The sequence below is a fragment of the Blautia sp. Marseille-P3087 genome, assembly GCF_900120195.1.
Classification (GTDB): domain Bacteria; phylum Bacillota; class Clostridia; order Lachnospirales; family Lachnospiraceae; genus Blautia_A.
Window position 1 is genome coordinate 2,769,784 of sequence record NZ_LT635539.1, and the last position, 192,157, is coordinate 2,961,940.

166 protein-coding genes, 8 tRNA genes, 4 pseudogenes and 1 riboswitch (1 of these 179 cut by a window edge) are annotated in these 192,157 nt (G+C 43.2%); of the genes and pseudogenes, 130 read left to right on the forward strand and 48 right to left on the reverse strand.

Translation table 11 applies throughout. The annotated features are described in order from the left end of the window. Window positions 1-8 precede the first annotated feature (8 nt). From BQ7344_RS13215 to BQ7344_RS13235, 5 genes are read left to right on the forward strand one after another with little or no spacing between them, the layout of a single operon-like run. Window positions 9-902 (forward strand): carbohydrate ABC transporter permease, encoded by an 894-nt coding sequence (locus BQ7344_RS13215; RefSeq protein WP_072522915.1) that lies wholly within the window; start codon window positions 9-11, stop codon window positions 900-902. A 4-nt stretch (window positions 903-906) separates the two neighbouring features. Continuing rightward, complete coding sequence (locus BQ7344_RS13220) at window positions 907-1,713, forward strand: carbohydrate ABC transporter permease (protein WP_015540682.1); 807 nt, start codon at window positions 907-909, stop codon at window positions 1,711-1,713. A gap of 12 nt (window positions 1,714-1,725) precedes the next feature. Beyond that, window positions 1,726-4,206 carry an alpha-L-rhamnosidase-related protein gene (locus BQ7344_RS13225; protein WP_072522916.1) on the forward strand — a complete coding sequence of 827 codons (2,481 nt, stop codon included), beginning with the start codon at window positions 1,726-1,728 and terminating at the stop codon, window positions 4,204-4,206. A gap of 22 nt (window positions 4,207-4,228) precedes the next feature. Beyond that, the gene (locus tag BQ7344_RS13230; protein ID WP_015540683.1) at window positions 4,229-5,278 is read left to right on the forward strand and encodes a LacI family DNA-binding transcriptional regulator; all 1,050 of its coding nucleotides are present in this window, start codon (window positions 4,229-4,231) and stop codon (window positions 5,276-5,278) included. Window positions 5,279-5,324: 46 nt separating this feature from the next. After that, window positions 5,325-6,515: a glycoside hydrolase family 172 protein gene (locus tag BQ7344_RS13235; protein WP_015540684.1), complete on the forward strand. Its 1,191-nt coding sequence runs from the start codon at window positions 5,325-5,327 to the stop codon at window positions 6,513-6,515. Between the two features lie 98 nt (window positions 6,516-6,613). Here BQ7344_RS13235 and BQ7344_RS13240 read toward each other — a convergent pair. Beyond that, a pseudogene (locus BQ7344_RS13240) lies at window positions 6,614-7,130 on the reverse strand (ISNCY family transposase); the annotation flags it as partial. Window positions 7,131-7,216: 86 nt separating this feature from the next. Here BQ7344_RS13240 and BQ7344_RS13245 point away from each other — a divergent pair. After that, window positions 7,217-7,510, forward strand: a complete 294-nt coding sequence (locus tag BQ7344_RS13245; RefSeq protein WP_083585548.1) for a cytidylate kinase-like family protein — start codon at window positions 7,217-7,219, stop codon at window positions 7,508-7,510. Between the two features lie 228 nt (window positions 7,511-7,738). Further along, on the forward strand, window positions 7,739-8,422 hold the full coding sequence (locus tag BQ7344_RS13250; RefSeq protein WP_072523449.1) for a DUF6198 family protein: 684 nt from the start codon (window positions 7,739-7,741) through the stop codon (window positions 8,420-8,422). A 4-nt stretch (window positions 8,423-8,426) separates the two neighbouring features. Here BQ7344_RS13250 and BQ7344_RS13255 read toward each other — a convergent pair whose 3' ends face one another. After that, window positions 8,427-8,900, reverse strand: a complete 474-nt coding sequence (locus tag BQ7344_RS13255; RefSeq protein WP_072522918.1) for a DUF1700 domain-containing protein — start codon at window positions 8,898-8,900, stop codon at window positions 8,427-8,429. 231 nt (window positions 8,901-9,131) lie between these two features. On the opposite strand from BQ7344_RS13255, the gene BQ7344_RS13260 reads away from it, so the two are divergent. The 5 genes from BQ7344_RS13260 (at window position 9,132) to BQ7344_RS13285 (ending at window position 14,651) form a co-directional block, all read left to right on the forward strand. Beyond that, a complete protein-coding gene (locus BQ7344_RS13260; RefSeq protein ID WP_072522919.1) occupies window positions 9,132-10,736 on the forward strand; it encodes a xylulokinase in 1,605 nt (534 codons plus the stop codon). Window positions 10,737-10,817: 81 nt separating this feature from the next. Further along, window positions 10,818-11,513, forward strand: coding sequence for an L-ribulose-5-phosphate 4-epimerase (locus tag BQ7344_RS13265; protein WP_072522920.1), 696 nt, complete (start codon window positions 10,818-10,820; stop codon window positions 11,511-11,513). Between the two features lie 696 nt (window positions 11,514-12,209). Next, on the forward strand, window positions 12,210-12,701 hold the full coding sequence (locus BQ7344_RS13275; protein WP_143143566.1) for a hypothetical protein: 492 nt from the start codon (window positions 12,210-12,212) through the stop codon (window positions 12,699-12,701). Between the two features lie 272 nt (window positions 12,702-12,973). Further along, window positions 12,974-13,765: a 5'/3'-nucleotidase SurE gene (surE, locus tag BQ7344_RS13280; RefSeq protein ID WP_072522923.1), complete on the forward strand. Its 792-nt coding sequence runs from the start codon at window positions 12,974-12,976 to the stop codon at window positions 13,763-13,765. Window positions 13,766-13,787: 22 nt separating this feature from the next. Then, window positions 13,788-14,651, forward strand: a complete 864-nt coding sequence (locus tag BQ7344_RS13285) for a YitT family protein (RefSeq protein ID WP_235816120.1) — start codon at window positions 13,788-13,790, stop codon at window positions 14,649-14,651. 45 nt (window positions 14,652-14,696) lie between these two features. On the opposite strand, the gene BQ7344_RS13290 is transcribed toward BQ7344_RS13285, so the two are convergent. Genes BQ7344_RS13290 through BQ7344_RS13320 form a run of 7 tightly spaced genes read right to left on the reverse strand, consistent with a single transcriptional unit; the run spans window position 14,697 to window position 21,976 of the window. Next, window positions 14,697-15,212 carry a hypothetical protein gene (locus BQ7344_RS13290; RefSeq protein WP_072522924.1) on the reverse strand — a complete coding sequence of 172 codons (516 nt, stop codon included), beginning with the start codon at window positions 15,210-15,212 and terminating at the stop codon, window positions 14,697-14,699. A 26-nt stretch (window positions 15,213-15,238) separates the two neighbouring features. Next, window positions 15,239-16,867, reverse strand: a complete 1,629-nt coding sequence (locus tag BQ7344_RS13295) for a BCCT family transporter (RefSeq protein ID WP_072522925.1) — start codon at window positions 16,865-16,867, stop codon at window positions 15,239-15,241. A gap of 14 nt (window positions 16,868-16,881) precedes the next feature. Further along, complete coding sequence (locus BQ7344_RS13300; RefSeq protein ID WP_235816121.1) at window positions 16,882-17,502, reverse strand: glycerol-3-phosphate responsive antiterminator; 621 nt, start codon at window positions 17,500-17,502, stop codon at window positions 16,882-16,884. After that, a complete protein-coding gene (locus BQ7344_RS13305; RefSeq protein ID WP_072522926.1) occupies window positions 17,493-18,701 on the reverse strand; it encodes an FAD-binding oxidoreductase in 1,209 nt (402 codons plus the stop codon). Before BQ7344_RS13305 ends, BQ7344_RS13300 begins: the two co-directional genes overlap by 10 nt. Further along, window positions 18,694-19,659: an FAD-binding protein gene (locus BQ7344_RS13310; RefSeq protein WP_072522927.1), complete on the reverse strand. Its 966-nt coding sequence runs from the start codon at window positions 19,657-19,659 to the stop codon at window positions 18,694-18,696. The genes BQ7344_RS13305 and BQ7344_RS13310 overlap by 8 nt, the downstream gene beginning before the upstream one ends. Window positions 19,660-19,663: 4 nt before the next feature. After that, on the reverse strand, window positions 19,664-20,494 hold the full coding sequence (locus BQ7344_RS13315; protein WP_072522928.1) for an electron transfer flavoprotein subunit beta/FixA family protein: 831 nt from the start codon (window positions 20,492-20,494) through the stop codon (window positions 19,664-19,666). Window positions 20,495-20,506: 12 nt separating this feature from the next. Then, window positions 20,507-21,976, reverse strand: coding sequence for an FAD-binding oxidoreductase (locus BQ7344_RS13320; RefSeq protein WP_072522929.1), 1,470 nt, complete (start codon window positions 21,974-21,976; stop codon window positions 20,507-20,509). A gap of 502 nt (window positions 21,977-22,478) precedes the next feature. Between BQ7344_RS13320 and BQ7344_RS13325 the strand changes: the two genes are divergently transcribed. The 5 genes from BQ7344_RS13325 (at window position 22,479) to BQ7344_RS13345 (ending at window position 27,994) form a co-directional block, all read left to right on the forward strand. Beyond that, on the forward strand, window positions 22,479-23,741 hold the full coding sequence (locus tag BQ7344_RS13325; RefSeq protein WP_072522930.1) for an MFS transporter: 1,263 nt from the start codon (window positions 22,479-22,481) through the stop codon (window positions 23,739-23,741). Window positions 23,742-23,805: 64 nt separating this feature from the next. Then, entirely contained in the window at window positions 23,806-24,594 is a 789-nt protein-coding gene (locus BQ7344_RS13330) for an SDR family oxidoreductase (RefSeq protein WP_072522931.1), read from the forward strand. Between the two features lie 45 nt (window positions 24,595-24,639). Further along, on the forward strand, window positions 24,640-26,070 hold the full coding sequence (locus BQ7344_RS13335; protein WP_072522932.1) for an FGGY-family carbohydrate kinase: 1,431 nt from the start codon (window positions 24,640-24,642) through the stop codon (window positions 26,068-26,070). Window positions 26,071-26,165: 95 nt separating this feature from the next. Further along, on the forward strand, window positions 26,166-26,969 hold the full coding sequence (locus BQ7344_RS13340; protein ID WP_072522933.1) for an electron transfer flavoprotein subunit beta/FixA family protein: 804 nt from the start codon (window positions 26,166-26,168) through the stop codon (window positions 26,967-26,969). Between the two features lie 2 nt (window positions 26,970-26,971). Beyond that, window positions 26,972-27,994 (forward strand): electron transfer flavoprotein subunit alpha/FixB family protein, encoded by a 1,023-nt coding sequence (locus BQ7344_RS13345; protein ID WP_072522934.1) that lies wholly within the window; start codon window positions 26,972-26,974, stop codon window positions 27,992-27,994. A gap of 373 nt (window positions 27,995-28,367) precedes the next feature. Here the strand turns inward: BQ7344_RS13345 and BQ7344_RS13350 are convergent, their stop codons facing one another. Together BQ7344_RS13350 and uraA are read right to left on the reverse strand one after the other, a co-directional pair. Further along, entirely contained in the window at window positions 28,368-30,500 is a 2,133-nt protein-coding gene (locus BQ7344_RS13350) for a glycogen debranching protein (RefSeq protein ID WP_072522935.1), read from the reverse strand. A gap of 11 nt (window positions 30,501-30,511) precedes the next feature. Further along, the gene (gene uraA, locus BQ7344_RS13355; protein WP_072522936.1) at window positions 30,512-31,762 is read right to left on the reverse strand and encodes a uracil permease; all 1,251 of its coding nucleotides are present in this window, start codon (window positions 31,760-31,762) and stop codon (window positions 30,512-30,514) included. A 172-nt stretch (window positions 31,763-31,934) separates the two neighbouring features. Between uraA and BQ7344_RS13360 the strand changes: the two genes are divergently transcribed. The 7 genes from BQ7344_RS13360 (at window position 31,935) to BQ7344_RS13390 (ending at window position 36,934) form a co-directional block, all read left to right on the forward strand. Continuing rightward, window positions 31,935-33,083 carry an acyltransferase gene (locus tag BQ7344_RS13360; RefSeq protein WP_083585551.1) on the forward strand — a complete coding sequence of 383 codons (1,149 nt, stop codon included), beginning with the start codon at window positions 31,935-31,937 and terminating at the stop codon, window positions 33,081-33,083. A gap of 341 nt (window positions 33,084-33,424) precedes the next feature. Then, window positions 33,425-33,625 (forward strand): hypothetical protein, encoded by a 201-nt coding sequence (locus tag BQ7344_RS13365; protein WP_072522938.1) that lies wholly within the window; start codon window positions 33,425-33,427, stop codon window positions 33,623-33,625. A 133-nt stretch (window positions 33,626-33,758) separates the two neighbouring features. Beyond that, complete coding sequence (locus BQ7344_RS13370) at window positions 33,759-34,097, forward strand: rhodanese-like domain-containing protein (RefSeq protein ID WP_083585600.1); 339 nt, start codon at window positions 33,759-33,761, stop codon at window positions 34,095-34,097. An 89-nt stretch (window positions 34,098-34,186) separates the two neighbouring features. Continuing rightward, a complete protein-coding gene (gene yfcE, locus BQ7344_RS13375) occupies window positions 34,187-34,732 on the forward strand; it encodes a phosphodiesterase (RefSeq protein ID WP_072522940.1) in 546 nt (181 codons plus the stop codon). Then, on the forward strand, window positions 34,729-35,880 hold the full coding sequence (locus BQ7344_RS13380; protein ID WP_072522941.1) for a THUMP domain-containing class I SAM-dependent RNA methyltransferase: 1,152 nt from the start codon (window positions 34,729-34,731) through the stop codon (window positions 35,878-35,880). The genes yfcE and BQ7344_RS13380 overlap by 4 nt, the downstream gene beginning before the upstream one ends. Next, window positions 35,877-36,461, forward strand: coding sequence for an XTP/dITP diphosphatase (locus BQ7344_RS13385; protein ID WP_072522942.1), 585 nt, complete (start codon window positions 35,877-35,879; stop codon window positions 36,459-36,461). Before BQ7344_RS13380 ends, BQ7344_RS13385 begins: the two co-directional genes overlap by 4 nt. Further along, on the forward strand, window positions 36,458-36,934 hold the full coding sequence (locus tag BQ7344_RS13390) for a metallophosphoesterase family protein (protein WP_072522943.1): 477 nt from the start codon (window positions 36,458-36,460) through the stop codon (window positions 36,932-36,934). Before BQ7344_RS13385 ends, BQ7344_RS13390 begins: the two co-directional genes overlap by 4 nt. Window positions 36,935-37,365: 431 nt before the next feature. Here BQ7344_RS13390 and BQ7344_RS13395 read toward each other — a convergent pair. The 7 genes from BQ7344_RS13395 to BQ7344_RS13425 all read right to left on the reverse strand — a co-directional run bounded on the left by BQ7344_RS13395 (window position 37,366) and on the right by BQ7344_RS13425 (window position 38,057). After that, window positions 37,366-37,447, reverse strand: a tRNA-Leu gene (locus BQ7344_RS13395). Window positions 37,448-37,541: 94 nt separating this feature from the next. After that, window positions 37,542-37,614: transfer RNA gene (locus BQ7344_RS13400), tRNA-Lys, on the reverse strand. A gap of 11 nt (window positions 37,615-37,625) precedes the next feature. Next, window positions 37,626-37,697 (reverse strand) — tRNA-Gln (locus tag BQ7344_RS13405). A gap of 8 nt (window positions 37,698-37,705) precedes the next feature. Next, a tRNA-His gene (locus tag BQ7344_RS13410) sits at window positions 37,706-37,779 on the reverse strand. Between the two features lie 5 nt (window positions 37,780-37,784). Further along, window positions 37,785-37,858 (reverse strand) — tRNA-Arg (locus tag BQ7344_RS13415). 23 nt (window positions 37,859-37,881) lie between these two features. Beyond that, window positions 37,882-37,952: transfer RNA gene (locus BQ7344_RS13420), tRNA-Gly, on the reverse strand. A gap of 30 nt (window positions 37,953-37,982) precedes the next feature. After that, window positions 37,983-38,057: transfer RNA gene (locus BQ7344_RS13425), tRNA-Pro, on the reverse strand. Between the two features lie 277 nt (window positions 38,058-38,334). Here BQ7344_RS13425 and BQ7344_RS13430 point away from each other — a divergent pair. Both BQ7344_RS13430 and BQ7344_RS13435 read left to right on the forward strand, forming a co-directional pair. Further along, window positions 38,335-39,069 (forward strand): sigma-70 family RNA polymerase sigma factor, encoded by a 735-nt coding sequence (locus BQ7344_RS13430; protein WP_072522944.1) that lies wholly within the window; start codon window positions 38,335-38,337, stop codon window positions 39,067-39,069. A gap of 105 nt (window positions 39,070-39,174) precedes the next feature. Further along, window positions 39,175-39,549: a metal-dependent transcriptional regulator gene (locus BQ7344_RS13435; RefSeq protein ID WP_072522945.1), complete on the forward strand. Its 375-nt coding sequence runs from the start codon at window positions 39,175-39,177 to the stop codon at window positions 39,547-39,549. A gap of 266 nt (window positions 39,550-39,815) precedes the next feature. Here the strand turns inward: BQ7344_RS13435 and BQ7344_RS13440 are convergent, their stop codons facing one another. From BQ7344_RS13440 to BQ7344_RS13455, 4 genes are all read right to left on the reverse strand, one after another. Continuing rightward, window positions 39,816-40,718, reverse strand: coding sequence for a DMT family transporter (locus tag BQ7344_RS13440; protein ID WP_072523452.1), 903 nt, complete (start codon window positions 40,716-40,718; stop codon window positions 39,816-39,818). Window positions 40,719-40,884: 166 nt separating this feature from the next. Next, window positions 40,885-42,261 (reverse strand): NCS2 family permease, encoded by a 1,377-nt coding sequence (locus BQ7344_RS13445; protein ID WP_015543271.1) that lies wholly within the window; start codon window positions 42,259-42,261, stop codon window positions 40,885-40,887. Between the two features lie 34 nt (window positions 42,262-42,295). Beyond that, on the reverse strand, window positions 42,296-43,582 hold the full coding sequence (locus tag BQ7344_RS13450) for an amidohydrolase family protein (protein WP_072522946.1): 1,287 nt from the start codon (window positions 43,580-43,582) through the stop codon (window positions 42,296-42,298). Window positions 43,583-43,649: 67 nt separating this feature from the next. Next, a riboswitch (purine riboswitch) is annotated at window positions 43,650-43,745 on the reverse strand. 175 nt (window positions 43,746-43,920) lie between these two features. Continuing rightward, on the reverse strand, window positions 43,921-45,153 hold the full coding sequence (locus BQ7344_RS13455) for an argininosuccinate synthase (RefSeq protein WP_072522947.1): 1,233 nt from the start codon (window positions 45,151-45,153) through the stop codon (window positions 43,921-43,923). Window positions 45,154-45,497: 344 nt separating this feature from the next. On the opposite strand from BQ7344_RS13455, the gene argC reads away from it, so the two are divergent. The 4 genes from argC to BQ7344_RS13475 are packed head-to-tail and all read left to right on the forward strand — an operon-like array spanning window position 45,498 to window position 49,921. Next, window positions 45,498-46,538 (forward strand): N-acetyl-gamma-glutamyl-phosphate reductase, encoded by a 1,041-nt coding sequence (argC, locus tag BQ7344_RS13460; protein WP_072522948.1) that lies wholly within the window; start codon window positions 45,498-45,500, stop codon window positions 46,536-46,538. 54 nt (window positions 46,539-46,592) lie between these two features. Further along, a complete protein-coding gene (gene argJ, locus BQ7344_RS13465; RefSeq protein ID WP_072522949.1) occupies window positions 46,593-47,816 on the forward strand; it encodes a bifunctional glutamate N-acetyltransferase/amino-acid acetyltransferase ArgJ in 1,224 nt (407 codons plus the stop codon). Between the two features lie 25 nt (window positions 47,817-47,841). After that, on the forward strand, window positions 47,842-48,738 hold the full coding sequence (gene argB / locus BQ7344_RS13470; protein WP_072522950.1) for an acetylglutamate kinase: 897 nt from the start codon (window positions 47,842-47,844) through the stop codon (window positions 48,736-48,738). Continuing rightward, window positions 48,731-49,921, forward strand: coding sequence for an aspartate aminotransferase family protein (locus tag BQ7344_RS13475; RefSeq protein ID WP_442855823.1), 1,191 nt, complete (start codon window positions 48,731-48,733; stop codon window positions 49,919-49,921). Before argB ends, BQ7344_RS13475 begins: the two co-directional genes overlap by 8 nt. A gap of 14 nt (window positions 49,922-49,935) precedes the next feature. Here the strand turns inward: BQ7344_RS13475 and BQ7344_RS13480 are convergent, their stop codons facing one another. Beyond that, the gene (locus BQ7344_RS13480; protein ID WP_072522952.1) at window positions 49,936-50,310 is read right to left on the reverse strand and encodes a metal-dependent transcriptional regulator; all 375 of its coding nucleotides are present in this window, start codon (window positions 50,308-50,310) and stop codon (window positions 49,936-49,938) included. Window positions 50,311-50,797: 487 nt separating this feature from the next. On the opposite strand from BQ7344_RS13480, the gene BQ7344_RS13485 reads away from it, so the two are divergent. The 17 genes from BQ7344_RS13485 (at window position 50,798) to nadA (ending at window position 66,773) form a co-directional block, all read left to right on the forward strand. Continuing rightward, the gene (locus BQ7344_RS13485) at window positions 50,798-51,007 is read left to right on the forward strand and encodes a FeoA family protein (RefSeq protein WP_072523453.1); all 210 of its coding nucleotides are present in this window, start codon (window positions 50,798-50,800) and stop codon (window positions 51,005-51,007) included. Window positions 51,008-51,144: 137 nt separating this feature from the next. Then, window positions 51,145-51,363: a FeoA family protein gene (locus BQ7344_RS13490; protein ID WP_015543280.1), complete on the forward strand. Its 219-nt coding sequence runs from the start codon at window positions 51,145-51,147 to the stop codon at window positions 51,361-51,363. A 95-nt stretch (window positions 51,364-51,458) separates the two neighbouring features. Continuing rightward, on the forward strand, window positions 51,459-53,639 hold the full coding sequence (gene feoB, locus BQ7344_RS13495) for a ferrous iron transport protein B (RefSeq protein WP_072522953.1): 2,181 nt from the start codon (window positions 51,459-51,461) through the stop codon (window positions 53,637-53,639). A gap of 148 nt (window positions 53,640-53,787) precedes the next feature. After that, entirely contained in the window at window positions 53,788-53,988 is a 201-nt protein-coding gene (locus BQ7344_RS13500) for a FeoB-associated Cys-rich membrane protein (protein WP_083585552.1), read from the forward strand. An 11-nt stretch (window positions 53,989-53,999) separates the two neighbouring features. Next, window positions 54,000-54,149: a hypothetical protein gene (locus BQ7344_RS16325; protein ID WP_181985344.1), complete on the forward strand. Its 150-nt coding sequence runs from the start codon at window positions 54,000-54,002 to the stop codon at window positions 54,147-54,149. Next, entirely contained in the window at window positions 54,149-54,514 is a 366-nt protein-coding gene (locus BQ7344_RS13505) for a heavy-metal-associated domain-containing protein (RefSeq protein ID WP_072522955.1), read from the forward strand. Before BQ7344_RS16325 ends, BQ7344_RS13505 begins: the two co-directional genes overlap by 1 nt. A gap of 198 nt (window positions 54,515-54,712) precedes the next feature. Further along, complete coding sequence (locus BQ7344_RS13510; RefSeq protein WP_072522956.1) at window positions 54,713-55,144, forward strand: DMT family transporter; 432 nt, start codon at window positions 54,713-54,715, stop codon at window positions 55,142-55,144. A gap of 96 nt (window positions 55,145-55,240) precedes the next feature. Next, the gene (locus BQ7344_RS13515) at window positions 55,241-55,945 is read left to right on the forward strand and encodes a helix-hairpin-helix domain-containing protein (protein WP_072522957.1); all 705 of its coding nucleotides are present in this window, start codon (window positions 55,241-55,243) and stop codon (window positions 55,943-55,945) included. Window positions 55,946-55,955: 10 nt separating this feature from the next. Beyond that, complete coding sequence (locus BQ7344_RS13520) at window positions 55,956-56,645, forward strand: response regulator transcription factor (RefSeq protein WP_072522958.1); 690 nt, start codon at window positions 55,956-55,958, stop codon at window positions 56,643-56,645. A gap of 3 nt (window positions 56,646-56,648) precedes the next feature. After that, the gene (locus tag BQ7344_RS13525) at window positions 56,649-58,076 is read left to right on the forward strand and encodes a sensor histidine kinase (RefSeq protein ID WP_072522959.1); all 1,428 of its coding nucleotides are present in this window, start codon (window positions 56,649-56,651) and stop codon (window positions 58,074-58,076) included. 10 nt (window positions 58,077-58,086) lie between these two features. After that, a complete protein-coding gene (locus BQ7344_RS13530; RefSeq protein WP_072522960.1) occupies window positions 58,087-59,034 on the forward strand; it encodes a GerMN domain-containing protein in 948 nt (315 codons plus the stop codon). Between the two features lie 43 nt (window positions 59,035-59,077). Continuing rightward, window positions 59,078-61,282 (forward strand): DNA internalization-related competence protein ComEC/Rec2, encoded by a 2,205-nt coding sequence (locus BQ7344_RS13535; RefSeq protein ID WP_072522961.1) that lies wholly within the window; start codon window positions 59,078-59,080, stop codon window positions 61,280-61,282. A 66-nt stretch (window positions 61,283-61,348) separates the two neighbouring features. Next, the gene (gene holA / locus BQ7344_RS13540; RefSeq protein WP_072522962.1) at window positions 61,349-62,329 is read left to right on the forward strand and encodes a DNA polymerase III subunit delta; all 981 of its coding nucleotides are present in this window, start codon (window positions 61,349-61,351) and stop codon (window positions 62,327-62,329) included. Window positions 62,330-63,161: 832 nt separating this feature from the next. After that, window positions 63,162-64,451, forward strand: a complete 1,290-nt coding sequence (locus BQ7344_RS13545; RefSeq protein WP_072522963.1) for an L-aspartate oxidase — start codon at window positions 63,162-63,164, stop codon at window positions 64,449-64,451. After that, window positions 64,444-65,295 carry a carboxylating nicotinate-nucleotide diphosphorylase gene (gene nadC / locus BQ7344_RS13550; RefSeq protein ID WP_072522964.1) on the forward strand — a complete coding sequence of 284 codons (852 nt, stop codon included), beginning with the start codon at window positions 64,444-64,446 and terminating at the stop codon, window positions 65,293-65,295. Before BQ7344_RS13545 ends, nadC begins: the two co-directional genes overlap by 8 nt. Window positions 65,296-65,307: 12 nt before the next feature. Continuing rightward, complete coding sequence (locus BQ7344_RS13555) at window positions 65,308-65,859, forward strand: transcription repressor NadR (protein WP_072522965.1); 552 nt, start codon at window positions 65,308-65,310, stop codon at window positions 65,857-65,859. Beyond that, entirely contained in the window at window positions 65,856-66,773 is a 918-nt protein-coding gene (gene nadA, locus BQ7344_RS13560) for a quinolinate synthase NadA (RefSeq protein ID WP_072522966.1), read from the forward strand. The genes BQ7344_RS13555 and nadA overlap by 4 nt, the downstream gene beginning before the upstream one ends. Window positions 66,774-66,916: 143 nt before the next feature. Here the strand turns inward: nadA and rpsT are convergent, their stop codons facing one another. Continuing rightward, entirely contained in the window at window positions 66,917-67,180 is a 264-nt protein-coding gene (gene rpsT / locus BQ7344_RS16595) for a 30S ribosomal protein S20 (RefSeq protein ID WP_118039094.1), read from the reverse strand. Window positions 67,181-67,349: 169 nt separating this feature from the next. On the opposite strand from rpsT, the gene gpr reads away from it, so the two are divergent. From gpr to rfbD, 25 genes are all read left to right on the forward strand, one after another. Continuing rightward, window positions 67,350-68,282 carry a GPR endopeptidase gene (gpr, locus tag BQ7344_RS13570; protein ID WP_330392872.1) on the forward strand — a complete coding sequence of 311 codons (933 nt, stop codon included), beginning with the start codon at window positions 67,350-67,352 and terminating at the stop codon, window positions 68,280-68,282. 127 nt (window positions 68,283-68,409) lie between these two features. Next, entirely contained in the window at window positions 68,410-69,522 is a 1,113-nt protein-coding gene (locus tag BQ7344_RS13575) for a stage II sporulation protein P (protein ID WP_235816122.1), read from the forward strand. A gap of 208 nt (window positions 69,523-69,730) precedes the next feature. Next, window positions 69,731-71,539, forward strand: a complete 1,809-nt coding sequence (gene lepA / locus BQ7344_RS13580) for a translation elongation factor 4 (RefSeq protein WP_072522967.1) — start codon at window positions 69,731-69,733, stop codon at window positions 71,537-71,539. Between the two features lie 65 nt (window positions 71,540-71,604). Then, window positions 71,605-72,009, forward strand: coding sequence for a hypothetical protein (locus BQ7344_RS13585; protein WP_072522968.1), 405 nt, complete (start codon window positions 71,605-71,607; stop codon window positions 72,007-72,009). Beyond that, complete coding sequence (gene hemW, locus BQ7344_RS13590; RefSeq protein ID WP_442855824.1) at window positions 71,993-73,138, forward strand: radical SAM family heme chaperone HemW; 1,146 nt, start codon at window positions 71,993-71,995, stop codon at window positions 73,136-73,138. Before BQ7344_RS13585 ends, hemW begins: the two co-directional genes overlap by 17 nt. Window positions 73,139-73,152: 14 nt before the next feature. Continuing rightward, window positions 73,153-75,993, forward strand: coding sequence for an excinuclease ABC subunit UvrA (gene uvrA / locus BQ7344_RS13595; protein ID WP_072522970.1), 2,841 nt, complete (start codon window positions 73,153-73,155; stop codon window positions 75,991-75,993). Window positions 75,994-76,099: 106 nt separating this feature from the next. Next, window positions 76,100-77,089: a rod shape-determining protein gene (locus BQ7344_RS13600; protein WP_072522971.1), complete on the forward strand. Its 990-nt coding sequence runs from the start codon at window positions 76,100-76,102 to the stop codon at window positions 77,087-77,089. Between the two features lie 116 nt (window positions 77,090-77,205). Beyond that, window positions 77,206-79,434 (forward strand): SF1B family DNA helicase RecD2, encoded by a 2,229-nt coding sequence (gene recD2, locus BQ7344_RS13605; protein WP_072522972.1) that lies wholly within the window; start codon window positions 77,206-77,208, stop codon window positions 79,432-79,434. Window positions 79,435-79,487: 53 nt separating this feature from the next. Further along, window positions 79,488-80,213 carry a ComF family protein gene (locus BQ7344_RS13610; protein WP_072522973.1) on the forward strand — a complete coding sequence of 242 codons (726 nt, stop codon included), beginning with the start codon at window positions 79,488-79,490 and terminating at the stop codon, window positions 80,211-80,213. A 140-nt stretch (window positions 80,214-80,353) separates the two neighbouring features. Beyond that, window positions 80,354-80,788 (forward strand): hypothetical protein, encoded by a 435-nt coding sequence (locus BQ7344_RS13615; protein ID WP_072522974.1) that lies wholly within the window; start codon window positions 80,354-80,356, stop codon window positions 80,786-80,788. Next, on the forward strand, window positions 80,785-81,900 hold the full coding sequence (locus BQ7344_RS13620; protein ID WP_072522975.1) for a hypothetical protein: 1,116 nt from the start codon (window positions 80,785-80,787) through the stop codon (window positions 81,898-81,900). Before BQ7344_RS13615 ends, BQ7344_RS13620 begins: the two co-directional genes overlap by 4 nt. Before the next feature lie 56 nt (window positions 81,901-81,956). Further along, on the forward strand, window positions 81,957-82,844 hold the full coding sequence (gene cdaA / locus BQ7344_RS13625; protein WP_117943139.1) for a diadenylate cyclase CdaA: 888 nt from the start codon (window positions 81,957-81,959) through the stop codon (window positions 82,842-82,844). Then, window positions 82,822-84,102, forward strand: coding sequence for a CdaR family protein (locus BQ7344_RS13630; RefSeq protein WP_072522976.1), 1,281 nt, complete (start codon window positions 82,822-82,824; stop codon window positions 84,100-84,102). Before cdaA ends, BQ7344_RS13630 begins: the two co-directional genes overlap by 23 nt. A 13-nt stretch (window positions 84,103-84,115) precedes the next feature. Then, entirely contained in the window at window positions 84,116-84,379 is a 264-nt protein-coding gene (locus BQ7344_RS13635) for an HPr family phosphocarrier protein (protein WP_072522977.1), read from the forward strand. A gap of 33 nt (window positions 84,380-84,412) precedes the next feature. Then, entirely contained in the window at window positions 84,413-86,998 is a 2,586-nt protein-coding gene (locus BQ7344_RS13640) for a L,D-transpeptidase family protein (RefSeq protein WP_072522978.1), read from the forward strand. 55 nt (window positions 86,999-87,053) lie between these two features. Beyond that, window positions 87,054-88,136, forward strand: a complete 1,083-nt coding sequence (gene rfbB, locus BQ7344_RS13645; RefSeq protein WP_072522979.1) for a dTDP-glucose 4,6-dehydratase — start codon at window positions 87,054-87,056, stop codon at window positions 88,134-88,136. 199 nt (window positions 88,137-88,335) lie between these two features. After that, on the forward strand, window positions 88,336-89,655 hold the full coding sequence (locus BQ7344_RS13650) for a D-alanyl-D-alanine carboxypeptidase family protein (RefSeq protein ID WP_072522980.1): 1,320 nt from the start codon (window positions 88,336-88,338) through the stop codon (window positions 89,653-89,655). Window positions 89,656-89,691: 36 nt separating this feature from the next. Continuing rightward, window positions 89,692-90,570 (forward strand): glucose-1-phosphate thymidylyltransferase RfbA, encoded by an 879-nt coding sequence (gene rfbA / locus BQ7344_RS13655; protein ID WP_072522981.1) that lies wholly within the window; start codon window positions 89,692-89,694, stop codon window positions 90,568-90,570. A gap of 1 nt (window position 90,571) precedes the next feature. Beyond that, window positions 90,572-91,141, forward strand: coding sequence for a dTDP-4-dehydrorhamnose 3,5-epimerase (gene rfbC / locus BQ7344_RS13660; protein ID WP_015543311.1), 570 nt, complete (start codon window positions 90,572-90,574; stop codon window positions 91,139-91,141). Next, window positions 91,138-91,944: an ABC transporter permease gene (locus tag BQ7344_RS13665; protein ID WP_072522982.1), complete on the forward strand. Its 807-nt coding sequence runs from the start codon at window positions 91,138-91,140 to the stop codon at window positions 91,942-91,944. The genes rfbC and BQ7344_RS13665 overlap by 4 nt, the downstream gene beginning before the upstream one ends. Before the next feature lie 12 nt (window positions 91,945-91,956). Continuing rightward, window positions 91,957-93,216: an ABC transporter ATP-binding protein gene (locus BQ7344_RS13670; protein ID WP_072522983.1), complete on the forward strand. Its 1,260-nt coding sequence runs from the start codon at window positions 91,957-91,959 to the stop codon at window positions 93,214-93,216. Further along, window positions 93,216-95,399, forward strand: a complete 2,184-nt coding sequence (locus tag BQ7344_RS13675) for a class I SAM-dependent methyltransferase (RefSeq protein WP_072522984.1) — start codon at window positions 93,216-93,218, stop codon at window positions 95,397-95,399. Before BQ7344_RS13670 ends, BQ7344_RS13675 begins: the two co-directional genes overlap by 1 nt. A 10-nt stretch (window positions 95,400-95,409) precedes the next feature. Beyond that, entirely contained in the window at window positions 95,410-97,848 is a 2,439-nt protein-coding gene (locus BQ7344_RS13680; RefSeq protein WP_072522985.1) for a glycosyltransferase family 2 protein, read from the forward strand. Window positions 97,849-97,870: 22 nt separating this feature from the next. Further along, the gene (locus BQ7344_RS13685; protein WP_072522986.1) at window positions 97,871-100,315 is read left to right on the forward strand and encodes a glycosyltransferase family 2 protein; all 2,445 of its coding nucleotides are present in this window, start codon (window positions 97,871-97,873) and stop codon (window positions 100,313-100,315) included. 11 nt (window positions 100,316-100,326) lie between these two features. After that, window positions 100,327-101,175: a dTDP-4-dehydrorhamnose reductase gene (gene rfbD / locus BQ7344_RS13690; protein ID WP_072522987.1), complete on the forward strand. Its 849-nt coding sequence runs from the start codon at window positions 100,327-100,329 to the stop codon at window positions 101,173-101,175. Between the two features lie 83 nt (window positions 101,176-101,258). Here the strand turns inward: rfbD and BQ7344_RS13695 are convergent, their stop codons facing one another. Both BQ7344_RS13695 and BQ7344_RS13700 read right to left on the reverse strand, forming a co-directional pair. Next, a complete protein-coding gene (locus BQ7344_RS13695) occupies window positions 101,259-102,512 on the reverse strand; it encodes a D-alanyl-D-alanine carboxypeptidase family protein (protein WP_072522988.1) in 1,254 nt (417 codons plus the stop codon). Window positions 102,513-102,642: 130 nt separating this feature from the next. Then, on the reverse strand, window positions 102,643-103,689 hold the full coding sequence (locus BQ7344_RS13700; RefSeq protein WP_072522989.1) for an acyltransferase family protein: 1,047 nt from the start codon (window positions 103,687-103,689) through the stop codon (window positions 102,643-102,645). 177 nt (window positions 103,690-103,866) lie between these two features. On the opposite strand from BQ7344_RS13700, the gene BQ7344_RS13705 reads away from it, so the two are divergent. The 8 genes from BQ7344_RS13705 (at window position 103,867) to BQ7344_RS13740 (ending at window position 114,729) form a co-directional block, all read left to right on the forward strand. Then, window positions 103,867-105,738: a glycosyltransferase family 2 protein gene (locus BQ7344_RS13705; RefSeq protein WP_072522990.1), complete on the forward strand. Its 1,872-nt coding sequence runs from the start codon at window positions 103,867-103,869 to the stop codon at window positions 105,736-105,738. A 1-nt stretch (window position 105,739) separates the two neighbouring features. Further along, window positions 105,740-106,693, forward strand: a complete 954-nt coding sequence (locus BQ7344_RS13710) for a glycosyltransferase family 2 protein (protein ID WP_072522991.1) — start codon at window positions 105,740-105,742, stop codon at window positions 106,691-106,693. Between the two features lie 154 nt (window positions 106,694-106,847). Further along, entirely contained in the window at window positions 106,848-108,251 is a 1,404-nt protein-coding gene (locus BQ7344_RS13715; RefSeq protein WP_072522992.1) for an undecaprenyl-phosphate glucose phosphotransferase, read from the forward strand. 18 nt (window positions 108,252-108,269) lie between these two features. Next, entirely contained in the window at window positions 108,270-109,835 is a 1,566-nt protein-coding gene (locus tag BQ7344_RS13720) for an LCP family glycopolymer transferase (RefSeq protein WP_072522993.1), read from the forward strand. Between the two features lie 135 nt (window positions 109,836-109,970). Beyond that, window positions 109,971-110,891 carry a glycosyltransferase family 2 protein gene (locus BQ7344_RS13725; RefSeq protein ID WP_072522994.1) on the forward strand — a complete coding sequence of 307 codons (921 nt, stop codon included), beginning with the start codon at window positions 109,971-109,973 and terminating at the stop codon, window positions 110,889-110,891. 103 nt (window positions 110,892-110,994) lie between these two features. Then, the gene (locus tag BQ7344_RS13730) at window positions 110,995-112,497 is read left to right on the forward strand and encodes a S1C family serine protease (protein WP_072522995.1); all 1,503 of its coding nucleotides are present in this window, start codon (window positions 110,995-110,997) and stop codon (window positions 112,495-112,497) included. A 144-nt stretch (window positions 112,498-112,641) separates the two neighbouring features. After that, window positions 112,642-114,069, forward strand: a complete 1,428-nt coding sequence (gene clpX / locus BQ7344_RS13735) for an ATP-dependent Clp protease ATP-binding subunit ClpX (RefSeq protein WP_072522996.1) — start codon at window positions 112,642-112,644, stop codon at window positions 114,067-114,069. 48 nt (window positions 114,070-114,117) lie between these two features. After that, window positions 114,118-114,729: a zinc ribbon domain-containing protein gene (locus BQ7344_RS13740; protein ID WP_072522997.1), complete on the forward strand. Its 612-nt coding sequence runs from the start codon at window positions 114,118-114,120 to the stop codon at window positions 114,727-114,729. Window positions 114,730-114,848: 119 nt separating this feature from the next. Here the strand turns inward: BQ7344_RS13740 and BQ7344_RS13745 are convergent, their stop codons facing one another. Then, window positions 114,849-115,187 carry an EamA family transporter gene (locus BQ7344_RS13745; protein ID WP_072522998.1) on the reverse strand — a complete coding sequence of 113 codons (339 nt, stop codon included), beginning with the start codon at window positions 115,185-115,187 and terminating at the stop codon, window positions 114,849-114,851. Next, window positions 115,180-115,530 carry an EamA family transporter gene (locus tag BQ7344_RS13750; RefSeq protein ID WP_072522999.1) on the reverse strand — a complete coding sequence of 117 codons (351 nt, stop codon included), beginning with the start codon at window positions 115,528-115,530 and terminating at the stop codon, window positions 115,180-115,182. The genes BQ7344_RS13745 and BQ7344_RS13750 overlap by 8 nt, the downstream gene beginning before the upstream one ends. A gap of 157 nt (window positions 115,531-115,687) precedes the next feature. Between BQ7344_RS13750 and BQ7344_RS13755 the strand changes: the two genes are divergently transcribed. The 5 genes from BQ7344_RS13755 to BQ7344_RS13775 are packed head-to-tail and all read left to right on the forward strand — an operon-like array spanning window position 115,688 to window position 121,429. Continuing rightward, window positions 115,688-116,620 (forward strand): glycosyltransferase family 2 protein, encoded by a 933-nt coding sequence (locus tag BQ7344_RS13755; protein ID WP_072523000.1) that lies wholly within the window; start codon window positions 115,688-115,690, stop codon window positions 116,618-116,620. Further along, window positions 116,620-117,588: a hypothetical protein gene (locus BQ7344_RS13760; protein ID WP_072523001.1), complete on the forward strand. Its 969-nt coding sequence runs from the start codon at window positions 116,620-116,622 to the stop codon at window positions 117,586-117,588. Before BQ7344_RS13755 ends, BQ7344_RS13760 begins: the two co-directional genes overlap by 1 nt. Continuing rightward, window positions 117,585-118,868, forward strand: a complete 1,284-nt coding sequence (locus tag BQ7344_RS13765; RefSeq protein WP_072523002.1) for an ATP-grasp domain-containing protein — start codon at window positions 117,585-117,587, stop codon at window positions 118,866-118,868. The genes BQ7344_RS13760 and BQ7344_RS13765 overlap by 4 nt, the downstream gene beginning before the upstream one ends. 9 nt (window positions 118,869-118,877) lie before the next feature. Next, window positions 118,878-120,005 carry a dTDP-4-amino-4,6-dideoxygalactose transaminase gene (rffA, locus tag BQ7344_RS13770; RefSeq protein ID WP_072523003.1) on the forward strand — a complete coding sequence of 376 codons (1,128 nt, stop codon included), beginning with the start codon at window positions 118,878-118,880 and terminating at the stop codon, window positions 120,003-120,005. Between the two features lie 20 nt (window positions 120,006-120,025). Then, window positions 120,026-121,429: an ArnT family glycosyltransferase gene (locus BQ7344_RS13775; RefSeq protein ID WP_072523004.1), complete on the forward strand. Its 1,404-nt coding sequence runs from the start codon at window positions 120,026-120,028 to the stop codon at window positions 121,427-121,429. 612 nt (window positions 121,430-122,041) lie between these two features. Here the strand turns inward: BQ7344_RS13775 and BQ7344_RS13780 are convergent. Then, window positions 122,042-122,125 (reverse strand) — tRNA-Leu (locus tag BQ7344_RS13780). A 257-nt stretch (window positions 122,126-122,382) separates the two neighbouring features. Here BQ7344_RS13780 and BQ7344_RS13785 point away from each other — a divergent pair. From BQ7344_RS13785 to BQ7344_RS13815, 7 genes are all read left to right on the forward strand, one after another. After that, complete coding sequence (locus BQ7344_RS13785) at window positions 122,383-123,471, forward strand: carbamoyl phosphate synthase small subunit (RefSeq protein WP_015543347.1); 1,089 nt, start codon at window positions 122,383-122,385, stop codon at window positions 123,469-123,471. Further along, complete coding sequence (carB, locus tag BQ7344_RS13790; RefSeq protein ID WP_072523005.1) at window positions 123,458-126,673, forward strand: carbamoyl-phosphate synthase large subunit; 3,216 nt, start codon at window positions 123,458-123,460, stop codon at window positions 126,671-126,673. The genes BQ7344_RS13785 and carB overlap by 14 nt, the downstream gene beginning before the upstream one ends. A 240-nt stretch (window positions 126,674-126,913) precedes the next feature. After that, on the forward strand, window positions 126,914-127,813 hold the full coding sequence (locus BQ7344_RS13795; protein ID WP_072523006.1) for an undecaprenyl-diphosphate phosphatase: 900 nt from the start codon (window positions 126,914-126,916) through the stop codon (window positions 127,811-127,813). Window positions 127,814-127,978: 165 nt separating this feature from the next. Next, complete coding sequence (locus BQ7344_RS13800) at window positions 127,979-128,842, forward strand: hypothetical protein (protein WP_072523007.1); 864 nt, start codon at window positions 127,979-127,981, stop codon at window positions 128,840-128,842. A gap of 146 nt (window positions 128,843-128,988) precedes the next feature. Then, window positions 128,989-129,891, forward strand: coding sequence for a molybdate ABC transporter substrate-binding protein (gene modA, locus BQ7344_RS13805; protein WP_072523008.1), 903 nt, complete (start codon window positions 128,989-128,991; stop codon window positions 129,889-129,891). A 70-nt stretch (window positions 129,892-129,961) separates the two neighbouring features. Next, entirely contained in the window at window positions 129,962-130,657 is a 696-nt protein-coding gene (gene modB / locus BQ7344_RS13810; protein ID WP_072523009.1) for a molybdate ABC transporter permease subunit, read from the forward strand. Further along, complete coding sequence (locus tag BQ7344_RS13815; protein WP_072523010.1) at window positions 130,657-131,706, forward strand: sulfate/molybdate ABC transporter ATP-binding protein; 1,050 nt, start codon at window positions 130,657-130,659, stop codon at window positions 131,704-131,706. The genes modB and BQ7344_RS13815 overlap by 1 nt, the downstream gene beginning before the upstream one ends. Here BQ7344_RS13815 and BQ7344_RS13820 read toward each other — a convergent pair. From BQ7344_RS13820 to BQ7344_RS13830, 3 genes are all read right to left on the reverse strand, one after another. Continuing rightward, window positions 131,695-132,777, reverse strand: a complete 1,083-nt coding sequence (locus BQ7344_RS13820) for a PucR family transcriptional regulator (RefSeq protein ID WP_072523011.1) — start codon at window positions 132,775-132,777, stop codon at window positions 131,695-131,697. The genes BQ7344_RS13815 and BQ7344_RS13820 overlap by 12 nt on opposite strands. 71 nt (window positions 132,778-132,848) lie before the next feature. After that, complete coding sequence (locus BQ7344_RS13825; RefSeq protein ID WP_072523012.1) at window positions 132,849-133,940, reverse strand: ABC transporter ATP-binding protein; 1,092 nt, start codon at window positions 133,938-133,940, stop codon at window positions 132,849-132,851. A gap of 297 nt (window positions 133,941-134,237) precedes the next feature. After that, window positions 134,238-135,593: an MATE family efflux transporter gene (locus tag BQ7344_RS13830; protein WP_083585554.1), complete on the reverse strand. Its 1,356-nt coding sequence runs from the start codon at window positions 135,591-135,593 to the stop codon at window positions 134,238-134,240. A gap of 251 nt (window positions 135,594-135,844) precedes the next feature. Here BQ7344_RS13830 and BQ7344_RS13835 point away from each other — a divergent pair, with 251 nt between their 5' ends. Together BQ7344_RS13835 and BQ7344_RS13840 are read left to right on the forward strand one after the other, a co-directional pair. Next, window positions 135,845-136,735, forward strand: a complete 891-nt coding sequence (locus BQ7344_RS13835; RefSeq protein WP_072523013.1) for an AraC family transcriptional regulator — start codon at window positions 135,845-135,847, stop codon at window positions 136,733-136,735. Window positions 136,736-136,881: 146 nt separating this feature from the next. Beyond that, window positions 136,882-137,334 (forward strand): annotated as a pseudogene (locus BQ7344_RS13840) (ABC transporter substrate-binding protein); the annotation flags it as partial. Window positions 137,335-137,629: 295 nt separating this feature from the next. On the opposite strand, the gene BQ7344_RS13845 reads toward BQ7344_RS13840, so the two are convergent. The 3 genes from BQ7344_RS13845 to BQ7344_RS13855 all read right to left on the reverse strand — a co-directional run bounded on the left by BQ7344_RS13845 (window position 137,630) and on the right by BQ7344_RS13855 (window position 140,103). Next, window positions 137,630-138,247 carry a type II toxin-antitoxin system PemK/MazF family toxin gene (locus BQ7344_RS13845; protein ID WP_072523015.1) on the reverse strand — a complete coding sequence of 206 codons (618 nt, stop codon included), beginning with the start codon at window positions 138,245-138,247 and terminating at the stop codon, window positions 137,630-137,632. Window positions 138,248-138,300: 53 nt separating this feature from the next. Continuing rightward, complete coding sequence (locus tag BQ7344_RS13850; RefSeq protein ID WP_072523016.1) at window positions 138,301-138,975, reverse strand: hypothetical protein; 675 nt, start codon at window positions 138,973-138,975, stop codon at window positions 138,301-138,303. Window positions 138,976-139,263: 288 nt separating this feature from the next. After that, entirely contained in the window at window positions 139,264-140,103 is an 840-nt protein-coding gene (locus BQ7344_RS13855; protein WP_072523017.1) for a helix-turn-helix domain-containing protein, read from the reverse strand. 325 nt (window positions 140,104-140,428) lie between these two features. On the opposite strand from BQ7344_RS13855, the gene BQ7344_RS13860 reads away from it, so the two are divergent. The 3 genes from BQ7344_RS13860 to BQ7344_RS13870 all read left to right on the forward strand — a co-directional run bounded on the left by BQ7344_RS13860 (window position 140,429) and on the right by BQ7344_RS13870 (window position 141,514). After that, a complete protein-coding gene (locus BQ7344_RS13860) occupies window positions 140,429-140,692 on the forward strand; it encodes a CHC2 zinc finger domain-containing protein (protein WP_442855813.1) in 264 nt (87 codons plus the stop codon). Then, window positions 140,647-141,246 (forward strand): plasmid recombination protein, encoded by a 600-nt coding sequence (locus BQ7344_RS13865; protein ID WP_235816123.1) that lies wholly within the window; start codon window positions 140,647-140,649, stop codon window positions 141,244-141,246. The genes BQ7344_RS13860 and BQ7344_RS13865 overlap by 46 nt, the downstream gene beginning before the upstream one ends. 76 nt (window positions 141,247-141,322) lie before the next feature. Next, window positions 141,323-141,514 (forward strand): hypothetical protein, encoded by a 192-nt coding sequence (locus BQ7344_RS13870; RefSeq protein ID WP_072523018.1) that lies wholly within the window; start codon window positions 141,323-141,325, stop codon window positions 141,512-141,514. A gap of 37 nt (window positions 141,515-141,551) precedes the next feature. Here BQ7344_RS13870 and BQ7344_RS13875 read toward each other — a convergent pair whose 3' ends face one another. Beyond that, window positions 141,552-142,184 carry a GyrI-like domain-containing protein gene (locus BQ7344_RS13875; protein ID WP_072523019.1) on the reverse strand — a complete coding sequence of 211 codons (633 nt, stop codon included), beginning with the start codon at window positions 142,182-142,184 and terminating at the stop codon, window positions 141,552-141,554. A gap of 192 nt (window positions 142,185-142,376) precedes the next feature. On the opposite strand from BQ7344_RS13875, the gene BQ7344_RS13880 reads away from it, so the two are divergent. Beyond that, a complete protein-coding gene (locus tag BQ7344_RS13880) occupies window positions 142,377-144,326 on the forward strand; it encodes a recombinase family protein (RefSeq protein WP_072523020.1) in 1,950 nt (649 codons plus the stop codon). Further along, window positions 144,301-144,876, forward strand: a pseudogene (locus tag BQ7344_RS16600) (ABC transporter substrate-binding protein); the annotation flags it as partial. The gene BQ7344_RS13880 and the pseudogene BQ7344_RS16600, both read left to right, overlap by 26 nt. A 95-nt stretch (window positions 144,877-144,971) precedes the next feature. Here BQ7344_RS16600 and BQ7344_RS13890 read toward each other — a convergent pair. Beyond that, window positions 144,972-145,175 carry a hypothetical protein gene (locus BQ7344_RS13890; RefSeq protein WP_015543371.1) on the reverse strand — a complete coding sequence of 68 codons (204 nt, stop codon included), beginning with the start codon at window positions 145,173-145,175 and terminating at the stop codon, window positions 144,972-144,974. Window positions 145,176-145,305: 130 nt separating this feature from the next. Continuing rightward, window positions 145,306-146,106, reverse strand: coding sequence for a helix-turn-helix transcriptional regulator (locus BQ7344_RS13895; protein WP_083585555.1), 801 nt, complete (start codon window positions 146,104-146,106; stop codon window positions 145,306-145,308). Between the two features lie 149 nt (window positions 146,107-146,255). Here BQ7344_RS13895 and BQ7344_RS13900 point away from each other — a divergent pair. From BQ7344_RS13900 to malQ, 3 genes and pseudogenes are all read left to right on the forward strand, one after another. Then, window positions 146,256-146,684 (forward strand): annotated as a pseudogene (locus BQ7344_RS13900) (substrate-binding domain-containing protein); the annotation flags it as partial. A gap of 102 nt (window positions 146,685-146,786) precedes the next feature. Further along, window positions 146,787-147,098, forward strand: a complete 312-nt coding sequence (gene rhaM, locus BQ7344_RS13905) for an L-rhamnose mutarotase (protein ID WP_072523022.1) — start codon at window positions 146,787-146,789, stop codon at window positions 147,096-147,098. 116 nt (window positions 147,099-147,214) lie between these two features. Continuing rightward, window positions 147,215-148,756, forward strand: coding sequence for a 4-alpha-glucanotransferase (gene malQ / locus BQ7344_RS13910; protein ID WP_255367543.1), 1,542 nt, complete (start codon window positions 147,215-147,217; stop codon window positions 148,754-148,756). 56 nt (window positions 148,757-148,812) lie between these two features. On the opposite strand, the gene glgB is transcribed toward malQ, so the two are convergent. Beyond that, complete coding sequence (gene glgB / locus BQ7344_RS13915; RefSeq protein ID WP_072523023.1) at window positions 148,813-150,597, reverse strand: 1,4-alpha-glucan branching protein GlgB; 1,785 nt, start codon at window positions 150,595-150,597, stop codon at window positions 148,813-148,815. 144 nt (window positions 150,598-150,741) lie between these two features. On the opposite strand from glgB, the gene BQ7344_RS13920 reads away from it, so the two are divergent. The 6 genes from BQ7344_RS13920 (at window position 150,742) to BQ7344_RS13945 (ending at window position 159,091) form a co-directional block, all read left to right on the forward strand. After that, entirely contained in the window at window positions 150,742-151,284 is a 543-nt protein-coding gene (locus BQ7344_RS13920; protein ID WP_072523024.1) for a TetR/AcrR family transcriptional regulator, read from the forward strand. 23 nt (window positions 151,285-151,307) lie between these two features. After that, a complete protein-coding gene (locus BQ7344_RS13925; RefSeq protein ID WP_072523025.1) occupies window positions 151,308-154,091 on the forward strand; it encodes a translation factor GTPase family protein in 2,784 nt (927 codons plus the stop codon). Then, a complete protein-coding gene (locus BQ7344_RS13930; protein WP_072523026.1) occupies window positions 154,088-155,059 on the forward strand; it encodes a leucine-rich repeat protein in 972 nt (323 codons plus the stop codon). The genes BQ7344_RS13925 and BQ7344_RS13930 overlap by 4 nt, the downstream gene beginning before the upstream one ends. A 107-nt stretch (window positions 155,060-155,166) precedes the next feature. Then, window positions 155,167-156,417: a vWA domain-containing protein gene (locus BQ7344_RS13935; RefSeq protein WP_235816156.1), complete on the forward strand. Its 1,251-nt coding sequence runs from the start codon at window positions 155,167-155,169 to the stop codon at window positions 156,415-156,417. After that, on the forward strand, window positions 156,407-157,906 hold the full coding sequence (locus BQ7344_RS13940; RefSeq protein ID WP_072523460.1) for an ATP-binding protein: 1,500 nt from the start codon (window positions 156,407-156,409) through the stop codon (window positions 157,904-157,906). Before BQ7344_RS13935 ends, BQ7344_RS13940 begins: the two co-directional genes overlap by 11 nt. 81 nt (window positions 157,907-157,987) lie before the next feature. Then, window positions 157,988-159,091 carry a ComEC/Rec2 family competence protein gene (locus BQ7344_RS13945; protein ID WP_235816125.1) on the forward strand — a complete coding sequence of 368 codons (1,104 nt, stop codon included), beginning with the start codon at window positions 157,988-157,990 and terminating at the stop codon, window positions 159,089-159,091. Window position 159,092: 1 nt separating this feature from the next. On the opposite strand, the gene BQ7344_RS13950 is transcribed toward BQ7344_RS13945, so the two are convergent. Together BQ7344_RS13950 and BQ7344_RS13955 are read right to left on the reverse strand one after the other, a co-directional pair. Then, window positions 159,093-159,989, reverse strand: coding sequence for a selenium metabolism-associated LysR family transcriptional regulator (locus BQ7344_RS13950; RefSeq protein WP_072523029.1), 897 nt, complete (start codon window positions 159,987-159,989; stop codon window positions 159,093-159,095). A gap of 34 nt (window positions 159,990-160,023) precedes the next feature. Further along, the gene (locus BQ7344_RS13955) at window positions 160,024-161,205 is read right to left on the reverse strand and encodes an aminotransferase class V-fold PLP-dependent enzyme (RefSeq protein WP_072523030.1); all 1,182 of its coding nucleotides are present in this window, start codon (window positions 161,203-161,205) and stop codon (window positions 160,024-160,026) included. Window positions 161,206-161,311: 106 nt separating this feature from the next. Between BQ7344_RS13955 and yedE the strand changes: the two genes are divergently transcribed. From yedE to BQ7344_RS13990, 7 genes are all read left to right on the forward strand, one after another. Beyond that, window positions 161,312-162,466 carry a YedE family putative selenium transporter gene (gene yedE / locus BQ7344_RS13960; RefSeq protein WP_235816126.1) on the forward strand — a complete coding sequence of 385 codons (1,155 nt, stop codon included), beginning with the start codon at window positions 161,312-161,314 and terminating at the stop codon, window positions 162,464-162,466. Between the two features lie 13 nt (window positions 162,467-162,479). Beyond that, window positions 162,480-162,686 carry a sulfurtransferase TusA family protein gene (locus tag BQ7344_RS13965; protein ID WP_072523031.1) on the forward strand — a complete coding sequence of 69 codons (207 nt, stop codon included), beginning with the start codon at window positions 162,480-162,482 and terminating at the stop codon, window positions 162,684-162,686. Then, window positions 162,683-162,925: a putative Se/S carrier protein gene (locus tag BQ7344_RS13970; protein WP_200793051.1), complete on the forward strand. Its 243-nt coding sequence runs from the start codon at window positions 162,683-162,685 to the stop codon at window positions 162,923-162,925. The genes BQ7344_RS13965 and BQ7344_RS13970 overlap by 4 nt, the downstream gene beginning before the upstream one ends. A 291-nt stretch (window positions 162,926-163,216) precedes the next feature. Further along, the gene (locus tag BQ7344_RS13975; protein ID WP_072523032.1) at window positions 163,217-163,717 is read left to right on the forward strand and encodes a GreA/GreB family elongation factor; all 501 of its coding nucleotides are present in this window, start codon (window positions 163,217-163,219) and stop codon (window positions 163,715-163,717) included. 123 nt (window positions 163,718-163,840) lie between these two features. Further along, the gene (locus tag BQ7344_RS13980) at window positions 163,841-165,607 is read left to right on the forward strand and encodes a Na/Pi cotransporter family protein (RefSeq protein WP_072523033.1); all 1,767 of its coding nucleotides are present in this window, start codon (window positions 163,841-163,843) and stop codon (window positions 165,605-165,607) included. 47 nt (window positions 165,608-165,654) lie between these two features. Next, window positions 165,655-166,323 carry a winged helix-turn-helix domain-containing protein gene (locus tag BQ7344_RS13985; RefSeq protein WP_072523034.1) on the forward strand — a complete coding sequence of 223 codons (669 nt, stop codon included), beginning with the start codon at window positions 165,655-165,657 and terminating at the stop codon, window positions 166,321-166,323. A 1-nt stretch (window position 166,324) separates the two neighbouring features. Next, window positions 166,325-167,656 carry a sensor histidine kinase gene (locus BQ7344_RS13990; protein WP_072523035.1) on the forward strand — a complete coding sequence of 444 codons (1,332 nt, stop codon included), beginning with the start codon at window positions 166,325-166,327 and terminating at the stop codon, window positions 167,654-167,656. A 32-nt stretch (window positions 167,657-167,688) separates the two neighbouring features. Here the strand turns inward: BQ7344_RS13990 and nagB are convergent, their stop codons facing one another. Together nagB and BQ7344_RS14000 are read right to left on the reverse strand one after the other, a co-directional pair. Beyond that, window positions 167,689-168,420, reverse strand: a complete 732-nt coding sequence (gene nagB / locus BQ7344_RS13995) for a glucosamine-6-phosphate deaminase (protein ID WP_072523036.1) — start codon at window positions 168,418-168,420, stop codon at window positions 167,689-167,691. 58 nt (window positions 168,421-168,478) lie between these two features. After that, a complete protein-coding gene (locus BQ7344_RS14000) occupies window positions 168,479-169,384 on the reverse strand; it encodes a helix-turn-helix domain-containing protein (RefSeq protein ID WP_072523037.1) in 906 nt (301 codons plus the stop codon). Window positions 169,385-169,646: 262 nt separating this feature from the next. Between BQ7344_RS14000 and BQ7344_RS14005 the strand changes: the two genes are divergently transcribed. Together BQ7344_RS14005 and BQ7344_RS14010 are read left to right on the forward strand one after the other, a co-directional pair. Then, window positions 169,647-170,576 carry a sugar phosphate nucleotidyltransferase gene (locus BQ7344_RS14005; RefSeq protein ID WP_072523038.1) on the forward strand — a complete coding sequence of 310 codons (930 nt, stop codon included), beginning with the start codon at window positions 169,647-169,649 and terminating at the stop codon, window positions 170,574-170,576. Further along, on the forward strand, window positions 170,577-171,680 hold the full coding sequence (locus tag BQ7344_RS14010) for a phosphotransferase enzyme family protein (RefSeq protein WP_083585557.1): 1,104 nt from the start codon (window positions 170,577-170,579) through the stop codon (window positions 171,678-171,680). A 69-nt stretch (window positions 171,681-171,749) separates the two neighbouring features. Here the strand turns inward: BQ7344_RS14010 and BQ7344_RS14015 are convergent, their stop codons facing one another. The 3 genes from BQ7344_RS14015 to BQ7344_RS14025 form a co-directional block, all read right to left on the reverse strand. Beyond that, a complete protein-coding gene (locus BQ7344_RS14015) occupies window positions 171,750-172,598 on the reverse strand; it encodes a carbohydrate ABC transporter permease (RefSeq protein WP_072523039.1) in 849 nt (282 codons plus the stop codon). Next, the gene (locus tag BQ7344_RS14020; RefSeq protein ID WP_072523040.1) at window positions 172,598-173,482 is read right to left on the reverse strand and encodes a carbohydrate ABC transporter permease; all 885 of its coding nucleotides are present in this window, start codon (window positions 173,480-173,482) and stop codon (window positions 172,598-172,600) included. Before BQ7344_RS14020 ends, BQ7344_RS14015 begins: the two co-directional genes overlap by 1 nt. Before the next feature lie 98 nt (window positions 173,483-173,580). After that, window positions 173,581-174,819, reverse strand: coding sequence for an ABC transporter substrate-binding protein (locus BQ7344_RS14025; RefSeq protein ID WP_072523041.1), 1,239 nt, complete (start codon window positions 174,817-174,819; stop codon window positions 173,581-173,583). A gap of 377 nt (window positions 174,820-175,196) precedes the next feature. On the opposite strand from BQ7344_RS14025, the gene galE reads away from it, so the two are divergent. Further along, entirely contained in the window at window positions 175,197-176,213 is a 1,017-nt protein-coding gene (gene galE, locus BQ7344_RS14030) for a UDP-glucose 4-epimerase GalE (RefSeq protein WP_072523042.1), read from the forward strand. A gap of 133 nt (window positions 176,214-176,346) precedes the next feature. On the opposite strand, the gene BQ7344_RS14035 is transcribed toward galE, so the two are convergent. Then, window positions 176,347-177,825, reverse strand: a complete 1,479-nt coding sequence (locus BQ7344_RS14035) for a DUF1846 domain-containing protein (RefSeq protein WP_072523043.1) — start codon at window positions 177,823-177,825, stop codon at window positions 176,347-176,349. A 178-nt stretch (window positions 177,826-178,003) separates the two neighbouring features. Between BQ7344_RS14035 and ftsH the strand changes: the two genes are divergently transcribed. The 6 genes from ftsH (at window position 178,004) to BQ7344_RS14065 (ending at window position 187,434) form a co-directional block, all read left to right on the forward strand. Then, a complete protein-coding gene (gene ftsH, locus BQ7344_RS14040; protein WP_072523044.1) occupies window positions 178,004-180,085 on the forward strand; it encodes an ATP-dependent zinc metalloprotease FtsH in 2,082 nt (693 codons plus the stop codon). 1 nt (window position 180,086) lies between these two features. Then, the gene (gene uvrC, locus BQ7344_RS14045; protein ID WP_235816157.1) at window positions 180,087-181,937 is read left to right on the forward strand and encodes an excinuclease ABC subunit UvrC; all 1,851 of its coding nucleotides are present in this window, start codon (window positions 180,087-180,089) and stop codon (window positions 181,935-181,937) included. A 20-nt stretch (window positions 181,938-181,957) separates the two neighbouring features. Continuing rightward, a complete protein-coding gene (gene hprK / locus BQ7344_RS14050; RefSeq protein WP_015543404.1) occupies window positions 181,958-182,890 on the forward strand; it encodes an HPr(Ser) kinase/phosphatase in 933 nt (310 codons plus the stop codon). 53 nt (window positions 182,891-182,943) lie between these two features. Continuing rightward, window positions 182,944-183,879, forward strand: a complete 936-nt coding sequence (locus BQ7344_RS14055; RefSeq protein WP_072523045.1) for an ROK family glucokinase — start codon at window positions 182,944-182,946, stop codon at window positions 183,877-183,879. A gap of 209 nt (window positions 183,880-184,088) precedes the next feature. Then, complete coding sequence (locus BQ7344_RS14060) at window positions 184,089-186,779, forward strand: transglycosylase domain-containing protein (RefSeq protein ID WP_072523046.1); 2,691 nt, start codon at window positions 184,089-184,091, stop codon at window positions 186,777-186,779. Continuing rightward, window positions 186,754-187,434 carry a YigZ family protein gene (locus BQ7344_RS14065; RefSeq protein WP_072523047.1) on the forward strand — a complete coding sequence of 227 codons (681 nt, stop codon included), beginning with the start codon at window positions 186,754-186,756 and terminating at the stop codon, window positions 187,432-187,434. The genes BQ7344_RS14060 and BQ7344_RS14065 overlap by 26 nt, the downstream gene beginning before the upstream one ends. A gap of 113 nt (window positions 187,435-187,547) precedes the next feature. Here the strand turns inward: BQ7344_RS14065 and BQ7344_RS14070 are convergent, their stop codons facing one another. Next, window positions 187,548-188,072 carry a peptidylprolyl isomerase gene (locus BQ7344_RS14070; RefSeq protein WP_072523048.1) on the reverse strand — a complete coding sequence of 175 codons (525 nt, stop codon included), beginning with the start codon at window positions 188,070-188,072 and terminating at the stop codon, window positions 187,548-187,550. Window positions 188,073-188,169: 97 nt separating this feature from the next. Between BQ7344_RS14070 and tsaE the strand changes: the two genes are divergently transcribed. The 6 genes in view from tsaE to ispD are tightly spaced (at most 47 nt apart) and all read left to right on the forward strand, a layout consistent with a single transcriptional unit that may run on beyond the window. Beyond that, on the forward strand, window positions 188,170-188,595 hold the full coding sequence (gene tsaE / locus BQ7344_RS14075; protein ID WP_072523049.1) for a tRNA (adenosine(37)-N6)-threonylcarbamoyltransferase complex ATPase subunit type 1 TsaE: 426 nt from the start codon (window positions 188,170-188,172) through the stop codon (window positions 188,593-188,595). A gap of 47 nt (window positions 188,596-188,642) precedes the next feature. Next, window positions 188,643-189,365, forward strand: coding sequence for a tRNA (adenosine(37)-N6)-threonylcarbamoyltransferase complex dimerization subunit type 1 TsaB (gene tsaB / locus BQ7344_RS14080; protein WP_072523050.1), 723 nt, complete (start codon window positions 188,643-188,645; stop codon window positions 189,363-189,365). Further along, complete coding sequence (gene rimI / locus BQ7344_RS14085) at window positions 189,362-189,796, forward strand: ribosomal protein S18-alanine N-acetyltransferase (protein ID WP_072523051.1); 435 nt, start codon at window positions 189,362-189,364, stop codon at window positions 189,794-189,796. The genes tsaB and rimI overlap by 4 nt, the downstream gene beginning before the upstream one ends. A 17-nt stretch (window positions 189,797-189,813) precedes the next feature. Beyond that, complete coding sequence (locus tag BQ7344_RS14090) at window positions 189,814-190,725, forward strand: ribonuclease Z (protein WP_072523052.1); 912 nt, start codon at window positions 189,814-189,816, stop codon at window positions 190,723-190,725. A gap of 12 nt (window positions 190,726-190,737) precedes the next feature. Next, a complete protein-coding gene (tsaD, locus tag BQ7344_RS14095; RefSeq protein ID WP_072523053.1) occupies window positions 190,738-191,757 on the forward strand; it encodes a tRNA (adenosine(37)-N6)-threonylcarbamoyltransferase complex transferase subunit TsaD in 1,020 nt (339 codons plus the stop codon). Between the two features lie 24 nt (window positions 191,758-191,781). Further along, on the forward strand, window positions 191,782-192,157 hold the 5' portion of the coding sequence (gene ispD, locus BQ7344_RS14100) for a 2-C-methyl-D-erythritol 4-phosphate cytidylyltransferase (protein ID WP_072523054.1). The gene runs 320 nt beyond the window's last position; only the first 376 of its 696 coding nucleotides appear in the window; its start codon is at window positions 191,782-191,784; its stop codon lies beyond the right edge, outside the window.

Below are 192,157 nucleotides of genomic sequence, written 5' to 3' on the forward strand. Positions count from 1 at the left end.
GTAGAATTATGAAGCAGAAAGGAAAAATATCCGGTAAAAAAATGAAGCAAATGCTTGTAACATATACATTTGTTCTTCCTGATTTTATTGGTCTTCTGGTTTTTATTATCATACCAATCATATATTCGTTTTATATGAGTTTATATAACTGGAATTTTGCGAATATAAAGGAATTTATTGGATTACAGAATTATGTAACAATGTTTAGTGATTCTGAATGGTGGCAGTCTCTGGGAAGAACCTTCAAGTTGACTTTAATGTATGTTCCGGCATTGTTTATCTTGTCCATTCTGTTTGCGGTTCTGATCAACTATGTCAAGAACGAAAAAGCGGCTGGATTTGTAAAAACAGCTTTTCTGCTTCCATATTCTATCACATCTGTAATTGCAAGCTGTCTGTGGATGTTCCTTTATATGGAAAGAAGCGGATTTATCAATGTATTTTTGAAGGCAGTTGGACTGAAGGGAGAAAAGTTTCTGGGGTCCACCTCTCAGGCAATGGTTTGTATTGCGATTGTTTTGATATGGATCAATCTGGGCTACAATATTATTCTTTTTCTCTCAGCAATAAAAGACATACCTTATAGTTATTATGAAGCGGCAAAACTGGATGGAGCCAATTCCTGGCAGGTTTTCTGGAAGATAACGTTTCCATTATTGAAACCTACAAGTGTTTTTGTACTGATCACATCGGTGATTGCATCCTTCCAGTGTCTGGATCTTATCATGGTAATGACCGGAGGCGGGCCGGCAAAATCCACAGAAGTTGCCAGTCTGTATATCTACAAACAGTCATTTGAAATGATGAAGGCTGGATATGGAGCCGGATTGTCAGTTGTAATGTTTCTAATTCTGACAGTGCTTGCCGTTATCATGTTAAAAATAAATGGAAAGGAGGAATGATGATATGAAGAAAAAAACAAATAACATACTTGCAGTAATTCTTATAGTATTGGGAATTGTAATGTTGTTTCCGATTTACATTCTATTTATGGTCAGTTTTAGAAATGAAAAAACTGTTTTTGTAGGATCACTGATCACAGCATCTCCTTCTTTTGAAAGTATAAAATCAGCGATAACACCGGATTTTCTTGTTGCAATCGGTAATTCATTTCTTATTGCAGTAGCAGTTACGATTATTGCTTTAATTCTTCATTCAATGTGTGGATACGCATTTGCAAGAATGAATTTTCCGGGGAAAAAGCCGATGTTTACAGTGATTATCAGTACTTTGATGATTCCTGTATCGTCTATTCTTGTACCTTTGTTTATGATATGTAAACAATTAGGAATTACAAACAGCTATGCTGGAATTCTGTTACCGGCATTGTTTAATGCTTATGGTATATTTTTGTTCAGACAGTTTTATATGAGTTTCCCTGTAGATCTTGAAGAGGCTGCAAAACTGGATGGCTGTTCTACCTACAGAATGTTTTTCACAATTATTTTTCCACTTTCACGACCGATCATTATTCCACTGTGTATTGCCTTTTTCCTGGGTAACTGGAACAATTATCTTTGGCCGTTGATCGTAAATAAGAAACCGGAATATCGAACAATTATGGTGTATCTCGCAAATATGGTTGGAGGCTATAACACGAAGTGGAATGTGGTTATTGCAAGTGCAATGCTGGCCTGCTTGCCGGTATTTCTGATATCGCTTTTCCTGCAAAGCCATCTGCAGAACAGCATAAAAATGTCAGGCATCAAATAGGAGGGAAAGCTTGTGGAAATCAGAGAAAGTTATGAAACCAGAAGACGCGAAGAAGAATACAGGGCAGCTCTGGAAAAATCAGTACATTATTTTAGTGGGAACAGCTATATTACAGAACTCAGAAAAATGGGTTATGATCAGGCAAAACTGCAGGTAGAATATGAAACAGAAGAATCTGGAAAGCAGATAATCTGCAGTGCAGCAGCAGAAACAAAAACATTTTTTGACACAAAGGCTACAGAAAAATTCAGTGCAAAAAATAGTCTTTTTAAATGCGAAGATGTGAATATTTATGGTGATATCAGGCAAATTTACAGCCTTGAAAATAATGGTAAAAAGACAGTTTACGGCTTGACAGAATCAGATGGGATACAGAACTATATCACCATTCCCTATGTTTCAGGAGAAGACGGGAAAGTATATGAAGACATTTCCTCTCATAGAATCTGGAAGCGTGAATTTAGTGCAAAAACATCAGATCTGGACTGTGCGCTGAGATTTCGTATCGCACCGGATATCTGGCCGAATATAAAAATCAAAGAAGCAGATTTGTCACCTGAGGATATTTTTGCACATGCTTATGAAGCTATTTTTGATATAGAAACAAAAGGTAAAAAACAAGTGGAAATTCAGCTCCCTTATCAGACATTTTACTGGAATTCTGATACGGAAATGCTTATATGCGGAAAGTACCAGATTGAAATAAAATGCGATGAAAAGCTGTCCTTTGTAGCAGTATTTGACCAGTATGTAACAGAAATTATCGCAGGTGATAAGGTGCTGGTACTGCTGAATAATCTGACCAATGAAGCAAAAGAAATCAGTGTTATTGATATCAGTGGAAATCTTGGAAAAATCCGAGTTGGAGAAAATAATGATCCACATATCCATGTGGTGACAGAGAAAGAAACAGAGACTGAGATTACTGTATATGGACTGAGAGGTTTGGCATACAGTAAAGAAGCAACAGAAGCATTGAGAAGAAAAAAGAGCGAAGACAGGCTTATCTTCGCAAATGACAAGTTTAAAGTTTATGATAATCATGTTGAAGATATCTGTTATGGGAAACCGGATGCGTATATCATAAACTCAGAAGAAATTGTGTCAGCAGACAGGATTCTTGAAGAATTTCAATGGAGAAAAACAAAATGGGGCGACATGACAAGAAAGTCATGGAGAACAGACAAGTGGACAGCAGATAGGAATCTGAAAAAATATCCTATACTGAAATCCAGTTCTGATATTCTTTCCGCAACATGGAATCTGGCGATGACAGTCTTTGACCGTTGTACCGATGGCGGATATGCACTTCCCGGACAGGAACATATGTGGCAGGCAGGACTCTTTCAGTGCAAAGGGGAGGGTTTTGGAGTCTGGCTGAGGGATTCTGTGCATATAGCGATGCGTGGCGGCAGTCTGATCGATCCGGAAACAGCAGGGCGTTCCCTTTTGTATGCTATAAAAAAAGGATTTGACAATGGAAGCGACGGACCGGCAATGGGGGCTGTCGGATTGTGGGATTATTATCTGGCTACTGGCGACAGAAGCTTACTTGAAGATGGATATGACGTACTAAGAGAAACAATGATAGAGATTGAAAACAGATATAATGAGGAAAAAGGTCTTGTACGTGCAGAACAGTCTACTTCTAATGATGCTTTTCCCGAACCGGAAAATGCCGGTTATTCCCTGGGCAGTGAATGCTATTACATGAAGGCATATGATTCCATGGCAAAAATAGAAAAGCTTTTGCATGGAGAAAATGAAAATTCTAAAAAATGGAGTAAGGTTTCCGAGCAATTGCGTGAGAAAATTCGCGAGGAATACTGGAATGATGAGGCTGGATACTTTACCAGCGGACCAAAAGGCAGTGAAGCATATGAAAAGCAGATCTGGGAGACTTCTGGAGAGGAAGCTGCTCTGTGGGATAAGTTCCAAATTGCAACACCAAAACAGCGAAGAGAAATCCTGAACAGTGGAATACATACTGCAATGACACCATATGGAATCCGCTTGTTCCCTCACAGGAAAGAGCGTAACCATTTTGTGGGACCGGTATGGCCGGTATGGGAATCCGGATTTGCTTCTGCGGCAGCTGAAACACAGAACAAAGAACTTTTGCTTACAATGCTTGCACAACAGATGAGAACAGCAGTTCTCCATAAAAACTTTCATGAAGTTCTTGAAGCTGATACAGGGAAATCCTGGAGATGGCCGGGACAGCTCTGGCATGCCTGCGGATTTGCCGCACAGGTTTTATATGGTATTTTGGGAATCAGCTATGATGAACAGGGCCTGAGATTTCAGCCATGTGTTCCAGAGGCCTTTAAAGGACTTGAAATAGAAAATCTGAATTACCAGTCAGCAAAACTAACTGTCAAAACAAGTGGCGTTGGAACTGTGGAATATGTTATATTTGATGGTGAAAAAGTTGATTTTATACCATATGGTCTTACTGGAAATCATATAGTCCATATAAAGCTGAAAAATTAATATGAACAGAGAGTGAAAGCATATGAAAGCAAAGATTACAGATGTGGCTCAAAAAGCCAACGTTTCCATATCCACAGTATCGCATGTGTTGAATCACACACGTTTTGTATCCGAAGAGACCAGAAAAAAAGTCATGGATGCAGTAGAAGAATTGGGATATTCACCGGATGCATCTGGCAGAACTTTTCGCACCGGCAAAAAAATGATGATAGGACTTGTTGTACCAGATATTACAAACTCCGTTTTTGCTGCACTTATTGAAGATGTAGATGATGTGATATCAAAACAGGGATATAATTTGGTTATTTCCAATACAAGAGATAATCTTAGAATGGAAAAACAGGCGTTAAGAAGTTTGGCATCAGGTGTTGTAGACGGAATTGTGATTGCTTCTACGGCAGAAGATTTTCAAACAATAAAGAGCCAAATGCCAGATAAGTTTCCACTGGTATTCATGGATCGAGTGTTGCCAGATCGAAATTATGACAGTGTTATTTTGGATTGTCGGGAGGCAACTGCCAAAATGCTGGAAGAAATGATTGGAAATGGATTTAGAAAGATTGGTTTTCTGGTCGGTCTGCCACAGATTAGCCCAACATATGAAAGGGTAAGTATCTATCAGGAGATTTTAAATAAGCATGGCATACCGGAAGAAGAACAATACATCCGGTACATCAATCGTAAAAATAATACGTATGATGTAGCCAGTGAGTTGATTGAAAAAGGATGTACAGCGCTTATAGCGACAAACACAGCAATGACTCACAGTGTGCTGAATTGTGTGGAAGACAGAGGGTTAAAGCTCGGAGAAGAGATAGTTATAGGTGGCTTTGTAGATTCTGATTTTGCAAATCGCTTTATGCATAAGATTCCGGTAGTTTATGAGCCGATGAAAGAAATGGGAAAACTTGCAGGAGAGATGATCGTAGAAAAAATAGAAGATAAAAACGAAAAATTTTCTGTAAAAGCGCTGCTATGTGAATATGACTCTAATAACTTTTACAGAAATCAGGTAGCGAAATACAAAGTAACAGGAAACACAGACACCACACAGACAAAGAGTATGCTGTAATGAAAGTTGACATTATATCACCTTTCAGACAAAAGAGAGGTATTTTATGTTAGAAAATAAATTGTTTAAATTTGAAGAGGGTGTTGTATCAAGATGGGCAAGCTATGAAAATCCAGATGGTGCAAAAGGTGCTGGTGGAACAGTGAGAAATGGCAGAAAAGGAGCTCCTTGGTTTACACTGAATCCAGGAGAGAGCCGGGTTTTAGCTCATGCTGAAAATACAAGTGGTATTATCCGACGCATGTGGATTACAATTAGTGATCAGACCCCAGAAACTTTGAGAGGAATAAAATTGGAGATGTTCTGGGATAATAGCGAGAAGCCTGCAGTAAGTGTTCCATTTGGTGACTTTTTCTGTGTGGGATTGGGAAAAGTTGCAACATTTAAAAATGCATTATTCTCAAATCCGGAAGGACGTAATTTCAGCACCTATATTCCAATGCCATTCAAAACAGGTATGAAAATTTTAGTTACAAATGAATCCAGTGTTACGATTAAGCATTTTTACTATGATATTGATTATACACTGGGTGATAAGTTCACAGAGGATACTTTGTATTTCCATGCTTTCTTTAACAGAGAAAATCCTACACACATGAAAAAAGATTTTGAATTGCTTCCATACATTGAAGGAAAAGGAAGATTTTTAGGCACTAATATGGGTGTTCGGTGCAATAAAAAACTGTATTCAGATACATGGTGGGGCGAGGGTGAATTCAAAGCGTATATTGATGGCGATACTGATTATCCGACCATATGTGGTACAGGTGTAGAGGATTATATTGGAACAGCATGGGGACAGGATTATTATTATGATCTGTACTGTGGCTGCCCGGTATATGATAAGGAGAATATGGAATTGTGCTGTTACCGTTTCCACATTCCGGATCCTATTTATTTCAACAGTAATTTTAAAGCAACGATACAGCAGATAGGTGGAGTTGACAGAGATGATTATTTCCATCATGCTCAGTTGCTGTATAAGAATAAGATAGCCAATAATCAGGTGATTTCTGTTGATGGAGATCCTATAGATTTTGCTGATATTCCAATGCTGAATGGTATCCCTCTTTTATTTGAAAGGGAAGATGACTGGTCATGCTGTACTTATTTCTACTTAGATAAGCCTGAAAATAATTTACCGGAATTAATGGATGTTTCCGAAAGGACGAAAGATTTAGTTGCCCGCCCTGGCTTTATGGGAAAATATCCACAGGATATGCCGCTGTTTCGTTAGCAGCCGGTAAGTGAAAATTATAAGTGAAAGCTTATAAGACTTTCCTGCAATGTCTGATATAATGATATTCAGATACTGTAGGAAAGTTTTTTTACTTTAGATGGATCGTGAGGACAGCAGGGAATGCCGTTTTCATTTACAGTATAGTCAATCCCTTCTATGGTGAGCTTTGTCTTCAGGGGGATAAAAGCCTTCTGAAATCCAATTTCTTCAAAGAGGGTCTTGTAGATTTTAATGGCATCAAAGGCGGCATCTCCAAGATTTGTATTCATCTGGAGAATCAGATTTCTTTTCAACAACGATATCCGGATGAGCCTGAAGGAAGTCTTTGTTATAAAAAGTAATGTCACGGACGATGCCAAGACCATTTGTAATGATGCCAAATTTATAGGCGTAACAGAAATGTCCATTGATGTACATCTGCTGGATTGCCTGATTGGAAGTCGCATGAGTCGGCATGGAGCCATAAGCTGCTTTGTAAGGATCATAGGAATCATCAAGGTTATGGGATTTTTTGAAAGCCTTTAGCTGCTTGATAATGCGGTTTGCGTATTTAGAATTATTTTCTGTAACCCAAGCTTCAATACCGGAGGTATCAAAGATTGTCATGGAAGCTTTATTTTTAACAAGAAAAAATGCCGTGTTTATGCAGCTTTTTGCGTTTCGTAAACGCCTAATAAAAAGATGGATGTGCGGATTACATTTTCCGTGATCACAGAAATGTTTTAAATATATATATCTATGCACCGGTAGATGCACGTTATAAAAACTGTGTGGAAGTACTTAAGATGAAACCGGAAGAAGCCACAAAAATGATCTATAAGGTCGACAAGGCGCGAACAGCATATCACAAACGTTATGCAAAGTATGCCCCGGGAGATCCGGACAGCAAACAGATCATGATCGATTCCAGTATGCTGGGAGTAGAGGAACGGCGGAAATTCTGGCAGAGATCGTGCGAAGGAGATTTGGGCTGTAGAGAGCGTTATGTGTAAACTATTTGTTCTGAATTGTAAAACCAACAGGTATTCGCTGCAGTAAGAAAAGAAAATGTAGATGAAATCTTTGTGAAATGATGAAAGGCAGCAGACATTGTAAGAATAAAAGTAATTGAAAGCAATGGTGCAGAATTAGATAAAAAAATTTTTCCTCTTTAAAAACAGATGCCAGGGTGCTAAGATAGGCAGGGCGAAAATCAATTATTACGGAGGAAATATAAATTGATAGAAAAAAACGAGACACAAAAGAAAAAAGATCTGCCAGTGCTGCGGGGTGAACTGGCATTGCTGGTGGTTGTACTGATCAACAGTCTGGGCGTTGTGCTGATGCTGTATTCCGGATCCGGAATTTCTGCAATCTCCAGCGTACCATATGCATTCTCAGAAGTATTTACGAAGGTTTCCCTCGGCACCTGGACCTATATTTTCCAGGGACTGCTGGTATTATCCCTGATGATCATGCGAAAGAAATTTGTCGCACCGTATCTTTTCAGTTTTGTTGTTGGATTTGCATTCAGCGAAATGCTCGATGTACATGAGATGTGGATTAATGTGCTGCCGACAGCAATCGGATACCGGGTCATTTATTTCATTATCAGTTACCTGCTTCTCTGCATCGGAATCGCACTTTCCAACCGCTGCGGTCTGCCGATCATTCCGACAGACCTGTTCCCGAGAGAGCTGGCAGATATCACGAAAGTACAATACTCCAGAATCAAGATAGGATATGATGTTACCTGTCTTACAGTAACTGCACTGATGACCTTAAGTATCCTCGGACATCTGGACGGACTCGGAATCGGTACGATCCTTGCCGCATTTACCATGGGAAAAGTAATCGGAATGATCGGTGACAAAATGGATCAGCATGTAAGGTTCGTATCCTTTATGACAAAGAAAACAGCATAAAAAGCTATTGTTTACGAAACTGCGAAACGATGTACATAATTACACCGGCAACGATCACAACCGGGATCAGGATACCGAGAATCGTAACCAGCAGAAGTAATACGACAGCAGCAATCAAAATGACAGCAACTTTACCGTACCATGTGGAAAGATCCAGCTTAAAGCTGTGCTTCTTAACATGCCCCCGGGCGGAATCGGAGCTGTCATATTTGTTATAATCGGAATCTGCTTCATTGTATGTAGCAGAATATGTGCTTCCGTTCTGCGGATTGCCGGCACCGACTTCTGTATCAAGAAGCGTCCGGGCAATCAGGCGGGGGTCTCCGAGATCATTTAAAATATCGGTTTCGGTACGGCCTTTTTGCTGTTCGTCTTCGATATAATTGCGATAATACTGCACATGAGCAGCAACACTTCCTTCCGGCATCTGACCGGAAAGCTGATTATATAAAATATCAAGAAATTCTTTTTTACGCATCATTTATCTCCATATGCAATGAATTTAGATCAGGATTCACAGTTTTTCAGACTGGCAATATCATACCACACATATCCACACAGGCAAAGAGATTGAAGTATTAAATTTTTCTAAAAATAGAAGAAACAAAGTTGAGTTTTTCAGAGAATTGTTGATGTTTCGATTGGAAAATATTATAATAAAAATAAGTTTTTGTAAGGGATAAAACAAAAATCAGGGAGGATTTACAAAATGAGTGTAAATGAAGCAAAGACAGCAATTTTAAATAATAAAACAGCGCTTGGAATCGAGTTTGGATCGACCAGAATCAAAGCAGTTCTGGTTGATGACAAGTATGCTCCGATCGCATCCGGAAGCTATGACTGGGAGAACCGCTACGAAAATGGTATATGGACATATTCTCTGGAGGATATTCATAAGGGCCTGCAGGGCAGTTACAGCGACCTTGTGAAGGATGTAAAGGAAAAATATGATGTGGAGCTTACCAGTGTCGGAGCACTCGGAATCAGCGCCATGATGCATGGTTATATGCCGTTTGATAAAGAAGGAAAGCTTCTGGTACCGTTCCGTACATGGAGAAACAATATCACCGGAGAAGCATCTGAAAAGCTGATGGAACTTTTCCAGTATAATATTCCACAGAGATGGAGTATTGCACATTTGTATCAGGCAATCCTGAATGGAGAAGAGCATGTAAAAGATATTGATTATATGTGCACTCTGGAAGCATATATCCATCGTCTTCTTACCGGAAGAAGAATACAGGGTATCGGTGATGCGGCAGGTATGTTTCCGATTGACTCCACGACAAAAGATTATAACCAGGAGATGGTTGAGAAATTTGACAAACTGGTAGAGCCTTATGGATTTCCGTGGAAACTCCGTGATATCATGCCGGAAGTCATGGTTGCAGGACAGGATGCCGGTACTCTGACCGAAGAAGGTGCCAGAGCTCTTGATTCGACAGGCAAACTGAAAGCCGGTATCCCGATGTGCCCGCCGGAAGGTGATGCAGGGACCGGTATGGTAGCGACCAACAGCGTAAAACAGCGTACCGGTAATGTTTCAGCAGGTACTTCTGTATTTGCGATGATCGTTCTGGAAAAAGCGCTTTCCAAACCATACAAAGAGATCGATATGGTAACGACACCGGTCGGTGATGCAGTTGCCATGGCACATTCCAACAACTGTACTTCTGATCTGAATGCATGGGTAAATGTATTTAAAGAATTTGCAGAAGCAATGGGTATGGAAGTGGATATGAACAAACTGTTTGGAACTCTTTATAATAAAGCTCTGGAGGGTGATCCGGACTGTGGTGGACTTTTGTCCTACTGTTATTTCTCAGGAGAGCATATGACAGGATTTGAAGAAGGAAGACCGTTGTTTGTACGTTCTCCTGAAAGCAAATTCACACTTGCAAACTTTATGAGAACGAATCTTTATACCTGTCTCGGAGCAATGCGGGTAGGTCTAAATATCCTGATCGATCAGGAGCATGTCAAGATCGACAGACTTTTAGGACACGGCGGACTGTTCAAGACCAAAGGTGTAGGACAGCAGATTCTTGCAGATGCAGTGAATGCACCGGTATCTGTTATGTCAACAGCAGGTGAGGGCGGTGCCTGGGGTATTGCGCTTCTGGCTGCTTACCTTGTGGACAGGAAGGACGGCGAGACTCTGGATGAGTTCCTGGATAACCGTGTATTTGCAGGAAATGAAGGAAGTACACTGGATCCGGAACCGGAAGGTGTCAAAGGATTTAATGAATTTATGGACAGATATCTGAAGGGACTGCCGATCGAGAGAGCAGCAGTGGAATCTAAAATCTGGTAATAAGATAAAATGAAGATTGAGAACGTAAGTTGCTGCGAGAGAATGAATGGTGACTTACGTTCTTTAATAAAGGAGAAAGAGATGCTCGAAAAATTAAAAGAAGAAGTTTATAAAGCTAATATGGATCTTCCGAAATACGGACTGGTCACATTTACATGGGGTAATGTCAGCGGCATTGACCGTGAAAAGGGATTGTTCGTAATCAAGCCGAGTGGTGTGGAATATGATAAACTCAGACCGGAAGATATGGTAGTTGTTGACCTGAATGGAAACAAAGTCGAGGGTGAATATAATCCGTCATCAGACACACCAACCCATGTGGTTCTGTATAATTCATTTCCGAATATCGGCGGAATCGTACATACACACTCTGAATGGGCGACGAGCTGGGCACAGGCCGGGAGAGCGATTCCATGCTATGGTACGACTCATGCGGACTATATTTACGGAGAAGTTCCATGTGTACGTAATCTGACAAAAGAAGAGATTGAGGAAGCATACGAAAAGAATACGGGTGTGCTGATCGCAGATTATTTCAAAGACCTTGATTATGAAGCTGTTCCGGCAGTACTTTGCAAGAATCATGGACCGTTTACATGGGGCAAAGATGCACATGAGGCAGTTCACAATGCAGTTGTGCTTGAGGAAGTGGCGAAGATGGCATGCCGCTGTGAACTGATCAATCCGCAGGTAAAACCAGCACCGCAGGAACTGCAGGATAAACATTACTACAGGAAACACGGGGCGAATGCATATTATGGACAGTTAAAAAAGTGATAAAGGATTCCCGGTGAGAAGGGAAGGATAAAGTGAAGACTCCAGGAGGAGGGCTGCATGTGAAGTATTCTCTGGAACTGGCTCAAATCAAAAATTCTAAAGTATCAGGAAGTACAGAACTTTGCTAAAAACGATACAGAAAAGTGCTGAACTCGCTGTCGCTCAGACAGCAGCATTTTCTGTATCAACGCAAAAACCTGTACCTTCCGATACTTGGACGAATTTTTTCAAGTGAGCCAGCTCTGGAGGATACTCACATGCAGCTCGCACGCTGGAGTCTTTCTTTTTATCCAGCCATTTCTCGCCGGACTTTATCTGGGGTAGCGGAACGCGGCCCCGGGGCTTCCCTGAGGCTCCGAAAATACAGGGAGGATGGTGGAGATTTCTCGATAACTGGCTGTAAAACAAAAACTCTGCACAAAGATTGTCTGACTTCTGCAAGAGTTCATGGAAGTACTTTGAGATGGAATGTCTGCGTTATGTATCAAAAATATATTGTCTGAGCGTCAGCGAGTTATATATTTTTGATGCATGTATTTAGCAGACAGAACATATCATTAGTACTTCCGGACTCTGAAGCTGTCAGCACATCTTGTGCAGAGTTATATTGTTTATAGTCCATTATCGAATATCACACCGTAAAGTCTGTATTTCCGGAAACAGGTCCCCGATGGTTAAAATATGAATTATTTCTTCTTGAAATGTTTTAGAGCAAATAGTACTATAAATTCAAAGCATATTTTCTATAAGTCTGAGGCATATGAAAATCTGATTGGGGAACCGAGACTGGAATTAAAAGTAGTTACCCTGAATATCAATGAAGGTCACAATAATGAACTGATGGAACAGTGCCAGATATTGAGAGAATATGCACAGTATGTGGCACGGGTATGTAAATATGCAAAAGAGATGGAACTGGATACTGCGGTCAGACTTACAGTGGATGAGTGTATTCAGGAGGGAATTCTTGCAGAATTTCTCAGGAAAAACAAATCGGAGGTCATTGCGATGAGCATATTCGAGTATGACAAAGAAGAGGAAGAGAAAAAACTTCGGAAGGCGGAGTTTGAAGCTGGTGAAGAGAGTAAGGCAAAGGAAATTATTGGGTTGATGTTAAGTGCTGGTGAGCCGGTAGAAAAAATAGCCCAGTATACAGGCTATACCATAGAAGAAATACAAAAGTCATAAAGGATTCCCGGTGAGAAGAGAATGATAAAGTGATGACTTCAGGAGGGGCTGTATGTTAAGAATCCAGTGGATACTCACATGCAGTCCGCACGCTGGAGAGGAATTTAAGATTTCATTTTTCAGGCTGTGCAATGTATTGAATTTGATTGACACAGTAATCAGACAGATGCTATAATTTATCTATAGAAAACCGTAGAGAAAGAGAGAAAGGTATTCCTGACACTAGTGTGTTGAGAATGCCTTTTTTCTGCTTATGAAGCAGGAGAACACCTATGAAAAAACATAAGATTATGATTACAAACGATGACGGAATACAGTCAGTGGGATTACGGGCGGCGGTGATGGCTGCAAAAGAATTTGGAGATGTTATAGTAGTAGCGCCGGTAACACAGCAGACAGCAATGGGAAGGGCATACCCAAGAACAGAAAATGCGGGAATCATCCAAAAGGTAGACTATGCAATGAAAAATGTAGAAGCTTATGCGGTGAATGGATCTCCCGGGTATTGTGCCGCCTTTGGATTGATGGAGATTATGGAGACACCACCGGATCTGGTGATTAGTGGAATTAATTTTGGCTGCAATATGGGGCTGGCACTGACATGCAGCGGTACGCTAGGAGCAGCATTTGAGGCAAGCAGTGAGGGTATACCTGTTATGGCTGTTTCATTAGAAACAAAAGCAGAAGATATTATGGCCACTTCTTCCGAGTCAGTAGGTTTCGGTAAGGCAACGGAAGCAACAAAGCTGTGGATTGGAAGAGTTCTGGAAGAAGTATATGAAAAGAAAAACGAAGCATATCGTTTCCTTAACATTAATATTCCGGCAGGAGACATTGATGTTAAAGGCTATCGAATGACGTTTGTAGAAAACCAGAATTATTATGTGCTGCGCAGACCACCTGAAAGAGACTGGAGTAAGCCATATTGTTTAAGCTTTTCAATTGATGTTGACGAGGAAAAGCTTCACAGGGGAAGTGACATCCAGACAGTCTGTCAGGACAGGCTTATATCTGTGACACCGATAACTATGGATATGACAAGAAACACATTGAGCAGATTCTGATAAAGCAGAAGAGGGCAAAGGTATGGTGGAAAAACTGAAAAAAGTAGGACTTATGATACTGAGCTGTGTTTTGTGCAGTATTGCTGTAAACTGGGTGGCGCTGCCTAATGGCTTTCCGGTGACAGGAATCGCCGGAATATCTATGGTACTCGAAAACTGGACAGGTATTAATTATGCAATCATATATTATGGGATTACACTTCTGATCCTTGCTGCAACTTTTTTTGTACTTGGGATAGCAGAGGTGAGAAGTATTCTGTTTTTGTCTGTATTGTATCCGGCAGTTTTGTGGATATTGAATCATATGACAATATCTGTTGTTTTGGAGGAAAGACTGATCGCGGTAGCTTTGTTTGGTGTGTTGTATGGCGGAGGTGCCGGGATTGTTCTCAAAATAGGCTATTCTTATGGTGGGATGGATACACTGTCAAAGATATTAAAAAAGCTGTTTTTCAAAAGTGGTGAAATCAGGTATATCATGTTGGGCGCTGACAGCTGTATCATGTTTTTCATGCTGACAGTTTTTTCGTTAGACAAGCTTGCTTATGCATTTGTAGGGCAGCTTATAACGGTAAATGTAATGAATTATATTATATTTAACGGTCCATCACTTTATGATGTTCAGATCATAGGAGAAGAAACGTCAGAAATTCGGAGATTTATGATCGAGATCCTGCATAAATCTATGACAAGTCATGAGGTTGTCGGAGCATACACGGACAAGACAAGAATTCAAATGGACTGTGTATGTACATCCGTGGAATACGTGAAATTAAAAGAATTTATATTTGAACAGAAAATAGAATGTTTTATAAAGGTAACGCCACTGATTTCTGTATTTGGGGCAAATAAGGATTTCCGAAGGCTGAAGGATGAAATATTATAAAATAAGAAAGCGTATCGAACGATAAGTCCGATACGCTTTTTGTGATCAGTGCAGTAATTTATGAAACATCTGATCGAGGTTCTCTTTCTGTCCATTTTTCAGAATCCGTTTAGGAAGACATAAGGTAGTCTGCGCATCTGCACGGATTGCATATATGGTATCTGTTTCAAGAACACGGCTGTGCTTGTCTTCGCCAAGCGTCACGATGCAATGTCCGGTTTGGGTATCCCGGGACTGAGGGAGAGTGATCTGACCAAGCTGATTGACTGTGAATTGGTAATTTCCATTGAGCTTTGCGACCTTTGCAGCCCCCTTCCGTGCGGAAAAAGCAGGATAGTAAAGTAAATAAAAGAGAAGGGCTGCTGCAAATATGGCAAGAAGACAAAGATGGACTTTGCGTGTATCCAAACCATAGAAGACCAAGGACAGGACCGCAATGGCAGTCAGGAGTATGCCATAGATTATTTTTTTCTTACGGGTTAATCTTGTAGCTAGAAGATAAAATGTATCATAGGCTTCCTGATAGGATAAGCGATAATGAAATGTGTAGTTGAAATCCATATATATCAGCGCCCTCCTTCGTTTAATTATGTAGTTTGAGTTTTTGCTTCTTTCTTTCGTGCTTTTTCTACGTCCTGTTCGGATTTCAGGCGTTTGGATGGAATTGGCCGTCCAAGTTCATCATAGTCTTCAGTGAAGGTGTCATATTTGGCAGGATTGCACATAACCTTCATGAAAGAAATCGAAATAATGATCAAAAGAAAAACAATTGGGAATCCACCAAGGTTGGACAGATATTTCAGTGCATCTGTTGATTTGAAAGCTCTTACAAAGATTACACAGAGGATACCAATGGTAATACCCCATACAAGCTTTAACCATGCAGGAGACTCTGCGTCGTTTTCGGATATGGAATCGGTACACAGACCTGCCATCGCGTTTGTATTGGAATCTGATGCAGTGATAAATGAAACAAATACGATTGACAGGAATACAGCAATACTGATTACCGGTATCGGGAGCTGTTTCAGAACTGCATAGGTAGCAGAAGCGGTACCTCCGGCAACCATTGCATCGTTAATTCCTTTGCCAGCCAGTTCATAATATACAGAAGAAGCTGAGAAAAGACCGAGCCATGCTACCGAAAACAGAGCAGGGAACACAACGATAACACGTATTGCTTCTTTTACTGAGTAACCTTTGGAAATCTTACCAAGGAAAATGGAGGTTACAGGCATCCACGCCATCCAGTTGCACCAATAGAATACCGGCCACCACATTGCCCAGCCGTCTCCGTCAGCAGCAGAAATGAAGAGGGAGGACTGGCAGAAGGTGGAAACGAAAGCACCAAAGCCTTCAACAGTCAGCTTCAGGATATAAGCGGTAGGTCCAAAAAGAAATACAAAAAGACCTAAGATCATGTAAATTCTGGAGTTAATAGTTGAAAGGATACGGATACCATTCATAACACCGGAGATTGCGGAGGTAACAAAAGCTGCAACAATGATAACTGCGATGATCGTCCAGGTAGAAGGAGTGGATGATACTGCTCCATTTGTGATACTGCTCGTTCCGTCAGCTACAAGAAAGATGGCAGATCCCATACTTGCTGCCATACCACATACCAGTGCGAAAAGACAGATACAGTCGATAACAGGAGATGCCTTATCTGCCATTTTGCTGCTGAATGCAGGGAAAAGCATGGAACCGATAGAGTATTTCTTTTTTGCATTATAAAAAAGAAAAGCAAAAAGGATGGCAGGCATTCCATAAATGCACATTGGTGTAAAGGTCCATTCCAGAAAGATATCTTTCATAAGGAAGGTGATTGCCTCAGGAGATTTCGGAGTAATATTTCCCGGAGGTGCGTAATAGTGATACATTGGCTCCGCACAGGCCCAGAGAAGAATTCCGGCAGCCATGATCGTGCAGAGTACGATCCATATGTAGTTGGTTTGGTTCAGAATAGGCTTTGCTTTACTTCCACCGATACGAACATTTCCGAAAGGTGAGAAATATGCTGCAACAACAAGTACAACACAGATAAATGCCATTAATGCGAAAAGCCAGTCAAAATTACCGAGAATAAAAGAGGTAAGAGTCATGATTAACGCATTAAACGTCTCTCCGTTCACAAGATTGAGGATAATTGTTGCAATTACCAGTAACCAGGGGATAAGAAATACAGCCCATCGTATATTAGATTTCTTTGTCATATGCTTCATCCTTTCTAGTCAAGAGTAGCCCAGATTTCCTCATTAGTTGTTGAAATGGCGATAGCTCCTGCAGACAGTGCACCCATGACATCACTTTTATCCAGAACAAGTCCACTGACAATCAGCGGTTTGCCGTTGATTTCCTCAAGTGCATAGGTGATCATTTTGGTCAGCCCGGCTGGCATCATTTCAACAATATCAGGAGAGGTTTCTCTGACATGCTTTTTGATATTGTTGTAAGTCAGGCGATCCAGCATAAAAAATCGCTGAATAGTGATAAGCTCCAGTTCATTCCCCCTTTTTATAAGCTGCGGTTTGGTGCTGATGATACCGCTTGCTTTTGTATATTTTTTGATGAAGTCAACGCTGATTTCCCTGCTGGCAAGACCATTGATCAGGTCAAGATGAACGATTGCGGTTTTTCCTGCCGCAACAACTTCATCCACGATATCTGCGATGGTACAGATATTGCCGTAGAGTATGTAGACAATTTCGCAGGGTGCTGTTTTGCATGCCTCCAGAAGAGAATCATTGTTGATCGCTGCAATGATCGGGCAGCGTTCCATGCTTTCATAAAATGATGTAAAATGTTTTGAACTCATATAATCCTCGCTTTCTTTTACAATCAAATCCATGTATTTGCTATATTTTTGCTTTTTTGGTAGTCTTCAAAATTTTCAGGCAGGAAATTTACCTGAATATCGGAATTCTTGATGTGTGCATAAATGGAGGCGCATAAATGTGCATCCTCCAGCGCCTGTATGATAGACAGGATGGTTTCCTGAAAACTGCGTCCTCTGGACAATGGCTTTACACCAAGTCGGATAATCCGATTATCTTCATGGTGTTTCCGCTCGATAAACTGAATAACACTTTCTGTTGCAGCATGCCGAAGGCTGTGCATTTTGCGGATTTCTGTATATCCGGTGAGTGCCCAGGCAACATCGGGATCACTTCCGTATTCCGAAGTAATATCTATCAGCTCCATCAGTGCTTCATCCTGTGATTCTTCATTTCCTGCAATTTCCACGTAAATGACTGCTTTTGCGTCGGATGGAAGAGCGGGAACATCCTTTAATACAGAAATTAGTTCTCTTGAGGTATTTATCATTTTTATTGCCGTATTTCCTATATATTCCATGGAAATTATCAGGACATTTTTATTATCGGGAACATAATTCTGCAGCTTGTCGGCACATGCCAGCGCATTGCTCTCTGTATCAAAAAAGAAAGCGGCTCCGCATATGTTTGCCGGGCGTTTCAGAAGCTTCAGAGATGCTTTTACAATACAGGTACCGGCAGGAAGCTGGAAGGGTTCGGGAATATCTGACAGAACTTCTGTGTGGCCGTTGCTGTGCAAAAGCGTAAGCTCGCGAAGATACAGGTTTGTAGTGCCATAGTAGCAAGACGTCATGCCATAGGCGCCGGTTGCGATTACACCACCTACAGTTGCACTGGATTCAGTGGGGGAAGGCGGCCATATATAATCATCAGTTTTCAGACTGCGCCGGATTTCCTGTGCAAGCTGGTCTAAAGTCACACCGGCCTCCACGATGGCATACCCTTCTGTGTCAGAAAGTTTTTGGATTTCCCGAATATGGTTCATTCTGGAAAAATTGATAATGCTGCCACCCTGCGGAACACTTCCGCCTTCTACTCCGGTGTTTGCACCCTGAAAGGTTATAGGAGCCGGAAGCGGGGAAGCGATGATCTGAAGCAGTTCTTCCGGAGAAGAGGGAAATGAAATAGTATCTGCAAAGCCTTCCTGTTTGGATTCGTCAGAAAGAAAACTGATATATTTTTCATCCACAGGATGAATCAGTTTTTCATTCATTGTGCTGATATTCCTCCTTAACTAATTTTGAAAATTTGGTAAATATTTCTGTACAGTCCCCACAAATAGCAAGGTCAGATTTTTGGGTGATCGGGGCGTCTTTATCAGTATTTATACTGATAATATGTTTGCACTTTTCTACGCCTGTATAAAAAGCAGGAGCACCGCTGACTCCGAGAAGAATGGCAAGATTATTTTTTAATATAGTACCGCTGACACCAATAAGACGATCTACAGGGAGCCATGCGTTCATGACACATGGTCTTGAACCTGCCACAGGAAGATTTATTTCACCGGCACAGTTCTCTACAGCTAAAACATTTTCTTTGTTGGAAAGTCCAAGTCCACATACGAGGATGCAGGGGGAATCTGTAAAAGATTCTTCTTTGACAACAGGAGTGAACTGCAGCTCATAGCCTGTAGATAAGGCAGTACGGTCATAGGATACTTCCACGGATTCGGAGTGGCTGGGAGAAGCAGCCTCGTCATAGCTCTTATTGATAGAGACAAGACATGGTTCACTAGTTAGTTCGAAAGAACCGAGTATATGTCCTGAGCAGATTTTTTTCTTTGCGAGAAAAAGGTTGCTTTTCCTGCAAAGTGAGGTGATGTCGGTAATACAAAGTCCTTTAAGACGTACACTTAAGCGAGCGCAAAGCTCGTTGCCCCAGATGTCTCCGATGAACAGGTATAAAGAGCTGCCATTATCCTGAGTAGTAAGATAATCAAGACAGATCTCCGGTACATACTGGTTGGAATAAACGTATCTGACATGGGAAACAGGCATAAGCTCTGTAATTGAATCCAGAGCCTGTATATTCTCAGCAGAATATTTATGAAAAACAATGGCGTATCCATCGTCCCTTTTTAAGTTGTTTTCTGAAAGAAAATGCCCAAGCTTTAGAAGCTGTTCTCTGACATTGTCGTAAAAGTTATTTATGATCAGTGTATATTTCATAGATCTATATCCATTTTTTGTAGTAATCAAACAGGACTCCGGCAGCTTTTGAAGCATCTGTCTCTTCAAAAATTTCAGAATCTCTCTGCTGTAATACAGGTTCAATATTTGTGAGACGGACAGTACCGGTTGTGGCTGGATTTAACTCTTCTGGAAAAGAAGAAGCTAATTCAGCTTCATGGTAAAGCGTGATCTTTTGGCCTCTGCTCTGCATTCTCTGACGGAGGGTAGGAACCCGGAGAAAGGTATTGGCAATATTACCGATTATCAAAAGGGAGGGACCGTGAACCGTCTCAGTACATATTTCAGCATCACGCTGTGATATGACTGAAAGACTTCCGTCGCCTGCAGGTGAAATACCTGTTACATTTGAGATACAGCGTATTCCGAGATATTCTGCCAGTAAAAAGGGGACTTTTCCCTGTGCGCCATCACCGCTCTGCAGACCACACAGAATAAAATCAAAAGCGGTCTGTTTTTTTATATAAGAATACAAAAGGCCGGCAGTTCTTTCAGAAGAAAGATTTTCTGTCGGAGAAGCATCATCAAGCTGAATAAGGTCTGTACCGGTAAAGCCAAGGGCAGCCATACGTTCCAGAAATGATTTGGCCTTCTGGTCAGATACTGTAACAGCGGTACATTCACAGCTGATATCAGACGAAATGGAGGCTTCCCGAACACGGCAGGAGAGCTCCAGTGCACTTTCGTCGTAACAGTTTAAAATTTGTTTCAGATAGCAGGTGTCTATATAACCAGACGAGCTGCCAGAGATCCAGTCATCCTCCGACAGCAGGTCCAGATCTGCTATTGTATGAAAGCAGTTTAATATTCGCATAATCCTCTTAAATTAGAAAATCCATGGGTTTTTATCATTTCTGTTGACAGGAATCAGTGTTCCGATATTCATGATACCGTTTGGATCAAATGCTTTTTTCAGTGTTTCCAGCATGTAAATGGATGAGCCGTATTCTTCATATACGTAGTGTGCTCTTGCCTTTCCAAGTCCATGGTGATGAGCAATAGAACCACCGAAACGAACGGTTTCCTCACAGATGATACGGTTGATCAGGTTGTGATATTTATTCATTTCTTCCTCTGGTTTGCAGTCAACTACATTGTAATAGTAAGTGAAATATACATTTGTTCCGTTGATGTAGCTGTGTGAGGAATGACCTCCGATCATTGTGAGATCCGGAACCTCTTTTGGTAAACGATCCATAACAGCTTCATAAATATCATTGATGACATCCCAGCATCCGGAAATTTCTGTAGTGATTCCAATGTTGTCTGTGGCAAGGATTTCTTCACGTTCTTTGGCAATTTCTTCCGGCCCCCAGTTCAGATGAGCAAACCATTTTTCGATAAGAACAGGATCAACAGGAGTGATGCCAGGGAGCTCTTTTACAAGGGCGTCGATACCGTCTGCAGTTGCACGGGTAATCGCAGCAGGACCCTCAGCCATGAAGAGAAGAACATTTTTGCCATCAGCCCAGTTAAAATGGGAAGCAGAGTCAGCAACGTCATAAAGTCGTGCAACGGAAGGCTTGTATCCTTCAACCATAACACGGCGAAGTCCTTCGAAACCTGTCTTCATTTCATCTACTTTATAGCCAAGATAGATGTTGTTTTCCGGCTGATATTTGAAAATTTTTACGGTTACCTCTGTAATGAAGCAAAGAGCACCTTCATTTCCAAGAACGATGTGGCGGATATCCGGTCCTACAGATCTTCTCGGAACATTTTTGATACGGCATACTTTGCCACCAGGGAATACAACCTCACAGCCTACCAGCATATCTTCAATTCCACCATATAATGTAGAAAACTGACCGATACTTCTTGTAGCAACAAGACCGCCCATCTGAGCAAGTGGCTTGGACTGCGGTGAGTGTCCTGTAGTGTAACCCATTGCACGAAGATCATCATCCAGCTTCTGAAGCGGAACACCACACTGACAGGTAACCTGCATATTGGTAGTATCTACTTTAAGAACCTTGTTCATGGTAGAACCATCTATTACGATGGAATTTTCTGCTAAAGTTTCAAGACCGCCTTCAATAGCAGACTGACCGGTACGCGGAACAACGTTGATTCTGTTGTCATCAGCAAATTTAAGAACCTTTGCGACCTCATCTGTATTGTGGACATAGATAACAGCAGCCGGGGTAGGAAGTGTATAAACCTTATGACACTGTTCGAATTTACGGTAGCGATCAAGGCTGCTTTCTTTTAAGACAGTTTCATTGGTAACAACCTGATCTGCTCCTAAGATGTTAATAAGTTCCTCAACGATTTTTTCTCTGGACAGTGTAGACATTGTTTTTTCTCCTTTCATATATAAAAACTATCCGTATGTGATGAGCTGGATTATGTGTTCTTTTTTTTATGGAGGGAGAGTTTCAGAAAACAAAAAAACCCGTTCCAACACAGAAGAACAGAATCCACTCATGTTGAACGAGTTACATTTCTCTAACGTCTCTTACGTAACTTTATATAGATGATAGCGCAGAAATGTCGAAAATGTCAATATGATGATTGGAAAAATAAGAAAATTGTAAAAAATGCATAAAAATACTGCAAAATTGTGTGTAAAAACAACGAAAAATGGTTGAAATACAAAAAAATAGTTGTGTGATATTGACAATGCAAAAAATGGGTGCTATATTCTAAGCATCAAAAGCAATTACCGGAGAGATGAAGAAGAGAGAGGTAATTCTAAGCACATGATATGTGATAGCAGTGTGTTTAGAATTAACTCTCTCTCTTTTTGTCTGATCTGGTAAATGCAAAACTTACTACTTTTTTAGAAGGAGGAAAATATGGACAAAGCAGCAATCAAAAAATGGGGTACGCTTTTATTGTTGGCAGCAGGAGCAGGCATCATCTTCCAGCTTCCGTATATAAGAGAAACATTTTATCCCCAGATTCAGTCAGCTATGGGACTGACAAACGCACAGATGGGTCTTCTCTCATCAGGATATGCAACCATGGCTACACTTTCTTATTTTATAGGCGGAGCAATTGCTGACAGATTTTCACCGAGATTAATGCTGACGGTATCCTTTATCGGTACAGGGCTTCTCGGACTGTGGTTTTCTACATTCCCAAGTTTTACTACAGCAAGAATTATTTTCGTATTAATGGGTGTTACAAGTATCATTACATACTGGTCAGCATGTATCAAAGCAACACGTGCCCTTGGAACACCGGAGGAGCAGGGACGTCTCTTTGGGCTTCAGGAAGGTCTTCGTGGTATCATCAATGCGATCGTAGTATTCGCAATGACGGGAGCTTATGCTTATTTTGCCGCAACATCTGAAGTATTTGGTGCTTCTATGGCAATTAAGGTATGTGCGATCGTAGATATCATTATTGGTATTCTGAACTTTATCTTTATCCGTGATTCTGAAGAAGATAAGAAAGAAAAACCGGAAAGTGTTGTTGAACTGACAAAGGGTCTTTTCAAATGTCTTACTATTCCGAGAGTATGGATCCTTGTTGGTATCATCTTTACAGCATATAGTGTTTACGGTCTGATCGGTTATGTAAATACTTATGCAGTTAATTACTATGGACTTTCTGCAACAATGGGTTCTACACTTGGTGGAATCAGATATCTCCTTCAGGGTGTTGGCGGTATCGTCGGCGGTATTCTTGCAGATAAGCTTCATTCACGTATCAAGGTTGTAGGCGGCGGAGCCGTATTACTTGCAATTTCATTTGCACTGTATATCGTACTTCCGGTAAATGGAAGTCTTGTAATGGCAATTATTGTTAACTTTATCATGGGTCTGATCTTTATCTACGCAGTAAGAAGTCAGTATTTCGCAATTCATGATGACGCAGGCATTCCGATGGCACTGAGCGGACGTGTTTCCGGTATTGCTTCTGCACTTGGATATGCTCCTGACTTATTTATGTACACCTTAGTTGGTTCCTGGATGGATAAATATGGAGCAGCAGGTTTTAAAATGACATGGGCTTACGCAGCAGTTGCAGCACTTCTCTGTGTAGTACTCAGTGTAGTACTGAGCAAGGTGATCAAAGAAGGCAAAGCCATTGATGCTGATAAAGCACTTTAATTAGACAATTAAATAGGGAACATATTAATATATTATCAGAACTGAAAGAAAAGAGGAATTTGACATGAAAAATATTAATGATTTTAATATGGACTTTTTTTCACTGAAAGGTAAAAATGCAATCGTTACAGGTGGCGTCAGTGGACTCGGACAGGCTTTTGCTCTGGCACTTGCAAAAGCAGGCGCAAATATTTTTGTATTTGCAGCAGTAGATGATGACGGAACAACGCAGAAGCTTATCGAGGCATGTGGTGTTAAATATGCATTTATGCTCGGCGATATTACAGAGGATGGTATCTGTGATAAGGTTGCTGATAAATGTGTAGAAACCTTTGGAAGCATAGATATTCTTGTTAACTGTGCAGGTATCTGCAAAATTGCAGATGTTCTTGATTTCGGAAGAGCAGAGTGGGATCCGATGATCGCAATCAACCTGACAGGTGCTTTTGATCTGAGCCACGCAGTTGCAAAATATATGATTCCACAGAGAAGCGGACGAATCATTAATATCTGCTCACTGTTCTCTTTCCTTGGCGGACTCGGCTCACCGGCATACGCTGCTATGAAGGCCGGCCTTTCCGGACTGACAAAAGCATATGCAGATGAACTTGGCAAATATGGCATTACAGTAAATGGTATTGCGCCGGGATATTTCCAGACAGCTATGACAGCAGGAACAGGAAGTGGAAACGAAGACGATCCGAAATACATCAAGATTAAAGAACATATTCCGGCAGACCGTTGGGGCGAGCGTCAGGATCTGATGGGAGCTATGGTATTCCTTGCAAGTAAAGCAGCAGATTATGTAAACGGAACATTACTTGTTGTTGATGGTGGATATCTGGTAAGATAAAGCTTTCAGATGTGGCAATATTACGATGGATAAGTAGGTAGAGATATGAGCAAAAAATATTTAATGGGAATCGACGAAGGCTCCCAGAGCGCAAAAATTACTATTTTTGATATAGAAGGCAACATTGTATGCGAGGGAAAGGCTCCTCTTCGACCATACAATCTGCCAAAACCGGGATATGTAGAGCATCCGGATGATGACTGGTGGAATGCAATCTGTAAAGCAAGCAGGAACTGTATGGAAAAGTTCGAGGGAGATCCGAAGGATATCGTGGGAATCGGACTGTGTACGATTCGCTGCTGTCGGGCATATCTGAAAGAAGATGGCACACTGGCACAGCCGGCATTAAGCTGGATGGACATTCGCCTTTCACAGCCATATACACATGAGAATCCAGATGTAAAATATATTGTTGCATCTTCCGGATATATTACTCACAGACTGACCGGTGAGAAGAAGGATACAATTGCCAATTATGAATATGGCTGGCCGGTAGATGTAGATAACTGGAAATGGTCAGATGATCCAGAAGCATATAAAGCGACCGGTATGCCAAGAGAAATGTTGTTTGATCTTGTTATGCCGGGGGATATACTTGGTTATGTTACAGAAGAGGCAGCGAAAGCTACAGGGCTTCCGGTCGGAACACCGGTAGTTGCCACATCCAATGACAAAGCAGTAGAAGGTCTTGGAACAGGCTGTATGGGAGATTCCACTGTTTGTATCTCACTTGGAACATATACATCGGCAATGATGGAGGGCAAAGAAAACTTAAAAGGTACCAGTTATGCATGGCCGAAATTTTCCTGCATGCCGAACAAATATCTTTATGACAGTAATGGAATCCGCCGCGGTATGTGGACAGTAAGCTGGTACAGAGATATTCTTGGAGAAGGATATGCGAAGCTTGCAAAAGAACAGGGAATGTCCCCGGAGGAAGCTCTCGGCAGGGAAGCTGAAAAGGTACCGGTTGGAAGTGACGGTCTGATGACTGTTCTGAACTGGCTTGCAAATGTAGATGCACGTTACCAGAAGGGAATTATGATCGGCTTTGACGGACGTCATACAAGAGGCCACATTTACCGTTCTATTCTGGAAGCAGTTGCGATGACAATGAAGCGTCATGTTACTGATATGTGCAATGAGGTAGGCACAACGATCAATAAGCTGATCATTACAGGCGGTGGTTCCAACAGTGATCTGTTTATGCAGATTTTTGCAGATGTATTTGATATTCCGATAGTACGTAATGAAGTAAATGGCGCAGCAGGTCTTGGTTCGGCAATCTGTGCCGCTGTGGCAGCAAATGTATATGATTCTTTTGAAAGTGCAGTAGAACATATGGTAAGAATCAAAGATACATTTACACCAATTGCTGAAAATGTGGAAATATACGAAAAGCTGCTTCCTGTATATTCTGAGATTACCGGATGCACAGATCCGATATTGAAAAAATCCTACGAGATTTTTGATTAAACAAAGTACGGCTGAAAAAGTATGTAAGACAGAGATAGGGATATGTTTAAAAACATATCCCTATTGATGTATAATGGATAAAAAAGGAGAGTTTTATGAATATTTGTGTATGTGTGAAGCAGGTTCCGGATACTGCAGAAATACGAATTGATCCGGAAACAAACACATTGATCCGAAGTGGTGTTCCAAGTATTGTAAATCCATTTGATCTGTATGCACTGGAAACAGCTTTTCGGCTAAGAGAAGAAAAAGGTGGAAAAATCTGGATTATCAGTATGGGACCTGCACAGGCGGAAAAAGCGGTAAGAGCATGTCTGGAGATGGGGGCAGATGAAGGAGTGCTTATTTCTGGCAGAGCATTTGGCGGATCGGATACCTTTTCAACTGGATATATTTTATCAGCAGGGATACGGGCAATAGAGGAAGCTGAAAATATAAAATTTGATCTGATCCTGTGTGGCAGACAGGCAATAGATGGAGATACGGCACAGGTAGGACCGGAGCTTGCAGAGCATCTGGGAATATCTCAGATCACAATGGCGCAGAGAGTATTTTTTGAGGAAGAAAAAATAATAGTCCGGCGAAGCAGCAGGGAAGGGTATGATCTTATAACGACGGAGCTTCCGGCAGTGATTACGGTGCTGAAATCTGATATTCCTCCACGGTGCCCGACATTGAAAACAAAGTTGGTCGCAAGAAAAAAGACAGTAGTTGTTCTTGATGAGACAAAAATGAAGGGAATTGTACTGGAGCATTGCGGGCTGAAAGGATCGCCGACAAGGGTTATCTCGACTTATGTGCCAACGGCAAAGAAAAACGGATATTTTATTGAAAATAAGGATGGACAGGCTGCGGTGGAAGAATTGATGGACAGACTGCAGAAAGATGGGGTGTTTTAGATATGGATACATATAAAGGTATCTGGGTTTTTGTGGAAACAGAGCAGGGATATACGCAAAAAGTCAGCTACGAGCTTATCAGTAAGGGAAAGGCTTTGGCTGAAGAAAAGAAATGCCGGATGACAGCTGTTGTGATCGGGAGTGATATTGATGCAGTTGTAGGGGAAGCAGCAGCATATGGTGCAGACCAGGTTATTGCCGTGGATGCTCCTGTCTATGAGTATTATTCTACGGACGGATATGCCGTAACCATGACGGAGCTGATCCGCAAATACAGGCCAGAAACGGTGCTGATCGGTGCGACTGATAATGGAAGAGATCTGGCTCCTCGCATTGCGTGTGCGCTTCAGACAGGACTGACAGCAGATTGTACGGGGATTGGAATTGATGCAAAGACAGGCTGTATCGCATGGACACGCCCGACATTTGGTGGGAACCTGATGGCAACGATCATTTGTCCGACAGAGCGCCCCCAGATGGGAACAGTTCGTCCGGGAGTGTTTGCGACAGGCCTTTATGAAGAAGAGAAAAAAAGAAAAATACTTGAAAAGGAGGAATGTGAGGTAGAGCTTATCCGGGAGAAAGCGAGGATAACAGAGCGGCAAATCCGTACAAAATTACTGAAGCGGATAAAAGAAATCACAGAAACTGTAGAGCTTGAAGGGGCGGAGATCATTGTTGCCGGAGGAAAAGGAATCGGTGGTGAAGGGGGCTTCAGTGAACTTAGAAAATTTGCCGATTCAATAGGCGGTGTGATCGCCTGCAGCAGGGCAGTGGTGGAAGTTGGCTGGCTTCCGCAAAATTATCAGGTAGGGCAGTCAGGGAAAACGGTCAGCCCGAGGATATATTTTGCCATTGGAATTTCGGGAGCTGTTCAGCATCTTGCAGGTATAGCGGGAGCTGATACAGTGATTGCGGTAAATACGGATCCCGAGGCAGAAATATTTAAGCGGGCAGATTACGGAATTGTGGGAGACTATAAAGAAATCTTGCCGATATTGAGCGAAAAAATAAAGAAAATTTGATAATTTTCTCCCCGTACTTTATCTGGGGTAGCGGAACGCGGTCCCGGGGCTTCCCTGAGGTTCCGGAAATACAGGGAGGATGGTGGGGATTTCTCGATAACTGGCTGTAAAACAAAAACTCTGCACAAAGATTGTCTGACTTCTGCAAGAGTTCATGGAAGTACTTTGAGATGGAATGTCTGCGTTATGTATCAAAAATATATTGTCTGAGCGTCAGCGAGTTATATATTTTTGATGCATGTATTTAGCAGACAGAACATATCATTAGTACTTCCGGACTCTGAAGCCGTCAGCATATCTTGTGCAGAGTTATATTGTTTATAGCCCTTTATCGAATACTACACCATGAAGGCTGTATTTCCGGAAACAGGTCCTAATAATCTTTCCCTGTAAACACAGCCACGCTCCTCGGTCTCATCACAAAGCGGTGATCGATCCGCGCCGCTTCCTCATCCGGATAGCAGTATTTTCCATTGCCGTCACCGTAAGTGTTGACATTCAGATGCCATGCACCACGTCCGTGAAGGTCCGGAAGAGTGATAGTAACATCTTCCCAGAAAGTATTGACCGCAATATAGATCAGATCATCGTGTCCTTTTTCCTTATCATATCCTGCAAAGCTTACACAGAATGTACGTGCATCACGCGGAATATCTGTCTTATCAGCATTTACATTGTGTGTATGGATCGGATCCATGCCACAGACAGAAGTAGGAAGCTGTTTGTGGATGACAGGATGCTGTTTACGGAATGCAATCATAAATTTGAAAAATTCAAACAAATCTCTATTCTTTTCCAGCATTCGCCAGTCAAGCCAGGAAGTAATATTGTCCTGACAGTAGCTGTTGTTGTTGCCAAATTTTGTATTGCCGAATTCATCTCCGGAAAGGAACATCGGCGTTCCGCGGCTGCACATCAGTACAGCACAGGCGTTGCGGATCATACGGCTGCGAAGTGCGAGCACTTCCGGATCATCCGTGTCACCTTCCACACCACAGTTCCAGCTCCGGTTGTCGTCAGCACCATCGGTGTTGTTCCAGCCATTTGCCTCGTTGTGCTTTTCATTATAGGAATAAAGATCATAAAGCGTAAATCCGTCATGGCAGGTAAGGAAATTGACACAGGAATTATAACCGGCATAATTACTGTGATTATGATCATAAAATCCTCCATAGAGATCTCCGGATCCGGAAATACTCCATGCGGCATCCCACGCATTCCAGCACTCACCCTTCAGAAAACTTCGAAGGGCATCTCTGTAACGGCCATTCCATTCTGCCCAGCGGCCGCTTGCAGGGAAACTTCCTACCTGATAAAGTCCGCCGGCATCCCACGCTTCTGCAATCAGCTTGACATTGCTGAGGATCGGATCGTTTGCAAGAGTACGGAGAAGTGGGGGATTGTTCATTGGTGAACCATCTTCATTTCGTCCGAGGATACTTGCAAGATCAAAACGAAAACCATCGACACGATAGTTGATCGTCCAGTAGCGTAAACATTCCAGAATGAGCTGCTGAACAACCGGATGGTTACAGTTCAGAGTGTTGCCACAGCCACTGAAATTGTAATAATTTCCGTCTGGGGTGAGCATGTAATAAATGTTGTTGTCCAGTCCCTTGAAGCTGATGGTTTTGCCCTTTTCGTTGCCCTCCGCGGTATGGTTGAATACAACGTCCAGAATGACTTCAATACCGTTGGCATGAAGCTCACGAATCAGCGTCTTAAGCTCAGTGCCCTCCTGGTTGTGCTCATTGGCTGCCGCATAGCTGCTGTTCGGTGCAAAGAATCCGACTGTATTGTAGCCCCAGCATTCGAGAAGCTGTTTGCCGTCAACAGTACGGGAATTCATGGTTTCGTCAAATTCAAAGATCGGCATGAGTTCTACCGCGTTGATCCCGAGTTCTTTAAGGTATGGGATTTTTTCCATCAGGCCGGAAAAAGTACCTCTGTGTCTGACACCCGAAGACGGATGATGTGTAAAATCACGAACATGTAATTCGTAGATGATCAGATCACAGAGCTCTTTTTTTGACTGTGGAGTATCACCCCAGTCAAAACGGTCGCGGACAACTCGTGCATGATAGTTGTGATCCCAGCGGATTCCCCACGTACGTTGTCCTGCGACAGCTTTTGCATAAGGATCCAGAAGGATATTGTTTTTGTCGAAGAGAAGCCCTTTTTCCGGACGATAAGGACCATCCACACGATATGCGTACTCAAATTCTTCGATGTTAAGTCCATAAACGATCATGGAATAGACATCACCAATCTTGTAGGCATCCGGGAATGGAATGACGGCAAAAGGCTCTTCCTGTGCGCGGTGGAACAGAAGCAGTTCGCAGGAGGTTCCGCCGCAGGTATGGATAGTAAAATTCACTCCGTTTTGAAGCGGAGTGGCTCCGTTCAGATCATAGATACCCGGGCGCACAGGAAATCCGGAGATTTCCGCCATTGGCACGGATTCATATGGATGATCGGATATAAATTTCTGATGATACGATTTCATTTTTGGCTCCATTATAAGTCGTTAGTAAGATGTAATTTGTCAAGAATATAGAAAATAAGGCTCAGGATCATGGCAACCACACACGCAAGAACCATTCCTGTAAGTTTGACATTTCCGAGATTCAGTGCGATTCCGGAAAGACCGACGATGAAAACAACAGAGGTCAGCGCGAGATTACGGGATTTGCTGTAATCTACCTGATTATCAACCAGCATACGCAGACCGGAAGTTCCGATCATACCATATAGCAGGAATGAAATCCCTCCGATAACAGGTCCCGGAATCGTGTTGATCAGGGCGGCAAGTTTACCGAGGAAGGAACAGCAGATGGAAAGAACTGCAGCGCCTCCGATAACCTGTACACTGTAGACTTTTGTCATTGCCATGACACCGATGTTTTCTCCGTATGTTGTAGTCGGTACGGAACCGAGACATCCGGAAAGTGTAGTGGAAAAGAAGTCTGCAAAAAGAGAACGGTGAAGTCCCGGATCTTTCAGAAGATCTTTGCCTACGATCTTGCTTGTTACGATCTGATGTCCGATGTGTTCGGAAGTTACAAGAAGCAGTGCCGGAAGAATGGTAAGGATTGCTTCCAGATTAAATTTCGGTGCCTGAAAATTCGGAAGTGCAAAAAATGCAGCTTCTTTTACTGCAGTGAAATCAAGAATGCCACATGCAACTGCGGCAACATAACCTGCGATGATTGCAATCAGGATCGGAATAACGGACAGGAAACCGCGGAAAAGGATCTGGCCGAATACAGCAACTCCCAGTGTGATCAGAAATACAATCACATTTTTCATATCAATACTTTCGTCCAGAAGACCGGCTGTGCTGGCAGCGCTTCCGGCAAGTTCCAGACCGATCAGTGCAACAACCGGTCCCATAGCTGCGGTCGGAAGAACAATGTCGATCCAGTTTGTTCCACACTGACGGATGATCAGCGCAACGATCATTCCACAGATACCGAGAACCACAAAACCGCCCAGCGCATACTGAAAACCGAATTTTGATGCAACCAGAAGTCCCGGTGACAGGAATGCAAAACTGGAACCCAGATATGCAGGTGCCTTGCCCTTTGTGATAAGAATAAATAAAAGTGTTCCGACACCGTTCATCAGAAGAACGATGGCCGGGTTGATCCCAAACATAAACGGAACCAGAACAGAGGCGCCGAACATGGCAAACATGTGCTGGATACTTAGGGGAATCAACAGATTAACAGGTACTTTGTCCTCTACTTGGATGATTTTTCTCTCCACTTTACCCTCGCTTTCTTATCTGCTGAGTGCAGATAAACTCAAATTCCAGATAATTATAACACAGCGAGATCACTATGGGAAGTTGCTGTTCACAGGTAATCAGCAGGAACTTATTGACGGATTTTTCTTGAAAAATGAGAAGGGTATGATATAGTATTAAACGTGTATATTTATGGGTCTGACAGGGACAGGAAGGTATACAAATACTAAAGATTGTGAAGGAGATTTGCGCATGATGAGCGTTCAAACAAAAGTTCAAAATCGGGGGACCGGCAGTGCCCGGGTAGAAATTTATGATTGGCTGAGATTGGTTGCAACAATTTTTGTTGTTATTGGTCATAGTGCCTATTTGAGAATCCATACTACATTTGGAGGTGTTGCATATGCGTTGCCGGAAAACATTAATGCCGCATATTACTCTCCTGTAATGCAATTTTTTAGATATTTGTCCAGATGGGTATATGGATTTCATATGCCATTATTCTTTATGTTATCCGGTGCTGTATTGGCACTTAGACCGTTGGGAAGATTTGACGCTGTTGTTCAGTCAAAGATTAAAAGATTGATAATTCCATATTTTGTATATGGATGGCTGTTTATGTTACCAGTCAAATATATTGGTCACTTTTATAGTCGTGAGTCTGTTTTGCAGGCTATGCAAGGGCTTTTGTCCGGTCAGGATGCAGGGCATTTGTGGTTTTTAACAGCGTTATTCTGGTGTCTTATTATTTTTGTGCTTATAGAAAAAATAACCATAAAACTTGGCTGTGACAGTAGATATTTACTGCTGATGATTGCGGGACTGATACAGCTGACATATAGCTATATACCGTTTGATGTGTTGAAAATGAAAACCGGACTGAGTTATATCTTCTGGTTTGCATTGGGATTTGTATTTGAGAAGGAACGTCAGGAACGCGGATTATGGAATATTAAGAAAACGGTTCTTGCTTATATTATATTGACGGTAATAGAATTTGGCAGCAAAAGATATGGAATTCTTAATGAATTTTTTGTTATTCTTTGTGGATCTGTGCATACTTTCCTGTTGGCAGATATCTTATCAAGGATATTTAAAAATATTACAAAAACAAAAGGCTGGAAAATTGTTACAAGAAATCTGTTCTATATATATTTGTTCCATGATCCGCTTGAATATGTTGTTTTACGGTTGTTTATGGGACATAACTGGTTATCATCAGCGCTGGGGTGTTATTCATATACATTTTGTAGAATAGTTGTTATATTTTTCATTTCACTTATAGGTGGAGAACTAATGACGCATATCAAGAAAACAGCTGGAAAAATTCTGGCAAATTAGACTTTTTAAATTAAAAGGCTGGAAAAGTAAGTGTAACTTATTGACGAAATGTTGTTGCTTTTTTAAATAATTTATATTATAATCATCAGTGTAAAAAGAATTTACCCTTCAAAAATTCTTTTTTACATAACCCCTTATTTAATTATTTATACTCCCCTTGAAAGGCCTGGTAGCTCCCCTACCGGGTCTTTCTCTTTGCCATTTTATAATATAAAACAGAAATAGATAATATTGGAAAGACTAATATTATTTCGTAAAATTTTGAATAAACTTTCAAGTTCGAGGAACAATAACTGGTGTAATGAAGTTACACTACAAAATGAACCAGGAGGAATGTACAAATGGCAAAAAATTATGAGAGTGAAAACAAGGCAAAAAACTATACGACTGATAAAACTTCCAACAGCAGAAATGCAATGGACAGCCAGAACTGCGGAAAAAACAGCTCAAAGAACGCTTCCAGAAACAGCTCAAAGAACAAAACTTCCAGCGCATATGATGCATACGACAAAACACAGGATGATTATTCTGACAGATACTAAAGAAAATTGCAGGTAAGATTTTCCCTTCTTATTAGAGAGGCTGACAGATGTCGGCCTCTTTTTCGGGTGCAAAAACCGGTTGACAGAGACTGAGGCAGCGGGCGGACCGGCACATATAAAACGACGGAGCCATATGATAAATAAAAAAGGACGGTTTGTCATGTTTCCGATTGAGACGATTTCTGCGAAGATGCTTGATTATTATGTCGGGCGTTCGGATGCGTTGATTATAGATCTGCGGGATGCAGGCTCTTATAACAAGAGTCATGTAAAAGGAGCAGTCAATGTTCCGTATGGAGAACTGGAGGGGGAATATGATTTTCCAAAAGAGAAACTGCTTGTTTTTTACTGCGACAGAGGTGGTGCGAGTATGGCAGCAGCGAGAGAATTTGTGCGCAGAGGATATAGAACACGGTCGGTCATAGGCGGATTTGCGGCATACAGAGGAAGAAATCTTGTAATTTCCAGATAACCATGATAAGGTAGACTGTAAAGAATAATTGTTGGCGCAGACCGTGCAGAGAGTGCGGGTCAGAACCAACAGAGCAGAGGAGAATTTATATGAAATACATGTTTGCATCAGATGTGCATGGTTCGGCGTATTACTGCCGGAAAATGCTCGAAACATATAAAAAAGAACAGGCAGAACGCCTGGTATTACTGGGCGATCTGCTTTATCATGGGCCGAGAAATGATCTTCCGAAGGAGTATGCTCCGAAAGAAGTGATCAAAATGCTCAACGGTATGAAGCAGGAAATCTATGCAGTACGTGGTAACTGCGAAGCAGAGGTAGACCAGATGGTACTGGAATTTCCGGTGATGGCAGATTACTGCATTCTGGCAATCGACGGGCTGACTTTTTATGCGACACATGGACATGTCTATAATGAAAATAATCTTCCGCCGTTTTGTTCGGGAGATATCCTGATCCATGGACATACACATGTGCTGAAAGCAGAGCAGAGAGAGAATTATATCCTTCTGAATCCGGGTTCCGTATCTATTCCGAAAGAAGGAAATCCGCCAACTTATGCGGTTCTGGAGGATAAAGTTTTTACGATTAAAGATTTTGACGGAAATATTGTCAAAGAAATGAGGCTCGGATGAAATATATGGAATTGATCGCACCATGCCATTTTGGTATGGAGGCAGTGCTGAAGCGCGAGATCCTTGATCTGGGATACGAGATCAGCAAAGTAGAAGATGGTAAAGTAACTTTTCTTGCCGATGCGGAGGGAATCGCACAGGCGAATATGTTTCTTCGTACGACAGAGAGGATCCTTCTCAAAGCAGGAGAGTTTAAAGCGGTCACATTTGATGAACTTTTTGAAAAAACAAAAGCAATCCCGTGGGAAGAATATATTCCGAAAGATGGCAAATTCTGGGTGGCAAAGGCAAATTCCGTGAAGAGTGCGCTGTTCAGCCCATCTGATATTCAGTCCATTATGAAAAAAGCAATTGTTGAAAGACTGAAAAGTGTTTATGGAATTTCATGGTTTCAGGAAGATGGGGCAAGCTTCCCGATCCGTGTTTCTTTTATGAAAGATGTTGCAACGATCGGCATCGATACTTCCGGTGTTTCCCTTCATAAGAGAGGGTATCGTCAGATGACTGTCAAGGCTCCGATCACTGAAACACTTGCAGCAGCGCTTATCATGCTGACACCGTGGAACAAAGACAGAATCCTTGTCGACCCGTTTTGCGGAAGTGGTACTTTCCCGATTGAGGCGGCAATGATCGCAGCAGATATGGCACCGGGAATGAACCGTTCCTTCCTCGCAGAAGACTGGAAACATCTGGTTCCGCGTAAATGCTGGTATGATGCGCTTGAAGAGGCACAGGATCGTGTCAATACAGATATTCAGACAGATATTCAGGGATATGATATTGATGCAGAGGCTCTGAAAGCAGCACGTTCCAACGCGAAGATGGCAGGTGTGGACGGACTGATCCATTTCCAGCAGCGTGCAGTGAAGGATCTCAGCCATCAGAAGCCGTATGGGTTTATTATCACCAATCCGCCTTATGGCGAGCGTCTGGAAGAAAAAGAAGCGCTTCCGCAGCTTTACCGTGAGATCGGGGAGAGTTACAACCGTCTGGATAAATGGTCGATGTATCTGATCACATCCTATGACAGGGCGGAGAACGATATTGGAAGAAAAGCGGACAAGAATCGTAAGATATACAATGGAATGCTGAAAACATATTACTACCAGTTTTTGGGTCCGAAACCGCCAAGGAGGAAAAAAGATTGAAAAAAGTGATTTTTGCAACAGGTAATGAGGGGAAAATGAAAGAAATCCGTGAGATTCTTGGAGATCTTGATATCGAACTTCTTTCCTTAAAAGATGCCGGCATTCATGCAAACATTGTAGAAGATGGCAAAACTTTTGAGGAGAATGCACAGATCAAGGCAAAAGCAATCTGTGAGATGACAGGTGAGATCGTACTGGCAGATGATTCCGGACTTGAGATTGATTATCTGAATAAAGAGCCGGGAATTTATTCCGCACGTTATATGGGGGAAGATACTTCCTACCATATCAAGAATGCGAAGCTGATCGAACGACTGGAAGGTGTGCCGGATGAAAAGAGAACTGCAAGATTTGTATGTGCGATTGCAGCAGCGTTCCCCGATGGAAGCATGAAGACTGTCCGCGCAACGATGGAAGGCCGGATCGGATATAAAGAGAGCGGAGAAAACGGCTTCGGCTATGACCCTATTTTTTATCTTCCGGAATATGGTTGTACTTCTGCGGAAATTTCCATGGAAGAAAAAAACAAAATCAGCCACAGAGGAAAGGCACTGCGGGCAATTAAGGATGAACTTCGATGAAAGTTCTGATTGTCAGTGACACACATGGCCGTGATGAAAATCTGGAGCAAGTGGTAATGAATGAAGCACCGTTTGATATGTTTGTGCATTGTGGAGATGTGGAAGGCAGGGAAATCTTTATTGAGGCACTCGTGGAATGTCCGTGCTGCATTGTGTCGGGAAATAATGATTTCTTTTCGGATCTTCCGAGAGAAGAAGAGATTGAGATCGATGGAAATAAAGTGTTGGTAACGCATGGGCACTATTATGGAGTATCGATGGACATTTCCGGTGTGGCAGAAGAGGCTGCATCCAGAGACTGCCAGGCGGTCTTTTTCGGACATACGCACAAGCCGGTCGTTGAGGAAATAGATGGAGTACTTGCAATTAATCCCGGAAGTCTGTCTTATCCGAGGCAGCATGGCAGAAGACCAAGTTATGCGGTTCTGGAGGTGTCTGGCGGAAAAATGTCGGCTGAGATTCGATATTTGTGATGAATGAGCCACTGTTCTGCAGAAGAATGTGAAACTGCAGGAGAGTGGCTTTTATGTTGCCGGAAAAATTTTGCGCGGGGATGACTTAGAGAAAAATAAGTGCCGGGGGAGTCAACGAAATTTGGGACTGTGTGTGACTTGCAGAAAAGTAAGTGTTGGAGGAGTCAACGAAATTTGGTGCTGTGTGTGACTTGCAGGAAAGTAAGTATTGGCGGAGTCAACGAAATTTGCGGGCTACGGATGACTTGCAGAAGAGTAAGTATTGATGGAGTCCACAAAATCTCTGAAAATGTATGACTTAATAGAGGGTAAGTAGAAATTAAATCAAAGAATTGGCAAAATCTGAATGATTTAAATAAGAATAACAGAATCGAGGGTCAATTTGATTGGCAGAATGAAAAAAGGGACCGATCAGGTCCCTTTTTCAGTAGTGCGGATAACAGGACTTGAACCTGCACGTCGTAAAACACCAGAACCTAAATCTGGCGCGTCTGCCAATTCCGCCATATCCGCGTATGTATATTTAAATATGTAAACTGAATTGTAACTTCTGTATTTTTTATACAGGTATTGAAAAAGCACTATCAAATGATAGTGCTTAGTTCAATGAGACATCGGGGATTCGAACCCCGGACAACTTGATTAAAAGTCAAGTGCTCTACCAACTGAGCTAATATCCCATATTAGAAGACTGGGCTAGCTGGATTCGAACCAGCGAATGCAGCAGTCAAAGTGCTGTGCCTTACCGCTTGGCGATAGCCCAAAAGGCAGGGTGGATACAGGGATTCGAACCCTGGGCCTCCAGAGCCACAATCTGGCGCGCTAACCAACTGCGCTATACCCACCACAGCGTGCCTGAAGGGATTCGAACCCCCGACCCACGGCTTAGAAGGCCGTTGCTCTATCCAGCTGAGCTACAGACACATTTCTCTGCTATCTTACAGAGAAGCGGGTGATGGGAATCGAACCCACGTATCCAGCTTGGAAGGCTGGTGTTCTACCATTGAACTACACCCGCATGGTCGCTGAAACGGTATTGTTTACAGCATCGGGGTGACAGGATTCGAACCTGCGGCCTCCTGGTCCCAAACCAGGCGCTCTAGCCAAGCTGAGCCACACCCCGTTAACGGTATTTAGTTGTTTGCGTTTTTGCTTTGTCGCTTGACGCAAGACATATTATATTATAGCAATATTCAAATGTCAACAACTTTTTTTGTATTTTTTTCGAAAAAATTTTAAATATCTCAAAAACCCTTATTTTTCAAGGCTTTCCGGATAAAAAAAGTTTTTAATTTTAATGAAACCGGGATAAAAAACATCGAAATGAGATACATTTAGTTGGAAAAAATACAGAAGAATGTTACAATAAAAACCAGCCAATAGAAATAAGGAGAATCAAAATGAACGTACAGGAGTTTCAGAATAAATTAAAAGAAATTCAGGAAATTGCGAAACAGAATAGAAATACATTAACAGCAACAGACATCCGAGAAGTTTTTGAAGGCTGTGATCTTGATAAGAGTCAGCTTACCGGAGTTTTGAAGTATCTGACTTCTCAGGGAATTGTGATCGAAGGTATGAAAAAGGCTGAGGAAACAGCGAAAGCGCCGGAATACAAAAAAGTTCCGCTGACACCGGAAGAGGAGGCATATCTCAATGAATATCTGGAAAACCTGCCGGTTATTGCAGATATTGACCTCGACGTGCTGTTTGAGCAGCTTTCGAAGGGAGAAAAGTCAGCAGTACAGACCCTTGCTTCTTATTACATGAAAGCAACGGCAGAGCTTGCAGCAGATATGAATGCAAAAGAGATTCTTCTTGCAGATTTGATCCAGGAGGCAAATCTGAGCCTGATCCAGGCGCTGGACAATGCCGGTGAAGAACTTCGTGATGAAGAATGGCTTCTTGCAGAGGTGAGAAAAGGCATTCTTCAGGTGATTGAAGAGCAGACACAGGTGAAGTTTGCTGATGACAGTCTGGTTGCCAGAGTAGAAAAGCTTGAAAGTGCAGTCCGTGAGTTGAATGATGATGAAGATGACAAGAATGCATTCAGTATTGATGAGCTTGCAATCATTCTGGATATGAAAGTTGATGAAATTAGAGATATTCTTCGCCTGACCGGAGATGACAAGTAAAAAATACAAAGTTAGCTAAGAAAAACAATTTGTTCGGATTTCGGGTATTTTGTTGAATCCTGAGTAAATGCGTGGTATTATAAAGGCATATGGGAGGTATTTTTTATGCAAATCAGAGAATCGGCAGAGGATTACCTTGAGGCGATCCTTGTATTGTCAAGAAAAGGCGGCGGGGTTCGTTCCGTTGATATAGCCACAATGCTCGGGGTATCCAAGCCAAGTGTTAGCCATGCGATGAAACTTCTCAGGGAAGATGGATATATTGCAATGGACCGTTATGGTACAGTGACACTGATGGAGAAAGGTGCAGAGATTGCCAACAGGATTTATGAGAGACATACCGTTCTGACAAAGATGCTGGAAGGACTGGGGGTATCAGCAGATACGGCAAGATGTGATGCGTGCAAGATGGAGCATGATGTCAGTGATGAAAGTTTTGAGAAGATCAAAGAGCATTTGAGAGCAAAAGGTGAAATTTAAGCAGAATAAAAAAGGTCATCATGATCAGGATTGAAAATGTAACAATTCTGAAAGTGATGACCTTTTTTGTGTAATAGGAAATTACTCCGTAATATTCCTATTACACAAAAACGCTCCGCGAGGATGCGACCAGATGCATGAGGAATATGTCTGCTTAAGCAGACTGCATCTGGCGCGCAAAGCGTAGCAAGTCCATCGAAGATTGAAGGATTCAGGGAGTTTGAAGCGGACTTGTCCGCTTTGTTTATTGGAAAAATGTCTGGTATTTATGAAACTGCAGATTCTTTCTGCGGCAGCTGTGCAAGAATGATTGCACCAAACATCAGAACACAGCCAAAGATTTCACGGCTGCTTAAGTGCTGTCCGAGGATTATCCATCCGGCAAGCACGGAAATACAGGATTCCAGGCTGAGAATCAGGGAAGCAACTGTCGGATTCATGTTTTTCTGGCCGACGATCTGCAGGGTATAAGCCACACCGCTTGACATAACACCGGCATAAAGAATCGGGATCCATGCAGCGAGGATTCCGGACAGATTCGGATGCTCAAAAAGCAATGCCGGGACACCGGACAGGATGCCGCAGATCAGAAACTGAATGCAGGACATTTTTACTCCATCAACGAGCGGAGAAAAATGATCAATAACCAAAATATGACCGGAAAAAAGAACTGCACCGATGATTAGAAGAAGTTCACCTTTGCCGACTGCAAGCCCCTCTCCGGGAGTCAGACACAGGAGATAAAGTCCGCACAGAGAAAGCAGGACTGCAATCCAGATAAAGGGGCTGCATTTCTTTTTAAGGAAAATACCGATGATCGGAACAATGATGATGTAACATGCAGTAATAAAACCGGCTTTTCCAACGGTTGTGTATTTAATACCAAACTGCTGAAAATTGCCTGCAAGACAGAGCATGATACCACAGCAGATTCCTCCGATGAGCAGTGTTTTACGCCCGGATGCGGAAGATTCACACTTTTTTTCTGCTTCGGAACGTGTTTTGTCAAGTACTTTAATGACCGGGAGCAGGGTCAGTGCACCGATAAGATTTCGCACGGCATTAAATGTAAATCCGCCAATGTAGTCCATGCTGACACTCTGGGCGACAAAGGCGACACCCCATATAGTAGCGGTCAAAAGAAGCAGAAGCGAATTTCTGACCGGGATTGAATTCTCTTTTTTCATAATAGTAGTTCTCCTCATAGTTTCTCTCAAGTCTGTATCCATGTATTATATAGCATAACTATACAATGTTAAAGAATGAAAATAAAAAATGCAGGCCCTGTATGAGCAGGACCCGCATGAATTATTATAAAATCATAAATAATAAAAATCAGATGAAGATGTATTTCAGTATAAATAATACGGCAAGAATGTACATCAGAAGACTGATCTTCTTTTCTTTTGCCTTTCCTGTGATCACGTTAATGACAACGTAGGAGATAACTCCCATGGAGATACCTTCGGAAATACTGTACATAAACGGCATGGCGATGATTGCGATGAAACATGGGATTGCTTCGGTCATGTCGTTGAAATCGATCTTTGTAACAGATGTCAGCATCAGATAACCAACTACGATCAGAGCCGGTGCAGTGGCGAAGGAAGGAATTGCCAGGAAAATCGGGGAAAGCAAAAGAGAAAGCGCAAACAGTACGCCGGCTACCAGAGAAGTAAGACCGGTACGTCCGCCTTCTGCAACCCCGGAAGCACTTTCTACAAAGGTGGTAACGGTAGAAGTACCGCATACAGCACCTACACTTGTTCCGACAGCGTCAGAAAGGAGCGCGCCTTTGATCTTCGGAAGCTTACCGTCTTTATCGAGCATGTCGGCTTTGGATGCAACACCGATCAGGGTTCCGAGTGTATCGAACATGTCAACAAACAGGAATGCAAACATGATGACAACGAAATCCAGAGAAAATACGATCGAGAAATCCATCTTCATAAAGGTTGGCATCATGCTCGGCACAGAGATTCCGTTTGAAAAATCCGGAAGCAGGCTGTAATAACCAAGATCTGCATTTGGCACATAAAGGTGTGTCAGCTGACAGATGATACCAAGGATCCATGTGATCAGGATTCCCCAGAGGATACCGCCTTTGACATTTTTGGCAAGGAGGATCGCAGTAACAAGGACACCGATCAGTGCAAGCAGTACTGTGATTCCCTGAGAAGAAAATGTTCCTTCTGCAACGGAAGATTTGAAGGAAAAGATGCTGACAAGTGTAGAATCATTTCCGACAACGATCTTTGCATTCTGCAGTCCGATAAATGCGATAAAGAGACCAATACCTACGGATACTGCATGTTTCAGGTTCATCGGGATGGAGTTGAAGATTGCTTCACGCACATTTGTAAGAGAAAGTAAAATAAAAATGATACCTTCTGCAAATACTGCAGCAAGCGCCTGCTGCCATGTATATCCCATACCGAGGACTACTGTGTAGGTGAAGTATGCGTTCAGGCCCATGCCGGGAGCAAGAACGAACGGATAGTTGGATAAAAGAGCCATCAGGCAGGTTGCGATAAATGCGGACAGTGCGGTTGCAGTAAAGACGGCACCGCGGTCCATGCCGGAAGCGGACAGGATGTTCGGATTGACAGCCAGAATGTAGGCCATTGTCATAAAGGTTGTGATTCCTGCCATCACTTCTGTTTTGACGTCGGTGTGGTTTTCCTTCAGGTGAAAGATTTTGTCAAGATTCATAAAAGTACCCCCTTCGTATTGTGCAGATCGTGCACTAAAAGATTTTGTTTCCGGAAACATACTTTCCGGTGATGCAGTGATCGTCTGAAAGATAGATCAGTCGCTCCAGCCGTTCTCGTGCAGAGAGCTGCTGAGGATGGCGGAGGCTGCTGTCATCCAGGATCAGTGCATCAAACTCGTAGCCTTCCAGGAATGAGCCGACTTTTCCGAAAAATGCACCGCCGCCCATCGTGGCCATATAAAAGGCTTCTTCGAGAGAAAGCGGTTTGAGAGTGTCATCCACAAGTCTCCAGCGGAGTTTTGATACCTGAATGGCATCTGCGACTGCGCGGAGCATGGAGAGTGAATGCCCTCCTGCGATATCAGTGCCGAGTCCGATGTGAAGTCCTTCATCGAGATAACGCCGTGCCGGTGCGATCCCGGAGGAAAGATTGGTGTTGGACTGCGGACAGTGGGCAATAAATATGCCGCGCTTTTTCATAAGGGAGATTTCTGCGTCAGAACTGTAGACACAGTGTGCCATGATGGTTGGACAGTTTTCACCGCCAAAAAGACCAAATTGGTCATAAGCTTCCCCGTAAAATGAAGTACCCGGACATAATTCTTTTACCCATGCGATCTCGCTTCGGTTTTCGGAAAGATGAGACTGTACCGGAAGACAGTAAGTTCTCTGGATCTCTGCCAGACCGGTCATGAGTTCATCTGTGCAGGAAGGAGTAAAACGTGGGGTGAGAATCGGTTTGACATTCTCATATTTTCCTGCAGTATCAGTTAACCAGCGGACAGTATCCCGAACAGAAACAACAGCACTTTTTTCCTGAAGAGTGGCAGAACCGTTTCGGTCCATATTTACTTTGCCGATGAAAGTCCTGAGACCGGTTTTCTCCATAAGGTCCATCAGAAGCTCAGATGCCTCTACATGTAAAGTGCCAAAGACAGAAGCGCGGGTAGTGGCACTTTTTTTTATGTCATCGGCAAAAATAGTATAGGCTTTTGCAGCGTAGTCCGGATCCGAATATCTGGATTCTTCCGGGAATGTGACGGTGTTCAGCCAGTCAAGCAGTTCCAGATCCATATACATGCCGTGGAATGCATACTGCGGGGCGTGCAGATGAAGATCAGTCATTCCGGGGATGATCAGACATGGACTGACATTGCGTACCGGAATTCCGGAAAAATGCTCCGGAAGCTTCGGGAAAACACCGACGCTCCGGCCATCCTGACAGACCAGATAAGCGTCTTCAAGACAGGTCAGATGCCGGGAATCTGTGCTGAAACAGACGGCGCCTTTCAGTGCAAAAGTGGTTGGATTCTGTGTCATATAATCTACCTCCTTTTTGATAAACGGAGCTTTCCGGACAAAAAAAATACCGAATATTTATGCCCGACAAGTTCCGTAAAGAACTTATAGACAACTATTACGGTAGTTGGTAGAAACGTCCAACCAATTATGGACCTATATAAGTTTCGTGATGTTGTTTATAAAATTATTATAAAATAGAGGATGTTTTCTGTCAAATACAAATTCAAGAATATATAGGATAATATTGCACAAAAATTTTACACAAAATTTTATACAAAAATTTAAAAGCAGAATTTCGGAGCGGATATAAAAAACCGACAGACGATAGACCGCCTGCCGGTTTGTAAGATCAATGATTATTTGTTGTTTTTATTTTTCTCTACTTCGAGTAATTTCATGGCACGAACTTTCAGCGGAAGACCAAACAGTGTGATAAATCCGTCTGCATCGTGGTGGTCATACATATCACCTGTAGTGAAGGATGCAAGAGATTCATTGTACAGGCTGTATGGAGAAGTGGTTCCTGCCTTAATGATGTTTCCTTTGTAAAGTTTGAGCTTTACTTCACCGGTAACATATTCCTGAGTGGATTTTACGAATGCTTTGATTGCATCGCAAAGTGGTGTGAACCATTTTCCTTCGTATACGACCTGAGCAAACTGGCTGCCGAGTTTCTTCTTGGCTTCCATGGTATCACGGTCAAGGCACAGTTCTTCGAGCTGTTCGTGAGCAGCCATCAGGATCGTTCCGCCAGGAGTTTCGTATACACCACGGGATTTCATACCAACAACACGGTTTTCTACGATGTCGATGATACCGATACCGTTTTCACCGCCGAGACGGTTCAGCTCTGTGATGATCTCAGAAACTTTCATTGCCTTGCCATTCAGTGTTTTTGGCACACCTGCTTCGAAAGTCATTGTGATCTCAGTTTCTTTATCTGGTGCTTTTTCAGGAGTAACACTTAATACAAGCATGTCATCATAGTTTGGAGCCTGAGAAGGATCTTCGAGTTCCAGACCCTCATGGCTGATATGCCATAAGTTACGGTCACGGCTGTAGCTGTGGCTTGCGTCAAACGGAAGGTTGATTCCGTGAGCCTGGCAGAAGGCAATCTCATCTTCACGGGACTGCATGGTCCATACATCTGTCATTCTCCATGGAGCAATGATCTTGATGTCCGGAGCAAGTGCTTTGATTCCGAGTTCGAAACGGATCTGGTCATTACCTTTACCGGTAGCACCGTGGCAGATTGCAACGGCATTTTCTTTACGTGCAATCTCAACAAGTTTTTTTGCGATTGCAGGACGTGCCATAGAAGTTCCGAGAAGATATTTGTGCTCGTATACAGCGCCTGCCTGTACGCAAGGCATTACGTAGTTGTCGCAGAAATCATCAACAATGTCTTCGATATATAATTTGGAAGCTCCGGAAAGTTTTGCTCTTTCATCCAGACCATCCAGTTCGTTACCCTGTCCGCAGTTTACACAGCAGCAGATAACTTCATAATCAAAAGTTTCTTTCAGCCACGGGATCAGTGCTGTGGTATCAAGACCACCTGAATATGCAAGTACAACTTTTTCTTTCATAATATATTCCTCCTGAAAATAATTCTCTGCCTATTGGCAGATGCGCGAATGTTTGTTATTATAAAAGGTAAAGATTCATACGCTGATTTGATAAAGTGTTGAATCTTCATGTCCTGTCGTGTTTCGACAAGAGATAATATACAACAATTTTTATAAATATGCAATACCAATATGCAAAAAAATAAAAGGAATTTTTGCATAAAAATGCAGCATTAAATAGGAAACAACCTATAAAAACACACAAAATTAAGAAAAAAGAATGCAAAGTCCATGAAAATTACGTATTGCATATTATGCATTTAGGATGTATAATTGGTACATCTTTATTCTAGGAGGAATGAGAAATGATCAAAGCAGGAATTATCGGAGCAACAGGATACGCCGGAAATGAGCTGGCAAGACTGCTCCTTGGACATAAAGAAGTAGAAGTGGCATGGTATGGATCAAGAAGTTACATTGATCAGAAATATGCAGATGTTTATCAGAACTTTTTTAAACTGATCGATGCAAAATGTATGGATGACAATATGGCAGCACTTGCTGATGAAGTAGATGTGATTTTTACCGCAACACCGCAGGGACTTTGTGCATCACTTGTTAATGAAGAGATCCTTTCCAAAGCAAAGGTCGTCGATCTGAGTGCAGATTTCCGTATTAAAGATGTAAAGAAATATGAAAAATGGTATGGCATCGAGCACAAAGCACCTCAGTTTATTGATGAGGCAGTTTATGGCCTGTGCGAGATCAACCGTGAGGACATCAAAAAAGCAAGACTTATTGCGAACCCGGGATGTTATCCGACATGTTCGACTTTATCAATTTATCCGCTCCTGAAGGAAGGACTGATCGATCCGAATACGATCATCATTGATGCAAAATCAGGAACTTCCGGAGCAGGCAGGGGCGCAAAAGTAGCAAACCTCTACTGTGAAGTAAACGAAAACATCAAAGCATACGGCGTAGCAACACATCGTCATACACCGGAAATCGAAGACCAGCTCGGTTATGCATGCGGACAGGAAGTGCTGATCAATTTTACACCACATCTGATCCCGATGAACAGAGGTATTCTGATTACAGCATATGCTTCTCTCAAAAAAGAAGTTTCCTATGAAGAAGTAAAGGCTGTTTATGACAAATATTATGAAAACGAGACATTCGTGCGTGTCCTGGACAAAGATGTATGCCCACAGACAAAATGTGTAGAGGGCAGCAACTATGTTGATGTAAACTTCAAGATCGACCCGAGAACAAAACGTGTCATCATGATGGGAGCAATGGATAACCTTGTCAAAGGTGCGGCAGGACAGGCTGTACAGAATATGAACCTGATGTTCGGGTTTGACGAGGCAGAAGGACTTCATCAGATTCCGATGCTGCCGTAAAGGAACAGCATTATATATGAAAATGTTTTATAACGCAGAGAGGAGCGTATTATTATGAAGATTATCACCGGCGGAGTTACCGCAGCGAAAGGCTTCCAGGCAGCATCTATAGCTGCCGGAATCAAATATCAGGGAAGAACAGACATGGCAATGGTTTACAGCGAGAAACCATGTGTGGCAGCAGGAACTTTTACTACTAATATCGTAAAAGCAGCACCGGTCAAATGGGATCAGGATATCGTGTATAATCATCCGAGCGCACAGGTGATCATCTGCAACAGCGGTATTGCCAATGCATGCACCGGTGAAGAAGGTTTTGGTTACTGCCGTGCGACTGCGAAAGCGGCAGCAGAAACTTTAAATGTAGATGAAAACAGCGTTCTGGTTGCATCTACCGGTGTCATCGGTATGCAGCTTCCAATCGAAAAGCTTTCTGCCGGTGTCAAAGCAATGGCCCCGAAGCTTCAGGGAACACTGGAAGCAGGAAATGATGCGGCGAAGGCAATCATGACAACTGATACAAAAGAAAAAGAAGTGGCTGTAGAGATTGAGGTTGGTGGTAAGACCGTTACGATCGGTGGTATGTGTAAAGGTTCCGGAATGATTCATCCGAATATGTGCACCATGCTTGGCTTTGTCACCACAGATGCATGCATTTCCAAAAAACTTCTGCAGGAAGCACTGAGCGAAGATGTAAAAGATACCTATAATATGGTATCTGTTGACGGTGATACTTCCACAAATGATACCGTACTTCTGCTTGCAAACGGTATGGCAGAAAACCCGGAGATTAATGAGAAAAACGAAGATTATCAGAAGTTCTGTGAGGCACTGAATTATATCAATACTACACTTGCAAAGAAAATTGCCGGTGACGGTGAGGGTGCAACGGCGCTGTTTGAGGTCAAGATCATTGGTGCCGAGAGTAAAGAACAGGCAGTAACTTTAAGTAAATCCATTGTTACGTCTTCGCTGACTAAAGCAGCAATTTACGGACACGATGCAAACTGGGGAAGAATCCTTTGTGCAATGGGATATTCCGGTGCACAGTTTGATCCGGAAAAAGTAGATCTTTATTTTGAAAGCAAAGCAGGAAAGATTCAGATCATCGAAAATGGTGTGGCAGTTAACTACAGCGAAGAAGAGGCAACAAAGATCCTTTCTGAAGATGCAGTGACAGCAATCGCCGATGTAAAGATGGGTGACTGCACAGCAACTGCATGGGGCTGTGACCTGACCTATGATTATATAAAAATTAACGCAGACTACCGGTCTTAAGTAAAAAACGAGGAGATATGAAAAAATGGTAAAGCAGAAATATCTGGATAAAGCAGAAACTTTGATCGAAGCACTTCCTTATATACAGCGTTTCAATCGTAAGATTGTAGTGGTAAAATACGGCGGAAGTGCCATGCTTGACGAAGAACTGAAAGCAAATGTTATCAAAGATGTAGTTCTTCTGAAGCTTATCGGATTCAAACCGATCATCGTTCATGGCGGCGGTAAGGAAATCAGCCGCTGGGTCAATAAAGTCGGCATGGAACCACGTTTTGTCAATGGGCTGCGTGTGACAGATAAGGACACAATGGAGATTGCCGAGATGGTTCTTGCAAAAGTAAACAAAGAACTTGTCACATTGGTAGAATCTCTCGGCGTACAGGCAGTCGGTATCAGCGGAAAAGACGGCGGCCTTCTCAAGTGCCATAAGAAACTTTCCAAAGGCGAAGATATCGGCTACGTAGGCGATATCGAAAAAGTAAATCCGAAGGTACTTCAGGATCTTCTTGAGAGAGATTTCCTTCCGATTGTTTTTCCGGTTGGATTTGATACAAACTTTGATTCTTACAATATTAATGCGGACGATGCGGCATGCGCGATCGCAGAAGCTGTCCATGCAGAAAAGCTGGTTTTCCTTTCTGATATTGAAGGTGTATACAAGGACAAAGATAATCCGGATACACTGATCTCCGAGCTGCATGTACATGAAGCGGAAAAACTGATCAGTGAAGGCTACGTAGGCGGTGGCATGATTCCGAAACTGCAGAACTGTATAGATGCCATCGAAGAAGGTGTAAACAGAGTACATATCCTTGACGGACGTATCCCGCACAGCCTCCTTCTGGAGATATTCACAAACAAAGGTATCGGAACAGCTATTTTGAGAGAAGACGGGGAGAAATATTACAATGAGTATGAATGAACAGATGAATCATGCAGAAGAAAACATTCTGCATACATATAATCGTTTCCCGGTCATGTTTGACCATGGCGAGGGATGTTATCTTTATGATACAGAGGGCAAAAAATATCTCGACTTTGCTGCAGGAATTGCCGTAAACTCACTGGGATATCATTATCCTGGCTATGATGAGGCTCTGAAATCCCAGATCGACAAACTGACACATATTTCCAATCTTTATTATAATGAGCCGATGAGTGAAGCCGGAGAAAAACTGGTCAAAGCAAGCGGACTTTCCAAAGCTTTTTTTGCAAACAGTGGTACCGAAGCAATTGAAGGTGCGCTGAAAGCGGCACGTAAATATGCTTATACAAAATACGGCAAAGAAGCAGGAAAATACGAGATCATCGCGATGAACCATTCTTTCCACGGAAGAAGCATGGGCGCACTTTCTGTTACAGGAACCGAACACTACAGAGAACCGTTTGAACCACTTGTCGGTGGTGTGAAATTCGCAGATTTTAATGATCTGGACAGCGTCAAAGCGCAGATTACAGACAAAACATGTGCGATCATTACAGAAGTTGTACAGGGCGAAGGTGGAATTTATCCGGCGAAGAAAGAATTTCTTGAAGGGCTCCGCGCACTGTGTGATGAAAAAGACATCATCCTGATTTTTGATGAAATTCAGTGTGGGATGGGACGTACCGGATGTTATTTTGCATGGCAGTCATACGGTGTGAAACCGGATGTGATGACCTGTGCAAAAGCTCTGGGCTGCGGTGTACCGGTCGGTGCATTTGTTCTCGGAGAAAAAGCGGCAGCAGCATCTCTTGTACCGGGAGATCACGGCACAACTTATGGTGGAAACCCGTTTGTATGCGCAGCTGTCAGCAAGGTGTTTGATATTTATGAAAAAGACGATATCCTTGCACATGTGCAGGAACTGACCCCGTATCTGGAAGAACAACTGGATAAACTTGTGGATAAGTATCCGGTTGTAGCAGCCCGTCGTGGAAAAGGTTTCATGCAGGGACTGGTCATCACCGGAACAACAGTCGGAAGTATCGTGACAAAAGCACTTGAGAATGGACTTCTGGTAATTTCCGCAGGAAGCGATGTACTGCGTCTTGTACCACCGCTTGTGATCACAAAAGAAAATATCGACGAAATGGTCGAAAAATTAGAAAAGAGCCTGGCGTAATCGCCGGGCTCAAATTATTTTATACTGTTCAGATCAATGTGTTTTTTAATCGCTGCGAAGCTCTCAGAACTGATTACATGCTCGATCTTGCAGGCATCGTTTGCTGCAACGACCGGATTGACACCAAGCTTTTCCAGCCACTTAGAAAGGAAAAGATGACGTTCGTAGATTTTTTCGGCAGTTGCGCGCCCTGTCTCTGTAAGATAAAGATATCCTTCAGGAGATACGGTGATCTGATCTGTTTCGCGAAGCTTTTTCATTGCAACACTGACACTGGATTTCTTGAAGCCAAGTTCAGAGGCAACATCTACGGAACGTACAACCGGATGTGATTTGCTTAAGATTAAAATAGTTTCCAGATAGTTTTCAGCAGATTCGTTTGTATGCATTCCTTACACCTCAATTTCTTTTGATCTAATTGAAAATGATTCCTCATTTAGTTGCATAAAAATTCAAGATTATTCCTCAAATTTGTATTACTTCTATGATAACATATTTTGGCTGTTGAGACAACTAAAATGTCACTGTTTACTACGGATACTACCTGTGAACGGTAACATAAAATTTCCTGTAATGTACAAAGACATCACACAAAATTTACTGTAACATCCGGGGATTTTTAGAAAAAAATATTGGTTATATGATACGAATAAAAGTTAAGCAGAACGAATAGAAGTTATGTATAGCAAATAATAGTTTCATACAACGAAAAAAAGTACTTGACAGCTCACAAACGTTAGCATATACTAACCAATGTAAGAAAAGTAAACAGAGATTAACTGTGAACTTTTTTAATAAAGAAAAAAATTCTCAACAAGATCCTGACAGCAGAATCTGAGAATCTGAATTCAAACAGAAAGTGAGCTGATACATATGATGCCTTTAACTATGGCAGGAATCGGTGAGAAATGTAAGATACAGAAAGTTGGCGGAAATGACGAGACAAGACGTTTTCTTGCAAACCTCGGGTTTGTAAATGATGCAGAAGTGAGTATAGTGTCTGCAATCGGCGGAAACGTGATTGTTAACATCAAAGATGCCCGTGTAGCAGTCAACTCCGATATGGCAAGACATATTATGATCTGAATTAATACCAGGGTTCAAAAGCTCATGCATTGAGCGTGCTTGCATGCAGAAATGCATCAGGTATTAATTATTATAGAAAGTTATAAAAGCTTTAAGCATTTAGGCAATATAACAAAGAGGAGAAAGGAGACAGAACAATGACTTTAGGTGATGCAAAAGTCGGAACTACCGTTGTTGTAACGAAAATTGAAGGAGACGGCGCGTACAAACGTCGTATCATGGACATGGGAATTACAAAAGGAAGTGAGCTGTACATCAGAAAAGTTGCTCCGCTTGGAGATCCTGTAGAGATCACTGTAAGAGGTTATGAGTTATCCGTAAGAAAGAACGATGCTCAGTGCGTACAGGTAAAATAAGTGCGCAGTAGTGTTCGGTAGGAACTATTATGAAAAAATGCAACTGTGTAAGAAGCATGCAGTTACAATAAGAGGGATTAAGGAGGTAAGAAAAAATGGCAATTAAGATTGCACTTGCCGGCAACCCGAACTGTGGTAAAACAACAATGTTCAACGCATTAACGGGCGCTAACCAGTACGTAGGAAACTGGCCGGGAGTTACTGTAGAGAAAAAAGAAGGTAAATTAAAGGGAAAGAAGGGTAAAGGCGAAGACATCATCGTAACTGACCTTCCAGGTATTTATTCTCTTTCACCATACACACTGGAAGAGGTAGTCAGCCGTGACTATGTTCTCAAAGAAAATCCAGACGTAATCATTGACCTTGTCGACGCAACAAACATCGAGCGTAACCTGTATCTGACCACACAGCTGATCGAGACAGGCGTTCCGGTTGTTATCGCACTGAACATGGCAGATCTTCTTGAAAAAAGAGGAATCAAGATCGACACCAAGCGCCTTTCCATGCTGCTTGACTGCCCGATCATTGAGACATCTGCACTGAAAGGTGAAGGTCTTGACAAGCTGATCGACGAAGCAGTAAAAACTGCAAAGAAGAGCAGTGCAGATCTTCCGAAAGAAATCTTTACAAAAGAGATGGAAGAAGCAATCAGTGAAGTAAAGGAAGTTCTTCCGTCCTCCATCACAGAAGACAAGAAGAGATGGTATGCAGTAAAATTTCTCGAGAACGACGAAAAAGTAAAAGAAGCTATGAAGCTTTCTGCTTCCGGACAGTCTCTGGTAGACAGCAAACGTCAGGATCTTGAGAAAAAACATGACGATGACATGGAGAGTATCGTAACAGACGAGAGATACAAATTCATCCAGAAGATCGTTAACACAACCGTTAAAAAAGCAAAAGACAAACTGACTGTATCTGATAAGATCGACCGCATCGTTACCAACCGTATCCTTGGTATCCCGATCTTCGTTGCAGTTATGTGGCTTGTATATTATGTATCTGTTACAACTGTTGGTACATTCGTAACAGACTGGACAAACGATGTATTCGTAGTAGCTATTCAGGACTTCTTCAGTAACATTCTTGCAAACATCGGTGCAAGTGACATGGTAATGGGACTTGTAGTTGATGGTATCATCGGTGGTCTCGGTGCAGTACTTGGATTCGTTCCGCAGATGGCAATCCTGTTCCTGTTCCTGTCCATCCTTGAAGACTGTGGCTACATGGTACGTATCGCATTCGTTATGGACCGTGTATTCCGTCACTTCGGACTTTCCGGTAAGAGTTTCATTCCGCTTCTGATTTCATCAGGATGTGGTATCCCTGGTATCATGGCTTCCAAGACCATCGAGCAGGACAATGACAGACGTCTTACTATTATGACAGCAACCTTTATTCCCTGTGGTGCAAAACTTCCGGTTATCGCTCTTATGGGTGGTGTAATTGCCGGTGAGACTGCAGGATATGCAGAGAGCTCATTTATCGCTCCGCTGATGTACTTTATTGGTATTGTAGCTGTACTTGTAGCTGCAATCATCCTTAAGAAAACAAAACCGTTTTCCGGTAAACCGGCTCCTTTCGTAATGGAGCTTCCGCAGTATCATATTCCACAGGTTAAAACAGTTCTCCTTCATGTATGGGAAAGACTGAAAGGCTTCATTATCAAAGCTGGTACAATCCTGTTCCTTGCCTGCGTAGTAATGTGGTTCCTTGGTGGATTCGGATTCACAGATGGTGGATTTGGTATGGTAGAAGACAGCGCAGACAGCCTTATGGCAGCAATCGGTGGTGTGATCGCTCCAATCTTTGCTCCACTTGGATTCGGTGAGTGGCAGCCGGTAGCAGCTTCTATCTCTGGATTCACAGCAAAAGAAGCTATCGTATCTACAATGGGTGTCCTGGCTAACGTAGCCGGTGATACAGAAGATGCAGTAAACGTTGCAGCAGGTGTTGCAAGCTGGTTCCCGACAGGTATCGCAGCTTTCTCTTTCCTGATGTTCAACCTTCTTGATTCTCCTTGCCTTGCAGCTATCGCAACAATGGCAAAAGAAATGAATGACAGAAAATGGTTCTGGTTCGCAATTCTCTTCCAGAATATATTCGCTTATATCGTATGCCTCTGCTTCTATCAGATCGGTTCCTTCGTAACCGGCGGAGCATTTGGTATCGGTACTGTAGTAGGATTTGCAGTACTTATCGTAATGCTGTTCCTGCTGTTCAGACCAGATCCGTACAAAGATCAGAAAGTTTACTCCAAACGTTCTGTACAGGCATAAGAAATTATGAAATAATAAAGGGGCTGGATACAAAGATGTGTCCGGCCTCTGCTTTCAGCTTAAAGAAAGTTATTCCGGATGAAACGGAGAAGCAAATTGTGTGGTTGGCAGTAGTAATTAAGCCTGCAAATAAGAGAGGATGAGTAAAATGCTTGCAAATATAATTATAATGGTTCTGATTCTCGGATATTGTGCATTCGTGATCTATAAGAGTGTAAAGAATTCCAAAGAAGGCAAACATATGGGATGCGCCGGATGCAGCGGAAATTGTGGCAGCTGTGGCGGATGCAGCGGGGCTGCTTTTAAGAGAACTGCACAGTCTTCTTACAAAGAGAATCATCTGAAATAGGAGAAAATAATATGGGAAATTCAACAGGATCCACGATGTACATGTTTGGTGCGGTAATCATCATTTACATTGTCGGAATGCTGATCTATCAGGGATTCCAGTGGCTCAGGAAAAAAAGAGAACAAAAAAGAGATGAAGAGTTCAGAAGAGGTGACGAATAATGGTTGACATAATAGTTGTACTGATCGTGGTTGTTTTACTTGGATTTGCTCTGAAAGGCTCCATCAAACACTTTAAAGGTGACAGTCCGTGCTGTGGCGGTGGCGGCGGAACAGTTGTCCTGGATATTCCGGATAAAAAACTGGATAAGCCGGTTCTTGGAAAGAAAGTTCTCAAGATTTCCGGTATGCACTGCGAACATTGTGTAAAAGCAGTCACCGAAGCAATCAACAAAATTGACGGTGCTTCTGCAAAAGTAAATCTTTCTGAAAACGAAGCAGTCGTTTCTTATGACCGCGAACTTGACGAGGAACAGATTAGAAGAATCGTCAAAGATGCCGGATACAGAGTTGTAAGCATCAAATAATATATGGTAAATGAAATATCATTTTTTCGGATCCCACGGCGTAAAGCTGCGGGATCCTTTTCGGTTTCGAAGGGTTGATATGATATTTTGTTAAAAGGGCTGTCTGTATAAAATACAGATTTTGTGCATATGCTGATAGTAAAAGCTTCAGGTGGATACAGGAAAAAAGAGACCACCTGATCTGTATGGAGGTATTTTATGTGGGGATTTCTGGCGGCGCTGATATCCGGTGCATTGATGAGTATTCAGGGTGTTTTTAATACGGAAGTGACGAAACAGACAAGTCTCTGGGTATCGACCGGGTGGGTACAGCTTTCTGCGTTTGTGGTATGCGTGGCAGCGTGGCTTTTTACCGGACGGCAGAGTATAGGAGCACTCTGTCAGATTGAAAATAAATATACACTACTGGGTGGTGTGATCGGAGCCTTTATTACGATTACGGTGATTCAGAGCATGGGTGCACTGGGTCCGGCAAAAGCGGCAATGCTGATCGTAATCTCGCAGCTTATCGTAGCATACGTGATTGAACTTTTCGGAATGTTTGGTGTTGAGCAAGAACCTTTTGTATGGAGAAAAGTCCTTGGAATGCTGATTGCGATTGCCGGGATCGTAATTTTTAAATGGGAATAGGGGTTGTAAAACCCTGTAAAATTCGTTAAAATGAAATATGGTTAAGTATGAAAATCGGGGAAGTCTGCCGTAATGCTACGGAGGGAAGTGAACCGAATGATCATAAGAAAAAAATATAAACTGATCATCTGTATTTTGTGGTTGTTTTGCAGTGTTGCTTTGAATGGTTGCAGAGACCGTCAGAGTGAAATGCTGCTGGCAGGTCAGACTGAGACAGAAAATACAAGGACACCGGAAGTGACAGAGGCTGTAGATGTAGAAATAACAAAGACAGCCGAAGTGGAAAAACAGACAGAGCCGGTTGAATCTCAGCCAGAGACTGTTGAGACGCCGGCGAAGATATTTGTGGATGTCTGTGGAGCGGTCGCAAATCCCGGCGTATATGAGATGGAAGACGACAGCCGGATCTTTCAGGTAATCGAGGCGGCGGGAGGTTTTTTGCCGGAAGCAGCAACGAGACTTGTCAATCAGGCGCAGCCGGTCAGTGATGGTCAGCAGATTTATGTACCTACACAGGAAGAAGCGGAAGCGGGAAATTATCCGATGCCGGAGGAAAGTACATCTACTCTCGGAAGCCCTGGAGACGATACAGATGAGAATGCTTCCGATACGGTCAATATTAATACCGCGGATGCGGCCGCTCTGAAAACACTGACAGGAATCGGAGAGGCCAAGGCACGGGCAATCCTTTCCTATCGAGAGGAACACGGAGCTTTTTCTACAGTGGAGGAAATCATGCAGGTACCCGGGATCAAAGAAAGTACATTTTTAGCGATCAAGGATAAAATAGCAGTAAAATAAGGAGAAAAGAATGAGCAGGAAAGTTTTAGTGGTAGATGACGAGAAACTGATCGTAAAGGGAATCCGCTTCAATCTGGAGCAGGATGGCATGGAGGTTGACTGTGCTTACGACGGCGAAGAAGCAGTTGAAAAAGCAAAGGCCAATAAATATGACATTATCCTTCTGGATCTGATGCTTCCGAAGATGGACGGACTGGAGGTATGCCAGCAGATCAGGGAATTTTCCAATGTTCCGATCGTTATGCTGACTGCCAAAGGTGAAGATATGGACAAGATTCTGGGACTGGATTACGGTGCAGATGACTATATCACAAAGCCATTCAATATTCTGGAAGTCAAGGCGCGTATTAAGGCAATCATGCGTCGTGCACGTTCCGAACATGAAGAAAAAGAGAAGGCAAAGACGATTGAGTCCGGAGATCTGAAAATGGACTGCGAGAGCCGGCGTGTATTTATTGCAGGCAAGGAGATCAACCTCACGGCAAAAGAGTTTGATGTGCTGGAACTTCTGGTATTTAACCCGAATAAGGTTTATAGTCGTGAGAACCTTCTGAATATTGTCTGGGGATATGAATATCCGGGAGATGTCAGAACTGTGGATGTACATATCCGTCGTCTTCGTGAAAAAATCGAGACGAACCCGAGCGAGCCAAAATATGTACACACCAAATGGGGTGTAGGATATTATTTCCAGGCGTAAGATATGGTAACAAAAAAGAAAAACAGATTTTTTAAGAGCCTGCGTTTTCGCATCATGGTTATTCTGGTCATTCTCGGAATCGTGCCGGGAATCATTGTGACACAGCTTATGGTCGGCAATTACAAACAGCAGGCGTTGGAAGTGCGTACAGGTGAGATTCGGACGCAGTGTGCAATTCTCTGTAACCAGATTATCAGGGAAAACTATCTCAATGATCCGAGTTCAGAATCGATCAACAGCAAACTCGAGGTTCTGTCCAACACTTATGGTGGCAGGATCATGTTGGTGGACCGTGACTTCAAAGTGGTTAAAGATACCTATAATGTAGATGAAGGCAAGATACTGATTTCACCAAAAGTGGTCAAATGCTTTAAAAGCGGAGAGGCTACTGACTATAGTCAATATGGACAGACGCTGGAACTTGCTGTTCCGGTCAGAAGTGCAGATGTGCCGCAGATGCAGGGGGCAATGCTGATAAATATTTCTACAAGTGCGGTGATCGCAACAGTAAGTGAGCTGGAGCAGAGAGGTATGCTGATCGTTGGAATCATTATTGTGCTGTCTGTATTTCTGGCGTATATTCTGGCGGCTGTACTTGTCAAACCGCTGGCGAGGGTTACAAAGTCCATCGAAGACCTTACGGATGGTTATCAGAAGGATGAAATTTCCGTACCGGATTATACGGAGACAGAACTGATCACAGATGCATTTAATAAGATGCTGACGAGAATGAAAGTACTGGACGAATCACGTTCGGAATTTGTATCTAATGTGTCGCATGAATTAAAGACACCGATGACTTCGATGAAGGTGCTGGCCGATTCACTGGTCGGTCAGGAAGGGGTACCGGAAGAACTTTATCAGGAATTTATGCGTGATATTACTGCTGAGATCGACAGAGAAAACCGCATTATCACGGATCTTCTGACATTGGTGAAGATGGATAAGAAATCTGCTGATCTTCAGATCAGTCATATGAACATCAATCAGCTTCTTGAGGACATTCTCAAGCGTCTTCGTCCCATCGCGGATAAGCGTAATATAGACCTGATCCTTGACAGTTTCCGGCCTGTGGAAGCGGACGTAGATGAGCTGAAATTTACTTCTGCGATAAGCAATCTGGTTGAAAATGCAATCAAATATAATGTGGATGACGGATGGGTACGTGTCTCAATTGATGCGGATCATAAAGATTTCTACGTTACAGTAGCGGATTCGGGAATGGGGATTCCGGAGGATTCTCTGGATCGTATTTTTGAGCGTTTTTACCGTGTAGATAAATCGCACTCAAGGGAGATCGGTGGAACAGGTTTAGGACTTGCAATCACCAGAAGCACGATCACAATGCATCATGGTGTGGTCAAAGTATTCAGCAAAGAAGGGGAAGGAACGACATTTTCCGTTCGTGTGCCCCTGTCATATATTCCGTAGGAGGTGCCGGATGAAGAAATCAGTTAGCATACTTCTTCTGGCAGTCCTGATATGCAGCCTTTTTGCAGGCTGCAGCATTGAGACGAAAACTCAGTCAGGCACGGAAGAAAGCAAATACAATTTTTATTATCTGAATGCGGCGGAGACGGTACTGAAAGAAGAACCGTATGAGCCAAAAGAAGAAACAACCGAATTTATGGTTAAGGATCTGCTGCAGAAACTTGGCAAGAAAGAAGTTCCGGATGGTGGAGTCAGTCTGCTTCCGGAAGATGTGTCTATCAACTCTTATGATGTACAGGATGATCTTCTGGTCATTGATTTCAGCAAAGAATACAACAATATGAGTAAAGTGCGTGAGATCATGACACGTGCGGGAATCGTGCAGACGCTCTTGCAGGCGCCAGACATCGCAAAGATTCGATTTACCGTAGCCGGACAGGCGCTCAAAGACTCGCGAAACGAAGACATAGGTGAAATGACCAGCAAAACATTTGCTGAGTATTCAGGAAAAGACACCGAAAGCTATCGGTATGATACTTTTACACTGTATTTTGTGGATAAAAGCGGTAAAAAGCTTGTGAAGGAAGTACGAAATGTCTATTACAGACGTTCTCTTCCGAAAGAGCGCATTGTACTTGAACAGCTTGCGAAAGGACCTATGGAAGAAGGACACTATCCGACGATATCAGAACATTCTTCTGTATTGAGTGTGATTACGGCGGACAAGATCTGTTATATAAACATGAATAATGCGTTCCGCGAAGGAACAGAGGATGTGTCTGAGGATATTTCAGTTTATTCGGTTGTAAATTCTATTCTGGATTCCTGCGATGCAGAGAAAGTCCAGATTTCCGTTGACGGCAGTATGGACGGTAATTTCCAGGAAAGTCTGCCGTTATACAAATTTTATGAAAAAAATGAAGATCTGATTGCCCAGGATGACAAAAAGGAGTCCTGAGAAAAATCTATAAACAAGCAGAGTCATACAGAAAGGAAAGACAATGAAAAGACGCCCGGTGTGTCTGGTGTGTCTGCTTCTGATGCTTTGTCTCTATGTGACGGATCTGGCGGGGATTTCCATGATAAGTGGGAATCCGCTGCCGGCGTCTGTACAGAAGTATATTTCGGAACACTTGAAACTTACTGTAAACGGCGAGGTACAGAGCTGTCAGGCAACAGAGAATTCTCTTTCTGTCTATCTGAAACAAGTCTTTCTGACTGTCGGGTCAGAACAAATTCCCATTGAAAATATAAAAGTTTATTTAAATAAAGAAGAACAGCTCCGAATAGGGATGGTTTTGCGGGTCTGCGGAAAATTAGAAGAAATTCCGGGCCCTGGAAATCCAGGAGAGTTTGATTCAAAACAGTATTACGCCTGTCAGAAAATTTATTACCAGATGAAAAACGGGGAAATCTGTGGAAAAAGTGCTGCATATTCATACTTTGGACAGCTTTTGCAGGAAATTCGCCAGAAAGCGGAAAGCATACTGGACGAAGCTGGCGGGGCATATGCGGGAATCTTTCAGGCAATGATACTCGGCGAGAGAGGAAATCTCGATGCAGAAACAAAAATGCAGTACCAGATGGCAGGAATCATGCATATACTTGCGATTTCAGGACTGCATATCAGTTTTGTCGGAATGGGATTTTTTCGATTACTGAAAAAGGCAGGAGCCGGAAACGGTGTGGCAGGTGCAGCCTCAGCATTTCTGATCTATGCTTACGGGATGATGACCGGAGGAAGCGTGTCTGCGATGCGTGCAGTCGGAATGTTTCTGGTACTGGTGGGCGCCGGAATTGCCGGGAGAAGCTATGATCTTCTAAGCGCAATGGCGCTTTCGGCAATTGTACTTTTACTGGATGCTCCGGCATATCTGTACAGTGTGAGCTTTTTGATGTCATTTGGAGCAGTGATCGGAATAGGAGCTGTGACACCGGAAATCTGTTCCATTCTTAATCTGGAAAAAAGAACAGAAAAAAGTCTTGCTGGTTCGGTAATCGTGTGGTTGATAACACTTCCGATTGTATTGCGCGCGTACGGAGAAGTGTCACTTGCCGGTGTGGTTCTGAATCTGCTTGTTCTGCCGACATCGGGACTCGTGCTGGCAAGTGGTATTTTTGCATTGCCGGTGGGGATATTTGTTATTGAAATTGCGAAAAAGGTAGTATTTCCGGGAAAATGTGTGCTGTTTTTTTACGAAAAATTATGTGAAGTGGTGGGATGGATTCCGCACAGCACCTGGATTGCAGGAAGCCCGAAGTTGTGGCAGTGTGTGGCGTATTATGTGATGTTGGCTGTGATTTTTGCAGGACTAAAGTGGAGGAAGAAGACAGCAAGGGAAAAGGCTATGCGGAGCGCGGCGTCCGTTATTTTAGTGATACTTGCGGTCGTTTTTCTTGGATATCATCCCCGTGAGGGACTTATGATCGCCTGCCTGGACATTGGGCAGGGGGACTGTTGTGTCCTTAAAATGCCCGGAGGGGAGAACTTTCTGATTGATGGCGGCAGCAGCAATAAGAAAAATACAGCGGTCTATCAGATACTTCCGTATCTGAAAAATCAGGGGATTGCCACTCTGGACGGGATTTTTGTTTCGCATACAGATAAAGACCATATCAGTGGAATCGAGGAAATTCTGGAACTATGCGCACAGAATCTTACGACAGTACATGTGAAAAATCTAATCCTGCCGGACTGGAATACGACGGGAGAAGAATATGAGAGGCTGAAAATGCTGGCCAGGCAGAGCGGAATTCAGATACAAACCGGACGGGAGGGAAAACTGCTTAAAACAAAGGAGGTTCAAATAGAAATTCTGGCACCAGAGAACGGGGCGGATGGCAGTGATACCAACGAGGACGGCATGGTCATGGAAGTACATTTTGGAAAATTTCGAGGGCTTTTTACCGGAGATATCGGGGCAGAGACTGAGGAAAAACTGCTGAATTCGATGGAAGATGTGGATTTTCTGAAGGTGGCACACCATGGATCAAAATATTCGACCTGTCAGAAATTCCTGGATGTTGTAAGACCTGAAATCGCGGTGATTTCCTGTTCGGCAAAGAATACATATGGTCATCCGTCGGCAGACACAATAAAAAGGCTGGAAGACGGCGGTGCACAGGTGGAATATACGATGAAGAGCGGAGCAATTACTGTACGCACAGACGGGGAAAGAATCTGGATGGAGAGATTTACAGATTGAGAAAAAAGAAAAAATCGTCTATACTAAAGAGACAGATAGGGTGATTTTCAGGAGGACTTGTCAGCATTGAAGAATTTACAGGAAGATATCAAGACAGGCAATTTTAAAAATGTATACCTTTTGTTTGGTGAAGAAGCGTATCTCAAGATACAATATAAAGAAAAACTGATACATGCGTTAAATCCTGACGATGATACCATGAATTTCAGTAAATATGAAGGAAAAGGAATCGAGGTAAGAGAGATGATCGACCTCTGTGAGACGATGCCTTTTTTTGCGGAACACCGAATAGTTCTGGTAGAAAACTCAGGATTTTTTAAAAATAAATGTGATGAGCTGGCGGATTATATGAAGGAGATTCCTGATTATCTGCGTATCATTTTTGTAGAGGAAGAAGTCGACAGGCGAAACCGGATGTATAAAGCAGTCAAAAGCTGTGGCAGGATCGTGGAGTTTGCGAAGCAGGATGAGAAAACGCTGATGCGCTGGGCAGCGGGGATTCTTGCGAAGGAAGGCAGGAAAATCCGTCCGGGGGATATGGAACTGTTCCTGACAAAGACAGGTACGGATATGGGGAATATCCGGATGGAACTGGAAAAGCTGATCACATACACGATGGGAAAAGATGTTGTCACGGCGGAAGACATCGAAGAAATCTGTACGACACGGACAGAAAACAAAATTTTTGATATGGTACGTGCTGTTACGGAGAAAAATCAGCGTAAAGCGCTGGATCTGTACAATGATCTTCTGACACTCCGTGAACCGCCGATGAGGATTCTGTTTCTGCTTTCGAAGCAGTTCAGGCAGATGTGCCTTGCGAAGAAAATGTCTGTGGAGGGAGCTTCTCAGAACGAGATCGCCACAAGGCTGGGTGTGCCGTCGTTCGCGGTAAGGAATCTGCTGACGTGCGCGAGGGCATATAAGATTGAGGAGCTTGAAAAAGCGGAGGAGGATTTTATAGATGCAGAGGAGGCCGTGAAGACAGGAAGACTGCAGGATGTATTGAGTGTGGAATTGTTGATAGTAAAATATAGTATGAAATAAATAAACAGGTGAGAAAAGTCTGGTGGAAGGAACAAAACCTCTGACAGCTATCCCATCTGCGAGCAGTTTCGATATCTGGTTGTACTAGGTCATGATCTGTCTGCTAAACCCATTCAGGAATGCCAGCAAACTCGCTGACGCTCAGACAGAGCTGGCATTTCTGAATAACGCAGACATTTCAGAACCAAGTACAACTACAGATATCTGCAAAGGCTCGCGGAATGGGATAGCTGTCGAGGTTTTTGTGCTTTCAGGACAGAAATAGTCTCACCTGTTTCACTTTATTTATCTCGCGGGGGCGGTGGATGGCCGGTTGACCGGAACCGAACCGGGCGGCGGGAAAGCCGCAAACAGCAGGAGTCGCGTCAGCGCCGCCCTACGAGGGAAGGATTGTGTCATATATTGGAAAGGTGTAGCGAAAGTTCAAAAGAATAGGATGTGCAGAATTGGAAAAGTGTAGAACAGGGTTAATGGATCCGAATGGGCAACCTCTGCAGAGACTGTAGAAACCCTTAGAATTTCTGAGACTGCATTATGAGAAAAAATCGCACTGCTTGAGCCGAAGGCGAGTTTGTGATTTTTTCGAATGAGTTTAGCAGTCGAAGAAGTTCATAGTGTTTCTCAGTCTCGAAGCCGTTTTCCCATTCGGATCCATTTAGCCCTGTTACCAAATTTTTCCTGGTTGCAGTTGTCTTATATAAATTTCTTTCACCTTTACAATAATATACACAGGTGTCTTGACACCTAACATGTCGGGGAGTATAATCACAAAACAGAAAACACAATCCAAACCCAAAAGAAAATCCGGCATCACCGGTACGAGGACACAAAAATGAAAGAAAATTACGACGTCATTATCGTAGGAACAGGAGCAGCGGGCCTTTACTGTGCTTTGAACCTCCCGGAGCGTACAAACATCCTGATGATCACAAAACAGGAGGCGGATCAGTCTGATTCCTTCCTTGCACAGGGCGGTATCTGCATGCTGCGCGGAGAAGACGACTATGACGATTACTTTGAAGATACCATGCGTGCAGGACATTACGAAAATGACAAAAAAGCAGTTGATCTTATGATCCGCAGCTCCAACAGCATCATCCGTGATCTCCTTCAGCGCAATGTTACATTTGCGAGAACTCCGGACGGAGAACTTGATTTTACAAGAGAAGGTGCACATTCCCAGCCGAGAATCCTTTTTTATGAAGATATTACAGGCAAACAGATCACACAGACACTGCTTGAACAGGCGCGCACCCGAGATAATATCGAAATCTGCGAATACATGACGATGGTCGATCTGATCGCTGACGACAACATCTGCGGCGGTGTGGTCATCATGGATGAGCAGAATGAGGTTTACCTGGTACATGCGTCCAACGTTGTGCTGGCATGCGGTGGACTTGGCGGTCTTTACAAGAATTCTACGAACTTCCCGCATATTGCCGGAGACGGTCTCGGAATTGCGATGAAACATCAGATTGTTCTCGAACATCTTGATTACGTACAGATTCATCCAACAACACTTTATTCTCACAAATCGGGCAGAAGATTTCTGATTTCTGAATCTGTCCGTGGAGAAGGAGCTCTTCTTTATGACAGGAACGGACAGCGTTTTACCAACGAACTGCAGCCGCGAGATCTTCTGAGTGAAAAGATCTTCAGTCAGATGGAAAAAGATGACACAGAATTTGTCTGGGAAGATATGCGTCCGATGGGCGAAGAAACGATTATGAAACATTTTCCGAATATTCTCCACAGATGCCTTGAAGAAGGATTTGACCCGCGCAAAGAGCCGATTCCGGTCGTTCCGGCACAGCACTATTTTATGGGCGGAATCAAAGTAGATCTGGGAAGCCGCACTTCCATGAAAGGCCTGTATGCCTGTGGCGAGACGAGCTGCAATGGCGTTCATGGCAAAAACAGACTGGCAAGTAATTCTCTGCTGGAATCTCTTGTCTTTGCAAGAAGAGCGGCAGATGATATAATTTTTGGAAAGAAGCATGAGCCGTGCAGAACTGCTTCTGTAGATGTGAAACCATATGAAGACAAAGAAGCGGTACTGGATGGTTATCACAAAATGGTATTAAAGGAAATCGAAAGGATGAAAATGAGTCATGAATGAAATTACAATGAAAATGCAGGCGGACCAGCTGATCCGTATGGCATTACAGGAAGATATCACAAGCGAGGATGTTTCTACAAATGCAGTAATGCCGACTGCCACACGGGGAACCGTTGACCTGATTGCAAAAGAAGACGGTGTGGTTGCCGGACTGGAAATCTACGCGAGAGTATTTAAGATCCTTGATGAAAAGACAGAAATTGAGCTTCATTGCAAGGACGGCGATGAAGTAAAAAAAGGTGAGCTGATGGCGACTGTAACAGGAGATATCCGTGTACTTCTTTCAGGAGAGCGCGTTGCCCTGAACTATCTGCAGAGAATGAGCGGAATTGCAACCTACACCAGACAGGTGGCAAAGCTTCTTGAAGGAAGTAATGTGACACTTCTTGATACAAGAAAAACAACACCAAACTGCCGTGTATTTGAAAAATATGCAGTAAGAGTCGGGGGCGGACATAACCACAGATACAACCTGTCTGATGGTGTCCTGCTGAAAGACAACCATATCGGAGCTGCGGGCAGTGTTGCAAAAGCAGTCAGGATGGCAAAAGCATATGCCCCATTTGTACGTAAGATTGAGATAGAAGTAGAGACGCTTGATCAGGTAAAAGAAGCAGTTGAAGCAGGTGCAGATATTATCATGCTGGATAATATGACACCGGAGGTTATGAAACAGGCAGTCGAACTGATTGACGGAAGAGCACAGACAGAATGCTCTGGTAACATCACAAAAGAAAATATCCAGAAGATCCGTGAGATCGGCGTTGATTTTGTTTCCAGCGGCGCACTGACGCATTCTGCCCCGATTCTTGACATTTCCATGAAAAACCTTCATGCGGTATAAGGAGAAAATTCTATGAATGCAGGAGAACGACGCGGAGAAATATTAAAGATCCTGAAACAGACGGAAGTTCCGATTGCGGCAAGAGAACTGGCAGGACGTTTTGGGGTCAGCCGTCAGGTGATTGTACAGGATCTGGCGGTGATCCGTGCATCCACACCGGGAATCCTTTCCACAACAAAAGGCTATGTCATGCAGCAGGACAGCAGCTGTACCCGTGAATTCAAAGTACGTCACAGTCAGGACAAAGCATCACAGGAGCTGAATCTGATAGTGGATTGCGGTGGACATGTAAAAAATATCAGCATCAGTCACAGGGTTTACGGGCGTGTCAGTGCGGAGATGGATATCCGGTCAAGACAGGATGTCAGTGAATTTATTCAGGCACTGCAAAACAGCCGTTCTACGGTGCTCAGCAGTGCAACATCAGGATATCATTATCATCTGATTGAAGCATCAAGTGAGGAAAGGCTGGATCTGATCCGGGATCAGTTGGAGAAAGCAGGATTTCTTGCACCACTTCAGCCGTGGGAGCAGCATACAGAGAAAGGAAATATAAAATTATGACAATACAGGAAATTCAGCAGGAGATTCTGCGAATGAAAAAAGAGCAGGATGTCTGTATCCTGGCACATGCGTATCAGGGACAGGAAATTCTGGAAGTTGCAGATTATATGGGGGATTCTTACGGCCTGAGCGTACAGGGAGCAAAAAGTAAATGCAAGGGCATAATTATGTGCGGGGTGCGCTTCATGGCAGAGACATGTAAAGTATTGAGCCCGGAGAAAAAAGTATGGCTTGCAAATCCTTCAGCGGGATGCCCGATGGCAGAGCAGCTTGATCTTGAGGGACTCCGCAAACTGAAGGCAGAGCATCCGGATCATACGGTTGTGGCGTATATCAACACGACTTCCGAGCTGAAAACAGAATGTGATGTTTGTGTGACATCTTCTTCTGCAGTTCAAATATGCAGTAAGATTGAAAATGATAAGATTCTGTTTATTCCGGATCCGAATCTTGGAAGATTTGTAGCAGAAAAACTTCCGGAGAAAACCTTTGTCTTCTATAAAGGTGGATGTCCGAGACATATTGTTGTCAGCGCAAAAGATGTCGAAAAAGCTCGAAAAACACATCCGAAGGCACTCCTTCTTGTTCATCCGGAATGCCGTCAGGAAGTAGTTGAGCAGGCTGATTATATAGGTTCTACAACAGGCATTATAGATTATGCAAAAAAATCCGATGCAAAAGAATTTATCATCGGTACAGAAAACAGTATTGTTGAACATCTGCAGTTTGCATGTCCGGATAAGCAGTTTTATCCGCTTTCCGTTATGCTTACCTGTATGAATATGAAAATTACGACACTGATGGATATTTATAATTGTCTGAAGGGAACGGGCGGAGAAGTGATTGAACTTCCGCAGAATGTTGTTGATGGGGCAGGACGCTGCATTCATCGTATGGTGGAACTTGGCGGCTGATTTTACGAATACAAAAGAAAAAGGCGGGCAGATTCGTAAAGAGATCTGCCCGCCTGATTTATAGAAATAAAAAAGACAGTCACTGACGGTTGTGACTGTCCTTTTAATTATAAGCTTATAATTAAAAATAAGTGTTTCCTGAATTAGCCAATGCTGTTGACAGCTTTAGTAAGACGGGAAATTTTTCTTGCACAGTTGTTTTTGTGATAAACACCTTTGGAAGTTGCTTTGCTGATTGTAGAGATAGCCTCTGTAAGAGCAGCCTGTGCAGCAGCTTTATTGTTTTCCTGAACTGCAGCTTCTACTTTTTTGATAGAAGTTTTAACAGCAGAACGGATAGATTTGTTTCTAGCAGCTTTAGTTCTGTTTACTAAAATTCTCTTCTTAGCAGATTTGATGTTAGCCAATTGGTACACCTCCGTTTCAAATTCTGATATTGTGTCGTTGTTACAGAAACAGACACGGGCGCTTCTGTAAACATGCTTATATATATTAGTATATTTGGCAGGGATTGTCAATACATAATTCACGTAAAAATTACAAATAATTCTCATAAACGTTACAGAAAGCAAAAATATGAAAAAACAGGAGGATGCAGATATGTCGGGGAGCAGAAGAATCAGAACAGACCTTGCACTTGAGACAACAGAGCGATTTGCGGAGGAAAATGCGGAAATACGGGGTGTGGAAGTGCATGAAGAATACGATGAGGAAAAAGATGTGCGGACGACGGTCGTAAAAATTGTGACGGAAAATGGAGCAAAATCCATGGGACGGCCGCAGGGAACGTATATTACGATTGAGGCGCCAGAGCTTTCGACACCGGATGAGGATTATCACAGAGAAATATCCGAAGAGATATCGACTCACCTGCGAAAACTGATCGATCTGAAAAAAGAAAAGTCAGTACTTGTCGTTGGGCTGGGCAATGCGGCGATCACTGCTGATGCACTGGGACCTCAGGTAGTGGATAATCTTCTGATGACACGACATATTATAAAAGAATATGGGCTTCGCGGGATCAAACATGAGAAGATGCACCGGATCAGTGGAATTGCACCCGGAGTGATGGCTCAGACCGGAATGGAGACTGCGGAGATCGTGCAGGGAATTGTTTCTGAGACAAAACCAGATGTTGTGGTTGCAATCGATGCGCTTGCGGCACGAAGTGTGCGCAGGCTAAGCCGTACGATTCAGATTACGGACACGGGAATCCATCCGGGCTCGGGCGTTGGAAACCATCGAAATGGTCTGACTGAGGAAAATCTGCAGGTGAAAGTAATCGGTATTGGCGTGCCGACAGTGGTAGATGCAGCAACGATCGTTCATGACTCGATGGCACATCTTCTGGATGCACTGGAGGAAACAGAACAGAAAGAGTTTTTAGACGAAATGATTGCGCCTAATCTGTACAGCATGTTTGTTACACCGAAAGATGTGGATGAAACTATAAAATATCTGAGTTTTATGATATCTGAAGGTCTGAACATTGCGTTCAGTCAAGTATAATCCGCAAAAAAATATCATAGGATTATCTGAAAGGGGTGATCCTGTGTCAAAGGTCCGGCAGGTACTTTATCTTGTTTTGGAATGTTGTATATTTGCGATTCTGGCGCTTGTGCCAGGAGTCTTTGTATTGCAGAAAAATGTGTTCCGGCAGTTACCTCTGTACTGTTTTCTGGAAGGACAGGCAGTGGAAGATCAGCAGAGACGGGATCAGGAGACGTATGAAAAGCTGGTGGAGAGCAACACACGGTATCTTGGAAAAATGGTGCGTGAAGAAAATAAAGATGCGAGAGTGACACCGGAAATTACGGAGAAGCCTCAAATTACGGATTTTGCTAAACATGAAGAAAGATCGAAGGTGACAGAAACTCCGAAATCAGAGAAGGATAATGTTCAGACGGTCAGGACAGAAGCTCCTGCGGAAGAGGAGACTGCTACAGCAGCAGCGCAGGTCGTCCCGGTGCCGGAAATCGATCTGGCACCGGAAACGCTGGCAGATTACGATTATCTGATGAATCATTTTTTTATTGTGGATTCCGCTACAGAAACAACGGCAGAACAGATCAATGCAGCACAATTTCTGGCAGAAGATCTTACTTTGCCAAAAGAGGCGGGGCTACCACAGATACTTATTTATCACAGCCATTCGCAGGAGACTTTCTGCGATTCAAGGGAAGGGAAAGAGGAAGACACGATCGTCGGAGTGGGAGATTATCTTACAGAACTTCTTACAGAAACATATGGCTATCAGGTGATGCATGTGACGGAGAAGTTTGATCTTGCAGGAGGGGAGCTGGATCGAAGCAAAGCATATGATTATGCAAGAGCATGGCTGGAGCCTGTTCTGAAAGAAAATCCATCCATACAGGTAGTTATTGATCTGCATCGGGACGGTGTACCGGATGATCGTCGTCTGGTGACGGAGATCAACGGAAAAGAGACGGCACAGTTGCTTTTTTATAATGGACTCAGCCACACGATAAACAGCGGAGATCTTTCATATCTTCCAAATCCTTATATTCAGGACAATCTGGCATTTTCATTTCAGCTGGAATATCAGGCGGCGCTTTATTATCCGGAACTTTACAGGGGGATTTATCTTGCGGGACTTCGGTATAATCTGCATCTGCGTCCGAGGGCACTGCTTCTGGAAGCGGGGGCGCAGACAAATACTGTACAGGAGGTAAAAAATGCAATGGAACCGTTTGCAGATATTCTGGATCGGGTGCTGCAGGGAAAATAAAAATGAAATTTAAAAAAGAAAGGCTTGCAAACAAGAACGTATGTTTGTATAATGAAAGCATATAGAGACAGAAGTGGCGGAAGAACTGGACTAAAGGTAAATTTCTATGCTATAATGCCCCATGATACAAATCTTTATTATAGAAAGATTATATAAGAAAGAACTTATTTGAAATGACAGTCAGATACATAAGGAGGAACACCGCAGAATGATAGATCAGAGTAAAATCCGCAATTTCTGCATTATTGCACATATAGACCACGGCAAATCCACACTGGCAGACCGTATTATCGAGCAGACGGGTACATTGACCGAGCGTGAGATGCAGTCTCAGGTTCTTGATAATATGGAACTTGAGAGAGAACGTGGAATCACGATCAAGTCACAGGCCGTACGAATCGTATATAAGGCCAGTGACGGAGAAGAATACATTTTCAATCTGATAGATACTCCCGGACATGTCGATTTTAATTACGAGGTGTCGAGAAGTCTTGCTGCCTGCGACGGCGCAGTACTGGTTGTAGATGCGGCACAGGGTATCGAGGCGCAGACACTTGCGAATGTATATCTTGCGCTGGATCATGATCTGGATGTCCTTCCGGTCATCAATAAGATTGACCTGCCAAGCGCGGATCCTGATCGTGTTGTCAGTGAGATCGAAGATGTGATCGGACTTGAGGCAGAGGATGCTCCACGTATTTCTGCGAAGACCGGACTGAATATCGGTGAAGTGCTTGAGCAGATTGTGACGAAGATCCCGGCACCTCACGGGGATGTAGATGCACCGCTGAAGGCGTTGATCTTTGACTCAATTTATGATGCTTATAAGGGCGTTATTGTATTCTGCCGTATTATGGACGGACGCGTGAAGAAAGGCACACAGATCCGTATGATGGCAACCGGATTTACGACAGAGGTTGTTGAAGTAGGATATTTTGGCGCAGGACAGTTTATTCCGTGTGATGAGCTGACTGCCGGTATGGTTGGATATATTACAGCAAGCATTAAAAATCTTGGTGATACCCGTGTGGGTGATACCGTTACTGATAATGAGAGACCATGTGCTGAGGCACTTCCGGGCTATAAGAAAGTACAGCCGATGGTATACTGTGGTCTGTATCCGGCAGATGGTGCGAAGTATGGCGATCTCCGTGATGCGCTGGAGAAGCTTCAGCTCAATGATGCATCACTGTTTTTTGAGCCTGAGACATCTATTGCTCTTGGATTTGGTTTCCGCTGTGGTTTCCTTGGGCTGCTTCATCTTGAAATCATTCAGGAACGTCTTGAGAGAGAATACAATCTTGACCTTGTGACGACTGCGCCGGGCGTTGTTTATAAAGTCTACAAGACAAATGGTGAAGTGATCGAGCTGACGAACCCGTCGAATCTTCCGGATCCGTCTGAAATTGAATATATGGAAGAGCCGATGGTAAATGCCGAGATCATGGTGACGACAGAATTTATCGGTGCGATCATGGATCTCTGTCAGGAACGCCGTGGACAGTATGAAGGTATGGAATATATGGAAGAAACACGTGCGCTTCTGAAATATAAACTTCCGCTGAATGAGATTATTTACGACTTCTTTGATGCGCTGAAATCCAGATCCAGAGGATATGCTTCTCTTGATTATGAGCTGTGTGGCTATGAGCGCAGTGAGCTTGTGAAGCTAGACATCCTTGTCAATAAAGAAGAAGTCGATGCGCTTTCTTTCATCGTGCATGCAGATACTGCTTATGAGCGTGGACGCAAGATGTGTGAGAAGCTTAAGGAAGAGATTCCGAGACAGCTTTTTGAGATCCCGATCCAGGCTGCCATTGGAAGCAAGATCATTGCCAGAGAGACAGTACGTGCCATGCGTAAGGATGTACTTGCGAAGTGCTATGGTGGTGATATTTCCCGTAAAAAGAAACTTCTGGAGAAACAGAAGGAAGGTAAGAAACGAATGCGGCAGGTAGGTAATGTGGAGATTCCGCAGAAAGCCTTTATGAGCGTATTAAAACTGGATGATAAATAATCGTAACTGTGAGGACACTGAACAGTTACAAATAATCTTTGTTCCCGAAGAAAGGGGAGAGGACTATGAAAAGCAGATTCTTTAAATCGATTATGATGGTATGCATACTGGCTTGCTGTCTGGCTCTTGTCGGATGTGGCTGTGGAAAGAAGAAAAAGACAGATCCGGCATCGGAGCAGGTCCTTAAGATCAGCATTACACCGACACCGTCCCCGACACCTGAACCGGAGACAGTCGATTCCGCAGCAGTAACAATGAACGGTGATGTTACGATGGTGAATATCTATGCGGCAGAAAATCCGGGTGCGGTGACAGTAACGGACAGTACTGCAGGTTCCGGTAATGCAGATAATTCAAACAGTACGGATGATTCTGAGGATATGAGTGAATCTGACAGTTCAGATGAGTATGATAATTCCGAAGATTCATATGACTCCGAAGATCAGGAGGATGATGGTGAAGAATATTAGGCGCAGACCATTAGAGCTGTACGTTCATATTCCGTTCTGTGTCCGTAAATGTCAGTACTGTGATTTCCTTTCCGGACCATCGGATGAGGAGACGAAGGAGAGATATATAGAAGCTTTATTGCAGGAAATCCATGCAGCAGAGCATACAGAAGACTATGAGATCGTTTCTGTTTTTATCGGAGGAGGAACTCCTTCTGCACTGAAAGCAGAGGCGATTGCTTCTGTTATGAGGACTTTACAGGAGAAATTTTTCTTCTGTGAGGATGCGGAAGTAACGATTGAAGCCAATCCGGGGACAGTGGATTCAGAGAAACTGATGACTTACCGTAATGCCGGAATTAACCGTCTGAGTCTTGGGCTGCAGTCGACAGATGCAGAGGAATTAAAGATGCTGGGCAGGATTCACAGCTATGAGGAGTTTTTGCAGAGTTATCAGTGGGCGAGAGAAGCCGGATTTTCCAATATTAATATAGATCTGATGTTTGCCATTCCGGGACAGACCGGGGAGGCGTGGCAGCAGCATCTGCGCCAGGTGGCAGAGTTAAATCCCGAACACATTTCGGCATACAGTCTCATTATTGAAGAGGGAACTCCGTTTGCGCAGAGAGAGCTTGATCTTCCGGATGAAGACACAGAGTACCAGATGTATGAGGATACGGCAGAGATTCTTGGGACATACGGATATCAGCAATATGAGATTTCCAATTATGCGAAGCCGGGATATATGTGCCGGCATAATGCAGGATACTGGCAGCGCCGGGAATATCTGGGATTCGGTCTGGGTGCTTCATCTCTGTACAGGGAATTGCGATTTTCTAATACAAGGCGGATGCAGGAATACCTGACAGACAGTGGAAAACTGGAGCAGATCCGTAAAGAAGTGACGGTCTTGTCCCGCAACGAACAGATTGAGGAATTTATGTTTCTCGGACTGCGAATGACAGAAGGTATTTCTGAAAAACTGTTTAAAGAGACATTTGGCGTCCGTATTATGGATATTTATGGAGATATCCTGCAAAAATATGAAGCAATAGGATTTATGGAGCATATAGAGACAAAATGGTGTCTCACACGTAAGGGAATACACGTGAGTAACCATATTCTGGCAGATTTTCTGCTGGATGAGTGACAGAGGAGAGAAAGATGGCAGAACGAACACCGGGGAAAAAATTTATTAAGATCAGAGGGGCAAATGTCAACAATCTTAAGAACTTAAGTGTAGATATTCCGAGAGATGAATTTGTGGTACTGACAGGTGTCAGTGGTTCTGGTAAGTCTTCGTTGGCTTTTGATACAATTTATGCGGAAGGCCAGAGACGTTACATGGAATCTCTGTCTTCATATGCGAGACAGTTTCTGGGACAGATGGAAAAACCGGATGTGGAATCCATTGAGGGACTTCCTCCGGCAATTTCTATTGACCAGAAATCGACCAACAGAAACCCACGTTCCACCGTGGGAACTGTTACAGAAATCTATGATTATTTCCGACTGCTGTATGCACGTATCGGTATTCCGCACTGCCCGAAATGCGGCAAAGAGATCAAGAAGCAGACTGTCGATCAGATGGTAGACCATATTATGGCACTGCCGGAGCGGACGAAATTGCAGCTTCTGGCCCCGGTTGTCCGCGGACGTAAAGGTACGCATGCAAAACTTCTGGAGCAGGCGAAGAGAAGTGGCTATGTAAGGGTGCAGATTGACGGAAATCTCTATGAACTTTCCGAGGAAATCAAGCTGGACAAAAATATCAAGCATAATATCGAGATTATTGTAGATCGTCTTGTAGTTAAACCGGGAATTGAGAAACGCCTGTCTGATTCTATTGAGACAGTCCTGGATCTGTCAGATGGGCTTCTGATGATCGATACGATGGATGGCAATATCCGTACATTCAGTCAGAGCTTTGCATGTCCGGATTGCCAGATCAGTATTGATGAGATCGAACCGAGAAGTTTTTCCTTCAATAATCCGTTCGGTGCGTGTCCGGACTGCTTCGGCCTCGGATACAAAATGGAATTTGACATTGATCTGATGATACCGGATAAATCCTTAAGCATCTCGCAGGGAGCAATCGCTGTAATGGGCTGGCAGTCCTGTACGGATAAGGGAAGCTTTACGAGAGCAATTCTGGATGCGCTGGCAAAAGAATACAGATTCAGTCTGGATACACCGTTTGAAGATTATCCGGACAAGATAAAAGATATTCTGATCCATGGCACAAACGGTCATGCAGTCAAGGTTTATTATAAAGGTCAGAGAGGAGAGGGAATCTATGATGTTGCTTTCCCGGGCCTGATTAAAAATGTTGAGCAGAGATACCGTGAGACAGGATCAGATGCGATGAAGCAGGAATACGAAACTTTTATGCGCATTACGCCATGTAAGACCTGTAAAGGTCAGCGTCTGAAAAAGGAATCTCTGGCAGTAACTGTGGGTGACTGCAATATCTATGAGCTGACTGCACTTTCCATAGAGAAACTTAAAGCTTTTATGGAAGAACTGAAATTGACGGAGCAGCAGGAGCTGATCGGAAAACAGATTCTGAAAGAAATCCGGGCAAGAGTAGGTTTTCTTGCAGAAGTCGGACTGGATTACCTGTCTCTGAGTCGTGCGACAGCGACGCTTTCCGGTGGCGAGGCGCAACGTATCCGTCTTGCGACACAGATTGGTTCCGGACTGGTCGGAGTTGCATATATTCTGGATGAGCCGAGTATCGGTCTTCACCAGAGAGATAATGATAAACTCCTTCGCGCGCTAATGCGCCTTCGTGATCTTGGAAACAGCCTGATCGTAGTTGAGCATGATGAAGATACGATGCGTGCGGCAGACTGCGTGGTGGATATCGGACCGGGAGCCGGCGAACATGGTGGAGAACTTGTAGAAATCGGCACAGCTGAGGCACTTATGAAGAATCCGCGTTCTGTGACAGGGGCATACTTAAGTGGCAGGTGCAAGATTCCGGTACCTTCTGAACGTAAAGCGCCGACCGGATGGCTGAAGATCCGGGGAGCAGCAGAAAACAATCTGAAACAGGTAAATGTTGATATTCCGCTTGGCATTATGACGTGTGTGACAGGTGTGAGCGGCTCCGGCAAGAGTTCTCTGATCAATGAGGTTCTGTACAAGACACTGGCACGCGATCTGAACCGTGCAAGAGTGATTCCGGGTAAACACAAAGTGATTCAGGGGCTGGATCAGCTTGATAAGGTGATCAGCATCGATCAGTCACCGATCGGAAGGACACCGAGATCTAATCCGGCTACTTATACAGGTGTGTTTGATCAGATCCGTGATTTGTTTGCATCGACAGCAGATGCAAAGGCAAGAGGTTACAAGAAAGGCCGTTTCAGCTTTAATGTCAAGGGTGGACGATGCGAAGCCTGCAGTGGAGACGGCATCATCAAAATCGAGATGCATTTCCTTGCCGATGTCTATGTACCGTGCGAGGTCTGCAAGGGCAGACGCTACAACAGAGAGACACTGGAAGTCAAATATAAAGACAAGAGCATTTACGATGTGCTGAATATGACGGTAGAAGAAGCGCTGACTTTCTTTGAGAATATTCCGTCTATCCGCAGAAAGATCCAGACACTCTATGATGTGGGGCTTTCCTATATTCGTCTGGGACAGCCGTCCACTGAGCTTTCCGGCGGTGAGGCACAGCGAATCAAGCTTGCGACAGAACTGAGTAAGAGAAGCACCGGACGTACAATCTATATTCTGGATGAGCCGACGACAGGACTTCATTTTGCCGACGTACACAAGCTTGTGGAAATCCTGCAGCGACTGACCGAAAATGGAAATACGGTCGTTGTCATTGAACATAATCTGGATGTTATCAAGACAGCAGATTATATTGTTGACATGGGACCGGAAGGTGGCGACCGGGGCGGCACTGTTATCGCAACCGGTACACCGGAAGAGATTGCCGCATGCCCGGATTCTTATACCGGACAGTATGTGGCTAAATATCTTAAGTAAATACAGGTTACTGTTCACAGGTAGAACAAGGGCTTTTCATTTTGATGAAAGTTGTTTATAATAATTTCTGATATAAGAATTGGAATTGTTACGGAAGGGGATTTTTATGCCTGCAAACGATATAGGAATAGATCTTGGAACGACGAACTGTCTTGTATATTCTACAGGCAAAGGTCTTGTACTGCAGGAACCGTCTGTCGTTGTATATGATAAAGATACTGAGAAGATCCGTGCGATCGGAGAAGAAGCAAAGCAGATGAGTAATCATGTGAACTCCAACATGGAAGTGATCCGACCAATCCGCCAGGGAGTGATCGTGGACTTTGTGGTGCTGGAAAAAATGCTGAAATATTTTATCACAAAGGCAATGGGACGCCGGGCGTTTCGTAAGCCGCGAATCAGTGTCTGCGTACCGAGCGGAATCACGGAGATCGAGCGCAAAGCCGTAGAAGAAGCAACATATCAGGCGGGAGCGCGTGAAGTTTATCTCGTAGAAGAACCGATCGCGGCAGCAATCGGAGCCGGAGTGGATATTACAAAACCGTTTGGAAATCTGATCGTAGACATTGGCGGAGGCACGACAGATATTGCCGTGATCTCAGTCGGTGGAGTTGTAGTTTCTTCGACAATCAAGGTGGCAGGGGATTCTTTTGATCAGGCAATCATCAGCTATATCCGTAAGACGCATGGGCTGTTTATCAGTGAAGATGCCGCGGAGACGATCAAAGTCAGAATCGGAACTGCAATCGAGGAAGTAAACCCTCAGGTCATGGAAGTAAAAGGAAGAAACGTACTTACTGGTCTTCCGAAAAAAATAAAACTTACATCAGAAGAAATCCGTGAGGCTCTTAAGGATGCTACAGGACAGATCGTAGAAGCTGTCCATGGCATTCTTGAAAAAACACCGCCGGAACTGGTCGCAGATATTGTCGATCGGGGAATCGTTCTGGCAGGTGGTGGCGCACTTCTTAAAGGCATGGACACACTGATCGAACAGAGGACAGGAGTCAATACACTGACTGTTCAGGATTCGATGCATGTTGTGGCTGTGGGTACAGGGATGTATGCAGAAATAATGAACAGAATGGATGCCTGACCGGCATTAGATAAAAGCCATGAGTATTTGTGAAGTGTATCATAAATATTCTGGCTTTTTGCTGTATTATGGTTTGAAGAGAAATTCCGAAAGAAAACAGGAAGAAAGAGGCAGGTATGAGTGAATGTGTGACCGGATATATTGATCATATCATTTTCCGGAACGAAGACAATGGATATACAGTGATGGTACTGAAAGGCGTAAAAGATGAGGATGAACTGACCTGTGTCGGTACATTTCCCGTCATTACGCAGGGAGCATCGATCGAGGCAGAGGGAAGCTTTATACAGCATCCCGTATACGGCAAACAGTTTCAGGCAGTGCGGCTGACAGAGAAGATGCCGGAAGATGCCATGGCTATGGAACGCTATCTGGGTTCCGGCGCTATTAAGGGTATAGGTGCAGCACTGGCAGGCAGGATCGTGCGGCATTTTGGATCAGATACACTTCGGATTGTTGAAGAAGAGCCGGAGCGTCTTGCAGAAATCAAGGGAATCAGTGAGAAAAAAGCACACAAGATTGCAATACAGATTGCAGAGAAATCCGAAATGCGAAAGGTCATGATGTTTTTACAGAAATATGGAATCTCTCTGAATCTCGGGGCCAAGATCTATCAGAAATACGGGGATTCCGTGTATAGTGTTTTGCAGGAAAATCCATATCGCCTGGCAGATGATATCAGTGGTGTCGGATTTAAGATCGCTGATGAGATCGCATATCGGATCGGAATTCATACAGATTCAGATTACAGGATAAAGAGTGGGTTGTCGTATACTCTTTTGCAGGCAGGTGGGGAAGGACATGTATATCTGCCCAAGGAAGAACTTTTTAAGAGAGCGGAGCAGCTTCTCGGAGTAGATGCTTCTTACATGGAGAAACATCTGGTAGACCTTTCGATGGAACGAAAGATCATTCAGAAAGAAGAAAAAGGACAGGTACTTGTTTATCCGGCACAGTATTATTATCTGGAATTAAATACAGCCAGGATGCTACGGGAACTGGATATTGACTGTCCGGAGGATGAAGAGCGTGTTGAGCGCAGGATCAGCCAGATCCAGAAAGAGACAGGTACGGTGCTGGATGAGATGCAGGAAAAAGCAGTCAAAGAAGCTGCCGGACATGGACTTCTGGTACTGACAGGAGGTCCCGGTACAGGTAAGACGACAACGATCAATGCAATCATACGCTTCTTTGAAAGTGAAGGTGCGGAGCTTCGGCTGGCAGCACCGACCGGCAGAGCTGCGAAGCGTATGACGGAGGCAACAGGATATGAGGCACAGACTATTCACCGTATGCTGGAGTTGACCGGAATGCCGGAAGATGACCGGGAAGGACAGCCGGTTCATTTTGAACGAAATGCGGAGAATCCGCTGGAAGCAGATGTGATCATCATAGATGAGATGTCTATGGTGGATATTCATCTGATGCATTCTCTTCTGATGGCAGTGACTGCAGGAACGAGACTGATTCTGGTCGGTGACGAGAACCAGCTTCCGAGTGTCGGTCCGGGAAATGTTCTGCGAGATATTATCCGAAGCGGACAGTTTCCGGTTGTAGAACTGAAGAAGATCTTCCGTCAGGCATCTGAGAGTGATATTGTCGTGAATGCACATAAGATCAATCGTGGAGAACAGGTTGAGATCAACAATAAAAGTCGGGACTTTTTCTTTTTGAAAAGATATAATGCAGATATTATCATCAGAGTAGTAATCGCACTTATCCAGGAAAAACTTCCGAAATATGTCGAAGCAAAGCCGTTTGAGATACAGGTACTCACACCGATGCGTAAAGGCCTTCTGGGTGTGGAACGGTTGAATCAGATATTACAGAGATATCTGAATCCACCGGATCCGTCTAAAAAAGAAAAAGAAATCGGACAGGGACTTTTTCGTGAAGGTGACAAAGTCATGCAGATTCGTAATAACTATCAGCTTGAGTGGGAAGTGCGTGGCAGATATGGGATTCCGGTAGACAAGGGAGTCGGTGTTTTTAACGGTGATACAGGAATTATCCGTATGATCAATGAATTTGCCGAGCTTGCAGAGGTGGAATTTGAAGATGGACGTTATGTGCAGTATACGTTTAAACAGCTTGACGAACTGGAACTTGCCTATGCGGTTACGATACATAAGTCACAGGGTTCAGAATATCCGGCTGTGATCATTCCGATTTTGTCAGGTCCGCGGATGCTGATGAACCGAAATCTTCTTTATACTGCAGTAACGAGAGCAAGAAAATGTGTTACAGTGGTCGGAAGTGAAGAGACTTTCCGCGAAATGATCAATAACGAAAAACAGCAGAGAAGATACAGTTCCCTTGACAGGAGAATTCAGGAAGCTGAATAAAGAGAGCGTGCCATCGGGGAGAAAGGCATATTCTGAATAAAAAAATAATAATTATGGGGATTTCAGAATGCCTCCAGAAAGGTAAAGTATTATTTCTGGAAGCACTGTATCCGTCGCGGTGTCCGGCATGTAACAAAATACTGCCGGGAAAAAAGGTTCATATCTGTCCGGAATGCAGAGGAAGCTTTCATCTGATAGAGGAACATTACTGTCTGAAATGCGGCAAACCTGTATCAGAGACAGAAGAATACTGCGCGGACTGTAAAAGCAGGAAGCGGGGATTTTGTCAGGGACGGGGCGTTTTTCTATACAATATGCAGATGAAACAGTCGCTTTTGCGATACAAATATTACGGCAGCCGGGAATATGGACAGTATTATGCAGAAGAAATCAGCAGATATGTCGGAACTCAGATAAAGCGCTGGAATCCGGACATTCTGGTACCTGTACCGATGACGTGTCGCAAGAAACGTATCAGAGGATTTAATCAGGCAGAAGATCTTGCGGAAAAAATCGGAGAACTTTTACAGATTCCGGTAGCTGCAGGGCTTGCTGTAAAGAAAAGAGAGACAAAATCTCAGAAAAAACTGAATGCAGCCGAGCGCATGAGAAATCTGAAGGATGCTTTTCAGATTACGGAATCCGTGAGGGGCCTTAGGATTCTGATAGTTGATGATGTCTATACGACCGGGAGCACGATTGAAACGCTTGCAGAATGTCTGAAAGAAAGTGGTGCCAGGGAAATTTATTTCGTTACTTTATGCATCGGACAGCTGTAGACTGGAGAAAAAACACTTTTCATGGTTGTGGATATATGTTACAATTAATCCAAATATGATTATTTCGTAACTGTTCAGTACTTTTTCTACTGAATAGTTATATTATTTAATTCAGAAATAGAGTTTATGAGGAGCAGAATATGATCAATGAAGAAAAGGTCAAGATAATGACAAAGCTTGCCATGTATGAGCAGGGCAAGGGCAGAAAATATCTTCCTGTCAGTCGATATTACAGAAGCGATTATATTGGTCTGGCACTGATTAAGAACTTTTTCCTTGTGACGATTGGATATGTGCTGATCGTGGCAGCTGTAGCTGTTTATTTTGGGGAATATCTTCTTGAAAACATTCATAAGATGAATCTGGTGGCACTTGGTGCTTATATTATTATCGGCTATCTGGTCGTTCTGATAGTTTATTCTGTTTTGACCTATATACAATATTCGGTCAAATATCACCGCGCAAAGAAGAGTGTCCGGGAGTACTATGGTCAGTTAACTTCACTGAGTAAAATTTACGCCAGGGAAGAAAGAAAAGCATCCGGCAAAGGAGCCGCAGGAGGGTATCGCAAATGACAGCATTACTGGAATTTAAACAAAAATTAAAAGGATTATATGCACAGTATGAAATATATCTGCTGCCTCTGCTGAAATTTATTCTTGCAGCGGTTTATTTTACATGGATCAATACCAATATGGGATATATGAAAGCACTGGACAGTATGTTTGTAGTTCTGATCCTCGCACTGATTTGTTGTATCCTTCCATCCGGTATGATGATCTTTACAGGTTTTGCACTGATGGTCGGACACAGTTATGCTCTTGGAATCGAAGTTGCAGGCTTTATGCTTGTGCTGATTCTGTTTATGCTGATTCTGTTTCTCCGTTTCAGCAGCGGCAGGAACCTGGTCCTTATTTTTGCACCGCTTGCTTTTGGATTTGATCTTCCGGCACTTCTTCCGGTTGGATGCGGCCTTTTGAGCAGTGCGGTTTCTGCGCTTCCGGCAGCTGGCGGCGTAATTATTTATTATTTCGTACGTTTTATCAGAGTACAGTCTCAGGTTCTGATGGGATCTGATCTTGATATGATGGGCAAGATTACACTTCTGGCTGATGGACTTATGAAAAACGGTGAGATGTGGCTGAATGTAATTGCATTTGTTGTAGTCGTTCTTGTAGTTAATCTGATCCGTACCCGCATGATGGATTATGCATGGCGGATCGCCATAGTAGCAGGTGGTGTGCTTTATATCGTGATCATGCTTGCAGGAAGTATGAGTTTTGGTGTCGAAGTTTCCATGGTATCTCTGATCATTTATACAGTAGTTGCAGTTTTGATCGGAATCATACTGGAATTCTTTGTTTTCGGTGGAGATTATACCAGAACAGAGCGGCTCGAATACGAAGACGATGAGTATTATTACTATGTAAAAGCTGTTCCGAAAGCACTGGTTGCTACTTCTGAGAGAAGCATCAAGAAGATTAACGGTGAGACAGACAGAGAAGAACGAAGAGTATCAGAGAAAACAGCGGACTATACAGCACCGCTTTTCCAGAAGGAAACAAAATCCGAGAATCGTTCTGCAAAGAGAAAACCTGTTCAGGAAGAATCTTCCGTTGTCGAAAAAGCTGACATTGATGATATTGATTTTGAGAAGAAGCTTGAGGAATCACTGAAGGATCTTTAAGCTCAGCCTGATTACGGCATTACATAAAAATCTGCAGCAAAAGGAGAAGAGAGTTTATGCGAAATATTACAGATATATTGGCAAGGTACTTATCAGATATCAATCTGCCGTCTGTCAGTATTATCGATGTAATTGAAATTATTCTGATCTCATTTTTTGTGTATCAGTTTATGGTATGGATCAAATTTACCCGTGCATATACTCTGCTTAAAGGTCTCCTTGTAATCGGTGCATTTCTGATCATAGCATATATTTTTAAGATGAATACGATCCTTTGGATCGTATCCCGTCTTGCCGGTGCATTGATCACGGCAATTGTTGTTATTTTTCAGCCAGAACTACGTAAGGTGGTTGAACAGCTTGGTCAGAAAAAAATCATGGCATCGATCCTTCCGTTTGATGCAGGAAAGGAAGTAAAGGAACGTTTTACAGACAAGACAGTCAATGAGCTGATCAAGGCATGTTATGATATGGCAGAGGTCAAGACCGGTGCACTGATCGTCATTGAGCAGGAGATCCGCCTGGACGAGTATATCAGAACCGGTATTAATGTCGATGCGATTCTGACAAGCCAGCTTCTGATCAACATTTTTGAGCACAACACGCCGCTTCATGATGGAGCGGTCATTGTAAGAGAAAACCGCATTGTGGCAGCTACCTGTTATCTGCCGCTTTCTGATAATATGGAACTCAGCAAACAGCTTGGAACAAGACACCGTGCCGGTGTGGGTATCAGTGAGGTAACAGATTCCGTTACGATCATTGTGTCAGAAGAAACCGGACAGGTATCTGTGGCGCAGGGAGGCAGACTGATCCGAAATATCAGCAGTACACAATTGCGGGAAGTTCTGGAAAAAGCGCAGAACAAAAAAGTTGTAGATAATAACCGATTCAGACAGTTATTGAAGGGCAGAGTGAAGCATGAAGAAAAAACTGGGAAATAATTTGGGTCTGAAAATTCTTTCTTTTGTGATTGCAATCCTGGTGTGGCTGCTTGTAGTAAACATAAACAATCCGATCGGAACGAAATCTTTTGTTATATCGGACGTGCAGCTTTTGAATGAAGCGTATATAGATGCCGATGGTAAGATGTGTATGCAGGATGAAGAGCAGGTTCCGATTCGTGTAACGATCAAGGCACAGAGAAAAATTCTTGACAAAATATCGGTGAATAACATTCGGGCAGTGGCAGATCTTCAGCAGGCGGTCAGTCTGAACACAGATCCGGTAATGGTTCCGATCACAGTATTATGTGACCATATTATGCAGGATAATATAGAAGTCAGTCCTCAGAATCTGAGCCTTCATCTGGAGGATAAGGATACACAGGAATTTGTAGTTAATGTTACAACAGATAATACAAAGCCTGACAGAGGGTATGAGATAGGAACGCTAACTTCCAATCCGGAGAAAATCAAGATTACAGGTCCGACGTCTCTGATTAATAAAATAGATAAAGTAAATGCGTCTATTGATGTAGATGGAGCAACAGAAGATATCACTACAGAAAAAGATGTCAAGATTATAGATAAAAATGGTGAAGAATTTACGGATTCAGATATGGGCTACCTGAATGTTTCAAGGGTATATGTAACTGCAAAACTCTGGAAAGTACAGGCAAACGTCAAAATCAAAGCAGGTTACAGCGGTTCTCCGAAATCCGGTTATCAGGTGGAAAGTGTAAGTACCACACCGAATGTGATAAGTGTTGCCGGAAGCGAAGAGGCACTTGCTACTTTGAAAGATCAGAATAATACGATCACAATTCCTGACTATGTAGCGGACATTTCTGACAGGGACAGTGATTTCGAAGAGAAGATCAATATTTCAGATTATCTTCCGGATGGTCTGAAACTGACCAGTGATTCCAGCGAAGATGTATTTGTAAGGGTAAATGTACTGCCGATGGGAAGCAGTGTATGCGAAGTACCTACGAAAAATATCGTGGTGAATCATGCACCGGATGGTATGCAGGTATCTTTTGATACAGCTAATATAGAAGTTCGTGTCCAGAAGACGGACAGTTCACTTGATGATCTTACAGAAGATCAGATAAAAGCATCCATAGATTTGAGTGATGTAGGAGAAGGCAGTCATGAGGTGCCGGTAAGCATTGAAATCCCGGATGGATATGAACTTGTAGATGATGTGACAACGGGCGTGGAGGTCTCTGTGATTTCCACAGCCGAAGAAAACAACTGACAGGAGACAACAGATGGTCAATCAGAAAATTATGATCAATAATCCGTCGGGTTTGCATTTACGACCAGCCGGAAATTTGTGTAATGAAGCAATGAAATATCAATCTGCAATCACATTTGAATATGATGGTGGAACTGCAAATGCAAAAAGCGTTCTGAGTGTTCTGGGTGCCTGTATAAAATGTGGTGATGAGATTGAACTGATCTGCGATGGAGCAGATGAGCAGGAAGCAATGAAAGCTTTGACTGATGCAATCAGCGGAGGTCTTGGTGAATAGATTTTTAACAAAAGGGAAATAGGAGGAGTAGTTGTGAAGAAACGAATTGTGGCAATAATGTTGAGCTTGACAATGTGTTTGTCTATGGCAGCGGAGGCGAGTGCGGCCAGCGAGGCTGAGTTTGCTGCTGAGGCAGATGCTTCCGACGTGGCAGTGATTGATGACGCAGAAGCTGAAAGTCCCTCGGACAATACAGCTGATGTTGATTCTGAAGAAGCTGCGTCCGATGATGTGCAGATCGACATGGGGGCAGATGAGGATGCGAATGCGGATGCCGTTGATATAACAGATGAGACGGAGCCGGATTTTGATGCATTCAGTGCAGAAGGTGAAGAAACTGAAAATTCGTTTGAAGAGCAGGATGTGACTGCTTGCACAGAAGATACTGCAGTTCAGACGTTAAATGAAGTGGTAAAAGATAATGAAGCTTCCCTTTTATATACTCGGTGGAAATTTGAAAACGGTAAATGGAAACTGGAAAAACCTGTTTCTGTAAATCCTGCCGTACAGACAGCAGAGACTTCTGAAGTAGATGCGGTAACAGATGAAAATGCAGTAGAAGATGAGGCTTTTTTAGTTGATGAAGATACGCAGGACATTCAGAACGAAGAGACAGCAGATGCTTCAGAAGAAGATATAACAGAAGATACTATTGATGTACAGGATATGCCGGAAACAGCAGAACAGAAAGAAACTGCCGAAGATGTGCAGGATGGAGAGACAGCAGAACAGACAGCTTCCGACTATTTTACCGATAAAGATGGCATCGTTAAAGTTACTGCACTGAAAGACAATGGTGATGAGATTTGTACAGGGTATTATGCATTTGATGAAAATGGTTATATGCTCACCGGAAGAAGTAAAGTGTCAAATGATTACTACTACTTCAAAACGGTTAATGAGGTAAAAGTTACCGGTGATCTTGATACAGATCAGATAACACCTTACAACTCTAAACTGGGTCAGAGAATTATCAAGACATGGACATGGAATACCGCAGATAAGGCATTTAATTATTATGGAGATGCCGGTAAACAGACAGAAATCGCCGCAAATAAAATCTATACAATTAATAAACAATCCTATTTTCTGCTTGACGGTGGTAAACCTTATGTAGGTATGCGCACAGTCAATAAAGCGGTCTATTACTTCCGCAAAGCATCTAATGCAGAGGTTGTTCCTGGCAAAATGGTGCGTAATGCGTGGGCAAGTGCAACTGATAAAAAGGGCACGATGTGGCGTTATTTCGGTTCTGACGGACGTTATCAGAAAAAGGGAACCGGAGCATACAAAGTTTTGTCAAACAGCAGTAATTCATACCTTCTTGACGCGAATGGATATCTTATTAAGGGTAAGATGGTAAAGGCTGCTAATAATTACTATTACTTATCAAATAAATATGGTGTCGTATACAAAAATAGACTTGTTAAATACGGAAACCGCAGATATTACTTTGTAAGTGACGGAAGACGTGGAACATGGAGAAACCGTTGGATAAAATGTCCAGGTGCCGGAAACAGATACTATTATTTCGGAAGAACAGCCGGCTGTGTTGATGAGAAACATGGTATTCAGAAGGTTACAGTAAATGGTAAATTTATGGGCTGGTACTATTTCTCAAGCAACGGTAACATACTTTTTGACAGATGGGTCAGTGACAGATACTACAAAGCAGATGGTTCCATGGCAAGTGGTGTCACAAAGATTGGAAACAAATATTACTTCTTCCAGAGATCCAGCGAAACGGCATACAGAGGTAAGGTTTATAAGAGTCAGTGGATTAAATTTAATAACAAGTATTACTGCGCATCCAGCAGCGGTGCACTTTATGTGAATGGCTGGAGAAGAATCAGCTGTGGTGGACAGAAATATTATTTCTATTTCAAAAATTGTGTAGCACTGACCAACCGGAGAATCAAACGTGGTGATACGTATGGTACACTGGATGAAAGAGGACGTTTCATCGAAGCAGGATGGGTTGTGGTAAACAGCTCCAGAAATCTTGTTCGTTATATGGATCCAAAGACAGGAAAATATGTGTTTAATACTGTAAAAGTAATCAATGGTATCCAGTATCGTTTTGATAAAAGAGGCTACAGAATTAACGACAGAACAGGCGAGATCAGACGCAGCAAATATTATCTGAGCTGTGATCGTGTCAATGGTGTTATGACTGTATATGCAAACAGGGATCGCACGATTCCGATCAAGACTATCCGTGTTTCTGTAGGTAACCCGGGCACCCCGACACCAAAAGGAACCTATTCGATTAAGAGAGCAGGCAGATGGCAGCCGCTGATGGGACCGTCATGGGGACAGTACGGATCATGGGTTGTTGGTGGCATTTACGTTCACTCTGTTGCATGCAGTGAGATGAATGACCATAATCTTCCGGTTGGAGAATATCTGAAACTTGGAAATCCGGCATCTCATGGATGTATCCGCTGCTGCGTAGCAGATGCAAAATGGGTATATGATAACTGCAATGGTTCTGAAATCACAATTTTTGATGGTGTATATCAGTCCAATGAAGCAAGAAAGGGACCTCTCGGAAGAAAAGCACTTACCCCACTTCGTGGTTCTAAGAACTTCGATCCGACTGATCCGGCATATAATTAATAAAATAAAATGCGCTCTCCCCGAAGGAGAGCGCTTTTCAGGAGGAAAAGAAAATATGAGAACATACCTTGTAACCGGTGGAGCAGGATTTATCGGATCCAACTATATTCATTACATGTTCCAGAAATATGACAACGAGATCCGCATCATTAATGTAGATAAGCTGACATACGCAGGAAATCTTGAGAATCTCAAGGATATCGAAAATCGCGACAACTACACTTTCGTAAAAGCAGATATCTGTGACAGTGAAGCAATCATGAAGATTTTTGATGAAAATGATATCGACCGTGTTGTTCACTTTGCGGCAGAGAGTCATGTAGACAGAAGTATTCGCAATCCTGAGGTATTTGTAAAGACAAATGTACTTGGTACACTGGTTATGCTGAATGCTGCAAAATCTGCATGGGAACTTCCTGACGGAACTTTCAAGCCGGACAAAAAATTCCTGCATGTTTCTACAGATGAAGTATATGGTTCCCTTGAGGAAGACGGTGGCTTCTTCTATGAGACTACTCCATATGATCCACACAGCCCGTACTCTGCAAGCAAGGCATCTTCCGATATGCTGGTAAAATCCTATATGGATACTTACAAATTCCCGGCAAACATTACAAACTGCAGCAATAACTATGGACCGTACCAGTTTCCGGAAAAACTGATTCCGCTGATCATCAACAATGCACTTCAGGGAAAGAAACTTCCGGTATATGGTGATGGTAAGAATGTACGTGACTGGTTGTATGTAATGGATCATGCAAAAGGAATTGACATGGTGCAGGAAAAAGGCCGTCTGTTTGAGACCTACAACATTGGCGGACACAATGAAAAGCAGAACATTCAGATCATCCATATTATTCTGGATACATTACAGGAAATGCTTCCGGATGATGACCCGCGTAAAGCTCTTGTAAGTGAGAAGCTGATCACATATGTAGAGGATCGTAAAGGGCATGACCGTCGTTATGCAATTGCACCGGATAAGATCAAAGAAGAAGTTGGCTGGTATCCGGAGACATGTTTTGAAGATGGTATTCGCCTGACAATTCAGTGGTTCTTCGAGCATGAAGACTGGATGAAGAATGTCACCAGCGGCGACTATCAGAAATATTATGAGGAAATGTACAAAACCAAATAGTCATCTTTTATAGAGATTAAGATGCTGTAATTCCCGGGTTTAACAAGGAATTACAGCATTTTTTCTTTCAGAAGATAAGGAGGAAGACTATTTTGGCGAAAATAGGCATTGAATTTACTCTATGATTGTGCGAAAATAATATGAGATATGTCTTGCGTTAGAAGAGACTTGAATTTAGTTTAATAGTGGAGGTACACAGATGAATAAAGGAATATACCGGATTGCGGCAGGAGTAGGTGCTGTGGTGATTCTGGTGTCTTCTTGTACGGTACAGGCTTCTATGGTAACGACCAATGGCACACCGGCAGCGGTTGCTACAGATAGTATAGTGAACTGGCCGGCAGCTCCGGCTGTAACTTCCGAGACAGCTGTTCTGATGGATGCAGATACAGGAGCAATTTTGTATGATAAAGGAATGGATGAATATCGTTATCCTGCAAGTACAACAAAACTCATGACGCTTCTTGTTGCAATCGAAAACAGCTCACCGAAGGATATTGTGACGTTTACGGAAACAGGAGTTCGCGATGTGACCTGGGACAGCAGCAACATCAATGCACAGCTTGGTGAGTCCATGACTATGAAGGACTGCTGGTTCGCCGCATATATTAAGTCTGCAAATGAGGTTTGTGCGCAGATTGCAGAATACGTCGGTGGTACAGAAGCAAACTTTGTGGATATGATGAACCAGAAAGCCAGGCAGCTTGGATGTACGCATACTCATTTTGTCAATGCCAGTGGTCTTCCAGACGAAAATCATTATTCCTGTGCCGAGGATCTTGCGAAGATCATGCGAGCCGGTCTTAAGAATGCCAGATTCCGCAAAGTTCTGGAAACAGTGAACTATACAATTCCGGCAACAAACTTAAGTGCTGCGAGACCAATGCATACTCACGTACCACTTCTGGCAAAAGAGTCCAGCCTGTATTATGAAGGCTGTATTGGTGGAAAGACAGGATTTTCCACAGAAGCACAGAACTGTCTTGCTACGGTTGCAGAGCGAAACGGAAGAACTTATATCGTAGTAACTATGCGTGATGCAGATCTTGGTATCAACTGTGCGGACAGTACAGTATTGTTTGATTATGCATTTAACAGTTTTGACAGCATTGAAGTTGATGGAAAGGCAATGACAGTACCGAAAGGTGTGACGGTCGCTGATCTTACGATGAAAAGCAAAGAAAAGGGAACGAGAACACTAAATCAGTACTATTATCAGGGGCAGTTTGTAGGTTATGTGACTGTAGAAGATACACCGACTCCGAAACCGGTGCAGGAAGCGAAGGAGACGACGGTACCGGAAAGTTCAGAAACAGAAAGCACATCAACAACAGTACAGACAGACGAAACCGATACAAATGACACTGCAGTATCTGAGCAAAAATCTGTTCAGGATCAGATCAGTGAAATGCACACAGAAGGACTTTCTTCAACTGTAAAGATGCTTCTGATCATTGGTGGTGCAATGATCATTGTCCTGATCGGACTTCTGATCGCACTCCATTTTAAAAACAGTTAACAGACAAAAATAAATAAAGAAAAAAGGAGAAACCTTATGAAGGGAATTATCTTAGCAGGTGGTTCAGGAACCAGATTATATCCGTTAACAAAAGCTATTTCAAAACAGATCATGCCGGTCTATGACAAGCCGATGATCTATTATCCGTTATCAACTCTGATGCTTTCAGGAATCCGCGAGATCCTGATTATTTCCACACCAAGAGATCTTCCGGTCTTCCGTGACCTTCTCGGAGACGGAAGTCAGCTTGGCATGCGCTTTGAATATGCAGTTCAGGAGCAGCCGAGAGGACTTGCAGATGCATTTATCATTGGTGAAGAATTTATCGGAAACGATGCTGTTGCACTTGTACTTGGCGACAATATCTTCTATGGTCAGAGCTTTTCAAGAGTATTGCAGAATGCTTACAAACGTACCGAAGAAGAAAAAGGTGCAACTATTTTTGGCTATTATGTAAGAGATCCTCGTGAATATGGTGTGGTAGAATTCGACGAAAATGGCAGGGCTCTTTCTATCGAAGAAAAACCGGAGCATCCGAAGTCAAACTATGCAGTTCCGGGTCTGTATTTCTATGACAATGATGTTGTTGAAATTGCTAAAAATGTTAAACCATCTGCACGTGGCGAGATTGAGATTACAAGCATTAACAACGAATACCTCAACAGAGGTACACTGAAGGTTGAGACACTTGGCCGTGGATTTGCATGGCTGGATACCGGAAACCATGATTCTCTTCTTGATGCGGCAGATTTTGTAGCCGCATTCCAGAAACGTCAGGGACTCTATATTTCCTGTATTGAAGAGATTGCATACAAACGTGGATTTATTACAAAAGAACAGCTTGTAGAACTGGCACAGCCACTTCTCAAGACAGCTTACGGTAAATATCTGATAGAAGTAGCGGAGGGATTATAAAATGGGTAAGATCACAGTAGAAACCTGTCATATCGAAGGACTGAAAGTAATTACACCAACTGTATTCGGGGATGAGCGTGGTTACTTTATGGAAACATATAACTATAACGATTACAAAGCAGCAGGAATCGACATGGAGTTTGTACAGGATAATCAGTCAAGCTCCCGTAAGGGTGTACTGCGTGGACTTCATTTCCAGATCAACTATCCGCAGGATAAACTGGTGCGTGTAGTGAGCGGCGAAGTTTTTGATGTTGCTGTTGACCTGCGCGAAGGTTCTGCAACTTATGGACAGTGGTATGGTGTGCTTCTGTCAGCAGAAAACAAAAAGCAGTTTTTTATTCCGAAAAACTTTGCACATGGATTCGTAGTGCTTTCTGATACAGCGGAATTTGCATACAAGTGTACAGATTTCTATCATCCGAACGATGAAGGCGGTCTGGCATACAATGACCCGGATATTGGTGTAGAATGGCCGATCCCGGAAGGTATGGAACTGATTCTTTCTGACAAAGACCAGAAATGGGGAAGCTTCAAAGAGTACACTGCCAACAGGAGTAAAAAAGATTGAAAAACGAGACATGGCTGCCGGGAGAGATCTACAAAAACAGAAAGTTAGTCTTTTCTCTGGCAAAAAATGACTTTAAAACAAAATATGCCGGTTCTTATTTCGGAACAATCTGGGCGTTTATTCAGCCAATCGTAACGATCTGCGTATACTGGTTTGTATTCGGACTTGCACTTCGCAATGGCTCAGACAAGGGAGTCCCTTTTGTTTTGTGGCTGATCGCGGGACTGATTCCATGGTTTTTCTTTCAGGAAGGACTGATTGGAGGAACGAATGCACTTCTCGAATACAATTATCTGGTCAAAAAAGTTGTATTCAACATCCGGATCCTTCCGGTTGTGAAAGTATTTTCAGCGGTTTTTGTACATGCATTTTTTATCATTATCGTACTGCTGATCTATACTTTTATGGGATATCCACCGAGTCTGTATGCGATACAGCTTCTGTATTATAGCTTTTGCATTTTTATGCTGATCCTTGCAGTGACTTATCTGACGAGTGCAGCGGTTGTATTTTTCCGTGATCTGAGTCAGATTATCAACATCGGACTTCAGGTAGGGGTGTGGGTGACACCGATCATGTGGGATTTCAATGACCTAGGACTGGGCGGCATCCTTGCAAAAATACTGAAACTGAATCCGGTCTTTTATATTGTACAGGGATATCGTGATTCTCTGATTAACAAGGTGGCAATCTGGCAGCATCCGGTACTTACCCTTTATTTCTGGGTATTTACGATTGCCGTATTTTTCCTTGGAACCAGATTGTTTAAAAAACTTCAGGTACATTTTGCAGATGTACTGTAAACGGAGAGTAGAATGAGTGAATTTGCAATTGAAGTAAAGCATCTGGACAAGATGTATAAACTATACAACAAGCCTTCAGACCGACTGCGTGAAGCGCTTGGATTTAAAGTTCCCGTGAGAGAGCATTATGCTCTCCGGGATGTAAATTTCGAAGTAAAAAGAGGAGAGACGGTGGGAATTATCGGAACGAACGGTTCCGGTAAATCCACGATCCTCAAGATCATCACAGGTGTGTTGAATCCCACCGCAGGTGAAGTGAAAGTTGATGGAAGAATTTCCGCACTGCTTGAACTTGGCGCCGGATTTAATATGGAATATACGGGAATTGAGAACGTATATCTCAACGGTACGATGATGGGATTTTCAAAAGAAGAAATTGATGCCAGACTACAGGATATTCTGGATTTTGCAGACATCGGCGATTTTGTACATCAGCCGGTCAAGGCATATTCCAGTGGTATGTTCGTTCGTCTGGCTTTTGCTGTTGCGATCAACATTGACCCGGAGATACTGATAGTCGATGAAGCGCTTTCTGTCGGTGACGTGTTCTTCCAGGCAAAATGTTATCGTAAATTCGAAGAATTTAAAGATATGGGAAGAACCATTCTCTTTGTAAGCCACGATCTCAGCAGTATTTCCAGATACTGTGACCGTGTAGTCCTTCTCAATAAAGGTGTAAAGCTGGCGGAAGGTTCTCCGAAGAAGATGGTTGATATGTACAAACAGCTTCTGGTTGGACAGGACCCGGCGAAAGAAGCAGCCGAAAACGAAAAGAAAAAGCGTGAAAGCTGGAATGAGAAATTCCAGGTCAATCCGAATATGCTTGAATATGGCAGCAAGCTGGCAGAGATCACGGATTTTGTCGTGATGGATGAAAAGGGCAACTATACCAACACTATCGACAAAGGATCTACTTTTACGATCAAGATGCGTGTGAAATTCCATGAGAACATTCAGGAGCCGATCATGGCATATACTTTCAAGGATATCCGTGGAACAGAGATTACCGGAACGAATACCATGTTTGAGAAAATGCACGTAGAGCATTCTGACGCCGGGGATGTGTGTACTGTAACCTTCACACAGGACATGTTTCTGCAGGGTGGAGAATATCTGCTTTCTTTCGGATGTACCGGCTACAAAGACGGTGATTTTACGGTATTTCACAGACTGTATGATGCATGTAATATCACGGTTATCTCAACGCAGAATACCGTTGGTTTTTATGATATGAATTCAAAAGTAGAAATCTACTGTGGAGATGAGGATTAATGGAAAAAATCGGACAGGTTCTTCTGGATGACACACTTTATCCGGGCAAAGATTTATATACAGATGGTGCAATTGAAGACGAGATGCTGGAGATCGCGCGAAATTACCGTGAGGAAGAATGGAATCAGGTGATCGCGGAGCGTGCAAGCTGGCCGATTCTTTATCATTTTTCTCATATCAGGGAAAATATTCTGGGCTGGCTTCCGTTTACCGGAGAAGAAAATGTTCTCGAAATCGGTTCCGGATGCGGTGCGGTTACCGGTGCCCTCTGTAAGAAGGCAAAGCAGGTGACTTGTATCGAGCTTTCGAGGAAACGCAGTCAGATCAACGCGTGGAGACACCGCGACTGTGACAATTTGAAAATTCTGATGGGAAATTTTCAGGATGTCGAGAAAACACTTACAGAAAAATATGATTACATTACCCTGATTGGGGTTTTTGAATATGGAGAAGCATACATTCAGAGTGAGACGCCATATGTGGATTTCTTAAAAATTATTTCAAAGCATCTGAAACCGAATGGAAAGATCGTGCTTGCAATCGAGAACCGTCTGGGGCTTAAATACTGGGCAGGATGCACTGAGGATCATTTCGGTACACTTTTTGAAGGGCTGGAAGGCTATCCGACCACCAAAGGTGTTAAAACTTTTTCCAGAAAAGAATTCTTGCAGATTCTTTCAGATGCCGGAAATCTGCATGCAGAATGGTATTATCCATTCCCGGATTATAAGCTTCCAATGACCGTTTATTCAGACAGACGGCTTCCGCTGAAAGGTGAGCTGAATCGTCTGGAGACGAACTATGACAGACTTCGTCTGCAGCTATTTCAGGAATCTTCAGTATATGATACATTGCTTGCAAATGAGATGTACCCGGATTTTGCCAATTCGTTCCTGCTTCTGATCAGTAAGGAAAAAATGGAGACCGGTACAGTTTATGCGAAGTTTTCAAATGAGCGTGCACCGAAGTTTTCCATCATCACGGAAATCTGTGAGAATAATAAGAAAGAAAAAGTTGTGCGCAAGGTTCCGGCAGATACCAGGGCTGAAGCACATGTAAGGAATCTTACGAAAATCGAGGAAGAACTTTCCGGTTTCTATGGCAGGGAAGGTTTGAAATTGAATTCCTGCAGGACAGAAGCTGATGGAGTTGCACTGGAATACTTAAGTGGTGAGACACTGGAAGCATGTCTGGACAGCCTGCTTGAGCGGGGCAGGAATGAAGAACTGGAAAAACTTCTTTTTACTTATATTGATAAAGTACGCCGTATTCATTCAGGGGAGATATTCTTTAAGACACCGGAATTTATCGAGGTGTTTGGAGATGTTCCGCTGGAGAAAAATTATCGTTGCAGCGGTATATCCAATATCGATCTGGTTCCGGCAAATATTCTGCTTCAGGATTCTGAAGTATCGGTGATCGATTATGAATGGACATTTCGTTTCCCGGTTCCGTGCAACTTCATTCTCTATCGAATGATTCATTATTATCTGGAGAGCGATGGCAAGCGTGCAGTATTGCGTGAGTTTGATTTTTATAAAAAAGCCGGAATTTCAGAGGAAGAACTGGAAATTTATGCGGAGATGGAGCGTAATTTCCAGAAGTATATGGAAGGAAAACATGTACCGCTTCGTTCCATGTACGATGAGGTTTCACCGGGCAAGGTGGATGTGCCGGCATATTATGAGAGAATCCGTGCAGCGTTTGCACTGAGAAGGCTGCAGGTATTTTATGACAGAGGCAGTGATTTTTCGGAAGCGGATTCTGATGTTTATCCGATGGCAGGATCCGGGCTGGATCTTTGTATTGCTGTTCCGGGCGATGTACGCAGACTGCGTCTTGATCCGGGTGAGGCAGCCGGCGGACTGATTCTTAAGAAACTGACATTTGAAAACGGAAAAGAAGCTGTTTTTACTTCAAATGGGTTCCCGATGGGAGCGGACAGATATTATTTTGGAGGTGGAGATCCGCAGTTTGTTCTTGAAAATCTGCCGGAAAATGCAGGAAAACTTCACATAGAGATTGAAGTGATGAAAGAAACAGAAGCACAGGATGCATTCTGGAAGAGCTTTTCGAGGATTGCTTCTGAAAAAGATCAGGAGATACAGAGACTGCACCGCCAGATTCATGAAATGGAAAATACAAAGGCATGGAAACTGTACCGGAGTATTAAAAAGAAATAGGGGATTATTTATGGACAAACTTTGTTTCAGCATTGATGAAGAACGATATGATGACAGACATGGACATGTGCTGAGCCTTGTAGGCTGGTATATGCATACTGATAAAAAGAAATGCAGTTTTCAGCTGATTGGTGACGGGTATGAAGTGCTCGATATACCGGAAGTGGAGCGGTATGACCGACCGGATGTGGCGCAGGCTCTGGAAGTGGAGACAGAAGGCTTTCTTCCGGGATTTACAGTTACGATTCCGGAGGTCCTGAAACTTCGCCAGAAGTATGACATACTGGAACTTCTTTTGCTGGACGGAGAAGAAAAAACTGTGATCTGGGAGCATACAGGTGATGAACTGGATGAACTGGTCAAAGACAAACTGGTCGAGTTCCATATTGACCGTGTCGAAGTCCTCTATGGGCTGATGCTTGAGATTCAGGGATGGACAACAGACCAGAGAGGTGAAGTTGAAGTAACTGTTCATAAAGAAAATGCAGAACTTCTCGACTGTAAGATCACGAGAGGCCGCAGGCCGGACGTTGTAGAGCGACGCCATCTGGACGACGATTACAAGAATCAGGAGATCGGTTTCAGCATTTCCGCAGCGTTTCTTGAAATCCCGGGAAACAGGATAGTGCTTCATTTCTGCGGTGATTCTACAACCAAAACATATGAGATTGATATAAAAGCTCTTCGCAGGGAACAGAAGGAAAAAGAGAAAGCAAAAGGCTTCTGGGGACGTCTTTTCCACAAAGACAAAAACGGGGAGCACAAAGAAGATTATGAAGAATGGTTTGAGCGTCATAAAGCGGACAGAAAGACTCTTCGCAGACAGCGTCATGAACATTTTGAGCAGAATCCTCTGATCAGCATTGTGATTCCTCTGTACTGTACACCGACTCCGTATCTGAAGGAACTGATCGATTCTGTGCGTTCGCAGACTTACACAAACTGGCAGCTCTGCCTGGCGGATGGAAGCCCTGATCAGAAAGTCGAAGAATACGTTCAGAAGCGTTATGGTAAAGATAAGAGAATCCTTTATAAGCATCTAGAGGGTAATGGTGGGATTTCCGTCAATACAAACAAAGCAATCGAGATGGCGACCGGTGAATATCTGATGCTGAGTGATCATGATGATACACTGGAACCGGATGCTCTGTATGAAATTGTCAGGGCAATAAATGATCATCAGGGACCGGAGATCATTTATACAGATGAAGATAAACTGAGTATGGATGGGGAATTCTATTTTGAACCTCATTTCAAATCAGACTATAATCTGTTCCGTTTAAGGGACAATAATTATATCTGTCATATTTTTGTTGTAAAAAAAGCACTGGTCAACCAGGTGGGAGGCCTCAGACCGGAGTTTGACGGTTCGCAGGATTACGATTTTATACTGCGCTGCTGTGAGCAGGCAAAACAGGTGATTCATATTCCGAAGGTGCTGTATCACTGGAGGTGTCATATGAATTCTGTTGCGGCAAATCCGGAGAGCAAGACGTACGCATATGAAGCAGGATGCCGTGCGATTCAGGAACATTACCGCAGAGTTGGTATCGAGGCAGAGGTAGAAATGACGAAACATCCGGGCTGGTATCGAAGTCATGTAAAGATTCAGGGCGAGCCGCTTGTGTCGATCATTATTCCGAATAAAGACCATATTGATGATCTTGAGAAATGTCTTTCTTCCATTTATGAGAAATCTACATGGAAGAATTATGAAATTCTGGTAGTCGAAAACAACAGCGAAGAGCAGGAGACTTTTGATTACTACAAAAACCTTTCCTGGCGCTACCCGAAAGCACGGGTACTTACGTGGGAAGATGGATTTAATTATTCTGCAATCAACAATTTCGCTGTAAAAGAAGCAAAAGGAAGCTACCTGCTGTTTCTGAATAATGATGTGGAAGTGATCAGTCCGGGCTGGATCGAGGAGATGCTGATGATCTGTCAGCAGCCGGATGTTTCAATCGTCGGAGCGAAACTTTACTATCCGGATAACCTGATCCAGCATGCAGGAGTTGTACTTGGCATGGGCGGAATTGCAGGCCATATTATGTGCATGGCATCCTGCGAAGATAAAGGATATTTCGGAAGGGCAGTAAATGTACAGGAAATCAGCGCCGTAACTGCGGCCTGCATGCTTATGAAAGCAGAAGATTTCCAGGCAGTAGGTGGATTTGATGAAGAGTTTGTTGTTGCCTTTAATGACATTGATCTTTGCATGAAGGCGCGTGCAGCAGGCAAAAAAGTCGTATTTACACCATATGCGGAGCTTTATCACTACGAATCCAAGTCAAGGGGAATGGAAGATACTCCGGAGAAGCAGTTCCGTTTCGAAAAAGAAACGAAGCGCTTCGAGGAAAAATGGGGTGATGAGATGGCGAAGGGAGACCCTTATTACAATCCGAATCTGTCACTGAAAGAAGCAGACTGTTCCCTGAGAGAAGACTGAGAAACGAGGTTGGATATAGATTATGTCGAGAGAGATATTTGAGGTAACAAAGGATCGGTTCCATTTACAGGATCCATGCTGTTATATCCTGCAGGGAACATGGCCGAAAGAAGCAAAGATGCGTGCCATGCTGGATGGTTCCGAAATAAAATCCGAGATTCAGCGTCTGGAAGTAGTCAGTGCACTGGAACGTTTTAAAGATCCGGATTTGATGAGGGGCGAGCGTATTACGGCAGCGGTGCAGCTTCCGGAGTCACTGGAAGGATATCAGAAGCTGAGCGTTTATGCAGATATGCCGGACAAAACATTCTGCTGGTTTTCCATTACAGTAAAAAATCTGGAAAAACGCAGAGGCAAACCGCAGTTTTATATCGAAGAAGAAAAAATCCAGCAGGGATTTTTGCGTATCCGTGGGTGGGCCGTGGCAGATCAGCCGGTGCGAATTCAGATTTTCGACGAAAACAAAGAAAAGATTCAGGCAGAGATTCTTCGTACAGAACGTGTTGATGTGGAACAGATGTATGAAGAAATGAAGCACGAGGACAAGACCGGATTTTTTGCAGAGATCACCAATCTTACCGGAAAGGTTGTCTACGTAGTATTTTATGCAGGGGAGACGAAGTCTGTACATGTGGTACATTTACAGCCGGCAGTCATCCTTCGCAAAAAAATAGAAAAATATGCGCAGAAGGGTATGCGTTACTGGAAATCCCAGGGAAGTGCAGCACTGGCAGGCAAAGTTGTATCCAAAATCAGGACGGCTTCAACAAGAGAGATACCATATCAGAAATGGATTGTACGCCACCTTCCGAGTGCAAAAGAACTGGAACACCAGAGAAGAGAAAAATTCGAATACCAGCCAAAGATCAGCATTGTGATTCCGCTGTACAAAACACCGGAGAAATATCTTCGTCAGCTGGTAGAGACCGTGAAGGCACAGACTTATCCGAACTGGGAACTCTGTCTTTCTGATGGAAGCGGGGAGAACTCACCGATTGCAGAACTTTTGAAGTCTCTTGCTGCATCGGATGAGAGAATTCGTGTGATTTCCCATAAGGAACCTCTTCAGATTTCCGAAAATACCAATGCAGGAATAGAGATTGCGACAGGTGATTTCATTGCATTCGCAGATCATGACGATGAATTGACTCCACATGCGCTCTTTGAGTGTGTGAAGGCTTTAAATAATAACAGAGCAATCCGTCTTCTTTATTCTGATGAGGATAAAATGTCGATGGACGGACATAAGTTTTTCCAGCCGCATTTCAAGCCGGACTATAATCCGGATCTGCTCTGTACGGTAAACTATATCTGTCACCTGTTTGTGGTGGACAGAAAAATCATTGATCAGGTAGGTATGCTCTGCAAAGAATATGATGGGGCACAGGATTATGACTTCATTTTCCGCTGCATCGAAGCGGTGAAACCGGAGGAAATCTATCATGTACCGAAAATTCTCTATCATTGGAGATGTCATGAGGATTCCACCGCTGAAAATCCGGAAAGCAAGACGTATGCATTTGAAGCCGGAAAACGTGCGATCGAGGCGCATTATCAGAGAACAGGAATTGATGCAGAAGTTCATCAGGGTGAATTCCTTGGACTGTACCGTACGAAATTCCACAGAGATCATGATCCGCTTGTTTCAATCATCATTCCGAATAAGGATCATATCGACGATCTGAAACGCTGCATGAATTCTATTGAACAGAAATCTACGTACCGGAATTATGAATTTATCATTGTCGAAAACAACAGTACCGAAGATTCTACATTCCAGTATTATAAGGAGATCGAAGCACAGAATCCGAAGGTTCATGTCGTTTACTGGGATAAAGAATTTAATTATTCCGCAATCAACAATTACGGTGCAACATTTGCGAAGGGGGAATACATCCTTCTTCTGAATAATGATACGGAGATCATCAACGAAGACTGTCTCGAAGAATTACTGGGTTACTGTATGCGAAGTGATGTCGGAGCAGTTGGAGCGCGTATGTACTATGAAGATGATACGATCCAGCATGCCGGTGTTGTGATCGGTTTTGGTGGAATTGCAGGACACTGTTTTGTACTGCAGCCGCGAGGAACGACCGGATACTGTCACAGAATCATCTGCGCACAGGATTACAGTGCGGTGACGGCAGCCTGCATGATGGTAAAACGTTCTGCTTTTGAGGAAGTCGGCGGACTTACCGAGGAACTGGCAGTTGCATTTAATGATATTGATTTCTGTATGAAGCTGCGGACTGCCGGGTATCTGATTGTATACAATCCATATGCAGAGCTGTATCATTACGAGTCCAAATCCAGAGGTCTGGAAGACACTCCGGAAAAGGTGGCACGGTTTAATAAAGAAATTCAGGTGTTTGAAAGACGATGGCCGGATATCATGCGTGACGGAGATCCGTATTATAATCCGAACCTGACATTAAAGAGTCAGGACTTTTCGTTAAAACGCATATAGGAGGAATGAAAATGAAAGTACTGGTTACAGGTGTAAAAGGCCAGCTTGGCTATGACGTTATGAACGAACTTGCAAAAAGAGGCTACGAAGGTGTCGGTGTGGATGTTGAGGAGATGGATATCACAGACAGTGTAGCCGTTGAACAGGTGATGACAGAGGTACATCCGGATAAGGTTGTACACTGTGCGGCATGGACAGCAGTAGATGCAGCTGAGGATAATCAGGAGGTTTGCCACAAGGTAAATGTGGATGGAACAGCCAATATCGCAAAAATGTGTGGAAAACTTGATATTCCGATGGTTTATATCAGCACCGATTATGTATTTGACGGACAGGGAACCCGCCCGTGGGAGCCGGATGATCCGGTTGTAGAGCCATTGAATGTCTATGGACATTCGAAATATGAAGGCGAAGTTGCAGTTGAAAAATATGCACCGCATTATTATATTGTCCGTATCGCATGGGTATTTGGTCTGAACGGAAAGAATTTCATCAAGACCATGCTGAACCTCGGAAAGACTCATGACACACTGACCGTTGTCGATGATCAGATCGGAACACCGACCTACACATATGACCTTGCAAGACTTCTGGTTGATATGCTGGAAAAAGAAGAATATGGAAAATATCATGCAACAAATGAAGGTGGATATATTTCCTGGTGTGATTTTGCAAAAGAAATCTTCCGTCAGGCAGGAATGGATGTAAATGTCATTCCGGTAAGTTCTGCAGAGTATCCTGCAAAAGCAAAACGTCCTTCCAACAGCCGCATGGAAAAGAAAAAACTGGAAGAACATGGATTTACCCGTCTTCCGGACTGGAAAGATGCATTGGGACGTTATCTTAAAGAGATTATGTAAAAGAAAAGCAGCTGCCATAACAGACAGCTGCTTTTCTTATATATTGTAGAGTGTGTTTATAGATCTGACTGATAATATTCAAATCAGGACTTTGCAACTTTAATGATGCGAAGGAGAATCAGGAGAAGAAGCAGGATTCCAACACCGCCAATGATAAAGTATGGAAGATTGTTACGACCTTCAGTATAATTCTTGGCTGCATCAATATTCTGTACACTTGCATCGACAAGAGAAGTATCTTCTTCCTGGGTGGCTACCATGACAGATGTTCCGACAGCTGTTCCGCCAAAGAGATACTGGCGGCTGTACTGTCCGTCCTGAACTTCGCCGTCCTGGGTAGTCAGAGCATCGGCAGTGGTGCCGACTGGTACATATACATCCCCACCGGATAACATATTGAAATCATTATCCCCGAGGGAAAGCATATTGAAATTATCAAATCCGTAATTTAAAAGGCTGGCTGCCTCGGTGGCGGTGGTTCCGGATGTTCCCTGAAGGACAACTGCAATCAGGGTGATACCGTTTTTCTGTGCACTGCAGACAAGTGTACTTCCGGAGGCTTCGGTGTATCCTTCTCGTCCGCCGGTACAATACTGATAATAAGCAGCATTTGTGTTGGTCAGCATGGAAAAGTTGTTGGTCAGGACTCGTTCTCCGCCGGAAACATTGGTTGCCGGAATTGTATAAGAGGTAGTACCTGCAATTGTCTGGAATGACTCATTGTCAGCAGCAGCTTTCATGATCAGCGCCATATCGTGTGCTGTCGTATGCTGGTTCTCATCCGGAAGACCGGTTGGATTCGTAAATACAGTGTTGGTACAGCCAAGCTCTGCTGCACGGGCATTCATCATTTGAACGAAACCATCGACAGAACCACCGATATGCTCGGCGAGCTGAAGGGCAACATCGTTTGCAGATGCGAGCATGATCGCATACAGACACTGCTCTACGGTAAACACTTCATCAATCTGCGCGGAGATATTGGCACCTCCGTCTGTGACACCGGATACACCGGTTGCAGTCATGGTGACCTGATCGGAAAGCTGTGTGTTTTCCAGTGCAAGTAGTGTGGTCATAACCTTGACAGTGGCTCCCGGGTAAAGAATCTGATCCATGTTTTTTGCATAGAGTGTTGTGTTGGTGCTGTCTTCCATGATGACGGCAGCAGTGGATGTGATATCCGGTCCCTGTGGCCATCCGGCTATATCGTTTGTCGAAATCGCGGAAACGGATGCTGCATCTGCTGTTTCTTCGGCGGCCAGAACAGGTGTCTGAAGGAACAGGGAACAGCAAAGTCCGAGCGCGATCAGACCTGAATGTATCTTTTTAAATTTCATAAATCTGTACTCCCATTTCATATGTGTTTAAACTGATCTTATTGAATTTTGGTAAGTGATTCTCGAAATCTATCATATCCCATTTCGGGTGGTAATTCAAGCAAAACAGCCGAGCTTTTTGTGGCTGGGGTTATTTTACGTTACTGTTCACAGATCTGCGTGACAGAAAAGCAATGCATCTGCCCGAAAGCCATTTCAGAATGAAAGCAAAAAATGCGATAAACACAAGTTCAGCAGCAAAAAGAATGCTGACAGACCAGGAACCACGCAGATATGGTATGGAAGCCGGTGTAAGTACATATATGACAATGTGGTGTACGAGAAAAATCTCATAGGAATAATTGCTTAATAAATCCAGTAATTTCAGATTCTTTTTCTGAAGGAGCGGTTCAAGGTATGAGAAGGAAATACAAAAAGCAACAGCAAGGATTTCCACCTTTAATTCGTAATGTATCCCCAGCCTGAACGGGGAAACAAAGAAAAATATAACCAGAGGAACGGAAAGAAACGCCCACTGAGGTCTGAATGTATGCTTTGTATAGCCAAGCAGCATACCTAAGATAAAATCATATCCCTTGATCAGCAGATTCACATGCACCGGAGTACTGAATGGATAATAAAACAGCAAAAGCAGATAAATACAGGTGGAACCGACAAAAAAGAGACGGGAGTTCTTTTTCATCAGGAAACGGAGCAGGGGGAAAAGTAAATATAACAGCAGCAGAGCACCGAGGAACCACTCGCCGATGCCAAGGGAAAACGTATGAATTCCGTGCTGACTGATCCATTCATCCATGCCGAAGAATGTAAAAATGATTTTCCATGCGGATGTTTCCGGCGGGAAAAAGGATGTAAAAGAACCGGTCGTTATCACTTTATATATAAAATAGGAAATATAGGTTATATAAAATGGAATCAGGACTCTTATAAATCTTTTTTTATAGAAACGTCGAATATCAAAATTCTCTGCCGTACTGTATGCGAGGCCGGCACCGGATAAAATAAAAAATACGGCAACACCCAGCATGGCGATGTTCATATTATCATTTTCATAAAAGGGAAGGATTTTATCTAATGGAAATAATTTGGAAAAGTAAAGCTGTGATATCATATGATAAAAAATAATGAAGCAAAATGAAATACATCTTAACAGATCAAAGTATCGAATTCTTTTCATAAAGAGCCTCCTCTCAGAGAAATGATAATAGAAAAGTGATGGCAGCGCAAGCGAAATTGACTCCACCCTTGCAAAAAACAGGTCGGAATGATAAAATAAATCCTATTATAAGAGAAATAAGCTGTTTTACTCTGGAATAAGCAGGGTGAAAGCAGCGTCAGAGGATACAGACAGATTATGAGCAAAAACAAAGAAGTGACAGGACATATCCAGTGGGCACGAATGCTGAAAAAGCTTAATCCGTACACGATCCGTAAGGGATTGCGTTATTTCAAACATTATGGTCCGAAGGAATTCTGGGTACGTCTTCATGAACGCTTTGAACCGGAAGAAGTACCGTATGGTCCGTGGTATGAGGCCTATATTCCGGATGATACAGAACTGGAAAAACAGAGAAAACACAAGTTTTCCTACAGCCCGCTGATCAGCGTGGCTGTTCCGGCATTTCGTACACCGGAAGTTTTTTTGCGCCAGATGATTGATTCGCTGCTGGCACAGACATACAGTAACTGGGAACTCTGCATTGCGAACGGAAGTCCGGAAGATAAGAAAATGCAGGCTGTTTTGGACGAATATGCGAATAAGGACAGCAGAATCCGTGTAAAAATACTGGATCAGAATCTGGGAATTGCAGGAAATACAAATGCAGCACTTGAGATGATACAGGGAGAGTATGCAGGAATTCTTGATCATGATGACCTGCTTGCTCCAAATACTCTTTATGAGATTGCACGTTATCTGGAAAATAATCCGGATGCAGATGGAGTCTATACAGATGAAGACAAGGTAACTACCGAACTGGATGAGCATTTTCAACCCCATCTGAAACCGGATTTTAACCTTGACCTTCTGCGTTCCAATAACTATATCTGCCACTTTTTTGTTGTAAGACAGTCGATAATACGTAAAGTTGGAGGATTCCGGCAGGAGTTTGACGGAGCACAGGATCATGATTTTATTTTCCGCTGCGTAGAAGAAGCTGGAAAGATCGGACATGTGCCAGAGATTTTGTATCACTGGAGAACGCACAAAGCATCGACAGCAGATAACCCTGCCAGCAAAATGTATGCGTTCGAAGCAGGACGACGCGCTATCGAGGCACATCTTGAGAGAACGGGGCAGAAGGGAATTGTCACACATACACCGGACCTCGGATTTTTCCGTGTGCAGTATCCGGTGCAGGGTAACCCGATGGTGACCATTATCATCCCAAACAAAGATGAGAAGGAATCGCTGGAAGCATGTCTTCGTTCCATCAGAGAAAAGACAGCATATGAGAATTACGAGATACTTATTATAGAGAATAACAGTGTATCAGAGGAAATTTTTGCGTATTATAAAGAAATAGAGAAAGATCCGAAGATCCGTGTGCTTCGCTGGGAGAAAGAATTTAACTATGCAGCGATCAACAATTTCGGAGTGAAGCATGCAAAAGGTGATTATCTGCTGTTTCTGAACAACGATGTTACGGTGATCACACCGGACTGGATAGAAGAGATGCTCGGTATGTGCCAGAGAGAAGAAGTGGGAGCAGTCGGTGTGAAGCTTCTTTATCCGGATAATACGATCCAGCATGCAGGATGTGTGATCGGAATCGGTGGAATTGCTGGACATATGTTTGTTGATATGCCGGCGAACCGTACCGGTTACCTTCATAAGGCATCGATCATTCAGGACATGAGTGCGGTAACAGCGGCATGTATGATGATGAAACGTACTGCTTTTGAGGAAGCAGGCGGTTTTACAGAGAAGCTTGCAGTAGCTTTTAATGATGTTGATCTCTGTCTGAAGGTGAGAAAATCCGGCAGACTGATCGTGTATGATCCATACGTACAGCTTTATCATATGGAATCAAAGACAAGAGGTGCGGAAGACAGTGAGGCGAAGGTGCGACGTTTTCAGGAAGAAATCGAGTATATGAGAGAACACTGGATTGACATTCTGAAAAACGGTGATCCGTATTACAATAAGAATCTTTCGCTGACAAAGTGGAATTATTCACTTCGTCCTCTGAAGGGAATGGACAGTAAGGGTAAGGATAGGAGATAATATGGAAGTATCGGTGGTCATACCGAATTTTAATGGAATTGCGTTTCTGGACAGCGTGCTTGCAAGTCTGGAAGGGCAGACACTGAACAATTTTGAAGTTATACTGGTAGATAATGGATCTACAGACGGAAGCTGTTCTTTCGTGACAGCCAACTATCCGTGGGTACATCTGATCGAACTGTCGGAGAATTTCGGCTTCTGTGGAGCAGTCAATGCAGGGATACGTGCGGCAAAAGCACCGTATGTGCTGCTTTTAAATAATGATACAGAAGTAAAAGAGGATTTTGTAGAGGAAATGCTTGCTGCAATCAGACGGCATAAGAATGCATTCTCATGTGGTGCACGGATGGTGCAGTACCATGATCGCGACAAACTGGATGATGTCGGCAATTATTACTGTGCACTGGGATGGTCTTTTGCCCGCGGCAGAGGGAAAGATATCCATGCATATGAGACAGAAGACAGGATTTTTTCCGCATGTGCCGGTGCAGCAATCTACCGCAAAAAAATTCTCGAGAAGATAGGTTACTTTGATGAGGAGCATTTTGCATATCTGGAGGATACGGATATCGGCTATCGTGCAAGAATTTACGGTTACGAAAACTGGTATGCGCCGAAAGCAATTGTTTATCATGTCGGCAGTGGAACAAGTGGTTCACGCTATAATCAGTTTAAGACAAGATATTCATCCAGAAACAATATTTATCTGATCTATAAGAACATGCCACTTTTACAGATCATCTTAAATCTTCCGTTTCTTGTGGCCGGGTTTCTTGTGAAATTCCTGTTTTTCGCGGTAAAAGGAATGGGAAAAGAATATGCGGCAGGCATCAAAAACGGATTTTCAATCAGCATGAAAAATAAAAAAGTTCCGTTTCGCATGAAACATCTGCCAAATTACTGCAAGATTCAGCTGGAACTGTGGATTAATATCGTACGCAGATTTCGGGCATAATGCTGATATTACAGGACTTTATGGAATTTTAATACAATATACAGAAGATATTGTTGATTTTAGAGAGTAACTAGTATAAGATAAACGTGGCTGTCCGGGAAAATTTTTCGGACAGAAATGTGAAAAACAAAGAATTGGATTGAGGTGGGAGAGTGTGATTCAGGACAATCAGAAGAACTTCACCCGGCTGCAGATGTTGATTGATGCAATCGTCATTGCGGTATGTTATGTACTTGCGTGGATGATTCGTTTCATCGGTCCTTTTGCTTATTCCGCAGTCCGTGCACTTGCTTTTGAACAGTATATGTTTGCCCTGGTATTTATCATTCCGGGCTATTTATTGCTGTATCAGGCTTTCACTCTGTATGAGCCACTGCATATGCAGGGACGCAGGCTTGTTCTTGCAAATATCATCAAGGCAAATGTGCTTGGACTTCTGTTAGTCGTATTTAGTCTTTATATGATGGGTGAGTCGGACTTCTCCAGACTGACCGTTTATATTTTCTGCGTGATCAATATTTTCGCAGAATGGATTGTACGTCTGTTCATTTTTTCGATACTGCGCAATATGCGACGTAAAGGACTGAACCAGAAACAGATGATACTGGTGGGGTACAGCCGCGCGGCTGAAGAATATATCGACAGGATACAGCAGAATCCGCAATGGGGATATGTTGTAAGAGGTATTCTGGATGACAATGTTCCGGCAGGAACAATCTATAATGGAATCAAAGTCATCGGCCGTATTGCGAATCTGTCAGTGATCTTACCGGCGAATCGTCTGGATGAGATTGCAATCACGCTTGGACTGAGTGAATATTACCGTCTGGAAGAAATCGTTGCAATGTGTGAGAAATCAGGCGTTCATACGAAGTTTATTCCGGATTACAATAAAATTATTCCGACAAAACCATATACTGAAGATATTCTGGGGCTTCCGGTAATCAATATCCGTTATGTTCCGCTGAGTAATACCTTTAATTCTATGGTGAAACGTGCAATGGATATCGTAGGCTCGATCATGGCAATCATCGTTTCGTCACCGGTTATGCTTGTGATGTGCATTCTGATCAAACTGACTTCTCCGGGACCTCTGATATACAGGCAGGAGCGGGTAGGACTTCATAATAAAACTTTCTGGATGTATAAGTTCCGCTCCATGGAAGTACAGCCGGAAGCCGAAGAAAAGAAGGCGTGGACAGTCAAAAACGATCCGCGTGTAACAGGAATAGGTAAATTTATGCGCCGGACAAGTATAGATGAGCTTCCTCAGCTTTTTAACATTCTGCGGGGCGATATGAGTCTGGTGGGACCACGTCCCGAGAGGCCTTTCTTTGTCGAAAAATTCCGGGAAGAGATTCCAAGATACATGGTCAAACATCAGGTCCGCCCGGGACTGACCGGATGGGCGCAGGTGAATGGCTACCGTGGTGATACATCAATCAAAAAACGAATCGACTGTGACCTTTACTATATAGAGAACTGGTCGATCGGTTTTGATATAAAGATACTGTTTCTTACAATCTTTAAAGGATTTGTAAACAAAAACGCATACTAAAAAGTAAGGGGAGAAAAGATGGCAAGACCAAAAAAGAGATCCAAAACCAAAAAGATACTTTTTGCAGTAGAAATCATAGTGCTTCTTGTGTTTATCGGAGGTCTGTATGTATATGGACAGCTTATGTCCCGAATGGACAAGACAAATACACAGAAACTTGATACTGAGAAGATTCAGGTCAATGAAGAAGTACAGGACGCAATTAATTCCGAAGATTCACATCTGACCGGTTATACGACCTATGCTTTGTTCGGAATTGATTCCCGAAGTGCAAATATGAAGTTTTCCGGTAACCAGAACAGCGATACCATGATTATTGCGAGTGTCAACAATGATACAAAAGAGGTAAGGCTTGTATCTATTTACCGTGATACACTTCTGAACCTTGGTGATGATACCTATTCCAAAGCAAATGCAGCATATGCATATGGTGGTCCGGAACAGGCAATCACCATGCTGAATACCAACCTCGACCTGAATATTACAGATTATGCAACTGTTAAATTCGATGCACTTGCAACGATCATTGATGATCTGGGCGGTTTGGATATGGATATGTCCTATGCAGAGATCGTGCATATGAACAACTACTGTGTAGAGACAGCCGAAGATACAGGACTCAGCTACACACCAATCGAACTTCCGGAAAAGCCGGAAGATCAGGAAAAGATTCAGTACCACTATCATCTGAACGGTGTACAGGCAACATCTTATTGCCGTATCCGTTACACAGCAAGTCTTGATATGGGACGTACAGAACGTCAGCGTAAAGTTATTCAGATGATCGTTTATAAAGCAAAACATGCCGGATTGAGTAAAATCTTTAATATTATGGACGATGTCTTCCCGATGGTAACAACATCTCTGGGCAAAGAGGATATCCTTCAGCTTCTTCCGACACTGATCGGTTACAGTATAGATGAGACGGCCGGTTTCCCGTCATCCTATAAGTTCTCAAATGTAAAGGGAAGTATTATCGTACCGACAGACCTTGTATCAAACGTACAGGAACTGCACAAATTCCTCTATGGAGATGCAAACTATACACCATCTGCAACAGTAACTGCCAACAGTGAAAAGATTCTTGAGATCGTCGGTGGTGCAGGTAATCTGGATGATGTACAGAAAAACATCGGTGAAGAGAACACAGAAAATGATAGCGTTATATTCGAAAACGACGGTTCCGGATGGACAGACACAAGCGGCAGTGGCGAGCAGTACGATCCTGACAACAGTGGAGATAATACCGGTGGGGATAATAATTATGTGCCGGATGATACTACCGGCGGCGATACGACTGGTGGAGATACTACTGGCGGTGATTATGTGCCGGATGACACAACCGGAGGAGATACGTCCGGAGGAGATACGTCCGGAGGAGATACGTCCGGAGGAGATATGTCTGGAGGAGATACGTCCGGAGGAGATACGTCTGGAGGAGATATGTCTGGAGGAGATACGTCCGGTGGTGATATCGGCGGCGGAGAAGATGTCGGCGGTGGTGACATTGATGCCGGTGGAGATGCAAGTGATGCTGTAGAAGCTTATGATCAGAGTGCATCTGCCGGAGCGGATGCTGCATAAGTGCAGTAACATATAACAATATAAGATAAAGATCAGAAGGGAATTTCTTGTTGAAGAAGTTCCCTTCTTCTGTTACCATACATCCATAAGGATATAATAAATATCAGGTATGTGAAATGCCGATAAGGAGATACTATGGAAAACAAAACAGTGGATGTGATCATTCCGGCCTATCATCCGGGAAAGGAATTTGCCACACTTATCAAAAGACTGGAAAAACAGTCTGTTCCGATCCACAGGATCATTGTAATGAATACAGAGGAATCCATGTGGAATAAAGAATGGGAAAAATTATCTGATGTAATGGAAATTCATCATCTTGCAAAATCGGAGTTTGACCATGGTGGTACGAGAGCGCAGGCAGCGGAACTTTCAGATGCGGATGTGATGATATTTATGACACAGGATGCCATGCCGGCGGACCGGGAGCTGCTTGCAGAGCTTCTGAAAGCACTTGAGCAGGACGAAAATATTGCAGCAGCTTATGCAAGACAGCTTCCGAATGCGGAGTGCAGCTTTGTGGAGCGGTATACAAGAGCATTTAATTATCCGGACAGATCCGTAGTTAAGACAAAAAAAGATATGGACCAATACGGAATTAAAACTTTTTTCTGTTCCAACGTCTGTGCCGCATACAAAAAAGATATTTATCAGAAACAGGGGGGCTTTGTACGCCGTACTATTTTTAATGAGGATATGATCTATGCGGGAGGACTGATCCAGGCTGGATATGGAATTGCCTATGCAGCAGAAGCAAAAGTAATACATTCTCATAATTATAATTGTATGCAGCAGTTCCACAGGAATTTTGATCTCGGTGTGTCACAGGCGGAGCATCCTGAAATATTCGAAGGAGTACCGTCCGAAGGGGAAGGCATGCGCCTTGTTAAAAAAACACTTTCCCATCTCGTTCGGTCAGGAAAAATATGGTTGATACCGGGCTTTGTTATGCAGTGCGCAGGTAAGTATGCAGGATATCTGGCAGGAAAAAACTTCCGTAGACTGCCGAAAAAATTTGTTTTGTGGTGTACGATGAGTCCGAATTACTGGAAATGAGCGGAAACACGCTTTTTTAAAGGAGTTGTCACACTTTCAACACAATTGACTGATACACTGTTTTCATGATAAGAAATAAGAAGAAAACAGAAAGGAGCACAGCATGAACGACGAAGAAAAATGGAATTCGGGAAATGCTCCGCAGAATGATAGAGATACTGAACGGTTCGGGGAACCGCCGAGATATGAACATTACAATATGCATCAGATATATGTGAATGAAACAGGGCATGAACCGGAGAGAAAGAAACGTAAAAAGAAAAGCAGAGGTAAGAAACTGGCTTCAACAATTTCCCTTGCGGTAGTTTTTGGACTGGTTGCAGGAGTTGTGTTTCAGGGCGTGAATTTTTTAGCAGACCGCTATGTGTTTACAACGACAGATGAGACAGAACCACAGATAGAGACAGCAGGGCTTGCCGTGAGTGCATCATCAGATGATGCAGCTCCAGATAGTGCAGATGCTTCCAAAGACAGCACTGCTGATGCGGAACAGAGTACTCAGGCTCAGACAGGAAGCGTTTCCGATGTGGCGAAAGCAGCAATGCCGACCGTTGTTGCAATTACATCTGTCAGTATACAGGAGATTCCGAATTATTTCCGTGCATTTGGATTTGGATATGGAAGTACACAGCAGTATTCCAGCGAAGGCAGTGGTTCTGGTATCATTGTAGGCGAAAATGATGATGAACTTCTGATTGCAACAAATAATCACGTTGTAGACGGTGCGACGACACTCAGTGTATGTTTTGCCGGAAGTGATGTAGTCAATGCAGAGGCAGAGACTGTGGACATGTCCTCAGAGAGTGATGGCGATGTCAATGTGGAGGATGCTGTCAGTGCGAAGATAAAAGGTACAGATGAAAAAAATGATCTGGCGGTAGTTGCCGTACAGAAATCAGACATTCCGGAGGATACATTATCACAGATCAAGATTGCGCAGCTTGGGGATTCTGATTCAGTGGAAGTCGGAGAACAGGTTGTTGCGATCGGTAACGCACTTGGATATGGACAGTCTGTAACATCCGGATGGATCAGTGCTTTAAACAGAAGTATTTCGACAAGTGACGGTACGACAAGTGATGGACTGATCCAGACAGATACAGCGATCAACCCGGGCAACAGTGGAGGTGCACTTCTTAATATGCAGGGAGAAGTGATTGGTATCAATTCTGCGAAGTATGCCGACAGTGCGGTGGAAGGTATGGGTTATGCGATTCCAATCTCTAAAGCACAGCCGATACTGGAAGACCTTATGAACCGTCAGACAAGGGATAAAGTAGAGGATGATTCAAAGGCAGCATATCTTGGAATTACTTCTGCAGATCTTTCAATGGAAGCAATCCAGATGTATGATATGCCTGAAGGTGCCTTTGTGATCCGTGTCGATAAAGATTCTGCAGCAGACGAGGCTGGTATTCAGAAGGGCGATATTATTGTAAGCTTTGACGGACAGACAGTAAGTGGCAGAGAAGATCTGGAAAATAAACTGGCTTATTATGAAGCCGGTGAATCAGTGGATGTTATTGTTTCCAGAGCGGATAACGGAGAATATGTACAGAAAACAATTTACGTGACACTTGGAAACCGTTCAGATTACACAGGCTGATCGAATTTATAAAAACTTTAGTTTACAGTGTGATAGGTTATGTTATAATGAACGCATAGGCAAATGGGCCGGGACAGGAGCCATTAGCCTGTGCGTTTTGCATATGAGAGCAGTTGCGAAGCGCCGTAAATGAAAGGAGTTTATATGACAGATAAATACAATGATGAAATCATAGAGGAAGAAAATCAGGATACAGACGATCAGACCGATGATTATGAACCGGAGAAGTTCTGTACCCTCTGTCACCGTTCCGAGCGTCAGGCAGGAAAGATGATCGATCTTCCGAATAATATACATATATGTCCGGACTGTATGCAGAGAAGTTTCGACAGCATGAATACACAGATGCAGAGTGGTAATTTTAATTATGGTGATCTGTTTAACATGCCGAATATCAGTATGATCGATCTGAGCAGCTTCCAGAACCAGATGGGACAGCAGCCAAAACCAAAGAAGAAAAAAAGTGAAAAGAAAGCTCCGGTCCTCGATCTGAAAAAAATTCCTGCACCACACAAGATCAAGGCAACACTTGATGAATATGTGATAGGACAGGAGCATGCGAAAAAGGTTATGTCTGTTGCCGTTTATAATCATTATAAACGTGTTGCGACCGATACAATGGATGAGATCGCAATCGAGAAATCCAATATGCTGATGATCGGACCGACCGGATGTGGCAAGACTTATCTGGTTAAGACGCTGGCGAAACTGCTGGATGTACCGCTTGCGATTGCAGATGCGACATCCCTTACAGAGGCAGGCTATATCGGTGATGATATTGAGAGCGTTGTTTCGAAGCTCCTTGCGGCTGCAGATAATGACGTCGAGAAGGCCGAGCATGGAATTATTTTTATTGATGAAATCGATAAGATCGCGAAGAAGAAAAATACGAATCAGAGAGATGTCAGCGGTGAGGCGGTCCAGCAGGGGATGCTGAAACTCCTTGAAGGCAGTGATGTCGAGGTGCCGATTGGGGCCAACAGCAAAAATGCAATGGTTCCGCTGACTACAGTGAATACAAGAAATATTTTGTTTATCTGTGGAGGTGCTTTTCCGGATCTTGAGAATATCATCAAAGAGCGTCTGAACAAACAGGCATCGATAGGATTTTACGCAGATCTGAAAGATAAATACGATGATGATCCGAATCTTCTTGAGAAGGTTACTGTGGACGATCTTCGAAATTTTGGTATGATTCCGGAATTTATCGGACGACTTCCGATTATATTTACAATGAATGGTCTTACGGAAGATATGATGGTGCAGATTCTGCGCGAGCCGCGAAATGCGATCCTTAAACAGTATCAGAAGCTTCTGGCACTGGACGAAGTCAAGCTGGAATTTGAGGAGGATGCACTTCGCGCAATCGCTGCAAAAGCAATGGAGAAACACACCGGAGCCAGAGCGCTTCGCGCAATCCTTGAGGAATATATGCTGGATATCATGTATGAGATTCCGAAGGATGACAATATAGGTGAGGTAGTAATTACCAGAGGTTATATTGAGGGAAACGGCGGACCGAAGATTCTGCTTCGCGGACAGGAAGTACCGCTTCTCGAAAGTGGAAAGTAATTTTGCAACATAGATTTCACATGGATCAAGAAAGAGAGGAAATGTATTATGGCAAAGGATTTTTTGGGTAATCTTGGACAGGCACTTTCAAAAACTGCAAAAGAATTAAGCGGACGTGCAGAGGATGCTTATGAGACACAGCGTCTTAAAAATAGGATTTCCGCAGAAGAACGTCAGATTGATAAGATCATGGCAGATCTGGGCAAAATCGTGTACCGGCATTACAAAGAAGAAGTACCTGTGGACGATGCACAGAAAGCACTCTGCGAGCAGATCGATCAGCGTATGGAACAGATCGAACAGTTACGTACAGATATCAACGATCTGAAGATCAGAACCAGACGAATCTGCCCATCCTGCGGTAAAGAAGTTGAGAAGAATGCTGCATTCTGCAAATTCTGTGGTGCGGCATGTCCGACACAGGAAGATGAAGAGGATGCCGGTGATGTGATCGAGGGCACTGCTGAGGAGGTAGAGGAAGAAAAAAAGTCGGAAGAAGCCGCAAAAGAAGTAGCAGAGACAGAGGAAGACACAGAAGCAGCAGATACTGCAGAGGTTACCGAAGAACCGACAGCAGACGAAGCTGGAGAGGAAATTACAGAAGCTGAAGCGGAAGAAAAAGCGAAAGAAGCTACAGAAGAAGCAACGACAGAAGAATAAACAGAGCAGACAGCAGGGCAGCATAAACTGCACAGATAGAAACGGACAGATGGGAAAGGTTCTCATCTGTCCGTTTCTATCCATAAGATATTTTGTTTTCAGGTAATTGCTAGAATCAATTACAGTGTATAAACAATGATTCCGGCAATGATGATCAGATTGCCGATAAATTTACCCCGGGTGATTTTTTCTTTCAGGATTACCTTTGAGAGCAGCAGGACAAATACATAGGCGGCGGTATCAATGACCGGACCGTAGCGCATATCGACTTTTGTGTAACACCAGGTATTCAGAAGGAGAATACCGAAAAAAAGAAAATACGCTAAAATGACACGCCAGTTCAGGTATTCCCGAAGGGGATTACTGTATTGGATGTTTGCACTCTGCTTTAAAAGAATCTGGGAGATCGCAGAGAAAAAAGTTCCTCCCAGCATGATAAAAAGAAATGTTCTATTCATAACGCTGCACCGTCCATACTCCAAATAATACGATCAGGATTCCGAGAATATTCTGTGGAGAAAGCTGCTCGTGAAAGATGATCACTGCCCAGATCTGCGACCACAGAAGGTAAACGCTTTTGTTGGCATAGGCAGTCGACAGGGAAAATTTCTTGATGACCTGCTGCCAGGCAATTGCATAAATGCCGCAGTTGGCGATCATAAGAAAAAGAAATACATAGAGAAGCGGTGCATGCAGCCCGTTTCGGTTATACTGGATGGATGCAAGCTTCGAAAAAACGCTTGTCAGTGAAAACAGCAGGATGTTTAAATGAAGCTGTAGATAATTACGGAAATTTTTCATGGTTCCTCCGAAAAATATAAATGGTTTTCTGACATTGTACAACAAATACCATGGATTTAAAATAGGAATCGACAGGAATTTTTTGATTGCTTTACAAGACATATCGAAAATGATATGATAAAAAAGAATGCTAAATTAGAAAGAACGAGGGAAACATATGAGTTTGTATTCCGTTGTGGTTCCTGTGTACAATTCAGAACATACACTTGAGGAACTTTACCGCCGGCTGGAAAAGGTTTTCCGGGAGGTCATAAAAGAAGATTTTGAGCTGATTCTTGTTGATGACGGATCGAAAGACCGTTCTTTCGAAGTAATGAGAGAGCTTCGAAACAAAGATCAGAGAGTCAGAATTATACAGATGGCAAGAAACTTCGGCCAGCATCCTGCACTCCTGTGCGGCTTTGCGCATGTCCGTGGAGATTTTGTTGTAACAATGGACGATGATCTGCAGCATCAGCCAGAGGAACTGCCGAAGATGGTTAATGTGATGAGAGAACGTGATGATGTGGACGCGATCATTGCAAGTTATGAAGGCAGAAAGCATGGATTTATTCGCAGACTCGGCACGAAGTTTTCTGTGTGGGCGACATCCAAAATGCTTGGTAAGGATCCGAATCTTCAGATTACCAGTTACCGCTTGATCCGCCGATTCCTTGTAGATGCGATGGTAAAGACAAATACATATCTGCCGCAGATCGGCAACCTTCTGGTGCTGACCTCGAACCGTATTATCAATGTGCCGGTACAGCATGCCGCCAGAGCTTACGGAAAGAGCGGCTACTCCTTCAAGAGACTTCTTAAGGATCTGATCTATGATATTACCGCACACACTGCATTTCCGCTTCTTATGGTTCGAAATATCGGAATCGTAAGTTTTCTGGTGAGTATGGTGATGGCAGTTTATTTTCTGATCCGATATTTTGCTTTTGGAATTTCGGTAGAAGGCTGGACCTCCTTAATGCTGGTAATGCTCGCTTTTTTTGGACTGATTTTGTTGTCGATCGGAATTATGGGAATTTATCTGATGAATATTTTAAATGAGGCGAAAAAGATGCCTCACTACGTGATTCGTCGGGAGGACACAGACTGATGAAAAAAGAAATCGGCGGTTATTTTGAGCTGGAGGAAATGGCGGGAGAAGAGTATTATCCGGATCTGTATAAAGTAAATCTCGGAAGAACTGCATTGTTGTGGCTTCTTGAGTCGCATCAGTATAAGAAGATATATCTTCCGGTATTTCTTTGCCAGTCAGTCATTGATATCTGCAGAGATCATGATATTGAAGTGGAATTCTACCATCTTGATGCGGATTTAAACATTCTTCTGGAAGAAAGGGAACTTCCGGCAGAGGAATGCCTCTATCTGGTCAGTTATTATGGTCAGCTTACAGACGAAAAAATCCTGTACTGTCAGAAAGTTTATGGCAATGTGATCGTGGATCATACACATTCATTTTTTCAGAAACCGCTTAAGGGAGTGGATACCCTGTATTCCTGTCGGAAATTCTGGGGCGTCAGTGATGGGGCATATGTATCAACGGATATTGCTTTATCCGGGGAGAAGCCGGAGGACAGATCCGGTGGACGTATGAGTCACATTCTGGGGCGTTACGAAGAAAATGCAGGAAAATATTATCAGGCAATGCTTGACAATGCAGCTGGTTATGAGGGCATGGAGATCCGAAAGATGTCAAGGTTGACGAGTAACCTTCTGAAAGCCATTGATTATGAGAAAGGCAAAAAGCAGAGAGAAGCGAATTATGCGCTGCTGGCAGAACTGCTTCCGTCAGATTCTGTATTTAACCGTGTGATTCCGGAAGGTCCATTTGCATATCCGTATTATCATAAGAATGGGATGGCGCTTCGCAGATGTCTGGCGGGACACAAAATTTTTGTGCCGACATACTGGAAAAACATATTTGAGCAGTGCAGTGAAGATTCACTGGAATACCAGTGGACAGCAGAGATACTTCCTCTGCCGTGCGATCAGCGCTACGGTGAAGAGGAAATGAGATATATAGCAGCAAGGATCAGAGAATGGGAGGCATCCGCAGAATGAACCACAGATTATTGATTCTGGGAACGCTTGGAGAATTTGTACAGCTTGTACAGAAAGCAAAACAAAGAGGATATTATACGATTGTCTGTGATGGCTATTCGGAAGGAGAAGCGAGGGCATATGCTGATGCATCGTATGTTTTGCCGGTAACAGATACAGATGCAATTGCAGAACTCTGTAAGAAAGAAAGGGTCGATGGGATCATTACTTCATTTTCTGACCTTTTGATGGAATGCATGGTCAAAATCGCGGCGAAGGCAGATCTTCCGTGTTATCTGAAACCAGAGCAGATTCCGTGGTACCGCGACAAATCCGTGTGCCGTCAGACACTCTCGAAGCTTGGGCTTCCGACACCGGGCTATGTGAAAATACAGGTAAGTCTGTCCTGCGAACCGGATAAAATAAAACAGCTGGTTCACTCCCTTTCTTATCCGCTGATCAGTAAGCCGATGGACAAATATGGATCAAGAGGAATCTATATTATCCACGATGAAAGTGAACTGGCAGAGCAGGTTATACGTACCGCAGAATTTACAGATCTGGACGAGGTATTGGTAGAAGAATACAACGATGGATTTGAGTTTAATATGATGACCTGGGTTTCTGATGGCAAAGTGAATGTGATCAGTATTGCGGACAGAGAGAAGACGCAGCCGGAGGCAGACATGCTTCCGATCAGTACGCGAAATGTCTATCCATCCCGCCTTCTTTCTCATGTGTATGAGCCGGCAAAGGACTTGTTACAGTCTTACATTGCACATACCGGACAGATGGACGGACCTCTTTCTATGCAGTTTTTCTGGAAGCCGGGTAAAGGTATTCAGGTCTGCGAGATCGCAGCAAGATTTTTTGGATATGAACATGAACTGACCGATATGGTCTATGGCTTTAATATAGAAGAACTCCTGCTGGCTGGTGTATATCAGAAGGAAAAAATATCAGAGATGTTTGCCGGACATGATGTTTTTCATCCGCTGCATCATGGGGCAGTTGTATATTTTCATGGAAAACTTCGCAAGATTGCCGATCAGACAAAGGCATATGAGCTTGCCGGAAACGAAGCTGTGGTCAAACCGTGGATCTTTTATAAGACAGGTGAGACTGTGGTAGAATATGGACCAAATCCGTATCTGGCACTGTATTATATGGAAACAGAGAGCAGAGAAAAGCTGGATGAGGTTACCGAATATTTCTTTGACAAGATGAGCATGACTGATCCGGACGGGCAGGAGATCGCATATCGAAACCAGATACCGGATTATTTTATAACAGAAGAGTAGAGGAGACAGATGATCGATTTTAACAGACCGGCACTTGTCGGAAAAGAATTAAATTATATTCAGGATGCTGTTGCCCAGGGAATGCTCTGCGGTGATGGCAAATACACAAAGCTGTGTTCTGAATGGATGAAGAAACGTTTTGATGTCAATCAGGTATTTCTGACAACATCCTGTACACATGCGCTGGAAATGGCCGCTTTTTTGAGCAATATCCAGCCGGGAGACGAAGTGATCATGCCGTCTTATACCTTTGTTTCGACGGCGGATGCTTTTGTGCTCCGTGGTGCAAAAATCGTATTTGTGGATATCAGACCGGATACGATGAATATTGATGAGAATCTTATTGAACAGGCAATTACCGACAAAACCAGGGCAATTGTTCCGGTTCACTATGCCGGTGTTGCATGTGAGATGAATAAGATTATGGAAATTGCACAGAAATACAATCTGAAAGTTGTAGAAGATGCTGCGCAGGGTGTAGATGCCTATTATCATGGAAAAGCTCTGGGAACGATCGGTGATTTTGGATGTTACAGTTTCCACGAAACCAAAAACTTCACGATGGGTGAGGGCGGTGCACTTGTTTTCCAGAAAAATGAATATCAGGAAAAGGCAGAAGTCCTCAGGGAAAAGGGTACGGACAGAAGCAAGTTTTTTCGTGGTCAGGTAGACAAGTACCGTTGGATCGATTATGGTTCGTCCTATCTTCCAAGTGAGATGAATGCAGCATACCTGTATGCCCAGCTGGAAGAATGTGACAAGATCAACCGGAAACGTCATCAGGTTTATGACGGCTATCATGAGAGACTGGCAGATCTGGAGGCACAGGGCAAACTTGATCGTCCATTTGTACCGGATGGCTGTGCGCATAATGCCCATATGTATTATATTAAGGTAAAGGATTTGGCTACCCGTACCAGACTGATCGCATATCTTCGTGAAAACGGCATTGCACCGGCATTTCATTATGTTCCGCTCCACAGTTCTCCGGCAGGAGAAAAGTTTGGAAGATTCTGCGGGGAAGATGTATACACGACAAAAGAGAGTGAACGTCTTCTGAGACTTCCGATGTTTTATGATCTTTCTATGGAAAATGTGGATTATATTGCAGAAAAGATCCATCAGTTTGAATTTTGAGTGCAGTGGAGGAAAGGGTATTGAAACATAAAAAAATCAGTACAGAAACGGTAGTAGAAATTTTGTTTTTCCTGTTTCTTCTGGTATTTTATCTGATGTGGGCGAGGGTTCAGCCAAATGGCGCCGGACCGGATGAACCGATGCGTTATCAGATTGCATATTATATTTATGAGCATGGAAGTCTTCCGGTAGGGGATGATCCTGCAGTCCGAAATATCGTATGGGGAATTTCATATGCATTTTCTCCGATTCTGGACTATATGATCGCGGCAGTGTTTATGAAACTGGTAAGCTTCATAACAACAGTACCGTTTGCGCTTCTTATGGCGGCACGTTTTGTCAATATTCTTCTGGGACTTGGTACGGTATGGCTGGCCCTGGATATGGGAAAGCGCCTGTTTGACCGCAGAAAAGCATGGATTTTTGCAGCATTTGTCGGTCTGCTTCCAGGTTCGTTGTTTGTATTTACTTATGTCAACTGCGATGCACTGGCGGTATTTTCCACAGCAGTGATCGTTTATGCGTGGGTGCGTTATCTCACGGAAGGCTGGACATATAAGAACTGTATCATTCTGGCAATTGGTGTGGCAGTGTGTACGCTGTCTTATTATAATGCATATGGATTTATTTTATGCAGTATTTTTTTCTTTGGCATAACACTGTTTATGGAAGCAAAACAGAAAGGGAATTACGGAGATTTTGCAAAAAAAGGACTTCTGGTCTGCGTAATTGTTATGATCCTGGCGGCATGGTGGTTTGTACGAAATGCTATCCTCTATGACGGGGATTTCCTTGGCATGAATGCTTCTTCTATTTGTGCCGAGAAGTATGCAAAACCGGCTTATAAACCATCTGAGAAACAGACACCACAGATGGCAGGTTATACCTTATGGGATATGCTGAATCAGGGATTCCCGAAATCCGAAGGATTTTCGTGGGTGGAACTTGTCAGTGAAAGCTTTGTGGGAAGATTCGGAAATATGAATGTGTTCATGCCGAAGTGGCTGATCAACAATTATATGGACTTTATTAAAGCAGGATTTCTGCTTATCTTCCTGCATCCGGTTAAGACATTTGCGCTTCGCGTAAAGAAGCAGTGGAGCGTGAAGGGGATGTTTAATTGGTTCATGTTAATCGCAATGATCATCCCGAATATTTTGAATGCGTACTATTCTTACGCATCTGACTACCAGCCGCAGGGACGTTACAGTTTGCCGATGCTGATCCCGATGACTTATTTTATGGTGATGGGATATGGAAACCTCTTTGATGTGACGGTTAAGAATGAAAAAGTACGAAAAGGTGTATATGCGGCCATCTGCGTGGCACTGATGGTGCTGGCGCTGTTTGTGTTCTTTGCTGTGATCTGGCCGGAGTACAGAGATGTACCATTCAGTATACGGGCATTTATAGCAGGAATGTGAGAGGAAGAGATTGATAAAGGATTCCCGGTGTGGGGATATAATAAGAAAATCAGAAGGAAATTTCCGGCAGGTATCATCTGATACTGGCTCAAATCGGAACTTCTAAGATATCATGGTGTACAGAACTTTGCTAAAAGCGATACAGAAAATGCAGAACTCGCTGGCGCTCAGACAGCAGCATTTTCTGCATCAACGCAAAACCTGTACAACCAGATACCTTCACGAAGTTCCTCAAGCGAGCCGATACCAGATGATACCTGCCGGGAATTTTTCTGAGGTTTCCAGATATCCCACACCGGACTTTATACGGGATAGCGCGGAGCGTGAGCGGTGCCCACATGTAAAACTAAAGAAAAGCTCTGAATATAAAGATACCCGGTCCGGTAACCTCTGGAGGAATTTATGGTAACACTTAGGTTATTCGCAGGCTGTGTTATGGAACAAAAGCACATTGTCTGAGCGATAGCGAGTTATGTGCTTTTGGTTCATGGTTTTAACAGACTGAGAATAGCCATAGTGTTTCCAAATTCCGAAGCTGTTACCGGACCGGGTATCTGTTATATCAGAGCATATCCTTTATTTTACGCTTTTTGTTTTAAGATAAAAAAATAATGCAGGAGATGGGACTTGAACCCACACGATCTTGCGACCACAGGCACCTGAAGCCTGCGCGTCTGCCAATTCCGCCACTCCTGCATTTCATTATGAATCAGTCGCTCTCGTCGACTGCCTGTTTATAATAACGCAACAAAACCTAAATGTCAATAGAAAAAATAAAAAAAATTAAATTTTTTTAATAATACTTGCAAAAGCAACAATTTACCCAGCCAATCACCAGAACAAAGTTTTTTTGAACAACTTAATTATTTTTAGTACTTTAACCTGTTGAAAAACAAAAGCTCTTGTGATACAATCTTGAAGATTTAGGATAAAACAAGAGAAAGGGAGATTATATGAAAGCATTTCTGATATTAGAAGACGGCCATGTTTTTAAAGGAACAAGCATCGGTTCGACAAGAGAAGTCATCAGCGAAATCGTGTTTAACACATCCATGACCGGATATCTTGAAGTAATGACCGACCCGTCGTATGCAGGACAAGCTGTCTGCATGACCTACCCTCTGATTGGTAACTATGGTATTTGTTATGAGGACCAGGAATCCAGAAAACCATGGATTGATGGTTTTATCGTTCGTGAATTATCACGTGTCCCAAGCAATTTCAGAAGCGTGGACACAATTCAGCATTTTCTTGAAAAACATGATATTCCGGGTATTGCCGGTATTGATACCCGTGCTCTTACCAAAATTCTTCGTGAAAAAGGTACCATGAATGGTATGATCACTGTCAATGAAAATTATGATTTAGACGAAATAATCCCCCGCTTAAAAGCATATACAACAGGAAAAGTAGTTGAAAAAGTTACCTGCAAAGAAAAAGAAGTACTCAAAGGTAACGGACCAAAAGTGGCACTCATGGACTTTGGAGCAAAACGTAACATCGCCCGTTCTTTGAATGAAAGAGGATGCCAGGTGACAATCTATCCGGCACTGACACCGGCAGAAGAGATCCTGAAAGATGCTCCGGACGGAATCATGCTGAGCAATGGTCCTGGAGACCCGAAAGAATGTACCACTATTATAGAAGAAATCCGTAAACTCTACGAATCCGATGTACCGATTTTTGCAATCTGCCTCGGACATCAGCTCATGGCACTTGCAACAGGTGGTGACACACACAAGATGAAATACGGACACCGCGGCGGCAACCATCCGGTAAAAGACCTTGAGACAGGACGTGTTTACATTTCTTCACAGAACCACGGCTATGTGGTAGATGCAGAAGCACTTGAGAAAAAAGGCATTGCCAAACCTGCATTTATCAACGTAAATGATGGTACAAACGAAGGAATGGCTTACGAAGGGAAGAATATCTTTACCGTTCAGTTCCATCCGGAAGCATGCCCCGGACCGCAGGATTCCAGCTACCTGTTTGACAGATTTATGAAAATGATGGGAGGAACAGATCATGCCGAGAAATAAAGATATACATAAAGTTCTTGTAATTGGATCCGGTCCGATTATCATCGGTCAGGCAGCAGAGTTTGACTACGCAGGTACACAGGCATGCCGTTCTCTGAAAGAAGAAGGCATGGAGGTAGTTCTCCTGAACTCCAACCCTGCGACGATCATGACAGATAAGGATATTGCAGATAAAGTTTACATCGAGCCACTGACAGTAGAAGTTGTAGAGCAGCTCATCCTGAAAGAACAGCCGGACAGCGTACTTCCGACACTTGGTGGACAGGCAGGCCTGAACCTTGCTATGGAACTGGAAGAAAAAGGCTTCCTCAAAGAACACAACGTACGCCTGATCGGTACTACTGCAGAAACAATCAAGAAAGCAGAAGACCGTCAGGAATTTAAAGATACCATGGAAAAGATCGGTGAGCCGGTTGCGGCATCCAAAGTCGTAACAACCGTAGAAGACGGCGTGGCATTCACCAGAACCATAGGATATCCGGTCGTTCTTCGTCCTGCTTACACACTTGGCGGAAGTGGCGGCGGTATCGCCAACAATGAATTCGAACTCAGAGAAATCCTTGAAAACGGTCTCCGTCTTTCACGAGTAGGAGAAGTTCTGGTAGAACGCTGCATCGCAGGATGGAAAGAAATCGAATACGAAGTTATGCGTGACAGCGCAGGCAACTGTATCACAGTCTGCAACATGGAAAATATTGACCCGGTTGGTGTACATACCGGTGACTCCATCGTAGTTGCTCCGTCCCAGACACTGGGAGACAAAGAATACCAGATGCTTCGTACTTCTGCGCTGAATATTATCACAGAGCTTGGAATCACAGGCGGATGTAACGTACAGTACGCTCTTCATCCGGAGAGTTTTGAATACTGTGTTATCGAGGTAAACCCGCGTGTAAGTCGTTCTTCCGCACTGGCAAGTAAAGCTACAGGTTATCCGATTGCTAAAGTTGCTGCAAAGATTGCTCTGGGCTATACACTGGATGAGATTCCGAACGCTATTACAGGAAAAACATATGCAAGTTTCGAGCCGATGCTTGACTACTGTGTAGTTAAGATCCCGAGACTTCCGTTTGATAAATTTATTACTGCAAAGAGAACTCTGACAACTCAGATGAAAGCAACCGGTGAAGTTATGAGTATCTGCCACAACTTCGAAGGTGCCCTCATGAAAGCCATCCGTTCTCTGGAACAGCATGTAGACAGTCTTATGTCCTATGACTTTACAGGTCTTGATGAGGATGAGTTGATCGAAGAACTGGCAGTTGTAGATGACCGTCGTATCTGGAAAATAGCAGAAGCAATCCGAAGAGATATCTCCAAAGAATACATCCACAGAATTACAAAGATCGACCGCTGGTTTATCGACAAGATTGCAATCCTTGTAGAGATGGAACAGGCGCTTAAGACTCAGCCGCTTACAGAAGAACTTCTTCTGGAAGCAAAACGTATGGAATTTCCGGATTACGTGATCGCAAACCTCTGCGGAAGAACAGAAGCCGATATCAAGGCACTCCGTCAGGTATACAAGATCACAGCCGCTTACAAGATGGTAGATACCTGTGCAGCAGAGTTTGCTGCCGCAACACCATATTATTATTCTGTATATGGTGGACCGGATACAGAAAATGAAGCAGTAGCTGCTCATGATAAAAAGAAAGTCCTGGTTCTTGGTTCCGGTCCGATCCGTATCGGACAGGGTATCGAATTTGACTTCTGCTCTGTACATTGTACATGGGCATTCAAAAAAGAGGGCTACGAAACAATTATCGTAAACAACAACCCGGAAACTGTCAGCACCGATTTTGATATTGCAGATAAACTGTATTTCGAACCACTGACACCGGAAGATGTAGAAAACATTGTAAATATTGAGAAACCAGACGGAGCAGTCGTACAGTTTGGTGGACAGACCGCAATCAAACTTACCGAAGCACTTATGAAAATGGGTGTAAAAATCCTCGGAACATCTGCAGAAGACGTAGATGCAGCCGAAGACCGTGAACTGTTCGATGAGATTCTGGAACAGTGCCAGATTCCGAGACCGAAGGGACATACTGTCTTTACTGCCGAAGAAGCAAAAAAAGCAGCCAATGAGCTTGGCTATCCGGTACTTGTACGTCCTTCCTACGTTCTTGGCGGACAGGGCATGCGTATTGCAGTCAGTGATGAAGATGTAGAAGAATACATCGGAATCATCAATCAGATTGCGCAGGAACACCCGATCCTTGTAGATAAATATCTGATGGGTAAAGAAATCGAGGTCGATGCCGTATGTGATGGCGATGACATCCTGATTCCTGGTATCATGGAGCATATCGAACGTGCAGGTATCCATTCCGGAGACAGTATCTCCGTATATCCGGCACAGACGATCAGCCAGAAAGCAAAAGACACGATTGCAGAGTACACACGCCGTCTGGCAAAAGCACTCCACGTAATCGGTATGATCAATATTCAGTTCATCGTATGCGGTGAAGAAGTATATGTTATCGAAGTAAACCCACGTTCCAGCCGTACCGTACCGTACATCAGTAAGGTAACTGGAATTCCAATCGTGCCGCTGGCAACAAAGGTCATTCTCGGATACAAACTGAAAGACATGGGATATGAGCCGGGACTTCAGCCGGAAGCAAAACATATCGCGATCAAAATGCCAGTATTTTCCTTCGAGAAGATCCGTGGTGCAGACATCAGCCTCGGACCTGAAATGAAGTCTACAGGTGAGTGCCTTGGTATCGCAGAGAACTTTAATGAAGCTCTGTACAAAGCCTTCATCGGTGCCGGAATCAAACTTCCGAAGTACAAAAATATGATCATCACTGTCAAAGATGAGGATCAGCAGGAAGTTGTTCCGATCGCAAGACGTTTTGAAGCGCTCGGATATCGTATCTACGCAACAAGAGGAACGGCAAGAGTTCTCAAAGAAAATGGAATCAAGGCGATTCGTACCAATAAACTGGAACAGCCGGCACCAAACCTTATGGACCTCATCCTCGGACATAAGATAGACGTTGTTATTGATACACCGCCGCAGGGTGTGGAACATCAGAAAGATGGTTTCGTGATCCGCCGAAATGCAATTGAGACAGGTGTCAATGTTCTTACCAGTCTGGATACAGCAGAAGCACTTGTAACCAGCCTTGAGAACACAGACCTTCACAACCTGACACTGATCGATATTGCAACGATCGCAGACAGATAAAAAATAAAAAGAATTTTATGACCGGAGAGACGAACATGTTTCTCCGGTTTTTACTTTAGAAGAAATTACAGATATTACAGCAAATAGCTAAACAAAAGTTAAACTTTATATGAAAACCTGCGGAGAGGTTTACGAAGCATGTAAACTGTAATATACTGATAATGTATGAATTGTAGAAGTGCAGTGCACGGACAGTTCTAAGATATCATAAAGAAAATAAGAAAGAGAAAGGAAAGAAAAATGAGTGTTCTGGAATTTATAAAAGTTGTGATACTCGGAATCGTCGAGGGTATTACGGAATGGCTTCCAATCAGCAGTACCGGACATATGATTCTTGTTGATGAATTTATCAAGATGGAAATGACACCGCAGTTTAAGGAATTTTTCCTTGTTGTGATTCAGCTTGGTGCGATTCTTGCAGTTGTTGTTTTATACTGGAGTAAATTGTGGCCATTTTATATAAGAGAGATTTCCACGAAAAAACGTAAAGAACTTAATCGCATGAATCCGGTATCTCGTGTGGCGATGACGTTTGTCGAAAAATTCTGTGACAAAACCAAATGGATCCTGTGGTTCAAGATTCTTGTGGCATGCATTCCGACAATCGTGATCGCACTTCCGTTTAATGATATTATCGAAGAAAAATTCAACAATTATATAGTGGTTGCAATTGCCCTGATCGTATATGGTGTAATCTTCATTCTGGTAGAGAACTACAATAAAAGAAGAAAACCGGTATGTACTTCCCTTGAAGATTTAAGTTTTGGTACCGCATTCAAGATCGGTATCTTTCAGGTACTTTCTGTTATTCCGGGAACTTCACGTTCAGGCTCCACGATCATCGGAGGAATCCTTGTGGGAACTTCAAGAACTGTAGCAGCAGAGTTTACCTTTTTCCTGGCGATTCCGGTAATGTTTGGTGCGAGCCTTTTGAAACTTGTAAAATTTGGTTTCGCTTTCACACCGGCAGAGATTTTGACACTGGTGACAGGCGTTGTTGTTGCATTTTTTGTATCCATTATCGCAATCAAATTCCTGATGGGTTACATTAAGAAACATGACTTTAAAGCATTTGGCTGGTATCGAATTGTCCTTGGTATCCTTGTGCTGGGTTATTTTGCGGTTGCTGTTCACAGGTAATATTCCGCGAGGTGTCTTGTCATGAATATGACAAAATCCCGAGACATACTTCCTCTGATAAAGCTGAAAATTTGACTTTTTGCGGATTACGTGGGATAATGTCTGTGATTTTATAAACAAGAAAATGTATCAACGGTCTAGCATAGACCGGAAAGGATGGAAATAATGAAAGCAAAACATATCATCGCCGTTCTTGGAATGACAATGATCCTTGCTCTTGCAGGATGCGGCTCAAAGGGATCTGTCGTTGAGGTAACTCCGACACCGGCAGCAACTCCGACACCTACAGAAGTTCCGGTAACAGTCACACCGGTACCGACCTCTACACCGGCACCGAAGGTAATTGGTGTAAAAACATCTCAGGCAAAATATATCTACCTGACCAACAGTCTTCAGAACGATATCAGAGAAATCTATCTGATGACATCCGGCGGAGAAGACTGGGGCAAAAACCTGATTCCGTCAGAATCTTCTGTAAAGGCGGCAGAACAGGTGCAGATGTATTACACAGCAGATTCTTCTTCCGCATCAGACAGCAGTGAAGAAAGCACAGATTCAACAACAGATACTTCCGGTGCATCTGCTCTGTATGATATGAAGATTGTGACTGCATCCGGTGATGCATACCAGATCTACAGTGTAAACCTTGGCGATATGGAAAAAGCTTCTCTTGCTTACGACGAAGAGAGTTCCGTTGCATATCTTCGTTATATGAGTCTTTCTGAAAAGAAAGAAAAAGATACAAAGGAAAATTCACAGCAGACATCTTCCTCTGACGATAGTTCTGAGGATACAAGTTATGATGACAGCAGCTATGATGACAGTTATGACGACAGCAGCTATGACAGTTCTGATGACAGTTCTGATGACGGAAGCTACGATGACGGCAGCTATGACGACAGTAATTACGATGATGGCAGTTATGACGATTCCTCCTATGATGATGGAAGCTCTGACGGTTCTTCCTACGATGATTATGTAGACGAAGGTTATGACACCGATGAAGAGGGCGGCGACTGGAATTATTAATCTATAAAAATTTCTTTAAGATTTATTGGTAAGTTCTATTGCAAAATAAGTCGGATAAATTGACGGAAATTTTCTGTACCGTTAAAATATTATCAACGCAGTGATGAAATTACTGGAAAGAGTACAGAAAAGGAGGGAGATTTATCATGAAGAAAAAAATTATGACGATCATGCTGGCTGGTGCTATGGCAGCAGGTATGAGTGCAGGCAGTGTACAGGCAGCAGCCGCAGAGGATGCAAGTGGTGATCTTTATGTATTTATTGCAGCAAGCTTAAGCAATGCAATGGAAGATATCCAGAAGGATTTCAATAAGGAATATCCGGATGTAAATATTCTCTTCAATGCAGACAGTTCAGGAACACTTCAGACACAGATTGAAGAAGGCTCAAGATGTGACGTCTTCTTTTCCGCAGCTACCAAGCAGATGGATGCGCTTGTAGACGAAGAACTTGCAGACAAAGATTCAGTTGTAGATCTTCTTGAAAACAAAGTCGTTCTGATCAAACCAAAGGATGGCGAGACAAAGGTTACCGGATTCGAAAACATCACAGATGCAGAGAATATCGCTCTTGCAGGAGAGGATGTTCCGGTTGGGCAGTACTCCCGTGAAATCTTTAAGAATCTTGGTATTGAAGATGATATCAACAAGATGGAGATCAATGAAGGAAAGAACGTTACGGAAGTACTTGCATCTGTAAGTGAGGGAAGCAACGAGATCGGTGTTGTTTATGCAACAGATGCAGCTTCCGTTGCCGACAAAGTAGATATTATCGCAGAAGCGCCGGCTGGTTCTCTGGAAACACCGGTTCTCTATCCGGCAGGGCTTATCGTTGATTCTGAAGCATCTGATTCCGAATCTGCAGCAGCAAAAGCTTTCTTAGAATATCTTCAGACAGATGGTGCAATGAAAGTATTCGAAGAATATGGATTTGCACAGTACAAAGCAGAGGATGAGAAAGAAGCTGCAGAAGAAACTGATGCAGATACTGCAGAGGAAACTGATGCAGATACTGCAGAGGAAACTGAAGCAACAGAAGAAACAAAATAATCAAAATTACATACAAAAGGGGCGACAGATATGTCAGCCCCTTTTGGTGCATACAGGGGAATTAGAAAGAATGATGGAATTTATACAGGAAATTAACTGGAGTCCACTGTGGATCTCCTTAAAAACCGGTTTTGTGGCGACGGTTATTGCCTTTTTTCTGGGGATTTTCTGTGCAAGAAAAATCATGAAACTGAAAGCGGTATCAAGAGCAATTCTGGATGGTATTTTTACGATGCCACTTGTCCTTCCACCAACAGTGGCAGGATTTTTTCTTCTGCTGATCTTCAGTCTGCGCAGACCGTTCGGTAAGTTGCTACTGGAAAGCTTTGATTTCAAGGTCATTCAGACATGGAAAGGCTGCGTGATCGCAGCAGCAGTCATTGCTTTTCCACTGATGTACCGCAACGCACGTGCCGCATTTGAGCAGGTGGATGTAAACCTCATTTATGCAGGTCAGACTCTTGGTATGAGTGACCGCAGAATTTTCTGGAAGGTTATCGTTCCGGCAGCAGCACCTGGCATTGCATCCGGTACCGTTCTTGCCTTTGCGAGAGCAATCGGTGAATATGGTGCAACTTCTATGCTGGCGGGGAATATCCTCGGTAAGACACGTACCGTATCCGTTGCGATTGCGGCGGAAACAGCAGCAGGAAATTATGATGTGGCAGGTTTCTGGGTTGTGGTGATTGTTCTGATATCGTTTGTGATCGTGGCACTGATAAATATTGTCTCAGGCAGAGGCATGAAGAGCAGAAGGTGGATCTGATGGCAATACAGGTAAATATAGAAAAAAATTTTAAAGGATTTTCTCTTAAGACAGCGTTTGAGAGCACTACTTCGTCAACCGGAATCCTCGGAGCTTCCGGAAGCGGAAAAAGTATGACGCTCCGCTGTATCGCCGGGATCGAAACTCCGGATAAGGGAAAAATTGTAATCAATGGAAGAACGGTGTTTGACTCTGAGAAGAAAATAAATCTGAAACCACAGGAGCGGCGGATCGGTTATCTATTTCAGAATTATGCATTGTTTCCGACAATGACGGTCAAAGACAATATTCTCTGCGGCTATCGTGGAGAAAAATCACAAAAAGAAGAAAAGGTACGTGACTATCTGAAGAGATATCAGCTTGATGGGCTGGATAACCGTTATCCGGCACAGCTTTCCGGAGGGCAGCAGCAGCGAGTAGCACTTGCCCGAATGATGATCGGAGAACCGGAAATGATCCTTTTGGATGAGCCATTTTCGGCATTGGATGGATATCTGAAGGATGTTTTACAGAAAGATATGCAGGAATTTCTGCAACAGTATCAGGGAGATATGCTGATGGTGACGCACAGCAGAGATGAGGCATTTCGTTTTTGTAATGAATTGATGCTTTTAAGAGAAGGAAAGACATTGATTTTCGGAAATACAAGAGATTTATTTGAACAGCCACAGCTTCTGGAAGCCTCCAGACTGACCGGCTGCAAAAACAGTTCAAGGATTGAGAGAATGGGAGATCATGAAGTGTTTGCACTTGACTGGGGTGTATCACTCCATACTGCACAGAAGGTGAAAGCAGATATGACGCATGTTGCTATCCGCGGACACTGGATCCAACCGGTGCAGGAAGCAGGTAAAAACTGTATTGTCTTTGAGGCAGCGGAATATGTGGAAACAACATTTGAACATCAGTATCTGGTCAGAAATCCGGGAATGGAAGAAGGAGCAGCCCTCTGGTGGATGCGCCCGAAAGAAAACTTCCGGGATCCACATGAAAAAAATCTGCCGCCATATCTGTATCTGCCGCCGGAGCATCTGATGTTACTGAAGTGATTTTGATTTCAGATAACCGGCAACAAGCATAGCCAGTTTGAAGGTCATTGCATCTTCGAAAGTACGGAGGTCGAGACCGAATTTTTTCTGAATCTTTTCGAAGCGGTAGACAAGCGTGTTGCGATGTACGTAGAGCTGTCTGGATGTTTCGGAGAGATTCAGGTTATTTTCAAAGAAAGTGCGGATGATCGCCAGCGTCTCACCGTCGATGGAATCAAGCGACTCATCACCGAAGATTTCTTCGATGAACATCTCACAGATGGAGACAGGGAGCTGGTAGATCAGACGCCCGATACCAAGGGTACGATATCCGAATACAGCACGTTCAGCATAAAAGATCTTACCGATTTCGAGTGCTGTGCGTGCTTCTTTATATGCACTGGAAAGTTCACGGAGATCGTCGGCGGTATTGCTGTAGGCAACCCATGCCTGTGTCATGGCCTCTGCGCCGAGCATATCAACCAGCATATGAGCGGTATCTTCGAGATTTTCATAAGTTTCCGTAGAAGAAAGTTCACGAACAATGATGATGCCACTGTCATCGATCGCAGTGATAAAATCGTGCGTGCGTGCAGAAAAGATATTTTTAATCGTTGCCAGGGCATGTTCATCCTGCGACTGTCTGGTTGTAACGAGGAAGACTGCCCTGCGTGCAGTGGTGGAAATGTGCAGTTTGCGCGCACGGTTAAAAGCCTCTACTTCTGTATAGTTTCCCAGAAGCAGTTTCTGCATAAAAGAGTTTTTGTCATTTTTTTCGGAAAAACCTTCCAGGATGCTTTGAATCTGGCAGACAGCCAGTTCACCAATCGTTGAGACAGAAGCATCGCTTCCCCATACGACGAGAAGATAGGGAACATCGCTCTTTTCGGTAATTTTGTACAGGCAGCAGGTTGTATTGGCCAGACAGAGTGCGGTGCTCTGGCGGAAGTCATCAAGTTTTGCTGCGGATGGAAGTCTTTTTTCGCAGGTCGTAACGAAAACGGAATTGTCCTCCAGAAGCAGGCAGAAGTCGAGATGGCTGATGCGTTTCCAGTTATCCATATATTTTTGAAGTGTACGTTGTACAGACATGAAATCAAATCATCCTTTCTGAAAAAAAGACCCGGGGTAAACTGCCCCGGGTCTGATATTCTGATTGAATCTTAGTTAGTGATAACCAGTTCTGTATCTTTATCAAAGAAATGTGTTTTTTCCATGTTGAAATCGAATTTAACCGGATCACCTGTTTTTGCTTTTGTACCTGGATCAACACGAGCTGTGATCTGTGTACCGTTCACATCGAAGTACAGGAATACTTCTGCGCCAAGAAGCTCGTAAACTTTAACGGTAGAAGACATGGAGCCGTTCGGTGTATCTGCAACGTCTTCCGGACGGATACCCATAACAACGGTCTTTCCTACATAACCGCCATCTTTGAGTGCTTTAGCTTTAGCTGCCGGGATAACGAGTTCATCACTTCCGATAACTGCAACAATGTCGGAACCTTTTTCTTTGATCTGGGCATCAAGGAAGTTCATCTGCGGAGATCCCATGAATCCTGCAACAAAGAGGTTGCCCGGTTTCTGATAGAGGTTCTGAGGTGTATCAACCTGCTGAACAACACCGTCTTTCATAACAACGATTCTGGTACCAAGAGTCATAGCCTCTGTCTGGTCATGTGTTACGTAGATGATAGTAGCACCCAGTCTCTGATGGATTTTGGAAATCTCGATACGCATCTGTACACGAAGTTTTGCATCCAGGTTGGAGAGCGGTTCATCCATAAGGAATACCTTAGGATTACGAACGATTGCACGTCCCATAGCAACACGCTGTCTCTGTCCACCGGAAAGAGCCTTCGGTTTACGATCAAGAAGTTTCTCAAGGTCAAGGATTCTTGCAGCTTCACGAACTGCTTTGTCGATCTCAGCTTTCGGAACTTTACGAAGTTTCAGTCCGAATGCCATGTTATCATATACGGTCATATGAGGATACAGAGCGTAGTTCTGGAATACCATTGCGATGTCACGGTCTTTCGGCTCTACATCGTTCATAACTTTGTCACCGATCTTTAAGGTACCGCTGGTGATTTCTTCCAGTCCGGCTACCATACGAAGTGTAGTAGATTTACCACATCCGGAAGGTCCTACGAAAATGATGAATTCTTTGTCTTCGATTTCAAGATTGAAGTCTTTAACGGCTTCGAAACCGTTTGGATATGTTTTATTAATGTGCTGTAAAGATAAACTTGCCATTATTTTTCCCTCCAAAATATTAAGTAAGTTTTGCTCATGTTTTGAACTGTTATCAGTATACTGGAATTTCCCGGAGGAATCCAGAGTTGAACCTTACAAAGATTTCGGAGGTTTCTTGACAGATTGACGAAAAGCCCGGGTAGGTTTGTCACTCTGCCGAAACCAGATGGGAGTTATCATAAAGATATTATAGAAGATAAGGCTTTGGCTGGCAAGTGATGATATGGAATGGATTTTAACCAAGTTTGCTGTGAACGGAGCGAACAATAACAATTATTACGAAATAAAATATATTGTCTAACTTGCAGATGCTAATGGCCTTTTCATCATCCGATAGTATACGGGAATCAGAAGTGCGCAGGCACCGAACCACGCAAGTGGGCTGGCAATGCATACGGAGGTATAGCCGATGATACCGGAAAGTCCGATGGTCGCTGCAATACGCATGACGAGTTCGATCATACATGCCGCGAAAGGAGCGCGTCCATTCTGCATACTCTGGATCGAGGTTCGGTAAACTGCCAGCAGCCCCAGGATAAAATAGAAAGGAGCCACGATCGTCAGATACGCATCGGAGTAATGATAGATTTCGACTGTCGGATCAGAGAGGAACATCCGCACAATCGGGTGGCGAAGAAGCAGGATGCCGATACACATAAGAAGGTTGAAGCCTTCGGTCTGGATCAGAGATGCGCGAACGCCCTGACGGATACGGTCCTTTTTGCCTGCACCGAAGTTCTGGGCAACATAGTTGGAGATGGCTGTCATCATTGCGTTATTTACAAGTACGGAAAGCTGATCTGCTTTAGAGGCAGCAGTATATCCGGCTACGGCAGCAGTTCCGAGGGAGTTTACGACAGTCTGCATTGCGAGCTGTCCGATACACATGACAGACATCTGGAAGCCCATAGGAAATCCGGTTTTCAGATGAAGACTGATCGTGTCGTTCAGATCATGGAAATCTTCACGGCGCAGATGCAGTATCGGGAAATTTTTCAGTCCGACGATGAGACTGAGTACTGCTGAGAGAAACTGGGACAAAATTGTAGCCCATGCAGCACCTGCTACTCCCATGTGTAAAGGTACAATAAACAGAACATCAAGAAAAATGTTCAATACAGAGGAGAATACCAGGAAGTAGAGCGGTGTTTTACTGTCGCCCAGTGCACGTAGCATGTTGGAAATCATATTGTAAAAAACAGTTGCACCTGTTCCGAGAAGTACCACAAACATATAGTCATAGGCTTCACCGGAAATATCAGAAGGAATCTGCATCCACCGAAGAATCTGATGAGCCAGGAGGCAGCAGATCAGCGTCAGCACAATTGTAAAAATGATGCTGAGCAGCGTGGAAGCGGCAACGCTTTTTCGCATTCCTTTTTCATCTTTTGCGCCACAGCGCTGGCCGAGACAGATGCCGAAACCACCTGTAAAACCATTGATAAAACAAAAGACAAAATAAATGATAATGCTGGTGGAGCCGACTGCCGCAAGGGAATTTGCCCCCAGTGTTTTACCGACGATCACAGAGTCAGCAAGTGTATAAAAGAGCTGAAATAGATTACCCAGAATTACGGGAATTGCGAATTTTAGTAAAGACCAGAATGGACTTCCAACGGTAAGATCCATTTCTTTAGACTTTGTTCCGGACATAATATTAAGAACCTCCTTAGTAGTACATGCTTTTTTACTGCACGCCTCATTATAAAGAAAATGAAATCAAAATACGATTCCGGTATTGTTGTATATGATACAGATATTGATTTTGTATGGAGGATAAAAAGAAGAGATTTGGGGATGCAGAGGAATGAAAATCTTTACAAAATTTGGAAAGTTGAGTATGATAATTAAAAAATATTGCAGATAAAATTATACATAAATTGCAAAATTCGGAGAAATATGAAATGGCAAAAAGAAAAATCCTGATGGATGATACCAGAAGAGAACTCTCAAAACATGGAACAGAAACTTTTCCCATGACGGTAAGCCATGATGATCTGTGGGCGTTTGAGGGAAAGACTGTACCGATCCACTGGCATGATGATCTGGAAATAAATCTTCTGAGAGAGGGTATGGCTGTTTTTCAGGTTTATCAGAAAAGCTACAGCGTCAGGCCGGGTGACGGCTTCCTTCTGAACAGAAACGTACCTCATAGCTGCAATTCACCAGTAAATGAACATGTTAGATATAATACGATTCTTGTGAGGCCGGATTTTCTGTATGGGGACTTTGGAAGTGATATTGAGAGAAACTGTTTCAGGCCTTTTTTGCAGAACTCTGCAGTGCCCTGTATTCACCTGACTGCTTCGGACGAAAATGGAAAAGAAATCCTTGAGAAACTGAATCAGGTAGAAGAAGTGTTTGACCAGAAACCATTTTGCTATGAACTGAAGATCAGAGGACTTCTGTGTGAAGCATTCAGTATGATTCTGTCTGATCATCAGAGGGAGCTGACAAAATTTGTTCCGCCGAATCAGCAGGAGCTGGAACGGCTGGAAAAAATGCTGAGTTATCTTAATACACATTTTGAATCTGTGATCTCCCTGCAGGAGCTGGCAGATCAGATACACATGTCCAGAGAAGTGTGCTGCCGTCTGTTCAAAAAAATGACAGGAAAAACAATTACCGGATATCTGGAAGAATACCGGGCGGACAAAAGCTTACCACTGGTACAGAGCGGCCAGTACTCCATGACACAGATCGCAGAGATGGTGGGTTTCAGTAATCCCAGCCGATTCGCCAGCGCCTTCCGGAAAAGATTCGGGTGTAATCCGAAAACATACAATCAGAGATAGAAGACTCAATCATCATCCGTAGAATCGTCATCTTGATCATCCTCTCAAAATAAATCATTCAGGTCTGTGCAATGAAATATTGTATCGAGAACGTTTCTCTGTTTTCTGCATATGCTAACAGAAGAAGTCTGTAAAGGAGTCTCCACATGAAAAATAAGAAATGGATCTCACTGGCGGCAGCGATTGTTCTGACGGTGACTGCACTGCCGATGACGGCTTTTGCCGCAAAAAAAGACGGAGAAGAGAAACTTACAAAAGTCACTTTAAATGAAGTGGCTCATTCGATTTTTTATGCACCGCAGTATGTGGCGATTGAAGAGGGATATTTTACGGAAGAAGGACTTGACCTGACACTGGTGACAGGATTTGGAGCTGATAAAGTATTGACAGCTCTGATTTCAGGCGAGGCAGATATCGGATTCATGGGAGCGGAAGCGTCGATTTATGCATATCAGGAAGGGGCAACCGACCCGGCGGTGAACTTCGCACAGCTTACTCAGCGTGCAGGAAATTTCCTTGTGGCAAGAGAGAAAATGCAGGACTTTAAGTGGGAAGATTTGAAGGGAAAGAAAGTTCTTGGTGGACGTAAGGGTGGCGTACATATATCAATGTAAATTATGAGACGATTGTGATTCTGTGTAACTGGGTGGATGGGATGAATAGTGCGAAGAATCTATAAAAGAAGTGGCGGAAATACCAGTAATGATATTTCCGCCGTTTTACAACTCCGAATATCCTATCCAGAGCTACTTTGTGTTCATAGTATATGTTATAAAACCAAATTTTATGAAATGTAAAAAGGAACTCATCCAGAGCCCCTTTCCTTTGAATAAGTAATAATATCTTTCTCACTCCGGAAAAAGACTTCTTTGTACTTATATAATACTGGTTCACTTACTCCTTGTCAATATTTATTTTTATCTTTGTAATATGTTCTGTCAAGGAAATATCATCTGACAATTCAAGAATTTTCCTTAGTTCAGCAAGTTCGTCTTGTGCCTTATTTCGTTCTTCTTTTATTTTTGAAATATATTGCAATTTATCATTCAATCGTTTGTTTAGATCAGAGTAATATCCCATAAGACCGACTGTTTTAGCAATCGCTTCATCAATTTTTTTCATATCTGTTTTTGGCAAAGAGCCTACAAGATCACCTAATCTTGCTTTGCTGACACACATCATATTGGATGTGTTTGCCTGACCATCAAGAATAATATTACCTGCTACATCTGTCTGCGGTGTAATATTTGCTACACAAGGTAAAGTACTGGTATCATGTGTAATTGGAATTACAATAGTGTTACCAGAACGGGAGTTAGCAACGTCATTTTGAATAATAACCGCTGGCCTCTCCTTTTGCATTTCACTTCCAATTCCACAGCCGAAATTGCAACGATATACCTGTCCTCTTTTTATGGCTCTGGAACGGGCATTTTGTGCAATAGAATCTAAATATAGTTTGGTTTTTAGCCATTCCAACATTCTTTGAACTTGTCCAAGTTCAATTTTCATTGTTATACCTCCCTTTTGCAAGTAAAAATTATTTTTATTAAATATGTTACTATTTACATAATTGAAACATTTATTGCCCTTTTTCTTGCTTCTAACTGTGTGATGTGTCTTAAAACTTTATGGTTTAAACATGTTAATTCTTTGTCCATATCCTTGAATAATTCTCTTAGTTCATTAGATGTAATATTGTTTAAATCCAGTATCAGGATTTTATCTCTCAATTTTTCGTTTTTTTCGGAACAATTTTCAGCATCATATTCTAATTTGTCTTTTATATATTTATATGAATTGAATGGCAGAGAATAATCAAATCTTCCCTGACTTATTTTCACATTTATATTATTTCCACAACATAATGTATCATAAATGTGATTATAAAATACTTCCTCGTCAACAAAATCACTCTGATTTTTGAGAATCATCTTTTGGTACATTTCTATATACTCTAACAAGTCTTTTTGTAATGAAGTTAGCCATTCAATTAAACATACAGTTCGATATAGTGTAATTGATTTTATCGTGGAAATCAAGCTAATAACCACGCCAGTTACTAATCCGGCAAAAATATTTGCAAATATAGATGATAGAAAAGTATTAGTTTTCATATATATAACAGAACATATACATGCTATTATTGAAAGGATTAATATTATTCCGAATACCCAAATATGAGGTAAACTAGTATATATTTTAATACTTTTCCAAGCTTGTTTGATTTTATATTTCATATTCTTCCTTTTCTATTTTACTCTGGGTCATCCAATAGGGGCGAGTAGCATCCCTGTTGGCACACGATTTTCCGTCAGGAAAGTCTAGTGTGTTATACCTTTATGAAATTGTGGCTGCCGGGAAGAAATTCTATATCCTTGCGATTATCCAAAATTCCCGGCATTCTGTGCTGCAAGGTACTCCGTAAAGGAGTTGCCTGAAAGAACAGAACTGAGTCTGCATATTAGCATGACAATGCTGTTATTCAGACGATGCCACATTTAAAGAAAGGTATATCCATACTTCCGTTAGCCATCCTCTGAATTTTTCTCAGATACACTATTGTTACAGATATATTTTGCCAAATTCTGTACCATTGCAAGACCTTCATCAGTCAGATTTGTTGTCTGTCCCATATAAAACGCTACTGCATTTGCTACGTCAGTACTTGTAATATCAGAAGCCGGCTTATCAGGCAATGCGTCCCGAATCATCTGTACCGCTTCGGCTGTAGCAACCGTTTTTGTTGGTTCTTTTTTCTGTATACCAGATTTAACATCACGTAATATTGCCATAAACTGAATCTTGATTTTTTCGATATCCGCTTCATTCGCACCTAATTTTTGTGAGCTTAAAAACTGCTTATCTTTTATAATCTCTTTTCTTTTTGAGGGTTCTGCAGTCATCAGATCAGTCAGTTGATCAACAGCCAAATTAATGACCTTATTTCGTGCCATTATACCCTCAGCAATGGTATCATCAAAATAATTCCGAATCATAATACATAATTTTGGAAAATGTTCATGTTCCAATAATCGGTTTAAAATATCTACATCTATTCTTCTGGTAATCAGTCTCGTTACCGCTTCTTCCGACAGTCTAAGTTCTGATATATCATAACTTTTGGGTGAAGTAATCTGAGTGATTCCAAGCAGATAATCAGTAGAAACATGAAAAAACCTGGCGGCATCTATTACAATGCTTATATTAGGATTTTTTGTTTCACCGCTCTCTATACGACTGATTTGTGAATGAGTCACATGAAGCTGATCAGCCAACTGTTTTTGGCTTAAATCATGGTCTTTCCGCAAATTACTCAATCGGTATGCAAGACTTGTTTCATCTTCTATTAAATCAGATTTTCCCATTGTTTCGTCACCTCCTAAACTACTTCCATTATATCTGTGCCTGTGCAAATTTGCAATTTTTTATCAAATCGTATTCGTGATTTTCATTGTACGTGAATAAATCAGGGGTGCGATTTTTTCATGCTAAACTGTCAACATGATCGATCAGACAGAACCTTGAAAACTAAATGACCGTTCCGGAACTTTATAAACCGCCACGATTTTCTGATCAGAAAAGAGCGCTCACAAAGAGACGACACAGCGCCGAGAAGGGTTGCCTGTCAGGAAAGGAACTGGATAAAACGGCACAGCTTTAAATTCAAACTTAAATCAGGAGGAAAATAGAATGAGATTATTTGAAACAATAAAAGAAACTGTAACAGTCGGACAGGCTGCCGAATATTATGGCATGAAAATTGGAAGAAACAACATGATCTGTTGCCTATTTCATAATGACCATTACCCAAGTATGAAACTAAACACAACTTATTACTACTGCTTTGGCTGTGGTGCTACCGGAGATGTGATCCAGTTTGTTGCAAATCTATTCGGACTGTGGTGCATATGGACGAGAAAACTCCACATATGCACCTTTCTTTTGTCCCGATAACTCAGGATGGAAGACTTTGTGCAAAAGAGATTCTTGGAAATAAGAAAAAGCTGACCTGGTGGCAAGATGAGTTCTGGAAACACATGGTAGAAAAATATCCAGATCTGGAACGTGGAGAAGCTGCCAGCATGACCGGGCGTGAACATATTCCGCCACGACTTTTTAAAGAAGCAGCATATCTTACTCGGCAGGCTAAACAGATTACAGATTTACTAGAAAACACAAATCTCTTTAATGCTGGTAAAAATACAGACAAAGCAGTGGAACTTTTACAGAAATTCTTTCTTGCAATGGAGAACTTTCAGACACAGGTTCGCAAATATGATAAGACGATTAGTTCCTTAAAGTCAGATAATGTATCATTAAAAAGGCAGACACAGGATTTAAGCAGACAGGTAAAAGAAGCAACGTCCAGCAGTATACGAAAGAAAATGGATGATGCCAGACTCAGAGCCGATTATGAAAATCTCCAGAAGCTGATGGGACGTATTCCACCAGAAATACTGGACCTGGCAAAACGAGGACAATTAAACCATTCAGATCGTGAACGGTAAAATTATTTTAAAGTGGACAGACACGAAAACTGTCCACTTTTTATATGATAGTTATAGAAAAATTAACAGAAAGGATGTGATAGCCTTGCGTAAGCCAACGTATTATCTCTGGCGTGATGATTTTTCTTCACAGGAAGAATTTGAAGCTGAACGCAAGAAATATGCGAATATCGGCTTTCGAGTTGTCACATTTCTGGATGGGAATTCAAACACCAATATTCATGATGGAATCAAAGCACTGATTAAAAATCACTGGGATAGTGTATAATTTAACCAGTGTTTTAATTATACGAACTGGAAGTTATCTAAATCTTTCTTATAGGATGTCTAATAACAGTTTTCCATTTTTCCGGAGCAACCTTTCTTGCATCAGACAGATATATTTCATGATGTAATCTTTCCATATTCATATCATTAACATATCCATTCTGCTCCAAATACGCATCCATAAGTGCAACAGTTGCAGGTTCATCATCAAATGCTCCCAAATGCATTATTTGAACACACAATCCCTCATCAATAGTCAAAAACTCTGCCGATGAACAATCGATTTTTTTCTTTTTAGTCGCTGTTTCAACTGCCCATTCAAAATTTTTTTGATTTATAAAATCAGGCAGTCGAATAACTGAAATCCAATTAAATGAATCTTTATCAGCATAGTTTATACCATGTATATTTTCCTGCCACCAAAATCCTTCGAGTGGTGGAACTACATATTCAAAAAAACCTTCAATTTTATAATCTGTTTTGTAACTCATTCTCAAAGTATATGCAACTGCATATAATACACTAATTGCCTGCTGGTATGCCCCACCTTCTTCGTTTGGATTACCCGTTCCTCTGACTGCAATATAATTTGCTTTAGGAACAGTTACAATCGCTGGTTTATTTTTAGGCATATAAAACTCTTTATATTCTTTCTTAAAATCAAAAGCCATAACTATCTCCTTAAATTGCTATTTTTAAAATTATATCAAATTCTACATGTTTCCGCAATCAAACAAACGCATCTAACACTATCTGTTTCTAAGAATCCTAAAATTTTGTTATATACATTTTTTAATTTTAGATATATAATATAATTACATAGTGCTTAATAAATATATTTACATTCAAAGAAAGGAACATCTATGAATGCAGGATACGTCCGTCTCTCCAGAGACGATGATAAAAGGAATTATGTTTCCATAGAAAATCAAAAGCTGATTATCAACCAGTATGCAGCAGATCATGGTATGGTTATTGACCGCTGGTATGAAGATGATGGCATTTCCGGCTATATCTTTGACAGACCGGGATTTCAGCAGATGATGGCTGATCTGGATAAAGATATTGATACCGTATATGTCAAAGACTTTTCACGTCTTGGCAGACACAATGCAAAGGTTCTGCTGCTTCTGGATGAATTTCAGGAACGTGGCAAGCATCTGGTTGTGATTGACGATAATTATGATTCTATGGATTCCAGTGACGATACGATTGGTATTAAGACATGGTTTAATGAACGATATGTCAAAGACACCAGTAAAAAAATCAAGCGTGCCATAGGAGCCAGACAGAAAGAGGGAACACTGATTACAAGACCGCCGTTTGGCTATCGCCGCAATGAAAAAGATAAGACTGTTCTGGAAATCGTACCAAAAGAAGCAGAATATATTAAACAAATTTATGACTTATATCTTTCCGGTTCCGGCTACCGCAAGATTGCCACGTATCTGACCGAACAGGGCGCACCCACTCCCTCTATGATACAGCGTGAACGTGAAATAGAAGAAGGCAGACTGTCTAAAAGACAGGTAGCTTCTAAATGGTCTGATGCTATGATAAAAGAAATACTGGATAATGATTTTTACATTGGTACTTTTCGTTTGAAAAAACGTGCAAGAAATACGGTTCATGGAAAAGATAAACGTGTGCCAAAGGAAGAACAATGTATTTTTGAGAATCATCACCCGGCAATTATTGATAAGGCTACCTTTGCGTTGGTACAGGAATTAAAGGAAAAACGTAACCGTACCAATTATCGGGGAAGCCGGGGGCAGTGGCTTGGCTCAGAGATTCCGAATCCTTTTGGCAGTTGCCTGTTCTGTAAAGACTGTGGCAGCCGCCTTACACCAATTAAACGCAAAACTTCCAGCAAGGAACGGAAATATTACATCTGTACCACTTATAACACCAAAGGCAGACGTTATTGCTCCAAGGCACATTTAATTGAAGAAGATGATCTGATGGAAGATGTTCTGACTTATATCAAGATGTGTCGAAATGCTCTCTGTGAAGTTATTTCCACTTATGATTTAAAGGATTTTGAAGCAGAGAAAAAAACAATAGCGGAAAAACGGCAGGAACTGCACACAACTATCAATGAGCGAAAAAGTCAACTGAAAGTTCTGCTTACCCAAAAAGTAAAAGATCTGGCTGTCGCTGCAGGAAATGAAGATTTAATCAACGAAACGTATGATTCCATGCAGAAAGACTTATTTGCTCAGATTCATGGTCTGGAAATGCAGATAAAAGAACTGAATGAAACTGCCATAGAAACGCCTGATGTAAAGGATAAACTAAAAAATGCTCTTGAGGTGGTAGATAAAATCATTGCAGGAGGCAGCCTTGACCGAAGAGACATTGAACTTCTGATTGAAAAAATCGTAGTGGACGAAGACGGGATGCCGGAAATTACACTGAAATACGGCTTGTCTAATCTGATTAGTTACAGTCCTGCTGATGAAATGAACCGAAGAGAAAATACCATGATTGCGATTGTGATGAAACTGATTGCTGAGGATGAACGTGGATTTTCTTCTGCAAAATATCTGTCAGAGCATATTACTGATCTGGGATTCAAGAAAACAAAACAGAGTATCCTTCCATATATTGAGCTGATGAAGGAACTTGGAATTCTTGAAGCCACAGATAATCCATTGAAGCCATACAATATTGTAAAGTCAAAAGAAGAAATCACGCAGCTTACCAAAGACTATCTGCCGGATGTATCAGCAGAAACCACTGCGAAACAGCTAGCAGATGATTATTTACATGGTATTAGTGACGACAGGTGGCATGCCGGAAATGGTATTTGAATACATTCTCCGCAAAAACGGTCTTGATCCGCAGAAAGATTTGACGATTGATCAGAGCATTGATTTCGGCTCGACAGCGGCCGCTTTTACAGGAGATAAATCGGCTGATTTTACCGTTGAATTTGAGCCATCTGCAACGGCACTGGAGAAAGAGGGTGCCGGATATGTAGTTGCCTCGCTGGGAGTAGATTCTGGTTATGTGCCGTACACTTCTTACAGTGCGAAGACCAGTTATATGGAAAAGAATCCGGAAATCATCCAGAAATTTACCAATGCGCTCCAAAAAGGCATGGAATATGTGCAGAGCCACACACCGGAAGAGATTGCCGAAGTCATTGCACCGCAGTTTGCGGAAACAGATCTCGACATAGTCACGACGATCGTGAAACGTTATTATGAGCAGGATACCTGGAAAGCTGACCTGATTTTTGAAAAAGAAAGCTTCGAACTTCTGGAGGATATTCTTGAAGATTCCGGAGAACTGAACAAGCGTGTATTATACGAAGATCTTGTGACAACTGAATACGCTGCAAAAGCAGCAGAAAAATAAGTTTATTCTTTTGTGGTCGAGATAAGATGATTCCAATACGGAGAGGATACTTTTTTAATAAAGTAGATTTTTTTCAGGACAGAGAAAATCAGAAATCATTCGGATTTCTTTATGCCGACTTTGGGTGGCTGGTAATGATATACAGCTTCATAAGATTTCAGTTCTTCTTCATCCACTGGTCCTGCCGGGATCAGTCCGGTACAGTCCTGAGAGGATGCGGCATTTGACATAAAATCATAAGAGTCAATGACCTCCTGATTTGCAGAGCTGTCAGATTTTGAATGAGCATTTTTTTTCATAACAAACCTCCGTGTATATATTGATTTTAAGATTTACGGAAAACCTTAAAGTTAATGTATACAGGAGGTTTGTTTATTATACATCTGGATGTAAAATGCATTTGATATTTCTTTATTGCCGGAGGATTCCTTACTGTGCATCGGGAGGCTTGACAGCCTCGTTGCTGTGCCATTCTCTGTGGAATTTTAAGGGAGTACATCCTTCATGCTTTTTGAAGAGATTGATGTAATGACTTACCTGATGGAAGCCACAGGAATATGCAATTTCTTCGATCGTAAGGTCTTCATATTTTAAAAGGGTTTTAGAATGATTCAGACGGGTGACAATCAGATATTCATTAGGTGGCATGCCGAGGTATTTTTTGAATTCGCGGGCAAGGTGATATTTGCTGACACCTGCTGTGATGGCGAGGAACTCAAGAGATAAGGGTTCCTGAAAATGCTGATCAATTTCCTTTAAAACTGTTTTCAGGTATGCAGGCATAAAACCCAGACTGAGATTTTCAGTGTCATTTTCAATCAGAACACGCGTCAGTATATCGGTAATCAGATATGACGAGAGTATTTCTGAATGAATATCTTTTCGCTGCGTAATAGAAAGGATTCTGCGCATGGTACTTTCCATAAAAAAAGGATCAAGAGAATCCAGAATATGAAAATTATTCCGCATAAATTCTTCATAGTAGCCGAGTGCGGAGGGACCATTAAAATGAAGCCACAAAAATTCCCAGTTCTGGTTTTGCAGACATTCATAGTGATGATGTTCCATGCAGTTTATGTATGCGGTAGTTCCCGGATGCAGAGAATACTTACTGCCGTGATATTTCAGTAATCCCTTACCATGAAGCGTGTAGATGATGAGGAAACTGTTCAGGTTTTCTCTTTCAGTGAAATAGGGGAAGGAAGTACAAAAATCCCCCACTTCCTGCACATAGAAAAAAGTCTGGCGCGCTCTGGGTGTGGCCGTATTAATAAAACGAATCGAGTCATCGCTTCAGGTCAGATTCAGCTTTTCCATATATTTATGAGCCGATATATTTCGCATAAAAACTCCTTCAAATATATAGCAAGATATTGATAGAACCTCAGAAATCTACAGATGTTACACAGGCATTACTGCAGACATATCCGGATCTGAAAGTTATCTGCGCGCCGACAACTGTAGGTATTGCAGCAGCTGCAAAAGTCCTTCAGGATAATAGTTCTTCCTGCAAACTGACAGGGCTCGGACTTCCTTCTGAAATGTCAGAGTACATTGGTGATGATGATGCACATTCCTGCCCGTATATGTTCCTGTGGAATCCGGAAGATGTAGGACGTCTGGGTGCATACACATCCATAGCTCTTGTAAATGAAGAGATTACAGGTGCAGCAGGTGATAAATTTACAGCAGGAGATCTCGGTGAGTATGAAGTTACAGAGGCATCTGACGGCGGTACAGAAGTTATTCTCGGTTCTCCGTTCAAATTTGATCCATCCAATATCGATGAATGGAAAGATGTTTATTAATCAGGCGCTAATTACAATTTAAATAACCCTTGGAAACAGGACTGCTGTACTGCTACTACGGCAGTCCTGAATTTTATGGTGGAAAATGCAGGAGGTACGGATATGATCAAAGCATTTACAATGAAATTGTATGAAGGACAGGAACAGGAATACAAGAGACGTCATAATCTGCTCTGGCCGGAAATGAAAGATATGATACATGAATATGGCGGAAAAAATTATTCCATTTTTCTGGACCAAGAAACACTCACATTGTTTGGCTATATAGAAATAGAAGATGAAAAAAAATGGAGTGAGAGTGCAGATACAGAGATAAACCGCAAATGGTGGGATTTTATGGCAGATATTATGGAAACTAATCCGGATAACAGTCCGGTATGCAAGGATCTTCATCCTGTTTTTCATCTGGATTAAGAGGAAATCTTTAAAATTTAACATAAACCCTCGATTATGAACATTGACGATTTACCTTCCTATATGACAAAATAACTATAACGGATAATGCAGGATTACCGGGCGTGAAACATCGCCTGGTTTTCCTCATTTACAAAAAACATATGGGAGGAATGAGAATGGCAAAGAAAAGAAAATGCGGTGTGCTGCTTCCGGTCAGCAGTCTGCCGTCAAAATATGGAATCGGCTGCTTTGACAAAAAAGCATATGAGTTTGTGGATGCGCTGAAAGAAGCAGGACAGAGTTACTGGCAGATCCTGCCGCTTGGTCCGACAAGCTACGGCGATTCTCCGTATCAGTCATTTTCCACATTTGCAGGAAATCCCTATTTTATCAGTCTGGAAGAACTGATAAAAGAAGGCGTCCTGACAAAAAAAGAATGTGAGAGCATGGATTTCGGAACAGACGAGACAAGTGTAGATTATGCAAAATTATATGAAGGACGTATGATTTTGCTCCGTAAAGCATATGAACGCAGTAACGTATACATGGATTCGGAATTTCGCAGATTTCAGGAAGAAGAGGCATGGTGGCTAAAAGATTATGCACTTTTTATGGCAGTGAAGAAACGCTTCGGCGGTATTCCGTGGAGTGAATGGGCTGAGGACATCCGTCTCCGCTGGCAGAATGCGCTCGATTATTACAGAGAAGAAATGTATTTTGAAATCGAATTTCAGGAGTATATGCAGTTCAAATTCCGCCAGCAGTGGATGAAACTCAAATCTTATGCAAATGAAAAAGGCATCCAGATCATCGGTGACATTCCGATCTATGTGGCAATGGACAGTGCTGACACATGGGCAAATCCATGGCTCTTTAAACTCGATGAAAAAAACTGTCCGACACAGGTCGCAGGCTGCCCGCCGGACGGATTTTCTGCAACAGGACAGCTCTGGGGAAATCCACTGTACAACTGGGAAGTGCATCGTAATTCCGGATATGAATGGTGGGTAAAACGAATCGCAAACTGTTTCCGTCTGTATGATGTAGTGCGAATTGATCATTTCCGCGGATTTGATGAATATTATGCAATCCCGTACGGTGATAAGACAGCAGAGAACGGCTGGTGGGAAAAAGGCCCGGGAATCGAGCTGTTCCGCACGATTTCAGAAAAACTCGGACACCGTGAGATCATTGCAGAAGATCTCGGTTATATGACCGACACGGTTAAAAGACTGGTCGAAGAAAGCGGCTACCCGAATATGAAGGTTATCGAGTTTGCATTTGACGAGCGCGATACGGGTAATGCAAGTGATTATCTGCCGCATAATTATCCGAGAAACTGCGTGGTTTATACAGGAACTCATGACAATGAGACGCTGATCTCCTGGCTTGAGGATATTACACCACAGGAGCGCAGACAGGTTCGTAAATATCTGAATAATTTCCATGATTCCGGTAAAGAACTGTGCGATGATCTCATCTGCCTTGTAATGCAGAGTGTAGCTGATCTTTGTATCATACCGATGCAGGACTATCTGGGACTTGATAATTCCGCACGAATGAATCAGCCGTCCACACTTGGAAAGAACTGGAAATGGCGTTTGAAAGAAGGACAATTTTCTAAAGAACTGCAGGAAGAAATGCTGGAACTTGCAGGACGTTACGGAAGATTATAAGAAAAATATAATAAATTATATAAAACAGCCCCCGGTATTGTGCCGGGGGCTCAAATTTATTCCGCAAGATAATATACAGAGGAATATGGTGCCAGGGTCAGAAGGATTCTGCCGTCTTTGATTGTTTTGGCGGTGCTTTTGCGTTTCTGTGTGCCGCCATAAACAGCAAGGTTACTGTTAAGGAGTTCTTTTAATTTCTGCGCATCAGGAAGTTTCAGCTCGTAGACCTGCTCCTGATCGGAGAAATTAAACAGAGAAAGGATGCGCTCTTTTTTGCTGTTTCGCTCGAAGACATAAATGCAGCGTCCCTCCTGATGACAGTCGATCCATCTGAAACCGTCAGCCTCATAATCTTTTTCCCAGAGAGCAGAATGTTCCAGATACAGTTTATTCAGATCTTTCATAAAGTGTGCGAATGCATCATGCGCCGGATAATCAAGAAGCATCCAGTCCTGTTCTCTTTTTTCGTCCCATTCGCGGAACTGTCCGATTTCGTTTCCCATGAAATTCAGCTTTTTACCCGGATGTGCATACATGTACATATATAAAGAACGTGCCTGCGGAAATTTGTTTTCATAATCACCGCTCATTTTCTGCATGATCGTTGCCTTACCGTGGACGACTTCATCGTGAGAGAGAGGAAGCAGGAAACGGGCATCATAATAATACATCATGGAAAATGTGAGTTTGTGGTAATTTTCCGGACGGTATTCGGGTGCAGTACGGAAATAATTGAGTGTATCATTCATCCATCCCATATCCCATTTATAATCGAAACCAAGCCCGCCCTGATCGACAGGATCGGTTACTTTCGGGAAAGAAGTGGAATCTTCGGCGGCGAGAATGACTGATGGATGCATTCCCTTCAGGCCCTGGTTCATATACTGGAGAAACTCTACGGCATTCAGATTGACACCACGAGCCGGGTCACCCTGCCAGTAGATCGCACGGCTGATTGCATCCATGCGGATACCGTCCATATGAAATTCGCTGATCCAGTAATTGGCGCAGGACTGCAGAAAACTTCTTGTCTCGCCGCGGGAGTGCATGAAGTTACAGCTTCCCCATTCGCTGACACCGACAGCGGAATTCGGATATTCAAAAAGAGAAGTTCCGTCATAATTGGCAAGTCCGTAGGAATCTACGGCAAAATGTACCGGAACAAAATCCATCAGAACACCGATGCCGTGTTTGTGGCAGGCATCAACAAAAGCTTTAAGCTGATCCGCAGTTCCGTAGCGGGAAGTCGGGCTGAAAAATCCGGTTGCCTGATAGCCCCATGATTCGTCACATGGATATTCATTCAGCGGCATGATCTCAAGATAGTTGTAGCCATTTTTGGTGAGATATGGGATCAGAATATCGATCATTTCTTCATAGTTGTACCAGGCGTCTGCTTTGTCAGAAGGCTTGCGGAAAGAACCGAAATGGATTTCATAAATGTTGAGAGGTTTTTTGCGGCAGTCACTGCGGTTCTGCATCCACTGGCTGTCTTTAAATTTGTATTCGTTCATATCACGGATGATGGAGGCGCTGTTCGGACGGAGTTCCATACCGAAACCATATGGATCGCAGTGATCCACAGCATTTCCACTTCGGTCATAAATGCGGTATTTGTACATCTGTCCGGCTTTTGCCTGTGGAACATAACATTCCCAGAAATTTCCGTCAGATACTTTGTTCATATCCCATTCCTGCCATTCATTAAATTCCCCGATCAGGGTAATGCGTGAAGCAGAAGGTGCAAACGTACGAAAAGTTACCCCCTGTTTTTCTGTGTGGGCACCGAGATATTTGTAGGCATCAAAAATTTTTCCTGTATAAAATCCGTAAAAATCCATAGTACTCTCCTTGCAGATAATAGACATTGGTTGTGTAGTTTAGTATACTATAAAAAGAAAACTCCCGCCTGTCCACCGACGATTTCGGACAAATGGCGGATAACCGACGATTTAAAAAAAATGTCGGAAAAGGAGAATAGTCATATGGATATCAGAATAGAAAAAACAGAAAAAGCAATTCGAAATGCATTTCTGGAACTACGCGCGGCGAAACCGCTGGAAAAAATCACCGTAAGGGAGCTGTGCAGTCTGGCATGCATTAACAAGTCAACATTTTACAGTCATTATGAGGATATTTATGCATTGTCACAGACACTTGAATCCGAGACGATCACGGCTGTTCTGACCAATATTTCCAGACAGCAGGAGGCACCATTTAAAGATCCGGATGTGTTTACGAGAAATCTGTATATCGCGCTGGTATCCAATCATTCGCTGATCAATATTCTGTTTTCCGGTACAGAAAAAAGCCATCTGGGAGACTGTCTGGAGGCGGAATTGAAGCGTCTGATCAAAGAAAATTTTCCAGAATACCAAAATGATCCGGAAAAAGATATTATGCTGTCGTTCTGCATTCAGGGATGCTTCCATGCATATCTGAACAATCAGGATAAGGAGCTGGATATGCTGATCCGCGTCAGCGAAGTGATCGTGCAGAAACTGGCACCGTTATACATCAAAGAATAAACAAATCGAAAGAAGAAAAATAAATGAAAAAACTGGTTATCGGAATTCTGGCACATGTCGATGCCGGAAAGACAACTTTATCGGAAGGGCTTCTGTATCTGTGCGGCGAGATCCGAAAAATTGGGCGAGTGGATCACGGAGATGCTTTTCTGGATACGTATGAACTGGAAAAAGAAAGAGGAATCACGATTTTTTCCAAGCAGGCACTGCTGAAAACAGACGATATGGAAGTGTCACTTCTTGATACTCCGGGACATGTTGATTTCTCGGCGGAGATGGAGCGTACGCTGCAGGTGCTTGATTATGCGATCCTTGTGATCAATGGAATGGATGGAGTACAGAGCCATACGATGACATTGTGGCGGCTTCTGGAAAGATACCAGATTCCGACATTTTTATTTGTAAATAAAATGGATCAGCAGGGGACGGATTACGATGCACTCCTCGCAGATCTGAAAAATCATCTGCATGAAAACTGTGTGGATTTCGGAAAGACAGAAGGCGCAGAGGAGGGATTTTCATCGGAGCAGATGGAAAACATCGCAGTCTGTGATGAGAAGCTTCTGGAAAAATATCTGGAAACCGGCGAAGTGACTGTAGCGGAGAGTGCGGCACTCATCGCACAGAGAAAAGTTTTTCCGTGTTTTTTTGGTTCCGCACTGAAAATGGAAGGCGTGGAAGAATTTCTGAACGGACTTCGCACGTATACGAAAGAACCGAAGCGCCGGGAAACTTTTGGTGCAAAAGTTTTCAAGATTGCCCGGGATGAGCAGGGAAACCGTCTTACGTATATGAAGATCACCGGCGGAAGCCTGAAGGTAAAGACATTGCTCTCATCGGAAGGTGTGGGGCAAAGTCTGCCGGGTAGAAAAGTGGAAGAATCTTCGTGGGAAGAAAAAGTGGATCAGATCCGTCTGTATTCCGGGGCAAAATATGAGACAACGCAGGAAGCAGAGGCTGGTCTTGTCTGTGCGGTGACAGGTCTCACAAAAACTTATCCGGGTGAGGGACTTGGAGTAGAAAGTGAATCAGAACTCCCTGTACTGGAACCGGTTCTCAACTATCAGATCATCCTTCCGGATGAATGTGATCCACATCAGATGCTGCAGAAGCTGAGAATGCTCGAGGAGGAAGAACCGCAGCTTCATCTCCTGTGGGACAGTCAGCTTGGAGAAATCCATGCACAACTGATGGGAGAAGTACAGATAGAGATTCTGAAAAAAATGATCTGGGACCGTTTTCATGTGGCAGTGGAATTCGGAGCCGGAAGTATTGTTTATAAAGAGACGATTGCAGAACCGGTTGTGGGCGTGGGACATTTTGAACCGCTTCGTCATTATGCAGAAGTGCATCTTTTGATAGAACCGGGAGAGCCGGGCAGTGGATGTCAGTTTTTTACAGCATGCAGTGAAGATATACTGGCGCGTAACTGGCAGAGACTGATTCTTACACACCTTGAAGAAAAAGAACATATCGGTGTTCTGACCGGCTCACCGATTACGGACGTGCAGATCACACTTCTGACAGGAAGGGCACATGCCAAACATACAGAGGGCGGCGATTTCCGTCAGGCGACATACCGTGCAGTACGCCAGGGACTGCGGAAGGCAAAAAGCATTTTGCTGGAGCCGTATTATGAATTCCGACTGGAAGTACCGGCGGAAATGATCGGCCGTGCAATGACCGATGTACAGAAGATGCAGGGAACATTCGAATCACCGGAAACGGATGGTGAAGTGGCAATTCTGAAAGGTACAGCAGCCGTTTCACAGATGCGGGATTATCAGAAAGAAGTGATCGCATACACACATGGAACAGGCAAACTTTTCTGTAATCTAAAAGGTTATGCGCCGTGCAGAAATCAGGATGAGATTGTACTGAATACGGGCTATGACCCGGAGGCCGATCTGGAGAATCCGACCGGTTCTGTTTTCTGTGCACACGGGGCTGGATTTGTTGTGCCATGGGATCAGGTGGAAGACTATATGCATCTGCAGAGCAGTGTGGATATGGATGCACTGGACAGTGAGAACTGGTATGAAGATGTGGAAAATGAGGATGCAGGATTTTCGCAGATGGATAACCCGGCGCAGACCAGAAGAAATGGTGGAAAATCCGGCAAAAAATCCGAGAGTTTTTCCTATAGCGGCAGCTATGCAGAGGAGGAAGAACTGCAGGCGATTTTTGAACGTACTTTCGGACCGGTGAAACGTGACCGTGGTGCTTTTCAGAAAAAGACCGTTCATGCATCTGTATCGACGACACACTATAAAGCCGGCAAGCCGCGTAAAGAGGAATACCTGCTGGTTGATGGTTACAATATCATCTTTTCATGGGAAGAATTAAATGAGCTTGCAAAAGAAAATATTCATGCGGCATGTGATAAGCTGATGGATATTCTGAGCAATTATCAGGGATATCGAAAATGTACACTGATTCTTGTACTGGATGCTTACAAGGTGGAAGGACACAGGGAAGAAGTCATCCCATATCATAATATTTATGTGGTTTATACGAAGGAAGCCGAGACAGCCGATCAGTATATCGAAAAAACTGTCCATAAAATCGGACGGCAGTATCAGGTGACGGTGGCAACTTCGGATGGCCTGGAGCAAGTCATAATCATGGGCCAGGGTGCACACAGAATCTCAGCGCAGGGACTGAAAAAAGAAATCGAAGATACGGAAAAGGCTGCACGTGCAGAATGGCATCAGCGCCGACAGAGCAGCAAAACCTATCTTTTTGATCATATGTCAGAGGAGATGCAGAAGCAGATGGAGAAAATACGTCTGGGAGAAAAAGAATGATTTATTTATATGAAAGAAATAAGACAGGAATCTGCGTCAATCGTGTATTCGGATATGACGGGATCGTTGAGATTCCGGATACACTGAACGGATTTCCGGTGACGGAACTTGGCGCCTATATTTTTTCAGATCATATAGATGTGTCAGAATTAAATAAAAAGAAAGAAACAGGTACTTACTGCACGGAAAACGGGACAGAAGAAACACCGGCAGATGATATGCCACAGGCAGCAGGCAATCAGGTGGAGGAAATCTGCCTTCCGCGCTTCCTGCGTAAAATCGGCAGATATGCGTTTTATAATTGTTTTAAGCTTCGCCGTCTGAAATTCTGCGGCGAAATGAAAGATCTTGGTGCCGGTGCGCTGACAGGATGCCATAAGATGGAACAGATTACAGTGGAAACAGATGAAAACGGGCAGTCTGCACTACGTGATTTCCTTACGGAATTGCCGGAGACACTGCGCGTAGATATGAAAACAGATGGGGAACTGGGGCGTTTCTGGTTCCCGGAATTTTTTGAGGAAGGTGTTGAAAATACACCGGCAAGAATCCTCGAAAATCATGTTCATGGAAGTGGCATCCGTTATCGGAACAGTTTTGTGAACAAAAAGCTTCACACACTGGAATATGATAAACTGTTTCCGTATGCCGTTGCGTGGGAACAGGAACGTATCGTGCTGAATCTTGCACTTGACCGGATCTTATATCCAATGAGTATGACCGGGGAGGCACGCGAAAAATATCTTATCTATATCAAAGAACACAGTCAGCAGGCGGTCGCGCTTCTGGGAGAAAAGAAAGAATACGAAGCCATGCAGAATATATTAAAAGAAATTGCTCCTGACAGGGAGACGACAGAAAAGATGCTGGAGACGGCACAGAGTTCCGGTGATTCCAGATGGGTAAGTATTCTGATGAATGAACTCGGCAGGCATGGCAGGAAACAGAGAAAGGCATTTGAACTGTGAAAAAAGAGTACAGGGACAAGTTTGGAAATTTTGTTCATGAGGAAAGAAAAAAAGAAGAAGAGACACTGGCAATCTGCGAAGATATCCTGAAAAATTCCAGAAACGAAATGGCGGTTGCGATGCGGTTTCTGCAAAGTGCATTTGGTGCGCTGAAACCGATCATTTCCGGTGAGACAGGTGCGATGGGAACTGACGGAAAACTTCTGTATGCAGCCCCGGGATGGCTGATAGAGAGTTTTATGAAAGACCGGGTGCGTCTTAATCATATGTATCTTCATGAGGTGTTGCATTGTCTGTTCTGCCATCTTTGGAGCAGGAAAGATCGTGATCAGAGGATATGGGATCTTGCAGCGGATATTGCAGTAGAAAACATCATGGATGACCTCTATGAAAAGGCTGTTTACATTCGCCCGAACAGTCTGCGAAGAGAAAAGTACCGGCAGTGGAAAGAACAACAGAATGTTCTGACAGCAGAGGCACTTTATTATCTTCTGACATCATGTGAGGAAGATGAAATCGTCCATCTGGAGCAGGAATTTCGGATGGATGACCATCATTTCTGGTATACACCGCAGAATAAGAGCGGGATGGCAAGCCGCCAGAAAGAATGGGAAGATATGCGTCGTAAGATGCAGACAGAAATCGAGCTTTTTTCGAAAGAGGCGGCAGGGGATTCGCCGGGACTGGTCGAACATCTGCAGGCCGAAAACCGGAAACGCTATGATTATAAAGAATTTCTGAGGAAGTTTTCTGTGCTGAAAGAGGAGATGCAGGTAGATATGGATTCCTTTGATCCGATTTATTACCATCTCGGTACAGAGCTTTACGGAAATATGCCGTTGATCGAACCGCTGGAAACGAAGGAAATGAAAAAAATCGAAGACTTTGTGATCGTGCTGGATACTTCGATGTCCTGTAATGGCAGTCTGATCCACAGGTTTCTCGAGGAGACTTACAGTGTTTTGTCAGAGTCGGAGAGTTTTTTCCGGAAAATACAGGTGCACATCATCCAGTGTGACGAAAAGATACAGGATGATCAGGTAATCCATAATGAGAAAGAGATGGAGGCATATCTGTCTGATTTTACGATCCGTGGATTCGGCGGGACAGATTTTCGACCGGCATTTTCTTATGTAGATAAACTTCTGAATATGGGAGCTTTTCAGAGATTGCGCGGGCTTTTGTATTTTACGGATGGTTACGGAACATTTCCGGCAAAGATGCCACCGTATGATACCGCGTTTATTTTTATGAAAGATGATTACCGGGATGTGGATGTGCCGCCATGGGCGATTAAACTGATTCTGGATACACAGGCACTGGAAAGAGAGAGGACAGCTGAGCATGATGAATATTAAACAGGCAAAACAGGAAATTGTAGATACGGTGCAGGCGTATCTTTTGAAAAACGAATACGGGGAATACGTGATACCGAGGGTTCATCAGAGACCGGTACTTCTTCTGGGTGCACCGGGAATCGGAAAGACGCAGATCATGGAACAGGCGGCAAGAGAGTGTAAAGTCGCGCTTGTGGCTTATACGATTACGCACCATACGAGACAGAGCGCGATCGGACTTCCTTTTATTTCAAAGAAGGAATATGGTGGAAAAGAGTATTCTGCGACAGAGTATACGATGAGTGAGATCGTAGCGAGTATTTACGACCGTATGCGCGAGACAGGACTTACCGAGGGAATCCTGTTTATCGATGAGATCAACTGTGTTTCAGAGACACTGGCACCGGCAATGCTTCAGTTCCTGCAGTGCAAAACTTTCGGAAATCATGAGATTCCGGAAGGCTGGGTGATCGTAGCGGCAGGAAACCCGCCGGAATACAACAAGTCCGTGCGCGATTTTGATGTCGTAACACTTGACCGTGTGAAGAAGATTATGGTGGAGCCAGATTACCGGATCTGGAAAGAATATGCTTACAAAGAAAATATCCATCCGGCGATTCTGGCTTATCTGGAACTTCGCAGTAACTGCTTTTATCAGATGGAAACGACGATTGACGGCAGACAGTTTGCAACACCACGTGGCTGGGAAGATCTGTCGCGCATGATGGAAGTCTATGAACGGCTGAATAAAAATATCACGAAAGAAGTGGTGGGGCAGTATATCCAGCATGATCGGATTTCTGTAGAATTTGCTGAATATTACGAATTATATCAAAAATACCAACAGGATTACCAGATTGCAGAGATCCTGAAAGGAAAACCATCCGAGGCAATGGTGAAGAAAGTTTCGCATGCACCGTTTGATGAGCGAGTCAGTGTTGTCAATCTGCTGTTCTCCGGGGTACGTCAGGCTGTTCGTGAAGTGGTTTTGCAGGAAGAAGTTCTGGAAAAAGTATTTGAGATACTGAAATTGTTGAAAGAGCCACAGGAAGGTGGAAAGCTTTTGGAACGTTTGGGAGATTATGTGGATAATCTTCGAATGGAGCGAGAGCAGAAACAGAAAGAAGGTCTTCTTGAGAGAAGGGAAGACCGTACGATCCGAAAGGCACTCGAACTTTTGGAAAATTACAGACTACTTCTGAAAAAAGAGTGTGGAGAGAGCTGGGAAGAGGCTTTCGATATTTTGAAATCCGCTTTTGGAGAAACACGCGGAGAATGGGAAGAAGCGTGGGATCAGGCAGCGGCATCTCTGGAATGCGCATTTGATTTTATGGAGGCGGCTTTTTATAACACTCAGGAAATGGTTATTTTTGTATCCGGGATCAATACAGACTATTCCTGTGTACGTTTCCTTGAAACATACGAGTGTGAGCGCTACATCCGTTACAACAAAGATCTGTTGTTTGAGGATGCAGGAGCGCAGATACGAAAACGGATCGAAGAACTGTAAAATAATCTGAGACAGAAATCACAGGTTTTGTGCAGTTAGATTATGAGAGGGATAAAATACATGAAAAAACAAAACAAATTTATGACGTTTATACTGTCCATGATACTGGCATTGACCCTTGTTTTACCGGGAAATGCTGTTACTGCGAAGGCAGACGGGCAGGGCGATATGGCTGTTCATTTTATTGATGTGGGCCAGGGACTGGCGATCCTTGTACAGTCGGGAGGAGAAAATCTTCTTTATGATGGTGGAAACAGATCTCATGCAGATGAAGTGGTACAGTATCTGAAAAATCAGCAGGTGGAAACCATCAATTACATGATCTCATCTCATTACGATGAAGATCATCTGGGCGGTCTTGTGAAATGTCTGGATACTTTTGAAGTGGAGCATGTACTGGGATCTGATTATGTGCATACGTCAGATTTATTCAATACGTTTATGAATACGGCGACAGCACATGCGATCATTGTAGAATATCCGTCGGTTGGTGACACTTATGAGTTTGGAACCGGAAGTTTTACAGTGATGGCACCGGATGGAATTTCTCAGAACAGTAACGATAACTCCGTGGTTATCCGGCTGGTAAACGGAAACAACAGCTTTATGTTTATGGGAGATGCGGAAGAGACGAGTGAACAGGATATGATCAGTACGGGAATGAATCTGGACTGTGACGTATTAAGCCTCGGACACCACGGTTCGGCATCCTCAACATCGTGGGATCTTCTGGAAGCAACTTCACCGTCATGGGCAGTGATAAGCTGCGGACTGAACAATACCTACGGTCATCCGGCAGCGGAGACCATGGGAAAACTTTCTGATATGGATATTCCGGTCTTTCGTACAGACGATCAGGGAACGGTCATCGCTCTTTCAGACGGAAATACGATAAGCTGGACTCAGGAACCGTGTAACGATTATACATCGGGAAGCGAAAAACAGAGTACAGACAGTTCTGCGGATCAGAGTGAGCAGTATACAAATGATGCAGCCGCAACGGAATCCTATGCGGCAGAAACCGATACTTCTGACACGCAGGGACGCATGGTCTGGATCTCCGCAACCGGAAGCAAATATCACAGCATCCCGGATTGTGGAAATATGAATCCGAACAAAGCTACGCAGGAGACAGAATCACAGGCACTTTCACAGGGGTATGAAGCATGCAAAAAATGCTGGTGATTCAGAAAGTCCTGTAAAAATTCTGGATGAACTGGATAAACTGCCTTACGTGCGGTTTCAGGATACGGTTTTTGCTGTAAACAATATAAAATGTTCTTTTATGAGCAGATTCTTCTAATGGAAAGAGAAGGATCTGCTTTGTTTTTTGCAGATCGATCGCAGAGCGGGCAGAAAGAATGGAAATACCCAGACCGTTGACGATGGATTTTTTGATACCTTCGAGATCGTTCATGCGGGCAATGACATTGAGGTCACTGGGAGTAATACCGATCCGTTCGAGAAAAAGATCCATTTCTTTCTTAGTGCCGGAGCCTTTTTCACGGATAATGATCGGATCTTTGATAAAATCTTCGAAAGACACAGTTTTGTTCTGTAAGCTGAGATAATGATTGGTGATCGGTGTGGCAATGACCAGTTTATCCTGACAGAATGGAAGAAAGACACAGGTCTCATCGCGCGTATTTTGTCCGACCAGAGCAAGGTCAACCGTTCCATCAAGGACACGGTTGATGGATTCGGCGCTGTCTGCCTGAATCGAATGAAAATAGATATCCGGGTGTGTTTTGCCGAAGGCTGCCAGAATTTCAGGAAGCAGATAAGAGGACGGGATAGTCGAAGCTGCGAGGTCGATCATGTGTTTTTGCACACCGGTGAAATTTTCCAGAAGATTATTGCGGATCTCCAGCATACGGACAGCACTGTCATAAAGCTGATATCCTCTGGTCGTGATTGTTGTTTTTTTCGTAGTGCGCAGGATCAGCCTGGTATGCAGTTCTTCCTCAAGGGAACGCACATGTGCGCTGATCGTAGGCTGTGTGAGATAAAGCTTGCGGGCTGCTTCCGAAAAGCTTCCATAATCAACAACGGCAACAAAAGCTTCTAATTGTTTAAATTCCATGATGTAATCTCCTGGATAAAATATGATGCAAATATTATAAAGTACAAAGTGTTCCGGAAATTTCTGCAAGTGCATGCAGTGCCTGATCTACGTCATGCCGCGTATTTTCCGAACCGAAGGAAAAACGAATCGTTCCTTCCGGGTAGGTGCCAAGTGTTTTGTGAGCGCTCGGGGCGCAGTGGAGTCCGACGCGTGTCATTATTCCATAAGTATTGTCCAGCTCATATGCTACCCGTGCCATATCAAGCTGCAGTGTCTGGATGGAGACAACGGCGCACCGGTCGCTGGTATTTTTTTTTCCGATCACGCGAAGCTGTATTTCAGATGGGTCCATCGCAAAGATCCCATCGATAAAATATCTGGTCAGATCCAGTTCATGCTGAAACATTTCTTCTATAGATATATGCTCCAGATCGGAAAGTGCAGCGTGCAGCCCCAGAATTCCCGGGATATTCGGTGTGCCGGGCTCGAAACGGTCAGGAAGAAAAGCAGGAACTTCCTCTGTATGGGAAACACTACCGGTGCCGCCGCTGATCAGAGGTTCGATCTGCGCCGCCAGTTCATTTGTGATCAGGAAACCACCGATTCCCTGCGGTCCGCGTAAGCCTTTGTGGCCGGTAAATGCAAGTGCATCCAGATGCAGAGCGTCCATATCAATGGGAATGGTTCCGGCTGTCTGGGCAGTATCGAGAATAAAAAGTAAATTATGTTTTTGACAAAAGTCACTCAGTTTCTGAACCGGCATCATCGTTCCGCAGACATTGGAGGCATGCAGACAGACCAGAAGCCGTGTCTTGGGACGAAGAAGTTCTTCTGCCTTTTCTATAAGAAGTGATCCGTCTTTCCGGCAGGGGATGCGGTCAAAAGTCACTCCGTTCCCGGCAAGCTGCACGAGGGGGCGCATAATGGCATTGTGTTCCATAGAGGAGACGAGTACGTGATCACCGGGTTTTAATAATCCTTTGAGGAGGATGTTCAAGCTTGTGGTGATATTTGGAGTAAAGATCACATTTTTTCCTTTTCCTGAAGTAAAATGAAAAAGTCGGAGAAGCTGTTCTCTTGTCTCAAAAATCTGCTCTTCCACAGAATAAGCAGCCTGATAACCACCGCGGTTTACATTTACGGCAGAACCGCTCAGATAATCGTATACTGCCCGGGCAACAGAGGGCGCTTTGGGATAAGAAGTACTTGCCTGATCCAGATATATTTTTTTCATAAAAATCCACCTCACAATGTCAGAGTTAAATTGATTTATAAAAATTATCTATAAATAACCATAAAATAAGACTATATTGAATTAGTGATTTTGTCAATAAGGTGTTATGATTTATACAAAGAAAGTGTGCAGATTACAAAAAAATTCAGCACAAGAGGGAAAGGGAGGTAACAAACAAATGAAAAAAGAGAAAACAACAATTGTTGCGGCCGGAATCCTGATCGGTGTGATCTCGGCAATGCTGGTATTCTTCGGAAATCCGGCAAACATGGGATTCTGTATTGCATGTTTCCTGCGAGATACGACAGGAGCACTTGGTCTTCATTCCGCAGCAGCCGTACAGTACATCCGTCCGGAGATCATCGGTTTGGTACTGGGGGCATGTATTGTGTCACTGATCACAAAAGAATTTCGTCCACGCGGTGGTTCTGCACCGATCACGAGATTTACACTGGGTGCATTTGCTATGATCGGATGTCTGATGTTCCTTGGATGCCCGTTCCGTATGATCCTGCGTCTGGCAGGTGGTGACGGAAATGCTATCTTCGGTCTGGTTGGTTTTGTATGTGGTATTCTGACAGGAACATTTTTCCTGAAAAAAGGCTACACTCTGAAACGTTCTTATAAGATGCCGAAACTGGAAGGTGCTGTTTATCCGGCTTTCCAGATCGTAATGCTGATTCTTCTGGTGGCTGCTCCGGCATTTATCCACTTTACAGAGCCGGAAGGCGGTCCGGGAGCAAAACATGCGGCAATCCTGATTTCTCTGGCAGCAGGTGTGATCGTTGGTATTGTTGCACAGAGAACCCGTCTCTGTATGGTTGGCGGTATCCGCGATGCAGTTCTGTTTGGTGAGTACAAACTGCTCTTCGGATTTGTGGCAATTCTTATAAGTGCACTTGTCATGAACCTGATTCTTGGTGCTGTGACAGGTACCGCATTCTTTAATCCGGGATTTGCAGGTCAGCCGATCGCACACACCGACGGACTGTGGAATGCACTTGGTATGTATCTTGCCGGTTTTGCCTGCATTCTTCTCGGTGGTTGCCCGATGCGCCAGCTCATTCTTTCCGGAGAGGGAAATACTGACTCTGTTGTAGCTGTTCTCGGACTGATGGCAGGTGCAGCTTTTTCACATAACTTTGGTCTGGCATCTTCAGCCGATGGTCCGACAGCAAACGGTAAGATCGCAGTTGTGATCGGCATTGTGGTTGTGGCAGTGATCGCGGTTGTGAATTCCACGAGAAAAGCAGAAGCCTGAAAGGAGAAAGAATATGAAAAGAGTAGATGCAAGAGGGCTTTCCTGTCCGGAACCGGTAATTCAGACAAAAAATGCGATGGCATCAAAAGAGGCCGAATATGAAGTACTTGTCGACAATGTCGTTGCAAAAGAAAACGTTTCCCGTTTTGTGCTGCATCAGGGCTATCAGGTACAGGTAGAAGAGCAGGGCGATGATTTCCTGCTTAAGATCATGAAATGATGACTTATATTGCAACTTTTTATTCGCATTATGGTGCCATCCAGTTCCGCAAAAACTGTGAAAAAATGAACCTGAAAGCAGTGGTCATGCCGGTTCCACGGAACTTAAGTTCCTCCTGCGGAACCTGTGTGCAGTTTGAGGCGAACGGGATATTTCCGGACAGTACCGAGGAAACAGAGCAGATCGTCCGTGTGGAAGAAAGAGGATATGTAAGTATCTATCAGGCGGATGAGGAATAAAAAGAATATATAATAAGAAAAAGGAGAGTTCAACGTGGTGCATTCTGATCTTTATGGATGGGAAATGTCATGAAGGGCTCTCTGTTTGTTTTTATAAAGAAGTTTTGTGAGAAATTCTATAAGAAACGCCGGATGCTGACGGGTGTACAATTTCGATAAATTCGTGTATACTGATAGGCAATACAGAGAACCTGCCACTGGCAGCTTCTCTCGCATACTCTGGCATAAAAAGGCTGTTCCGAAGAAATGCAGGGACAGCCGAATCATCGAAATTCAGTAGGAGTGAAAGAAATGGGAGAAAAACTCACAAAAAGAGATGTAGAAAAAATTGAGGAAGAGATTGAGCACCGCAAGCTTGTCATAAGAAAAGAAGCAATCGAGGCGGTCAAAGAGGCCCGTGCGCAGGGCGACCTCAGTGAAAACTTTGAATATTATGCAGCGAAGAAACACAAAAACCAGAATGAAAGCCGCATCCGTTATCTGGAGAGAATGTTAAAAACAGCGACAGTAGTGGATGATTCCTCGAAATCTGACGAGGTCGGAATGGATGATATCGTTGAGGTGGAATTTGAAGAAGACGGTGAAGTGGAAAAATACAAACTGGTCACATCCATTCGTGGAAATTCCATGGAGAACCGTGTCAGCATCGAATCACCGATCGGCAAAGCCCTCAGGGGACACAGGGTCGGAGACCGTGTACTGGTAAAAGTCAACGAGAATGTCAGTTATTATCTGATCATCCGTTCCATCGACAAAACTGGTGATGAGGACGAAAATATCCGCAGTTTTTAGAATGTAAAATCCGACAAAGTTATGTAAAATTCGATTTTACAAAGATTTAACATAAAACTGGTGAGAACTTTACAAGCTGCAAATATGATGAAGCCATATGAAATCTATGTAAAGGAGAATAGTATGGACTTTTTCAGCATATTAACATTACTTGGAGGCCTCGCCATGTTTCTGTACGGAATGCAGGTTATGGGAGACGGGCTTGCCAAAGTATCAGGAGGAAAACTCGAGCAGATTCTTGAAAACCTGACTTCCAGCAAATGGAAAGCGGTACTTCTCGGCATGTGTGTGACTGCTGTGATCCAGTCGTCTTCTGCAACGACAGTTATGGTTGTCGGCTTTGTAAACTCCGGCATCATGAAACTTACACAGGCAGTTGGTATCATTATGGGTGCCAATATCGGTACGACGATCACATCATGGATCTTAAGCCTTACCGGTATCGAGAGCAGCAATTTTTTTATCAGCCTCCTCAAACCGAGCTCATTTTCACCGATTCTTGCACTGGTCGGAATTGTACTTCTGACTTTTACAAAAAGCTCCCGTAAAAAGGATGTCGGAACGATTCTTCTTGGTTTTGCGGTACTGATGTTTGGTATGGAAAGCATGAGCGGCGCAGTGAAACCTCTGGCAGATGTTCCGGAATTTACAGGACTTCTTCTGAAGTTTTCCAATCCGGTAGCAGGTATTCTTGCCGGTACGGTCCTGACTGCGATCATTCAGTCATCTTCGGCATCGGTAGGTATTTTGCAGGCTCTTTGTATGACAGGAGCAGTTCCGTATAGTTCTGCATTCCCGATCATTATGGGACAGAATATCGGTACATGTGTAACAGCACTTCTTTCTGCAATCGGTGCAAACAAAAATGCAAAGCGTGCGGCAATGATCCATCTGTATTTCAACCTGATCGGAACCGTTGTATTTATGGTACTTTTCTATATGATCAATGCAGCTGTGCGTTTTCCGTTTATGGCACAGATGGCAACACCGGCAACGATCGCAATCACACACAGTGTATTCAATATCACAGCAACACTTGTATGGCTTCCGTTCTCTAACCTTCTTGTAAAACTTGCCTGTCTGACGATTCGTGATGACGAAGAGAATGAAGTCAGCAGAGAAGATCAGGAATTTATGATTCTTGAATCTCGTTTTCTGGAAAAACCGGCTTTCGCAGTAGAGCAGGGAAGAAATGCGGCAAAACATATGGAGCAGGATTCCAGAAAGATACTGGATATTGCACTTGGACTGATCCATTCATACAGTGATGAACAGGCAGAGAGGGTCCAGAAGCTGGAGAGCAAAATCGACCGTTATGAGGATGAACTTGGTACTTATCTGGTCAAGTTGAACAACAAAGATCTGTCAGAGAGAGACAGCCACAGTGTATCGATCATGCTGCATTGTATCGGTGATTTTGAACGTATTTCCGATCATGCGGTAAATATTATGGAATCTGCGCAGGAACTCCATGAAAAGAACATCAGTTTTTCGCCGCAGGCAAGGAATGAACTTCAGGTGCTGATCGCAGTGGTAAGCAGGATTGTGGATACGGCATATCAGGTTTTTGACAGGCAGGATCTAAACCTTACACGCGATGTGGAACCACTTGAAGAAATTGTTGATGAGCTGAGCAAAGAACTGAAACGCCGTCATGTCAATCGTCTGCGTTTAGGAGAATGTACGATTGAGATGGGATTTATCCTTACAGACCTTATTACGAGTCTGGAGCGTATTGCAGACCACTGTTCAAATATAAGTGTCTGTGTTACACAGGTAAGAGAAAATCTTTATGACACACACAGTCATCTGGAAAGCCTCAAAAATGAACCGGATGATTCCTATTATAACCGTCTGGGGGAATTGCATAAAGAATATGTACTTCCATAAAAAAACTGTTTTTACAGACAATTACAGCGAGAAAGGACGGATACAGAATGATTTATTGTGTAGAAGATGAAAAAAATATCAGGGAACTTCTGATCTATACTCTGGAAACAACCGGATTTTCCGCGAAAGGAATGGCAAATGCCAAAGAACTCCGAACTGCATTAAAAGAAGAACTTCCGGATCTGATTCTTCTGGATATCATGCTTCCGGGGGAAGATGGCTACAGTATACTTGAGAGTCTGAAATTATCAAGAGACACCAGAGGAATCCCTGTGATTATGGTCACAGCGAAAGAAGCCGAGTACGACAAGGTAAAAGGTCTGGAGGCCGGTGCAGATGACTACATCACGAAGCCTTTCGGAATGATGGAGTTTGTGGCAAGAGTAAAAGCAGTTCTTCGCCGCTGTTCCAAACAGGAAGATGACAAAGAACTGAGATGTGGCGATTTGAGCCTGTCCGTAGGCAAGCATAAGGTTCGCTGGAATGATACGAGTGTTGAACTGACACGCAAAGAATTTGAACTGCTTCAGTACCTGATGGAAAATAAGGGACTGGTCATGAGCAGAAATCAGATCCTCTGTCATGTATGGGGATATGACTTTGATGGTGAGACAAGAACAGTTGATGTCCATGTCCGTACACTTCGCCAGAAGCTTGGCGAAGCAGGAAATCTGATAGAAACTGTGCGAGGAGTCGGTTACCGGATCGGAGTATAATATGCGAAAAAAAATCTTGAATCATACCTGCTTTCTGATTGTTCTTTCTGTACTTCTTACGTTTCTTGCTGCAGGTCTTGTTATGTATGAAAAGTACAATGAAGATTTGAAAGAGAGCGTTCGGGACAGTACAAAATACATTCAGGATGGAGTCGAAAAGATGGGAAATTCCTATCTGGATGAAGCACTCGGTCAGGCAACTTCAGCTCGTATTACACTTCTGGATCCGAAAGGAAATGTATTGTTTGATTCGCTGGAAGATTCCGCAGAACTTGAGAACCACAGCAATCGTCCGGAGTTTATTCAGGCAGAAAAAAGTGGCTATGCGGAAACACTGCGATATTCAGAAACCCTGTCCAAACAGAATTTTTACTGTGCGGTAAAGCTGGCAGACGGGGATATCCTTCGTGTCGGAAGAACAACGGACAGTGTCTTTTCCACGATGCTGTCGAGCTCTCTGCTTCTTGGAGGGCTGCTGATCGTGATCCTTGCGGTTGCATTTGTGCTGGTCCGCAGGCAGACACGTGATCTGATCGAACCGATCAATACACTGGATCTGGAGGAACCTCTGAAAGAAGTAAAGTATGAGGAGCTCCGGCCGCTTCTGAAAAGAGTCGATCAGCAGAATCGGCAGATTGCCAGGCAGATAGAAGAACTGAAAGAAGCAGAGGCCGTACGAAAAGAATTTTCGGCAAATGTTTCCCATGAATTGAAGACACCGCTTATGTCAATCTCCGGTTATGCAGAGCTTATGATGAATGGGATGGTTCCACCAGAAAAAGTACCGGAATTTTCAGGCAGAATTTATCATGAGGCATATCGCTTAAGTGCTCTGGTGGCAGATATCATACAGCTTTCGAGACTGGATGAAAAGAACAGTGATCTGCCGTTTGAGGAAGTAGATCTTTATGAGATGGCAGAGGATGTTGTGCAGCATCTCGAAAGTGCTGCCAAAAAGAAAAATATTACTGTGTCACTGGATGGCAGTCCGGTAATGGTAAACGGTGTCCGTAATGTCATTTATGAGATGCTTTTCAATATTGCAGACAATGCAATTCGATATACCGATCTGAAAGGTACGGTGAAGATTTCGCTCGGAATGCGCGGAGAGCATCCGTATTACTGTGTAGAAGACAATGGAATCGGAATTGCAGAGGATGAACAGAAGAGGATCTTTGAACGCTTTTACCGGGTGGATAAGAGCCATTCACGGGCAACCGGAGGGACAGGCCTTGGGCTTTCTATCGTAAAACACGGTGCAATTCTTCATAACGCACAGATTAATCTGGAAAGTGAACCCGGAAAGGGTACAAAAATGGAGCTGGTGTTTTAGCACACCGGCTCCTTTTTGGCTGGTTCGTATAATCAAATGTCCATTTCGGACAGAGCAGCTTCATCGGCGATAATCGTACAGTCCGGATGGAACTGGAGAATCGATCCCGGTACCTGTGGAGTTACAGGTCCCTGAACGACTTTTTTAAGAATCTGTGCTTTGTCACTTCCACTGACAACGACCAGAATCTTTTTGCAGCGCATAATCGTACCGATTCCCATAGTATAAGCCTGACGCGGAACGTCTGCTTCGCTTTCGAAGAAGCGCTTGTTCGCCTGAATCGTAGTTTCTGTCAGATCTACACAATGCGTTTCGTCTTCAAAGTGATCAGATGGTTCATTGAAACCGATGTGACCGTCATGACCAAGGCCGAGGATCTGAATGTCTGCAGGACCGATTTTGTGAAGCAGCTCATTGTAAGCAGAGCATGCTTCTCTGGCATCCGGCTCGGTTCCGTTCGGAACGTAAGTATTTGCATGATTAATATTGATCTTATGGAAAAGATGGGTGTTCATAAAATAGCGGTAACTCTGTTCATTTGAACCGGACAGGCCTTTATATTCATCGAGGTTTACAGTTGTTACCTGTGAAAAGTCAAGGTCTCCGTTTTCATACATCTCTACCAGATGGTTATAAGTTCCGACAGGAGAGGAGCCGGTAGCCAGTCCGAGAACACTGTCGGGTTTTAAGATTACCTGTGCGGCGATGAGATTAGCTGCCTTGCGGCTGAGTTCCTGATAATTTTTTACTTTGCAGATATGCATGTTTTCCTCCTTGTCCGACTGACGGATTTTATATTCTACAGTTTTATATCCTCTGTACTCAGGAATGAGGCTGCGGAAGCTCGGAGATTGCCTTGATAGATGTGGCATATTCCGTAGGTGTCATTCCGGACAGCTTTTTGAACTGCCTTGAAAAATAATGAATTGACGAATATCCCAGAAAATCAGAAATCTGGGTAAAATTCATATCGTTTTCACGGATAAGCTGTTTGGCAAAGTCGATTTTCATGCGTGAAAAAAATTCAATCACACCACACTGATACTGATCACGAAAAAGCTTCTGAAGCTGTGAACGACCGATTATATTGCTTTTTGAGATTCCATCGATCGTCATGGACTCCCGGATATGCTGCTCAAGATAATGAATGATATTGCGGCAGGCTTCAGAAGTGGACTGGCAGGAATCATAGATACCGGCGGAGGCAGAATAATGAGCCATCGTATAGCGCCGGATAACATGAATCAGCAGTTCTTCGAGATATAAAGTCAAAAGCTTCTGTGCGCCAAAAGGAATATCGTCTTTCTTTTCCATTTTTTCCAGATAAGGGGTATCCAGCGGAGACGCAAAACAATTTCGTGCCTCTGCAATGATACGGCCGAGGATGCTTCGCTCAGTGTCTGAAAATTCAAGAACTTTATTTTCAAAAAAATTCATACAGGGTGAATCACAGGAAAAAGAAATTACGATGATATTTGGTGCGGTTCTGCCGGCGGCTTTCAGTGTATGAAATTCATTTGGCCGGTGAAAGATAACCTGACTGCGGTTCAGTATATGACTTCCATTATCGGTCACAATTTCTGCAGAACCTTTATCCACACACTGAAACTCCCAGAAGTTATGACGTTCACCGGAAAAGTAAAAATCGTTCTGGTATTCATAGTAGTGGATTGTGTATATTTTTTCTATGGAAAGCTCTGAATCAAGCTTCACACTCTGATAAGCCACGAAAAACCTTCCTTTCTGATCAGAATTTGTGATTTTTGGATATTATTTCTAATTATAATAGTAATAAAATTGTATTAAATAGTCAAACGATAAAGTTGAATGTATACAAAAAGAGTATAATTGTGCAAATACTATTCACACCCAAAACGTCATCATAATGAAAGATCATTTAGATAAGGATTGTATAAGAAAAAAATCTATTGTATTATAATATTTTGTGTTGTACCATAAATCCAGTTAAAAAGAAACAGGAGGAGAAATGATGAAGAAACCGGTTTTAGTAGTTATGGCCGCAGGAATGGGAAGCCGTTACGGTGGATTAAAGCAGATTGATCCGATTGACAAAGAAGGCCATATTATTATGGATTTTTCTATCTATGATGCAGTGAGAGCAGGATTTGAAAAAGTTGTATTTATTATAAAGAAAGAAAATGAAGAAGCATTTCGTGAAGCAATCGGAGAACGTTTGAGTAAGCAGATCGAGGTTGCATATGTATTCCAGGAGCTTACAAATATTCCGGAGGGCTATTCTGTGCCGGAAGGCAGAGTAAAACCATGGGGTACAGGACATGCGGTATTAAGCTGTATTGATGAGATCGATGGACCATTTGCCGTAATCAATGCAGATGATTATTACGGTGTACATGCATTTAAGATGGCATATGATTTCCTGACTTCCGAAGAGAAGGATGAAGATGTTTATCATTATATGATGGTAGGCTACAGACTGGAAAACACACTGACAGAGAATGGGCATGTGGCAAGAGGTGTCTGCGTGACAGATGAAGAAGGTCATCTGATCAAGATCAATGAGCGGACGCATATCGAAAAGTATGATGGCGGTACTGCATATACAGAAGATGATGGAAAGACCTGGACGATGCTTCCGCAGGGCAGCATTGTTTCTATGAATATGTGGGGATTTTCAAACAGTATTTTACAGGAGTTGAAAGCACGTTTTCGTCCGTTTCTGGATGATGCGATTGCAAATAATCCGATGAAGGGCGAATATTTCCTTCCATTTGTTGTGGATGAACTTCTGCAGGAAAAGAAAGCAACGGTTAAGGTGCTGAAATCCGAAGACAAATGGTATGGGGTAACTTATAAAGAAGACAAACCAATGGTGATGGATGCAATCCAGAATCTGAAAGATCAGGGATTGTATCCGCAGAAACTGTGGGAGGAAGCATAAGTGGAAATAAAGGAAAAAGTACAGGAAGCGATTGATGGATTTAAACTTCCGGGAGAACTGAAGGAATGTGTTGTTTATGGAAACGGACACATTAACGATACTTATCGCCTGACATATGAGACCCCAAACGGAACAAAGAGATACATTCTGCAGCGGATGAGCAAAAGCATTTTTAAAGATCCTGTCGGACTGATGGAAAATGTTGGAGGCGTCACTTCATGGCTTCGCAAAAAGATCATCGCAAATGGTGGTGACCCGGAGAGAGAAACACTTACGATCGTAAAGAGTCAGGAGAACCTTCCATATTTCAGAGACTCCAAAGGGGAGTACTGGAGAGTTTACCTTTTTATTGAGGGTGCGACTTCTTATGATGCTGTAAAAAATGATAATGATTTCTACCAGAGTGCTGTTTCTTTCGGACACTTCCAGAGACTTCTGGCTGATTATCCGGCAGAGACGTTGCATGAGACGATCAAAGATTTTCACAACACACCGGATCGACTGGAGAAATTCAAAAAAGCAGTCAGAGAAGATGTCTGCGGAAGAGCTGCTTCTGTACAGAAAGAAATCAACTTCATTCTTGAGAGAGAAGAGCTGACACATGCTTTATATGATTTGCAGCAGGAAGGTAAACTGCCGCTTCGTGTTACACACAATGATACAAAGCTTAACAATATCATGATTGATGATGAGACCGGAAAAGGTATCTGCGTAATCGATCTGGATACAGTTATGCCGGGACTTGCAGCACATGATTTTGGCGATTCTGTCCGTTTTGGTGCAAGTACTGCGGCAGAAGATGAAAAAGATCTGTCAAAAGTATCCTGCGATTTACATTTATTTGAAGTTTATGCAAAAGGATTTATTGAGGGCTGCGGCGGAGCACTGACAGACCTGGAGATCGAGACACTTCCGCTGGGGGCAATCCTTATGACTTTCGAAAACGGAATACGTTTCCTTACCGATTATCTGGAGGGGGATCATTACTTTAAGATCCATCGTGAAGGACATAATCTGGATCGTTGCAGAACACAGCTGACACTGGTCAAAGATATGCAGGAAAAACTTCCGCAGATGAACAAAATCATAAAGAAATACAAATAATACATTACAGAGCAATAAAAAAGCTTCGAAACTTTCCTGGTTTCGAAGCTTTTTTTGATGTCATGAGATTTAGCCTTTGACACCACCGGATGTAAGTCCGCCGACAAGATGTTTCTCGATCAGGACAAACAGGATGATGACCGGTACTGTTGCAAACAGAGAAGATGCAAACAGGTACTGCCATTCTACCATGTTGTAACCGTTGAAAATCGTAATGCCGACAGTCAGCGGTTTGAGAACATCTGTTGAGATCAGTGTCAGGGCAACGGTATATTCGTTCCATGCATTGATGAATACGAAGATCAGTGCAGTTACGATGCCAGGTGCAGCTACAGGCAGAAGGATGCGGATAAGTGCAGACACTTTGCCACAGCCGTCAACAGTTGCTGCCTGTTCCATTTCCGGAGAAATAGAGATGAAAGTACCTCGCAGAAGCCAGATCGCAAAGGCCTGGTTAAATGCTGCGTTGATAAATACAAGACCTACAAGGCTGTCTGTCATTCCGAAGGTAGACATGATCTTATAAATGCCGACCAGAAGGACAACCGGTGCAAACATCTGGGAGATGATAACGATTCCCAGAAAGATTTTTTTACCCTTGAATTTCATTCGTGCAAGCGCATAAGCTGCCGGGATACCGCATATGATTGCAATCAGGGTAGAACCGCCGGCAACGATCAGAGAATTGATGAAATATCTGGAAAGCGGTGCCAGTGTCCAGATATCTTTAAAGTTCTGCCAGAGCCAGTGGAGCGGAAGTAAGGTTCCGTCGGTAGAATAGATTTCTGCACGGCTTTTTGCTGCAGTCGTAAACATAACAAAATATGGATACAGGGTTACAAGTACGACCAGAATTACAAAAAGGTAAAGAAGAACACGGAGAATGACATGTTTTGTGCCGCGTGTATGATTATTCATTATTCTTCCTCCTTTCTGAGTGAAACGACCATATAAATGGATGCGCACAGACACAGGATCAGGAAACCGATCACGGATACTGCTGCTGCCTCACCGGATTTTCCTTTATAAAAGGCAAGTTTATAAAGGTATGTAACAAGAGTATCCGTACGGCTTGCCGGGTCACCCTTGGTTATTGTCCAGATAATAGGGAATGAGTTGAATACATAAATGATATTCAGCACAGTACTTACAGTCAGGGAGGATTTTACCAGCGGAAGAGTGATCTTGAAAAGTTTCTGCCAGTAGTTTGCTCCGTCGACAGTGGCTGCTTCGTAGTAGGAATTATCAATGCTCTGCAGTCCGGAAAGTACGCAGAAAGTTACAAACGGTACGGTAACAAAGATACCTACAAAAATTTCCCATGCAAAATATGCCTGAGGAGTCGGAGTCCAGTTAACAGGACTGGAGATCAGACCGATCTTCATTAAAAGGGTGTTTAAGGCACCATAGTCTTTATCAATGATGAATTTCCAGACACCTGCCTGAATGATCAGGGAAGTTGCCCATGGAAATACAACGATTGCACGGACCGCTTTACGGAAACGGAATTTGTTGTTAAGTACAAGTGCGAGGATAAAGCCGAATACAGTGGAGATCACAACAACGGCAACAGTCCATACAATTGTATTCTTAAGTACAAGTTTAAAGGTAGATCCTCTGAGGACTTTGGTAAAGTTGTCAAGTCCGCAGAAGCCTTTGATAAGGCCGGCCTTACTTACTTCACTCATAGAAGTACGGAAAACTTCAAAGATCGGAAAGAGGATAAAGACCGTCATAAGCAGGATGCTGGGGAGCAGCCAGAGATAAGGCTCTACTGCAGCAAAAGGTTTCTTTTTTTTCATGTTTTACACCACCAGACTAATTTAGTTCAGACACAAGCGGGAGCCGGTCACTAAAGTTCCGGCTCCCGGTTAAGTTGCATTCAGTTCATAATATGTGATCAGCCTGCAATATCAGCCTGGAGATCATCGAGGAGTGTCTGCACATCATCGCCGAGAAGTGCGTTCTGCTCTACTTCGATAACACCCTGTTTTACATCTGCCCATTCTGTCTTTGTTGCCGGATAGAAGTTGCAGCTCTGAAGGATATCGATCCAGGATGCAAATGTGTCATCGTCTTTTGCAAGAAGGTCAGCAGCTGTCTGTGTGGTCGGAAGGAATCCTTCATAGACCATGTAATCTGCATAACGCTCATCATCATAGAAGAAGTCGAAGAATTTGGTGATAGCAGCTGTACGGGTATCCTGATCCTCAGCAGAATCGTCTTTGAATACTTCGAGACGGTCACAAACACCCATTGCTACGGATTCGCAGCCTTCGTTAGCCGGGATAGTAGTTACATCGTAGTTGATGTCATATCCGCCGTCGGAAAGGTAAGTAGGAATATTGTTTGGTCCGATCATCATGGCAACTTTACCTGCACCGAACATATCCTGAAGGTCATAACGTGTTTCGTTAGCAGGATCAGAGTTGGTGTAGCCATCGTTTACAAGACCGACTGCAAAATTCAGAGCTTCTACGTTCTTTTCACTGTTCAGAGCCCAGTCACCGTTTTCATCAACGAATCCGCCGCCATTGTTCCATGTGTAGTAGGAGAATGCAGCCTGACCTTCGTCAGTAGTCATGTCGATACCCCATGGATAAACGTCATCGCCGAATTTATCTTTGATCTTCTGTGCAGTTTCCTGAACTTCTGCCCATGTAGTCGGAACAGATGCACCAGCTTCGTCAAGGATATCCTTATTATAGAAGAGAGCACGGCAGGATGCAAGGATCGGTAATGCATATACAGTATCATCAATTGTACTTGCGTCCCAGAATGCCGGGAAGAATTTGGACTGGAGATCTTCGGATGCGTATTCGGTAGCCGGCATCAGAAGGTCGTCAGCAACATAGTCTGCAAGAACGTCGATGTTCAGGATGTCAGGTGCATTGTTATTTGCAACAAGTGTATTTACTTTTGTATAAAGATCATTCCATGAAACGATTTCAATGTTCAGATCAATATCAGGATTTTCTGTTTCAAAATCTTTTTCAAACTGAGACCACCATGCCTGTGTCTGGGTACCATACTGGCTGATGATGACATCAAGAGTGGTTTTACTGTCTGCTGCGAGAACAGGCTGAGCCATAGATGCTGTCATTGCCAGTACCATTGCTAATGCGAGTTTACGTTTCATAGATAAGTCCTCCCTTTTGTGCGTGATAACTGACGGAGCTGTCAGTTGTCTATCGTGTCCGCGATGACGCGGATGTAATATATCAATTATATCGTTTGCATATGACAGTGTCAATAAAAATGAATAAAAAAAAAGAGGGATAATAAAAAAAATAATATATTTTGCATAAAAATATGATATAACAGGTTGCCGAAACATGAAAAATCGGAATTATAAGCTGCAAAATAAAAGGAGATCACCGAAATGCTTAATAGTAAAATCTGATGGAGTTTTAGTAAAATATGAGGGAGAAACGGGGAAAATATTGTGAAAAAAAAGGATTAGTGCTACAATGACTGCGAAAACAGAAACAGAGTAAACGTCAGGAGGAGAAAATCATGGCAATTTTAGTAACAGGCGGAGCAGGTTTCATCGGAAGTCATACAGTAGTGGAGCTGCAGAGCGCAGGATATGAAGTCGTAGTGCTGGATAATCTCAGTAACTCCAGCGAAAAGAGTCTTGAGAGAGTACAGCAGATCACTGGGAAACCGGTGAAATTTTATAAAACAGATATTCTTGACCGAGAAGGGCTGAATGAAGTCTTCGAAAAAGAGCAGATTGATTCCTGTATTCATTTTGCAGGATTGAAAGCAGTCGGTGAATCTGTAGTAAAACCATGGGAATATTATGAAAACAATATTGCAGGTACACTTACACTTGTAGATGTGATGAGAAAACATGATGTCAAAAATATTATTTTCTCCTCTTCAGCAACTGTATATGGAGATCCGGCGATTATTCCGATCACAGAAGAGTGCCCGAAAGGACAGTGCACTAACCCTTATGGATGGACAAAATCCATGCTGGAGCAGATTCTTACCGATATCCAGAAAGCAGATCCGGAATGGAATGTGGTACTTCTTCGTTACTTCAACCCGATTGGTGCTCATAAGAGTGGCCTGATCGGTGAAAATCCGAACGGTATCCCGAACAATCTGATGCCATACATTACACAGGTAGCAGTTGGCAAACTGAAAGAACTTGGCGTATTCGGAAATGACTATGACACACCGGACGGAACAGGTGTCAGAGATTATATCCATGTCGTAGACCTTGCAAAAGGCCATGTAAAAGCGGTTAAGAAACTGGAAGACAATTCAGGCTTAAGTATTTACAATCTCGGTACAGGTAAAGGGTACAGCGTATTGGATATCGTTAAGAACTTTGAAGCTGCTACAGGCATAAAGATTCCTTATTCTATCAAACCACGCCGTGCAGGTGATGTAGCTACATGCTACTCTGATGCAACAAAAGCCAAAAAAGAACTTGGCTGGGAAGCAGAATATGACATCAAAGACATGTGCGCAGATTCCTGGAACTTCCAGCAGAAGAACCCGAACGGTTACGAAGACTAACGTACCGACAGTTGTATCACCAATAATTACATAAGAATATATGCAAAATCCCGATGAATGTATGTCCATCGGGATTTTGTATATATGCGCCCGGCGGCGCGTGTTTCAGATTACTGATAACAAGATTTGATGTTTAGTGGTATTTCTTTTCTTTTTCAAATTTGGGCTCGCAGGTCAGCTCGATGCCGAGTTTGCGGAACTCCCAGATGTCTACGGAAGAGAGCATGACAGAAGTATGCGCCTGACAGCCTTTCAGTGAACGGAGTTGTTCTAATGCCTGTCTTGCTTCCGGATTGCTGGCTGCACTGACAGAGAGTGCAATCAGAGTTTCATCTGTATGCAGACGCGGGTTTTTGCTTCCGAGGTATTCGGTCTTTAACTCCTGAATCGGGCGGATCGCTTCAGGGGAGATCACATGATGTTCGTGATCGATTCCTGCAAGCTCTTTCAGTGCGTTCAGAAGAAGTGCGGAAGATGCACCGAGCAGATCTGATGTTTTACCATAAATGATACGTCCGTCCGGAAGTTCAAGAGCAGCAGCAGGAGCTTCTGTTTCCTGTTCTTTCTGAAGGCTTGCCGGTACGACTTTGCGGTCTTCAAGAGAAGCGTGTGCCTGTTTCAGAAGAAGCTCGATCTTGCGGACTTCATCTTCTTTGCCTGTGCCGGTAAGAAGAGCAGCGCAGCTCTTGTAATAACGGCGGATGATCTCCTGGCGGGATGCCTCACAGCATGCTTCGTCATCAACAATGCAGTTTCCTGCCATATTGACACCCATATCTGTAGGAGATTTGTACGGGCATTCGCCCATGATCTTTTCGAACATTGCCTGAAGAACAGGGAAGATTTCTACATCACGGTTGTAGTTTACTGTTGTTTCACCATAAGCTTCCAGATGGAACGGGTCGATCATATTGACGTCATTTAAGTCTGCGGTAGCGGCTTCATATGCCAGATTGACCGGATGCTTCAGCGGGATATTCCAGATAGGGAAAGTTTCGAATTTGGCATAGCCGGCAGCAACACCACGTTTGTATTCATGATAGAGCTGTGAGAGGCAGGTCGCCATTTTTCCGCTTCCCGGTCCCGGAGCGGTGATGATAACGAGTGGTCTTGTTGTTTCGATGTATTCGTTTTTGCCGTATCCTTCATCACTTACGATAAGCGGGATATTGCTTGGATATCCGGGAATACTGTAGTGGAAGTATACTTTTTTACCGAGTTTTTCGAGACGCTTTTTGAAAAGGTCAGCACTTTCCTGACCTGCGTATCTTGTGATACACACGCTTCCTACATAAAGACCGCGTCCGGTAAACTCATCAATAAGACGGAGAACATCTTCGTCATAAGTGATGCCCAGGTCACCGCGCATTTTGTTTTTGTCGATGTCTGCAGCACTGATAACAATGACGATTTCAGCCTGATCACTGAGCTGCATAAGCATACGGAGCTTGCTGTCCGGTTCAAATCCCGGAAGAACACGGGAAGCGTGGTAATCGTCAAAAAGCTTTCCGCCGAATTCAAGATACAGTTTGTTGTCAAATTTGCTGATGCGGTCGCGAATATGCTCAGACTGCATCTTCAGATACTTTTGGTTGTCAAATCCTGTTTTCATTTATCGTTTTCCTTTCCCATCACATTTAGCCGGAATATAATTTTCCGGCTATCACATTGACAGTATACTACAGTTGCGGTTTACAGGCAAGTAACATGCTACAAACATTCACAGTTTTCCAGTTGATTTATACAGGAAATCTCTTTATAATATAGAGGATAATAAGAGGAGGACAAGAATGAACAATCACATGGATAACCGGCCGGATGGAAACCGTCCGAATCGAAACAATCCCGGAAATCAGGGACCGAATAAAAACCGCCAGTCAATCCTGGCTTTTTTGATTTGTCTGTTGATTTCGCTGGTATGCTTAAGTTTTGTGACAGATATGATGAGCGATTCGTCCAGTGAAATCACGTATGATAAATTTATTGAGATGGTAGATAAGGATCAGGTAAAGGAGGTTACGCTTCAGTCAGGAGTACTGACCGTCGTACCGAAGATCCAGAAATCATATTATCAGAATGCAAGCTATAAAGTAAATCAGATGGAGGATGTCGATGCTCTGACGAAACGTCTGGAAGGGACAGGAATCGTTTTTCATTATGAACAGCCAGACGCGATGGGTGAGTTTGTTTCGACAATGATCAGTGTACTGCTTCCGACAGTAGTCTTGTTCTTTATGCTGATGTTCCTCATGCGGCGCATGAACAAAGGCGGCAGCGGAATCATGGGTGTCGGCAAGAGCCGTGCAAAAGCATACATTCAGAAAGAGACCGGAGTGACATTTAAGAATGTTGCCGGGCAGGAAGAAGCAAAGGAATCGCTGCAGGAAGTTGTGGATTTCCTGCATAATCCGGGTAAATATACGGCAATCGGTGCGAAGCTTCCGAAGGGTGCCCTTCTTGTAGGTCCACCTGGAACAGGTAAGACTCTTCTTGCAAAAGCAGTGGCAGGTGAGGCGAACGTACCGTTCTTTTCCCTGTCAGGTTCTGAATTTGTAGAAATGTTTGTCGGTGTTGGTGCTTCACGAGTGAGAGATCTCTTTGAGGAAGCAAAGAAAAATGCACCGTGTATCGTGTTTATTGATGAGATCGATGCCATCGGTAAGAGCCGTGATTCCAGATATGGCGGCGGCAATGATGAGCGTGAACAGACACTGAACCAGCTTCTTGCAGAGATGGATGGATTTGACACGTCCAAGGGTCTTTTAATCCTTGCGGCAACCAACCGTCCGGAAGTCCTGGACCCGGCACTTCTGCGTCCGGGAAGATTTGACAGACGTATCATCGTAGATCGTCCGGATCTCAAAGGGCGTGTCGAGATTCTCAAAGTACATGCCAAAGATGTCATGCTGGATGAAACGGTTGATCTGGAAGCAATTGCGCTTGCAACTTCCGGAGCAGTCGGTTCCGATCTTGCCAATATGATCAATGAAGCCGCAATTCTTGCAGTTAAAAACGGCAGAAGAGCCGTTTCGCAGAAAGATCTTCAGGAATCTGTTGAGGTTGTTCTTGTCGGTAAAGAAAAGAAAGACCGTATCTTAAGTCCGCAGGAGAGAAGAATTGTTTCCTATCATGAAGTCGGACATGCACTTGTCAATGCGCTGCAGAAAGATGCCGAGCCGGTACAGAAGATCACTATCGTTCCGAGAACGATGGGAGCTCTCGGCTATGTTATGCAGGTACCGGAAGAAGAAAAATACCTTAACACTCAGAAAGAGCTTGAAGCAATGCTTGTCGGTTATCTGGGCGGTCGTGCAGCAGAGGAAATTGTATTCGATACGGTAACTACCGGTGCGGCAAATGATATCGAGCAGGCTACAAAGGTAGCACGTGCAATGATCACACAGTATGGTATGTCTCAGAAATTTGGTCTGATGGGACTGGCAACTCAGGAAAATCAGTATCTGTCAGGAAGAGCAGTGCTCAACTGTGGTGATGATACAGCAACTGAGATTGACCATGAAGTTATGCAGCTCCTTCATTATTCTTATGAGGAAGCAAAGAGACTTCTCAACGAACACAGAGAGGCACTGGACAAGATTGCCGGTTATCTGATCAGCAGAGAGACAATCACAGGTAAAGAATTTATGAAGATCTTCCGCGCAGTCGAGAAGGGAATTGAGATTCCGGAGAATCTGGATGAACTTCCGGATGAAGAAGTAAAGACAGAAGAGAAGAAAGAAAATCAGGAAAAGGTGCAGAAACCAGAACTTGTAGAAGTTCAGGTGGAAGAACAGAACACCGGCGATGCAGCAGTATCAGATGAGACTGTGGCAGATGAAACAGACAATCACGAATCTGACTCTGAGGAGTAGTATGTTCCAGATTGAAGAAGAGTTAAAGAAACTTCCCGCGAAGCCGGGTGTCTATCTGATGCACGATGAGCGGGATGAGATCATTTATGTGGGCAAGGCAATCAGCCTTAAAAACCGTGTTCGGCAGTATTTTCAGAGCAGCCGCAATAAGGGCGCGAAAATCGAGCAGATGGTTACTCACATAGCCAGATTTGAATACATCATTACTGATTCCGAACTGGAAGCACTTGTTCTGGAAAGCAACCTGATCAAGGAACACCGTCCGAAGTACAATACCATGCTGAAAGATGACAAAAGTTATCCTTTCATCAAGGTAACGGTACAGGAGGCTTACCCGAGAGTGTTGTTTGCCAGACGGATGAAGAAGGATAAGAATCGATATTTTGGTCCTTATACCAGCGGCGGGGCTGTCAAAGATGTCATAGAGCTGGTTCGAAAGCTTTATCAGGTACGCTCCTGCAACCGCAATCTTCCGAGAGACTGTGGCAAAGACCGGCCGTGCCTGTATTATCATATGAAACAGTGCATGGGACCATGTACCGGACATGCAGACCAGCGTGTTTACAAAGAAAATATCCAGAAAGTGCTGGCTTTTTTGAATGGTGATTTTCAGGAAACAATCGCGCAGCTTACTGAGAAGATGCAGAAAGCATCGGATGAGATGCGGTTTGAAGATGCGGCTGAAGCACGTGATCTGATACGCAGCATTCAGAAGATCGGTGAACGGCAGAAGATCACTTCCTATGGGGAAGAAGACAGAGATATCATTGCCTGTGATATGGATGAAAGTCTGGATCTCCGTGAACAGGATGCTGTCGTTCAGGTGTTTTTTATGCGCGACGGCAAGCTGATTGGAAGAGATCATTTTTATCTGCGTGTTGCCAGAGGAGACACTCGCTCACAGGTATTGTCCAGTTTTGTAAAACAGTTTTATGCAGGTACTCCGTTTATCCCGGGAGAAATCACACTGCAGACGGAAATCGAAGATACAGAGGTAATCGAAGAATGGCTGACTTCCAGAAGAAAGCAGAAGGTTCACATCGTAGTACCGAAAAAAGGCACAAAAGAAAAGCTTGTAGAGCTTGCATGGGAAAATGCCCGCATGGTACTTGAGAAAGACCGTGAACGAATACGGAGAGAAGAAGGCCGTACGATCGGCGCCGTGCATGAAGTAGAGGACTGGCTCGGTATGAAAAATCTTGATCGTATGGAGGCATTTGATATCTCCAACATCAGCGGTTTTGAGTCGGTAGGATCGATGGTTGTTTATGAGAAAGGCAAGCCGAAAAAAAGTGACTATCGTAAATTCCGTATTAAATCTGTGCAGGGTCCGAATGATTATGCCAGTATGGAGGAAGTACTGACCAGACGCTTTACGCATGAGAGTAATGGCGAATTTGACAGCTTTGCGAAGATGCCGGATCTGCTGTTAATGGATGGTGGCCGGGGGCAGGTAAATATTGCCCTTGGTGTTCTTGATAAACTGGGAATACAGATTCCTGTCTGTGGTATGGTAAAAGATGACTACCACCGCACAAGAGGATTATACTTTAATAATATAGAGATACCTGTTGATACAAACAGCGAAGGATTTCGGCTGATAACCAGGATTCAGGATGAAGCCCATCGTTTCGCGATAGAATATCACCGGTCGCTGCGAAGCAAAGAACAGGTGCATTCGATACTGGATGACATTCCGGGAATCGGCAAGCGCAGAAGGAAAGCTCTAATGCGCCGTTACCGTTCCATCGAGGGAATACGTGAGGCATCTGTTGAAGAACTTGCAGAAACTGAATCCATGAATATGGGAAGCGCAAAACAGGTGTATGAATTTTTCCACCCGAATAAATAAACATTAAAGGAGAAGACATTATGAAAGGTGTATTAATGACAAAGATGGTACAGGAACTGAATCTTACGAACCTGACTCCTGAGATTGATCTGTCTGATATGAGAATCATGACGGCAGAGATTAACCGACCGGCATTGCAGCTTACCGGATATCTGGAACATTTTGCAAACGAGCGTGTTCAGATCATTGGATATGTGGAATATACGTATCTGATGCAGCTCAGTGATGAGAAACGTATGATGAAATACGAGCGCTTTATTTCAAGTAAGATTCCATGTGTTATTTTCAGCACCATGACAAAGCCATCGCAGGATATGATCGATATGGCAATCAAATACAATGTACCGACATTTGTAACAGAGAGGACAACTTCCAGCCTTATGGCAGAGATTATTCGCTGGCTTGGTGTACAGCTTGCACCGTGCATTTCCATCCATGGTGTACTTGTGGATGTTTATGGTGAGGGAATCCTGATCACCGGCGAGAGCGGAATCGGTAAGAGTGAGGCCGCTCTGGAACTGATCAAGCGTGGCCATCGTCTTGTCAGTGATGATGTCGTAGAACTTCGTAAAGTCAGTGATGTCACTCTGGTAGGATCAGCGCCGGATATCACACGTCATTTTATTGAACTTCGTGGTATCGGTATCATTGATGTCAAGACATTGTTTGGTGTAGAGAGTGTTAAGGATACACAGTCTGTTGACCTTGTTATCAAGCTGGAAGAGTGGGATCGTGACAAAGAATATGACCGCCTTGGTCTGCATGAAGAATATACAGAATATCTTGGAAACAAAATCGTCTGCCATTCCCTTCCGATCAGACCGGGACGTAACCTTGCTGTTATCGTAGAGTCTGCTGCTGTCAATCACAGACAGAAGAAGATGGGATACAATGCGGCAGAAGAGCTGTACAAGCGTGTACAGGCAAATATTGCAAAAAAACGTGAAAGCTGATAAAGCAGAAATCTGCTTTGAAATAACAAACAACAGGGAAAGGTGGAAGAAAAATGGGTTCATATTGCTTCGGAATTGATGTGGGAGGTACAACTGTAAAATGTGGTCTTTTCCAGACAGACGGTACTCTGGTAGACAAATGGGAAATTCCTACAAGAACAGAGAATAAAGGAGAGAACATTCTTCCGGATGTTGCAAATGCAATCAATCTCAAACTCGAAGAAAAGAAAATCGATAAAGCAGATGTAGAAGGTGTGGGAATCGGCATCCCGGGACCGATCAATTCAAAAGGCGAGGCTGCATGTGCAGTGAATCTTTACTGGGGATTTACTCCGGTTGCGCAGATCCTTCATGATCTTACAGGACTGAAAGCAAAGGCAGGAAACGATGCAAACGTAGCCGCACTTGGTGAGGCATGGAAAGGTGCAGCGGCCGGAGCGCAGAATGTGATTCTTGTAACACTTGGAACAGGTGTCGGCGGCGGCATCATCATAGACGGAAAAATCGTAGCCGGAGCGCATGGTGCAGGCGGAGAAATCGGTCATGTTACAGTGGTACAGGATGAAAAAGAAGCATGTAACTGTGGAAATAAAGGCTGCCTGGAGCAGTATGCATCTGCAACAGGAATCGTCCGTGTGGCAGGAAGAATGCTGGCGGCATCTGAGGAAGACAGTACTCTGAGAGGTCTTCAGAATATTACAGCAAAAGATGTTCTCGATGCGTTTAAGGCAGGAGATGCACTTGCAGGACGTATTATGGAATGTGTAGGAGGTTTGCTCGGAAGCGCTATCGCGGGATTTGCGGCAGTTGTTGATCCGGAAGCAATCGTAATCGGTGGAGGAGTGTCAAAAGCCGGACAGCCGCTGATCGACTGTATTCAGAAACACTACATAAGACATGCATTCCCATCCTGCAAGGAGACCCCTATTAAGCTTGCGACGCTTGGAAATGATGCCGGAATTTATGGTGCGGCAAAGATGGTTCTCTGAAAAATACATATTTAAAGATCTGAAGATTTTTACAGAAAGAGGGATTCCAGAATTTGGAATCCCTCTTTTAAGCTGGATTACAGACTTTTGGGTGTAAAAGAGTATAATAGTTTCAGAAATATATTTTTGCAATTGTGAAGTTTTTAATTGGGGCTTTATTTACGATTTTTTATTTGCTATAATAGAACGGACTATAAAGGAGGAAAACCATGAATTACGGAAAAAAATCAGTCTCAAAAAAGCGAAATTCGCTGATTTCCCGTACTGCCATGATGGGCAAAAGAGCTCATGTGTCGCTGATCAGAGTTCTTTTTGTGATATTGATCACAATCTGTGTAGTGATTGGCTGTACCGGAATTGGAGCTTTTCGGGGAATTATAGATAATGCTCCTGATGTAAATGATATTGATATTTCACCACTGGGTTATGCGACATTTTTATATGATGGAGATGGCAATCAGCTTCGCAAGCTGACGGCACCGAGTTCGAATCGACTTCCTGTATCTATTGATCAGATTCCGGTGGATCTTCAGCATGCGGTTGTCGCAATCGAGGATGAACGTTTTTATGAGCATAATGGTATCGACGTAAGAGGTATTCTCCGTGCTTTTGTAAAGAACCTTTCCTCTGGAAATCTTTCAGAAGGTGCAAGTACGATTACACAGCAGCTTTTGAAGAATAATGTATTTACAAACTGGACGCAGGAGTCTACATGGCTTGAGCGTTTTACACGTAAGATTCAGGAACAGTATCTGGCTGTTGAAATCGAGAAAAAGATTAACAACAAAAATGTCATTCTTGAAAATTATCTTAATACGATCAACCTCGGAGCCGGAACATATGGTGTGCAGGCAGCCGCCCGCAAATACTTTAATAAGGATGTATGGAATCTTAATCTGTCAGAATGCACGACACTGGCGGGTATCACACAGAACCCGACGCAGTACAATCCGATTGAGCATCCGGAAGCAAATGCAAAGAGACGTAAAGAAGTCCTGGATCATATGATCGATCAGGGATATATTACACAGGAACAATATGATCAGGTAATCAATGATGATGTCTATTCAGAAATTCAGGCAGCGCAGGTACTGAATGAAGAGACGGATAATACCGTATATTCCTATTTTGAAGATGAACTGATTGATCAGGTGATTAATGATCTGATGAATATTAAAGGCTATACCCGTACGCAGGCACAGAACCTTGTTTACAGTGGCGGTCTGAGTATTTATACGACACAGGATGCTTCTATTCAGAAGATTCTGGATGAAGAGTATGCAGATCCGTCAAATTATCCGGATTACGTGCAGTACGCGCTGGATTATGCGCTCACTGTCCAGAATCCTGACGGAGAAGAGATAAACTACAGCAAAGAAATGCTTCGTCTGTATTTCCAGAACGAAGATCCGGAATTTGACCTTCTGTTTGATTCTCAGGAAGAAGGACAGAGCTATGTTGACCGATACAAAGAAGCTGTTCTTGCTGATGGGGGAACGGTTGTCGCGGAACGTGTAAGTTTTGCACCACAGCCACAGTCCTCTATGAGTGTCATTGATCAGCATACAGGTTATGTAAAAGCTATCATCGGCGGACGTGGAGAGAAGACAGCGAGTCTGACACTGAACCGTGCGACAGATACGACAAGACAGCCGGGTTCAACATTTAAGGTTCTGTCTACGTATGCACCGGCTCTCAACGAGAAAGGAATGACGCTGGCAACGACATTCGAAGATGAACCATACAATTATCCGGATGGATCACCGGTAAATAATGCTTCCAAAAGTTATGGCGGAACGACAACAATACGCCAGGCCATCCAGAATTCCATCAACGTTGTCGCAGTTAAGTGTCTGGAAGAAGTTACTCCGGAACTCGGACTGCAGTACCTTGACAATTTTGGATTTACAACACTGGCACATGGTACTGAAGCAGATAGAGATGCTGACGGAACTGTCTGGACAGATGCCAACCTTCCGATGGCACTGGGAGGTCTTACTCATGGTGTTACGAATGTAGAACTTTGTGCAGCATATGCGGCAATTGCAAATAATGGCAATTATATTGAGCCGATTTACTATACCAAGATTCTGGATCATAACGGAAATGTCCTGATTGAAAAAAATTCAGCAGGAAGATCTGTTATTAAGGAAAGCACGGCATGGCTTCTGACCAGTGCGATGGAAGATGTTGTAAATAAAGGTACAGGTACTGCCTGCCAGCTGGATAATATGACAGTTGCCGGTAAGACAGGTACAACAGATGCATACAATGACCTCTGGTTTGTGGGATATACACCATATTATACTTGTGCGGTATGGTCCGGATTTGATAATAATGAGAAACTTCCGGAAGACGCGAGAAATTTCCACAAGAACCTCTGGAAAAAGGTAATGACCCGTATTCATGAGGGCCTTCCGGATAAAGACTTTGATATGCCGGCAAGTGTAGAGAAAATCAGTATTTGTGAAGAAACGGGACTACTTCCAAGAGCTGGCTGCCCGGTAATCACAGAATACTTTGATATTGGTGATGTGCCGACAGATTATTGTGATCAGCATTTCTATGAATCTGATGATACAATGGAAGAGCATACGACTGAAGAGGCAACTTTTGAATTGTCACCGACACCGGATCCAAATAACCCGGATGGAGATAACACCGGAGATAACACCGGAGACAACACCGGAGATAATACCGGAGACAACACCGGAGATAATACCGGAGACAACACCGGAGATAATACCGGAGACAACACCGGAGATAATACCGGAGACAACACCGGAGATAATACTGGTGACAACACCGGAGGAGATGACGGCGGCGGAGACAATACCGGAGGTGACGACGGCGGCGGAGATACCGGCGGAGGAGATGACGGTGGAAGCGCAGAAGAATAAACTTACAGAATACAAAACTATATATGAGGGCGGTATCGGAGAAATAACCGAAAAGAAATCTCGATTTATCGCAACGGTTCGCCCTGTTGAAACAGAAGAAGAAGCGCTGGTATTTCTGGAAGAAATGAAAAAGAAATACTGGGATGCCAGACATAACTGCTACGTATATTCCGTCGGAGCGAACAGGGAATTCACAAGATGCAGTGATGACGGGGAGCCGTCCGGAACTGCCGGACGTCCGATGTTGGATGTGATTCTGGGAGAAGATATCTACAATGTAGCTGTTGTAGTAACCAGATATTTTGGCGGGGTGCTTCTTGGTACGGGCGGTCTTGTGCGTGCCTATTCAAAGGCTGTACAGGAAGGTCTGGCTGCAAGTACTGTCATATTAAAGCAAAAGGGAATTATACTGCAGGTTACGACGGATTATACCGGGATCGGCAAGATTCAGTATATCGCAGGAGAATGGTCCTTGCCTGTGCTGGACAGTGAATACACTGACCGGGTTGTTTTGAAACTGCTGGTTCCTGTACAGGAAAGCGGGAGTGTCGAGAAAGCAATCACAGAAGGAACGAATGGACGCGCACGGCTTGAGCAGGATGGGGAATGCTACTATTCGGTGATTGACGGAGAAGTTCAGACGTTTGATCATTGATTAAAACATAAGAAGCGCCGCAGAAATCATGAAACGAATCATGGTTTCTGCGGCGTTTTTTTGTTTGTGTGAAAAAACATGATGTAATCTTTCGGTTATGCACCGAAATTAAATCAGCATTTCTCCGGTTCCGGATAATCTACGCCGAATGTATCAACAGTCATGGATTTGATCTGCTGATCATCAAGCGGTCTGTCACGGAAATCAGTTTCTGTCTCTGCGATTTTGTTTACAACATCCATTCCTTCGATTACTTTACCGAATGCAGCATAGCTTCCGTCAAGGTGTGGAGCTGCTTTGTGCATGATAAAGAACTGGCTTCCACCTGAATTTGGATGCATGGCTCTTGCCATGGAAAGAACACCAGGAGTGTGTGCGAGATCATTTGCAACACCGTTCTGTACAAATTCGCCTTTGATGCTGTAGCCAGGACCGCCCATTCCGGTTCCGTCCGGACATCCGCCCTGGATCATAAAGCCGTTGATGACACGATGGAAGATCAGACCATCATAAAATCCTTTTTTTACAAGACTGATAAAATTGTTTACGGTATTCGGTGCGATTTCCGGATAAAGCTCTGCTTTCATCACATCACCATTTTCCATGGTAATGGTTACGATCGGGTTTGTATTTGCCATAATCATAGTCTCCTTTTGTAAAAAGTATTGTTTTTCTCTGTGGGCTCTATTATAATATGCAAAGAACAATTCTGCAAGGAAAAAGGTGATTGGTAAAATGGTGACAGAGACAAGAAGCCCTGAAGAAACATATGAATTAGGTCGAAAAATCGGTCTGCAGGCAAGACCTGGTCAGGTATATACACTGACCGGAGACCTGGGAGTAGGAAAGACAGTATTTACGCAGGGAGTTGCTGCAGGACTTGGGATTACGGAGCCGGTAAGCAGCCCGACATTTACGATTGTACAGGTTTATGAAGAAGGACGCCTGCCATTTTATCATTTTGACGTTTACCGGATCGGGGATATCGAGGAAATGGAAGAAATCGGATATGATGATTATTTCTTTGGCAAGGGTATTTGCCTGATCGAATGGGCAGAACTGATTGAGGAGATTTTGCCGGATGACAGAATTTCCATTACAATAGAAAAGAATCTTGAGCAGGGATTTGATTATCGCCGGATCACTGTGGAAGGTTTGTAAGAAATTTTATCTGTTTTATCTGGATGGATGAAAAGAGGAGATAGGATATGAAGATTTTAGGACTTGACAGTTCCGGAATCGTGGCATCTGTTGCTATAGTAGAGGACGATGCGCTGATTGCGGAATATACAGTCAATTATAAAAAAACACATTCACAGACATTACTGCCGATGTTGGATGAGATTGCAAAAATGACAGAACTTGATCTGAACAGCATTGATGCAATCGCAGTAGCAGCAGGACCTGGTTCCTTTACAGGGCTGAGGATTGGGTCAGCAACAGCAAAGGGACTTGGACTTGCCTTAAAGAAACCATTGATTGCCATTCCTACTGTAGAGGGACTGGCATACAATCTGTATGATACACCGGGGCTGATCTGTCCGATCATGGATGCGCGACGCAGGCAGGTTTATACAGGCATTTACTGTTTTACTGATCATCAGCTGGAAGTGGTGGAAGACCAGATGGCAGTGCCGATGGAAACTATGATCGACAAGTTGAATCAGCGTGGAGAAGCGGTGACTTTTCTTGGCGATGGAGTACCGGTTTTTCGTGAGCTTATTGAAGAAAAAATGACAGTGCCGTATTCTTTTGCGCCTGCACACGTAAACAAACAGAGGGCAGCAGCAGTCGCAGCGCTTGGCGAGATTTATTATAGTCAGGGAAAAACAGAAACGGCAATGGAACATGTTCCGGATTATCTGCGTGTTTCGCAGGCTGAAAGAGAGCGTGCTGAGCGGGAGGCGGCAAAGGCCGACGGTAATTCATGACGTTTCGCGAAATGTCAGTAGAGGATCTGGAGCAGGTCGTAGAGATAGAAAAAGCCCTTTTTTCTGATCCATGGACGAAGGAAGGCTTTTTTACATTTCTGACAAAAGAGAATACCATGTTTTTTGTAGTCGAGGAAAAAGGAAAAATACTCGCATATTGCAGCATGCAGACAGTTCTGGATGAAGGCGATATTCTGAATGTTGCTGTTCGTTCAGACAGACAAAAAGAAGGTATCGGCTATTTCCTTGTGGACAGCATGCTTAAGATGGCAGAAATGATCGGAATTCATATTGTGCATCTTGAAGTGCGGGAAGGCAACGGAACGGCAAGAAGACTGTACGAAAGACTTGGATTTAAAGAAGATGGACTTCGCAGGGATTATTATACTGATCCTACCGAAAATGCAGTTTTAATGACGAAGATGCAGTAAATGCAGGAGTGAAAAATATGTTGGATTTATGTTTACTGGGCTGTGGTGGTATGATGCCACTCCCTAGGCGGTGGCTGACTGCGCTTATGACGCGTTATAACGGGAGCAGTCTGCTGATTGACTGCGGAGAGGGAACACAGGTTGCAATTAAAGAAAAAGGATGGAGTTTCAAACCAATCGATGTGATTTGTTTTACACATTATCACGGAGATCATATCAGTGGTCTTCCGGGACTTCTTCTTACAATGGGGAATGCAGATCGAACGGAACCGCTTACGCTTGTCGGTCCTAAAGGACTGGAGCGTGTGGTGAATGCACTTCGCGTAATTGCACCGGAACTCCCTTTTGAGATTAAATTTATAGAAGTAACAAAACCATTTGAAGTACTGGAACTTAACGGGTACCGTATTAGCGCATTTCGTGTGAATCACAATGTGATCTGTTATGGCTATACGATTGAGATTCTGCGTCAGGGAAAATTTTCACCGGAACGTGCCAGAGAACAGGAGATTCCGCTGAAATACTGGAATCCTCTTCAGAAAGGCCAGACGATAGAGGCGGATGGCGTGGTGTATACGCCGGATATGGTTCTCGGACCGGATCGAAAAGGTATTAAGGTGACATACACGACGGATACGCGTCCGACGGAATCTATTTTGCATAATGCCGTAAATTCGGATCTCTTTATCTGTGAGGGAATGTATGGAGAAGAAGACAAAATTGAAAAAGCAAAAGGCTATAAACACATGACATTTCGTGAGGCGGCAACACTTGCAAAAGATGCAGAAGTCAAAGAACTATGGCTGACGCATTACAGTCCGTCCTTGATTCGTCCGGATGAGTATATGGATATGGTACGTGGCATTTTCCCGAATTCATGGCCGGGCAAAGACGGAAAAAGTGTTGAGTTAAATTTCGAAGAAGAATAGAGGGGCCATAAAATGAAAGATACATTGATTCTGGCAATAGAAAGTTCATGTGATGAGACAGCGGCTTCTGTAGTAAAGAACGGAAGAACAATTCTGTCAAATGTTATATCGTCGCAGATCGAACTTCATAAGTTATATGGAGGTGTTGTACCTGAAATTGCCTCCCGTAAACATATCGAAAAAGTAAATCAGGTAGTTGAAGAAGCATTAAAGAATGCAGATGTCACACTGGATGATCTGGATGCCATTGGTGTTACTTATGGTCCGGGTCTGGTTGGTGCGCTTCTGGTAGGAGTGGCAGAGGCAAAAGCAATTGCATACGCTAAGAAGCTCCCGCTGGTAGGCGTGCATCATATTGAAGGGCATGTTTCTGCAAATTATATTGAACATCCGGATCTGGAACCGCCGTTTCTCTGCCTGATTGTGTCAGGAGGACATACACACCTTGTAATCGTCAAAGATTACGGTGAGTTTGAAATCCTCGGACGTACACGTGATGATGCAGCGGGAGAGGCATTTGATAAAGTTGCCCGTGCAATTGGACTGGGGTATCCGGGCGGTCCGAAGATTGACAAGCTTTCAAAAGAGGGAAATCCGGAGGCTATTGTGTTTCCGCGCGCAAAAATCGGAACCTGTCCTTATGATTTCAGCTTTAGCGGTGTGAAATCAGCTGTCCTGAATTATATCAATCAGGCGCAGATGAAAGGCGAAGAAGTGAATCGTGCGGATCTTGCAGCTTCCTTCCAGAAAGCAGTAGTAGATGTTCTTGTGGAGCATACGATGCTCGCAGCAAAAGATTACAAGATGGATAAAATCGCGATTGCGGGTGGAGTTGCGTCCAATGGAACACTTCGCGCGGCAATGGAAAAAGCATGTGTGGAAAACGGTTATAAGTTTTATCGTCCGTCACCGATTTTCTGCACAGACAACGCGGCAATGATCGGTGCGGCAGCGTACTATGAATATATGAAGGGAACCCGTCATGGATGGGATCTCAATGCTGTACCGAATTTAAAACTCGGTGAACGTTAAATAACAGTATCAGGAGGTTCTGAAATGAAAGAAAAAATTACGGCAATTGTTCTGGCAGCAGGACAGGGAAAACGTATGCACAGTAAAATCCAGAAACAGTTTCTGGAGATTCAGGATCATCCTGTATTATATTATTCTTTAAAATGCTTTCAGGACAGTCCGGTGATCGATGATATTATTCTTGTGACACAAAGTGATATGATTTGCTATTGTAAGGATGAAATCGTTGACCACTACTCTTTTACGAAAGTATCAGATGTTATTGCCGGCGGTAAAGAACGCTATGATTCTGTCTATCAGGGACTCCTTGCCTGCACAGACACTGATTATGTGTTTATACATGATGGAGCACGTCCATTTATTACAGAAGAAATTCTTAAGCGAGGTCTTGCCGGTGTAA

Coding starts and splice junctions, on each gene's coding strand:
- BQ7344_RS13920 (WP_072523024.1), top strand. CDS start 150,742: ATGGATATCAGAATAGAAAAAACAGAAAAAGCAATTCGAAATGCATTT.
- BQ7344_RS13990 (WP_072523035.1), top strand. CDS start 166,325: ATGCGAAAAAAAATCTTGAATCATACCTGCTTTCTGATTGTTCTTTCT.
- BQ7344_RS13555 (WP_072522965.1), top strand. CDS start 65,308: ATGAATGCAGGAGAACGACGCGGAGAAATATTAAAGATCCTGAAACAG.
- BQ7344_RS13730 (WP_072522995.1), top strand. CDS start 110,995: ATGAACGACGAAGAAAAATGGAATTCGGGAAATGCTCCGCAGAATGAT.
- BQ7344_RS13510 (WP_072522956.1), top strand. CDS start 54,713: ATGTGGGGATTTCTGGCGGCGCTGATATCCGGTGCATTGATGAGTATT.
- nadC (WP_072522964.1), top strand. CDS start 64,444: ATGAATGAAATTACAATGAAAATGCAGGCGGACCAGCTGATCCGTATG.
- hprK (WP_015543404.1), top strand. CDS start 181,958: ATGAAAGGTGTATTAATGACAAAGATGGTACAGGAACTGAATCTTACG.
- BQ7344_RS13860 (WP_442855813.1), top strand. CDS start 140,429: ATGAGATTATTTGAAACAATAAAAGAAACTGTAACAGTCGGACAGGCT.
- BQ7344_RS13820 (WP_072523011.1), bottom strand. CDS start 132,777: ATGTCTGTACAACGTACACTTCAAAAATATATGGATAACTGGAAACGC.
- yedE (WP_235816126.1), top strand. CDS start 161,312: ATGATTTATACAAAGAAAGTGTGCAGATTACAAAAAAATTCAGCACAA.
- BQ7344_RS14020 (WP_072523040.1), bottom strand. CDS start 173,482: ATGAAAAAAAAGAAACCTTTTGCTGCAGTAGAGCCTTATCTCTGGCTG.
- BQ7344_RS13950 (WP_072523029.1), bottom strand. CDS start 159,989: ATGGAATTTAAACAATTAGAAGCTTTTGTTGCCGTTGTTGATTATGGA.
- BQ7344_RS13485 (WP_072523453.1), top strand. CDS start 50,798: ATGCCTTTAACTATGGCAGGAATCGGTGAGAAATGTAAGATACAGAAA.
- BQ7344_RS14060 (WP_072523046.1), top strand. CDS start 184,089: ATGAATTACGGAAAAAAATCAGTCTCAAAAAAGCGAAATTCGCTGATT.
- BQ7344_RS13290 (WP_072522924.1), bottom strand. CDS start 15,212: ATGGATTTCAACTACACATTTCATTATCGCTTATCCTATCAGGAAGCC.
- BQ7344_RS13360 (WP_083585551.1), top strand. CDS start 31,935: ATGGGTCTGACAGGGACAGGAAGGTATACAAATACTAAAGATTGTGAA.
- yfcE (WP_072522940.1), top strand. CDS start 34,187: ATGAAATACATGTTTGCATCAGATGTGCATGGTTCGGCGTATTACTGC.
- BQ7344_RS13285 (WP_235816120.1), top strand. CDS start 13,788: ATGGTGGAAAAACTGAAAAAAGTAGGACTTATGATACTGAGCTGTGTT.
- BQ7344_RS13725 (WP_072522994.1), top strand. CDS start 109,971: ATGGAAAACAAAACAGTGGATGTGATCATTCCGGCCTATCATCCGGGA.
- BQ7344_RS13310 (WP_072522927.1), bottom strand. CDS start 19,659: ATGAAATATACACTGATCATAAATAACTTTTACGACAATGTCAGAGAA.
- BQ7344_RS13235 (WP_015540684.1), top strand. CDS start 5,325: ATGTTAGAAAATAAATTGTTTAAATTTGAAGAGGGTGTTGTATCAAGA.
- clpX (WP_072522996.1), top strand. CDS start 112,642: ATGACAGATAAATACAATGATGAAATCATAGAGGAAGAAAATCAGGAT.
- BQ7344_RS14005 (WP_072523038.1), top strand. CDS start 169,647: ATGAAGAAACCGGTTTTAGTAGTTATGGCCGCAGGAATGGGAAGCCGT.
- BQ7344_RS13710 (WP_072522991.1), top strand. CDS start 105,740: ATGGAAGTATCGGTGGTCATACCGAATTTTAATGGAATTGCGTTTCTG.
- uvrA (WP_072522970.1), top strand. CDS start 73,153: ATGGCAGAACGAACACCGGGGAAAAAATTTATTAAGATCAGAGGGGCA.
- BQ7344_RS14025 (WP_072523041.1), bottom strand. CDS start 174,819: ATGAAACGTAAACTCGCATTAGCAATGGTACTGGCAATGACAGCATCT.
- BQ7344_RS13945 (WP_235816125.1), top strand. CDS start 157,988: ATGACGTTTATACTGTCCATGATACTGGCATTGACCCTTGTTTTACCG.
- hemW (WP_442855824.1), top strand. CDS start 71,993: ATGGTGAAGAATATTAGGCGCAGACCATTAGAGCTGTACGTTCATATT.
- BQ7344_RS13255 (WP_072522918.1), bottom strand. CDS start 8,900: ATGCGTAAAAAAGAATTTCTTGATATTTTATATAATCAGCTTTCCGGT.
- BQ7344_RS13800 (WP_072523007.1), top strand. CDS start 127,979: ATGAAAGCAAAACATATCATCGCCGTTCTTGGAATGACAATGATCCTT.
- BQ7344_RS13890 (WP_015543371.1), bottom strand. CDS start 145,175: ATGAAAAAAAATGCTCATTCAAAATCTGACAGCTCTGCAAATCAGGAG.
- BQ7344_RS13925 (WP_072523025.1), top strand. CDS start 151,308: ATGAAAAAACTGGTTATCGGAATTCTGGCACATGTCGATGCCGGAAAG.
- BQ7344_RS13230 (WP_015540683.1), top strand. CDS start 4,229: ATGAAAGCAAAGATTACAGATGTGGCTCAAAAAGCCAACGTTTCCATA.
- ftsH (WP_072523044.1), top strand. CDS start 178,004: ATGAACAATCACATGGATAACCGGCCGGATGGAAACCGTCCGAATCGA.
- BQ7344_RS13500 (WP_083585552.1), top strand. CDS start 53,788: ATGCTTGCAAATATAATTATAATGGTTCTGATTCTCGGATATTGTGCA.
- rfbA (WP_072522981.1), top strand. CDS start 89,692: ATGAAGGGAATTATCTTAGCAGGTGGTTCAGGAACCAGATTATATCCG.
- recD2 (WP_072522972.1), top strand. CDS start 77,206: ATGAGTGAATGTGTGACCGGATATATTGATCATATCATTTTCCGGAAC.
- BQ7344_RS13835 (WP_072523013.1), top strand. CDS start 135,845: ATGGCAAAAAGAAAAATCCTGATGGATGATACCAGAAGAGAACTCTCA.
- BQ7344_RS13845 (WP_072523015.1), bottom strand. CDS start 138,247: ATGAAAATTGAACTTGGACAAGTTCAAAGAATGTTGGAATGGCTAAAA.
- BQ7344_RS13760 (WP_072523001.1), top strand. CDS start 116,620: ATGAAAAAAGAAATCGGCGGTTATTTTGAGCTGGAGGAAATGGCGGGA.
- BQ7344_RS13300 (WP_235816121.1), bottom strand. CDS start 17,502: ATGGATTTGATTGTAAAAGAAAGCGAGGATTATATGAGTTCAAAACAT.
- BQ7344_RS13260 (WP_072522919.1), top strand. CDS start 9,132: ATGAGTGTAAATGAAGCAAAGACAGCAATTTTAAATAATAAAACAGCG.
- argC (WP_072522948.1), top strand. CDS start 45,498: ATGATCAAAGCAGGAATTATCGGAGCAACAGGATACGCCGGAAATGAG.
- tsaD (WP_072523053.1), top strand. CDS start 190,738: ATGAAAGATACATTGATTCTGGCAATAGAAAGTTCATGTGATGAGACA.
- rhaM (WP_072523022.1), top strand. CDS start 146,787: ATGATCAAAGCATTTACAATGAAATTGTATGAAGGACAGGAACAGGAA.
- BQ7344_RS13475 (WP_442855823.1), top strand. CDS start 48,731: ATGAATGAACAGATGAATCATGCAGAAGAAAACATTCTGCATACATAT.
- BQ7344_RS13430 (WP_072522944.1), top strand. CDS start 38,335: ATGAACGTACAGGAGTTTCAGAATAAATTAAAAGAAATTCAGGAAATT.
- BQ7344_RS13295 (WP_072522925.1), bottom strand. CDS start 16,867: ATGACAAAGAAATCTAATATACGATGGGCTGTATTTCTTATCCCCTGG.
- BQ7344_RS13535 (WP_072522961.1), top strand. CDS start 59,078: ATGAAAAGACGCCCGGTGTGTCTGGTGTGTCTGCTTCTGATGCTTTGT.
- BQ7344_RS13325 (WP_072522930.1), top strand. CDS start 22,479: ATGGACAAAGCAGCAATCAAAAAATGGGGTACGCTTTTATTGTTGGCA.
- BQ7344_RS13830 (WP_083585554.1), bottom strand. CDS start 135,593: ATGTCCGGAACAAAGTCTAAAGAAATGGATCTTACCGTTGGAAGTCCA.
- gpr (WP_330392872.1), top strand. CDS start 67,350: ATGAAAAAACAGGAGGATGCAGATATGTCGGGGAGCAGAAGAATCAGA.
- BQ7344_RS13965 (WP_072523031.1), top strand. CDS start 162,480: ATGAAAAGAGTAGATGCAAGAGGGCTTTCCTGTCCGGAACCGGTAATT.
- BQ7344_RS13615 (WP_072522974.1), top strand. CDS start 80,354: ATGATCAATGAAGAAAAGGTCAAGATAATGACAAAGCTTGCCATGTAT.
- BQ7344_RS13675 (WP_072522984.1), top strand. CDS start 93,216: ATGGAAAAAATCGGACAGGTTCTTCTGGATGACACACTTTATCCGGGC.
- BQ7344_RS13705 (WP_072522990.1), top strand. CDS start 103,867: ATGAGCAAAAACAAAGAAGTGACAGGACATATCCAGTGGGCACGAATG.
- BQ7344_RS13610 (WP_072522973.1), top strand. CDS start 79,488: ATGGGGATTTCAGAATGCCTCCAGAAAGGTAAAGTATTATTTCTGGAA.
- BQ7344_RS13785 (WP_015543347.1), top strand. CDS start 122,383: ATGAAAGCATTTCTGATATTAGAAGACGGCCATGTTTTTAAAGGAACA.
- BQ7344_RS13670 (WP_072522983.1), top strand. CDS start 91,957: ATGAGTGAATTTGCAATTGAAGTAAAGCATCTGGACAAGATGTATAAA.
- BQ7344_RS13545 (WP_072522963.1), top strand. CDS start 63,162: ATGAAAGAAAATTACGACGTCATTATCGTAGGAACAGGAGCAGCGGGC.
- BQ7344_RS16325 (WP_181985344.1), top strand. CDS start 54,000: ATGGGAAATTCAACAGGATCCACGATGTACATGTTTGGTGCGGTAATC.
- BQ7344_RS13940 (WP_072523460.1), top strand. CDS start 156,407: ATGAATATTAAACAGGCAAAACAGGAAATTGTAGATACGGTGCAGGCG.
- BQ7344_RS13490 (WP_015543280.1), top strand. CDS start 51,145: ATGACTTTAGGTGATGCAAAAGTCGGAACTACCGTTGTTGTAACGAAA.
- BQ7344_RS13855 (WP_072523017.1), bottom strand. CDS start 140,103: ATGGGAAAATCTGATTTAATAGAAGATGAAACAAGTCTTGCATACCGA.
- uvrC (WP_235816157.1), top strand. CDS start 180,087: ATGTTCCAGATTGAAGAAGAGTTAAAGAAACTTCCCGCGAAGCCGGGT.
- feoB (WP_072522953.1), top strand. CDS start 51,459: ATGGCAATTAAGATTGCACTTGCCGGCAACCCGAACTGTGGTAAAACA.
- BQ7344_RS13955 (WP_072523030.1), bottom strand. CDS start 161,205: ATGAAAAAAATATATCTGGATCAGGCAAGTACTTCTTATCCCAAAGCG.
- rfbB (WP_072522979.1), top strand. CDS start 87,054: ATGAGAACATACCTTGTAACCGGTGGAGCAGGATTTATCGGATCCAAC.
- BQ7344_RS13345 (WP_072522934.1), top strand. CDS start 26,972: ATGGATACATATAAAGGTATCTGGGTTTTTGTGGAAACAGAGCAGGGA.
- BQ7344_RS13935 (WP_235816156.1), top strand. CDS start 155,167: ATGGCGGTTGCGATGCGGTTTCTGCAAAGTGCATTTGGTGCGCTGAAA.
- galE (WP_072523042.1), top strand. CDS start 175,197: ATGGCAATTTTAGTAACAGGCGGAGCAGGTTTCATCGGAAGTCATACA.
- BQ7344_RS13265 (WP_072522920.1), top strand. CDS start 10,818: ATGCTCGAAAAATTAAAAGAAGAAGTTTATAAAGCTAATATGGATCTT.
- cdaA (WP_117943139.1), top strand. CDS start 81,957: ATGCGAAATATTACAGATATATTGGCAAGGTACTTATCAGATATCAAT.
- BQ7344_RS13865 (WP_235816123.1), top strand. CDS start 140,647: ATGGACGAGAAAACTCCACATATGCACCTTTCTTTTGTCCCGATAACT.
- modA (WP_072523008.1), top strand. CDS start 128,989: ATGAAGAAAAAAATTATGACGATCATGCTGGCTGGTGCTATGGCAGCA.
- BQ7344_RS13450 (WP_072522946.1), bottom strand. CDS start 43,582: ATGACACAGAATCCAACCACTTTTGCACTGAAAGGCGCCGTCTGTTTC.
- BQ7344_RS13635 (WP_072522977.1), top strand. CDS start 84,116: ATGGTCAATCAGAAAATTATGATCAATAATCCGTCGGGTTTGCATTTA.
- BQ7344_RS13755 (WP_072523000.1), top strand. CDS start 115,688: ATGAGTTTGTATTCCGTTGTGGTTCCTGTGTACAATTCAGAACATACA.
- BQ7344_RS13795 (WP_072523006.1), top strand. CDS start 126,914: ATGAGTGTTCTGGAATTTATAAAAGTTGTGATACTCGGAATCGTCGAG.
- BQ7344_RS13525 (WP_072522959.1), top strand. CDS start 56,649: ATGGTAACAAAAAAGAAAAACAGATTTTTTAAGAGCCTGCGTTTTCGC.
- BQ7344_RS13930 (WP_072523026.1), top strand. CDS start 154,088: ATGATTTATTTATATGAAAGAAATAAGACAGGAATCTGCGTCAATCGT.
- tsaE (WP_072523049.1), top strand. CDS start 188,170: ATGGTGACAGAGACAAGAAGCCCTGAAGAAACATATGAATTAGGTCGA.
- BQ7344_RS13695 (WP_072522988.1), bottom strand. CDS start 102,512: ATGAAATTTAAAAAGATACATTCAGGTCTGATCGCGCTCGGACTTTGC.
- rfbD (WP_072522987.1), top strand. CDS start 100,327: ATGAAAGTACTGGTTACAGGTGTAAAAGGCCAGCTTGGCTATGACGTT.
- BQ7344_RS14090 (WP_072523052.1), top strand. CDS start 189,814: ATGTTGGATTTATGTTTACTGGGCTGTGGTGGTATGATGCCACTCCCT.
- nadA (WP_072522966.1), top strand. CDS start 65,856: ATGACAATACAGGAAATTCAGCAGGAGATTCTGCGAATGAAAAAAGAG.
- rfbC (WP_015543311.1), top strand. CDS start 90,572: ATGGGTAAGATCACAGTAGAAACCTGTCATATCGAAGGACTGAAAGTA.
- carB (WP_072523005.1), top strand. CDS start 123,458: ATGCCGAGAAATAAAGATATACATAAAGTTCTTGTAATTGGATCCGGT.
- BQ7344_RS14065 (WP_072523047.1), top strand. CDS start 186,754: ATGACGGTGGAAGCGCAGAAGAATAAACTTACAGAATACAAAACTATA.
- glgB (WP_072523023.1), bottom strand. CDS start 150,597: ATGGATTTTTACGGATTTTATACAGGAAAAATTTTTGATGCCTACAAA.
- BQ7344_RS13680 (WP_072522985.1), top strand. CDS start 95,410: ATGGACAAACTTTGTTTCAGCATTGATGAAGAACGATATGATGACAGA.
- argJ (WP_072522949.1), top strand. CDS start 46,593: ATGAAGATTATCACCGGCGGAGTTACCGCAGCGAAAGGCTTCCAGGCA.
- BQ7344_RS13315 (WP_072522928.1), bottom strand. CDS start 20,494: ATGCGAATATTAAACTGCTTTCATACAATAGCAGATCTGGACCTGCTG.
- BQ7344_RS13505 (WP_072522955.1), top strand. CDS start 54,149: ATGGTTGACATAATAGTTGTACTGATCGTGGTTGTTTTACTTGGATTT.
- BQ7344_RS13380 (WP_072522941.1), top strand. CDS start 34,729: ATGAAATATATGGAATTGATCGCACCATGCCATTTTGGTATGGAGGCA.
- BQ7344_RS13975 (WP_072523032.1), top strand. CDS start 163,217: ATGGGAGAAAAACTCACAAAAAGAGATGTAGAAAAAATTGAGGAAGAG.
- BQ7344_RS14070 (WP_072523048.1), bottom strand. CDS start 188,072: ATGGCAAATACAAACCCGATCGTAACCATTACCATGGAAAATGGTGAT.
- BQ7344_RS13305 (WP_072522926.1), bottom strand. CDS start 18,701: ATGAATGAAAAACTGATTCATCCTGTGGATGAAAAATATATCAGTTTT.
- BQ7344_RS13390 (WP_072522943.1), top strand. CDS start 36,458: ATGAAAGTTCTGATTGTCAGTGACACACATGGCCGTGATGAAAATCTG.
- BQ7344_RS13980 (WP_072523033.1), top strand. CDS start 163,841: ATGGACTTTTTCAGCATATTAACATTACTTGGAGGCCTCGCCATGTTT.
- BQ7344_RS13685 (WP_072522986.1), top strand. CDS start 97,871: ATGTCGAGAGAGATATTTGAGGTAACAAAGGATCGGTTCCATTTACAG.
- rffA (WP_072523003.1), top strand. CDS start 118,878: ATGATCGATTTTAACAGACCGGCACTTGTCGGAAAAGAATTAAATTAT.
- BQ7344_RS13850 (WP_072523016.1), bottom strand. CDS start 138,975: ATGAAATATAAAATCAAACAAGCTTGGAAAAGTATTAAAATATATACT.
- BQ7344_RS13650 (WP_072522980.1), top strand. CDS start 88,336: ATGAATAAAGGAATATACCGGATTGCGGCAGGAGTAGGTGCTGTGGTG.
- surE (WP_072522923.1), top strand. CDS start 12,974: ATGAAAAAACATAAGATTATGATTACAAACGATGACGGAATACAGTCA.
- BQ7344_RS13320 (WP_072522929.1), bottom strand. CDS start 21,976: ATGTCTACACTGTCCAGAGAAAAAATCGTTGAGGAACTTATTAACATC.
- BQ7344_RS13330 (WP_072522931.1), top strand. CDS start 23,806: ATGAAAAATATTAATGATTTTAATATGGACTTTTTTTCACTGAAAGGT.
- BQ7344_RS13435 (WP_072522945.1), top strand. CDS start 39,175: ATGCAAATCAGAGAATCGGCAGAGGATTACCTTGAGGCGATCCTTGTA.
- BQ7344_RS13455 (WP_072522947.1), bottom strand. CDS start 45,153: ATGAAAGAAAAAGTTGTACTTGCATATTCAGGTGGTCTTGATACCACA.
- BQ7344_RS13750 (WP_072522999.1), bottom strand. CDS start 115,530: ATGAAAAATTTCCGTAATTATCTACAGCTTCATTTAAACATCCTGCTG.
- BQ7344_RS13740 (WP_072522997.1), top strand. CDS start 114,118: ATGGCAAAGGATTTTTTGGGTAATCTTGGACAGGCACTTTCAAAAACT.
- BQ7344_RS13970 (WP_200793051.1), top strand. CDS start 162,683: ATGATGACTTATATTGCAACTTTTTATTCGCATTATGGTGCCATCCAG.
- BQ7344_RS14015 (WP_072523039.1), bottom strand. CDS start 172,598: ATGAATAATCATACACGCGGCACAAAACATGTCATTCTCCGTGTTCTT.
- BQ7344_RS13215 (WP_072522915.1), top strand. CDS start 9: ATGAAGCAGAAAGGAAAAATATCCGGTAAAAAAATGAAGCAAATGCTT.
- BQ7344_RS13700 (WP_072522989.1), bottom strand. CDS start 103,689: ATGAAAAGAATTCGATACTTTGATCTGTTAAGATGTATTTCATTTTGC.
- BQ7344_RS13520 (WP_072522958.1), top strand. CDS start 55,956: ATGAGCAGGAAAGTTTTAGTGGTAGATGACGAGAAACTGATCGTAAAG.
- BQ7344_RS13765 (WP_072523002.1), top strand. CDS start 117,585: ATGAACCACAGATTATTGATTCTGGGAACGCTTGGAGAATTTGTACAG.
- BQ7344_RS13340 (WP_072522933.1), top strand. CDS start 26,166: ATGAATATTTGTGTATGTGTGAAGCAGGTTCCGGATACTGCAGAAATA.
- rimI (WP_072523051.1), top strand. CDS start 189,362: ATGACGTTTCGCGAAATGTCAGTAGAGGATCTGGAGCAGGTCGTAGAG.
- BQ7344_RS13480 (WP_072522952.1), bottom strand. CDS start 50,310: ATGCATACAAACGAATCTGCTGAAAACTATCTGGAAACTATTTTAATC.
- BQ7344_RS13825 (WP_072523012.1), bottom strand. CDS start 133,940: ATGGCAAGTTTATCTTTACAGCACATTAATAAAACATATCCAAACGGT.
- tsaB (WP_072523050.1), top strand. CDS start 188,643: ATGAAGATTTTAGGACTTGACAGTTCCGGAATCGTGGCATCTGTTGCT.
- BQ7344_RS13365 (WP_072522938.1), top strand. CDS start 33,425: ATGGCAAAAAATTATGAGAGTGAAAACAAGGCAAAAAACTATACGACT.
- BQ7344_RS14055 (WP_072523045.1), top strand. CDS start 182,944: ATGGGTTCATATTGCTTCGGAATTGATGTGGGAGGTACAACTGTAAAA.
- BQ7344_RS13630 (WP_072522976.1), top strand. CDS start 82,822: ATGAAGAAAAAACTGGGAAATAATTTGGGTCTGAAAATTCTTTCTTTT.
- BQ7344_RS13875 (WP_072523019.1), bottom strand. CDS start 142,184: ATGGCTTTTGATTTTAAGAAAGAATATAAAGAGTTTTATATGCCTAAA.
- BQ7344_RS13445 (WP_015543271.1), bottom strand. CDS start 42,261: ATGAATCTTGACAAAATCTTTCACCTGAAGGAAAACCACACCGACGTC.
- BQ7344_RS13985 (WP_072523034.1), top strand. CDS start 165,655: ATGATTTATTGTGTAGAAGATGAAAAAAATATCAGGGAACTTCTGATC.
- BQ7344_RS14035 (WP_072523043.1), bottom strand. CDS start 177,825: ATGAAAACAGGATTTGACAACCAAAAGTATCTGAAGATGCAGTCTGAG.
- BQ7344_RS13370 (WP_083585600.1), top strand. CDS start 33,759: ATGATAAATAAAAAAGGACGGTTTGTCATGTTTCCGATTGAGACGATT.
- BQ7344_RS13815 (WP_072523010.1), top strand. CDS start 130,657: ATGGCAATACAGGTAAATATAGAAAAAAATTTTAAAGGATTTTCTCTT.
- BQ7344_RS13745 (WP_072522998.1), bottom strand. CDS start 115,187: ATGAATAGAACATTTCTTTTTATCATGCTGGGAGGAACTTTTTTCTCT.
- BQ7344_RS13600 (WP_072522971.1), top strand. CDS start 76,100: ATGCCTGCAAACGATATAGGAATAGATCTTGGAACGACGAACTGTCTT.
- BQ7344_RS13335 (WP_072522932.1), top strand. CDS start 24,640: ATGAGCAAAAAATATTTAATGGGAATCGACGAAGGCTCCCAGAGCGCA.
- modB (WP_072523009.1), top strand. CDS start 129,962: ATGATGGAATTTATACAGGAAATTAACTGGAGTCCACTGTGGATCTCC.
- BQ7344_RS13585 (WP_072522968.1), top strand. CDS start 71,605: ATGAAAAGCAGATTCTTTAAATCGATTATGATGGTATGCATACTGGCT.
- BQ7344_RS13350 (WP_072522935.1), bottom strand. CDS start 30,500: ATGAAATCGTATCATCAGAAATTTATATCCGATCATCCATATGAATCC.
- nagB (WP_072523036.1), bottom strand. CDS start 168,420: ATGCATATCTGCAAAGTAAAAAATTATCAGGAACTCAGCCGCAAGGCA.
- BQ7344_RS13515 (WP_072522957.1), top strand. CDS start 55,241: ATGATCATAAGAAAAAAATATAAACTGATCATCTGTATTTTGTGGTTG.
- argB (WP_072522950.1), top strand. CDS start 47,842: ATGGTAAAGCAGAAATATCTGGATAAAGCAGAAACTTTGATCGAAGCA.
- BQ7344_RS13220 (WP_015540682.1), top strand. CDS start 907: ATGAAGAAAAAAACAAATAACATACTTGCAGTAATTCTTATAGTATTG.
- BQ7344_RS13880 (WP_072523020.1), top strand. CDS start 142,377: ATGAATGCAGGATACGTCCGTCTCTCCAGAGACGATGATAAAAGGAAT.
- BQ7344_RS13530 (WP_072522960.1), top strand. CDS start 58,087: ATGAAGAAATCAGTTAGCATACTTCTTCTGGCAGTCCTGATATGCAGC.
- BQ7344_RS13620 (WP_072522975.1), top strand. CDS start 80,785: ATGACAGCATTACTGGAATTTAAACAAAAATTAAAAGGATTATATGCA.
- BQ7344_RS13720 (WP_072522993.1), top strand. CDS start 108,270: ATGGCAAGACCAAAAAAGAGATCCAAAACCAAAAAGATACTTTTTGCA.
- lepA (WP_072522967.1), top strand. CDS start 69,731: ATGATAGATCAGAGTAAAATCCGCAATTTCTGCATTATTGCACATATA.